Origin of the sequence: Janthinobacterium sp. GMG2 (assembly GCF_033949445.1) — a bacterium.
GTDB classification, from domain to species: domain Bacteria; phylum Pseudomonadota; class Gammaproteobacteria; order Burkholderiales; family Burkholderiaceae_D; genus Janthinobacterium; species Janthinobacterium aestuarii.
In genome coordinates, this window is the sequence record NZ_JAXAWA010000002.1 from 903500 (window position 1) to 1130169 (window position 226670).

At 63.3% G+C, this 226670-nt stretch carries 206 protein-coding genes (2 of these 206 running past the window's edge); 99 read left to right on the forward strand and 107 right to left on the reverse strand.

The window, feature by feature from the left end; genetic code table 11:
• On the forward strand, nt 1-625 hold the 3' portion of the coding sequence (locus tag SKZ59_RS10170; protein ID WP_319991619.1) for a DUF692 domain-containing protein. It extends 311 nt beyond the left edge of the window; 625 of the gene's 936 nt are visible here — the last part of the coding sequence; its start codon lies off the left edge, out of view; the stop codon is at nt 623-625.
• Nucleotides 615-1466: a DNA-binding domain-containing protein gene (locus tag SKZ59_RS10175; RefSeq protein WP_319991620.1), complete on the forward strand. Its 852-nt coding sequence runs from the start codon at nt 615-617 to the stop codon at nt 1464-1466. Before SKZ59_RS10170 ends, SKZ59_RS10175 begins: the two co-directional genes overlap by 11 nt.
• 65 nt (nt 1467-1531) lie before the next feature.
• Here the strand turns inward: SKZ59_RS10175 and SKZ59_RS10180 are convergent, their stop codons facing one another.
• From SKZ59_RS10180 to SKZ59_RS10230, 11 genes are all read right to left on the reverse strand, one after another.
• Entirely contained in the window at nt 1532-1780 is a 249-nt protein-coding gene (locus tag SKZ59_RS10180) for a DUF3297 family protein (protein ID WP_010398340.1), read from the reverse strand.
• 54 nt (nt 1781-1834) lie between these two features.
• Nucleotides 1835-2641 carry an OBAP family protein gene (locus tag SKZ59_RS10185; protein WP_319991621.1) on the reverse strand — a complete coding sequence of 269 codons (807 nt, stop codon included), beginning with the start codon at nt 2639-2641 and terminating at the stop codon, nt 1835-1837.
• A gap of 33 nt (nt 2642-2674) precedes the next feature.
• Complete coding sequence (locus tag SKZ59_RS10190) at nt 2675-2989, reverse strand: hypothetical protein (RefSeq protein WP_051990946.1); 315 nt, start codon at nt 2987-2989, stop codon at nt 2675-2677.
• A 160-nt stretch (nt 2990-3149) separates the two neighbouring features.
• Entirely contained in the window at nt 3150-3551 is a 402-nt protein-coding gene (locus SKZ59_RS10195; RefSeq protein WP_319991622.1) for a GFA family protein, read from the reverse strand.
• A 10-nt stretch (nt 3552-3561) separates the two neighbouring features.
• Nucleotides 3562-5334 carry an ABC transporter ATP-binding protein gene (locus tag SKZ59_RS10200; RefSeq protein ID WP_319991623.1) on the reverse strand — a complete coding sequence of 591 codons (1773 nt, stop codon included), beginning with the start codon at nt 5332-5334 and terminating at the stop codon, nt 3562-3564.
• Nucleotides 5331-5885 carry a hypothetical protein gene (locus SKZ59_RS10205; protein ID WP_319991624.1) on the reverse strand — a complete coding sequence of 185 codons (555 nt, stop codon included), beginning with the start codon at nt 5883-5885 and terminating at the stop codon, nt 5331-5333. Before SKZ59_RS10205 ends, SKZ59_RS10200 begins: the two co-directional genes overlap by 4 nt.
• Nucleotides 5885-6400, reverse strand: coding sequence for a MauE/DoxX family redox-associated membrane protein (locus SKZ59_RS10210; RefSeq protein WP_319991625.1), 516 nt, complete (start codon nt 6398-6400; stop codon nt 5885-5887). The genes SKZ59_RS10205 and SKZ59_RS10210 overlap by 1 nt, the downstream gene beginning before the upstream one ends.
• A complete protein-coding gene (locus SKZ59_RS10215; protein ID WP_219329028.1) occupies nt 6394-7260 on the reverse strand; it encodes an SDH family Clp fold serine proteinase in 867 nt (288 codons plus the stop codon). The genes SKZ59_RS10210 and SKZ59_RS10215 overlap by 7 nt, the downstream gene beginning before the upstream one ends.
• A complete protein-coding gene (locus SKZ59_RS10220; RefSeq protein WP_319991626.1) occupies nt 7242-8255 on the reverse strand; it encodes an ATP-grasp domain-containing protein in 1014 nt (337 codons plus the stop codon). The genes SKZ59_RS10215 and SKZ59_RS10220 overlap by 19 nt, the downstream gene beginning before the upstream one ends.
• A gap of 66 nt (nt 8256-8321) precedes the next feature.
• A complete protein-coding gene (locus SKZ59_RS10225) occupies nt 8322-8516 on the reverse strand; it encodes a hypothetical protein (RefSeq protein ID WP_034748139.1) in 195 nt (64 codons plus the stop codon).
• A 224-nt stretch (nt 8517-8740) separates the two neighbouring features.
• On the reverse strand, nt 8741-8929 hold the full coding sequence (locus SKZ59_RS10230; protein WP_034748143.1) for a hypothetical protein: 189 nt from the start codon (nt 8927-8929) through the stop codon (nt 8741-8743).
• A gap of 299 nt (nt 8930-9228) precedes the next feature.
• On the opposite strand from SKZ59_RS10230, the gene SKZ59_RS10235 reads away from it, so the two are divergent.
• From SKZ59_RS10235 to SKZ59_RS10245, 3 genes are all read left to right on the forward strand, one after another.
• A complete protein-coding gene (locus tag SKZ59_RS10235) occupies nt 9229-9612 on the forward strand; it encodes a hypothetical protein (RefSeq protein WP_319991627.1) in 384 nt (127 codons plus the stop codon).
• 7 nt (nt 9613-9619) lie between these two features.
• A complete protein-coding gene (locus SKZ59_RS10240; RefSeq protein ID WP_319991628.1) occupies nt 9620-9961 on the forward strand; it encodes a hypothetical protein in 342 nt (113 codons plus the stop codon).
• Nucleotides 9962-10046: 85 nt separating this feature from the next.
• Nucleotides 10047-11492, forward strand: a complete 1446-nt coding sequence (locus SKZ59_RS10245) for a serine hydrolase domain-containing protein (protein WP_319991629.1) — start codon at nt 10047-10049, stop codon at nt 11490-11492.
• Here SKZ59_RS10245 and SKZ59_RS10250 read toward each other — a convergent pair.
• From SKZ59_RS10250 to lodA, 4 genes are all read right to left on the reverse strand, one after another.
• Nucleotides 11489-12064, reverse strand: a complete 576-nt coding sequence (locus SKZ59_RS10250; protein WP_070302396.1) for a type 1 glutamine amidotransferase family protein — start codon at nt 12062-12064, stop codon at nt 11489-11491. The two genes, SKZ59_RS10245 and SKZ59_RS10250, sit on opposite strands and share 4 nt — an antisense overlap.
• 211 nt (nt 12065-12275) lie before the next feature.
• Nucleotides 12276-13049, reverse strand: a complete 774-nt coding sequence (locus SKZ59_RS10255; RefSeq protein WP_034748152.1) for a ferredoxin--NADP reductase — start codon at nt 13047-13049, stop codon at nt 12276-12278.
• 245 nt (nt 13050-13294) lie between these two features.
• Nucleotides 13295-14410: a tryptophan 7-halogenase gene (locus SKZ59_RS10260; RefSeq protein WP_319991630.1), complete on the reverse strand. Its 1116-nt coding sequence runs from the start codon at nt 14408-14410 to the stop codon at nt 13295-13297.
• The gene (gene lodA / locus SKZ59_RS10265) at nt 14407-16617 is read right to left on the reverse strand and encodes a CTQ-dependent lysine 6-oxidase LodA (protein ID WP_319991631.1); all 2211 of its coding nucleotides are present in this window, start codon (nt 16615-16617) and stop codon (nt 14407-14409) included. Before lodA ends, SKZ59_RS10260 begins: the two co-directional genes overlap by 4 nt.
• 287 nt (nt 16618-16904) lie before the next feature.
• Here lodA and SKZ59_RS10270 point away from each other — a divergent pair, with 287 nt between their 5' ends.
• The gene (locus SKZ59_RS10270; protein WP_034748161.1) at nt 16905-18410 is read left to right on the forward strand and encodes an anion permease; all 1506 of its coding nucleotides are present in this window, start codon (nt 16905-16907) and stop codon (nt 18408-18410) included.
• A 28-nt stretch (nt 18411-18438) separates the two neighbouring features.
• Here SKZ59_RS10270 and SKZ59_RS10275 read toward each other — a convergent pair whose 3' ends face one another.
• From SKZ59_RS10275 to SKZ59_RS10310, 8 genes are all read right to left on the reverse strand, one after another.
• The gene (locus SKZ59_RS10275) at nt 18439-18813 is read right to left on the reverse strand and encodes an oxidoreductase (RefSeq protein ID WP_128141453.1); all 375 of its coding nucleotides are present in this window, start codon (nt 18811-18813) and stop codon (nt 18439-18441) included.
• Nucleotides 18814-18832: 19 nt separating this feature from the next.
• Nucleotides 18833-21373, reverse strand: coding sequence for an EAL domain-containing protein (locus tag SKZ59_RS10280; RefSeq protein ID WP_319991632.1), 2541 nt, complete (start codon nt 21371-21373; stop codon nt 18833-18835).
• Nucleotides 21370-25020 carry a response regulator gene (locus tag SKZ59_RS10285; protein WP_319991633.1) on the reverse strand — a complete coding sequence of 1217 codons (3651 nt, stop codon included), beginning with the start codon at nt 25018-25020 and terminating at the stop codon, nt 21370-21372. Before SKZ59_RS10285 ends, SKZ59_RS10280 begins: the two co-directional genes overlap by 4 nt.
• Nucleotides 25021-25057: 37 nt before the next feature.
• Nucleotides 25058-26215, reverse strand: coding sequence for an ABC transporter substrate-binding protein (locus SKZ59_RS10290; protein ID WP_319991634.1), 1158 nt, complete (start codon nt 26213-26215; stop codon nt 25058-25060).
• Nucleotides 26216-26347: 132 nt separating this feature from the next.
• A complete protein-coding gene (locus SKZ59_RS10295; RefSeq protein ID WP_319991635.1) occupies nt 26348-27355 on the reverse strand; it encodes an NADP-dependent oxidoreductase in 1008 nt (335 codons plus the stop codon).
• A 35-nt stretch (nt 27356-27390) separates the two neighbouring features.
• Nucleotides 27391-28200, reverse strand: a complete 810-nt coding sequence (locus tag SKZ59_RS10300; RefSeq protein WP_319991636.1) for an oxidoreductase — start codon at nt 28198-28200, stop codon at nt 27391-27393.
• A 104-nt stretch (nt 28201-28304) separates the two neighbouring features.
• Complete coding sequence (locus tag SKZ59_RS10305; protein WP_219329040.1) at nt 28305-28910, reverse strand: TetR/AcrR family transcriptional regulator; 606 nt, start codon at nt 28908-28910, stop codon at nt 28305-28307.
• Nucleotides 28911-28943: 33 nt separating this feature from the next.
• Nucleotides 28944-29828, reverse strand: coding sequence for a LysR family transcriptional regulator (locus tag SKZ59_RS10310; RefSeq protein ID WP_319991637.1), 885 nt, complete (start codon nt 29826-29828; stop codon nt 28944-28946).
• Between the two features lie 148 nt (nt 29829-29976).
• On the opposite strand from SKZ59_RS10310, the gene SKZ59_RS10315 reads away from it, so the two are divergent.
• On the forward strand, nt 29977-31353 hold the full coding sequence (locus tag SKZ59_RS10315) for an amidohydrolase family protein (protein ID WP_319991638.1): 1377 nt from the start codon (nt 29977-29979) through the stop codon (nt 31351-31353).
• Nucleotides 31354-31387: 34 nt separating this feature from the next.
• On the opposite strand, the gene SKZ59_RS10320 is transcribed toward SKZ59_RS10315, so the two are convergent.
• From SKZ59_RS10320 to SKZ59_RS10330, 3 genes are all read right to left on the reverse strand, one after another.
• Nucleotides 31388-33337 (reverse strand): cytochrome c/FTR1 family iron permease, encoded by a 1950-nt coding sequence (locus SKZ59_RS10320; protein ID WP_319991639.1) that lies wholly within the window; start codon nt 33335-33337, stop codon nt 31388-31390.
• Nucleotides 33338-33479: 142 nt separating this feature from the next.
• Nucleotides 33480-34193, reverse strand: a complete 714-nt coding sequence (locus SKZ59_RS10325; protein WP_072453603.1) for a hypothetical protein — start codon at nt 34191-34193, stop codon at nt 33480-33482.
• 94 nt (nt 34194-34287) lie between these two features.
• A complete protein-coding gene (locus tag SKZ59_RS10330; protein WP_319991640.1) occupies nt 34288-35325 on the reverse strand; it encodes a zinc-dependent alcohol dehydrogenase in 1038 nt (345 codons plus the stop codon).
• A 505-nt stretch (nt 35326-35830) separates the two neighbouring features.
• Between SKZ59_RS10330 and nhaA the strand changes: the two genes are divergently transcribed.
• The 4 genes from nhaA (at nt 35831) to SKZ59_RS10350 (ending at nt 39340) form a co-directional block, all read left to right on the forward strand.
• Nucleotides 35831-37096: a Na+/H+ antiporter NhaA gene (gene nhaA / locus SKZ59_RS10335; RefSeq protein ID WP_319991641.1), complete on the forward strand. Its 1266-nt coding sequence runs from the start codon at nt 35831-35833 to the stop codon at nt 37094-37096.
• A 186-nt stretch (nt 37097-37282) separates the two neighbouring features.
• Nucleotides 37283-38014, forward strand: a complete 732-nt coding sequence (gene arsH / locus SKZ59_RS10340) for an arsenical resistance protein ArsH (RefSeq protein ID WP_319991642.1) — start codon at nt 37283-37285, stop codon at nt 38012-38014.
• Between the two features lie 77 nt (nt 38015-38091).
• Nucleotides 38092-38745 (forward strand): NAD(P)H-dependent oxidoreductase, encoded by a 654-nt coding sequence (locus SKZ59_RS10345; RefSeq protein ID WP_319991643.1) that lies wholly within the window; start codon nt 38092-38094, stop codon nt 38743-38745.
• A gap of 103 nt (nt 38746-38848) precedes the next feature.
• Nucleotides 38849-39340, forward strand: coding sequence for an arsinothricin resistance N-acetyltransferase ArsN1 family B (locus SKZ59_RS10350; protein ID WP_319991644.1), 492 nt, complete (start codon nt 38849-38851; stop codon nt 39338-39340).
• A 39-nt stretch (nt 39341-39379) separates the two neighbouring features.
• Here SKZ59_RS10350 and SKZ59_RS10355 read toward each other — a convergent pair whose 3' ends face one another.
• Entirely contained in the window at nt 39380-40378 is a 999-nt protein-coding gene (locus tag SKZ59_RS10355; RefSeq protein ID WP_319991645.1) for an acetoacetate decarboxylase (ADC), read from the reverse strand.
• 37 nt (nt 40379-40415) lie between these two features.
• Nucleotides 40416-41645 carry an NADH:flavin oxidoreductase/NADH oxidase family protein gene (locus SKZ59_RS10360; protein ID WP_319991646.1) on the reverse strand — a complete coding sequence of 410 codons (1230 nt, stop codon included), beginning with the start codon at nt 41643-41645 and terminating at the stop codon, nt 40416-40418.
• A 193-nt stretch (nt 41646-41838) separates the two neighbouring features.
• Between SKZ59_RS10360 and SKZ59_RS10365 the strand changes: the two genes are divergently transcribed.
• A complete protein-coding gene (locus SKZ59_RS10365; protein ID WP_034748206.1) occupies nt 41839-42252 on the forward strand; it encodes a MerR family transcriptional regulator in 414 nt (137 codons plus the stop codon).
• Nucleotides 42253-42295: 43 nt separating this feature from the next.
• On the opposite strand, the gene SKZ59_RS10370 is transcribed toward SKZ59_RS10365, so the two are convergent.
• Nucleotides 42296-44455 (reverse strand): TonB-dependent siderophore receptor, encoded by a 2160-nt coding sequence (locus SKZ59_RS10370; RefSeq protein WP_319991647.1) that lies wholly within the window; start codon nt 44453-44455, stop codon nt 42296-42298.
• A 256-nt stretch (nt 44456-44711) separates the two neighbouring features.
• On the reverse strand, nt 44712-45110 hold the full coding sequence (locus SKZ59_RS10375) for a helix-turn-helix domain-containing protein (RefSeq protein WP_413774540.1): 399 nt from the start codon (nt 45108-45110) through the stop codon (nt 44712-44714).
• Nucleotides 45111-45581: 471 nt separating this feature from the next.
• Here SKZ59_RS10375 and SKZ59_RS10380 point away from each other — a divergent pair, with 471 nt between their 5' ends.
• The 4 genes from SKZ59_RS10380 (at nt 45582) to SKZ59_RS10395 (ending at nt 53215) form a co-directional block, all read left to right on the forward strand.
• Nucleotides 45582-47486, forward strand: coding sequence for a hypothetical protein (locus tag SKZ59_RS10380; RefSeq protein ID WP_319991648.1), 1905 nt, complete (start codon nt 45582-45584; stop codon nt 47484-47486).
• Nucleotides 47487-47594: 108 nt separating this feature from the next.
• Nucleotides 47595-49037: a DUF6602 domain-containing protein gene (locus SKZ59_RS10385; RefSeq protein WP_319991649.1), complete on the forward strand. Its 1443-nt coding sequence runs from the start codon at nt 47595-47597 to the stop codon at nt 49035-49037.
• 268 nt (nt 49038-49305) lie between these two features.
• On the forward strand, nt 49306-50103 hold the full coding sequence (locus SKZ59_RS10390) for a Hachiman antiphage defense system protein HamA (RefSeq protein WP_319991894.1): 798 nt from the start codon (nt 49306-49308) through the stop codon (nt 50101-50103).
• Nucleotides 50093-53215: a DEAD/DEAH box helicase gene (locus tag SKZ59_RS10395; RefSeq protein WP_319991650.1), complete on the forward strand. Its 3123-nt coding sequence runs from the start codon at nt 50093-50095 to the stop codon at nt 53213-53215. The genes SKZ59_RS10390 and SKZ59_RS10395 overlap by 11 nt, the downstream gene beginning before the upstream one ends.
• Nucleotides 53216-53799: 584 nt before the next feature.
• Here the strand turns inward: SKZ59_RS10395 and SKZ59_RS10400 are convergent.
• Together SKZ59_RS10400 and SKZ59_RS10405 are read right to left on the reverse strand one after the other, a co-directional pair.
• Nucleotides 53800-54783 (reverse strand): OmpA family protein, encoded by a 984-nt coding sequence (locus SKZ59_RS10400; RefSeq protein ID WP_319991651.1) that lies wholly within the window; start codon nt 54781-54783, stop codon nt 53800-53802.
• A complete protein-coding gene (locus tag SKZ59_RS10405) occupies nt 54783-55649 on the reverse strand; it encodes a hypothetical protein (RefSeq protein WP_319991652.1) in 867 nt (288 codons plus the stop codon). Before SKZ59_RS10405 ends, SKZ59_RS10400 begins: the two co-directional genes overlap by 1 nt.
• A 390-nt stretch (nt 55650-56039) precedes the next feature.
• On the opposite strand from SKZ59_RS10405, the gene SKZ59_RS10410 reads away from it, so the two are divergent.
• The gene (locus SKZ59_RS10410; protein ID WP_319991653.1) at nt 56040-57395 is read left to right on the forward strand and encodes a chitinase; all 1356 of its coding nucleotides are present in this window, start codon (nt 56040-56042) and stop codon (nt 57393-57395) included.
• A 64-nt stretch (nt 57396-57459) separates the two neighbouring features.
• On the opposite strand, the gene SKZ59_RS10415 is transcribed toward SKZ59_RS10410, so the two are convergent.
• Nucleotides 57460-58233, reverse strand: coding sequence for a hypothetical protein (locus tag SKZ59_RS10415; protein ID WP_319991654.1), 774 nt, complete (start codon nt 58231-58233; stop codon nt 57460-57462).
• Nucleotides 58234-58441: 208 nt separating this feature from the next.
• Between SKZ59_RS10415 and SKZ59_RS10420 the strand changes: the two genes are divergently transcribed.
• The gene (locus SKZ59_RS10420; protein WP_034748226.1) at nt 58442-58870 is read left to right on the forward strand and encodes a DUF2061 domain-containing protein; all 429 of its coding nucleotides are present in this window, start codon (nt 58442-58444) and stop codon (nt 58868-58870) included.
• Nucleotides 58871-58962: 92 nt separating this feature from the next.
• Here SKZ59_RS10420 and SKZ59_RS10425 read toward each other — a convergent pair whose 3' ends face one another.
• Nucleotides 58963-60423 (reverse strand): amidase, encoded by a 1461-nt coding sequence (locus SKZ59_RS10425; protein ID WP_319991655.1) that lies wholly within the window; start codon nt 60421-60423, stop codon nt 58963-58965.
• Between the two features lie 101 nt (nt 60424-60524).
• Between SKZ59_RS10425 and SKZ59_RS10430 the strand changes: the two genes are divergently transcribed.
• Nucleotides 60525-61433: a LysR family transcriptional regulator gene (locus SKZ59_RS10430; RefSeq protein ID WP_319991656.1), complete on the forward strand. Its 909-nt coding sequence runs from the start codon at nt 60525-60527 to the stop codon at nt 61431-61433.
• Between the two features lie 3 nt (nt 61434-61436).
• Here the strand turns inward: SKZ59_RS10430 and SKZ59_RS10435 are convergent, their stop codons facing one another.
• Nucleotides 61437-62231 (reverse strand): SDR family oxidoreductase, encoded by a 795-nt coding sequence (locus SKZ59_RS10435; RefSeq protein ID WP_319991657.1) that lies wholly within the window; start codon nt 62229-62231, stop codon nt 61437-61439.
• 154 nt (nt 62232-62385) lie between these two features.
• On the opposite strand from SKZ59_RS10435, the gene SKZ59_RS10440 reads away from it, so the two are divergent.
• The 7 genes from SKZ59_RS10440 (at nt 62386) to SKZ59_RS10470 (ending at nt 67368) form a co-directional block, all read left to right on the forward strand.
• Nucleotides 62386-62790, forward strand: a complete 405-nt coding sequence (locus tag SKZ59_RS10440) for a MerR family transcriptional regulator (RefSeq protein WP_051990904.1) — start codon at nt 62386-62388, stop codon at nt 62788-62790.
• The gene (locus SKZ59_RS10445) at nt 62787-63440 is read left to right on the forward strand and encodes an SMI1/KNR4 family protein (protein WP_319991658.1); all 654 of its coding nucleotides are present in this window, start codon (nt 62787-62789) and stop codon (nt 63438-63440) included. Before SKZ59_RS10440 ends, SKZ59_RS10445 begins: the two co-directional genes overlap by 4 nt.
• 100 nt (nt 63441-63540) lie before the next feature.
• Nucleotides 63541-64092 carry a DUF4142 domain-containing protein gene (locus SKZ59_RS10450; RefSeq protein WP_070301693.1) on the forward strand — a complete coding sequence of 184 codons (552 nt, stop codon included), beginning with the start codon at nt 63541-63543 and terminating at the stop codon, nt 64090-64092.
• A 111-nt stretch (nt 64093-64203) separates the two neighbouring features.
• Nucleotides 64204-64590, forward strand: a complete 387-nt coding sequence (locus SKZ59_RS10455; protein ID WP_319991659.1) for a hypothetical protein — start codon at nt 64204-64206, stop codon at nt 64588-64590.
• A gap of 7 nt (nt 64591-64597) precedes the next feature.
• Nucleotides 64598-65035: a hypothetical protein gene (locus tag SKZ59_RS10460; protein ID WP_319991660.1), complete on the forward strand. Its 438-nt coding sequence runs from the start codon at nt 64598-64600 to the stop codon at nt 65033-65035.
• 239 nt (nt 65036-65274) lie between these two features.
• Nucleotides 65275-65742 (forward strand): cache domain-containing protein, encoded by a 468-nt coding sequence (locus tag SKZ59_RS10465; RefSeq protein ID WP_319991661.1) that lies wholly within the window; start codon nt 65275-65277, stop codon nt 65740-65742.
• A 72-nt stretch (nt 65743-65814) separates the two neighbouring features.
• Nucleotides 65815-67368: a methyl-accepting chemotaxis protein gene (locus SKZ59_RS10470; RefSeq protein WP_319991662.1), complete on the forward strand. Its 1554-nt coding sequence runs from the start codon at nt 65815-65817 to the stop codon at nt 67366-67368.
• Here the strand turns inward: SKZ59_RS10470 and SKZ59_RS10475 are convergent.
• Together SKZ59_RS10475 and cadR are read right to left on the reverse strand one after the other, a co-directional pair.
• A complete protein-coding gene (locus SKZ59_RS10475) occupies nt 67362-68444 on the reverse strand; it encodes a hypothetical protein (RefSeq protein ID WP_319991663.1) in 1083 nt (360 codons plus the stop codon). The two genes, SKZ59_RS10470 and SKZ59_RS10475, sit on opposite strands and share 7 nt — an antisense overlap.
• 9 nt (nt 68445-68453) lie before the next feature.
• On the reverse strand, nt 68454-68885 hold the full coding sequence (cadR, locus tag SKZ59_RS10480; protein WP_034748257.1) for a Cd(II)/Pb(II)-responsive transcriptional regulator: 432 nt from the start codon (nt 68883-68885) through the stop codon (nt 68454-68456).
• Between the two features lie 97 nt (nt 68886-68982).
• On the opposite strand from cadR, the gene SKZ59_RS10485 reads away from it, so the two are divergent.
• From SKZ59_RS10485 to SKZ59_RS10495, 3 genes are all read left to right on the forward strand, one after another.
• Entirely contained in the window at nt 68983-71292 is a 2310-nt protein-coding gene (locus SKZ59_RS10485; protein ID WP_319991664.1) for a heavy metal translocating P-type ATPase, read from the forward strand.
• Between the two features lie 85 nt (nt 71293-71377).
• Nucleotides 71378-72817, forward strand: a complete 1440-nt coding sequence (locus tag SKZ59_RS10490) for an alpha/beta fold hydrolase (protein WP_319991665.1) — start codon at nt 71378-71380, stop codon at nt 72815-72817.
• Nucleotides 72818-72845: 28 nt separating this feature from the next.
• Complete coding sequence (locus tag SKZ59_RS10495) at nt 72846-73898, forward strand: alpha/beta hydrolase (protein WP_319991666.1); 1053 nt, start codon at nt 72846-72848, stop codon at nt 73896-73898.
• A 4-nt stretch (nt 73899-73902) separates the two neighbouring features.
• On the opposite strand, the gene SKZ59_RS10500 is transcribed toward SKZ59_RS10495, so the two are convergent.
• Together SKZ59_RS10500 and SKZ59_RS10505 are read right to left on the reverse strand one after the other, a co-directional pair.
• Nucleotides 73903-75393 (reverse strand): MFS transporter, encoded by a 1491-nt coding sequence (locus SKZ59_RS10500; RefSeq protein ID WP_319991895.1) that lies wholly within the window; start codon nt 75391-75393, stop codon nt 73903-73905.
• Nucleotides 75394-75521: 128 nt separating this feature from the next.
• Complete coding sequence (locus SKZ59_RS10505; protein ID WP_319991667.1) at nt 75522-76106, reverse strand: GNAT family N-acetyltransferase; 585 nt, start codon at nt 76104-76106, stop codon at nt 75522-75524.
• A gap of 97 nt (nt 76107-76203) precedes the next feature.
• Here SKZ59_RS10505 and SKZ59_RS10510 point away from each other — a divergent pair, with 97 nt between their 5' ends.
• The 3 genes from SKZ59_RS10510 (at nt 76204) to SKZ59_RS10520 (ending at nt 78332) form a co-directional block, all read left to right on the forward strand.
• Nucleotides 76204-77085, forward strand: coding sequence for a LysR family transcriptional regulator (locus SKZ59_RS10510; protein ID WP_034748268.1), 882 nt, complete (start codon nt 76204-76206; stop codon nt 77083-77085).
• 166 nt (nt 77086-77251) lie between these two features.
• Nucleotides 77252-77869, forward strand: a complete 618-nt coding sequence (locus SKZ59_RS10515) for a hypothetical protein (protein WP_319991668.1) — start codon at nt 77252-77254, stop codon at nt 77867-77869.
• Between the two features lie 40 nt (nt 77870-77909).
• Nucleotides 77910-78332 carry a hypothetical protein gene (locus SKZ59_RS10520; RefSeq protein ID WP_319991669.1) on the forward strand — a complete coding sequence of 141 codons (423 nt, stop codon included), beginning with the start codon at nt 77910-77912 and terminating at the stop codon, nt 78330-78332.
• Nucleotides 78333-78349: 17 nt separating this feature from the next.
• On the opposite strand, the gene SKZ59_RS10525 is transcribed toward SKZ59_RS10520, so the two are convergent.
• Together SKZ59_RS10525 and SKZ59_RS10530 are read right to left on the reverse strand one after the other, a co-directional pair.
• Complete coding sequence (locus SKZ59_RS10525; RefSeq protein ID WP_319991670.1) at nt 78350-79402, reverse strand: FAD-binding oxidoreductase; 1053 nt, start codon at nt 79400-79402, stop codon at nt 78350-78352.
• A gap of 22 nt (nt 79403-79424) precedes the next feature.
• The gene (locus SKZ59_RS10530) at nt 79425-79967 is read right to left on the reverse strand and encodes a GNAT family N-acetyltransferase (RefSeq protein WP_319991671.1); all 543 of its coding nucleotides are present in this window, start codon (nt 79965-79967) and stop codon (nt 79425-79427) included.
• Between the two features lie 91 nt (nt 79968-80058).
• Here SKZ59_RS10530 and SKZ59_RS10535 point away from each other — a divergent pair, with 91 nt between their 5' ends.
• The 5 genes from SKZ59_RS10535 to SKZ59_RS10555 all read left to right on the forward strand — a co-directional run bounded on the left by SKZ59_RS10535 (nt 80059) and on the right by SKZ59_RS10555 (nt 83377).
• Nucleotides 80059-81234: a citrate synthase gene (locus SKZ59_RS10535; RefSeq protein WP_319991672.1), complete on the forward strand. Its 1176-nt coding sequence runs from the start codon at nt 80059-80061 to the stop codon at nt 81232-81234.
• A gap of 45 nt (nt 81235-81279) precedes the next feature.
• Nucleotides 81280-81771: a MarR family winged helix-turn-helix transcriptional regulator gene (locus tag SKZ59_RS10540; protein ID WP_081368033.1), complete on the forward strand. Its 492-nt coding sequence runs from the start codon at nt 81280-81282 to the stop codon at nt 81769-81771.
• Nucleotides 81772-81804: 33 nt separating this feature from the next.
• Nucleotides 81805-82257: a PaaI family thioesterase gene (locus tag SKZ59_RS10545; protein WP_034748275.1), complete on the forward strand. Its 453-nt coding sequence runs from the start codon at nt 81805-81807 to the stop codon at nt 82255-82257.
• Entirely contained in the window at nt 82254-82679 is a 426-nt protein-coding gene (locus tag SKZ59_RS10550; RefSeq protein WP_219329082.1) for a GNAT family N-acetyltransferase, read from the forward strand. Before SKZ59_RS10545 ends, SKZ59_RS10550 begins: the two co-directional genes overlap by 4 nt.
• 158 nt (nt 82680-82837) lie before the next feature.
• Nucleotides 82838-83377, forward strand: coding sequence for a hypothetical protein (locus tag SKZ59_RS10555; RefSeq protein WP_319991673.1), 540 nt, complete (start codon nt 82838-82840; stop codon nt 83375-83377).
• A gap of 40 nt (nt 83378-83417) precedes the next feature.
• On the opposite strand, the gene SKZ59_RS10560 is transcribed toward SKZ59_RS10555, so the two are convergent.
• Entirely contained in the window at nt 83418-84437 is a 1020-nt protein-coding gene (locus SKZ59_RS10560; protein ID WP_319991674.1) for a tyrosine-type recombinase/integrase, read from the reverse strand.
• 221 nt (nt 84438-84658) lie between these two features.
• Between SKZ59_RS10560 and SKZ59_RS10565 the strand changes: the two genes are divergently transcribed.
• Entirely contained in the window at nt 84659-85681 is a 1023-nt protein-coding gene (locus SKZ59_RS10565; protein ID WP_319991675.1) for a DNA-binding protein, read from the forward strand.
• Nucleotides 85682-85726: 45 nt separating this feature from the next.
• Here the strand turns inward: SKZ59_RS10565 and SKZ59_RS10570 are convergent, their stop codons facing one another.
• The 4 genes from SKZ59_RS10570 to SKZ59_RS10585 are packed head-to-tail and all read right to left on the reverse strand — an operon-like array spanning nt 85727 to nt 87798.
• Nucleotides 85727-86155 (reverse strand): GNAT family N-acetyltransferase, encoded by a 429-nt coding sequence (locus tag SKZ59_RS10570; protein ID WP_319991676.1) that lies wholly within the window; start codon nt 86153-86155, stop codon nt 85727-85729.
• A gap of 21 nt (nt 86156-86176) precedes the next feature.
• Entirely contained in the window at nt 86177-86728 is a 552-nt protein-coding gene (locus SKZ59_RS10575) for a hypothetical protein (RefSeq protein WP_319991677.1), read from the reverse strand.
• The gene (locus SKZ59_RS10580) at nt 86725-87159 is read right to left on the reverse strand and encodes a DUF1801 domain-containing protein (RefSeq protein ID WP_319991678.1); all 435 of its coding nucleotides are present in this window, start codon (nt 87157-87159) and stop codon (nt 86725-86727) included. The genes SKZ59_RS10575 and SKZ59_RS10580 overlap by 4 nt, the downstream gene beginning before the upstream one ends.
• A gap of 30 nt (nt 87160-87189) precedes the next feature.
• Complete coding sequence (locus SKZ59_RS10585; protein WP_070301712.1) at nt 87190-87798, reverse strand: hypothetical protein; 609 nt, start codon at nt 87796-87798, stop codon at nt 87190-87192.
• 188 nt (nt 87799-87986) lie between these two features.
• On the opposite strand from SKZ59_RS10585, the gene SKZ59_RS10590 reads away from it, so the two are divergent.
• A complete protein-coding gene (locus SKZ59_RS10590; protein ID WP_319991679.1) occupies nt 87987-88895 on the forward strand; it encodes a VirK/YbjX family protein in 909 nt (302 codons plus the stop codon).
• A 141-nt stretch (nt 88896-89036) separates the two neighbouring features.
• On the forward strand, nt 89037-90389 hold the full coding sequence (locus SKZ59_RS10595; protein WP_319991680.1) for a serine hydrolase: 1353 nt from the start codon (nt 89037-89039) through the stop codon (nt 90387-90389).
• Between the two features lie 3 nt (nt 90390-90392).
• Here SKZ59_RS10595 and SKZ59_RS10600 read toward each other — a convergent pair whose 3' ends face one another.
• The 3 genes from SKZ59_RS10600 to SKZ59_RS10610 all read right to left on the reverse strand — a co-directional run bounded on the left by SKZ59_RS10600 (nt 90393) and on the right by SKZ59_RS10610 (nt 93915).
• Nucleotides 90393-90746 carry a hypothetical protein gene (locus SKZ59_RS10600; RefSeq protein WP_319991681.1) on the reverse strand — a complete coding sequence of 118 codons (354 nt, stop codon included), beginning with the start codon at nt 90744-90746 and terminating at the stop codon, nt 90393-90395.
• The gene (locus tag SKZ59_RS10605; RefSeq protein ID WP_319991682.1) at nt 90743-92326 is read right to left on the reverse strand and encodes an EAL domain-containing protein; all 1584 of its coding nucleotides are present in this window, start codon (nt 92324-92326) and stop codon (nt 90743-90745) included. The genes SKZ59_RS10600 and SKZ59_RS10605 overlap by 4 nt, the downstream gene beginning before the upstream one ends.
• Nucleotides 92327-92418: 92 nt before the next feature.
• On the reverse strand, nt 92419-93915 hold the full coding sequence (locus SKZ59_RS10610; RefSeq protein WP_413774541.1) for an MFS transporter: 1497 nt from the start codon (nt 93913-93915) through the stop codon (nt 92419-92421).
• Between the two features lie 63 nt (nt 93916-93978).
• On the opposite strand from SKZ59_RS10610, the gene SKZ59_RS10615 reads away from it, so the two are divergent.
• Entirely contained in the window at nt 93979-94872 is an 894-nt protein-coding gene (locus tag SKZ59_RS10615; RefSeq protein ID WP_319991683.1) for a LysR family transcriptional regulator, read from the forward strand.
• 13 nt (nt 94873-94885) lie between these two features.
• On the opposite strand, the gene SKZ59_RS10620 is transcribed toward SKZ59_RS10615, so the two are convergent.
• Nucleotides 94886-95455 (reverse strand): XRE family transcriptional regulator, encoded by a 570-nt coding sequence (locus SKZ59_RS10620; protein WP_319991684.1) that lies wholly within the window; start codon nt 95453-95455, stop codon nt 94886-94888.
• Between the two features lie 91 nt (nt 95456-95546).
• Here SKZ59_RS10620 and SKZ59_RS10625 point away from each other — a divergent pair, with 91 nt between their 5' ends.
• The gene (locus tag SKZ59_RS10625; RefSeq protein WP_319991685.1) at nt 95547-96077 is read left to right on the forward strand and encodes a GNAT family N-acetyltransferase; all 531 of its coding nucleotides are present in this window, start codon (nt 95547-95549) and stop codon (nt 96075-96077) included.
• 7 nt (nt 96078-96084) lie between these two features.
• Here the strand turns inward: SKZ59_RS10625 and SKZ59_RS10630 are convergent, their stop codons facing one another.
• The 3 genes from SKZ59_RS10630 to SKZ59_RS10640 form a co-directional block, all read right to left on the reverse strand.
• Nucleotides 96085-97275, reverse strand: a complete 1191-nt coding sequence (locus tag SKZ59_RS10630) for a low temperature requirement protein A (RefSeq protein ID WP_319991686.1) — start codon at nt 97273-97275, stop codon at nt 96085-96087.
• Nucleotides 97276-97321: 46 nt separating this feature from the next.
• Nucleotides 97322-98275: a 2-hydroxyacid dehydrogenase gene (locus SKZ59_RS10635; RefSeq protein ID WP_319991687.1), complete on the reverse strand. Its 954-nt coding sequence runs from the start codon at nt 98273-98275 to the stop codon at nt 97322-97324.
• Between the two features lie 258 nt (nt 98276-98533).
• Nucleotides 98534-99220: a hypothetical protein gene (locus SKZ59_RS10640; RefSeq protein WP_319991688.1), complete on the reverse strand. Its 687-nt coding sequence runs from the start codon at nt 99218-99220 to the stop codon at nt 98534-98536.
• 233 nt (nt 99221-99453) lie between these two features.
• On the opposite strand from SKZ59_RS10640, the gene SKZ59_RS10645 reads away from it, so the two are divergent.
• The 9 genes from SKZ59_RS10645 (at nt 99454) to SKZ59_RS10685 (ending at nt 110177) form a co-directional block, all read left to right on the forward strand.
• The gene (locus tag SKZ59_RS10645; RefSeq protein ID WP_319991689.1) at nt 99454-101664 is read left to right on the forward strand and encodes a TonB-dependent receptor; all 2211 of its coding nucleotides are present in this window, start codon (nt 99454-99456) and stop codon (nt 101662-101664) included.
• Between the two features lie 102 nt (nt 101665-101766).
• Entirely contained in the window at nt 101767-102642 is an 876-nt protein-coding gene (locus tag SKZ59_RS10650) for a hypothetical protein (protein WP_319991690.1), read from the forward strand.
• A gap of 84 nt (nt 102643-102726) precedes the next feature.
• Entirely contained in the window at nt 102727-103854 is a 1128-nt protein-coding gene (locus tag SKZ59_RS10655; protein ID WP_319991691.1) for a HAMP domain-containing sensor histidine kinase, read from the forward strand.
• Between the two features lie 173 nt (nt 103855-104027).
• Nucleotides 104028-105482, forward strand: a complete 1455-nt coding sequence (locus tag SKZ59_RS10660; protein WP_046685220.1) for a circularly permuted type 2 ATP-grasp protein — start codon at nt 104028-104030, stop codon at nt 105480-105482.
• Nucleotides 105476-106420, forward strand: a complete 945-nt coding sequence (locus tag SKZ59_RS10665; RefSeq protein WP_034748325.1) for an alpha-E domain-containing protein — start codon at nt 105476-105478, stop codon at nt 106418-106420. Before SKZ59_RS10660 ends, SKZ59_RS10665 begins: the two co-directional genes overlap by 7 nt.
• Nucleotides 106420-107229 carry a transglutaminase family protein gene (locus tag SKZ59_RS10670; RefSeq protein ID WP_128141526.1) on the forward strand — a complete coding sequence of 270 codons (810 nt, stop codon included), beginning with the start codon at nt 106420-106422 and terminating at the stop codon, nt 107227-107229. Before SKZ59_RS10665 ends, SKZ59_RS10670 begins: the two co-directional genes overlap by 1 nt.
• A 91-nt stretch (nt 107230-107320) precedes the next feature.
• A complete protein-coding gene (locus SKZ59_RS10675) occupies nt 107321-108199 on the forward strand; it encodes a peptidase (RefSeq protein ID WP_128141527.1) in 879 nt (292 codons plus the stop codon).
• A gap of 108 nt (nt 108200-108307) precedes the next feature.
• Complete coding sequence (locus tag SKZ59_RS10680; RefSeq protein WP_319991692.1) at nt 108308-109648, forward strand: alpha/beta hydrolase; 1341 nt, start codon at nt 108308-108310, stop codon at nt 109646-109648.
• A gap of 103 nt (nt 109649-109751) precedes the next feature.
• Nucleotides 109752-110177, forward strand: coding sequence for a Fur family transcriptional regulator (locus SKZ59_RS10685; RefSeq protein WP_034787417.1), 426 nt, complete (start codon nt 109752-109754; stop codon nt 110175-110177).
• Nucleotides 110178-110182: 5 nt separating this feature from the next.
• Here SKZ59_RS10685 and SKZ59_RS10690 read toward each other — a convergent pair whose 3' ends face one another.
• From SKZ59_RS10690 to zigA, 4 genes are read right to left on the reverse strand one after another with little or no spacing between them, the layout of a single operon-like run.
• On the reverse strand, nt 110183-110701 hold the full coding sequence (locus SKZ59_RS10690; RefSeq protein ID WP_319991693.1) for a GNAT family N-acetyltransferase: 519 nt from the start codon (nt 110699-110701) through the stop codon (nt 110183-110185).
• 44 nt (nt 110702-110745) lie between these two features.
• Complete coding sequence (locus tag SKZ59_RS10695) at nt 110746-111534, reverse strand: hypothetical protein (RefSeq protein ID WP_219329105.1); 789 nt, start codon at nt 111532-111534, stop codon at nt 110746-110748.
• Nucleotides 111531-112529, reverse strand: a complete 999-nt coding sequence (locus SKZ59_RS10700) for a GTP-binding protein (RefSeq protein ID WP_319991694.1) — start codon at nt 112527-112529, stop codon at nt 111531-111533. The genes SKZ59_RS10695 and SKZ59_RS10700 overlap by 4 nt, the downstream gene beginning before the upstream one ends.
• Nucleotides 112530-112548: 19 nt before the next feature.
• On the reverse strand, nt 112549-113775 hold the full coding sequence (gene zigA, locus SKZ59_RS10705) for a zinc metallochaperone GTPase ZigA (RefSeq protein ID WP_319991695.1): 1227 nt from the start codon (nt 113773-113775) through the stop codon (nt 112549-112551).
• Between the two features lie 136 nt (nt 113776-113911).
• Between zigA and SKZ59_RS10710 the strand changes: the two genes are divergently transcribed.
• From SKZ59_RS10710 to SKZ59_RS10740, 7 genes are all read left to right on the forward strand, one after another.
• Nucleotides 113912-114574 carry an ABC transporter ATP-binding protein gene (locus SKZ59_RS10710; protein WP_319991696.1) on the forward strand — a complete coding sequence of 221 codons (663 nt, stop codon included), beginning with the start codon at nt 113912-113914 and terminating at the stop codon, nt 114572-114574.
• Nucleotides 114571-115749 carry an FtsX-like permease family protein gene (locus SKZ59_RS10715; RefSeq protein ID WP_319991697.1) on the forward strand — a complete coding sequence of 393 codons (1179 nt, stop codon included), beginning with the start codon at nt 114571-114573 and terminating at the stop codon, nt 115747-115749. The genes SKZ59_RS10710 and SKZ59_RS10715 overlap by 4 nt, the downstream gene beginning before the upstream one ends.
• A gap of 10 nt (nt 115750-115759) precedes the next feature.
• Nucleotides 115760-116227 carry a DUF3299 domain-containing protein gene (locus tag SKZ59_RS10720; RefSeq protein ID WP_319991698.1) on the forward strand — a complete coding sequence of 156 codons (468 nt, stop codon included), beginning with the start codon at nt 115760-115762 and terminating at the stop codon, nt 116225-116227.
• A complete protein-coding gene (locus SKZ59_RS10725; protein WP_319991699.1) occupies nt 116224-116673 on the forward strand; it encodes a TlpA disulfide reductase family protein in 450 nt (149 codons plus the stop codon). The genes SKZ59_RS10720 and SKZ59_RS10725 overlap by 4 nt, the downstream gene beginning before the upstream one ends.
• A gap of 89 nt (nt 116674-116762) precedes the next feature.
• Complete coding sequence (locus SKZ59_RS10730; protein WP_319991700.1) at nt 116763-118859, forward strand: bifunctional 2',3'-cyclic-nucleotide 2'-phosphodiesterase/3'-nucleotidase; 2097 nt, start codon at nt 116763-116765, stop codon at nt 118857-118859.
• Between the two features lie 55 nt (nt 118860-118914).
• The gene (locus SKZ59_RS10735) at nt 118915-119607 is read left to right on the forward strand and encodes a tetratricopeptide repeat protein (protein WP_319991701.1); all 693 of its coding nucleotides are present in this window, start codon (nt 118915-118917) and stop codon (nt 119605-119607) included.
• Between the two features lie 282 nt (nt 119608-119889).
• Nucleotides 119890-121326 carry a catalase gene (locus tag SKZ59_RS10740; RefSeq protein WP_319991702.1) on the forward strand — a complete coding sequence of 479 codons (1437 nt, stop codon included), beginning with the start codon at nt 119890-119892 and terminating at the stop codon, nt 121324-121326.
• Nucleotides 121327-121415: 89 nt separating this feature from the next.
• Here SKZ59_RS10740 and SKZ59_RS10745 read toward each other — a convergent pair whose 3' ends face one another.
• Together SKZ59_RS10745 and SKZ59_RS10750 are read right to left on the reverse strand one after the other, a co-directional pair.
• Entirely contained in the window at nt 121416-121748 is a 333-nt protein-coding gene (locus tag SKZ59_RS10745; RefSeq protein WP_219329111.1) for a hypothetical protein, read from the reverse strand.
• Nucleotides 121749-121915: 167 nt separating this feature from the next.
• Nucleotides 121916-123097, reverse strand: coding sequence for a hypothetical protein (locus SKZ59_RS10750; protein WP_319991703.1), 1182 nt, complete (start codon nt 123095-123097; stop codon nt 121916-121918).
• 256 nt (nt 123098-123353) lie between these two features.
• Between SKZ59_RS10750 and SKZ59_RS10755 the strand changes: the two genes are divergently transcribed.
• Genes SKZ59_RS10755 through SKZ59_RS10765 form a run of 3 tightly spaced genes read left to right on the forward strand, consistent with a single transcriptional unit; the run spans nt 123354 to nt 128016 of the window.
• On the forward strand, nt 123354-125309 hold the full coding sequence (locus SKZ59_RS10755; protein ID WP_319991704.1) for a serine protein kinase: 1956 nt from the start codon (nt 123354-123356) through the stop codon (nt 125307-125309).
• A 2-nt stretch (nt 125310-125311) separates the two neighbouring features.
• A complete protein-coding gene (locus SKZ59_RS10760; RefSeq protein ID WP_319991705.1) occupies nt 125312-126529 on the forward strand; it encodes a DUF444 family protein in 1218 nt (405 codons plus the stop codon).
• Complete coding sequence (locus SKZ59_RS10765; RefSeq protein ID WP_319991706.1) at nt 126526-128016, forward strand: SpoVR family protein; 1491 nt, start codon at nt 126526-126528, stop codon at nt 128014-128016. The genes SKZ59_RS10760 and SKZ59_RS10765 overlap by 4 nt, the downstream gene beginning before the upstream one ends.
• Nucleotides 128017-128099: 83 nt before the next feature.
• Here the strand turns inward: SKZ59_RS10765 and SKZ59_RS10770 are convergent, their stop codons facing one another.
• Nucleotides 128100-129347 carry an SDR family oxidoreductase gene (locus SKZ59_RS10770; RefSeq protein WP_319991707.1) on the reverse strand — a complete coding sequence of 416 codons (1248 nt, stop codon included), beginning with the start codon at nt 129345-129347 and terminating at the stop codon, nt 128100-128102.
• On the reverse strand, nt 129347-130675 hold the full coding sequence (locus SKZ59_RS10775; protein WP_319991896.1) for a nucleotide sugar dehydrogenase: 1329 nt from the start codon (nt 130673-130675) through the stop codon (nt 129347-129349). The genes SKZ59_RS10770 and SKZ59_RS10775 overlap by 1 nt, the downstream gene beginning before the upstream one ends.
• Nucleotides 130676-130856: 181 nt before the next feature.
• Between SKZ59_RS10775 and prsT the strand changes: the two genes are divergently transcribed.
• The 3 genes from prsT to SKZ59_RS10790 are packed head-to-tail and all read left to right on the forward strand — an operon-like array spanning nt 130857 to nt 136954.
• A complete protein-coding gene (gene prsT, locus SKZ59_RS10780; RefSeq protein WP_319991708.1) occupies nt 130857-133700 on the forward strand; it encodes an XrtA/PEP-CTERM system TPR-repeat protein PrsT in 2844 nt (947 codons plus the stop codon).
• Between the two features lie 3 nt (nt 133701-133703).
• Complete coding sequence (locus tag SKZ59_RS10785) at nt 133704-136181, forward strand: hypothetical protein (protein ID WP_319991709.1); 2478 nt, start codon at nt 133704-133706, stop codon at nt 136179-136181.
• Entirely contained in the window at nt 136178-136954 is a 777-nt protein-coding gene (locus tag SKZ59_RS10790; protein WP_319991710.1) for a serine protease, read from the forward strand. The genes SKZ59_RS10785 and SKZ59_RS10790 overlap by 4 nt, the downstream gene beginning before the upstream one ends.
• A 4-nt stretch (nt 136955-136958) precedes the next feature.
• Here the strand turns inward: SKZ59_RS10790 and SKZ59_RS10795 are convergent, their stop codons facing one another.
• Together SKZ59_RS10795 and SKZ59_RS10800 are read right to left on the reverse strand one after the other, a co-directional pair.
• Complete coding sequence (locus SKZ59_RS10795; protein WP_034748381.1) at nt 136959-137705, reverse strand: N-acyl amino acid synthase FeeM domain-containing protein; 747 nt, start codon at nt 137703-137705, stop codon at nt 136959-136961.
• A 200-nt stretch (nt 137706-137905) separates the two neighbouring features.
• A complete protein-coding gene (locus tag SKZ59_RS10800; RefSeq protein WP_034748384.1) occupies nt 137906-138529 on the reverse strand; it encodes an XrtA/PEP-CTERM system exopolysaccharide export protein in 624 nt (207 codons plus the stop codon).
• Nucleotides 138530-138783: 254 nt separating this feature from the next.
• On the opposite strand from SKZ59_RS10800, the gene SKZ59_RS10805 reads away from it, so the two are divergent.
• Genes SKZ59_RS10805 through SKZ59_RS10860 form a run of 12 tightly spaced genes read left to right on the forward strand, consistent with a single transcriptional unit; the run spans nt 138784 to nt 155502 of the window.
• The gene (locus tag SKZ59_RS10805; RefSeq protein ID WP_319991711.1) at nt 138784-140313 is read left to right on the forward strand and encodes an XrtA system polysaccharide chain length determinant; all 1530 of its coding nucleotides are present in this window, start codon (nt 138784-138786) and stop codon (nt 140311-140313) included.
• 16 nt (nt 140314-140329) lie between these two features.
• Nucleotides 140330-141163 carry an XrtA-associated tyrosine autokinase gene (locus SKZ59_RS10810; protein WP_319991712.1) on the forward strand — a complete coding sequence of 278 codons (834 nt, stop codon included), beginning with the start codon at nt 140330-140332 and terminating at the stop codon, nt 141161-141163.
• A complete protein-coding gene (locus SKZ59_RS10815) occupies nt 141147-142676 on the forward strand; it encodes a TIGR03016 family PEP-CTERM system-associated outer membrane protein (protein WP_319991713.1) in 1530 nt (509 codons plus the stop codon). The genes SKZ59_RS10810 and SKZ59_RS10815 overlap by 17 nt, the downstream gene beginning before the upstream one ends.
• Nucleotides 142677-142685: 9 nt before the next feature.
• Nucleotides 142686-143846 carry a non-hydrolyzing UDP-N-acetylglucosamine 2-epimerase gene (gene wecB, locus SKZ59_RS10820; protein ID WP_319991714.1) on the forward strand — a complete coding sequence of 387 codons (1161 nt, stop codon included), beginning with the start codon at nt 142686-142688 and terminating at the stop codon, nt 143844-143846.
• A complete protein-coding gene (locus SKZ59_RS10825; protein WP_319991715.1) occupies nt 143843-144694 on the forward strand; it encodes an XrtA system polysaccharide deacetylase in 852 nt (283 codons plus the stop codon). Before wecB ends, SKZ59_RS10825 begins: the two co-directional genes overlap by 4 nt.
• A complete protein-coding gene (locus SKZ59_RS10830; protein ID WP_319991897.1) occupies nt 144694-145776 on the forward strand; it encodes a FemAB family XrtA/PEP-CTERM system-associated protein in 1083 nt (360 codons plus the stop codon). The genes SKZ59_RS10825 and SKZ59_RS10830 overlap by 1 nt, the downstream gene beginning before the upstream one ends.
• A gap of 15 nt (nt 145777-145791) precedes the next feature.
• Complete coding sequence (locus SKZ59_RS10835; RefSeq protein ID WP_319991716.1) at nt 145792-147084, forward strand: TIGR03087 family PEP-CTERM/XrtA system glycosyltransferase; 1293 nt, start codon at nt 145792-145794, stop codon at nt 147082-147084.
• Nucleotides 147081-148661 carry an exosortase A gene (gene xrtA, locus SKZ59_RS10840; protein WP_319991717.1) on the forward strand — a complete coding sequence of 527 codons (1581 nt, stop codon included), beginning with the start codon at nt 147081-147083 and terminating at the stop codon, nt 148659-148661. Before SKZ59_RS10835 ends, xrtA begins: the two co-directional genes overlap by 4 nt.
• Complete coding sequence (locus SKZ59_RS10845; protein WP_319991718.1) at nt 148651-149853, forward strand: TIGR03088 family PEP-CTERM/XrtA system glycosyltransferase; 1203 nt, start codon at nt 148651-148653, stop codon at nt 149851-149853. Before xrtA ends, SKZ59_RS10845 begins: the two co-directional genes overlap by 11 nt.
• Before the next feature lie 10 nt (nt 149854-149863).
• The gene (locus SKZ59_RS10850; RefSeq protein ID WP_319991719.1) at nt 149864-151849 is read left to right on the forward strand and encodes an XrtA/PEP-CTERM system amidotransferase; all 1986 of its coding nucleotides are present in this window, start codon (nt 149864-149866) and stop codon (nt 151847-151849) included.
• A 3-nt stretch (nt 151850-151852) separates the two neighbouring features.
• The gene (locus SKZ59_RS10855; RefSeq protein WP_319991720.1) at nt 151853-153070 is read left to right on the forward strand and encodes a TIGR04063 family PEP-CTERM/XrtA system glycosyltransferase; all 1218 of its coding nucleotides are present in this window, start codon (nt 151853-151855) and stop codon (nt 153068-153070) included.
• Nucleotides 153067-155502, forward strand: a complete 2436-nt coding sequence (locus SKZ59_RS10860) for a glycosyltransferase (RefSeq protein WP_319991721.1) — start codon at nt 153067-153069, stop codon at nt 155500-155502. Before SKZ59_RS10855 ends, SKZ59_RS10860 begins: the two co-directional genes overlap by 4 nt.
• Nucleotides 155503-155511: 9 nt before the next feature.
• Here the strand turns inward: SKZ59_RS10860 and SKZ59_RS10865 are convergent, their stop codons facing one another.
• The 6 genes from SKZ59_RS10865 to SKZ59_RS10890 all read right to left on the reverse strand — a co-directional run bounded on the left by SKZ59_RS10865 (nt 155512) and on the right by SKZ59_RS10890 (nt 158271).
• A complete protein-coding gene (locus SKZ59_RS10865) occupies nt 155512-155856 on the reverse strand; it encodes a hypothetical protein (RefSeq protein ID WP_219330415.1) in 345 nt (114 codons plus the stop codon).
• A gap of 153 nt (nt 155857-156009) precedes the next feature.
• Nucleotides 156010-156552, reverse strand: coding sequence for a hypothetical protein (locus SKZ59_RS10870; RefSeq protein ID WP_319991722.1), 543 nt, complete (start codon nt 156550-156552; stop codon nt 156010-156012).
• 36 nt (nt 156553-156588) lie between these two features.
• Nucleotides 156589-156798 (reverse strand): hypothetical protein, encoded by a 210-nt coding sequence (locus tag SKZ59_RS10875; protein WP_219330417.1) that lies wholly within the window; start codon nt 156796-156798, stop codon nt 156589-156591.
• A 44-nt stretch (nt 156799-156842) separates the two neighbouring features.
• Nucleotides 156843-157169, reverse strand: a complete 327-nt coding sequence (locus tag SKZ59_RS10880; RefSeq protein ID WP_319991723.1) for a DUF6984 family protein — start codon at nt 157167-157169, stop codon at nt 156843-156845.
• A gap of 48 nt (nt 157170-157217) precedes the next feature.
• Complete coding sequence (locus SKZ59_RS10885) at nt 157218-157481, reverse strand: hypothetical protein (RefSeq protein WP_319991724.1); 264 nt, start codon at nt 157479-157481, stop codon at nt 157218-157220.
• 259 nt (nt 157482-157740) lie between these two features.
• Complete coding sequence (locus SKZ59_RS10890; RefSeq protein ID WP_319991725.1) at nt 157741-158271, reverse strand: hypothetical protein; 531 nt, start codon at nt 158269-158271, stop codon at nt 157741-157743.
• A gap of 699 nt (nt 158272-158970) precedes the next feature.
• Here SKZ59_RS10890 and SKZ59_RS10895 point away from each other — a divergent pair.
• Nucleotides 158971-160320 (forward strand): IS1182 family transposase, encoded by a 1350-nt coding sequence (locus SKZ59_RS10895; RefSeq protein ID WP_319991726.1) that lies wholly within the window; start codon nt 158971-158973, stop codon nt 160318-160320.
• A gap of 212 nt (nt 160321-160532) precedes the next feature.
• Here the strand turns inward: SKZ59_RS10895 and SKZ59_RS10900 are convergent, their stop codons facing one another.
• Both SKZ59_RS10900 and SKZ59_RS10905 read right to left on the reverse strand, forming a co-directional pair.
• Nucleotides 160533-160994, reverse strand: a complete 462-nt coding sequence (locus tag SKZ59_RS10900) for a MepB family protein (RefSeq protein WP_319991727.1) — start codon at nt 160992-160994, stop codon at nt 160533-160535.
• Entirely contained in the window at nt 160991-161224 is a 234-nt protein-coding gene (locus SKZ59_RS10905; protein WP_128141561.1) for a hypothetical protein, read from the reverse strand. The genes SKZ59_RS10900 and SKZ59_RS10905 overlap by 4 nt, the downstream gene beginning before the upstream one ends.
• Nucleotides 161225-161320: 96 nt before the next feature.
• Here SKZ59_RS10905 and SKZ59_RS10910 point away from each other — a divergent pair, with 96 nt between their 5' ends.
• Nucleotides 161321-161683: a TfoX/Sxy family protein gene (locus SKZ59_RS10910; RefSeq protein WP_319991728.1), complete on the forward strand. Its 363-nt coding sequence runs from the start codon at nt 161321-161323 to the stop codon at nt 161681-161683.
• On the opposite strand, the gene SKZ59_RS10915 is transcribed toward SKZ59_RS10910, so the two are convergent.
• The 7 genes from SKZ59_RS10915 to SKZ59_RS10945 form a co-directional block, all read right to left on the reverse strand.
• Nucleotides 161672-162676: a 2-hydroxyacid dehydrogenase gene (locus tag SKZ59_RS10915; RefSeq protein ID WP_319991729.1), complete on the reverse strand. Its 1005-nt coding sequence runs from the start codon at nt 162674-162676 to the stop codon at nt 161672-161674. The genes SKZ59_RS10910 and SKZ59_RS10915 overlap by 12 nt on opposite strands.
• Nucleotides 162677-162763: 87 nt before the next feature.
• On the reverse strand, nt 162764-163957 hold the full coding sequence (locus tag SKZ59_RS10920) for a hypothetical protein (RefSeq protein WP_319991730.1): 1194 nt from the start codon (nt 163955-163957) through the stop codon (nt 162764-162766).
• Nucleotides 163958-163995: 38 nt separating this feature from the next.
• Entirely contained in the window at nt 163996-165186 is a 1191-nt protein-coding gene (locus SKZ59_RS10925) for a hypothetical protein (protein WP_319991731.1), read from the reverse strand.
• Nucleotides 165187-165188: 2 nt separating this feature from the next.
• Complete coding sequence (locus SKZ59_RS10930) at nt 165189-166760, reverse strand: MBOAT family O-acyltransferase (RefSeq protein WP_319991732.1); 1572 nt, start codon at nt 166758-166760, stop codon at nt 165189-165191.
• On the reverse strand, nt 166750-167823 hold the full coding sequence (locus SKZ59_RS10935; protein ID WP_413774542.1) for a glycosyltransferase family 4 protein: 1074 nt from the start codon (nt 167821-167823) through the stop codon (nt 166750-166752). Before SKZ59_RS10935 ends, SKZ59_RS10930 begins: the two co-directional genes overlap by 11 nt.
• A gap of 2 nt (nt 167824-167825) precedes the next feature.
• Nucleotides 167826-169298 carry a lipopolysaccharide biosynthesis protein gene (locus SKZ59_RS10940; RefSeq protein ID WP_319991734.1) on the reverse strand — a complete coding sequence of 491 codons (1473 nt, stop codon included), beginning with the start codon at nt 169296-169298 and terminating at the stop codon, nt 167826-167828.
• 15 nt (nt 169299-169313) lie between these two features.
• On the reverse strand, nt 169314-171398 hold the full coding sequence (locus SKZ59_RS10945) for a glycosyltransferase (protein WP_319991735.1): 2085 nt from the start codon (nt 171396-171398) through the stop codon (nt 169314-169316).
• A 138-nt stretch (nt 171399-171536) separates the two neighbouring features.
• Here SKZ59_RS10945 and SKZ59_RS10950 point away from each other — a divergent pair, with 138 nt between their 5' ends.
• Nucleotides 171537-172829, forward strand: coding sequence for a putative O-glycosylation ligase, exosortase A system-associated (locus SKZ59_RS10950; protein WP_319991736.1), 1293 nt, complete (start codon nt 171537-171539; stop codon nt 172827-172829).
• Nucleotides 172826-173761, forward strand: coding sequence for a polysaccharide deacetylase family protein (locus SKZ59_RS10955; protein ID WP_319991737.1), 936 nt, complete (start codon nt 172826-172828; stop codon nt 173759-173761). Before SKZ59_RS10950 ends, SKZ59_RS10955 begins: the two co-directional genes overlap by 4 nt.
• Here SKZ59_RS10955 and SKZ59_RS10960 read toward each other — a convergent pair.
• Genes SKZ59_RS10960 through SKZ59_RS10970 form a run of 3 tightly spaced genes read right to left on the reverse strand, consistent with a single transcriptional unit; the run spans nt 173670 to nt 178464 of the window.
• A complete protein-coding gene (locus SKZ59_RS10960) occupies nt 173670-175613 on the reverse strand; it encodes an asparagine synthetase B family protein (RefSeq protein ID WP_319991738.1) in 1944 nt (647 codons plus the stop codon). The two genes, SKZ59_RS10955 and SKZ59_RS10960, sit on opposite strands and share 92 nt — an antisense overlap.
• The gene (locus SKZ59_RS10965; protein ID WP_319991739.1) at nt 175610-176869 is read right to left on the reverse strand and encodes a pyridoxal-dependent decarboxylase, exosortase A system-associated; all 1260 of its coding nucleotides are present in this window, start codon (nt 176867-176869) and stop codon (nt 175610-175612) included. The genes SKZ59_RS10960 and SKZ59_RS10965 overlap by 4 nt, the downstream gene beginning before the upstream one ends.
• Nucleotides 176866-178464 carry an acyl-CoA ligase (AMP-forming), exosortase A system-associated gene (locus SKZ59_RS10970; protein WP_319991740.1) on the reverse strand — a complete coding sequence of 533 codons (1599 nt, stop codon included), beginning with the start codon at nt 178462-178464 and terminating at the stop codon, nt 176866-176868. Before SKZ59_RS10970 ends, SKZ59_RS10965 begins: the two co-directional genes overlap by 4 nt.
• 209 nt (nt 178465-178673) lie before the next feature.
• Between SKZ59_RS10970 and SKZ59_RS10975 the strand changes: the two genes are divergently transcribed.
• Genes SKZ59_RS10975 through SKZ59_RS11000 form a run of 6 tightly spaced genes read left to right on the forward strand, consistent with a single transcriptional unit; the run spans nt 178674 to nt 183387 of the window.
• Nucleotides 178674-179429 carry a hypothetical protein gene (locus SKZ59_RS10975; protein WP_319991741.1) on the forward strand — a complete coding sequence of 252 codons (756 nt, stop codon included), beginning with the start codon at nt 178674-178676 and terminating at the stop codon, nt 179427-179429.
• The gene (locus tag SKZ59_RS10980) at nt 179408-179653 is read left to right on the forward strand and encodes an acyl carrier protein (RefSeq protein WP_319991742.1); all 246 of its coding nucleotides are present in this window, start codon (nt 179408-179410) and stop codon (nt 179651-179653) included. The genes SKZ59_RS10975 and SKZ59_RS10980 overlap by 22 nt, the downstream gene beginning before the upstream one ends.
• Nucleotides 179650-180507, forward strand: a complete 858-nt coding sequence (locus SKZ59_RS10985; RefSeq protein ID WP_319991743.1) for a hydrolase 2, exosortase A system-associated — start codon at nt 179650-179652, stop codon at nt 180505-180507. Before SKZ59_RS10980 ends, SKZ59_RS10985 begins: the two co-directional genes overlap by 4 nt.
• Nucleotides 180504-181391, forward strand: a complete 888-nt coding sequence (locus tag SKZ59_RS10990; RefSeq protein WP_319991744.1) for a hydrolase 1, exosortase A system-associated — start codon at nt 180504-180506, stop codon at nt 181389-181391. The genes SKZ59_RS10985 and SKZ59_RS10990 overlap by 4 nt, the downstream gene beginning before the upstream one ends.
• Complete coding sequence (locus SKZ59_RS10995) at nt 181385-182689, forward strand: glycosyltransferase (protein ID WP_319991745.1); 1305 nt, start codon at nt 181385-181387, stop codon at nt 182687-182689. The genes SKZ59_RS10990 and SKZ59_RS10995 overlap by 7 nt, the downstream gene beginning before the upstream one ends.
• An 8-nt stretch (nt 182690-182697) precedes the next feature.
• A complete protein-coding gene (locus SKZ59_RS11000; protein WP_319991746.1) occupies nt 182698-183387 on the forward strand; it encodes an ABC transporter permease in 690 nt (229 codons plus the stop codon).
• Here the strand turns inward: SKZ59_RS11000 and SKZ59_RS11005 are convergent.
• From SKZ59_RS11005 to SKZ59_RS11040, 8 genes are all read right to left on the reverse strand, one after another.
• Nucleotides 183374-184111 (reverse strand): hypothetical protein, encoded by a 738-nt coding sequence (locus tag SKZ59_RS11005; protein ID WP_319991747.1) that lies wholly within the window; start codon nt 184109-184111, stop codon nt 183374-183376. The genes SKZ59_RS11000 and SKZ59_RS11005 overlap by 14 nt on opposite strands.
• 15 nt (nt 184112-184126) lie before the next feature.
• Nucleotides 184127-184564: a DUF6678 family protein gene (locus SKZ59_RS11010; protein WP_034748464.1), complete on the reverse strand. Its 438-nt coding sequence runs from the start codon at nt 184562-184564 to the stop codon at nt 184127-184129.
• Complete coding sequence (gene purT / locus SKZ59_RS11015) at nt 184564-185793, reverse strand: formate-dependent phosphoribosylglycinamide formyltransferase (RefSeq protein WP_319991748.1); 1230 nt, start codon at nt 185791-185793, stop codon at nt 184564-184566. The genes SKZ59_RS11010 and purT overlap by 1 nt, the downstream gene beginning before the upstream one ends.
• A 90-nt stretch (nt 185794-185883) precedes the next feature.
• Complete coding sequence (locus SKZ59_RS11020) at nt 185884-186381, reverse strand: VOC family protein (RefSeq protein ID WP_072453700.1); 498 nt, start codon at nt 186379-186381, stop codon at nt 185884-185886.
• 81 nt (nt 186382-186462) lie between these two features.
• Nucleotides 186463-187827 (reverse strand): TolC family protein, encoded by a 1365-nt coding sequence (locus SKZ59_RS11025; protein WP_319991749.1) that lies wholly within the window; start codon nt 187825-187827, stop codon nt 186463-186465.
• Entirely contained in the window at nt 187817-189160 is a 1344-nt protein-coding gene (locus tag SKZ59_RS11030; protein ID WP_319991750.1) for an HlyD family type I secretion periplasmic adaptor subunit, read from the reverse strand. The genes SKZ59_RS11025 and SKZ59_RS11030 overlap by 11 nt, the downstream gene beginning before the upstream one ends.
• Nucleotides 189157-191343, reverse strand: coding sequence for a type I secretion system permease/ATPase (locus tag SKZ59_RS11035; RefSeq protein ID WP_319991751.1), 2187 nt, complete (start codon nt 191341-191343; stop codon nt 189157-189159). The genes SKZ59_RS11030 and SKZ59_RS11035 overlap by 4 nt, the downstream gene beginning before the upstream one ends.
• 91 nt (nt 191344-191434) lie before the next feature.
• A complete protein-coding gene (locus SKZ59_RS11040; protein ID WP_319991752.1) occupies nt 191435-194455 on the reverse strand; it encodes a calcium-binding protein in 3021 nt (1006 codons plus the stop codon).
• 320 nt (nt 194456-194775) lie between these two features.
• Between SKZ59_RS11040 and SKZ59_RS11045 the strand changes: the two genes are divergently transcribed.
• Nucleotides 194776-195918: a serine hydrolase domain-containing protein gene (locus tag SKZ59_RS11045; protein ID WP_319991753.1), complete on the forward strand. Its 1143-nt coding sequence runs from the start codon at nt 194776-194778 to the stop codon at nt 195916-195918.
• A gap of 44 nt (nt 195919-195962) precedes the next feature.
• Here the strand turns inward: SKZ59_RS11045 and SKZ59_RS11050 are convergent, their stop codons facing one another.
• Both SKZ59_RS11050 and SKZ59_RS11055 read right to left on the reverse strand, forming a co-directional pair.
• Complete coding sequence (locus SKZ59_RS11050) at nt 195963-196607, reverse strand: DUF6000 family protein (protein ID WP_319991754.1); 645 nt, start codon at nt 196605-196607, stop codon at nt 195963-195965.
• Nucleotides 196604-197497 (reverse strand): LysR family transcriptional regulator, encoded by an 894-nt coding sequence (locus SKZ59_RS11055; protein WP_319991755.1) that lies wholly within the window; start codon nt 197495-197497, stop codon nt 196604-196606. Before SKZ59_RS11055 ends, SKZ59_RS11050 begins: the two co-directional genes overlap by 4 nt.
• A gap of 109 nt (nt 197498-197606) precedes the next feature.
• On the opposite strand from SKZ59_RS11055, the gene SKZ59_RS11060 reads away from it, so the two are divergent.
• Nucleotides 197607-199106, forward strand: a complete 1500-nt coding sequence (locus SKZ59_RS11060) for an MFS transporter (RefSeq protein WP_319991756.1) — start codon at nt 197607-197609, stop codon at nt 199104-199106.
• Here the strand turns inward: SKZ59_RS11060 and SKZ59_RS11065 are convergent.
• The 3 genes from SKZ59_RS11065 to SKZ59_RS11075 form a co-directional block, all read right to left on the reverse strand.
• Entirely contained in the window at nt 199088-199624 is a 537-nt protein-coding gene (locus SKZ59_RS11065; protein ID WP_058049555.1) for a CPBP family intramembrane metalloprotease, read from the reverse strand. The genes SKZ59_RS11060 and SKZ59_RS11065 overlap by 19 nt on opposite strands.
• Before the next feature lie 82 nt (nt 199625-199706).
• A complete protein-coding gene (locus SKZ59_RS11070; RefSeq protein ID WP_319991757.1) occupies nt 199707-201287 on the reverse strand; it encodes a methyl-accepting chemotaxis protein in 1581 nt (526 codons plus the stop codon).
• 268 nt (nt 201288-201555) lie between these two features.
• Nucleotides 201556-201990, reverse strand: coding sequence for a hotdog fold thioesterase (locus SKZ59_RS11075; protein ID WP_072453709.1), 435 nt, complete (start codon nt 201988-201990; stop codon nt 201556-201558).
• Between the two features lie 143 nt (nt 201991-202133).
• On the opposite strand from SKZ59_RS11075, the gene lpxO reads away from it, so the two are divergent.
• From lpxO to fdx, 3 genes are all read left to right on the forward strand, one after another.
• Nucleotides 202134-203033 (forward strand): lipid A hydroxylase LpxO, encoded by a 900-nt coding sequence (gene lpxO, locus SKZ59_RS11080; protein WP_319991758.1) that lies wholly within the window; start codon nt 202134-202136, stop codon nt 203031-203033.
• 82 nt (nt 203034-203115) lie between these two features.
• Entirely contained in the window at nt 203116-203514 is a 399-nt protein-coding gene (locus SKZ59_RS11085) for a DUF6331 family protein (protein WP_319991759.1), read from the forward strand.
• 61 nt (nt 203515-203575) lie between these two features.
• Entirely contained in the window at nt 203576-203908 is a 333-nt protein-coding gene (gene fdx / locus SKZ59_RS11090) for an ISC system 2Fe-2S type ferredoxin (RefSeq protein WP_072453711.1), read from the forward strand.
• A gap of 45 nt (nt 203909-203953) precedes the next feature.
• On the opposite strand, the gene SKZ59_RS11095 is transcribed toward fdx, so the two are convergent.
• Both SKZ59_RS11095 and SKZ59_RS11100 read right to left on the reverse strand, forming a co-directional pair.
• Complete coding sequence (locus SKZ59_RS11095; RefSeq protein ID WP_319991760.1) at nt 203954-206002, reverse strand: M13 family metallopeptidase; 2049 nt, start codon at nt 206000-206002, stop codon at nt 203954-203956.
• A 118-nt stretch (nt 206003-206120) separates the two neighbouring features.
• Complete coding sequence (locus SKZ59_RS11100; protein WP_319991761.1) at nt 206121-206906, reverse strand: hypothetical protein; 786 nt, start codon at nt 206904-206906, stop codon at nt 206121-206123.
• A gap of 123 nt (nt 206907-207029) precedes the next feature.
• Between SKZ59_RS11100 and SKZ59_RS11105 the strand changes: the two genes are divergently transcribed.
• Together SKZ59_RS11105 and SKZ59_RS11110 are read left to right on the forward strand one after the other, a co-directional pair.
• On the forward strand, nt 207030-207260 hold the full coding sequence (locus SKZ59_RS11105) for a hypothetical protein (protein ID WP_319991762.1): 231 nt from the start codon (nt 207030-207032) through the stop codon (nt 207258-207260).
• Entirely contained in the window at nt 207257-207757 is a 501-nt protein-coding gene (locus tag SKZ59_RS11110; protein ID WP_034748507.1) for a hypothetical protein, read from the forward strand. Before SKZ59_RS11105 ends, SKZ59_RS11110 begins: the two co-directional genes overlap by 4 nt.
• Before the next feature lie 23 nt (nt 207758-207780).
• On the opposite strand, the gene SKZ59_RS11115 is transcribed toward SKZ59_RS11110, so the two are convergent.
• The 6 genes from SKZ59_RS11115 to SKZ59_RS11140 form a co-directional block, all read right to left on the reverse strand.
• Nucleotides 207781-208350, reverse strand: a complete 570-nt coding sequence (locus SKZ59_RS11115) for a DUF1439 domain-containing protein (protein ID WP_034748510.1) — start codon at nt 208348-208350, stop codon at nt 207781-207783.
• Nucleotides 208351-208570: 220 nt separating this feature from the next.
• Nucleotides 208571-209506, reverse strand: coding sequence for a hypothetical protein (locus SKZ59_RS11120; RefSeq protein ID WP_319991763.1), 936 nt, complete (start codon nt 209504-209506; stop codon nt 208571-208573).
• Between the two features lie 36 nt (nt 209507-209542).
• Nucleotides 209543-209986: a hemerythrin domain-containing protein gene (locus SKZ59_RS11125; RefSeq protein WP_072453716.1), complete on the reverse strand. Its 444-nt coding sequence runs from the start codon at nt 209984-209986 to the stop codon at nt 209543-209545.
• Nucleotides 209987-210076: 90 nt separating this feature from the next.
• The gene (prsR, locus tag SKZ59_RS11130) at nt 210077-211447 is read right to left on the reverse strand and encodes a PEP-CTERM-box response regulator transcription factor (RefSeq protein WP_319991764.1); all 1371 of its coding nucleotides are present in this window, start codon (nt 211445-211447) and stop codon (nt 210077-210079) included.
• Between the two features lie 12 nt (nt 211448-211459).
• On the reverse strand, nt 211460-213511 hold the full coding sequence (prsK, locus tag SKZ59_RS11135; protein WP_319991765.1) for an XrtA/PEP-CTERM system histidine kinase PrsK: 2052 nt from the start codon (nt 213509-213511) through the stop codon (nt 211460-211462).
• The gene (locus SKZ59_RS11140) at nt 213508-214896 is read right to left on the reverse strand and encodes a TIGR03013 family XrtA/PEP-CTERM system glycosyltransferase (protein ID WP_319991766.1); all 1389 of its coding nucleotides are present in this window, start codon (nt 214894-214896) and stop codon (nt 213508-213510) included. Before SKZ59_RS11140 ends, prsK begins: the two co-directional genes overlap by 4 nt.
• A 205-nt stretch (nt 214897-215101) precedes the next feature.
• On the opposite strand from SKZ59_RS11140, the gene nadB reads away from it, so the two are divergent.
• Nucleotides 215102-216715 (forward strand): L-aspartate oxidase, encoded by a 1614-nt coding sequence (gene nadB, locus SKZ59_RS11145; RefSeq protein WP_219330298.1) that lies wholly within the window; start codon nt 215102-215104, stop codon nt 216713-216715.
• A gap of 648 nt (nt 216716-217363) precedes the next feature.
• On the opposite strand, the gene SKZ59_RS11150 is transcribed toward nadB, so the two are convergent.
• Genes SKZ59_RS11150 through SKZ59_RS11170 form a run of 5 tightly spaced genes read right to left on the reverse strand, consistent with a single transcriptional unit; the run spans nt 217364 to nt 223868 of the window.
• On the reverse strand, nt 217364-218725 hold the full coding sequence (locus SKZ59_RS11150) for a toxin-antitoxin system YwqK family antitoxin (protein WP_319991767.1): 1362 nt from the start codon (nt 218723-218725) through the stop codon (nt 217364-217366).
• Nucleotides 218710-220056, reverse strand: coding sequence for a toxin-antitoxin system YwqK family antitoxin (locus SKZ59_RS11155; protein ID WP_319991768.1), 1347 nt, complete (start codon nt 220054-220056; stop codon nt 218710-218712). The genes SKZ59_RS11150 and SKZ59_RS11155 overlap by 16 nt, the downstream gene beginning before the upstream one ends.
• 9 nt (nt 220057-220065) lie before the next feature.
• On the reverse strand, nt 220066-222417 hold the full coding sequence (locus tag SKZ59_RS11160; RefSeq protein ID WP_319991769.1) for a hypothetical protein: 2352 nt from the start codon (nt 222415-222417) through the stop codon (nt 220066-220068).
• Nucleotides 222414-223181, reverse strand: coding sequence for a PP2C family serine/threonine-protein phosphatase (locus SKZ59_RS11165; protein WP_072453724.1), 768 nt, complete (start codon nt 223179-223181; stop codon nt 222414-222416). Before SKZ59_RS11165 ends, SKZ59_RS11160 begins: the two co-directional genes overlap by 4 nt.
• 3 nt (nt 223182-223184) lie before the next feature.
• Nucleotides 223185-223868: a vWA domain-containing protein gene (locus tag SKZ59_RS11170; protein WP_072453725.1), complete on the reverse strand. Its 684-nt coding sequence runs from the start codon at nt 223866-223868 to the stop codon at nt 223185-223187.
• A 304-nt stretch (nt 223869-224172) separates the two neighbouring features.
• Here SKZ59_RS11170 and SKZ59_RS11175 point away from each other — a divergent pair, with 304 nt between their 5' ends.
• The 5 genes from SKZ59_RS11175 to SKZ59_RS11195 form a co-directional block, all read left to right on the forward strand.
• Nucleotides 224173-224880 (forward strand): helix-turn-helix transcriptional regulator, encoded by a 708-nt coding sequence (locus tag SKZ59_RS11175; protein ID WP_072453726.1) that lies wholly within the window; start codon nt 224173-224175, stop codon nt 224878-224880.
• Nucleotides 224881-225065: 185 nt separating this feature from the next.
• Complete coding sequence (locus SKZ59_RS11180) at nt 225066-225515, forward strand: hypothetical protein (RefSeq protein ID WP_319991770.1); 450 nt, start codon at nt 225066-225068, stop codon at nt 225513-225515.
• A gap of 33 nt (nt 225516-225548) precedes the next feature.
• Nucleotides 225549-225941 (forward strand): hypothetical protein, encoded by a 393-nt coding sequence (locus SKZ59_RS11185; RefSeq protein ID WP_319991771.1) that lies wholly within the window; start codon nt 225549-225551, stop codon nt 225939-225941.
• Nucleotides 225942-226100: 159 nt separating this feature from the next.
• Entirely contained in the window at nt 226101-226544 is a 444-nt protein-coding gene (locus SKZ59_RS11190) for a hypothetical protein (RefSeq protein WP_034748551.1), read from the forward strand.
• A 95-nt stretch (nt 226545-226639) separates the two neighbouring features.
• Nucleotides 226640-226670, forward strand: the 5' end (the start) of a protein-coding gene (locus SKZ59_RS11195) for a hypothetical protein (RefSeq protein WP_319991772.1). Its footprint extends 494 nt past the window's final position; 31 of the gene's 525 nt are visible here — the first part of the coding sequence; the start codon lies at nt 226640-226642; its stop codon lies beyond the right edge, outside the window.

Sequence of the window (226670 nt, forward strand, 5' to 3'; positions counted from 1 at the left end):
CGACCACCTGTGCTGGACGGGCGCCGCCTCGCTCAACAGCCACGACCTGCTGCCGCTGCCGCTGGACGAGGCCAGCCTGCGCCACGTGGGCGCGCGCGTGCGGCAGGTGCAGGAATTCCTCGGCCGTCCCCTGATCCTGGAAAACCCCAGCACCTACGTGGAGTTTGCCCAGTCCAGCATGCCGGAATGGGAATTCCTGGGGCGCCTGGCCGAGGACACGGGCTGCGGGATCTTGCTCGACGTTAATAATGTCCATGTCAGCGCGCATAACCACGGCTATGACGCGGCCGCCTATATCCGCCAGCTGCCGCACGACCACATCGTGCAGATCCACCTGGCCGGGCCGACCGTCTGCGGCGCCATGCTGATCGATACCCACGATGCGCCCGTGCCGGCCGCCGTCTGGCGCCTGTACGCGCTGGCGCAGCAGCTGACGGGCGGCGTGTCGGCCCTGCTGGAATGGGATGCGGAGATTCCCCCGTATCCGCAGCTGCTGCTTGAACTGGACAAGGCGCGCGCGGCGGTGCGGGGCGAATTCGCGGACGCCGCGCCAGCCACGGCCAAGGTGGCCGCCGCCGTCTCCACGCCGCTGGGCTTTCACCTGGAGGCGGCCCATGCACGGTAATGGCGCGCCGCTGGCGCAATTGCAGGCGTGGTTCCTGACGGCCATGACGGCGCCCGGCGGTGCCGTGCACGGGGCGCAGCTGGCCAGCGAGCGCCACGGCCTGACGCAGGAGCAAGTGCTGAAACGGGCGCGGGGCGGGCCGGCGCCGCTGCACATCCATGCGGACGGCTACGTGCAGCGCCTGCTCGAATGCCTGCAGGCCGACTATCCCGTCTTGCGCAAGGTGATGGGCGACGAGCTGTTCGCCTTCTTTGCCCGCGCCTATGTGTGGCGCCACCCGTCCGCTTCCCCCACCTTGTATGACCTGGGCGGCGGTTTTGCCGATTTTCTCGCCGCCAGCCAGCGTGGCGCCGGGGCACAGGGAGACGCCTTGCGCTTTGCCGTCGAACTGGCGCAGCTGGAGCGGGCGCGCAGCGAAGCGGGCAGGGCGCCGGGGCTGGAAAAACGGCCGCCGCCAATCTTGCCTTCCGGCCTGGACTTGATGCTGGGAATGGCGCCGGCCTGGCGCCTGGCGCCGTGCACGCGGCTGCTGGCGCTGTCGTTCCCCCTGTGTGCTTTCTGGCAGCAGGCGCAAGCGGCGCCCGACGACGCCGTGCCGGCCCAGCCCGTGGCCGCTCCCGCCTTTGTCGCCATCTCGCGCCTGCATTACCGGCTTGTCATGCAGCAGTTGCAGCCGTGGCAGTTTTACTGCCTGCAGGCGCTGGCCGGCGGCGCACCGCTGGCGCAATGCGCGCGGCAGGCGGCGCAATCGAGCGGCAGGGAGCCGGACGAGGTGCTGGCCGACACGATGCTGTGGCTGCCCTTGGCGGCCGCGGCGGGGCTGGTCATCACCGAAGCGTGAGTGGACGGCGGCGGACGCAAAAAAGGCCGATGAAAATCGGCCTCGATGGTCAGTACAAATATTGCTTAACGGTAAAACGCTTCGACTTTGCCCTTGAGCTTGATCTGCAGCGGACGGCCGCGGCGGTCGAGCGACTTGGTGGAAGCGACCTTGATCCAGCGTTCGCTGATGCAATATTCTTCCACGTCAAGACGTTCCTTGTCGTTGAAGCGGATGCCGACGTCGTTCTCGAACACGGCTGCAACGTGATAAGGGCTGCTAGGGTCGATCGACAGGCGATCGGGCAATGGGGGTAAGGTGGTGGTATCGTTCATGGCCGTCATTATCGCCCAGAATGCGGTTACAGACAACGGCCTTTCGCGTGCCGGCTATCTGGCCGGACGCGAAATGGCGGGTTCGGCCGTGTGCGTGGAGGGTGACGGTAGTGATGAGGAACCGTGCTGCGTTCCCGTCGGGTCCGCCAGCTGAATGGTCGTGCCGTGCTGCCAGGCATCGGCACCGTCCATGATGGCTGGCGCGGGGATATCGGCCCGCTGGCGGCGTTTTTCGGCCGAATCGATGCGAAAACGGCGGTCGCGCGCGGCGACCATGGCGGCGTCGGCCTGGCCATCGTTTGTGAATCCCATCATCAGTTGCGGCACGCCCAGGGGCAAGGTCTTGTGTACATCCGTGTGCCACGTATGCCAGGTCTTGCCATACGTGGCGACGAGTTTTTGCATCAAGGCTTTTTCCTCCACGGCGGGAATGCCGGGGGCGATCAGCTGGCCTGATTTGACTTCATGCACGTGGCTGTGCCACAGCGCTTTTTCCGCTGCGGGCAAACCTTCGTACAGCCTGGCGCTGACGATGTATTCGACGCCCATCAGCTTGGCATCTTTGACATTGCCATCGTAGATCACGCACTGGATCAGCTCTTCATTGACGATGGCGCAATAATGGTGCGCTTCCATCTGGCCGCGCAGATTGCCATTGTAGAAATGAAAACCGTCAAGATAGGCGTTCAGCGCCGCAATCGGCGGCCGGGCTTGCAATGCGTCGGCGCCCGCGTCCAGCACGCGCGTGGAGACCCCGGCCGGTGCGCCCGGAGCCTCCACGTTTGATGCCGTATTCCTGGCGCCGCAGGCGGCTAGGCCCATGGCCACCCCGGCGCACAGCATGGCCGTCAGTGCTTTCATGTTGAGAAGGCGCATCGGGCCATGCCCCCGGGGTCAGGATTTGTCGTCATTCTTGTGGCTTTGACGTCCCGCTTCCACGTGCTGCTCATGCGTGCCGCCGCGCGTGCCGGTGCCGGAACCCGATTGCTGGCCCGACTGTTGGCCCGATTGCTGCGAGCCCGATTGCTTGTCGCCGTCATTCTTGTGGCTTTGGCGGCCCGCCTCGACATGCTGCTCGTGCGTGCCGCCCTGGGTACCGCCCGACGATTGACGGGTGCCGGACTGTTTGTCCGACTGCTGGCTGCCCGATTGGCCCGATTGCTGTTTGTCCGATTGGCCGCCCGATTTGTCGTTGCTGTTCGAAGTCATGGTCATGTCCCCTATGGTTGGTTTGCGTAATCATCCGGTTCAACATTGGCTGCACCGTTGAGACCATTCTCGCTGCCTGCGTCGGGCTTAGCCATAGGGACACGACTTGTCGCCACGTAGGAAAACTCCGTGGTGGATGACAACCATTTCTAGATTGCTACTACAGATGCCGCGTTTCCTGCGGCGGCGCATTCCACTCGTCATGCCGGCCATCGACAAAGGTGACGGGCACTTGCGCCAGCTCGGCCGCCGATGCGTGATCGAGGCAGTTGACGCCGATGCCGACGAACGGGCCGTTGCGGGGCGAATCGCCGCGGCCAAACGGGCGCACGCCGCAATGGCGGCAAAAATAATGGCGCTCGCGGCGAGCGCCGAAACGGTATTCGCTCAGCTCGCCTTCACCGGCCAGCAGGCGAAAATCCGCGGGCGGGACCAGGCTGGCCCAGCAGCGGATTTTCAGGCAGTAGGAACAGTTGCAGCGCAGGCTGGGGGCCGCCAGGTCGATCTCGGCCGCGAAGCGCACGGCGCCGCAGTGGCAACTGCCATGGTAGGTTTTTTTCATGCAGCCCACTTTACAGGGTTGCCGCACTGTCATGCAACTGCTGGAATTGCGACAGCTGCTGTTGCATCAGCCGCGCATACTGGCCGCCCGCGCGCAGCAGCTCGGCGTGCGTGCCTTGCTGGCAAATCCGGCCTTTGTCCATGACGATGATGCGGTCCGCTTTCACAATCGTGGAAAAGCGGTGGGCGATGATGATCGTGGTGCGCCCTTGCATCAGGGTGTCGAGGGCGAGCTGCACCTGCTGTTCGCTGGCGGCATCGAGCGCGCTCGTGGCTTCGTCCAGGATGAGGATTTTCGGCGCGCGCAGGATGGCGCGGGCAATCGCGATGCGCTGCTTCTGTCCGCCGGACAATTGCACGCCCCGTTCGCCCACGAGGGTCTCGTAACCGTCCGGAAATGCCGCAATAAAATCATGGGCATGCGCCAGGCGCGCCGCCGCCACCATCGCTTCGCGCGCCACGACCCGGTCCGGCACGGCAAAGGCGATATTGTCGGCGATGCTGCCGGAAAACAGGGCCGGCTCCTGTTCCACCACGGCCATCTGGCGCCGCAGCTGCGTCACGCCCAGCACGTGCGCATCGATGCCGTCGAACTGCAGGCTGCCCGCGTCTATCTGGTAGTGGCCCAGCACCAGGCTGGCGATGGTGGACTTGCCCGCGCCCGAAGCGCCGACGAGGGCGATTTTTTCGCCCGCGCGGATGGATAGGCTGACGCCGTCGAGGGCCGTCACCTGCGTGCGTTCGGGATACGAAAAACTTACGTCGCGCAGCGCGATATGGCCGGCCAGCGGCGGCTGCGGCGCCGCCTCGGGCACGGCGCGGTGGCTGCGCAGGATCTCGAAGATGCGGTCGGTCGAGCCCATCGTGCGCATCCACGTGTTCCAGAATTCGCTGATGGAGCCGGCCGTGTCCGTCACCATGCTGGCATAGATGACAAAGGCCGTCAGCTCGCCCACGCTCAAGCGGCCCTGTCCGATCAGGTGGGCGCCGAAGCACAGGGTGGTCAGCAGGGCAACGAAGGCGAGCAAGCCTTGCGCGCCCTGGAACACGGCCAGCAGCCGCGTGCCGGCCAGGGACACGCCCAGCAGTTCGCGCATCGCTTGCGCGTAGCGCGCCATGGCGCCGCCTTGCTGGTTGAACGCCTGCACCAGGCGCGCATGGGCAAAGTATTCCTGCGCCACCTTGCCGCTGGCGGCCAGGGTGGCGGAAATGGCCCGCGCGCGCTGCCGGTAATTACTGCCTGATAACTTGCCCAGATACAGGCTGATGGGAATGAACAGGGCCAGCGGCAAGCTCAGCATGGGCGACAGATGCAGCAGCATGGCGATGCCGCCCAAAAACACGCACAGCGAGCGCAAGGCATTGGCCGCGCCGATCGTCAGGCTTTCATGCAGGGCCGACACGTCGGACGTGAGTCGGCTGTTCAGCTCGCCGCCATGGTGCTTGTCGAAAAAGGCGATGGGCTGGTTGATTACCACGTCGAACAAGCGCCGGCGCACGCCCATGACGATCATGTGGCCGCCCGATTGCAGCAGATAGAAGCGGGCGGCCGAGGCCAGCGCATACAGCAGGCTGAAGGCCAGCATGGCGGCCACCATGCCCGGCGTAACGCCGCGCCGCGTCAGTTCCGCCACGTTATCGATGAAATACGCGATGGCTTGCGGAAAGGCCAGCTGCGCACCCACGGTGAGGGCCATGCACAGCAGGCCGGCGGCGATGCGCCAGCGCACCGGGTACAGCAGGCGCAGGCGTTCCAGATGGGGGCCGATGTTTACATGGTTCATGCGGCGCGCTCCTGCGACGGTTCGGCGTTCAATTGTTCGGCCAGGGCCAGCCAGTCTTCATCGCCGATCAGGCCGGCCGCTTCCACCGTGCCCTCGTGATTGACGAACACATAGGAAGGCGAACTCATCAGCGGGTTCACGCACCGGTAATCGCGTAGCGTCAGCCGCGCCGTGGCTTCCCGCAAGATGCTACTGGGCAAAAAGGCGCGCAGCCGGCGGGCCGGTTCTTCACTGATCAGCCACAGGGCCAGGCCGGCGTCCCGCGCCAGCGGCAGCAGCTGTTCGATACCAGCCAGCTTTTCCGCGCATTTCGGACAACGGCTGGCCAAAAACAGCAGCACGGCCGCCTGGCCCGCGGCACCCGGCTGGAAACGCGCGCCGCCAGCCAGGGGACGGGCTTGCACTGCCGGCAGGGGCTCGCCCGGCACCAGCGCCGCAGGCGCGATGCGTTCGCGGCGGCTGGCGCGCAGCACGGCCAGGGTCAGCCAGATATTGCCGGCGAGGGCAAAGGCCAGCGCTGCCAGCACAAGTTGCAAGGTCGTATCATCCATCAGCCGGCCCTTGCCAACGTGGCGATGTCGTGCAGGGAAATCACGGCCACGCAGACGATGGCCGCCAGTCCGGCGGCCAGGACCGAGGTGGCGACGGGCAAGGATGCCGTCTGCTCGGATGCGAAATAGGCGCCGTTGATGCCGACCGCCAGCACGTTGCGCAGCAGGTCGTATTGCGAGACGGGCCGCGCCGCTTCGCCAAAGCAGCTGCAGCGCACCACGCTGTGCGTGAAGTAGCGCCAGGCCAGGACGGCGGTGAGGGTACTGAGCAGCACGAGCGACAGCAGCATCGGCAGCTGCGTGCCGCCCGCCAGCAGCCAGCCGGCCAGCAGCAGTTCCGCCGCCACCAGGGCCGGTGCGGCAACAGTGGCTACAGCGGGCGCCACGCCGAACGAGGTGGCCAGGTTGCCGCGAAATTCCCTGTAGCTGCGCAGCTTGCCCACGCTGGCCGCCAGCAACAGCAAGGCGATCACATAGCGTGCGATATCGGACAAAAAGGGGAGTGCTGTCAGCATTGCGTGCTCCACAGCGGCGCAAAGCCGCCCGGACGCTGGCGCCGCAGCTGCACGCCGTCGCGCGACGCCAGCAGGGCATCGTTCCACGGTTCGTCTGGCGCGCTGCGCAGGGCGCCGCCTATGCTCGATTGCAACTGTGTCGAGATGGCCCAGCCCAGCCGTTCGGCATGGGCATCGCGGGCCATGTTCAAGCCCAGCTGGGCCAGCTCTTCGCGCGTCAGGGCATAGTTGTGCGAGTGGTACCCGGTCACCAGTTGCGCGACGATGGCGCGCCGCGCTTCTGGCGTGGCGTCGGGCAATTGCCAGGCCAGCAATTCCTCGCCGATCTGTGTCAGCTCCAGGGTGGTACGGTAAAAGGCCGTGAGGGAAGGGGGGAAGATGCTGCCGCACAGCAAGGACAGCGATTGCTGGCGCGCCTCGGCCGCATCGACGCCGAACCACTGCTGCGCCATGTCGCCGAAGACCTTGATGTCCAGGCTGGACATGGAGCCGCCGTCGGTGCCATCGAGCTGCGGGTCGATGGGCGAGAACAGGGCGAGGTCGCCGGCGATGATCTCATCGGCGCCCAGGGACAGCAAGGTGGCGGCCGACTGGCAGTGGAAGGGCACGATAAAGCTCAGGTGGCGCGCATGCTGGCGCAGCAGGATGGCGATGCGCCGCGCCGCGTTGACGATGCCGCCGCGGCCGTGCAGCACCACGTCGAGGCGCGCCACGGGGCCGATGCCCTGGCACAGTTCATACAGGGCGGGCAGCAGTTCCATGTCCAGGTGCGAGGCGGCCAGGACGATGGCACGGCTGTCGCGCGCCAGTTCCAGTTCGCGCAGCTGGACGGGGATCTGGTTCAGGTCTGGCTGCGGCATAAGGCTCCTTCGATCAGGGTAGTGGCCACGCTTTCCAGCAGGGGCAAGGCGGGCACCAGTTGTTGCACATACAAAAATTGACCGACAGGGTTGTTTTCCAGGAAAACGTACTCGCCGTCGGGCGTGACGATGAGATCGAGCGCGCCATACTCGAGGCCATAGCTGTGCACGAAAGCGAGGCAGCGCTGCTGTATTTCCGCTGGCAAGGTGCATGCTTCATAGCGGATGGGGGCCGACATGTCGCGCGAATCGATGGCCGTGCGCGCATCGTCCTGGGAATACAGGCGCGCGGCAAACAGTTGCTGGCCGATCACGGTGACCCGCAATTCAAATTGCTTGGCGATATATTCCTGGAACTGGCAGCTCAGTTCGCTGACGGCGTCCAGGCTGTCCAGCATGGCGTCGTCGACGATGGTGGTGCCGAGGCCGGCGCTGACCCTGTCAACGTCCTCGACGGCTTCGGCAGCCAGGCTGGGCGTGGACATGGATTTGAAAATGATGGGGCCGCCGACGGTGGCGCGGAAAGCGCGCACGTCGTCGGGTACGTTGGTAATCACGGTGGCGGGCACGCGAAAACCCATGCGCGCGGCCCGCGCCAGCTGTTCACCTTTCCATTGGGCGCCGCGCAGGGCCAGCGGATGGCTGAGCCAGTAGCAATCGAGACTGTACAGCACGCTGAAGACGGCTTGCTCCGTTTCCAGCTGGGCGTAGGCGCGTTCCTGCAGCGTCAGGTCGGCGCTGGCGTAGGCATAGTCGGCCGCCTTGCGCAGCCAGACGGCGCCTACTTGCTGCAAGTCAAGCCAGTCACCATCGGGCAAGCGGCGCAGGCGCGCGCTGGCGCGGCCGTCCAGCAGGCGCTGGCACAGCTGGTAATCGCGGGGAAAGGCGTCGAGATCGATACGGAAGGGGGCATGGCCGCGCTCGGCGAGGATGGCTTCGACCAGGTCGGCGTGCAGATCGCCGCTATGGCTGATAATCAATACCTTTTTATGCATTCAGGGGCCTGCGGGGAAGGAAAGTAAAAGGCCTTGCCGTGGCAAGGCCTTCAGTTGGCTAGGGTATCAGCAATACACGCCCGTATCGTTTGGGGAAAAACGCGAACTGTCGCGCAGATTGTAATCTTCCGGATCGCCGTAATACGTGCAGCCGGCCACGGCTACGCCATCGCGCACCTGCCATGGTTGCTTGACTTCCTTGTCTGCTTCTTTCTCCGCCAGTTTGAAAGCAAACAGCTTGGTTTGATTCTGTTTTTGCATTGTCATCCTCTTGTCGTGGTTAAGTGCCGCTTATTGAGTATCCAGTGGTGCCGGTTTTTAAATGCCGGATTTTAAAATTCTTCGTCGATAAAGAATCAGTTAATGTTGGTATTTATTATGAATGCCGCGCGCAGAAATATACTGCGCCGCAATTGGCGCCAATTCATCAAGTCGGGATTGGAATAAAACCCCGCCAAGGGCGAGGTTCCAGGGTGCTGCGAAGATCAGCAATACTGGCCGCTGTCGTTCGGCCTGAGACGCGAAGAGTCGCGATATTGATCATGGGTGCCGACGGCGGTGCAGCCAGCCACGGCGACGCCGTCGCGCACTTTCCAGGCAGTGGCCGGCGCCGCCTGTTTTTGTACCTGTTTTTCAGCCAGTTTGAACGCGAACAATTTGGTTTGATTTTGCATTGTACTATCCTCTTGTGATGGTTAAGTACTGCTTGCACTGTATGCCATGGTATATGGCCATTCGATATTAGCGCCGGAATAAATAAGCGTCAATTGAAAATCAATCGTATTCGCGATTATCTTTTGGGAATACTCACCAAATATCACGCGGTCCATTTATATTATTGCAGTGCGATAAACAATAAGCATGGTATTTTAAATGAGCGGCAAGCGGTCTGATTATGGATGGCAAACGGATAGCCTAGGCGCGCGGCCACGCACTATAATGACGCCTGTTGAATGGACAGGGCAGGAGCCACATGATGGAAATGGCAGTTACCGACAGCCTGCGTCAGCTGGCATACGCGCAAGCCGCAGCCTTCGTGCAGACGCTCGACGGGCGCGATCCTGTTGCGCTGCAACGCGACTGGGGCCTGTCGCCGGCCGTGGCCGACGAGATCATCGAAATGCTCGACAGCTATTTTGCGGCGGACCAGGCATTGTCACTGGCGCCGCTGGCGCAAGCCTTCGTGCCGGGCAAGGGCGGCCGTCCCGCCGTCGACGTGTATGCCACCGGGGCGGGACCGCTGGGCCTGGAATGCCGGCTGCTGGCCGATGGCAAGCCTGGCGAAGCGATCCTGCACCTGGAAATGTCCGGCCACGATGGCGCGCTGCACCTCCATTACCGCTACATCGGATCCTGAGAACAAGATGATGAAGAACCTGACTGAACTGATCAGCGAAAAACAGCAGCGCATCTGCGACAAATTCGGCCTGCCGGCGCAAGCGCCCGAACCCATGGTGGCCCTGGCCATCGGCAGCCTGGCGCAGTCGCCCATCTACGGCACGCGCATCGAGCTGCCGGAAAATGGCACGATCAGCTGGTTTATCCATTGCGGTGAACACGACGACGCCAGCGGCTTTTACCAGCCCCTGCATGCGGAACACCTGCACGAGATGCTGCCGCAGGTGGTCGATTACCTGGCCTTGCCCAGCGGTGCCAAGTTCATTCTCGACCGCCAAGGGTACGAGGATGTGTGGCTGGGAGAGTAACTTTCTGACTGGCAAGATTATCGTTGACGTTGACAAATAGGTATGGGATGCTGCGGTTCCGTTTTCTCTTGCCGAAAGCCGCATCGTGAAGCCATGCCTGCCGTCCGTCCTGCTTGTCATGGCGCTTGCCGCCGTTCCCGCCAGCCGTGCGCAGGCATCGCGTGCCGAACACGATATTGCCGCCTTCGTGCGCAGCGAAATGCAGGAGCGCCAGATTCCAGGGCTGCAACTGGCCGTGATACAGCATGGCAAGGTTGTGCTGAAGCGCAACTTTGGCCTGGCCAGCCTGCAATACCAGGTGCCCGTGACGGACACGAGCCTGTTTTCCATCAACTCGGCAACGAAAGCGTTTGCGGGCGTGGCCGTGATGCAGCTGGTGCAAGAGGGCAAGATCGACCTGGCCGCACCGGTTGGCCAGTACCTGACGGGGCTGCCTGTCGCCTGGCAAGCCGTGACGGTGACCCAATTACTCAACCATACCTCGGGCTTGCCCGACGTGCTGGACCAGCGCAGCGGCAAGCTCGTGGGGCCGCTGCCGGACGACGCCGATGCGGCCTGGACAGCCGTGCAGGCGCTGGCCGTGGAAGCCCCGCCAGGCCAGCGCTACCGCTATAACCAGACCAATTATGTGTTGCTGGCGCAATTGGTCGAGCGGCTAGGCGGCCAGCCCTTTACTACTTTTATCCAGCGCCGGCAGTTCGACGTGGCGTGCATGCGGCACAGCGGCTTTGGCGACGCGAAGGACGTGGTCGCCAACAAGGCCAGTTCCTACGTGCTGGACCGTAGCGGCAAGGGCTACCGCAACGTGATCGAAGACTTTCCCGTGTTCATGCGCGCCGGGGCCGGCATCAACAGCAATGCGGGCGAACTGGCCAACTGGCTCATCGCGCTGCAGTCGGGACGCTTGCTGGCGCCCGCCGGTGTGGAGCGGCTGTGGCAGCCGACCAGCTTGAATGACGGCAAGCCGGCGCCGTGGGCGCTGGGCTGGCCCACCATCGGCCGCGATGGCCACCGCGCCGTGGCCGGCATCGGCGGTGGCCGCTCGGCCTTTTATGTGTATCCGGACGATGGCCTGGCCGTCATTATCCTCAGCAACCTGGCCGGCGGCCAGCCGGAACAGCTGATCGATACCGTCGCCGGCTTCTATCTTCCCGCCCTGCGCCAGCAGCGCGGCGGCGCGTATGCCGCGCACTTGCTGCGCAAGCAGGCGGCCAGCGCCGGTTTCGACGGGCTGGACAAGAAACTGGCGGCCATCCTGCGCCAGCACGGCTTGCCGGAACCCACGGAAGACGACTTGAACGCCTGGGGCTACCGCCTGCTGGGGCGGCAGCAGCCGAAACAGGCCGTGGCCGTCTTCCAGCTGGGTGTGCAACTGTACCCGCAAGGGGCGAATGGCCACGACAGCCTGGCCGAAGCGTACGAGGCGGACGGCGCCACGGCGCTGGCCGTCACGCATTACCGCCGTTCGCTGGAACTGGACCCGGGCAATGCGCACGCCGTGGCGCGCCTGCGCGTGCTGGGTGCCAATTAGCGGGCTGCCTGGCCGTGCTCGGCCCCGTGCATGGCCAGGTAAGCGGCCAGGTTGTCATCGGCGATGCCCAGGGCGCGCAAGACTTCCCTGGTGAAGGTGACAGGCGCCGTGCCCGGTGCCGTGATGACGCGCTGGTCGGCCACGGCCCACGGCACATCCTGGTACAGGGCCGCGCCCGCATAGCCCGTATCCGCCAGGTTATCGGCCGAATTCGAGGTGTGGCGCACGGTGTCGAGCACGCCCGCCTGCGCCAGCACGCGCGTGCCGTCGCAAATGCCGGCCAGCACCACGCCCTTGTCGCGGGCCGCGCGCAGCAGCGGGCCCAGGTCGGGCGCCTTGCCGCTTTGCCAGAAGCTGCCGCCACACACCATCAGCAAGTCGAGTTCATCAAGCACGATCTCTTCCAGTGCCAGTTGCGGCGTGACCAGCATGCCGCCGGACGAGGTGACGGGCAAGCCGCCCGGCGTGGCGAACTGCGTGTAAAAGCCGTAGTACAGCCGCGCCGTGGAATTGAGCAGGGCGGTTTCCCAATCGGCAAAGTTCTCGGTCAGAATGGTGATGGCACGTGTCATGAAAAGTCCTGTCGCAGATGGAGATATCAATAGTACTGGCTTGCTAGCCAGCGGGTGCCGAAATCATAATAAAAAGTACTGACAATTTCTGTCAGGAGCGCGCAGGAAATGATGGCACAAGTTGATGGCACAAGTTGCAATGAAAAGGCCCGGCGCCGCCGCAGGAAGCGGCGGGGCCGGGCCCCTGTATTTGCTACGAGTTTGCTGCCGATTACTTCTCGGCGAACGCGCGCTCGACAACGAAGTCGCCAGGCGTCGAGGTATTGCCTTCCTTGAAGCCACGCGCTTCCAGCATTTCCTTCAGGTCGCGCAGCATGTCCGAGCTGCCGCAGATCATCACGCGGTCTTCGGCCGGGTTCAGCGCAGGCACGCCCAAGTCTTCGGCCAGCTTGCCGTTCTCGATCAGTTCCGTGATGCGGCCCATGTTGCGGAAGTCTTCGCGCGTCACGGTCGGGTAGTAGCGCAGCTTGTCGCTGACCATTTCGCCCAGGAACTCATGCTTGGGCAAATGCTCTTCCAGCAAGTCGTGGTAAGCCAGTTCATCGACCTGGCGCACGCCGTGCACGAGGATCAGCTGGTCGAAACGCTCGTAGATGTCCGGATCGCGCACGATGCTGAGGAAAGGCGCCAGGCCCGTACCCGTCGACAGCATGTACAGGCGCTTGCCTGGCAGCAGGTAATCGGAGACCAGGGTACCCGTCGGCTTGCGGCCGACGATGACGGTGTCGCCCACTTGCAAATGCTGCAAACGCGACGTCAATGGACCGCCCGGCACCTTGATGCTGAAAAATTCCAGGTGGTCTTCGTAATTGGCGCTGGCGATACTGTAGGCGCGCAGCAATGGCTTGCCGTCGACGCGCAGGCCGATCATGGTGAAATGGCCATTCGAGAAACGCAGCGACGGGTCGCGCGTGGTGGTAAAGGAGAACAGGGTATCCGTCCAGTGGTGCACGCTTAAAACGCGCTCTTCATTCATCGAACTCATAGTATTTGTTGGCTGGTCAAAAAAATGGTTAGTTGCTGGCAACTGCTGGCAAAAGTGAAACCCTGTGTAGGCCCAGACGCTATTGTACCGGCCTCCACACGAAATTGTTACCGTCTATCGCCGCCAATGCTGCCGCACACGGTGCCAACATTATAGTGCGAATGGCAAGGCGGGGCTGGAATTGGCCCGGAAACGGGCCGTGGACATGCGCTCTCTTGACCTGGCTCAGTTTTTTGCAGGGCGCGTCAAGAAGCGGCCCGGCGCTGCCAGAACGGCGCATCGCGCCAGCGCTGCTCGGCACCGTAGAAGCCGCGCCGCATCTGCAGATAGGTTTCAAACGCGGCGAAGACGCTGCGCCGGTAACCGGCCGCCATGCCCCGGTCGCCGGCCAGGAACGCTTCCGCCACCCGCGCCGCATGGATGCCGGAAGCCATGGCCTGGCCGATGCCCAGCGACGAGATCGGGTCGAAGCAGGCGGCCGCGTCGCCCGCCGCCGTCCAGTTTTCATCGGCCGGCAGCGACGCCACCCGGCTGTGGATGGCGTAATGGCGCAGCGCGCTCGGCGGGGGCAGGCGCGCGAGGATATCGCCCACATGGCGCGTGCCCATGCCGGCCTCGCGCCAGGGCGCCGCTTCCTTCAGCCGCAGGCGCTTGAGGATGTCGGCATCCGTGATGAAGGCCAGCGCCACGCGCTCGCCCGGCAGGGGCGCCGCATAATACCAGCCGTGCTGCGTCGTTTCCACCAGGGTGCGGTGCGGCAGGAATTGCGGCTCGTCCAGCTGATAATAGGCGTACAGCGCCACCAGCGAGTCTTCCGTGTGGATCGGACGCTTGCGCTGGCGCACGATGGCCGCCTGCTTGCCGCTGCAATCGATCAGGTAGCGGGCCGTCAGGTCCGTTTCCTGCCCCTCGCTCGCCACGCGCAGACGCCACGGGTCGCCGTGTTCGAGCTGTACCAGTTGCGCCGGACGCAGCAACGCCACGCCCGCCAGGCGCGCCTGTTCGAGCAGGATGGCGTCATATTGCCGGCGGTCCAGGTGCAAGCCGTGGCCGTGGCTGCTGAAGACGGCCTCGCGCGACATCAGCTCCGCGCTGCCCCACGCGGCCGCATGGGAAAACGCGGGCAGCTGGGCGCCGTCCAGCAGGTCGCGGCCGACGCCCAGGAAGTCCAGCATCGAAAAGATGGACGACGATACCGTTTCGCCGGCCCGGTAATCGTCGAACAGCTGCTTTTCCAGCAAGGCGATGCGCAAGCCCGTGTAGCGGGCCAGGGTCAGGGCGGCGGCAGTGCCGGCGGCACCGCCGCCGACAATGACGACGTCGTAGTCGCGCGATGACGACGTGCTTGGCGTGACACTCAATGGGAAAACCGGCGCCGGTTGGCAGGCTGGATTTTCTTCGGCGTGTCATGCACGGCCACTTGCGCGCCGCCGCTGGCAAACAGCTGCGATGCCTTCTCGGGCGCCGTCTGCGGATCCTCATCCTTGAGGAACCAGGCGGGCAGGTAGTTCGAATCGTCGCCCGTGATGAAGCTGCTGGCATTGCCGACCCCGACGCTGGCGGCCACGAACTTGGCGTGATTGCGCTCCTTTTCCACAAAATACGGGTACTGGCGGCCCGACTCGGCATCCTGGTTCTGGTTCACGATGAAACCGAGGTAGTGCCATGAACTGATCATCTGCGAAAAACTGTTCATGCCGCGGCTGTACATCACCTGCATGCCGGCCGGCACGCCGGCAAGCGCCTGTTCTTCCTTGGTGGTGGCGCCATTGATCACGTTCCACGGGCTTTGCGGCGGCCACCAGTAGGCGTAATAGGTGGGCGGCACGGGGATGAGCGTGTCGGGATTCTTGACGAGGTCCGGATTGTCGAAGTTGATCATCTGCACGGAGCAGTCATAGAAGTCGGCCTGCCACGGGATGGCCATGCGCTTGGTCAGGTCGCCTGGTTCGCAGCCGGTGCCGACGGTCGGATCGTTCCAGTCCAGCGGTTCGCACTCGTCGCGGCCCGCCGACAGGCCGTTTTTTGCGTAATCGGCATCCACGCGGTGCAGGATGGCGTACGGTTTCGCATAGATGATGGGATTGCGCACGCTCCACGTCACTTCGATGCCGGGACACATGGGTTCGCCCACGCAATTGCCGATGGCCGCCTGATCGAGCGGGTCGATGCCGGGCAAGGCCAGGCCCGGCGCGTCGGCGGCGAATTTGCCAGCCGCCCACTGCTGCAAGGCAAAGTATTGCGTATCCGTCAGTACGGAAAACTTGCTGATGACGTTGTTGCGCACGGAATTGCTGCCTGAATTCAAGGGCACGAGAGGAATGCCGGCGGCGGGGTTCTCCGTGGTGGCTTCGCTGAACAATTGTCCGCCCTGGCCACCGGTGAATCCGGGCGCCTGTTCCTCCGTGCCGGGCCGGATGGCCGACGGCTTCCTGAAATAGCTGAAGAATTTTTCGCGCTGCGGCCGGTTCGCTTCCGACGCATCGGCCACGTCAAAGTTGGGGCGGATGAAGGCCGTCATCGACGGCACCGTCGCCACCCACTGGTAATCGCCTATCCTGGCAAGGAAGGGCTGAATGTCCTGCCCGTAATTGACGACATAGTCGGGATTCCAGCCATCGCTACCGCTCCAGCGGGCCGTGTCGTAGGCCTCGGGCAGCGCGTTCTTGTATTTGATGGCCATGTCGGCCACGACGTCATCCCAGGTGGAAATATTCACCAGCTCGGGCGCGAACTTCGGTGAGCCGATAACCACCCACGCTTTCAGTTCCACGGACGGGCTGCCATCCGTGAAATGGATGGTCGCGCTGACGGGGCCATCGCCCACGTCGTCATTCCACGTATCGCCGCCGCCAAAGCCCGTGATGCTTTCGGAGCCGCCCGCGCGGCCATAGGCGCCGATCACCAGCAGGTTGCCGCGTGAATCCGTGCGCATTTCACCGAGCGTGCGCACCGGATAGCCTTGCGTGATGGCGTGCGGATCGGGGAAGGACACGTGCGCATAGGAACCGGCGCCATCCTTGTCGAAATGGGCCTTGCCCAGCGGCGCATCGAGTGTGCGCGGTCCCGGATCGACGATCAGTTTTTGCCGTGCCTCATCTCCCTTGACGGTGTCATTGCGCAGATTGGTCCAGGACGTGGGCGTCAGATTCCAGGCGGGCGGCGTCTTTTCCCAGGTTTCATAGCTGTTGTATGGGCCAAACATCAGGTCGCCCAGCAGGGGAATGAAGTTCCACCACGCTGCCTTCTTGTTTGCCACGTGCACTGTCCATTCGATCTTGGCAATGCCCGGGTCCTGCAGGTCGACGAGGACTTTTTCGCCGGGACGTCCCGCCACGGACTTGTAGATGCGGAAGCCGGCTGCCTGGCGCCGCACGCGGCCGGCCGCATCCTTGAATTGGGTAACGCGGACCGGCTTGCCATCGACAAGCTGCGGATCGTTGTTGCTGTCGACTTCGATCGGCAGCCCGCCGATCGTTTCCGGCGCCAGATAAAACGAATCATGGCTGTTGCCCACGCGGGCAACGCCGATCGATGGGTGTATCGAGTACTGTTCCGTGCTATTCATCAAGTTTTCCCCTGAAAGGTTGGCAATCCTGGTGGCATATCTGGCGGCAGCTACGGGGAAAGATACAGAGAAAAATTGACAAAAAAGTCACCCATTGTCACTGCTCAACAATATTTACCGGCACTCTGATACCGCTCAAGTCAACGATTCGGGAATTTCCTGGCACGCGCAGGCGTAACGGAGCAGGGTAGTGGCGCATGAGCTTGTATGATGTTGCTAAAAAGAATTATCACCAATCCACGCGGGCGACCGCCCGCCAGGATGCCTGTCCAGCAAAGGAAATCATGATGTATAAAACAGTGCGCGACCTGTTCCTGCATTTCAAGGAAGCCGTCCCATTCCGCCTCGTCCCCGCCCTGATCTGCACGGCCTTGCTGGTGAGCATGCTCTTGCTGCCGGCGCCCGATGGCTTGACGCCCAAGGCCTGGGGCCTGGTGGCGATTTTCCTCACCACGATTCTGGCGATCATCCTGAAAGTCATGCCGATCGGCGTGATGGCCATGATGGCCATCGTCATCGTGTCCTTGTCGCAAGTGACGTCGACCTCGTCCAAGGGCGCCATCACGGATGCGCTCAGCAGTTTTTCGAATCCCTTGATCTGGCTGATCGTTGTGGCGATCCTGATTTCGCGCGGCCTGAAAAAGACGGGGCTGGGCAGCCGCATCGGCCTGCTGTTCATCTCGCTGCTGGGCAAGCGCACCATGGGCATCGGCTACGGCCTGGCCATCTGCGAACTGGTGCTGGCGCCATTTACGCCAAGTAACACGGCGCGCGGCGGCGGCATCGTCCACCCCGTCATGAAATCGATCGCCAACGCCTTTGATTCCGACCCGGCCAAGGGCACGGAAAAGAAGGTCGGCACCTACTTGGCCCTCGTCAACTACCACGCCAACCCGATCACCTCGGCCATGTTCCTCACGGCCACGGCGCCCAACCCGCTCGTGGTCGACTTCGTGGCCAAGGCCAGCGGCCAGAGTTTCCACCTGACGTGGACCACCTGGGCCCTGTGCATGCTGCTGCCGGGCCTGGTCTGTCTGCTGGTGATGCCGCTGATTATCTACTGGCTGTCGCCGCCGGAACTCAAAGCCACGCCCGACGCCGTCACCTATGCCAAGGCCGAACTGAAAGGCATGGGCCCGCTGTCGCCGTCGGAAAAAGTCATGCTGGGCACCTTCGCCCTGTTGCTGCTGCTGTGGGCCAACGTGCCGGCCATGCTGTTCGGCCCCGCGTTTTCGCTCGATGCGACGGTGGTCGCCTTTGTCGGCTTGTTCGTGCTGATCATTACCGGCACCATCGATTGGGACGACGTCCTGTCGGAAAAGAGCGCCTGGGACACTTTGGTGTGGTTCGGCGCGCTCGTCATGATGGCCGAGCAGCTGAACAAGACGGGCGTGATCGCCTGGTTCTCGGCCGGCATGAAGGCGGCCATCGTTGCCAGCGGCATGGACTGGCTGCCGATCGCCGGCGTGCTCGTGCTGGTGTTTGTCTTCTCGCACTACTTCTTCGCCAGCACGACGGCCCACATCAGCGCCATGCTGCTGGCCTTCCTGACGGTGGGCCTGCACCTGATCCCGGCCGAATACCACGTGCCGTTCATGCTGATGATGACGGCCGGCTCGGCCATCATGATGACCCTGACCCACTACGCGACGGGCACTTCGCCCATCATCTTCGGCAGCGGCTTCGTGACGATGGGCAACTGGTGGAAAGTTGGCTTCATCATGTGCGTGATCGAATTGCTGATCTTTGCCGTCGTCGGCACGACGTGGTGGAAGGTGCTGGGCTACTGGTAATACCAGCGGCCAGCGGCCAGCCGCCCCGTCACGGCAGCTGGCCGCGCACGACGTGCAGCAGATACTCGCGCGCGGCGGCCCGTTCCATGCCTTTTTCCATCAGCGGCGGCAACAGCCGTTCAAACAGCTGACGCCGCTGCAGCGATGCCTCGGAGGTGTCGCGCCGGTCTGAAAAGAAATCCATCAGGGTCGAGCCGCACAGGCAGTTGCGGTAGACCTCGACGATGGCCACGTTGTTGTCGTCGAAGCTTTGTTTCAGCCCCGAGACATTCTGGCGCATCGATTGCGTCTGCAAAATGAAATCGTCCGCCGTGGCGAATTCGCGCCCGCAACAGGCGCAATGCTTGGGGAAGGCGGCTTCGGCCAGCGCGCGCAAGCCTTCGAAGAACAGCTGATCCTGCATGGCGGCTCCTGGTGGCGCGCTAGGCGGCACGGTTGCTGATCTCGATACCATGCGGGCCGACCGGTGGCCGCTGGACGCCCGATTCGAAGCGCACGAAGGCTTCGCGCAAATGGTCTTTCAGCAGGGTTTCATCCCATGGCTTGGTGATGAACTTGTACACCGAGCCTTCATTGATGGCCGCCGTGACCGAATGCAGTTCCGGGTAGCCGGACAGCATCACGCGCACGATTTCCGGATAGATACCCTTGATGCGGCGCAAGAGCTCGTTGCCGGACATGCCCGGCATGCGCGCATCCGTGAGGATCACGCCCACGGCATGGGCGGCCACCAGTTCCAAGGCTTCCTGCGGCTTGCTGGTGCTGAGTATCTGGTAACCCTCCTTGCGCAGCGAGCGGCGCAGGGCGGACAGGATGTGCTCTTCGTCGTCCACCAGCAGCAGCACGCGCTGCGGCGTTTCGGCATGGCAGCTGTCGGGCGGCAAATGGGTGCCCGCATGCAACATCAGATCCATCTCGGCGCCGGGCAGCGGGCGGCTGAAATAATAGCCCTGCATGGCGTCGCACTGGTTGGTATTGAGAAATCCCAATTGTCCCTCCGTTTCCACGCCCTCGGCCACCGTGGTCATGTGCAGCGACTTGGCCATGGCGATGATGGAGCGGGTCAGCGACGCGCCATCCACGCTGTCGGTCACGTCGCGGATGAACGATTGGTCGATCTTGACGACGTCGATGGGGAACTGCTTGAGGTAGGACAGGCTCGAATAGCCAGTGCCGAAGTCGTCCAGCGACAAGGTCACGCCGATTTCCTTCAATTCTTCCAGCGCCTTCACCACGAGGTCGCGGTTCTGCATCAGCACGCTTTCCGTCAGCTCCAGCTCCAGGCAGTGGGCCGGCACGCCGCTGTCGGCCAGCACTTCGCGCACCAGTTGCGGCATGTCGACCTGGCGGAACTGGCGCGCCGACACGTTGACGGCTATCGTCAGGTGCGTAAAGCCGTAGGCATGCCAGACGCCCAGCTGCGCGCACGCCGTGCGCAGCACCCATTCGCCGATGGGTACGATCATGCCCGTTTCCTCGGCCAGGGGGATGAAGCGGTCCGGCGGCACCAGGCCGATGCCGTCGCGGCGCCAGCGCAGCAGCGCTTCCATGCCATAGATCTTGCCGCTGGTAAGGTCGACCTTGGGCTGGTAGTGCAATTCCAGCTCGCCCAGCGCCAGCGCCTGGTGCAGCGCGTGTTCGATTTCGGCCCGTTCCTCCACCAGCACGCCCATCTTGTGATTGTAGAACTGGTAGCCGTTGCGGCCCTTGTCCTTGGCGCTGTAGAGGGCCGCATCGGCCGTCTTGAGCAGCATGTCGCCGCTGTCGCCGTCGGACGGAAACACGCTGGCGCCGATGCTGGTGCTCACGTGCAGCGTATGTTCGCCCAGGATGAAAGGATCGGAGAACACCGCCAGCACCTTTTTCACGATCTGTTCGGCCGTCTCGATGTCGGGCAGGTCCGTCAGCAGGATGACGAACTCGTCGCCGCCCTGGCGGGCCACGGTGTCGCCCTCGCGCACGGCCAGCTTCAGCCGCCGCGCCACTTCCCGCAGCAGCGCGTCGCCCACGGGGTGGCCATAGCTGTCATTGACGAACTTGAAACGGTCGAGGTCCATCATCAGGGTGGCCAGGTGCAAGCGGGTGCGGCGGGCATGGGCGATGGCCTGGCCGATGCGGTCGTTCAGCAGTTGCCGGTTGGGCAAGTCCGTCAGCGCGTCATGGTTGGCCAGGTATTCGATGCGCAATTCCTGCAGCTTGCGGTCCGTGATGTCTTGCACGGTACCGCGCATCAAGAGCACTTCGCGGCCTTCGCGCACGGCTTCGGCCTGGTGAAAGACGATGCACTCGCCGCCGTCCGGCCGCAGCACCTTGTGTTCGAGGCCATAGCTGGTGCCGCTCGCATGCAACTCCATGAAGGCATCGAGCAGCAGGGGTCGCTGGTCTTCCGGCAGGCACTGCAGCAGGCGGTCGAAGCTGGTGGGGCCGGTATCGGCATCCAGGCCCAGGATGCGCAACAGCTCCGGCGACCAGTAGCCGTCGCCGCCGGCGACCCGGTATTCCCAGTTGCCGAGGCGGGCCAGCGCCTGCGCGTGGTTGAGGCTTTCCTGGATACGGCTCAATTCGGTGAGCGCGCTGCTGGCCCGCAGCAGATAGCGCAGCCGGTGCGCCAGCAGCCGCCATTGCATGGGCTTGGAAATGAAATCGCTGGCGCCCGCTTCCAGCGCCTGCTTGATGGAGTCGTCGTCGTCGTTGCCGGTCAGCACGACGATGGGCACGTGCGCGCCGCCGGGCAGACGGCGCAGCTGCTGGCAGCATTCGAAGCCGCTCATGCCGGGCATGGCGACGTCGAGCAGGATCAGGTCGGGCACGCCGCGCTGGAAGGCGGCCAGCGCTTCCAGGCCGCTGGCCGCTTCCTCGATGCGGAAGCCTTCCGGCTCCAGCGCTTCCGTCACGAGGATGCGCGTCATGGTGTCGTCGTCGACCACCAGGACCAGTGCTTGCGGGGACAGTGCGGTATTCATATGGCTTCCTTCTCAATGGCCAGGGCGGCGAGGACACGGTCGAGCTCTTGCTGGATGCCGCGGATATGGTGCAGCGCGCTGCCGACGTCATTGCCGCGCGCGTATTGTTCGATTTCACGGCAGGTGGCCGACAAGCCCAGCGCGCCCACGTTGGCGCAGCTCGACTTGAGCGTATGCGCCGCCAGCTGCAGGGCCGCGGCATCGCTGGCTTCGGCAGCCACTTCCAGCTGGCCCAGCAGGCGTGGGGCGTCGCTGTAGAACAGGTCGATGATGCGCCCCAGCACGTCGGGACGGCCGGGACGCCGCATGGCGCGCAGGTTTTGCAGGGCGGCCGCGTCGAGGATGGCGGCTGATTCCACCGGCGCCACCTCCGTGGTTACTGTAAGCGTTTCCGCTGCGGCCGGCGCGGCAGGCGACGGACGCCAGCGGGCCAGGACTTCCAGCAGGGCGGCGCGCGTGTACGGCTTGGCCAGGTAGTCGTCCATGCCCGCGTCCAGGCACAGTTCGCGGTCGCCGAGGATGGCGTTGGCCGTCAGGGCAATGATGGGCGTGCGGCTGCGGCCTTGCTCGGTTTCCATGCGGCGCAAGCGCCGGGTCGCTTCAAAACCATCCATTTCCGGCATCTGGCAATCCATCAGGATCACGTCGAACGGGTAGCGCTCCCACAGGGCCAGCGCGCGCGCGCCGTTGTCGGCCGGCGTGGCTTTGTAGCCGCTGTCTTCCAGCATGGCCAGGGCGATTTCCTGGTTGATCGCATTGTCTTCCACCAGCAGCATGCGCAGCGGCGCCTGGCCTGCGTCCGCAGTGTCCGCTGGAGCGGGCAGGGCAGGCATGGCAGCACTCGTTGGCGCCAGGGTGCCGTAGCCGCAGACAGCTTCGATGCAGTGGCGCAGTTCCATCGCCCGCACGGGCTTGGTCAGGCAGTATTCCACGCCCAGCGCCGTCAGCTGGCGCAGCTCGGCCGAGGCGTCCAGCGAACTGAGCATGATAATTTTCAGGGCCGCCATGCCGGCGTCGGCCTTGATCGCGCGCACCAGCTCGGCGCCATCCATGACGGGCATGCGCATATCGATGATGGCCAGGTCGAACGGGCGCCCGCCGCGCAGCGCGGCTTGCAGCAGGTCCAGCGCTTCGGCGCCGTCGGCGGCGCTGGCGGCGGCCATCTGCCACTCGATCGCGTGCTGCAGCAGGATGCTGCGGTTGGTGGCATGGTCGTCGACGACCAGCACGTTCAAGGCGGCCAGCGACACGCGCGGCGCCGCCGCCGGCGGCGCGTCTTCGGGCGCCACGATGCCCACGGCGATGGTGACGGCGAAGCTGGAACCCTGGCCCGCCACGGATTTCAGCACAATTTTGCCATCCATCATTTCCACCAGCTGCTTGATGATGGCCAGGCCCAGTCCCGTGCCGCCGTATTTGCGCGAAGTGGTGCTGTCGGCCTGGCGGAATGGCTGGAAGACGGCCGCTGCCGCTTCCGGCGCCATGCCGATGCCCGTGTCGCGCACTTCCAGGCGGATCTGGCCGGCGGCGGGGCAGCTGACGTCGACGGAAATCTCGCCCCGTTCCGTGAACTTGGTGGCGTTATTGAGCAGGTTGGTGAGGATCTGGCGCAGCCGCACGGGGTCGCCGCGCACATGCTGCGGCACGTCGGAGGCGATGCGGCAGGTAAATTCGATGGCCTTGCGCTGGATGCCGTTGGCAAACAGCGCCACGACATCGTCGATCACCTGGCGCAGGTCGAACGGGATATGTTCGAGCACCAGCTTGCCCGCCTCGATCTTGGAAAAGTCGAGGATGTCGTCAATGATGCTGAGCAGGCTTTCGCCCGAGCGGTGCACCGTGTGCACGAAACGCTGCTGCTTGGGACTCAGTTCCGTGCGCTGCAGCAATTCCGTCATGCCCAGCACGCCATTCATCGGCGTGCGGATCTCGTGGCTCATCTTGGCCAGGAATTCCGACTTGGCGCGGTTGGCGGCGTCGGCCTCGGCCTTGGCCTGCTTGAGCGCCAGGTCGCGCTGTTCCACGTGCTCGAGCATGCCGTTGAAGCCCTTGATCAATTGCCCCAGTTCATCGCTGCCATGCTGCGCCACGCGCACCGACAGCGGCTTGCCGCCGCGGATATGGGCAATCGCATGGGACAGGTGCGCCAGCGGCCTGGCGATGGAGGCGCTGATCAGCCCCGTGATGGCCACGCAGGCCAGCAGCAGCACCAGCGCGATGCCGAGGATCAGCATGAAAGCATGGCGCACGCCATCGCGCACCTGGGTCACGGCATCCTGCTGCTGCCCCGTGATGCGCGCCACCTGCTGCGTGGAATAGGCGGCCTGTTCGCGTTCGAAAGCGCGTACGTGGTCGATGGCCTCGCCCAGCGCCGCCTGGCTGTCCAGCACGCTGCCCTTGGCTTGCACCAGCCGCTGTCCTGACCGTTCCACCGCGTCCAGGTAGGTGTCGACGCTGCGCGTTTCGGCCAGCAAGCCCAGCTGGCCTATGCTTTGCAGCAAGGTCTGCATGGTGCCCATGTCGCGGTGCAGTGCGCCGATGTGCAGCGCGATATCGGCACCCAGGCGCTTGACGTCGCCGGCGGCCGTGGCGAGCATGACTTCGCCCACGTCGATGCTGATGGCGTCGACAGCCAGGTTGATTTCGCCGCTGGCGTCCTCGATGCGGGCCGAGGTGCGCATGTAGCGGTTGGCCTGCGCCAACCGGTCGCGTCCGATGGCCAGCTGCAGTTCGATGGGATCGAGTTCCTCGGCCAGGCGCAGGAGAGCGGTGGCCAGGGTGGCGCTGACTTGCTCCTTGAGCGCGGCATAGTGCGCCTGCTGCGTCGCGCTGGCGCCGGCCTCGGCCAGCAGCCCTGCGCGCAAGGCCAGCAAGCCGGCGGCGGGATCGAGCATCTGGCGCGCCGTGGCCAGCAGTGTCGTTCGCAGCGCCTGCTGGGCGGGGCTGATGTCGCGCTCGCCGCTTCCCTGCAGATGGGCGACGGCCGCCGTCAGCCGTTCGCGCAAGGGTGCGATGCGGAAGCGGTTCTTCACGGCCTCCGTTTCGGCCAGCGCAATCTGCATGTCGAGGATGCTCTTGCGCAAGTCGGTCAGGTAGCGCGCGTTCTCGTTCAGGCGCTGGCTTTGCAGCTGCACTTCGGCAGCCGTCGCCTGGGCCTGGCTGTCGACCAGGCGGATCTTGCCGCGCGCGGCCTTGGCGGCGGCCTTGATCTGCGCCAGGACCTGGCCCATCTCCATCGCCTGCGCCTTGTAGTAGGCCTCGTTTTCCAGGCGCTTGCGCACGGCGACGCGCATGCGCTGGAATTCCTGTTCGAAGGCCGCGTGATAGCGGGCCGCCTGTGGCTCGCCATGGCGCCGCAATTCATTGCGGATGCTCTCGGCGGCCTGGATATTGGCGACGATCTTGTCCGACACCTGTTCCAGCTGCGCCAGGTCTTCCGCCTTGCCCAGCTCGAAAAAGTCCGACGCCATGTCCTGCACGGTATAGCGCAGGCGCAACACGTCCGTGTACAGCGGCACGGTCCGGTCGGTCAAGCCATGCACATGGGTTTCGATGCCTTTCACCAGCAGCAGGCTGGCCGCCGCCATGGCCGCCACGCCCGCCAGCAGGACGCTGGTACTGATGATCAGCTTGGTCCTGATTTTCATGCCTGGCTCCAGGGCGGGCTGGAAAAGTGGGCGCGCATCACTTCGCGCCAGGCCCCGGGTCCGCCGGCACGATCCTGCCGTCGGCGATGCGGGTCAGGAAGACGGCCGTCGACGCCTGGTGATTATCGGGCCGCAGCGTCACCCGCATGCCGCCCAGATCGAGGCGGTCGAACGTTTCGAAGCTCTGGATCAGGCGCTCGCGCGTGAGGTCGGTGCCCGTGCGGCGCAGCGCCGCCATCATCAGGGTGGCCGAGATGCAGCCTTCGAAACTGACGAAAGACAGCGTGGCCGCCGGCACATGTTTGGCCAGCAGCGCGGCGCAGTCGGCGGCGATCGGCAGCTGGCGGTCGCCCGGCAAGGGCACTACTTGCGAAATGACGATGTTGTTGCCTTCCGTGCCCAGCAGTTGCAGCAAGCTGTCCGTGCCGACAAACGATACCGTGGACAGGGCCGCCTTCAACCCGGCCTGGCTGGCTTCGCGCACGAACGCCGCCACCGGCGTGTAGGGGCCGGCCATGACCACCGCTTGCAGGTCGTGTCCGATCAGGGCCGCCAGTCCCGCCTTGACGGCCGTGGTGCCGCGCTGGAACGAACCCTTGGCGACGAGTTCCAGGCCGCGCCGTTGCAGGGCCCGCACGGTGCCGTCGAGCACGGCGTTGCCGAAACCGTCGTCCTGGTACAGTACGCCAAAGCGCTTGACGCCCCGGCTGGCGAAATACTGCACCAGGGCATCGGACTCATCGTCATAACTGGCGCGGAAGTTGATGATTTCATGCACCACGGGGCGGCGCAAGGTCATCGCGCCCGTAAACGCGCCCACCAGCGGCACCTTCATTTCCTGGACGATCGGTATGACGGCGTTGGTCGTGGGCGTCCCTACGTTGCCGAACAGCGCGAACACCTGTTTTTCCTCGACCAGCCTGAGCGTTTCGCTGATGGCGCGGTCCGGATCGTAGCCGTCATCGGCGACCACCAGCTCGATGCTGCGGCCATGGATGCCGCCGCGCTGGTTCGCTTCCTGGAACACGGCCGTTGCGCCGTCGAGCATGGCTTTCCCCAGCCCCGAGGCGGCGCCCGTTTGCGCATTGACCATGCCCAGACGGATGTGCGTCTCGGTGACGCCCGGTTCGGCGGCGTGGACCACGCCGGCCACGAGGGTGATAGCGAGCCAGCAGCATTCCGGGAAAACGCGCATGAGCTACCTTTATGGAGGTTGACCGGTATCAATTGGCACAGGGTTGACAACGAGTATGGAGCAAATTGCCAACGCAAAACTCACACATAGTCACAGTCATGGTCACGGCGCGGAAAGCAGGCCAGATACGCCTCAGGACACGGGCAGCTGCACCACCACCTTGCCCCGTGCACGGCCCTGCGCCAGGTAAGCCAGCGCCTGTTTCGCCTCAAGAAAAGGAAACACACTGTCGATGACGGGGCGGATGCTTCCCGCCTCAATCAGGGCGGCGATCTGCGCCAGCTGGCCGCCGTCGGGACGCACGAAGTGGAAGGCATAGCTGGCGCCGCGCCGCTGCGCCAGGCCGATGATCTTGCGGCTGAGCAAACCAAACACCAGTTTCAGCACCACGTTCATGCCGCGCGCGCGGGCAAAGACAGCGTCCGGCGGGCCGACCAGCGAAACGACGCGGCTGCCGGGCTTGACGATGTGCAAGGCTTTTTCCAGGCCGTCGCCGCGCACCGTGCCCAGCACGGCGTCGTAATCGCGCAGCACGTCCTCGAACGGTTGTTTCTTGTAGTCGATGATGTCATCGGCGCCCAGGCCGCGCACCAGTTCCACGTTCGCCGTGCTGGTGGTGGTGCCCACGCGGGCGCCCAGGTGCTTGGCCAGCTGGATGGCGAACGTGCCGATGCCGCCGGAACCGGCCGGGATGAACACTTTCTGGCCCGGCTTCAGCTGCATGCGCTCATGCATCGCTTGCCACGCCGTCAGGCCCACCATGGGAATCGACGCCGCCTGCACGAAATCGAGGTTGGCCGGTTTCAGCGCGGCCGCCTGTTCGGGCACGATGGCAAATTCGGCCAGGCTGCCGTGCGGCGTGTCGAAAATGCTCGCATACACGGCGTCGCCTACTGTAAAGCGCGTGACGCCGCTGCCCACGGCCACGACCACGCCGGCCAAGTCGCTGCCCAAGGTGGCCGGCAAGCGCGTTTTCAAGATCGGCTTGAAGTCGCCCTTGGGGATCAGGTTGTCGATGGGGTTCAGGCCGACGGCGTGCACCCGCACCAGCAATTCACCGGGGCCGGGCGTGGGGCGGGGCAGTTCCGCAAACGCGGCATAATCGAGGCCGCCGTATTGTTTGAGTTGCAAAGCTTGCATGATGTTCTCTCTGTATGCTGAAAAGGCGCCGGCGCTCAGGCCAGGCGCAGGTCCTTGCGCAAGCCGGCGTCCATCAGCGCGGCCGGCATGAAACGGCGCATCAGGCGCAAGCGCGCCGCCAGCGGCCCGGCCGTGTAGCGTAGCTTGGGCTTGCTTGCCTGCGCCGCCGCCAGGATGGTGTCGGCCACGATAGCCGGATCGTCGGCGCCGGCCATCAGCGTCTGCAGCCGGCTGGTGATGGCCGCGCTCACTTGCCGGTAGGCGGACAGTGGCGTATCGGGCGCCAGCAGATTGGCTTCGAACGTGGTTTTCGTGTAGGCCGGTTCGATGACGCTGGCGCGGATGCCCCAGCCCCGCACTTCATGGTCGAGCGATTCAGTGTAGCCCTCGATCGCGTGCTTGGTGGCGGAATACAGCGCGCCGTAAGGCATGGGCAAAAAGCCCAGGACGGAACCGATATTGAGGATACGCCCGCCACCTTGGACCCGCATGTGCGGCAGCACGGCCAGGGTCATGCGCAGCACGCCATAGAAATTCGTGTCGAAGATGGCTTGCGCCTGCGCCACGCTGCTTTCCTCGGCGCCACCCGGGGCCACGCCGAAACCGGCGTTATTCACCAGCAGGTCGATGCGGCCTTCGCGCTGGATTACCTCTGCCACGGCGGCAGCGACGGACGCATCGCTGGTGACGTCGAGCGCCAGCATCGCATGGCCGGCTGCGGCCGCTTGTCCGCCGCGGCGGCTGGTGCCGTACACCGTGTAGCCCGCTTGCGCCAGGCGCCGGGCCGTGGCCGCGCCGATGCCGGACGAGGCGCCGGTGACGAGGGCAATCTTCTTGTTGTTCATGGCAATTCCTTCAGTGGTTGACAGCGTTGGATATGGTATATGACGATCATCATATTGTTGTTTCAAAAAAAGCCCGGGACGGATCAAGGCCACGGGCAGGGCAATTAGCTGGGTGTTTGAAACTGCGCCAGGGTGGCCGCGCACAGCGCGTCCGACAGGGCCGGCTCGTCCACGGCGCGCGCGAGAATGGTGGTGCCGATCATGGCGCACACGGTCGCCATCGCTTGCGCATGCGCTTCGGGCTGGCCCCAGTTCGGCAACTGGCGCGCGAACAGGTCGATCATTTCCTTGATATGGATGGTGGCGGCACGCCGCACCTCGGGCGCCTGGCGCGGCATTTCCGAGCCCAGCGCCGACACGGGGCAGCCCACCTCGATGGCGGCGATGTGTTCGGGCGACAGATACGCGGCCAGCATGGCCTGCAGCGCCTGGCCAGGCGGGGCGGCGGCCGCCACCCGGGCCGCCAGCGCCACCGCTTCGGCGCCCGCACGGTCGCCCGCTTCGGCCAGCAGCGCGTCGCGCGAAGCGAAGTGCGCATAGAAGCCGCCGTGCGTCAGGCCCGCTTCCTTCATGATGTCGGCCACGCCCGTGCCCGCATAGCCGCTGCGGCGGATGGCGCGCGTGGCCACCTCGACGATGCGTTCGTGGGTGGCTTCCTTGCGGCTTTGCGCCGCCGGTTTGTTCGGTGAGTTCTGCATGACGGTCATCATATCGCAGTTTTCAACAGCGTGCACGCGAGGCGCTCAGAACAGCCCGGCCGTCCAGTCGGTGAACGCCCGCATCGCCGGGGAGAGAAAGCGCTGATGCGGGTAGAGCAGCGATACGGGCACGGGCGCCGGCCGCATGTCGGCCAGCACCTCGACCAGTGCCCCTGCCTGCAACTGGTCGCTTACGAGGATCTCGGCCAGCTGCATCAAGCCATGGCCGGCCAGGCCCAGCTCGATGTACAGCTCCGTCTCGTTGACGGCGACCGTGCCGGGGACGGGAATGGCGATGCTGGTGCCGTCTTCGATGAAATGCAGGTCGTTGCCGCGCCGCATGGTGCTGGAAAAGTAGTGGACGGCCCGGTGTCCCGGCAAATCCTCGAGGGTTGCGGGAACACCGTGTTCGGCCAGGTAGGTAGGCGCCGCGCAGGTGATCCAGCGCAGCTCGCCCAGGCGGCGCGCCACCAGGGTCGAGTCTTCCAGGCTGCCAGTGCGGATCACGCAATCGACGCCTTCCTGTATCAAGTCCACCTGGCGGTCATTGACGCCGATCATCAGGTAGACGTCGGGGTAGCGCTGCTGGAATTGCACCAGCTGCGGCAGGACCACGGCATGGGCAATGCCGCCAGGCATATCGACGCGCAAACGTCCCTGCGGGCGATCGCTAGCGCCTTGCAGGCTCGCTTCGGTATCGGCGATCAGGTCGAGGATCTCGCGGCAGCGGTGGAAGTAGCGCTCGCCTTCCGGTGTCAAGCTGAGGTTTCTGGTGGAGCGGTGCAGCAGGCGCGTCTGCAAATGTTTTTCCAGCCGCTTGATGATGGCGGTCACCGACGATGCGGGCAAACCCAGGGTCTGCGCCGCGCGCACGAAACTCCTGCTCTCGACCACGCGAAGGAATACCTGCATTGCTTGTACGCGGTCCATGTCTTGTCTTCGTCGCAGTAGGGGAAACGGCACTATAACCCAACATTATTCGGATTTTCTGCATGCTGAAAACACACTGCGCTACTTTTTCCGCAGGTTTGCCTGCACTAGACTGCGTGCGACTCATTAGCTACAACAGGAATCAAGCATGTCTGAACAAGATCAACTACTGGCGCCACTGGCCCCGGCACCCCGCAAGATGCTGATCAAAGGCGCCACCATCATCAGCATGGATGGCAGTGTCGGCAATGTGCCCAAGGGAGATATCCTGATTGTCGATGGGGCAATCGCCGCCATCGGCCAGCATCTGCAGGCCGACGGCGCCGAAGTGATCGATGCCGCGCAGATGATCGCCATTCCCGGCATGGTCGACACCCATCGTCACTCCTGGGAAGGCCAGCTGCGCCGCATCAACCCGAATGCGGCAACGCTCGAGGACTATTGCAACGCCACGCATTTCTCGTTCGCCAAATACTACCGGCCGCGCGACATCTACGTGGGCAACCTGCTCACGGCCCTGGGCGCCATCGATGCCGGCATCACGACCGTGATCGACAACTCGCACAATAGCCGCACGGGGGCGCACGCCGACGCGGCGGTCGAAGCGCTGCTCGACGCGGGCATCCGCGCCGTGCACGCCTCGGGGGCGCCTGTGTCGGGTGACTGGGACAAGGCGCACTGGCCAGGCAACTTGGCGCGCCTGCAGGCCAAGTATTTTACGAATCCCGACAGCCTGGTGACGCTGGCCATGATGGCGCAGCTGGAACCGGAGCAGTGGGCCGTCGCCCGTCAATTGGGTATTCCCATCGTGACCGAGTTTTTTGGCGCTGGCATGGCAGCCGAGCTGGAGGGCCTGCACCGGCAGGGGCTGCTCGGCAGCGACAATATCTTCAACCACTGCACCTGCCTGCCGGAAGCGGGCTGGCGCATCTTGCGCGAGACGGGCGTGCGCGTCAATGTATGTCCGCGTTCGGATGCCCACTACGGTATCGAGGATGGCATGAACGCCTGGCAGGCGGCGCACCAGCACGGCATACGCCCCGGCCTCAGTGTCGACAACGAGACTTCGTATAGCGGCGACATGTTCATGGAAATGCGCGTGGCGTTCTACCTGCAGCGGGCCATGGGGCATCGCCAGGGACATCGCCATGCGGCGGCGCCCACCGATGCCTTCCGCTTGCTCGAGGCCGCCACGATAGACGGCGCCGCAGTGGCAGGACTGGAACAGCGCATTGGCAGTTTGGCGCCAGGCAAGCAGGCCGACCTGGTGCTGATACGCACGGGCGACCTCAATGTATATCCTGTCAATAACGCCATCGGTACCGTCGTGCATGCGGCTGAGCGCAGCAATATCGATACCGTCATCATTGGCGGGCGCGTGCGCAAACGCGGTGGCGTTGTACTGGGCGTGGATCAGGCAAAACTGCGCGCCGCGATCGACGAATCGTGTGGACACCTGTTCAGTGCCGCCGATTTTCAGCCCGATCTGTTTGCCCAGTCGTTCGCACCGATCCACCAGGCGTAGGCAGCGCCATGTGGGCTCTGCCTACGCCAGCATTTCAGGGGCAGGCCAGCTTGTGCTTGCCTGCCGAAACGCGGTTCCAGCCATAGCCGGCGACGATGATGGCCACGATGGCCGCCTGCGCGAGCAGGGTTTCCATGGTCGGCAGGATGCCCAGCAAGTCGATGCGCACGAAATCGACGGGGGTGACGCCGACCCAGCCCGCTTCCTGCAGCGCGGCCACGCCTTTGCCCATCAAAATCACGGCCAGCACGGCCACGAAGGCGGACGTCCACGAGAAGAACTTGCCGATCGGCATGCGGGCGCTCGTGCGCAGCAAGGCCCAGGCGATCACGACCAGCAGCACGATGGCCACGAGGAAGCCGCCCAGCAGGGCGCCGCCATTGCCGTCCGCCGCCAAGGCGGAATAGAACAGCACGGTTTCAAAGACTTCGCGGTAGACGGCGATGAAGGCCAGGGCGAACAGGCCCCAGGCGGAGCGCCGGCTCATCGCGGCCGTGAGTTTCTCGTGCAGATATTCCTGCCAGCGCCCGGCGCTGCTCTTCTGGTGCATCCACAAGCCTACGCTGAGCAGGACCAGGGCCGCGAATACGGAACCGAGACCTTCGCTCACTTCCCGGCTGGCGCCGCTGATGGTCACCAGATACGTCGCCGCCACCCACGTAAGGCCGCCCGCCACCAGCGCGCTGGCCCAGCCCGCATGCACGTAGGCCAGCACGTCGTGGCGCTTGGCCTTGCGCAGGAAGGCGATAATGCCGATCACGATCAGCAGCGCTTCCACGCCTTCGCGCAGCAAGATCGTCAGCGCGCCGATAAAGGTGGTCATCGGTTCGGCCTTGGCGTCGCCCAGTTCCGCTTCCACGTGGGTAAACAATTGCTGCAGTTTTTCGCCGGCCGCTTCGGCGTCGGCCACCGTGCCCTTGGCCACAGCGGAACGGTAGGCCAGCATGGCGTTTTCCACGGCCAGCAGCAGGGATTTGTTGCGCGCGCCGACCATCGGTTCGATCGGCTCGAAGCCATCGAGGTAGGCCGACAGGCCCAGGCGCGTCGCGTTCGCGCGGTCGCCCGCGTGCATGGCAGCCAGGCTTTCGGCCAGGCGCAGACGCGACAGGGCCAGGCCGGCCGGCTTGTGCGCTTCGGCCTTGTCGGCATGGCTGCGCAGATACGCCGTCAGCGCTTTGGCCTCGTCCGCGCCCAGCTTGGCGGCAACGGCTTCCTGCGTCAGGGTCGTCACGGCGGCCAGGTCCGCGTACAGCTTCTTGGCCCGTGGATCGTCCTGCCACAGCTTTTCACCGTGCGCGCTGGCCGCCGCATCGTGCGACATGCCGCCGATATAGAAAGCCAGGTCCCAGCGCTCGTTTTCGGACAGCTGGCCGAAACTGGCCATCGACGTGCCGGCCACGCCTTGCGAAATGACCTGGTACAGCGCCATCAGGCTGCGCGACTGCGCCCGTTCGCCGTCCGTGAAGGCGATCGGTTTCGGCTCCAGGCTGGCCGCCAGCGGACCGTCGCCGCCGCCGGCCACGCCGTGGCAAGAAGCGCACTGGGCCGCATACAGGGCCGCGCCGCGCGCCAGGTTGGGCCGCACTTTCGGCGCCACGGGTATCGGGTAGGCGGCGATCAGCAAGCCGTTCGCATGGTGCGCCAGACGCTTGACTTCCACGCCGTCCGCCTTGGCGACGACGGCTTTGCGCAGGTCTGCGATGGCGGCGGCGATGGCCGCTTGCGAGGCGTGGGCGGGCAGGGCGGCGATCTGCGTCGTCGCGTTGTCCGTGAAATCGAGCATTTCCGCGTATTCGGCCTCGCTGACCACCTTGCCGTGCTCGACGGCGCCGCTGTAATCGACGGCAACGTAATCAATCAATTGCCACAACTGCTTGGCGCCGGCGCCGGGATCGGTTGTTTGCGCCTGCGCGCCACCGGCCAGCAACAGGCTGGCGGCCACGAGCGGATAGCACACGAGCCATTTCTTCATAGAACTGAACATGATTCTCATTCTCATTTGTCGTTAACCCGGCGACTATAGGACAGACCGTGCGGGGTGTCAACGGCGCACGGACCTTGTCCTGGACGATAGTGCGGACCAGGCGCCGGGAGGCGGCAGAGAATGGGACGGCGGAAAACGCGTGCTACTGGCCAGATGCCGGCTTCGCGTACAGGCCCCTGGCCAGGCCATTGTCCGCATCGTCGACTTTCAGGCCGCCCTCGACGACACGCAGGGCCAGCTTCTGGAATGCCTGGCCCCTGAGCCATTGGGGATCGGTGACGGCGAACGCGGCGATGCGCTCCTGCGCGCGCTCCGCTGGCACGGCCAGCCATTGATAGTCGGCTTTCGAGCCCTGGCGGCGCAAGCCCGCCCGCACCCAGCGTTCCGACGCCGGCATGCGGACGATGGCGTCGCCGTTCGCCACGCTGACAGCCGTGGCCGTCTTGCCGCTTTGCGCTTCGAATTTCACTTCCACGCCGGCCATCGGTCCCAGCCGTGGAAAACCGACGATGGCCACCCACAATCCCGCTTCGGCCGCTTTCTGGATGCGCATTTCCGATTCCTCGAACACGCGGAACTGCGGTTCCTTGCCGCCATTGCCCGCCACCAGGGTCACCGTGTCGCCCGAAGCACGCCACTCGCCGCTCGCTTGCTGGTCGGTATTGCCATAACTGAGCATCCATTCGAAGGTGCCGTCCTTTTTCAGCAGCAGTTCGGAGCCCGTTTCCATGACGCCTTGCAGATAATAGTGGCCAGGCAGTGACGACGCGGCTGGCTCGGCCGCGCTGGCCCAGCTGGCCGAAATGGAGAAGGCGAGGGCAGCGCAGGCCAGCAGGCGGGAGAGGGATTGCTTCATCGGTGTGTCCTCGTTGTGTTTTTATGATAAGCCATCATAACAACGGCAATTAAATTGCCGTCGCACGACACACACCGGAATGCTGGCGTCGCGTTTACTTCGCGCTGAAATCAAGCACGACGCGCGCGGCAACCTTGCCGTGTTCCAGGCGGCTGAAGATCTCGTTGATGGCCGACAGCGGCTGCAATTCCACGTCGGCCTTGACCTTGCCCGTGGCGGCAAAGGCAAGCGCCTCGGCCATGTCCTGGCGCGTGCCGACAAAAGAGCCGCGTATCGTCACGCAATTGGCGACGACGTCGAACAGCGGCGTCGGGAAGTCGCCTGGCGGCAAGCCCACGAGCACGCAGGTGCCACGCTTGCGCGTCATCGCCACGCCTTGCTGGAAGGCGTCGAGCGACGGCGCCGTGATCAGCACGCCGTGGGCGCCGCCCCCGGTCGCTTCGCGCAAGGCTGCGACGGGGTCGCCCTGGCGCGCATTGATGGTCACTTCGGCACCGAGGGCGCGTGCGTGTTCCAGCTTGCCGTCATCGATGTCGACGGCCGCCACGCGCAAGCCCATGGCCAGCGCATATTCGATGGCCAGGTGACCGAGTCCGCCAATGCCGGACACGGCCAGCCATTCGCCCGGCCGCGCGCCCGTTTCCTTGATGCCCTTGTAGCTGGTCACGCCGGCGCAGATGATGGGCGCCGCCTGCACGGCGGACAGTCCCGCCGGGATATGCGCGACGTAGCGCGGGTCGGCCAGGATGTATTCGGCAAAGCCGCCATTCTTGGTGTAGCCGCCGAACTGCGCTTCGGCGCACACGGTTTCCCAGGCCGCCAGGCAATGTTCGCAATGGCCGCAAGCCGAATAGAGCCAGGGCACGCCGACCCGGTCGCCCAGCTGCACTTCCGTCACGCCCGTGCCCACGGCCACCACCAGGCCGATGCCTTCGTGGCCCGGAATGAACGGCGGCGACGGCTTGACGGGCCAGTCGCCGCGTGCCGCATGCAAGTCCGTGTGGCAAACGCCGCACGCTTCCGTCTTGACGAGGATCTGGCCGGGGCCGGGCACCGGCACAGGCACATCGCGCAGCACCAGCGGCTGGCCCAGTTGCTCGACAACGGCGGCTTTCATGGTAGTGGGTGTCATGGTATTCCTTATGAAGTAGGTAGGGCGTAGAGCAGGGCGCAAGCCATGATTTGCTGAACAGAAGCTTGCGAATGATCATATTCTGCTGCACACGATACAAAAATTGATTGATCTACATCAACATACTGAGCGGGAAGCCAGCCACCTTGAAGGACGATTCAGTCCGCTGCTGTCGCGTTGAAGGAAAGCCCCGCCTGAGGTATAATGACAACTCGGCGTGTGCTGCGTGCGCCCGGGGCTACCCCGAATACGGAGAACGACATTTTCGTTTTCCGTGAGGTTTTATGATGCGCGCAGCGTTCCATCTCTATTGGCGTCAACTGATTGAAGCACCGCTTTCCGCGGGCGCTGTCTTTTTCCTTTCCCACTCCTCGTCTACGCCTGCCCGGCCTGCTTGTGCTTGCGCTTGTATTGGCACTTCGTCCGTCATTGACCTCGCCGAGCGTGCTTGCGCCCGGAGGGCCTGGTGCGTCGTGGGCATCCATTCGTTCAAGGAGCATGCGGCATGAGCACCACTACATCACCGAAACACCATTCCGTTCTACAGCGCTTCCTCGCCAGTGACGCGGCGGGCGGCATCCTGTTGATGGCAGCGGCCGTTGCCGCCCTGATTATCGCCAACAGTCCGCTGGCCGGCGCCTACCAGCATTTTCTGCATTGGCAAACAGGTCCCGTGCTCAGCGACAAACTGGGCCCGATGACAACCCACCTCTGGGTCAACGACGGGCTGATGGCGGTCTTTTTTCTCCTGGTCGGGCTCGAGATCAAACGGGAACTGGTCGATGGCCGACTCTCGACGTGGGAGCAGCGACGCCTGCCGGCATTGCCTGCACTGCTGGGGATGGCATTCCCGGCCGCGATCTACGTTTTACTGACTGCGAAACAGCCCTTGCTGATGAATGGCTGGGCGATACCTGCCGCGACGGACATCGCGTTCGCCATGGGAGTGCTGGCGCTGCTGGGACGCCATGCCCCCTTGTCCTTGAAATTGCTGCTTGTTTCAGTGGCCATTATCGATGACATGGGCGCCGTCGCCATCATCGCCGTTTTCTATACCGCCTCCATCAATGCCGGCGCACTTGCCGCCGCGGCCGCCATCCTCGTGGTGTTATTTGCCTTGAACAAGCTTCGCGTGATGAAGCTGTGGCCGTATCTGATCGGCCTGGCCCTGCTTTGGTATGTCACGCTGCTCTCCGGCGTGCACGCAACGATCGCCGGCGTGGTGGGTGCCTTCCTGATCCCCTACATTCCGTCCCCAGGCACGCCGGATGCGCCTGATTCGCCCCTGCACCGGCTCGAACACGCCTTGCATCCATGGGTCGGTTTCCTGATCGTCCCGGTATTCGGTTTCGTCAACGCTGGCGTCTCGTTCGCCGGACTCTCGCCATCAGCCATGTGGGCGCCGCTCCCGCTTGGCATTGCCGCAGGTCTTTTCCTCGGCAAGCAACTGGGCGTGTTCGCTGGTGTCATGCTGGCGGTCAAGAGTGGACTTGCTGGCAAGCCACGCGGCAGCACCTGGCTGCAAATTTACGCGGTCTCGATGCTTTGTGGTATCGGTTTTACGATGAGCCTGTTCATCAGTGGCCTGGCATTTCCTGACCATCCAGCGTATGTCGAGGAAGCCAAGATCGGCATCCTGCTTGGCTCTCTCCTGTCGGCCATCGTTGCTTGCCTGATTCTGCGTTTTGCACCGAAGGCAAAAGACCAGCTCGAGCATGAAAGTGTGCAGGCAGACGAAATTCGTCGCGATGGCGATGTTGTGACAATGTAATGCGGCACTCCGTCGAGGCCTGCACTTGGTCTCGACGGATCCCATGTCAAACAGTCTTTCCAGGTACCAAGTACGCAAGAAAACAGGCTTACATTAATTTCATGTTTCGATTATTATGGAATTATAGAATTAATTATTGCCGCGTTGGCCGGCACTACGCCTGAGCTAATCAAGAAAGGATTTACCATGAATAACTTGCCCAACATCAGCGACGCCCACCTCGATACGCCGACCCTCGATAAACTTGCGCCGCCGACGGTGGCCACGCATCCACCGCGCATCCTCTTGCTGTACGGCTCGCTGCGTGAACGCTCGTTCAGCCGCTTGCTGACCCTGGAGGCGGAGCGGCTGCTCCAGCATTTCGGCGCCGAGACGCGGGTGTTCGACCCGCATGGCTTGCCCATGGTCGACAGCGTCAGCCCTGATCACCCCAAGGTGCAGGAGCTGCGCGAACTGTCGCTGTGGTCGGAAGGCCAGGTCTGGTGCAGCCCGGAACGCCATGGCGCCGTGACGGGCGTGTTCAAGTCGCAGATCGACTGGCTGCCGCTGGAAATGGGCAGCGTGCGCCCGACGCAGGGGCGTACCCTGGCCGTGATGCAAGTGTCGGGCGGCTCGCAATCGTTCAACGCCGTCAACGGCTTGCGCGTGCTGGGCCGCTGGATGCGCATGGTGACGATCCCGAACCAGTCGTCCGTTGCCAAGGCATACCAGGAATTTGACGACAACGACCGCATGAAGCCGTCGCCATACTACGACCGCCTGGTCGACGTCATGGAAGAACTGTATAAATTCACCCTGGTGGTGCGCGACCGCTCCGATTACCTGACCAGCCGCTACAGCGAGCGCAAAGAATCCATGCCGGTTGACGTGCGCGCCCTCGCCACGGCGGCCATGGATCACGAAACACCAGTCAAGTAAGCTGTTTTCATCGCGGCCCGCACGCCGGGCCGCGACTTTACGATGACTCAGTCGAGTTCCTGGTTTGAAAGGACAGCATGAAAATCTTGGTGTTTCTTGGCTCAATACGCACCAGCACGCCGCCGCAGCCGGCGCGTCTGGGCGAGCGTTTCGCCAAAGCCTGCGCGGCGCAGTGCGGTCAAGATGGCCACGACGTGGTACTCATCGATCCATTCGATTACGACCTGGGCGATGTGTTCAAACCGCACTTTTCCTATGCGAAAGGACGCGCACCCTTGCCGTTGGAGCACCTGGCCAGTGAGATTGCCGGCGCCGACGGGTATGTGATGGTCAGCCCCGAATACAATCATTCAATGAGCCCGGCGCTGGCGCATCTACTGAACCATTTTGGAAGTTCCCTGTTTGCTTTCAAGCCCAGTGCCATCGTGACTTATTCGGCAGGGCAGTGGGGTGGCGTGCGCGCAGCAGTGGGCATGCGCGCTTTTCTGTCCGAGCTGGGCTGTTTGCCAGTGTCGGCCATGATCCATATTCCGGCCGCACATACTGTTTTTGCTGCCGATGGCAGCTTTGCGCCTGAAGTCGATAGCACGCGTTGGGTTTCCTATATCGAGCGCACCTTTTCCCAGCTGACCTGGTGGGCCGAGGCCGCTAGGCGGGAGCGTGCCCGCTCGGGAGGAACAGGACCTTCGCCGGCTTTCCTGCGCGATCCTTCTCAACGCAATGCGCCGTGAGGTCGCATATGGCGAATTATTGCCAGAATGACACTTTGCAGCGCCGTGCACAGTTTACGGCCGAGTTCCTTCCTGCCACTTCACGTCTATTTGGACCCCACTGATGATTCGACTTGCCACTACCGCCGATGCCGCCGCGATCGCCACGATCTACAACCATTACGTCAGCAGCTCCACCATCACGTTCGAAGAGCAGGTGGTTGGCAGCGACGAGATGACCCAGCGTATCGCCTCTGTCGGCGCGCAGTTGCCGTGGTATGTTTTCGAGCGCGACGGCGGGATTCTCGGCTATGCCTACGCCACGCCCTGGCGCGCCCGCAGCGCCTATCGTTTTTCCGTCGAATCGACGGTGTACGTTGCGCACGCATGCGTGGGGCAAGGCGTCGGCCGGCAACTGTACAGCGTGCTCATCGATGACTTGCGTCAGCGGCAGCTGCAGGTGGTCATCGGCGGCATCGCGCAGCCCAACAACGCCAGCGTCGCCTTGCATGAGCGCCTGGGATTCGAGCAAGTGGCCATGTTCAAGCGGGTCGGCCGTAAATTCGACCGGTGGATCGACGTGGGGTATTGGGAGTTGCAGCTGCAGGACGAGTAAGCGCCCCGTTGCTGCTCACTTGGCGGCTTTTCAAAAAAATTACTTTCCGGCACCGAGGTCTCTTAGTGATTTCGGGGCATACAGCGCGCTTTGAAATTCCGGCACGTATTCATATTTGATCATCTTTCCCAGCTTTAATGATTTGATATAGGTGGAAAAGCTGCCGTCGCCCAGCTTCAGGTCGACCGCATCCCCACTCGTGCTCGACGCATGGCTGAGCTGGCGGGAAACGGCATAGCCATACGTGAGTTTCCCGGCGCCATCCTTGTTGGTGAAGCTGTTGCTCACCACATCGGCCGTGTGCGACAGGTCGCCCAGTTTTTTGCCTGCAAAAACAAAATCGAGCTTGCCTGTTGCGCTATCCATGACTTCAAAGGAAACGTTTGCGTCCGTTTCCTTCACCTCGATACCGGTCAGCCACTTGGGCAGATTGTAGCCAACCACGCCACGCACCCTGGCCAGTTCCGTGTTGACGGGAAGCTTGAGCACATAGCCCCAGAAATCCTTGGACAGCGATTGACCCAGCAAGGTGAACGGGCCAAAGCTGGCGCTGCCCGGCTTGTTGGTCACAATCGCCAGGGACACTTCATTGTAGCTGTCGTTGTCGCAGTACTCATACGCATAGGCCGTCAATGCCACCGCGCCCCGGCCTGGCCACACTTGCAGCGGCTGGACTTGCTTCAGTATGTCTGCCGGCATCAGATCCTTCAGGCGCGTGAGGTCGGCCGTAAATACGGCCGTGATCTTGCGGTTCCTGTAATAGAAGTTCGGCGAATACGAGTCAAAGCCGATGGACACCTTTTCTTTTTGCATGTCCTTGAACCAGCTCAGGTCAAGCTCCGGCGCTTCCGCTGCGATGACGGATAAAGGGGGATTCGAGCGAAAGCGGTCATACAGGCCGCCAGCGGCCACCGGGACGGCATGGCCGGCGATATCAATAATGAGCTGCCTGTTTTCGACAGCGTGTTCCGCCCGGGACGGGCTTGCGGCAATACTCAATACCAATGCGGATACCGCCGCGGCGATGTTCATGTTCATTGCTTGCACCTTCCATGTTGGATTGGGAAAAATTCCATTAAAAGCCGCTATGCATCCGGCGGCGATACTGCCGGTTCCGGATGGCGGTGTCCCATTGCTGTATCAATAGCGCCAGCGCAGGCGCCACGTTGGGCCGGGTATGCTTGCCCTGGCTCAGGCGCCGCAGCTGATACTTGACCATCGCCATATAGGCAATGGACGACAGCACCTTGTTTTTCCAGGTGATGGCCCGGAGCAAGGGGCTTGCCGATTGATCGGAACGCCATGCTTCAGGCAGTTGCGGGTCGAGCGCCAAGGCCGTTCCCATGCCCGCCATGGCAATGCCGCTGTCCAGCACTTGTTGCACCACCTGGTAGCGGCGTATGCCGCCCGTTACCATGATGGGCATGCTGGCCACCGTGGCGATATCCTTGGCGAACTCGAGGAAATAGGCTTCGCGGGCCAAGGTACGGCCGTCGCGGGTCTGGCCGTGCATGGCAGGGGCTTCATAACTGCCGCCGGACAATTCAATCAGGTCGACACCCAGGGTATTGAGCATGGAAACGACCTGCTTGGCGTCATCCGAACTGAATCCGCCTTTCTGGAAATCGGCCGAATTGAGCTTCACGGCAACGGCAAAGCCTTTGCCGACGGCTTGCCGCACCTCGCTGACGACGTCGACCAACAGCCGCGCCCGGTTTTCGAGGGAACCGCCCCAGCGGTCGGTGCGCTGGTTGGTCAGAGGGGAGAGGAACTGGCTGATCAGGTAGCCGTGCGCGGCATGGATTTGCACGCCCGTAAAGCCAAAGCGCTCGGCCAGCCGGGCGCTGTTGACAAAGCGCTGCTTGACGTCGGCAATGTCGGCCTCCGTCATTGCGCGCGGTGTCGAAAATTGCTTTGAAAAGTTGCCCAGGTCCATGGGCACAACTGACGGCGCCACGGTTTCCTGTCCCAGGGCGGCGGGCATCTGGCGCCCTGGATGGTTGACCTGCATCCAGACCTGCGCGCCGCGTGAACGGGCCGTGCGCGACCATTGCTCGAAGCGGGCGCCAAATTCCTCTGACTCAAGCACCACGCCGCCGGGTCCCGTCATGGCGCGGCGGTCGATCATCACGTTTCCGGTGATCATCAGACCCACGCCACCGTCCGCCCACGACTGGTACAGACGTATCAGCTCGTCCGAGGGCGCGTGATCGTTGTCGGCCATGTTCTCTTCCATGGCGGCTTTGGCAAGACGGTTCGGAACGACTGTCCCGTTGGGCAATGTCAGTGCGGTAAAGGGTTTCATGCTGATCTCCAAGGTTGCGATAGCCCCACGATAAGCTTTAAGCTAACTTGAAGGTCAAGCCCTGAATCGGAAAAATTGTAATCTCCCTTGCGCATCACCCGCCGCTTGACATTCAAGCTGGCTTCAAGCTTATAGTTGAGCATGGCGTCGTGATGACATAGACAGGCAAGCACAAAAAATCAGCGGGGAAGTGATGAAAATTGGTGAATTGGCCAAGCGCAGCGGCTTGGCGGCCTCCACGATTCGGTTCTACGAATCCAGGGGCTTGTTGAAAGCCGTGAGCCGGCAATCGAATGGCTACCGCGACTATCCTCTGGAAGCGGTGGCGGTACTGTCCATTATCAGCGACGCGCAGCAGGCGGGCTTTTCCCTGGACGAAATCAAGCAAGTCTTGCCCGAGGATAGCTCATCATGGAAACATGATGAGCTGATGGCCGCGCTGAAAAAGAAGATTGCCGATATCGAATCGCTGGAAGTGCGATTGGCGCAGAACAAGGCCCATCTTTTATCACTGATTCAGCTGATCAATGCAAAACCCGATGACGTGGACTGCAAGGACAATGCAGCCAGGGTGATGGAAAGCATGGGGATAGGCAGTAAAAATTAAGCCAAGGAAAGATAGTCAAGCCCGCGGCAAGCGTAACGACAAATCAGAAATCCATGGCGGCCGACAGTTGCATGGTGCGGGGCGCCGACTGCGAAACGGTGCCATACGAGGCCACGCCGGCCCAGTAATGGCGGTCGAAGGCGTTCATCAAGCCGGCGCGCAAGGTCGTCGCCTTGCCGGCGATGGCCGTGCGGTAGCGCAAGCCCAGGTCGACCTTGGTCCACGACGGCACCGATTGCACGTTTGCCTGGTCGACAAACTGCTTGCTCGTGTAACTGACGGCGCCTGTGGCCGTCAGGCCCGGCCAGTACGGCAGATCCCATTCGCCGCCCAGGTTGGCCATCGACGTCGGCACGCCCACGGGGCGCTTGCCCATGGTGGCGGCGTTGTTGGTTTTTACCAGGCGCCCGTCGAGCAAGGTGATGCCGGCCAGCAGGCGCACGGCCTTGCTGGCGGCGCCGGACAGGTTCAGCTCCAGGCCCCGGTTGCGCTGCTCGCTATCCATGCTGTAGACCTTGCCGTACAGCTGGCCGCTGGGCTTGGTCACCTGGAACACGGCAAGGGTCGCCAGCACGACGCCGAAATCGGCCTTCGTGCCCACTTCATATTGCTTGCTCTTGTAGGGCGCGAAGACCTGGCCCGCGTTGTCGGCGATGTTCGGGGCGATATCGCCCTTGCTCAGGCCCTCGATATAGTTCGCATACAGCGACACGTGGCGCAGCGGCTTGACGACGATGCCGGCCAGCGGCGTCAATGCGCCTTGCTTGTAGTGCGTGGTCAGCGCGCCGCTGATGGCGTTGTAGTTTTTCGATTCGACCAGCTGGCGGCGCACGCCCAGGGTCAGCTGCACGCGCTGGTCCAGTATGTCCAGCGTATCGGCCACGGCCAGGCTGGAGAGGGTGGACGCGGACAGTTTCGGCACGCGCGCCGGTGCGGCAATACCAGGGTCGGGCACGGCCACGGGATGGTAGATGTTTGAGGTGATGAGCTTGCCTGAATTACTCACGCTGCCAAACTCGTCACGGTAGACATTGCCCATCACGACCAGCGCATGCTCGATGCCGCCCGTGCGAAAGCGCGTGCGCACGCCCGTGTCGCCACTGGCGCGCCGCACGCGGAATTTCCAGTTCATCGGCGTGACCGTCATGTCGCCGGCCGCGCTGGTGATCGTCGGCGTCTGGTCCGAATAGCGCGACACGTCGGAGCGCGTGCCGCCCAGATCGGCGAACACGGTCACCTTATCGTTCACATCGTATTCGAGCTTGCCCAAGGTGGCCAGGTCGTTGGACTTCCACCAGCCCCAGGACTGGGCGATGTTGCGCCGGCCGTCCGGCGCTTCCGGCACGGGCAGGCGCGCCGCCACGAGGAAGGGGCGCGTGGGCGCGTCGATCCACTGGTATTGCTCGATCACGTCGAGCGAGGCGCGCAGCCGCTGTCCCTGGTAATCGAGGGCGACGGCCGCCACTTCCGCGCGCGAGGTCTGGTGGTCGAGCGGCGTATGGCCTTGGCGGTGCAAGCCATTGAAGCGGATGCCGAAACGCCGCTCTTCACCGAAACGGCGGCTGACGTCGATGGCCGCGCCAGCCTGCGAGCCCGAGCCGTAATCGAGCGTCAAACGCGTCAAGTCGCGCGGCAGCGAGCGTTTCGGCACGGCATTGACGACGCCGCCCACGCCACCATTCGGCGACATCCCGTACAGCAAGGCGGCCGGCCCCTTGAGCACCTCGACGCTTTGCAGGTATTCCGTAAACAAATGGTAATTGGGCGAGACGCCATACACGCCGTCGAACGCCACTTCACTCAGATTGCCCTCGTTGAGGGGAAAACCGCGGATGAAAAACGAATCCGTGACGCCGCCGATCTGGCCCGTGAAGCGGGTGGACGGATCGCCGCCCAGCACCTCGGCCAGAGTCAGCGCCTGCTGGTCCAGCATGCGCTGGCTGGTGTAGCTGTTGACGCTGAACGGCGTGTCGAGCAAGTCTTTTTCCCCCAGCAAGCCAGCCCGCGCACTCTTGGCAATCTGCCCGCCGGCGTCCGCTTCGGCCTGGCCTGTGACGACGACGGTGGCAAGCGGGCTCTGCGCGCCTGACGCTGCTTGTGCGTAGACGGAGGGTGCGATGCTGGTAATGAGCAGGCCGGCGAGGATCAGGCGGGCGGCGAGGGGATGGTGGGCTGGGAATGGGGTAGGGCGTGAGGATGGCATCGATGGCATGGGCGCAAGGTTATAAGAAGAAAAACTGTGCGCACTATACTATAAATGAGAATCATTACGTTTTATACTTCTTGACATGATGTGTGATGGTGCATAGATAGTAAGTTGTCGAGGTGTTTGTCGTGGCGCTCGGTCCATATTTACAGGACATGAGAAATAACAAATAGCAAAACACGGGCGATAACGATGCATAACAAGAGTGCTTTTCAGGCGTGGCGGGCCAGAACGGTCAATAGACGGGATAGGTCTAAGCCCCGTGCAGCTTGAGAGTGGGCGGTGTTCGTTTGCTCGCAGAATTGACCCACTCTGTTTGACCCGCCTTCCACTGCCTGGCAAACGCTGCCACGCGGTCGTATGACCCTGCATAGCCCAGCTCTTTCAGGTCCTCATGAATCTGCTTCAAATCGTGCCGCTGCTTACGCGGCTTCGTCATTTCGGCCTTGAGCCACCCGGATAGCTGCACCGAGTATTTGTCTAATCCGCTAACTGATCGCCGCTCCGCATAGGAGGGCTCAGTGGTTTCCGAGCGCAGATAGCGTCGGACGGTATTGCGTGAAATATCCAGTCGCCTAGCGATATCTCGTATTGGGATCTGGTCACGAAGGTGCCAGCGTCGAATGATACCGAGTAGAGCCACGTTGATCACTCCGATCTCCTGCCGATAAGACAGGTGGAATTGTGCTACTAACGTGGGTCAGATTCCGTTGCAAATTCGTGGGGAAAGTGGGTCAATTTTCAGTGCAACTCAACACTCCGCCCGACCGGCTTTGTCGAATTTGAGGTTAGCGTGACAGTTGATCGGAAGCTTGCTGCAGCAAAAATTCTTTCATGCCCTTCATAACAGTCCTACGGTAGATTTGCATCTCAACAGGCGGCATGTCGCCAACTAAGTGCCAGCATGCCAGACTTGACGACAGAGCAGTCGGGGAAATTTTTAACAGCTGAGATCCCGCATGAAAAGCGAATGGGGCCATGCTTCAGCTAAAGCCGCGTGTCCAGCGTTCAGTTATTTGCAAAGATCGGCAATAAATTGCAAGGCTACACTTCCAAAGTGTATATTAGAGGTAATTTCCAAACGGAAATGATATATCCCTATGTATTAAATTAAGGATGAATTATGGCGACGCGCCTTCTACCGGCTATATCACCAGAACCTTATGGCAGCTACGTTTTAGCCGAGCGTAAGTCTGGTGTTCACATAACGGACGTAGAACAGCTGGAAATATTGGATCAATACCTTGACTTAGTGCAACTCGCGTTAGTTGCAGCAGGAACTTCGGTTAGCGGTACGGTAGGTGAATACGGCCCCGTTTCCCATAATGGGGTGGTTATCAGAGGCCGGTGGTTCGAGACAAGCACTTCGTCTAAGTGGGAACCATCATTAAAGGATTCTACTAATGAGCTGCTTTTGATCAGTGTGGCAAAGAATCGCGTTGCCTTTTATGCTTCTGATTCTGGACTACGCAAGATATTGTTGTCCAATCTTGGCAATTCTTTGGCACCCATGGCGTTAGCTACCTTGTCTAAGATATCTTCCACTAGGCTGATCGCTGCATTCCTCGATGACAAACAACTAAAGGCCATGTGGCTCTCAGGGACCCATAGGTCGGTACAAGTAAAGGCCGATTCAAAAATATTAAGTGGTTCCGATCTGAAATTTGCATTGGACCCGCTGGGGGACTCTAGTTATCTTGCCGCAGCTGCTCGGCAAGCTGAGATGGGGGTCAGCTTGCGGGGATCGGCGGTTTGGACTCGACCACATAAAACAATTGTCTCATTTGCTGAAGATGTGCAAAAGATTTTTGGCTATCTGGAGACGAGCGGTACGAAAGAGGCTACCTTGCCAGTTTTGGCAAATGAACTGAGTTCGTTCGCCTCGGTGCAGTCACCTTTCGACTTCGACGTGTCAGCGCCGGAAGCATTGCGGCTAAAAGCCCAACAGAGAAAATCCGCCGACTTGACTTCCCAATATTATTTCCAGATATCAGCCTCTACTGCTGTTGGAAGCCCGCCATATGCATTTGATCTAGCGGTGAAGCCTTGGTCCTCTACATCGCTGGTGGGGATTCTCAACATTCAGGTCGAGCCTGCTTTCACTGTTACCCATAGCGAAAGCGTGATCGAATTTCAGGTGACGCCGGTTACCGCACCTTTGCAAGTTTGGATGACAGAAGTAATAGCTGCGCTTCTGACGCAGCCTGAAATATTCCGTGTTTTTTATGGTTCTGGGCATGCAATAACCGCAGGCGCTTTGAGTGTAGCTCGCCCAATGGATATTGATTTTGCAGACTGGAAATGGTTATCTTTCGCATTGATGCCTTACCATTCGGTAGCAGGAACCTCTGTTTGGGTTCACGAAGAAAAGCCAGAGGCAAACGAGCTTGCTAACATATGGCAATCGACAACGGATCGCAGCCTATTTTCTTGGTTCGTTCGAACGTTGAATGACCCTAACGAAGCGGCAAAAATGGGGTTGGAACCGTTGCAGCTTGGCAGCAGAGATGTATGGATTTTCTGCGACGATGATGCCGGGGAAGTTGCTGATTTTGTGCATGTATTCGCACCTCCAGTGGGCATTCCGAAGATTACCTTAATTCATATCAAGGGGGCTCACAGTGAGTCAGCAGCGCGTGAGATGGTTGCCGGACCTTATGAGGTGGTATGTGGGCAGGCAGTTAAAAATCTACGTTATCTTACAGCTGAAAGACTGATAGACAGGCTGGAGAAAAGAATCTTTGACGACGACCGTCCTCTTTGGAATTCGGCCTTGGTAATGGGTACGGCGCCAGATGGGAATCGAGACGATTTTTTCAACGTTTTATGCGATATCGACGAGGACGCCTGTTATGCAGTTTTAATTATTCAGCCCCATGTGATGCAACTTGCATATGGTCTGCCTAAGAATGCTCCGCTAGCCAAGACCGCTAGTCTTGGATCTGTTCAATTGCGTACTCTTCTATTTGGCGTGAAAGCAAATGCAGCTGCCGTCAGCGCAAGCTTCCATGTAGTCGGTTGTGCTTGAGAGATGTAATCTCTTGAATGACCTGTAGCTTTCTAACTCTTCATGCTCCCTCTCAGTATCTTCTCATCGAAAATATTTTAGACTAGCATCACCTTCAGGACATCGATAATGTCATTTTCTACCGATCCAATCGAAATAAAACGGCAAGTGCACATTCCTCCTTTTTTAGCGGGTGAATTCAATGCTGGAGTATCCATATACCTGCCGAGTTCAGATATGGAAGAACTGCGTTCAGGTATGGTTGTCGAGAGAAATGGCGAATGGTACGTGACACTTGCTCCTAAGGAAAACGGCCAGGACTGGGATACTGAGCCCTTGGTTACCTTCTCTCATAACATTGGACACCACTTATTAATCGATCATTCTGGAATCGGTGAAGTCAGAGGAGTGAGAATCGATGTGACTCCTTGGTTTTTAGTTAAAGGTGCAATTATTGCCATTTTGGAGAGTGCACCAAGCTATCGACTTCGATTTGATGATTTAACTGCGGAGCTTAAAAAAAATTCTGCCATAGATTTTGATCTTGTGTCCGATGTTTTAAAAATGTTTGCAACGATGGGAGGGGGGGATATTAATGTGGATAAAGGCGGTATCTGGTATAGCCTTTCAAAACCGCTTATTGAAAATGCAGAAAGACGGCGATACTTAGAAAGTTTTTCTGAAGAGCTTCTTGTGAAAAGTCGCCGTATTGATCACTTGATACGGCATACTGGAACTGTTGGAAGCTATAGAGAAGGTCTTCTGCGTAATATGCTTCGGCAAATTCTCCCTCAGAGATATGAAGTCAGCACTGGATTTGTTGAAAACTGTCCTCGTCAACTTGATATAATTATTTGGGACTCACATCGTTATGGTGCGTTATTTCGAGACGGCGACATTGTAGTTGTCCCCGCTGCTTCTGTACGTGCTGTCATTGAAGTCAAGACCACCCTGAGCACTGGACCGCTAGATGAAGCACTAGACATTCTTGATGAAGTTATGCGTGTTACGCCACCTCTTATACCCGTATTCAAAGGTATATTCGCATTTGAATCTGAATATATTCAATCGCAATCTGTCGCTGAACGGGTTCGTACTTTTTATTTAGGAAAAAAATCCGATGGTATAAACAGCCGGGAACATTATTATATGTTCCAAGGAGTTCAAATGATCTGCGTTCCTCACGCTCATCTAGTTCGTCATAGATATCAAAAATGCAATGTCCCAGGCTCCTATCCTCGTCCATCCATGGAATGGTATGACACCAGTGGCTCTGGTGATGTCAATACAGCAGCGTTCATAGCGGAAATTTTAATGTATCTAGATATTGATCCTGCTGCAAAATCTACTCAACTTGAGTTATTCCACCCATTGCTGAAGTATCTCCGTTCAGGGGCTCATCTGCAGTTATTTGATGATCACTGGCGTCCTCGATTGCACCGAACTGACTTGATGTGGACCCAGACAGCAGATGGGGCAGACAGATATATTTGTAAATTTATACAATTCCGTAGTGGACAGATTAGTGCAGACGAACTAGCGGCGGATACGGATCTAAGTGGCCTGCAGTAATTTATTTTGATATCAGACTGTATTGGCCGCCGCTTCGCAGCGTTGTCCGCTGCTCTTTTGATGTCCGTAACTTGTAAGCCCTGGTTTGCCAATGCTTTCTTAACGCTCCTTCAAGAATAAAGCCAGAACGGCTCTGGAAGCATTTTAAGATAGATCCGCAAATTTTTTATCGGAGCATATCCGATGGGGCAGAAAGAAAACTATAGTGAATAATATACTTTAAGACTGCGAGAAAGTAATGCCTTGGACCGGAAAGCATTTGGACTGGATGTTGGATAGCGCGGCCGCTGTTACAACCGCATGCGGACAAGCTGTGAAAATATATGATTTTTCGTATGAGCTTGGGGACGCTGTCACAATTTCTGCGTGGGCGAAACATTTTCGCAACCACTACTGTGACGATAATGAAATAGATTCGTTGTGCGTTCCTATGAACATTAGCCGCAAAGAATATCTTGAAACTTATAAATTTCCGGTTAGAAAGGCTCTGCAAAAAGGGCAAAAAACCGGCCCGGCGACACGAGCTGGAGATTTTGCAGAGATACTGGTGTCAGACTTTCTAACTTATCGTCTTCAATATTGGGTCCCCAAAGTCCGGTATGCATTTAAGATAAACCCAAATAGTAGCGATCAAGGCAGCGATGTCGTAGGCATGCGGCTTGTACAACTAGGTGCAGAAAAAGATGAATTAATAGTCTACGAGGTAAAGGCAAAATTTACCGGATCGCCCGTAAATAGGTTGCAAGATGCAGTTGACCATTCTGATAAGGATAAATACCGACTTGCCGAGTCGTTAAACGCAATTCGGCAGCGATTGAAATATACAGGGAATTCTGCGGAATCTGAAAAGGTAATTAGATTTCAAAATCCAGATGATAATCCCTATCCCTTACGGTATGGAGCGGCAGCTGTAGTTGCTCAAACTGTTTTTGATGTAAATAAGTTGGCTTTGACTTCAACGCTCATGCATAAGAATCGAGATAAACTTGATCTCATGATTATACATGGTCCTGATATGATGAATATAGTTCATCATTTATATGAGAAGGCTGCCGATGAAGCTTGAATATAATTCGAAACGCGTCCTGGCTGTAACTAAATCTAAGGCAAAGCAGTATGAATTCAAATTAGATGAACAGCATCACAATAATCTAGAAGGGGATCCGGATAATTTACTTATTTTAAGTATTGGGATATTGGGTGAGCTTGCATCACTTGAAAGGCGTCGATCTATTTTTGGAATCAATTCGGAAAAAAAATATACTGACCTAAAAAGTCAGCTGGTTCTTATCGCCCAATACTTTGATGCACTGGATCAAATTTCGATCGATCAAGAGGGGTCAGTGTATTTGCGTATTGTTGGTGCATCCGCCTATTATTTGGCTGAAATGCCTGGAAGCGCATCTGTTCTTTCAAAGGACTTATTGCATGAAATTCACAATCTCACGCCACGAAATATTGAAGGGCCATTAATATGGATGCTTCGCTCATCATCAACAATAGGCGGTTTCATGTCATTTTCAGATATCCATGTGGTAAATGAAATTATTTTTTCGTATGGAAGATTTGTGAATGGTGGCGCCACGCCTGAAGAAGTCGAGATGGCGTGTGAAGCAGCAGAAAAATACATATACGAATATGGTAATGATAGAGAAATCTTTTTTATAGATATCCTTATTGCTGTGACAAAACGTAGAATAGCAAATTCTTCGAGAATTTGTTTGCCTAATTTTACCGGCATTCCTATCGAGCAGTGGGCTACTATAATTTCGAAACCAAATTTCATACGTGAATTCTGGCCTGCACAAAGACTGCTGGGTGAAAAAAATATATTTAAGGGAACATCTGCTGTAGTGCAGATGCCAACTAGTGCTGGTAAAACAAAGTCCACTGAGATACTTATACGTAGCTCATTTTTAAGTGGGCGAGCAAAATTGGCAGTTATTGTTGCTCCTTTTCGAGCGCTATGTCGCGAAATTAGTGATGCCTTTAAAATGGCATTTCTAGGTGAAAATGTTTCTATTAATGAGTTGGCCGATACTCCGCATGTTGATGAGAAAGATCTTGAATTTTTGAAATTTTTAATGGGCGCTAATTTCCGAGATCCAAAGACACGTACCGCAATTATGGTATCAACGCCTGAAAAGATGGTCTATCTACTCCGGCACAAACCAGAATTGGCTGAGAGAATAGGGCTCTTGATTTTCGATGAGGGTCATCAGTTTGATACTGGATTGCGGGGTGTTACGTATGAGCTTTTAATCGGAGCCTTACGTTCCGCAGTTGCGACTGATACGCAGATAGTATTGATTTCAGCTGTAATGGGGAATGCCAAATCGATTGGTGATTGGCTATATGGCGACGATGGAATTGAAATTCAAGGTGCACATTGTTTGCCTACTGTACGATCTGTTGCGTTTGCAAGTTGGCAAGGTGAATACGGGCAGCTAAATTATGTTGATAATGAGTCAGTAGTTGAACGCGACTTCATTGTTCCAAAAATAATAAATCAAATTAATGTTGGAAGAAACAAAGGTGAGAAAGTAGATAGATTTTTTCCTGATAGGAAAGATCCGCCGACCATACCGGCATACTTAGGCATAAGATTTAGCCAGTTGGGTCCCGTAGCAGTATTTTGTGGTACTAAAACGAGTGTCAGTTCTATATGTGATCGTATTATTAAATATTATGATCGAGGATTGCTTCTTGAGAAACCTTTGGTAAAATCAGATGCAAATGAGATTTCAAAGCTGTCATATTTGTCAAACCTTCATTTCGGTTCTGAAGATACAGTCACTCGCGCCATAGAACTAGGTGTTCTTCCACATAGTAAGGCAATACCCAATGGACTACGTGTATGTATAGAATGGGCAATGAGCAATGATAGTGCTCGCTTGGTAATTTGTACTTCAACATTGAGCCAAGGGGTAAATCTTCCGATAAAATATCTAATTGTCACCAGTATCTGGCAGGCCGGGGAGGAAATTAAACGTCGTGATTTTCATAATCTTATGGGGCGGGCTGGACGATCTGGATATCATACTGAAGGAAGCGTAATTTTTTCAGATCTGGAGCTTTTTGAGGAGCGATACAATCGTAATGGAAGATGGAAGTGGAACAAGACGCTGAAACTGTTGGATATGAGTGAGGCTGATGAGTGTGTAAGTAGTTTGAAAGAATTAGTTAATCCTGGTCGTAGCCTTGAATGGGATTGGGATATCTTGGATTTTATACGTGATCCCGATGAATATAGAGGTCTGGTATTTCATGCTCTAGAAAAAAGGCCTGCCGCTCTAAAAGCTACGTTCGAACAGATGCAGAACTCAGAGGCTATCGTTCAGAAAATTGAAAGTTTTATGCTAGCAATCCTGAAGGATAATCCAGATATTCGTAATATTGACTATTTTTCTGGACTTTCAGAAGAAACTCTTGCTTATCATTTAGCATCAGAAGAAGAACGACTACTGTTGAAAAGCATTTTTCGTGCTATTGCTTTACATGTTTTAAGTGTCGATATGAAAAAGGTTGCATATTATGGAAAGGCACTTTTGGGAATTCGGCAATTGAAAATTATCGAAGCGTGGGTAGATCAGAAAAATTTTGAGCTTACTCTTTGCACTACGCAAAATGAGATGTTAGAGGTTTGTTGGCCTCTCCTTGTTCAATTGTCTTTGAGTGATATTGTGTTTAAATTAAAGCCGGAAGAATCGCTGTTGTCTGCCGCACTCGGTTGGATCGATGGACTTTCGTACGAAGAGATTCTCAGTAAATTTGCAGATCAGAGGAGTTACATCCAGACTCCTAAGAGTACCAGGGCGGTTAAGATGTCACATGTTGTTGATTTTACCGATGGCGCTCTGGCTTACGATGCAATGTTGGTTGTCGGTGCATTGGCAGATATTGTAGAAAATACTTTTGATAATGATGAACTTGTAACACTCATGCGGACGCTGCAGCAATGTTTGAAGATTGGTTTAGGTAGAGATTTTGAGCGCTGGCTTTTTAGTGAAGGCTTTGTTGATCGCGAACTGTGTAAATCTATACGAAAAGCTTATGATGCAGCGGGGATAAAAACTGTAGGGTTTGATTATAAAATATTACGCGATAATCCCGAGGTATTGGAGTTGGTTTTGGACGAATTCCCCGAGTATTTCTCGAGCATCCAATTTAGGAGCTGAACATTTCGTGGTATTCGAGCATGGTCGTGGTAGCAATCGCATGGTGTTGCGCTTGGTATCATACTGGCCGTACTTGAGTGTCGCGTCCCCGAAAACGCTACAGAGCCAAAATGCTCGCTATCGTTCGCGCGTATTGGTAGGCTAGTGCTTTCATCTATTGATATCTATGGTATTTATATCTGTGGCTGAAATAGATCAATGCAATTGACGCAAAATGGACGCAAAACTGCTGAGGTGCGCGGTTGCTGGCTTTATTTTTTTGAGTGGAGATTAGTATTGATAGTACTAATCTCCCCGATAGTGCATTTGACATAATATAAATTATGCGAAGTTATGGATGGATTCGTCAAATCCCTCATTTTGCAACTTGTACAATCGTAAATGCGATTTCAGCCTTCTACGCACCGCTGTCGCGCTATGGCTTTTTGCACGGTTCCTTCGCGCCTCGATGCACCGCCCAGCTCGAACACAGCGCGTACGTTCCCCGATCTTTGGTATTGGCTGTTCCAGTTGCTTCCGGCGGCTGCTTTGCGTCGCGCTTCGCAGATCGTCCAGCACGCCCGTCGGCCTGTCCACGCGTGCCACTACGGCTGCGGCTCCCAAACAAACACGGTTGCGCGGCGTGCTCTGGCGTATTCGGCTGGCGATGTGGCCAGGCTGCCTGCACCGGTAATTTCAATGCTCCAGCGTTTCGCCGGCGCATGCGTGGCCAGGCATAGCGCTGCCGATGCCGCGCGTTGCAGGCTGAGCGCGTTGTTGGCGGCCGGCGTGCCGCGCTCGTCGGCGGCGCCGGCAATCTGCACGCGCTGGGCGCTTGGGGACGCTTTTATCACGTTCGCGGCGAGCCGTGCGCATTCTTCCTGCCTGGGCGTCGAACTGCCCGTCGCGAAGCTGATTTCGGCTGCCAACGTCCATTTTCCGGAGCCACCGGCGACGATGCGCGGGCCGCGCTCGTTCTGGCGTTTGATTTCCTGGGCAAGGTCGGCCACGGCGGCGGACAGGCGATCGACGGTCTGCGGGTCTGGCGGGATAAACACCGGGTCTGTCGGCGGCGTCGTGATGTGCCCGCATTTGATGGCCGACGGGCCCATGCAATCTTGCCGCAAGTCCCCTGCCGCCACCTTGGCGTCCAACACGTCGTCGCGCCGGGCGCCGTTGGCGACGGCGGCGTCGAGAACCGGTGCGGCGCTGCCCGGTTTGCCCACGGCCTTGAACATCGCGTTCAAGACGCTGGCTTTTTGTTCCAGCGCCGTTTGATAGGTGTCATAGTCGATCGAACCGCTCCAGAAGCCGACGCAAGCCGAATAGCCTTCCTGGACCTTCTCCCTGACCAGCGGCGCAAACGCAACGGGTTTGATGGAATAGGAACCGGCCAGATAGATGCCGGTCTTGCCGAGCGGTACCTCAAGCAGCGTCTTGCAGCCATCTTCAAACGCGGCGCGCAAGCCCTGGCACATGTTTTCTGCCAGCGGATGCACGGCCGGTTCGATGCTGCAGCGGCCCTCGTGCTGGAACCCCGCATACAGCGCGAGGGCCGCCGGGATGATCACTTCCAGGTAGGGACTCATTATTTGGCGACCGGGCCGGCGGCCACGGCGTTCTCGCCGCCGGACACCGTGCATGTCACGGCCGGCGCATTCTTGCTGGCGTCGCGGGCGTTGACCAGGCGCTGGCCGCCCGCCTCATAAATCTGCTCGAGCATCAGGCGCAGCGCCTGGGCTTCGTCATACTTTCCCATGCCCAGACCGATGACAATCGCGCGCGTCTGGTCGAGCGCTGGCCGGATGGCGACGGAAAAATCGTCCCTGGTCAAACACACTTTGGCAGCTGAACTCACTGTTTTCGTTCCGCTTGCCGAGCTTCCTTTTTTCCACTCCACATCCACTTCCTTGATGTGCAGGAAATCATAGTAAGGAATCGCAGCAACAAGCACGACGGAATCAATATCATGGCGCTTGTTTGAAAAGCTGGCGTTGACAGCCGCTTTGTGCGCCTTTTTTTGCTCGGACAAGCGCGCCAGCTGCTGCTCGTACTGCGCCGCATCGTATGCGGGCCAGGTATTGATGCCTTTGGAAATCTCCTCCATATATCGCTCATGTACCTGCGTCATGGCCGCCTGGTCAGGCCGCGCGGCAACTTCTTCCAGGATGCACAGACGCTGCGCGAACAGGGTTATGACGAGGGCTTCGTCACCGACGCCCGTTGAACTCCACTTGGACGTGATGGGGTTCATTTCCTTGCCCTCGATGACAGGCTTGAGCTGGAACGCCAGCCGGCCGTCCTTTCCCGTGAGGCCAGGACAACTGCCTTGCGCGTCGCCGACCAGCTTTTTTTGCTGGGGAGTCAACTCGGGAGTCAAACTTGCACAACCGGCAAGCATGGCGCTTGCGGCGATGGCACAAAGCCACAAGATCAGCGGGCGCAGTGTTTTCATTCTTATCCCCTGTGTTGAGGCAATAACAATATGCGCTACGATACGCCGAAGATGAGCGTGGAAATACGTTTATTGTCACAATGAAAATCTACAACAATTGTCACCGTGCCCCGGGCAGACGCTGACCCAGCCGCTTTGCATGGCGTCCACCTCCCTTCCCCGCCCTGCTCCCGGCGCCATTCCTGGCACCATACCAGCGCGCCGGAAAACAGTCACTGGTATGGCCTGCATCGCCGGTCTACTGGGGAAAGGTGGCAACTGGTATTGTGATCTTGCGCAAAGAATAAAACCAGTTGACTACCACCTGCAATGCTTGCACTCTGAAAAATCGGACGGTGTCCAGCCGGCCGGCAAAAAAATACACAAGGAGACGCAATGAACCGGACAGTCATGAATACCCTCATCATTACCCTCTTCGGGGGAACGTTGGCAGCCTGCGGCGGAGGCAGCGAAGGATCCAGCGCAGGCGCCAGCCAGCTGCTGGCCGGCGCCACGCAAGCGGTCGCCTGCTACGCGCCGTGGAACAGCGGCACGGCCTACAACGGTGGCGGCCAGGCCAGCTACAACAACGTCAATTACACGGCCAACTGGTGGACGCAAGGCAATAACCCGTCGACCAGCAGCGGCGGCGCCGGCAGCGGCCAGCCCTGGACCGCAGTGGGAGACTGCGGTACGCCGACACCGACTCCTACGCCAACTCCGACACCAACGCCTACCCCAACACCTACGCCGACTCCCACCCCGACACCGACGCCAACTCCAACTCCGACACCTACTCCAACACCGACGCCTACCCCCACGGGCCTGGCGAAACACGCGCTGATCGGCTACTGGCACAACTTCACCAACCCCAGCGGCGCCACCTACCCGATCAGCCAGGTCAGCGACGACTGGGACGTGATCGTCGTGTCGTTCGGCGACAACGCGGGCGGCGGCAATGTCAGCCTGACCATCGATCCGGGCGCCGGCACGGAAGCGCAATTCATCGCCGACGTGGCCGCCAAACGTGCCAAGGGCAAGAAAGTCATCCTGTCGCTGGGCGGGCAAAATGGTTCCGTTTCCGTCGGCAACACGGCCGAAGCGACGAATTTCACCAACAGCCTGTACGCCATCATCACCAAATATGGTTTCGACGGCATCGACCTGGACCTGGAAAACGGTGTGGCGCAAGGCGCGGCCATCCAGACCTATCTGCCGATCGCCGTGAAAAACCTGAAAGCCAAGGTCGGCAGCAGCTTTTACCTGTCGATGGCGCCGGAATGGGTGTATGTGGAAGGGGGCTACACGAGCTATGGCAGCATCTGGGGCGCCTATATTCCCATCATCAACGCCCTGCGCTCGGAGCTGACGGTGCTGCACCCGCAGTACTACAACAATGGCGATATCTATACGCCGTACGCCACGGGGCCCATCAAGGCCGGCTCGGCCGACCAGCTGGTGGCCACGGCGCGCATGCTGATCGAAGGTTTCAATTACGGCAGCAATATCTTTGCCGGCCTGCGTCCGGACCAGGTGGGCTTCGGCGTGCCGTCGGGGCGCAGCTCGGCCGGCTCGGGTTTCACGACGAATGCCGACGTCAGCAACGCCCTCAATTGCCTGACGCGCCTGCTCAACTGCGGCACCATCAAGCCTTTGCAGGCGTATCCGGACTTCCGTGGCGTGATGACGTGGTCGATCAACTGGGACCGCCACGACAACTATAATTTCTCCGTGCCGACGAAGACCGTGCTGAAGACCTTGCCGTAAGGGAGCAAACAGGCCGGACGAGCACTGCCCTCCTCCGGCCTGCATACTATATAGATAGGCGTGCTTACGCTACGGACGGGTACACGAGACGGTCCGGGTCGCCAATCAGGCAATCCAGTACGCGGTCGCGCCAGCTTGGCTTGCCGTCATGGGCAAGCACATGGCGGGCATAGGCGCAAAAGCAGGCGGCGTCGAGATGCCCGGCGCGCACCATACCGCCAAAACGCCGGTCCAGCACGAAGAACCGCAGGCGCCAGGTGATGTCCGTCGCGCCGGCCACATCGGTTCTTTGCCTGTCTTCACGCGTGACGGCCACGGAAATGAGCTGCGCATGGCGTTGCCGCAGCTGGCAGAACAGGCGCCAGGCCTGCATGTCCGGCTGATAGTGGCAGGTCGACACGCCGCGCACCAGCGGATAGCGCCCGGTGTGGCGCGCAATGCGGTCGCAGGCGAACTTCGCCAGCACCGTGCGGTGATTGCCGCCGCCATCCGTGTACCAATCGTGGCCATCGATGGAACTGAGCACGATGCCATTGTCGAGTTCGCCGTTGAAATAGTAGTCCGGATTGCGTTCATATTGAGCAAAGACGGCGCGCATCTTGCCCGGTTTGTATTGCGGTGCCAGCGCCGCGTCGCGCCACGATTGCCCCGCATAATGGTCCGACTGGCCGACGACACTGCGCATATCCATGAGAGCGTTGCTCCGCAGGCACTCGCGCACGACGAAATCATCGAGATTGGCGCCGTGTTGCGCAGGAAAAACGTCGCGCCATTCGGCAATCACTTGCTGCGACCAGGGCTGTGGCGTGGTCAGTACATCGTCAAAAAGGGTGGGCATGCTGTTCTCCAGAAACCCCAGCACATGCTGGTTTACCGTATAGGCAGCAAATACGTGTTTTTGGACGGGATCAGGCAGATATCATTCAATTTCATATTTCGATAGTCTGTAGCTATTGATCCGTTTGAAATATTTTGCTTCCTTTTGTAAATGAGAATCGTTACTATCTAAATCAAGGATAAGCGAATTCAACAGAAAGGAGCCTCCCTTGTTCACAGCCATCAAAACATTCAGCCAGGTTTGCACGCATATGTCGATCGCCTTCGGCCTCGCCTATTTGCTCACGGGCTCCCTGGCGCTCGGTGGCTTGGCCGCCATCATCGAACCGGTCATCAACGTAGCACTGCTGCCATGGCATGAAAAAGCGTGGCACGCGATCCGCCGCCGCTACGCCGCCAGCCGCCTGGGCTTTGCCGCCCTGGCCGGTGAAAAGCTCAGCCAGACGACCCTGCACATGGGCGTGGCGTTCGGCGTCATGTACTGGGCCACCGGTTCCCTGGCGTTTGGCGGCTTGCTGGCCGTGGTCGAGCCGATCTGCAACGTGATCGTCCTGCCCTTCCACGACCGGCTGTGGGAAAAAGCCCGCTTTCGCCTGGAAAGCCGCAGCGCGGCGCCGCTGGCGACGCTGCCCACCTGATATTTTTCACCCAAAAACAAGGACTGGGGCCGGACCCGGCGGGTCCGACCCAGGTTTCTTGCTGCGGGCCAACGCCGATATGGCAGCCGGTTTCAGCCGCCTTCATGGCATGCTGACACCTTGCCCGCCCACACGGGAGGCCTTTTTTGCCCCCACGGCGCCGCCCGCTCCAGCTGTCCCGCCAGCCGCAGCAAGATCCCATCGTTCGCATAACCGGCCATGAATTGCATGCCGATCGGCAAACCGTCATTCGACATGCCGAGCGGCACGGACATGGCTGGCAAGCCCGCCACGTTCGCCAGTGGCGTGTAGGGCGAATGCTCGAACAGGCGCGCCGTCCAGCCAACACCGTCAAGTTTTTCCTCCTTTTCGCCATAGCGGCCCAGCTGCCACGGCACATCCGGCATGGTGGGCGTCAGCAGCACGTCGTACTGGCCAAACAAGGCGCCGGCCTGGCGCGTGACCGTGTTGCGCACGTCCAGGGCGGCCACGAAGTCGACGGCCGACACCGTTTGGCCATGACGATAGCAGGCCAGGGTCGCCGCTTCCAGGGTGTCGAGTGACACGGTCCGCCCGCTCTCTTGCGCCAGGGCGTCTATCCACGGCACCAGGTTGGCGCACCAGATGCTGGCGTTCGCCTGCACGAACGCTTCCCACGACACGCCCAGCGCGGGCGGGACTTCTTCCACGTGGTGGCCCAGGCTTTCCAGCAGGCGCACGGTCGTGTCCAGCGCGGCATCGATGGTGGGCACGGGATGGGCGCCATTGCACGCGGCGCGCTGCACGGCGATGCGCAGCTTGCCCGGCGCCACGCTCACTTGCGACAGCCAGCTGTGGCCGGGCGCAGCCGTTACATATGGCTCGCCCGGCAGCACACCCTGCACGCAATCAAGCAAGGCGGCGCTGTCGCGCACGGTGCGGCTCACGCCCAGCTGCACGCCCAGGCCGCTGAAGATTTCGTCCATGGCGGGGCCGTTCGAGACCCGGCCTCGGCTCGGCTTCAAGCCGAACAATCCCGTCGACGCGGCAGGCACGCGGATGGATCCGGCCGCATCCGTCGCATGTGCCAGCGGCACGATGCCGGCCGCGACGGCCGCCGCAGCGCCACCGCTGGAACCGCCCGCGCTCAATGCCACGTTCCAGGGATTGCGCGTGACGCCGTAGAGCACGGGTTCCGTGGTGGTGGCAAAGGCCATTTCCGGCGTGCTCGTGCGGCCAAAGGTGATTAGTCCCGCCTGGCGGAACTGCGTCATCAGGTGGGAATCCAGCGCGGCGACGTGGCCGGCGCCCAGGCGGCTGCCCGCTTCGCTGCGCTGGCCCGCCATCGTGACGGCCACATCCTTGATCAAAAATGGCACGCCGGCGAACGGCGCCGTGTGGTCGATGTGCGTGAAATCGGCTGGCCACAGGTCGACCACCGCGTTGATGTGCGGGTTGACGGCGGCGCAGGCGCGCACGGCTGCATCGTGCAATTCAGCCGCAGAGATGGCGCCATCGCGCACTAGCTGGGACAGTCCTAGTCCATCAAAGCTCGTATATTCATGGAGTTGCATCAGTTAGTTCCTGTAAAAGATGAAGAGTGAGAATCACAGGAACTACTGTAGGGCTTGCGCTATCATAGTGGAAATGAATAGTTAATATACGAGGTATAGTCATGAACAATCTGCATAAGTTGGATTTGCACAAGCTGGACTTGAACCTGCTGCTGACCCTGAATGCCTTGTTGATCGAGCGCAACGTGACGCGGGCGGCCGCGCGGCTGCACCTGAGCCAGCCTTCCGTCAGCGTGCAGCTGGGCAAGTTGCGCGCCGCTTTCGACGATCCGCTGCTGCTGCCCGGCCCGCGCGGCATGCTGCCCACGGCGCGGGCGCTGGCCCTGTTTGCACCATTGCAAGCCGTGCTGGCCCAGCTGGAGCAAGTCTTGCAGCCGGAACAGGCGTTCGACCCGGCCACGGCCGAGGTGCGCTGGAACCTGGCGGCGGCCGACGCCACCGAATATGCGATCCTGCTGCCCATGCTGCCCGCCTTGCGCGCGCAGGCGCCGTTGTCGCGCATGGCCGTGTTCGAGGCCGTGCCGGCGCGCATGGCGCAAGACCTGGAAAATGGCCAGGTCGACCTGGGTTTCCTGGCGCAAGAAGAAGCGCCACCCGGCTTGCGCCACCGCACCTTGTTTACCGAACACTACGTGCTGGCGGGCCGCCACGACCATCCGCTGCTGCAAACAGCTCCCGACCTCGATCAATTTTGCGCGCTGGAATTCATCGTCGTCTCGCCCAACGGCGGCGGTTTCCGCAGCAATGTCGATACGGCGCTGGAATTGCTGGGCCGGACGCGCAAGGTGGTGCTGTCCGTGCCGCATTTCCTCATCGTCCCGCCCTTGCTGGCGGCGTCCGACATGGTGGCCCTGCTGCCGTCGCGCCTGCTGAAAAACGCGCTGGGCGGCCTGCGCACGTGGGAGCCGCCCGTCAGCCTGCCCGATTACGAGATGGCCATGGTCTGGCACGAGCGCATGCACCTGGACCCGGCGCACCGCTGGTTGCGCGAATGCATCATGGCCTTCTGAACCCTAGGCCGCCTTCGGTTTGAGCATGCCTTCCACGATGCCCAGCACGGTCTGGCGCGGCAACAAGCGCGGCAGCCACGCCAGCAGCCGGTTCGGTCTGCCCGCCACATGGCTGCTGCGGCCCTGGTCCAGCGCACGCAGCGCTTCATCGACGACGGCTTGCGGATCCATGCGCTTGCCCACGGCCGCTTCGGGCGCGGCCACGACGTCGAAGAAGGCCGTCTCCGTGGCGCCCGGGCACAGGGCCAGCACGCGCACGCCGCGGCTGCGGTTTTCCGCCCACAGCGCTTCCGAGAACGACAGCACGAAAGCCTTGCTGGCGCCATACACGGCCATGTAGGGATCGGGCTGCAGCGCCGCCGTGGAGGCCACGTTGATGATGGCGCCCCGCCCTTTTGTCAGCATGTGCGGCAAGGCGCAGTGCGTCATTTCCATGAGCGCCGTGCAATTGACGGTCACTTCAGCCGCCTGGCGCGCCAGGTCGATGCTTTCGAAGCGGCCATGCGTGGCGAATCCCGCGTTATTGATCAGTACGTCGGGCGCCATGCCCAGCGACCAGGCTTGCGCATAAGCTTGTGCAGCGGCACCGGGCTGGCTCAGGTCGGCCACCAGCGCATGGGCGCGGATGCCATGACGCTGGGAAAGTTCCCTGGCCAGGCTGTCGAGCACGGCTTCGGAACGGGCCAGCAGCAGCAAATGGGCGCCGCGCGCGGCCAGGGTTTCCGCAAATACACGGCCGATGCCGGACGAGGCGCCCGTGATCAGCACGGTCTGGTTGGTATAGTTGAAAGCGGTCATGGCAGTGGTGTGGAGTAGATGAAGTTTTCAATGTAAACTGTAGACTTTAGTCCACGGTCAAGCGTGGAATGCAAAAAAGTGCACATGGCTGCGTTGCATAGGCTTGCCCTGCACATTTTTCGCGTCCCACAAATTAGTAGAAAGTCAAAAAACCATGCGTATCGGAGAAATCACCCGCCTGACGGGCGTCAGCAAGGACACGGTCCGCTTCTACGAGCGCCAGGGCCTGCTGGACGAAGCCCCGCAGCCGGGCCTGACAAATAACTACAAGGAATATTCGGCGCAAGCCTTGCGGCGCATCGAGCTGATCGGCCACGCCAAGGCGCTGGGTTTTACCTTGAAGGAAATCGCCGACGTGATTGCCGTCTGGCAGGAAAACGCGCTCGATGCACAGACCAAACGAGCTATGCTGGAAACGAAAATTGCCCAGATCGATGACAAGGCCCGCTCGATGGCCGTGCTGCGCGCGGGCCTCGTCGATGCGCTGGCCAAGGTGGAGACGGGTTGCAACGATGTAGCGCCAGTGGAATACAAGAATAAATACAAGGACAATCAATGAGCAACTATTACACGCGCTACCGCCACCTGGCGATCGAGGACGCCAAGCCTGCCCCCACAGCGCGGCAGATCGCCACCATCGAGACCTTGCTGGAAGCGCCCTTGCCGGCGGCCTTCCTGGCGTTCTTGAAAGTGGCCAACGGCGCCTGTTTTGACTACACCTGTGATGTGCCGGACGGCAATGGCGGCGTAGAAAAAATGGGCTTCAATACCTTCTTCAGCGCCGATGAAGGCGATTTCTGCGATGAAACACTGGTCGGCGAAATCCGCGCCGCGCGCAAGCACACGGACATGCCCGTGCGCATCCTGCCCTTCGCCCGCGATGGCGGCAATTCCATGGTCTACCTGGACCTGACGGAGGAAGGCGGCGGCCGCGTGCTGGCCTATGTGCAGGAATTGCCGGACTGGACGGGCAAGCGCGCCCACGGCCTGATGGAACTGGCGCCATCGTTCGACGCCTGGCTGGACAGCCTGTACATCGACCGCGACACGGTGCTCGATGAACTCGAACACAGCGTTTCGGAACCATCACACCTGGACGCGATGGCGGAATGGCTCGATATCGGCATGCCCGCCTGGCGCCGCGATGCCGGCATCACCGCTTTGTTTGCTCTTAAACAAGTCGAATTGTGCGCTAACGAACAGGACTAGTCCTACGGGCATAATCGCGACTGTCCTATGGGTGTGCGCAGGCTGCTGGCTTAACATTGTCATCAGCTTGTAGAAAAAACCACACCCGAAAGGATTTGCCATGCCTATCCCTACCACCAGTTCCCGCACGCCCTCCCTGAAAAGCGTGGCCATCGGCGCCGCCGTGGCCTTGTTGAGCGGCATCGCCATCAACAGCATCGCCGCTGCCGCACCGGGCGCGTATGACAAGCAATTCCTCAGCAAGGCCGCTGACGCGGGCAGCACGGAAATTGCCGCCAGCAAAGTGGCGCAAAGCAAGAGCACCAATGCGGAAGTGAAGAAATTCGCCGATGCCATGGTCACGGACCACACGAAAGTGGCTGACGAGCTGAAACAGCTGGCCAGCAGCAAGCAGATCGAGGTCAGCGACCAGCCCGGCAAGAAACACCAGGCGCAGATCGACAAGCTGAGCCGCCTGGAAGGTGCGCAGTTCGACAAGGAATATGCGGCTACCATCGGCGTGGCGGCGCACAAGGACGCGGTGAAACTGTTTACGGATGCCAGCCAAAAGGCCAGCGATCCCGAGATCAAGGCCTTTGCCGCGAAGACCTTGCCAGCGTTGCAACATCACCTGGAAATGGCGAATACCTTGCATGCGGCCGTGGGCAAATAGCCAAGTTGACGGCAATTAGCGGGGACATGCTTGCTGTACGTGCCGTACGGCAAGCATGTCTGCTCTTGACATACAATGCGGCAACTTCGTTTTCGGCCATGCCATGACCTCATGCAGCTACTCAAGAAAACCGGCCTGATCGCCGCCACCTTCCTGCTCATCTTCCTGCTGGCAGGCTGGCTTTTCATCAAAGTCAGCGCGGCGCGCAATGCCACCGTGTATGCACAGCAGTGGAACAACCAGGGCACGTGCGTGATCAAGACCTATGTGCCGCACTACGGCAACGGCGTGCCGCAGAACATCGTGCGTGCGCTGAGCACATCCACCTTCTTCCGCGTCTACCACAAGGATGGCACCTTGTTGGAAAGCACGGAATGGGTGCTCGACATGCATGAAGACGGCATCCTCGACCACGCACGCTGGGGCGAGAACCAGACCCGCGCCATCTACCCGACCGACCTCGGTGACGAAGGCTGGACCTTGCCTGTATGCGCGTGAACGGTCGATGAGCACGCAAAGACCAAAGGGCCTGCGCAGCCTCTGGGGCGACGTGCCATATGAGCCCACGCTTTACCATTTCCTTGGTCCCTTCGACGTGTACGACCGCGAACACACCCTGGGCGTGGAACTCGCCACCTGGAACATGAACGACCCGGTCCAGCGCGCGGCGCTGATACGGCGCGACATCACGTCCCAATACAAGGAACTCAGCTACCGCCACCGCCATGCGCTGGTGGCCGTGCTGGCGCAGGCGTTGCAAGACCCCGCTTTCGATTTCCAGGCCATCCTCGAGCACGACCCCGAGAGCACATACGCCCTGCCCGGCTTGTGGGATGAAATGGACGATCCGCGTGCCTTTTTCGCCGACATTTACCGGCTGGTGCAGCAGGACTGGCGCGGCGACCTGGCGCGCGCTGCGGCGGAAGACCCGGTCAGCTGGTAGCGCGGCGCCGCCGCCACACTATCGATACGATAGCTTCCCGCCGCTTTTTCCCTCTGTCAACGCGATTGCGGCCACCTGCACGCGACGTTGCAAAAACGCCCCACTCAAAAAAATACTGTTGCACCAGCGCATGTCTGCTGGCATCGCGCTACTATGAAACGTCGGCACTTCGATAGGCGCCGCCTCACCGCACCGGTTCCCCGCCGGCTTTCCCCTGCCGCAATGTGAAGGAGATTCTCATGCCCAAGTTCACCCCTGCCATTTGCCTGTCGGCCATACTTGCTGCCGCGACCCTGCCCGGTATCGCCAGCGCTGCCGAAGGCGGCGCCACGCGCGCCGACGCCGAAGCCATGGTCAAGAAAGGCGTGGCCTATATCAAGAGCGCCGGCGACGCCAAAGCGTATGGCGAGATCACGGCCAAGTCACCCCAATTCATCCTGCACGACCTGTACCTGGTCGTCTATAAACTCGACGGCACCGTCGCCGCGCATGGCGCCAACCCGAAAATGGTCGGCAAGAACTTGATCGAGCTGAAGGATATCGATGGCAAGGCCTTCGTCAAGGAACGAGTCGACCTGGCCAAGAGCAAGGGGACGTTCTGGCAGGAATACAAATTCACGAACCCGGAAACCAAAAAGATCGAGCCAAAGGTGATGTACTGCGAAAAGCTGGCCGATTCCGTCGTCTGCGGCGGCATCTACCTGTAGCCGGCCGCCGCGCGGCCAGCGCCGGGATGGCACACCGATCTCTCAACGAACTTTTCAACGCTACGGGCCTCAATGAAAATCGCACAGAAGATGTTGATCGTCCCGGTGGTCGCGCTGGCTTGCCTGCTGGCCATGGGTGCCTTGTCCTACTTCGCCATGCAGCAGAATGAGCAGCGCATGCACGAACTGAAAGACGTCACCCTGACGGCCGAACGGCTTGCTAACCAGCAAGCTATTGCCTTGGGACAGGTACATGCCGACGTGTACGCGAAGATCGCCATCGCGGCCAGCCTGTCCGAAGAGCAGTTCAAGCAATTCGGTGCGCAAACGGATGGCCAGCTGAACGCCATCGCACAAGGCTTGAAGGAGCTGCAGAAATTCTCGGGCGCCGCCACGGAAGCGGGTCAGGCGCTGCCCGGTGTCGAGCGCTACCGTGCCAGCGTGGCGCAGGCGCTGGACCTGGCGTCCATGGACCCGAACACGGGCGTGGCCGCGATGCAAAATGCCGCTGGGCACTATCAGCAAGTGCGCGGACAGCTGCGCCAGGTACTGCTCAACCTCGACCAGCGCACGGTTGTGGCCTTGCAGGAAACAAAAAATGCGGGCCAACGCGCCGGCTGGCTATCGCTGGGCACCATGGCTGTCGGCTTTGCCTTGCTGGCCCTGATCGCCACATGGGTGGCGCGCTCCGTGGTCGGGCCCATCGATGACGCCTGCCGCGCCGCTGAAAGCCTGGCCGCCGGCGACCTGACCACGCGCATCGAAGCCCAGGGCGACGACGAGGTGGGCAAGCTGACCCGGGCCCTGGCCACCGTACTGAAGAACTGGAACACTTTATTGGGCGACATACGCCAGGCGGGCTCTACCATCACGGTGGAAGCGAGTGAAATCGCGCTGGGCAATGCGGACTTGTCGGCCCGTACCGAGTCGCAAGCCCATTCCTTGCAAGAAACGGCGTCGTCCATGCATGCCTTGACCGATACCGTGCGCGAGAATGCCAGCCATGCGCACCAGGCCAACCAGATGGTGCTGTCGACGTCGAATGTGGCGCTCGAGGGCGGGCGCGTCGTGGGCCAGGTGGTCGAGACGATGGGTTCGATTAAGGCCAGCTCCGGGCGCATCGTCGACATCATCGCCGTTATCGACGGCATCGCGTTCCAGACGAATATCCTCGCGCTGAACGCGGCCGTGGAAGCGGCGCGCGCGGGCGAACAGGGGCGCGGCTTTGCCGTCGTCGCCACGGAGGTGCGGGGCCTGGCCCAGCGTTCGGCCACGGCGGCGCGCGAAATCAAGCAGCTGATCGAGGATTCCGTGGCCAGGATAGAAACGGGCAGCGAGCTGGCCGACAGCGCCGGGCGCACCATGGGAGATATCGTCGCCTCCGTCCAGCAGGTGACGGAAATCATGAACGACATCACGGCGGCCAGCCAGCGCCAGAGCAAGGGCATCGAGGAAGTCAACAATGCCATCACGGAAATGGACGAATTGACCCAGCGCAATGCCGCCCTCGTCGAACAATCGGCCGCCGCCGCGCAAAGCATGCAGGACCAGGCGCATGACTTGCTGCGCGTGGTTGACGCCTTCCGCCTGGGCGATGGCGGCCCGCCGTTGCTGCCCCGTCAGTAACGTTGCGGCATCGCAGCCTGTGCGCAGGCCAGCATTTTCCTGCCCGCCTCGGCCAGCGCGGGGTCCGGGTCCGTCTGCAAGGCGCTACCACGGCTGTTCTGATCCTCGTAACTGCCCAGCATGGCCGCATACAGCGAGGCCTGATCCTGCTTGCGCCAGGTGGCGCTAGGCAAATTGCCAGGGGTGACAGGTATGCCGGCGCTGAAGTAGCCATACAGGCCGCCCACCTGTTTCTTGTGCAGCCATTCCATCAATTGCACGATGCGGTACTGTTCCAGCAAGCTCAGTGCGTGAACATTGACGCTGGATAAGGCGTAATACAGTTCCAATCGGGCCATCCAGTTGCCTTTTTCGCCGGCCGCCACCAGCGCATCCCAGGCGGGGCCGGCGCGCACCTTGCGCACATCGCCCGGCAATGCCATCCACGCTTCAACAAAGACCTGGTCCGGCACGGGGCCATAGTCAGCGGGCGCGCGGCAGACGAACTGGCGCGCATCGGGCCCGCCATCCTTGAGCGCGTTGGCAATCTGCCCGGCCACCTTGTCGCCGATGCCCAGCAGGCGCTTGCCATAGCTTTCCAGGGTCCAGTTCGAAGGCAAGCGTCCCAGCCAAGCCAGATCATCGTCGTTGGCGCGGGCCTGCACCGCATAAGCGGCGATCCTGGCCTGCATCTTGACTTCTTTCTGCTGCTCCGCCAGCTTGCGCGCCTCTTGCTCTTCGTCATAGCGGCTCGTGGTCTTGGCCAGTTGCATGCATTGCTGGAAGGCGTCCGGCGCGCCCTGCCAGCATGCGGCTGGCACCTTCAGCTGCCAGCGCATGCTGACGGTTTTCAGAGTATACGTGTCTTCGCCCTCCTCCCCTTTGACATAGGCGCGGCCGTCGGCCTTCGTCACGCCTTTCGCCAGCTGCTTGCCGCCAGCCGTGCTCCACGTATACGGATCATCGTCCTGCGGCACGCCGGGCGCGGCGTACAGGGTCAGGTAGTGGCCGGCTGCCGCAGGCGCATCGGCGGCATGGCTGAGCGGCGACAGCAGGGATAAAGCCAGTAAAGTTCTTCCAGGTTTCAGTTTCAGCATGCACAATCGTCAATGAAGTTCGGTATGGCAGGCGCAGTCGTGGCCGCTGGCCGCCTCGGACAGGTTTTGCAGGATCGCGCAGTCTTGCGACGGCTGCGGCTGGTCGCACTGGTGGCGCAGGGTCACCAATTGCTGCTGCAATATTTGCAAATTTGCCATTTGTTCGGCAATGCGCAAGATATGGTGGTCGAGCAATTCATTGACGCTCTGGCAGCCTTCGGCCGGGTTGTTCTTAAACTCCAGCAAGGCGCGGATATCGGTCAAGCCGATCTGCAGGGAGCGGCAATGGCGGATGAATTGCAGCCGTTCCTGGTGTTCTTCGCGGTACTCGCGGTAGCCGGCGCTGTTGCGGCCCGGCTCCTGCAGCAAGCCCGCCTTTTCATAGTAACGCACGGTTTCCACGTCACAATCTGTCCGTTTGGCCAGTTCCCCGATACGCATGGCATCCCCTTTCATTCTTTCGCGCAAATTGCGCTTGACCCTGTAGCGGCTACAGGGTTTCTAATGGAAGCATACACGAAACCGGAAGGACGATGCGATGCCACACGATAGCCACGATCACGACCACACCCATGCGCACGACCATGAGCACAAGCACGACCATCAGCATGATCACAAGCATGACCATGCGCCCAAGGCGGTCAGCTGCTGTTCCAGCCAGCATGCGTGCTCGTCCACGCCTGCCGCTCCGTCTGGTCCGGCCCTGCCCAGCACAGCCATCGCCGGCGCGAACACGGCCAAATACCGCATCGCGAACATGGATTGCCCCACGGAAGAACGGCTGATCCGCAACAAGCTGAGCAATATGGCCGGCGTCGTGGGCCTCGATTTCAACCTGATGAACCGCGTGCTCGACGTGCATCACACGCTGCCTACACTGGCCACGGTGGAAGCGGCCCTGCACGGCATCGGCATGCAGGCCATTCCGATGGAAGCGGACGCCACCGTCGCGCGGGATCCGAACGAAGGCAGCCTGAGCGGCCTGCAAAAAGGCTTGCTGGTCGTCTCCGGCCTGGCTGCCGCGGCCGCCGAAGCGCTGGCCTGGACCACGCATGAAGACAGTTCGCCCCTCGTCATCGCCCTGGCCCTGCTGTCGATCGCCACGGGCGGCTGGCCGACCCTGAAAAAGGGCTGGATTGCCCTGAAAACGTTCACGCTGAACATCAACTTCCTGATGAGCCTGGCGGTCTTCGGCGCCGTCGCCATCGGCCAGTGGCCAGAAGCGGCCATGGTCATCTTCCTGTTCGCCATCGCCGAACTGATCGAAGGTTTGTCCCTGAACCGCGCGCGCAACGCCGTGCACAGCCTGATGCAGCTGGCACCCGATACGGCAACGGTCGCCGATGCCAGCGGCGCCTGGCAGCAGGTATCCGTCGCCACAGTGGCCATCGGCGCCTTGATGCGCATCAAGCCGGGCGAACGCATCGCGCTCGATGGCGTGGTGGCCAGCGGAGAATCGTCCGTCAACCAGGCGCCGATCACGGGTGAAAGCATGCCGGTGGACAAGGCCGTGGGCGACGTCGTGTATGCGGGCACCATCAATGAACGGGGCTTGCTCGACGTCACGGTGACAGCCAACAGCGGCAACAGCACCCTGGCGAAAATCGTCAAGGTGATCGAGGAAACCCAGGGAAAACAGGCACCCACGCAGCGCTTTGTCGACAATTTCGCCCGTTACTACACGCCGGCCGTCGTCGTCTTCGCCATCCTCGTGGCCGTGCTGCCGCCACTGCTGCTGGGCCAGCCGTTCATGGCCTGGGTGTATAAAGCGCTGGTGATGCTGGTGATCGCCTGCCCTTGTGCGCTCGTCATTTCCACGCCAGTGACCGTCGTCAGCGGCCTGACGGCGGCCGCGCGGCGCGGCATCCTGGTCAAAGGCGGGCAATTCCTGGAAACCGGTTATCGCATCAAGGCCATCGCCGTCGACAAGACAGGCACCTTGACCATGGGCAAACCAGCGGTCACGGACGTGGTGGCCATGGAGGGCAGCAGCCGCGACACCATCCTGCTGCTGGCTGCCAGCCTCGATGCCAACTCGGCCCACCCCCTGGCCGCCGCCATCGTCAAGGCCGGTCCGCCCGCCGGCAGCCACTTGCCCGTGACCCAGTTTGCCGCCCTGCACGGACGCGGCGTGCAAGGCACGATCAATGGCCAGACGTATTACCTGGGCAATGCCCGCCTGATGACGGAATTGAAGATACTGACGCCGGCACTGCAAGCCATCCTGGTGCGGCTGGAGCAGCAGGCGTACACGGCCATGGTGCTGGCCACCTCCGCCGGCGCGCTGGGCGTGATCGCCGTGGCCGACGTGCTGCGCCCGACGGCGGCGTCCGCCATCGCCAGATTGAATGCACTGGGCGTCACCACCGTGATGCTGACGGGAGACAATGCGTTGACGGCACAGCGCATCGGCGCCGAAGTCGGTGTCAGCCTGGTCAAGGCGGAGTTGCTGCCGGAAAACAAACTTGATGAAATCAAGGCCTTGCAGCAGCAGTTCGGCGTGGTCGCCATGCTCGGTGACGGCGTCAACGACGCCCCGGCTCTGGCGCAAGCCGACATCGGCTTTGCCATGGGCGCGGCCGGCAGCGACACGGCCATCGAAACGGCGGACGTGGCCCTGATGGATGACGAACTGGGCAAATTGCCTGAATTTATCAGCCTGAGCCAGCGCACACGCAGCATCCTCGTGCAAAACATCAGCTTTGCCATCGGCATCAAGGCCGTCTTCTTCGGCCTGGCCCTGGCCAGCATGGCAACCCTGTGGATGGCCGTGTTCGCCGACGTGGGCGCCAGTCTGCTGGTGGTGGCGAACGGCCTGCGCTTGCTGCGCAAGAGCCAGCAAGCATAGTCCCTAGCAGAAATATTTCCATCTGGACAATTGCTGTAAAAAACGCTACTTTGGCGCTTGATCTCCACCGCCGCCAAAGTAGCCGATGACCCTCCTGCCCCGCCTGACCCTGCTGGCTACCTTGCTTGCCAGCACCTGCCTGCATGCCGAACCCCTCGTTTTCACGCTCTGCTCCGATACGGCCGCGCCCGGCAGCCTGTGCTCGGGCTTGAACGTTCCCGGCAGCTACGATGCCCAGGGCCGCGCCATCGGCGACGCAGATGCCATGCACGTCTTCGTGCGCAAATTTGCCGCCGATGTGCCTGCCGGCAAGCCGGCCAAAGGCACTCTGTGGCTGGTGGCGGGCGGTCCCGGCGAATCGGGCGCCGCGTTCTACAGCCTGCTGCCCACCTTGCGCCGCAGCTTTCCCGGCTTTGAATTCCTGATTCCCGACCACCGGGGCACGGGCCATTCTTCGCGCCTGTGCAAGGTGGAAGAATCCGAACAAAGTCCCGGCGGCCGCGCCCTGGCCGGGGCCGAATGGGGCAGCTGCTTTGCCGGCATCAACCTGGTGCCGGAATACGCGGGCCAGTTTTCCATCACGATGGCGGCGCGCGACTTGAAAGCCCTGATCGAAGGCGAACAGGGCAAGAAGAAGCCGCCCGTGTATGTATACAGTGTGTCGTATGGCACGCAGCTGGTCTTGCGCACCTTGCAGCTGGGGCCGCTGCCCGTCCAGGGCATCATCCTCGACTCCTTGGTGCCGCCGCAAACGGATGCGCGCTGGGACTTGAGCCAGCGCTCGCACGTGGTCAACACGGTCGGCATGCAGGTACTGGCCCGCTGCGATGCGGATGCGGCTTGTCACGCGGCATTGGGCGAGCCGGCTGCCACCTTGTACCGCCGCGTGCTGGACAAGGCGCAAGCGGACCCGGCCCTGCTGGCGACCATTCCCGGCAAGAACCTGAAAAACTTCCTGGGCGGCATGCTTGACGTGCCAAACGCCCGCGCCCGCATTCCGTATCTGCTGCAAGACCTGGACCGGGGCGACGAGACGGAACTGGCGTCCGTGCGCGCCACGTTGACGGACGCGGCCACCAGCCTGGGCAGTTATCCCCAGTCGCCGCTGTCGATTCCGCTGGTCAGCATCATCAGCAATTCGGAAAACAATCTGCAGCCGTCGTTGCGCCCCGGCTGGACGGCCGCAGACATCGCCCGCGAAGAGGCGGACTTGCTGTTTACCAGTCCCCTGCCCCGCATCCTGCTGGGCGGCGGCTTGCCCACCTACCCGCGCGACGCCTATTTCGGCGTCTTGCCGGAGAAAATGCCGCCAACTTTGGTACTGCAGGGAACCCTGGATCCGAAGACGCCATACGCGGGCGCACAGGCGCAAGTGCGGGCTTTGACACAGAGCAAGGCCGGCAAAGTGGCCCTGTCCACCGTGCACAACGCCCCGCATTTCATTTTATGGACGGCGCCCGCCTGCTTTGAACAGGCCAGCACCCGCTTTATTGCCGGCAAGCCGGCGCACGATTGCACGCTGTAGTTCCACCAACTAGTTAAAAGAGGACGAAATGCGCATCACAGGCCTGGCATTGCTGCTGTTATCTTGTTACGGCGTAGCGCAAGCGGCGCCGCCCGCCTCCCCGTCCATCTGCGCCTCGCCCGCACAGCCGATCCGCGAACAAGGCTATGTGCCCATCAATGGCATCGAGCAATGGATCACGGTCACAGGCGCCGCCTGCGGCAATCCCGTAATCCTGTTCATTCATGGCGGCCCCGGCAATGCGTTGAGTCCGTACGCGGATGCCATCTACGCCGGCTGGGAACGCCACTACACCCTGGTGCAATGGGACCAGCGCGGCGCCGGCATGACGTATGCAAAACAGCAGCCGACGGAAGACGTGCCCTTGACGGTGGAACAGATGCGCGATGACGGCATCGCCGTGGCCCGCTATATCGAACAGCATCTGGGCCAGCAGAAAGTCATTTTGATGGGCAGTTCCTGGGGATCGATACTGGGCGTGCACATGGCCAAGGCGCGCCCCGACCTGTTCCACGCGTATATCGGCACGGCGCAGGTGGTCAATGCGCGGGACAATGAGACCGGCATGTACCGGGAAGTGATGGCGCTGGCGCAAGCGGCTGGCGATACCGCCACCGTGGACAAGCTGACGGCGCTCGGTGCGCCGCCATGGCGCGATCCGCGCAACTTCGGCATCTTGCGCCGCTTCGACCGCAAATATGAAGGATTGGCAACGGATCCGCCGCCGAAACACTGGTGGCAGCCGGCGCCGTTCTATGCCACGCCGCAAGCCCTGGCGGCGGCCGAGGCGGCCGATGACTATTCCTACATCCAGTTTATCGGCCTGCGCGGCGACGGCATGTTCGCCAAGGTCAACCTGCCCGCGCTGGGCACGCGCTTTGACTTGCCCGTGTTTTTCATCATGGGCGAAGCGGACTTGCTGACCTCGCCCGCCATCGCGCGCACATATTTTGACAGCATCACGGCGCCGGCCAAGGATTTTACCGTGGTGAAACGCGCCGGACACGACTCCAACCAGGCCGTGCTTGACGCCCAATGGACGGTCTTGCGCGACAAGGTGGCGCCGCTGCTCAAGCGCTGATCCATTAGACCGAGATCGAGATCGCCCTGCGCGCCCGCAGATGCAGGTGGCGGATGGTGGCAGCAGCCGCCATCAGGATGGCGGAAGCTGTGGCCAGCACGACAATAAATGCCTTGTCGAAGGCCGAGCGGGCCAGTTCCGACACTTGCAAGCCCAGTTCGGCTGGCAATTGCTCGGCGGCCAGCAGCGCCGCATCGAGGGTGTCATGGGCATTCGGCAACAGGCCCGCGCTTTCCGGGATCACCAGGGTGGCGCTGTAGACGGCCGACAAGATGGTCCCCAGCACCGTCACGCCGATCACGGCGCCCAGTTCATACGACACTTCCTCGATCGACGCGGCCATGCCCGCTTGCTGGGGAGCCACGTTCAGCATCACGGCGCTGGACGCGGCCGTCATGACGGCGCCCAGGCCCAGACCCAGGATTACCAGGCTGGCTACTTGCGCCGAGACGGCGGCGTCATGCAGCACCAGATACGATGCCATACCGACACCGGACAGCAGCAGCGAACCCCACAGTACCTTGGCCTTGTCGGCGCGCGGCAGCATGAAACCCGTCAATGGCCCGGCAAACACGGACGCCAGCGGCAGCGGCAACAGCAGCAGACCCGCTTCCAGCGGAGATAATTCACGCACCAGCTGCATGTGCTGGCTCAGCGCCAGTTCCATGCCGATCAGGGCGGCGGACGCCACCATGGCGGCGGCCACGGCGCTGGAAAACGGCAGTTCGCGGAACAGGGCGAAATCGATCAGCGGCTTGGCTTGCCGCTTCTGGCGACGCACGAATTTGAGCATGAAGAAGGCGCCCACGGCGAAAGCAAGGGCAGCCAGCGCATACGACGGCTGCGACTTGCCCAGCTCCTTGATCGCATACACGCCACCAAGCAGGCCCATCATGATTTGCAAGGAGCCCACCAGATCCCACGGTTTGTCGCGGTTACCGGCCCGTTTCGGCAGGACGACGGCGGCAAGCACCAGGGTCAGCAGCACGATGGGCACGTTGATCAGGAACACGGAACCCCACCAGTAATGTTCCATCAGGAAACCACCGAGCACAGGGCCAAACGCTGCGCCGCCCGAGGCGATCGCCGCCCACACGCCGATGGCGAACGAGCGCTCGCGGTTATCCGTAAAGGTCAGGCGGATGATGGACAAGGTGGCCGGCATCATCAGCGCAGCGCCGATGGCCAGCAGGATGCGCGAAAAAATCAACAGTTCGGGCGCGGGCGAAAACGCGGCGCACAGCGAGGCGATGCCGAACACGGCCAGGCCGGCAAGGAAAACGGGTTTGTGGCTCAGACGGTCACCGAGGGTGCCGAAGCCGGGCAACAGACCGGAGACGACCAGCGCGTAGACGTTGATGATCCACAGTTTTTGCGAGGAAGAGGCCTGCAAGTCGCGCGTCAGCGCGGGCAAGGCGGTGTAGAGCACGGTCATGTCGACCACGATGAGGAACAAGGCGCTGGAGACGATGGCCAGCGTCAGCCATTTTTTCATTGGATGCATAAACAACTCATGGATTTTAGTGTAACTTTTAACAACTATCGGTATGGATAAAGCGGGTGCTGCGCAAATATTTACGTTCCAGGCTGCCACGGGCCTGGGCTGGTCGGGGGCGGCGGGCGTCAGCCACGGTCGCCATCCTTGTCATCCACGGCGGCCGTTACTGCTGGCATGTCGAGTTCGCGCAGCATGACGACGGATACTTGCTTGAAACCACGGCCCTGGAAGAATTTTTGCGCCGTCAGGTTGTGCGCGCCGCATTCGAGGAACAGCCGGGCGATGCCGTGGCTGTGCAGCTCGCTTGCCACCCACTCGACCAGCTGGCTGCCGATGCCGCTGCCGCGCACGGAAGGCAGCAAGACCAGGTCATCGAGCGCGGCGAACGATTTCGAGGCGCGCTGGCGTGTGTCGATGGAGACCAACGCCATGCCGACGATGGCTTCGCCCGACGTGGCGACAGCCAGCAGGGTCGAATCGCCATGCACCCAGTCATGCGACAGGGCGGCGCGGATTTCGCCACGGATGACCTCGGGCAAGTCCGTGCGCCAGTTGCCGGGCGCGTCGGCGCGTTCGCCCTGCAGCTCCGAATGGGAGATATAGTCGGCGCTGACGTTGTCGAGGTAAAGCTTGCACAAGGTATCTTCGGCGGTGGCGTCGTGACACCAGCTGAAGCTGATGGCGGGTGAATTGGCTTGAGCGTTTTTCATGGCGGATCTCGTGTTGTTGAAAATGTAAAAGCATTTTATGTCGCTCCTGAATGGCATTCAAGTTAAAATCCATCTGTAAAACAGATAGGTGGATGCCATGCAATGGACTTTGGAACAAATGCGCTACTTTGAAGCGGCCGTCGCGGCCGGTTCTTTCTCGGGTGCGGCGCGCCGGCTGGGCCGCGCGCAATCGGTGGTCAGCACCTCGATCGGGCTGCTGGAAGCGGAATTCGGCGTGGAACTGTTTGACCGCTCACGCCGCAGCGCCGTACTGACGGAAGCGGGCAAGGTGATGCACCTGGAAGCGTGCGAACTGCTGCGCCAGGCCGAGCGCTTGCAACTGCGCGCGCAACTGCTGAGTGCCGCTCCCGAAGCCCAGCTGACCCTGGCCCTGGACGAAGCCTTGCCCTACCTGGCCATCGGCACTTTGGTGAAAGAACTGGCGGCGCGCTACCCGGCCCTGGAACTGGTGATGCTCAACGCCACGGCGTCGGAAGTGGCGCAATACGTGGAACAGCAGCAAGCCGACGTGGCCTTCCACTTCGACCGCGGCCCGATCTCGCCCGTGCTGGAGCAACAGCACATCGGCAGCGTGGCGCAAGGCGTGTTCGTGGCAAAAGGCCACGCCATGGCCCACGGCCAGGAAGTGAGCCGCAACGAACTGACCCGCTACCGCCAGCTGATCATGGATTCCGAGCTCAACCGCGAACACGCGTTCAGCCCCGCCGTCTGGTTTTCCGACAGCTTCTACAGTATTGCCGAGATGGTCGCGGACGGTCTGGGCTGGGCGATTCTGCCGCTGAACATCGCCAATTACGACAACTACAAGGGATATCTGCAGGAAGTGCCCTGCCCTGCGCTGGCCTTGTCGCGGCTGCCGGTGCGTCGGCTGTCGATACATGGGAAGAAACTGAGCGAGACGAGTTTGTGGCTGACGGACAGGCTGGCGGAGTTGCTGGCGGATGGGCCGCGGGGGTGAATGTATGTAAGTCAATGTGGAAACGCTTGGGTTTTTAACGCTCAATAGAAGCCAGCTCCTGATAGCTGATCCGGTACGACAAGGAACCTGAGTTAAAGGCCGAGGTATGACACAATGATTTGAACTTGAATGATTGAAAATAGCCGCATGAAATGACCAGGAAAAAATGACTATTAACACCAAACTGAAAAAACTCGAAGATAAAGCCATGGCCAAAGGCGAGTATGCGGTCGCCGCAGCCGCAGCCCATCTGTTACAAGATATAGTCTGCGTGGACAAGCAGATTAACCTGGTTGGGGCGATGCACGAAGTTGGCTACCTGCAAAATTCGTTTTCTCCATACCGGAAAGAATTCAGAGCTGATGAATCGGCATGGATAGAACGCTGTTTAAGCAGACTTGTCACTGCTGACCATGACTATTGGGCGCTTGCATCGCTTCTGGGCTGCAATGGTCCAACGACCATCAGCATCGCCATTGGCCTGGGTTTCAAATCCGCCGCAACAAGGCTCTACGAACGTTTTGACAAACCCAAGGTCCATGTCAATACTTTATATTTGACAGCCAATGGAAAAGTGCTGCATCCAGTACTGGAAATCGGCTATGACACAGCTGAAATGAAAAATGTCGACGTGGGAAGAGCGCGGGCGCTTAGTTTGGAAAATGCACAATGGCAACCAGGTGATTGTTTGGGCGTAGGCGCACTGTCACTTTCCATGCAGGCCAAACTTCCGCATGGCGCATGGAGGTCGGTATGGACGGCTTTTGAAACATGGGATGCATAATGACATGATGAAATGCAAGACATTCAATGCATGGCTGGAAATGGCGCAAGATGATGAAGTGCTCATTGATCCCGACGATATCAATCACGAAGCGATAAACAATATGTGGAGCTTTTCGCCCACGGACGAGGAAACGCCGCAGATCCATGCGGCCGATATCGTCGAGTTCATTGGTGAGGTGATCGCGGCGCGCCGCAGCGCAGTCAAAGGCGAGGACATGCTGTTCTATTGCTGGCACGATGCGCAATGCCGGCAGTTGCGCTTCAGCCTGGTGTCACGCTCGCATGGGCGGTTGCCGTTTCGCTGCGAGTTGCACGAAACGCAGGATCTGGCGCTGATCGCCGATCGCGTGGTGAACGGGGACTGGCGCAACGAACATTATATGCAGGCCCCGTCGGAGGATGGCGATGAGCAGGAGCAAGTGCCGTTCGTCCTGCCCGTATTTGTCGTGCCCGTGCCCTAGGAATCAGCGCGGCGCAATCACGCCAGAAAGCGCGCAGGCCGGCAAGCCTCCAGGGCTGGCGCGGGCTTGCCAGTGACGATTTCCTCGCTGGCAAGCTGCCCCACGATGGCCGCCAGCACGACGCCCGGATGCATGGCGCACACGTACACGCCACCCACCTGCGGCAAGTAGCCGATGATGGGCACGCCGTCAAAGGGCATGGGACGCAGGCCGATGCAGGCGAATGCCGGCGCGATGGACTCGGCGCCTTCCAGTTCGTTGCGGATGGCGCTGGCCGTGCGCTGCGCCATGGCGGCGGGCTGGTTTTCCGGCGCGTCGTCCACATAGTCTTCCGCAGCCAGCATGGTGCCATCTTCTTCTTGCCGCACCTCCATTGCATGGCTGGAAATAATGCCGCGCACCAAGCCGGGCGGCGCCTGGTAGCGCATGAAAATGGCGGGCGAGGCATGGATGGGCAGACTGGCGCCCAGTTGCTCGGCCAGTTTGGCGGTACCTGTGCCTGCCGCCAGCACGACCACGTCTGCTTCGATGAGGCCTGCGGCCGTTTCCACGCCCGTCACCTTTGCGTCCCGGACGGCAAAGCCCAGCACGGGCGTGTGCGTGCGGATGGTCGCACCTAACGCCCTGGCCGCTGCCAGCATGGCGTGTGTGGCGGCAACGGCGTCGAGCGCGCCCTGCCCCGGTTCGTACAGCGCCTGTTCCGGCGGCTGCCGCAGATGCGGTTCAAGCTGGACGATGCGCGAGCGGTCCAGCAATATGGATACGGGCGACACCCGCCCATCCTGCGTGCCATACGACAAGGCGCCATGCCAGCGCACTTTCAATCCGGGCACCTGCGTTTCCAGCTGGCGCCAGGCCGCGATGGCGCCACCGCGCAGGGCCGCAATGGGGTCTGGCCCGGCGCAGGACGTGTTAATCCACGCAAACGAGGTGCCCGTCACGCCGGACGCGATGCCAGCCGCCTCGACAACGGTGACTTTTTCACCCTTGCTGGCCAGGTGGTACGCGAGCGACGCGCCGACGATGCCGGCGCCGATGACGACGATGCGTTTTGGGTCATCATGATTCATATCTGGCAACTTTGCTCATTTATCACAGGGCAGAGTCTACCCCAGCCGCCCGCAAATCCAGCGCATAGGCATGGCCATCGACAACATTGCCTGCCACGATCGCAATATCGGGCACGGCCATACCCTGCACGAAACCGCAGCGCTCCAGCACGCGGATCGAGGCCGCATTGCCATCGATGGCGTAGGCGCACAGGCTGGCCAGCCGCCATTTGTCTTGCGCCAGGGCGATCAGGTGGTGCAACGTGGCCGTGGCCAGGCCCTTGCCCGCTTGTTGTTCTCCGATGCGGTAACCGACTTCGGCCACGCCTTGCTGCCGGTCAATGTCCTTGAGATTGGCGCGCCCGATCAGCTCGCCGCGCTCATCGACGATGACGCAGGGGTGCATGCGTCCCTGCGCGTGCTCGTCCAGGAATTGCGCGACGTGCGCCTGGATGCCCTCGATGCTGTAAAAAGCGTCGGGACGCCGGTCGATATGGCGCTCGAACCAGGCCCGGTTGGCGAGTTCGAAGGTCAGCAAGGGCGCGGCGTCATCAAGGCGCAAGGTGCGTATCGTGTGTGTACTCATGGAGACTCCTGCAAAGGCATGAGTCTAGTGAAGCGCCACGCGGCCCGTCAATCTTGATTCCACGAATCAATATACAGATACAATCGCCGCCATGAAAAACGACTTATCCGCCCTCGACGCGGCGCACCTGCTGGGCGTCAGCCTGCCCACCCTGTATTCCTACGTGAGCCGGGGATTACTGGCGTCCGTCAGCAATGGAGATTCGCGCCGCAAGCGCTATCCTCAGGAAGACGTGCTGCGCCTGGCGGCCCGCAAGAATGACGCCAAGCGCGGCGGTCAGACAGCCGTGGCCGCCATGCACTGGGGCTTGCCCGTGCTGGAGACGCAGATTTCCCACATTCTCGATGGACGGCTGTTGTACCGTGGCCGCGATGCGACGACATTGGCCGAGTCCGCGGCTCTGGAGGCGGCCGCCAGCCTGCTGTGGGACGATAACGCGTGCGACTATTTCCAGCAAGACGCTCCTGTCCTGCCGCAGGGGCTGGCCAGCGCGCCGGGTGCGACGCCGCTGACGCGCGCCATGCTGGCCATGGCCATGCTGTCGTCGCTGCCTGCGCCTGCGGACATGCTGCAGTCCGCCCCCGCCCTGATGCGCATCCTGGCCGCCGCCCTGCTGCAGACAGCGCCGTCCGCCTTGCCGCTGCACCGGCAGCTGGCGCAGGCGTGGAATGCCGACACGGACCAGACTGAATTGCTGCGCGCCGCCCTCGTACTGCTGGCCGACCATGAATTGAATGCGTCGACCTTTGCCGTGCGCTGCGTCGCCTCGACGGGTGCCAGTTTGCCCGCCGCGCTGGGCGCCGGGCTGGCGGCCTTGTCCGGAGACAGGCACGGCGGCGGCAGCGCGGCGGCCAGGTGCATGTTGATGCAGGCGCTGGCCGCGCCGGACGCCAAGGACGCCATCGGCGCCTTTTACAAGACCATCGCGCCGGAATTCGCTGGCTTTGGCCACCCGCTGTATCCGCAAGGCGACCCGCGTGCCGCGTATCTGCTGGATCGCCTGTCGGCGCTGTCGCACAAGTCCCCCCAGCTGGGCGCCATCCTGCCCGTCTGCGCCACGGCGGGTGAGCTGCTCGATGCGCGTCCGAATGCCGACCTGGCGCTGGCGGCCATGGAGCTGGCGTTCGGCTGGCCCGAGGGCGCAGCATTGAGCGTGTTTGCGCTGGCGCGCTCGGCTGGCTGGATCGCGCATGCCAACGAGCAAGCCACCAGCGCGGCCTTGATACGGCCACGCGCACGCTATATCGGGCGCCACCAGCGCGACTGACAATAGACGCTTGATTTATTACGCATACGTAGTAGTATACTTCGCATGCGTATCAATACCTCCCCTACCTCAGACACCCCCGATGCCGTAGCCTGCCCGCTGGGCGAGCGTTCGCCGCGGCTGTTCAATCTGCTCAACCTGGCGCGCCAGAATCTGTTTCGTTCGGCCGATGCCGTCTTCACCAGCGAACTGGGTTTTTCCGGCACGCAAGTGGTCGCCCTGTTTGCCCTGAAGGGCGAGGAAGGCTGCCAATTGAAGGACCTAGGGCGGGCACTGCAGCTGAAAAACTCGGCCGTCACGGGGCTGGTGGCGCGCATGGAAGAAAACGGCCTGATCGTGCGCGGCCAGTCGGCGCTCGATGCGCGCGCCGGCACCTTGCACATGTCGCCCAGGGGCGGCGAAGTGCTGGCCGCCGCCCTGCCCCTGCTCGACAGCCTGAATGAACAACTGAAGCAAGGTTTCAGCGAGGAAGAACTGGCCGTCGTCGCCCGCTTCCTGCTGCACGCCTCGCGCCTGCGTTTTGCGCAGGACGTCTGACCCATCCCCACATCACCACCACAGGAGTTACCCATGCACCCGAACGACATGACCGGCTTGCAACTGATGCAAGCTTTCGCGCAAGGCCTGTTTCCCCGGCCCGGCATTTCCAAGACCATGCCCATGGATGCGCATACTGTCGAGCATGGCCGTGTCATTTTCACGGCGACGGCAAATGAAACGCACACCAATCCCATGGGCGGCGTGCACGGCGGTTTCGCGGCCACCGTGCTCGACACCGTCACGGGTTGCGCCACTCACACGGTCTTGCCGGCCGGCGAAAGCTACGGCACGACGGACCTGAACATCAAGATGTGCCGCCCCCTGCCCTTCAACGTGACGGTCTACGCCGAAGGCAAAGTCATCAATGCGGGACGCAACCTGGTCATTTCCGAAGGCACGATCCGCGACGAGGCCGGCAAAGTGTACGCGCACGCGACGGCCACCTGCATGATCATCCGCCCCCGGGAACAAGCGGCCGCATGATACGGCCCGGTACCATCGAGGAAGCCTGGCACGTGCTGCAGGCGATACCCGAGTTCGACCAGCGGCGCAGCCTGGCGCAGTTGCAGGAGCGGCTGCCCGCAGATGCGCTGATGCTGATCGCGGAAGCGGACGGCCAGCCCGTCGGCTTCAAGCTGGGCTATGCCGCAGAGGATGGCTCCCTGTATAGCTGGCTCGGCGGCGTGCTGCCCGCGCATCGCAAGACGGGCCTGGCGCAGCGCCTGCTGGAAGTCCAGGAAACCTGGGCCAGCGCACACGGTTTTGCGGCGGTCACGGTGAAATCGATGAACCGCTATCCCGCCATGCTGCGCTTGCTGATCCGCAATGGATACCAGATCAGGCTGGTGGAGCACTTTGGCGACACGGCCAGGGAGCGCATTCATTTCATCAAGCCGCTGCCTTGAGTGCCTCACAAAGCTGTATCCATATCTCTTACTTGCCAAAGAAGTAACACTGCCATACACTCAACCATGCTGTGTCCCTGAATCGACAGCATGAGATGTTATATCGCAGGCGCGTTAGCTCGTCGTTTTGTAATGTAGAACACGTTGGGTCTAAAAAAATGAAACTACCCGTTCAGCTTGAAAAACTGCATCAAGTCGCTGATGCCGCCGCAATTCAGTTTGAAACTTCCGCCGATATGGTCTTCGAGCCTTGTGGCCTTATCCTGGAAACGCCTCAAATGGAACAGCAATACTGGTGCACCCCTGCTAACGTCGTTACCTTTGCAAGCACAGGCGGGGACGGTGTCCATTACAGTTATCTCAAAGACTTTGTATCCGCTAACGGAACTTTACCGATCGTAATGACTCTGCCAAGCGCGGACGAAAACAACGTAGTGATCGCCGAGTCCTTTGAGGAATTCTTTAATTTGGGCTACTACGTCGGCTGGTACTCCCTGGAGCAGTTGGTATATCAAGAGGAAGAAGCAATCGGTTACTTTACAGAACCCGACGAAGAACACCATGACGATGCGGAGTCTCGTCTCGAATACATGCGAGAAGCTTTGCAGATGCGTCCTGTTCCGCCGCAGATGGCGCGGCTCGCCAAGCTCCGCGAGCAATATTTCGATCTTCTGCTGATCGCGGAGTTGCCGGAGTAAGCGCAGCCAGTCATTCAGCCGGACGCGTTGGCGCGCACCCTCAGCCCGCCGCCTTCTTCTTCCCCCTCAACAAACTCCCGGCCGCATTTTCCTCGAAGCGGCCCGCCTCTTCTATATAGCCATGCACGGTGCCGTCGTGGCGCCAGCCGCCCTGGCGCTTGATGGCCTGGAAATCGGCGCCGGCCCGGTGCGCGCTGGTGGCCATGCCGCGGCGCAGGCTGTGGCTCGATAGTTCCGGCACGTAGTCGAGCGCCGCCAGCCTGGCGCAAGCTTCCAAGATCGTATTGATGCTGCTCGCGTGCAGTCCCTTCGCGCCCACGTGTCCCCACTGGTTCACCGTGCGCAAGAGCGGCCCCGTGCGGATGTGCGCCGCGGCCAGCCACGTGCGCAAGGCCGTGGCCGGGCAGCAGACGCCGTCGCCGAACGGAATCGCCTTGACGATGCCCTCCCCCAGTTGGTCCGTTTTCGAGCGGGGCAAGGTGATCACCATGCCCTGCGGCTCCCAGCGCACGTCTTCCACGGTCAATCCCACCAGTTCGCTGCGGCGGAAACCGCCAAAAAATCCCAGCTGCAGCAAGGCGCTGTCGCGCAAGGCCTTGTTGGTGCCCAGCGCGGCCAGCTTGGCGACGATCGCTTCCAGATCCTCCAGCGGCAGGGCCTTGGCCTTCTTTTTTGGCTTGCCGTGCAGGCGGGCGATGCCGGCCAGGGTTTTGCGCACGGTGGGCGTGGACGCGGGGTCGGCAAAGCCCTGGTACACATGCCATTGCGACAGGGCCGTCAGGCGCAGGGCCAGGGTACGGGCGTTCAGGCTGTCCGCATGGGCCATCAGGTAGCGGATGACGGTGGACTCGTCGGCGGGCAGCGCCCCGCCCCAAGTCTGGAAGTGGCGGATGGCGGAACGGTAGGTGCGGCGCGTGTTATCGGACGTGGCGGCGGCGAGAAACGCCTGGTGGCGCGCGGCCAGCTCGGCATCGATCAGGGCGCCGTGTAATGGGGCAGGAGCGATAGAGGTGCTTTTGGACGCGGCAATACGTCGTTTCGAGAGGGGCAAATCGGGCATGGCGGCGGCGAAATCGCGGTTTTGTACTGGGAGATACGCAGAATAGCATGCAAAGCACCCCCGTAACACGCGATAATCGATCTTATCATGACTTATATTTTTCAAAAATCACGAAAATTTATATCGTAATATTATCCGATATTACGTATCATGTAATACGTTACTAAATTTCGCTCATAGGTGGTTTTATGGCCCGCACCGGCATTTTGTACTCTGATGTTATGAAAGCAGCCCAAATCGTCGCTGCCGATGGGCGTAATCCCACGGTCGACAGCGTGCGCGAAGCGCTGGGCAGCACGGGCAGCAAGAGCACCATCGCGCCCTTGTTGAAACGCTGGAAAGAGGAGTTCCAGGGCGCGGGCGCCGTGAAAACGGAAGCGGGCTTGCCGGCCGAACTGATGGAAGCGATGCGCGGCGTCTATGAGAAGCAGCAGCGCGACGTGGCGCAGCAGCTGGAAACGGGCATGCAACAGAACCGCGCGGAGCTCGACGCGGCGCTGGAAAAGCTGAAGAAGACGGAAACGGAGCGGTTGAAACTGACGGAGGCGCGCGCCGCCCTCACCCAGGAATTGCGCGCCACCCAGCACGCGCTGGCACAGCTGAAGGAAGAGCACCATTTTCGCGCCGTCACCCTGGCCACCCTGCACAGCGACAACGCCGGCCTGACGCAGCGCCTGGCCGACCGGGGTGAGGAAATCGCGGCCCTGAACCGCCAGCTGGCGCAAGTGCGCTCGCAGTTCGACCATTACCAGGAAGCGGCGGCCGCGCAGCGCAACGAGGAACGGGCCCAGGCGCAGCAACGGGAGAGCCGCCTGGAGCAGGAGAACGCCCAACTGCAGCAGCGTCTGCAAGGCCAGCAAGCGACCTTGGTGCAGCAAGACATGCGGCTGGCACAGCTGCAGGCCGAGCATACGCGCCTGGCTGATGAAGCGTCCGCCGACCGCGCAGCGCTTGCTACCGTGCGTCCCGAGCGCGACCAGTTCGAATTCCAGTACTTGCAGGCGGCCGCGTCGGCCGACGCCCTGCTGGCCAAGCTCGATACAGCCTTGCTGGCGCTGAGCGACGCCAAGGTGGCGCTGGCCGCGCAAGACCGGCAGCTCGACATGCTGGCGGAAAATGCGCAAGCGTCGCAACTGAAGGCGGAAAGCCTGGCGCAGGAGCGCGATGGCTTGCTGCGCGAGAATGCCGGCATGGCGGCGCGGCTGGCCCTGTTTTCGGATAGCAAGGAGAAACGCGATGTTTGAACCTGTCTATTTGGCTGCCTTGCCCGCCTCGCTGAATCTGACGCTTTACTGCCGGTAGCGCACCCGTATCCACGCGCCGATGGCGTCCACGCCGCTGTCCGCCGCATCTTCGACCCAGCCCGCGCGCGCATAAAAGCGCCGCGCGCCCGTATTGCTCAGCTGCGTTTTCAGGCTCAGGCGGGGACCGAAGCATGCCACGACGGCCGCCAGCAGTTGCCCGCCGATGCCCGAGCCGCTGTGCGCCGGGTGCACATACAGGTGGTGCAGGAAATAGTCGGGGGCATCGCCCGTGTACACGGCGGCAAAACCGGTGACGATGCCGCCGCGTTCGGCAACAAGGATGGCTTCGCCCTGCGTCGCCGCCGTGAAAGTAGCGCTGCCGGCGACAGGGCCGAAGGCGTCGCGCCCTGCCAGGGCCAGGATGGCGGTGCAGGACTGCGCGTCCGCGCTGGAGAAAGGACGAATCAGGCACATGGCTGGCGCGCTATCCATTCCTTACAGGCGGCGATTCAGCACGCTGTCGATATCGTGGGTTTTCAGTTCCACCTGGACTGTGCCGTCCCGCAACCAGTAGCCGTCACCTCCCTGCCGCAGTGCCGCCAGATCGAGCGTGCCCAGGGGTGGCGGGAAGGTGCTGGCGAGCAAGGCCGCCACGTCGTCCCATTCCCCATAAAACAGTTTCAGATACCAGCCGTCGTCGTGGGCAAAGGCGAGAAAGCGGCCCTGCAGGGCGGGCAGCGGCGCCAATGCGGCACGGTGATCGAGCATCTCAGCCACGGCAGCATCCTTGGACGCGGGTGGCTTGCCCTGCCAATCGGCCCAGGCATGGCTGCCCCACGCGTGCATGTCTTCGAGCGCCAGGGCCGGCAGTTGTTGCGGCGCCAAGATATGAAAGGCGGCAGGCTTTTTGATTGTGCCGGCGCTGCCCTTGCGCAGCACGATGCCGTCCGCTTCGCCGAGGGCAGCAATACAATCCTTGAATTCGATGCCGGAAGCGACGAGCATGCGCTCGGCCGGGTCGTGCCAGATATACAGATAATGTCTCAAGTAGAAGTCCGTTTTGGTTTTGGCGCCGTATTTGCGGCCACGGCGGCGCGTATCAGCGCCTTGAACGCCGCGGCATCGAGATGCTCGCCTTCGTGGATATCGATGGCCCGGCGCGTGTTGCCGTCCAGGCTGGCATTGAACAGGCCGGCCGGATCGGGCAAGGCGGCGCCCTTGGCGAAGGTGAGTTTTACGGCCGATTTGTAGGTTTCGCCCGTGCAGATCATGCCCGCGTGCGACCAGACGGGCACGCCGCGCCATTTGACTTCTTCGACCACCTCCGGGTCCGCTTGGCGGATCAGCGTCCGCACATTGGCCAGGATTTTGCCGCGCCAGTCCGTCAGCGAGGCGATCTTCGCGCCGATTTGGCTGGCGGCGGGCTCGGCGTTTTCGGCGCCATTATCGGGCGCCGTGCCCGGTACTGTTTTTTTCATGGCTGACATTTCCTTCCCTGCCCGCTTGCCTTACTGCGCAGGATCGGCCATGCAGCTGGCAAGCGAGGCAATCAATTGTGCGCGCAGCGCCTGGTATTGCGCATCCGTCGCAAAGTCGCGCGGATCGGCCGGCTGGTTCAGTATGTAGGCGGTGGCGACCGTGCCGCTGGCGGCGTGCAGCAGTGTATACAAACTGATGATGCCTTGCGCTTGCGCGATACTGGCGTTATTCAATCCTAGCACTTCCACGCCATCGCGCGCGTCCGTTTCCAGCGGCAGTTGCTGCGGCAGCTTGCCCCTGGCGGCCATTTCCCGCATCTGCGCCACGATGGTCTCGCGGTCGGCCGCGAACTGGCCTTCGGCGCTGCGTTCGATCTTCAGATTCACGAAAGGCAAGCTGCTCTTGCGGAACAGCATCAGCCGATAGCCATCGGCCGTCGATATCTGCCTATCCCCCGCCGCCATCTTGACGATGCGCGTGGTCGCACCGGCTGGCAGCCGGTCCTGCGTCCTGAACTGGAACTGGCTGCGGTTGATGCATTGCGCCAAGGGCGCCAAAGGATCGGCCGTGCGGTCTTGCGCGTGGACGCCCAGTGTCGCAAGCAATACGGGAATGGCAAGCAAATGGCGGTGGTTCATGAGAGGCGTCAGTCATCGAGTCAAGGTGCGGCGAGCATAACCGTCTATATTGCCAGAAGGCAAATGTTTAGTTGCCATCCTCTAAATACCCATGGGATAGCTTCTTAATATGAACTTCACCTGGCCCACGTAGCATTCATGTTGGCAAGGCTCTCATTGTGCAGCGCCTGCCCTTTACCGGCAGAACCATGAATGACATCGCGTTAACCCTGCGCCACGGCGCCGCCGTGCCGCACCCGGCCAGCGGCCACCGCCTGAAAGCGGCGCTGGGCGCCCTCTTCTTTCCCCGCCAGCGCTCGCGCTGGCACGCTTTCCTGGGCAGCATGCCGGGCCTGCACTCGCTGGCGCAGCTGCATCCTTGCCTGCGCTTCAAGATTTACCGTCCTTACGCCTCGCGCCTGCTCGGTTGCGCGGATCGCCTGGCCTTGCTGGAAGGACATTACCGTTTCCTGTGGCAAGCGGGCGCGCGCGCCCTGGTCGAACGGGCCGCGCACGCGCCCGTGGTGCTGGCCGCATTCCAAGGCAAGGACGGGGCGCTGTACCGCTTGCAGCTGACGGCCATCCACGACAGCTACCGCGAAGGCGAACTGTGCCTGCGCCTGACGCGCGACGGCCAGCCCCTGTACCTGGCCAGCTTTTTGTTCGTGCCGCGGGCCGATGGCGTCTCGCTGCAGCTGGGCGCGCTGCAAGGCTTGCGCTCGGAAGCGGGCAAGCTGGCCGTCAAGGAAGCCACGCGGGCGCTGCATGGTTGCCGTCCGAAAAACCTGATGGTGACGGCCTTGCGTGATTTCGGCGACTTTTTTGCCTGCAATAACCTGTTCTTGATCAGCAATGACAACCGCATCGCCCTGAATGCGCGGCGCCGGCGCCATATCGCCGCCGACTACGACCTGGCGTGGCAAGAGTTGCACGCCTTGCGTATGCGCGACGGCAATTATCACTTGCCCTGCGCGCCCTACCGTGCGCCAGACCTGGCCGGTGTGCCATCGAAAAAGCGCGCCGATGCGCGGCGGCGCGGCGAATTGCTGCAAGACATGGCCGACGGCATGCGCGCGCAGCTGGCGGATTTTCTGGAAGCGCCGGCGGCTGACAATTGAGCAGGCACAAGCATTGCCAAGCCGATAAGCATGTCATAAAACTCAGGCAACCTTCATGTTGGCGCCGTATCCTTCACTTGACATGCCAGATACCCTATCGAGGCGCTGGCGTGCATCCGGCCCACCCAGGACAAGGTTCCCATGACACCCGCATTTACTTTTCTCCCCCTTTGCCTGCTCGGCAGCGCCGCACTGGCCGCCCCCGTGCTGGACGACGCCGTGCGCCAACGCGCCGAGGAACTCACGCGCACGGGCATGCACGCGAGCATCGTCATCGCCATCATCGACGGCAAGGACAGCGCTGTGTACGGCTTTGGCAGCGTACACGCCGGCAAGAACATCAAGCCGGGCGCCGATACCGTCTACCAGATCGGTTCCGTCACCAAGACCATGACGGGCTTGCTGCTGGCCGACGCCGTCGTCCAAAACAAGGTCAAACTCGATGAGCCGGTGGCGGCATTATTGCCCGGCTATACGGTGCCTGCGTTCGAGGGCAAGACGATCAGCCTGCTCGACCTGGCCACGCACTACTCCTCGCTGCCGCGCCTGCCCGACAACTTCGCGCCCAAGGACCCGGCCAATCCGTATGCCGACTACACGGAAGCCAAACAGCGGCAGTTTCTCGCCGCCTATCATCTGCCGTATGCGCCGGGCACGAAACTTGAATACTCCAATATCGGCTACGCCGTGCTGGGCACGGCCCTGGCGGCACAGGCCGGTACCAGCTTTGAAGCGCTGCTGCAAAAGCGCATCGCCGTTCCGCTGGGCATGCGTTCCACCTCGAACAAACCCACGCACGGCATGCTGGCGCGCCTGGCGCCCGGCCATTTGCTGTCGGGAGAACCGACACCCGCATGGAATATGAACGTGGTGGCGCCGGCCGGCGGCGTGTATTCGAGCGCGCGCGACATGATTTCCTACTTGCAAGCGTATATGTTCAAGCCGCTGCGCCCGTACGCGCTGGCGATCCAGCCGCAGCGTCCGCTAGCGCCCGACAGCGGCTCGAAAATCGGCCTGGCCTGGCTGCTGGAACAGCAACAGGGGCAAACCTACGCCTGGCACAACGGCCAGACGGGCGGCTACGCCAGCTATGCGGCGTTCACGACGGACGGCAAGCGGGGCGTGATAGTGCTGACCAACACGGTGCGCGAGGTCGATGCGCTGGGCTTGTCCGCCCTGCTGCCCGGCACACCGTTGCCGCCGCTGAAAAAGCCGCAGGCCGCCATCGAGCTGCCGCGCACAGCACTGGCCGAGTACGTGGGCGAGTATCCGCTGGGCGCGGAATTCACGTTGACGGTGACCTTGGGCAAGAACGGCCTGGAAGCGGCCGGCACGGGCGTTGGGTCAGCCCCCTTGTTTGCCAGCGCCAAGGACCAGTTTTTCTTCCGCGCCATCGAGGCGGAACTGGCATTTACACGCGATGCGGCGGGCAAGATCGCCGGCGCCGTGCTCAAGCAAGGTAGACAGGACGTCGTCTTGCCGCGCAAGCCGTAAAAATCAAGCTGCCGGGTCCTGCATGAATTGCTCGACCCGGGCGACAAACGCCGCCTTGCTGCGCGTGCGAAACTCGCCGAGGAAGGCGTCGCTGCCCTGGACGATCTTGCCATGGCGGTCGTATGCCACCTTGCCCATCTCCAGCACGAATTCGCCCTGCGGATCGTCCTCCGGTTCAAAATGCGAATTGAAGCAGTAGCCGGAGTCGCGGCAGCTGCCCCACAGCAACAATGCGCTGCTGAACCATTCCATCGTATCAGGGCCCGGGTCGACTTCGAACAGGGTGTTGACGGTGATGTGCCAGCCACCGGGGACGCGCAGCGGCTGCAAGGGATAGGGAAAGCGTGGCTGTTTCATGTGGACGACGGCGCGCGGCGCGCCCGGTAAAAAGTGAGGAATTCCGCGGCCGGCAACGCTTTCGCAAACAGCCAGCCCTGGCCGAATTCTACCTTGCGTTCCAACAAATAATCGGCTTGCTGCTGCGTTTCGATGCCTTCGGCCACGATCAGCATGTTCAAGGTGCGGGCCATGGCGATGATGTGCGGCGTGACGCTGCTGGTGGCGGCGTCCGTGCCGATCGTGTCGACGAAGGATTTATCGATTTTCAAGGCGTCGAGTGGCAGATTTTGCAGGCTCGACAGGCTGGAATAACCGGTGCCGAAGTCGTCGATGGCCACGGCATGGCCCCGTGCCCTGGCCTTTTCGATGGTGGCGCGGGCCGCTTCCACGTTGATGAAGCCCCGTTCCGTTGCTTCCAGCCAGATCTGCTGCGCCTCGATGCCCGTGCCGGCCAGCGCGCGTTCCAGCACGTCGAGCACCCGGCCCGTTTCGATGTCGCTGGCGCACAGGTTGATGGCGATGTGCAGCTCGCGGTCAGCCAGCAGCGCGGCGCGCATGTCGGCGATCACGCAAGCGATGACCTGGTCCGTGATGGGCAGTATCAGTTCGGCCTCTTCGGCCACGGGGATGAACAGGTCGGGCCGTATCATGCTGCCGTCGGGACGGCGCCAGCGTATCAGCGCCTCGGCGCCCACGCACACGCCCGTATCGAGCGCGATGATCGGCTGATAGTGGACAAAGAATTCACGCCGCTCGACGGCCGTTTCCAGTTCGCCGCGCAGCGACAGCCGGCGGCGCGACAGCCACACGACGATGCCGACGATGAAGGCGGCCATCAGCAGGCCCAGCGGCAAGAGCAGCAGCTGTTCGCGGCGCAGCCTCTCGCTGAGCTTGCTGCGCGGCTCGATCATGACGGCCGTCAAGCCATCGCGGTACAGCATCGCATGGATGCTGTCCTCGCGCGCCAGCGTGTCCGCCGTCCCATTGCCCGTCTCTCCCTTGCCGGCGAGCAGGGTCTTGACCAGTGCCGGGTCCGGATGGTGCAAGGTGTCGAGCACGCCACCCTTGCCGATGGCCACGGCCATCTGGATGTCGTTGTCGACGATGACGTCGGAAAAGCGCACGGGATCGATCAGCACCTTATAGGCGCGGTAGGACAAGCCCACCATGCGCTTGCCGCCGCTGACGACGGGGCGCAGGTTGAAATCGAGGCCCATGCCATTGTCGAGGGTAAAGTCGGCGGGCGTGACGGCGATGCGCGCTTCCTCCATGCCGTTCGACGTGCATTTGAGCAAGCCGTTTTCCACATAGCCGATATCGTCGATGCTGCGCGTGGTGATGGTGATGCGGCGCAATTGCTGGACATGCGCTTCCGAACACGGCGCCAGGTCCAGCGCATCGGCGCTGCGCAAGGCCATGCTGGCCGAAGCGATCGAACGGTGGGCGCGCTCGAGCGCATAGCCGGCCAGCAGGCGCAGGCGTTCCTGCTCGCCCTGCTCGGCGCGCACGGACGACAAGTAGAAGGCCAGGCTCAGGGGGGCGGCCACGCCGATGACTGCCACCAGCACGCTGGTAATAATGATCCGTTTTCTGCGCATGTGATTACCTGCGGTAGTTATATGATTGCTATGTATTGCTCGATGGCATCATATTACAAGTGCAGGCCGCGCACGCGGATATTGTTGAACAGTTACATCTTTTCCAGCGGTCGCGCCAGCACGAACACGAGCGCCGCCACCACGGCCGCCAGTCCGCCAGCCAGGTACAGCACGCTGGCAAAACCGTCGATGAAGGCGTGGCGCGCCGCTTCCTGCGCCACGGCCTGCATCGCGGGCGGTAGCTGGCCGAAAGCGTCGGCCGCGTTGCCGGCGACGATACGGCCGATCATTTCAGGCGAGGCCTTCAAGCCGTGCAGCCACGCCAGCTTGTCGAACGAAGCGGCCGTGCGCATGGCCAGCACGGCGCCCAGCGCACCGACGGCCAGCACGATGCCGACAAAGCGCGTCGTCGTGCTGATGCCCGAGCCCATGCCCGTGCGTTCTCTGGGGATGCAGGCAAGGATGGCTTTTTGCGTGGTGCCGTTGAGTAATCCCGCTCCCGCGCCCGTGACGATCATGCCCGCCGCCACCCATCCGTACTGCAGGCTGGCGGCGGCCATCGCCGTGGCCACGTTGCCCACAGCGACGATCAGCAAGCCCGTCACTAAGATGCCGCGGTCGTCCAGATGGCGCATGGCGCGCGGCGCCAGACGGGACAGCACCACCATGGCGACGGCAAACGGCAGCATGGCGCAGCCGGCCAGCACGGCGGAAAAGCCGAAGGCGTTCTGCAAGTACAGCGGCAGGAAGGTCATCATCACTTGCGCGGCGATCGCATAGCCGAACATGCCCAGCACGGCGCCGACGAACACGCGGCGGCCAAACAGCGACAGATCGACCATGGGCGCGCGCTGGCGCCGTTCCACCAGCACGAACACGGCCAGCAGGGCCGCACCAGCCACAAAACGCAGGACGGTGGCGTGGCTGGACCAGCCCGCCACGCTGGCGTCGATCAAGCCCCAGATGATGGCGAACAGGCCAGCGGAGAATAATGCCGCGCCAAGCGGGTCGAAACTGGCGTTGGACGCATCTTTCGATTCGTCCACGTGCTTGCCTACCAGCCACATCAACATGGCGACGACGGGCAGGTTCAGGTAGAAAATCCAGCGCCAGTTGATGGCGCTTGTGATCAGGCCGCCCAGCAAGGGTGCCACCGTCATGGCCACGCCCATGGCCGCGCCCCACACGGACCAGGCGCGCGCCCGCTCCTTTTCCGCATGGAAGGTGTGGCCGATGACGGCCAAGGCGGAGGTCAGCAGCAGCGCCGCGCCCAGGCCCTTGACGGCGCGCGCCACGTTGAGCACGAACGGCGTCCACGCCAGGCCGCACAGCAAGGAGGCCAGCGCGAACACGGCCAAGCCAAACAGCATCACCGTGCGCCGCCCCAGGCGGTCGGCGATGCTGCCGGCGGGCAGCAAAAATGAGGCGAACGCCAGCATGTAGGCGCTGACCACCCATTCCACGTCGACGAAGCTGGCGTTGAGCGAACGGGCGATCGACGGCAGGGAGACGGCCACGACGTTGGTGTCGAGCATGATCAGCGCACACACCCCCGAGCACGTATATAAGGTCCAGTTGGTATTTTTCATGTCCCGATTGTAAGCACGCTTGTATTATTTCCTGTTATAAGACAGCCGCCTTATAATTTACCCATGGTGAATACAGATAAAGAGATGGAACTGCGGCATTTCCGCTGCGTGCTGGCCGTCGCGCACAGCCTGCATTTCGCGCGGGCCGCCGCGGAACTCGGTATTTCGCCGCCCGCGCTGACCAAGCAGGTGCAGGAAACGGAGCAGCTGCTGGGCACGCGGCTGTTCCAGCGCAGCAAGCGCGCCGTGTCCCTGACGGCCGCCGGAGAATTGTTCGTCATCGAGGCCACGCGGGCGCTGGGGCAACTGGCGCAGGCGCAGGAAGTGGCGCGGCGTGCGGGCCGGGGCGAGCTGGGACGGCTGGAAATCGGCTACGTGGCGTCGGCCGCCTATTCCGGCGTGCTGCAGGACCAGTTTGCCCGCTTTCGTGCCACCCACCCGGGCATCCACATTGGTGCGCGCGAATACGCGATGGATACCCTGCCCGGCTTGCTGGACCAGGGCCGGGTCGACCTGGCGTTCGTGCGCCCGCCCCTGCACTTGCCGGACGGACTCGACAGCGTGGTCTTGCTGCGCGACCGCTTCGTGCTGGCCGTGCAGGCCGACAGCCCGCTGGCTTCGTTTGACGTGGCGGCGCCGGCCGCGCTGGCACAGCAGGCGTTTATCGTGCCGGAACAGGAATTGGGAACCCTGGAAGTGAGCCGGCGCGGCGGCTTTGCGGCGCAGGTGGTGTCGCGCCCGGGTAGCCTGGTGGCCGTGCTGACGGAAGTGTCGCTGGGGGTCGGCTGCGCCATCGTGCCCCATTCCGTGATGGCCAGCGTGCAATTGCCGGGCGTGGTGTTCCGCGAGCTGCAAGGGCCGCAGATCAGCTCGGAAATCGCCGTGGCCTTCCGCCGCCACGAACAGGCGCCCGCCGCGCGTGCCTTTATTGCCCAGTTGCGCGCAGTAGCGCTGTAGCGCCGGTTTAAGCTTAACTATTCTTCAACACGGCCACGGCGTAGGTGCACGCTGTGGCCGTTTCATTCTTGAACACGCAGTCGGCCGGCGGCCCCAGTTCCAGGCAGTCGCCCTCGTCCAGCACGTGGCGGGTCTCCCCTTCAATGAAGACGAGGCTGCCGCTGAGCGACCATATCAGTTGTCTCCGCGATACATAGGCGGCGGCTGGCATGGCCACCACGGAGCCCGGCGGCAAGGTAATATGCACGAGGTCGAGCGGCATGTCGGACGCGGGCGACACGTGCCGCCGCAGATAGCCGCTCTGCGGGTCGATCCACACGGGCTGGTCCGCCTTGCGCAGCAAGCGCCCTGCGCACATCTCGGCGCGCGCGATCAGCTCGGACATGCTCAAGTCGAAGGCGCCCGACAGCCGCGCCAGCAAGGTGGCCGTGGGGCTGCAATCACCCCGCTCCACCTTGTGCACCATCGCGCGCGACACGCCAGAGCGGGCCGCCAGGTCCGTCAGCGACCAGCCCAGGTTTTCCCGCTCGAGGCGCACCCTGGCGCCGATGCGCTGATTCAATTCGTCTGGTTTAGTGGACATGTATCGGCTTCCATTCGGATTTTATTGGACAAGCGGTGAGCGGCAATCTATGATTTGTCCATTATAGTAGACGCTTGACGAGGAGAGCAACATGCAGATACGCGATGCCCATGCGGGCGATATCGAGGCCATACTGGCCATCTACAACGATGCCGTCAGCAATACCCTGGCCATCTGGAATGAACGGACGGTCGATGCGGCCAACCGCGCCGCCTGGCTGGCCGACCGCCAGCGGGCCGGCTACCCGGTGCTCGTCGCCATCGATGCCGAGCAGAATGTCGCCGGCTACGCCTCGTTCGGCGACTGGCGCCCGTTCGAGGGTTTCCGGCATACGGTCGAGCATTCCGTGTACGTGCGCGCCGATCGCCGGGGCGCCGGCGTCGGCAAGGCCTTGATGGTGGAATTGATCGCGCGGGCGCGCGGCCTGGGCAAGCACGTGATGGTGGCGGGCATCGAGGCGGGCAATGCCGGCTCGATCGCCCTGCACAAGCAGCTGGGTTTCGCGGAAGTGGGATTGATGCGCCAGGTGGGCACCAAGTTCGGCGCCTGGCTGGACCTGGCGTTCCTGCAGCTGCAGCTCGATACGCGCAGCGATCCGGACGGCATCGCGCCGCCCGGCTAAGCAAGCATCAGGGATCGATCTCCGGTGGCGGACGGCGCAGCGCCATATGTTCCCACACGGCCACCAATACCAGCACGCAGCTGGTGATGCAGGCCAGGGTCAAGGGCGAATACAGGCGGCCGTAGGCCATCGGGATCAGCGCCAGGATGATCAAAATGCCCAGCAGATGCGACAGCGGCGGCGCGGCGCGCTCGCTGCTGACCCATTTGAACAGCGCGTTGCCCAGCAAATACAGGATCGGGCCGCCCAGCAAGGCGCTGATGCCGGCAAAGCTCGCTTCGTCCGGATGCACGAGGGCCAGTTCATCGGCCACGGCGCTGACGATCACGCCGCCCACGATCAGCACGTGGATATACGTGTAGGCCTTGCGGGCGATGCGGCCCGGGTCTTTCGAGTGAGCGATGCGGTGGTGGCCCGCCTCGGCGCCCGTGTCGAAATAAATCCACCACATGGCGATGCTGCCGACCAGGGCCGACAGGAAGCCCAGCCAGTTGGCGGCCGTCCATTCCAGGCCCGCGAACGTGGCGCCCGTCACCAGCAACGATTCACCGAGCGCGATGATGACGAACAGGCCGCAGCGTTCGGCCATGTGGCTGCCATCGACGTCCCAGTCGGCCGTCGTCGAGCGGCCCAGGCCCGGCAAGCCGAACTGCATCCAGGGACCGGCCAGGTCGATCGCCAGTGCCAGCATCCACCAGAAGATGCGCTCTTCGGGCGACGCCATGCCCCCGGCGATCCAGAAGATGCCGGACAACACGGCCCACAAGGCGATGCGCTGGAAATTGCGGCGGCGCGACAGCGCTTCATGGCGCACGGCCCACCAGGCAAACAGGGGCCGCCCCACCTGCATGGCGACGTAGGCGCCCGCAAAAGCCAGGCCCCGCGTGCCGAACGCTTCGGGGATCGAGGCCGACATGATCAGGCCGCCCAGCATCAGCGCGAACAGGCAGATGCGCACGGGAATGCGCTCGGGGTCGAGCCAGTTGGTGATCCACGACGTGAAGATCCACACCCACCAGACGGCCATCAGCAGCAAGCCAGTCTGCAGCCAGCCCATGGCGCTCAGGTGGGCCAGCAAGCCGTGCGACAGTTGCGTGACGGCAAACACGAACACGAGGTCGAAGAACAGCTCGATCATGCCCACCTTGCCGCTGTCCAGCCCGCCGCGCGTGCGCAACAGCGATTTTCTTAATTCCATAGCTACTCTTTCATTCATGCTTGATTAAAACGGTTGATCCTGGACTTTATGGCTTTACTTGTGTCAGCAAGGGCAAGCCGGCGAAGTGCGCGGCCAGGTTATCGACGACCAGTTGCCCCATCGCGTGGCGCGTTTCCACGGTCAGGCTGCCCACGTGGGGCGTGAGCACGACGTTGGGCAAGGCGCGCAAGGCGGTCGGTACGCGCGGTTCGTCGGCAAACACGTCGAGACCGGCAGCGCCCAGGTGGCCATCCTGCAAGGCGGCGATCAGGGCGTCTTCATCGATCAGCGCGCCACGGGCGATATTGATCAGGGTGCCTTGCGGGCCGAGCGCGTCGAGAATGGTGCGGTCGACGATCCTGCGCGTGGCGGGCGTGCCCGGCGCGCAAACGATCAGGTAATCGCTTTCCTGCGCCAGGGCCAGCAGCGATTCCGCGCGCGGCACAGTAGTATCGGCAATGGCGCGCGGCTGGAAGTAGCGGACGTGGACGCCGAAAGCGGCCAGGCGCAGCGCGATGGCCTGGCCGATCTGGCCGAAACCGAAGATGCCGGCCGTCTTGCCGCGCAGGCTAGATGCGGGAGCGATGGCCTCGCGGCGCTCCCAGCCGCCGTCGCGCACGAAGCGGTCGAGCGCCACGATATGCCGCGCGCTGGCCAGCAACAGGGCCAACGCCACGTCGGCCACGTCGTCCGTCAGCACGTTCGGCGTGGTGGTGACGGCGATGCCCCGTTCGCGCGCCACGTCGAGCGCCACGCCATCGAGACCCACGCCATTGACGGCGACAATTTCCAGATTCGGCAGCAAGCCCATGTCGGTGGCATTCAATCCCAGCGCGCCCGTCGTGACGACGGCGCGGATAAGCGGCGCGCGCTCGGCCAGCCAGGCGTGGCGTTCGTCCGCCGGCACTTGCCAGGCGTGATGACAGGTGTATTGCTGTTCCAGCTGCGCGTTGACGGCAGCCGAAGGGCTGGGAGCGAGGATGAGGAGGTCGGGTGGCATGGGCGTCCGGGTCGGTGTCGGCAGGATTTGCAGACGCAACTTAGCATATTTGATGCCACGCCGGGGGTGACTGCCCTATTACCGCCCCTAAAACCCTGCCCGGCGCACGGTCTTTTCCCGCGTGGGCCTACCCCATCGAATCGTAGGTCGGCTTAGCCCAACGGGCGTAAGCCGACGTGCGCCGCCACGCAGCATGTCAGATTACGCTGCGCTAATCTGACCTACAGCTAATCTGACCTGCACAGCCTTCCATCCGACTCAACCCGGGCAAGGCACTCTTTTCACCTTGCCGCCTGTCTTGAACGGGTCGGCGCCCGCGCCCGGGTTCGCGTCGAGACCAAAGCACGTGGCCCCGCCGGCGCTGACGACGCGCGTGGCGGGCCGGCCATCGGCCGTCAGGTATTCCTCCACGCGGATGACGGGGCCGCCGCGCCAGGCTGAGGCGACCAGCTTCTGGAAAGTGCTTTCGCTCTTGAGTTCGGCCGTGGCCAGCCACGGCTTGTCTTGCCTGGTTTCGCCGCGCAGGGCCTTGTCGGCAGCGCCTGCGGCCAGCCGGGCGCGCGTGCGCAAGTCTCCGGCGGACGGTACCGTGGCGGGTGCGGCGGATGCGGCAGGCAATTCCTCGGCGGGAACGGTGATGATTTCTGCGGCCACGGCGGGCGGCGCGGCAATTGCGGACGGTACTGTAGCCCGCGCGCGCGGCATGGGAGCCGGCATCGGCAGCGGCAAGGCCAGCGGCGGCGTCGGCGGCGCTGGCCGGGGCGGCAGCAAGGTCATGAAGGCCACTTCCGTGTATTGCTTCAGTTGCCGCGCCGGCAGCAGCAGAAAATACAGGCCCAGCGCATGCATGGCCAGGATCAGCGCGACGGCCGCGCCTTTCAGGCTCAAGCCCCGCCGTATGCGCAGGCGCATGGAAGCGGACGGTAGATGGCGGAGCAATGGCATGCGGTTTCCTGTGGGCGCCGGGCGCGATGGCCCATTCTAGCGAAACTTGACCATAGGCATTAATAAATCCACAAGGTACCGTCTGGCGCGCCTTTTTGCGCCAGATTCCGCCACCCTCACTTGCGCCGTGTTGTACAAATGGCGACTTTTTGATCACTTTCTCACACTTTTTCACGCTGTGCGCCGCGCTGGAATATAATGATAATCATTCTCATTAATATCCAAACAACACCATGCGCTCCTTCCACCTCGTCCCTACCCCGTTCGCCCTGGCCGCCTTCCTGCTGGCCAGCGCCGCCGCCCACGCCCAGAACACGCCGGCAGACAGCGGCGCGCAAACCATGCCGACCGTTGTCGTCAATGCCTCGGCCGATGCGTCGGCGGAAGGCTTGTCGAAGGCGTATGCGGGCGGCCAGGTGGCGCGTGGCGGGCGCATGGGCATCCTCGGGTCCGTGGACATGATGGATTCGCCATTTGGCAGCACCAGTTATACCCAGCAGTTCATTGCCGACCAGCAGGCGCGCAGCGTGGGCGACTTGCTGCAGAGCGATGCGGCCGTGCGCATGTCGCGCGGCTATGGCAATTTCCAGGAAGTATATGTGATCCGCGGTTTCGCCCTCGATTCGGACGACGTGGCCTACAACGGCCTGTATGGCGTGTTGCCGCGTCAATATGTATCGCCGGAATTGCTCGAGCGCGTGGAAGTGTTCCGTGGCGCCAGCGCCTTTCTCAACGGCGCGGCGCCGGGCGGCAGCGGCATCGGCGGCGCCATCAACCTGATGCCCAAGCGCGCCGGCAACACGCCGTTGACGGAATTGACGGTGGGCATGGAATCGGGTGGCCACGCTTACGCGGCCATCGACGTGGCGCGCCGCTTTGGCGCGAACCAGGAATTTGGCGTGCGCGTCAACGCCGCCAAGCGCCAGGGCGAGACCAGCATCCAGCGCGAAGACCACGACGTGGGCATGTTTTCCGTCGGTCTCGATTATCGCGGCCGCGGCTACCGCCTGTCGGCCGATGCCGGCTACCAGAATTTCGATCTGACGGCGCCGCGCCCTTCCATCAACACGGGCAGCCTGACGGCCTTGCCGGGCGCGCCCGATGCGTCGAAGAACTTTGCCCAGCCGTGGAGCTATTCGAAGGAACACGACGTGTTCGGCACGGCGCGCGCCGAAGTCGACCTGGCCAAGGATGTCGTGGCCTGGGCCGCGTTCGGCAGCCGTTCGACGAAGGAATCGAACAGCCTGGCCCAACCGACGTTGAGCTCGCTCAATGGCGATGCCAGCGTGTACCGCTTCGACAATGCGCGCAAGCAGGAAATCCGCACGGGCGAACTGGGCATCCGCGGCAAGCTCACGACGGGCGCCGTCCGGCACACCCTGGTGGCCAGCTGGTCCGGGCACTGGAACGAGGCAAAGAATGCGTATGCGATCAGCGACTACGCGGGCTTGCCGACGAATATTTACCATCCGCTGGACGTGGCCATGCCGCCCACCCTGGCCGCCAACTCGGGCGGCGTGATGAGCGACCCGCGCCTGACGCAAAAAACCATCCTCAGCAGCTACGCCGTGGCCGACACCATGGCCTTCCTCGACGACCGGCTGCTGCTGACCGTGGGCCTGCGCCGCCAGCAGATCCGCGACGCCGCGTATGCCTACGGTACGGCCGTACAATATTCCAGCTATGACAAGAGCGCCACGACGCCCGTGGCCGGCATCGTCTACAAGGCCAGCAAGAACGTGTCGCTGTACGCCAACTACATCGAGGCGCTGGTCAAGGGTCCCGTTGCCAGCGGCACCTATTTTGATGGCAAGAATGACGTGCCACTGAGCAACAAGGGTGAAGTCTTCTCGCCCTATAAGTCGAAGCAGAAGGAAATCGGCGTCAAGTATGACGGCGGCAGGCTGGGCATGAGCGCCGCCCTGTTTTCCACGGCCAAGCCTTTGCCTGCCGTGGTCGGTTCACGTGCCACCCTGTCGGGCGAACAGCGCAACCAGGGCCTGGAACTGTCCATCTTCGGCACGCCGATGGCGGGCGTGCGCCTGCTGGGCGGCCTGACCTGGCTCGATACGGAACAGCGCAAGACGGACAAGCCGGCCAACAATGGCAACAATGCCATCGGCGCGCCAAAGACACAGCTCAGCGTGGGCGGCGAATGGGACGTGCCCGGCGCGCCCGGCTTGAGCCTGAACGCCCGTACCGTCTACACGTCGACGCAGTATGCGGATCTGGCCAACAGCAAGCAATTGCCATCGTGGACCCGCGTCGACATCGGCGCGCGCTACCTGACGCAGCTGGCCGGTCATGACGTAACCTTGCGCGCGCGCATCGACAACGTGGCCGACCGCAGCTACTGGGCCTCGGCCGTCTCCTCGTTCGACGCCGGCAGCCTGGTGCTGGCCGCGCCGCGCACCTTCGTCGTCTCGGGCAGCGTGGCGTTCTAACTGAGCCTGCATCAGCCTGCGACCAAGCTGTCCCTTCCCGGGGCAGCTTTTTTTTCGCGTGCGTGCCTGTGCCGCAAGCGGCGCTTCGGCGACAATGCCCCCATGAAACGATACCCTGCCCTGCTGCTCTTGCTCTGCCTGTCCCTGCCGGCCGCCGCGCAGAAGCAAGCGGCCTGCCCGTATGCCGCCTGGAAAAGCGGCTTCAAGGGCGATGCGCGGGCGCAAGCCACGTGCTTGCTGCGCCCCGTCAAGTTGTATGCGCGCCTGGGCGAGAGCGTGCCGCTGCCCGAGTTTCTTGCCGCCCGCATCGGCCAGCGCACGGGCATCGCGCCAACCAGGCTGCGTGCCTGGCTGGCGCAGCAATCGATCAGCGAAGCGGACGTGGGCGGCGCCGTTGATGCACCGTTGTCGCGCGCCGTAGGCCGGCTGGCCGCGCCCATGGCCCGCTATTTCGTCATCCACGACACCAGCTACCCGAATTTCCTGCTGGAGCCCATTCCCGGCCATATCAACGACGCCAGCTGGGATTTCAACGACTTTACCTTGCGCAATCCGGCGCTGGGCGGCGGTCCGAAAGGCCATGTGTACGTGAACCGCCTGGGCGGCTCGCTGCAAGTGCGCGACTTCGGCACGGCCAGCTACGCCAGCAAACTGGAGAAGGACAAGCCGTCGCTGACGGGCCTGTTCCTGCACGTGGAACTGGTGCAGCCGCGCAACTCCGTGCCCGGCGGCGGCAAGGGCAACGACGGGCTGGCGCCCGATCCCGGTTTTACGCCTGCGCAATACGAACGGTTGGCCCTGCTGTACATCGCCGCCAGCGTGCGCAAGGGCACGTGGCTGATCCCCGCCTTCCATGCCGTGCTCGATACGGGCTATGCGAATGGCCATGACGATCCGCAGAACTTTTCGCTGGAGCAATGGGATACAGCCCTCGGTCATTTGAGCACCGTCATGACAGGCGCCGACGTGCCAAATTGAACACCACCCGCGCGCCGAATTGGAGGATACTTTAGCTCCCGCCGTTGCACTGCGCGGATGCCGAGCTGTCCAAGGGGAGCTGCGATGACCTATGCCTCTGACCAGAAAATGCATGTACTGGACATGCCCGCGCGCACGCGGCGCATCTTCAGCATGCGCGATGCCGTGCTGACGCAATGGGAACACGAGGTGCGCGCCAAGGTGCGCGGCGCCGATGCCTTGCTGACACCCATCTTGATCAATACCTTGCCCGCCTTCTTCGACAACCTGGCCGAAGCGCTGACGCCAGGCTATCCGCGCGACAATGCCACCAGCCATACCAATGCCCCTGCCGTGCACGGCAACGAACGGGCGCGCATGACCAGCTATGGCCCGGAGCAAGTGATCCAGGAATACCAGATCTTCCGCGACTGTTTCGCCGATGCGGCCCTCGACGCGGGCGTGCCGCTGCGGCGCCGCGACTGGAAGGTGATCAATGCCTCGATCGATACGGGCATCCGCGAAGCCATCCTGGAATTTACGGCCATGCATGAAAGCTTCCAGCGGCGCATCGCGGCCGGCCTGTCGCACGACATGCGCAATCCCCTCTCCGTCATGCTCAACAGCGCCCAGCTGCTGCAGCGGCGCGCGCAGCAGTTCGACGTGCCGGCCCTGGCGTCGAAAATCATCGAACACGGCAAGCGCCTCGACGACATGATCCAGGAATTGCTCGATACGCTCAGCTACCACCGGGGGCAAAAGCTGCCGCTGGTCTTGCATCGCTTCGATATCCTGCCGCTGGCGCAGCAGGTGGCCGACAGCGTGAATACGGGCCATCCGGGCAAGTGCCAAGTCACGGGCGCGTCCGTCACCGGCTGGTGGTGCGAAAATTCGCTGCGCCGCGCCCTGGAAAACCTCGTGGGCAACGCCCTCAAGTATGGCGACGACGGCCCCATCCATATCCACATCAACACCCTGCGCGAACGCATGATACTCACCGTGCACAACACGGGCAGCACCATCGCCCCGGAGCAGACCGAGCGCATCTTCGAATACCTGCGCCGCGAACACCAGGGCAGCGCGCCCGGCTGGGGCATCGGCCTGCCCTTCGTGCAAAACGTGGCGGAAAGCCACGGCGGCAGCGCGCTGGTCGACAGCGCGCCGGAAACGGGCACCACGTTTACCATCGACCTGCCCATCGATTGCCGGCCCTTCGTCACGCCGGACGCCTGACCTTGCCGCCACCTGCCCCAACACCGGCATTTTCCGCGCAGTAACGCACCAATACGGTGCGGATGACGGTTTTACGCCACAAAAATGGTCATTTTTTACATACTTTCGGGTGCGCGGCACTGGCACGATTTCTGCTGAGCTATAGTCAGACACGGCTCAAGGGAAATCACAACATGGCAAATTTTTTCAATGAAATGACTGCAAATGAAGTGGGTACGGACAGCAAGGTACGTGAACACTATCGTGAATTCAGCAACTGGCTGGAGCAGCAATCCCCCGAGACCATCGCCCGCAAGCGGGCCGAAGCCGACCTGACGTTCCGCCGGGTCGGCATCACGTTCGCCGTCTACGGCGACGATGCCGGCACGGAACGCCTGATTCCGTTCGACACCATCCCGCGTATCATTCCCGCCGCCGAATGGGCACAGATGCAGACGGGCCTGGTGCAGCGCGTGCAAGCTTTGAACATGTTCATCCATGATATTTATCATGAGCAAAACATCATCAAGGCGGGCATCATTCCTGCCGAGCAAATCTACAAGAATGCCCAGTACCGCCCGGAAATGCAGGGTATTTCCGTCGCCTCCGACATTTACGCCCACATCGCCGGCGTCGACATCGTGCGGGCCGGACAGGGCGAATTCTATGTGCTGGAAGACAACCTGCGCGTGCCCTCCGGCGTGTCCTACATGCTGGAAGACCGCAAGATGATGATGCGGCTGTTCCCGGAACTGTTCGCCCGCAACCGCATCGCCCCCGTCGACCATTACCCGGACATGCTGCTCGACAACTTGCGCTCGGTCGCGCCCATGGGCGTCGATGACCCCACGGTCGTCGTCATGACGCCGGGCATGTACAACTCCGCCTATTTCGAACATGCATTCCTGGCCCAGCAGATGGGCGTGGAACTGGTGGAAGGCAAGGATCTGTTCGTCAACGACAACTCGGTGTACATGCGCACGACGCGCGGCCCCAAGCGAGTCGACGTGATCTACCGCCGCGTGGACGACGATTTCCTCGACCCGCTGGCTTTCCGCTCGGACTCGTCCCTGGGCGTGCCGGGCCTGCTGTCCGTCTACCGCGCCGGCCGGGTGACCCTGGCCAACGCCATCGGTACGGGCGTGGCCGACGACAAGTCGATCTACCCGTTCGTGCCCGACATGATCAAGTTCTATCTGTCGCAGGAGCCGATACTCAACAACGTGCCCACGTACCAGTGCCGCAAGAGCGCCGACTTGTCCTACGTGCTGGCGAACCTGGCGCAACTCGTCGTCAAGGAAGTGCATGGCGCGGGCGGCTACGGCATGCTGGTGGGGCCGGCTTCGAGCGCCGCGCAGATCGAGGACTTCCGCCAGCGCCTGCTGGCCAATCCGGGCGGCTACATCGCCCAGCCTACACTGGCCCTGTCCGCCTGCCCCACGTATGTCGAGGCCGGCATCGCGCCGCGCCATATCGATTTGCGCCCGTTCGTGCTGTCCGGCAAGACGATTTCCATGGTGCCCGGCGGCCTGACCCGCGTGGCGCTCGGCGAAGGCTCGCTCGTGGTCAACTCCTCGCAAGGGGGCGGCACCAAGGATACCTGGGTACTGGAAGCCACTTCCGCTTTTGCAGGAGAGAAAACATGCTGAGCCGCACCGCCGATCATTTGTTCTGGATGGCCCGCTACACGGAGCGGGCGGAAAACACGGCGCGCATGCTCGACGTTAACATGCAGACGTCGATGCTGCCCCAGTCCGAACAGGACGCGGAGCAAGGCTGGCGCGCCACCCTGGGTATTTCCGAGCTGCAAAGCGCGTACGACCACAAATATGGCCGTTTTCATACGCGCGACGTGCTCGACTTCATGGTGCGCGACCCGAACAATCCGTCGTCCATCCTTGCCTGTCTGACGGGGGCGCGCGAAAACGCCCGCGCCGTGCGGGGGACTTTGACGACGGAAGTGTGGGAAATCCAGAACGCCACCTGGCTCGACATGCAGAAGCGTTTGAAAAGCAATCTGCTGGAAACGGACCCCAGCCAGTTCTTCGAGTGGGTCAAGTACCGTTCGCACCTGTCGCGCGGCGTGACCCTGGGCACCATGCTCAAGGATGAGGCCATCCATTTCATTCGCCTGGGCACCTTCCTCGAGCGGGCCGACAACACGGCGCGCATCCTCGACGTGAAATTCCACGGCGCGCGCGACACGTCGAAAGACATCACCCAGCGCGATTTTTACTACTGGGCGGCCCTGCTGCGCTCCGTGTCCGGCTTCGAGATCTACCGCAAGGTCTACCGCGATGTGATCACCCCGGCACGGGTGGCGGAATTGCTGATGCTGCGCGGCGACATGCCCAGGTCGCTCCTGGCCTGCATGGATGACGTGGTGGAAAACCTCAAGCATATCCGCAACGATGTGTCGGCTGATACGGAACGGTTTGCGGGCAAATTGCACGCAGAACTGAAATTCGGCCATATCGACGACATCATGAAGGCGGGCTTGCACCTGACTCTGACGGAGTTTCTGGAAAACATCTATGACTTGGGCAACCGGGTCAGCCGCGACTTCCTCGTTCCCTTGGCGGCCTGATGCAGCTCACCATCCGCCACGAAACCCATTACGCCTACAGTGCGCCGCTGGCCTACACCATCCAGCAGCTGCACCTGACGCCGCGTATCGAGCCGCAGCAGCGGGCCCTGTCCTGGCAAATCACGACGCCGGGCCAGTGCCACGCCTACACGGATGCCTACGGCAACTTGTCGCACATGCTGACGATTAACGGCAGCCATCACTCCCTGAGCCTGGTGGCGCATGGCGTGGTGGAAACCATCTACCCGCACAAGGGACGGCTGAACCTGATCGACACCTTGTCGCCCCTGTTGTTTACCATGCCGACGCCGCTAACGCAGGCCGATCCCGCCATTCTCGACCTGGCGGCCGCCAGCCTGCCGGACCGGAGCGTGACGGCGGGCACGGGCCATCTGCTGCGACTGGCCGAGCACATCGTCGGCAAGGTCGCGTATGAAAGCGGCGCCACCATGGTCACCACCACGGCCGGCGACGCGCTGGCCCTGGGACGCGGCGTATGCCAGGATCACGCCCACCTGTTCCTGGCCTGCTGCCACGCCTGGGGCATCCCGGCCCGCTATGTGTCCGGCTATATCGATCCGGGCACGACGGGCCATGCGGCCAGCCATGCCTGGGTCGACGCATGGGCCGAAGACAGGGATTTCGCGGGCTGGGTCAGCATCGACGTCACGCATGCACGGCTGATGACGGATGCGTATTGCCGCCTGGCCATCGGGCGCGATTACGATTCGGCGGCCCCCGTGCGCGGCGTGCGCCAGGGGGGCGGCACGGAAACCTTAAGAGTCGATGTGCAGATCGTGCCCGTGTAAACAGGCAGGAATGAGGCTGGCCGGGCCTTGCCAGCGGTATGCCGGGCCCGGCTGGTGTAAAATGCTTCCCCTTTTGATTTGATTTACGACGATGACTTATTGCATAGGCATGCGCCTGAACGAAGGCCTGGTCTTCCTGTCCGACTCCCGCACCAATGCCGGCGTGGACCAGGTGGGCACCTTCCGCAAGATGAGCGTGTTTGAAAACCCGGGCGACCGCATGCTGGTCCTGATGACCGCCGGTAATTTATCGATCTCGCAGGCGATCCGACAGATCGTCTCGGAACACGTGGACGCGGATGGCCGCAGCATCTGGAACGTGGCCAGCATGTACGATGCGGCCCGTATCGTGGGCGAAGCCGTGCGCACCGTGCACCTGCGCGAAGCGAAGGCCCTGGCCGACTGCGGCATCGATTTCAATGTCAGCATCATATTAGGCGGACAGATAGGCGCCGAGCGCTGCCGATTGTTCCAGGTGTATTCGGCCGGCAACTTCATCGAATCGCACGATGAAAACACGTATTTCCAGATCGGCGAAGCGAAATATGGCAAGCCCATCATCGACCGCGTCATCAATCCGTTCACGCGCCTGGACGAGGCGGCCAAGTGCGCGCTGATCTCCATGGATTCGACCTTGCGCTCGAATATTTCCGTCGGTTTGCCGCTCGACCTGCTTGTCTACGAGACGGGCAGCCTGGCCGTCACGCGCTTCGTCACCATTGACGAAAAGAACCAGTATTTCCGCATGATCCGCGACACCTGGGGCGAACAATTGAAACAGGTGTTCGAAGGCATCGTCGATCCCGTGTGGAACGCGGCGCCCGAGACGACGACGAACGTGCTGTCGTCTGCCAATATGCACAGCAAGCCCGTGCGCGTGGCCATTCCCGAGCACGTGAGCCGCGGGGGCCTGACCGTGGCGCCGCTGCAATCCTTGGCGCAGCAGTTCAGCGACGACAAGCAGCATTGATCTGCCGCGCACCGCCTGCGCGCGGTGCTGGACAAGTCGCTTTTCGCGTGCTTTTATGGCAATATGGGTTGATATTTAATCCAGATTGACCTGAAAGGCAGGTAGCGCATGGACTTGATCACTTCCGCCGTCGTGGCGGCCATCGGGCATGGCGCGCCCGGCCATGCGCCCGAAGCCGTCGCCAGCCACTATGAGCGGCTCAAGCAGGCCATCGCCAAGTTCGACAGCGCCGCCGCCATCCTGGCCGCCATCGCCGCGCTGGAAGCCGAGCCTGCCAATACCCAGCTGCAACTGGCCCTGTCGGCCGCCCTGTCCAGCGCCAAAGTGCCGGACGACATGGAAACCCTGTTTGCCGCGCAAGGCTTGCTCGATGCGGTGCAGCGGCCTTTGCCCCAGGCACCCGACGTGGAAGCGGCGCCCGCCCCGGCCGATAAAAGCGCCGTCGTGTCGAATTATGCTGTAGTCAAAGTATATTTCGCCACGGACCGCCAGCGCGACGTGGGCAAGCCGCCGGCCCAGCGCTTCAGCGGCGAACGCAACATCCTGGGCGGCAATGGCCCGCTCAGCTATGGCAGCTGCGACATCAGCATCCCCCGCGACCACCGCATGGGCCAGCTGGAATCGCCGTCGCTGTGGCGCCTGGAATTTCGCGACGACCCGGCCAAGCACGTGGTGGTGCTGTCCGCCGAGGTGCAGGACCGCGACAACTTCTTTGCCGCACTCAAAACCCAGATCCGCGCCTCGGCCGATAAAAGCGCCTTTCTCTTCGTGCACGGCTACAACGTGAGTTTCGAGGATGCGGCGCGGCGCACGGGACAGATGGCCTACGACCTCGGTTTCGATGGCGCGCCCGTGTTCTACAGCTGGCCGTCGCGCGGCGGCGTGGCCGGCTACACCATCGATGAAAACAATATCGAATGGAGCACGCCCCACATGACGGCCTTCCTGGCCGACTTTCTCGCCAGCACGGAGGCGGCGCAAGTCTATCTGGTGGGCCACAGCATGGGCAGCCGTGGCCTGGCGCGGGCCGTGGCCGACTTGCTGGCCGCGCAGCCGCAGCTGGCGCAAAAGATCACGGAAATCATCCTGTCCGCACCCGATATCGACGCGGCCATCTTCAAGCACGATATCGCGCCGAAACTGGCCGGCGCGCGCAACCCCGTCACGTTATATGCCTCATCGCAAGACCTGGCTCTGGCCGCCTCGAAGGCCGTGCACGGCTACGCGCGCGCGGGCGACAGCGGCGCGGGCATGCTGATCGTGGCGGGCGTGGAAACCATCGACGCCACCGGGGTCGACACGAGTTTCATGAAACACACGTATTTCGCGGAAAAGCGCTCCGCCCTGTCCGACATGTTTTATCTGATACGCAACCATGCGCGCGCCGACCAGCGCTTTCTCGACCCCGTCGACACGGCGGCCGGCCGCTATTGGACGTTCAAACCGTGACGCCGTTCCATCCGGTGCGGCACGCATGCTAAGATACGGCCCAGAGGGTGGCAACGGGCACGGCGATGACGCCGCCAGCCGATCCCCCGCAAGCAGGCCTATCATGTTGACATCATCTTCTACACCGCAAGCCGAATCGCTGATCCGCAACACCAACGCCCGCGTCACCAAGACGCGCGTGAAGGTGCTCGACTTTTTAATGGCGCAAAGCCGTTCGCTGACCCACCATGAAATCCAGCAGGCGCTGTCGCAGGACAGCGATATCGATTCCGTCACCCTGTACCGGGTGCTGGAATGGCTGACGGAAAATGAACTCGTGCACCGCATCGCGGGCGCCGACCAGGTGTGGCGCTTCAGCGCGGGCGCCGGCCATCAGGCGCACGAGCACGCGCATTTCCAGTGCACCAAATGCGCGAACGTCACCTGCTTCAACGAAGTCAAGCTGCCGCCGCCCGTGCTCTTGCCGGAAGGCTTCAGCGGCGGCGAAGTCGATTACCTGATCAAGGGCCTGTGCCCGCGCTGCAAATAGCGGTATCACTTCAGCAGCAAGGCCAGGTGATGCTCGTCATAGAACAGCTCACCGACGCGCATCGAGCGCGGCTCCGTGCCATACGCGATAAATCCCAGCGATTCATACAGCCGCAAGGCGGCATTGTTTTCCGCATTCACGCTCAAGTGCACTTGCATGATGGCAGGGTCGCGTTCGGCCTGTTCGATGCAGGCGTTGACAAGCCGCCGCGCCACGCCCTTGCCCCGCTGCGTCACGTCGACAAACACGCCCCACAGCAAGGCCTTGTGCGACAACTGGCGCATCCTTTCGCGCTGCAATCCGGCAAAACCGACGAGACGTTCGCCATCGAAGGCACCAAAACCGCGCTGAAAGGCGCCGCCGGCAATGCGCTGCGCATGTTCTTCCGGCGTGCGCGCCAGCTCGTCCTCGCGCGATGAAGAAAACGAGCTGGGCGAATCGAGGATGGCGCGCAGGCGCAGCGCGCAAAAGGCGGTGGTGTCGGCTGGCGTCAGCAGGCGGATGACGATATCGGGTGCGGGCATGGTGGAATCCGGCAGTTTTTTCCCATTATACCCACGCCTCCAGCTCAGGCACGCACGCGGCGCAAACCCAGCAAAGTCCAGCCGTACAGGGTGGCCATCAGCAGCACCATGGCCGCTCCCAGGGCCGCCGTCCAGCTTTCCGGCAGCGACCACTCGGAGTCAAGCTTGCCGGCCGCCATGTATCCAGCCATCGCCATGCAGATGGCGACGATGGGCCAGCCCAGGCGGCGGCGGAAGGCGCGCACGATGTCTGCCTGGCCCGTGCGCATGACTTTCGCCGTGACCCAGCCATCGAAGGTATCGGTCACGCCCATGCCCACGGCGAACACCGTGCCTGTGAGCAAGGCCGGCTGCATGCCGCCCAGCGCGACGGCCGCGTAACCCCAGGCGGCCGCCTGCAGGGCCGTGTCGAACACGAGCGCGAACAGCATGCCGACGAGGATGGCGGCGAGCGGTCCCGAAGCGCCCCGCAGCGCCCGCGGCAGCAGCCGGCCGCGCACCTCGGCCAGTTGCTCGCCGGCCAGCAAGCTGCGCGCATTCATGCCGGCGATGAGCAATAGCAAGGCAATGGGCAGCCATTCCAGCCAGCCGAATACTGCCTCCGACGGTGTAAATTGCTGCGACGCGACGGCGGCGACAGCGACGATGGCCAGCACGGTGACGCCATGGCCCAGCGCAAACAGCGCGCCCATCCACGGCGCCCAGCGCGGCGCTGCGGCCTGGCTGCGCAAGGTCAAGCCATCGACGGCGGCCAGGTGATCGGGTTCCAGCCCATGCCGCATGCCGAGCAGGAAAATCAGAGCCAGGGCGGGCAAGCCCGCTTCCACGCTCATGCCGCCACCTCGCTTACGCTGGCCGTCACGCAACGGTCCAGGCCGCGTATCAGCATATCCTGCGGCAAGTCGTGGCCAATAAAGATGATCTTGCTGGCGCGCGTCTCGCCGTCGCGCCACGGCGCGCCCAGCTCCGAGCCCATCAGCATGTGCACGCCCTGGAACACGGCGCGGCAATCCAGGTCGGCAACATACAAAATCCCCTTGTAGCGCATCAGCTGGGTGCCGAACAGCTGCACCACAGCATCGAGAAAATTTTCCACCTGCAGCAGATCGAGGGGCTGGGACTGATGATAGACGAATGATTGCACGCCGTCGCCATGGCGGTGTCCCAGTTCTCCCAGGAAATCCGGCTCCAGCTCGACGATGGCGTTCAAGTTGAAACCGCGAATATTCAGGATGTCGCGCAGCGGCACATTGCCAAAGCGCACTTTCTGTATGCTGGCGCGGCCATTGATGGCGACCAGGCGCTGGCGCAACGCGGCCAGCTCGTCCTTGCTGACCAGGTCCGTCTTCGACAACAGGATGCGGTCGGCAAAGCCCACCTGCTCCTGCGCTTCCTTGTGCGCCGTCAATTGCTGCTGCGCGTGGCGCGCATCGACCACCGTCAGGATGGCGTCGAGCATGTAGTACTCGCTGACGGAGGGCTCCGCAAAGAAAGTTTGCGCCACGGGCCCGGGCGCGGCCAGGCCCGTCGTTTCGATGATCACGTGGTCGAAGGCAATGGTTCCTGCCGCGCGCCTGGCCTGCAGTTCACCGAGGATGCGGATCAAGTCGCCGCGCACGCTGCAGCAGATGCAGCCATTGTTCATTTCCACGATCTGCTCGTCGCTATCTTGCACCAGCAAGCCATGGTCAATGCTTTCGGCGGCGAATTCGTTTTCGATCACGGCGATGCGCACGCCGTGATCGCCCTGCAATATGCGCTTGAGCAAGGTGGTTTTCCCGCTGCCGAGAAAACCCGTGATGATGGTAACGGGGATCAGTTCTGTCATAGTGCTTTCCTGTCGGTGGTTAATCTTCGAGTTCTTCCATGCGCTGCCATTGCGGGAACGGGTCGGGCAGCTTGCGCCAGGCGGCCATGCCCTGGCGCGTTTCCGTGTAGTTGAGTTGACATTTCTTCAAGTCCGCCTCGATCGCGGCCTGGTCCATGTCCTGGCCGATGAAGACGAGTTCCTGGTAGCGGTCGCCATATGTCTCGTTCCAGCCCGCTTTAACTTCCGCCAGCGAGGCCGCATCCGTTGGCCAGCGCTCCTTCGGCACGGACGCCCACCACAGGCCCACGGGTTCGATATTCATCAGCTTGCCCGCGCCGGACAGGCTGGCTACCCATTCGGGGCGGCTGGCCAGCCAGAAATATCCCTTGCTGCGCACCACGCCCTTGATCGGCTGGGCAATGTAGTCATGCAGGCGCTGCGCGTGGAACGGCTCTTTCGCGCGATACACAAAACTGCTGATGCCATAGGTGTCCGTTTCCGGCGTGTGGATGCCGGCCAATTCCTGCGCCCAGCCCGGCATGCTGGCCGCCTGCTCCAGGTTGAACAGATTCGTACCCAGGATGGCGTCGAGCGGCACGACGGACTGGTTGGTTTCGATGATGCGCGCGCCGGGATTCAAAGCCTTGATGACGGCCAGCACGCGCAGGCGCTCGGCCGCATTGACCATGTCGACCTTGTTGAGGACGATGACATTGGCAAATTCGATCTGTTCCGTCAGCAAGTTGGCCAGCTGGCGGTCGTCGCCCTCGCCCGCCGTCTCGCCCCGCTGCTCCAGGCTGTCTTCGCTGTGGAAATCGTTGAGCAGGTTGGCGCAGTCGACCACGGTGACCATGCAGTCGATCTGCGCCACGTCGTTCAGGCTGTCGCCGTGCTCGTCCTCGAAGTCGAAGGTGGCGGCGACGGGCATCGGCTCGCCCACGCCCGTCGATTCGATCAGCAAATAATCGAAGCGGTCTTCCGCGGCCAGGCGCCGCACTTCCAGCAACAGATCGTCGCGCAGGGTGCAGCAGATGCAGCCGTTCGACATTTCCACGAGTTTTTCTTCCGTGCGCGACAGGGCCGCGCCGGCCGCTGCGGCGCCATCCCTGACAAGCGAGGCGTCGATATTGACGTCGCTCATGTCATTGACGATGACAGCCACGCGCTTGCCTTCGCGGTTGCGCAGTATGTGGTTGAGCAAGGTGGTCTTGCCGGCGCCGAGAAAGCCGGACAGGACGGTGACGGGGAGTTTGCGCTGGGCCATGGGTATCTTTCGGATGAGCAATTAAAGAGGCAATGGACCTTGGATTTTAAATGCAAGTCTATTGCGTTTGAATTATAATGCAGCTCAGTTGCATTTGTGCGCCAATCTTTGCCGGCCTGACTTCCGAAAGAATTCCATGCTCCACCTCGCCTCTTTGACCTATGGCTATGACCATGCCAGCCCCGTGCTCGATATCGACGCCTTCCACTTGCCCGTCGGGCAGCACGCACTGCTGCTGGGGCCGTCCGGCTCCGGCAAATCGACTTTGTTGCATTTGCTGGCGGGCATCCTGGCGCCCCAGGCGGGCCGCCTCGACGTGGCGGGCAAGTCCCTGCCCGGCCTCACGCCGCGCCAGCGCGACAGCTGGCGCGGCCGCACCATCGGCTTGCTGCCCCAGCAACTGGCGCTGGTGCCCAGCTTGAACGTGCTCGACAATGTCTTGCTGCCCGCCTACGCCAGCGGGCAGCGGCCCGATCCGGCCCGCGCGGCCAGCTTGCTGGGCCAGTTGGGCCTGGCCAACAAGCTCGATACCTACCCATATGCTTTGAGCGGCGGCGAACGCCAGCGGACCGCCATCGCGCGCGCCATTGTCATGCGCCCGCGGCTGATCCTGGCCGACGAGCCGACGGCCAACCTCGACGACGCCGCCTGCACCGCCGTCGTGCACCTGCTGGCCAGCCAGGCTGAGCAAGTTGGCGCCTCGCTGGTGATTGCCAGCCACGACGCCAGGGTGCTGGCCGCCATGCCCGATGCGCTCGTGCTGCGCCTGCCCCGCTCCAGCTCCAGAGTGGCGGCATGAACGCGGCCACCCTCGCCTGGCGCGCCCTGCGCCACAAGCCGCTGGCGTCCAGCCTGAATCTGCTGCTGGTGGCCATCGGCATCGCCATGATGACGTTCATCCTTGGCGTATCCAGCCAGCTGGAAGAACACGCCGAACGCGACGCGCAAGGCATCGACCTCGTGGTGGGCGCCAAGGGCTCGCCCTTGCAACTGATCCTGTCGTCCGTGTATCACGCCGATATTCCCACCGGTAACATCCCCGACAGCGCGCTGGCTGCGCTGGCCGCGCAGCCGCTGGTGCAATCGGCGATCCCGCTCGCGCTGGGCGACAATTTCCACGGTGTGCGCATCGTCGGCAGCACCACGGCGCTGCTCGACCATTACGGCGCGCAGCTGGCGCAAGGAAAGTTGTTCGCGCAACCGATGCAAGCCGTGTTCGGCGCCCAGGCGGCCCGTGAAACAGGCGCCACCCTCGGCGCCCGCTTTGCCGGCTCGCACGGCCTGGCTTCCGGCGGCGAAGTGCACGAGCACGCGCCCTACACGGTAACGGGCATTTTGGCGCCCACGGGCACCGTGCTCGACCGATTGATCGTCACGCCCGTCGCTTCCGTGTGGCGGGTGCACGAAACGGACCCGGATGAACCAGCGGCAACTGCGCCCCAGCGCGAATTGACGGCCGTGCTGGTGCAATACGCATCGCCCCTGGCCGCCATCAGCCTGCCGCGCTGGGTCAATAGCCAGCCGCGCTTGCAGGCGGCCCAGCCCGCTTTCGAGGCGGCACGGCTATTCAATTTGCTGGGCGTGGGCATCGCCGTGCTGCGGGCGATTGCCGCCGGCGTGCTGCTGGTGGCGGCCCTGTCGCTGTTCGTGGCGCTGTATGGCGCGCTGGAAGAGCGCAAGACGGACCTGGCCATCCTGCGCACCCTGGGCGCCTCGCCCGGCAAACTGCTGCGTTTGCTGCTGGCGCAAGGCTTGCTGCTGTCATTGACGGGCGCGGCGCTAGGCTGGCTGCTGGGCCATGCCGGTGTTGGCTTGCTGGAATCGATGCAGCAACTGAATCTGCAAGCGTGGCGCATCGCGCCCGGTGAAGCTTGGCTGCCGGTCATTGCCGTGGCGGTGGGACTGCTGGCCGCCGCCATTCCCGCTGCACGCGCCTACCGCACCGATATCGCCGCCACCCTGGCGCGCTCCTGAAAGGAAAAAAATGTTGAACATCATGATATTGAGCGCTGGACTGCTGCTGGCCGGCTCTGCCTTCGCCGCCCCCGCCGACGAACCACCGTCGTTTTTCGCTCCCTTGACGGACTTGCCCGGCGTCGTGTCGTGGAAACTGCTGGGCAAGGCCACCACGATCAAGGCGAAAAAAGGCCGCATGGTACCGAAATACACGCCGGAAATCAGCGCGCTCGACAATACGGACGTGAAAGTGCAAGGCTTCATGATGCCCTTGGAACCAGGCCAAAAGCAGAAACACTTCCTGCTGACCGTCACCTCGGCCAGTTGCCCCTTTTGCCTGCCGGCCGGTCCGGAAGGCGTGGTGGAGATCAAAAGCCGCACGCCCGTGAAATTCAGCTATGCGCCGTTCATCGTGCAAGGCAAGCTGAAAGTGCTGGCCAGCGATCCCATGGGCCTGTATTACCGCATGACGGACGCGGCCGTGGTGCCGCAATGACGCGCTGGCCGGCGCTATTGCTGTTGCTGGCCGGCCATGCGGCTGCCGCGCCGCTATCCTTCGACTTGGCCCGGCTCGATGGCGATGGCCGGCTGAAACTCAGCCAGTTCGAGAACCAGCCAGTGGTGCTGAACTTCTGGGCCAGCAACTGCCTGCCCTGCATCCGGGAGTTGCCGATATTGCATGCCCACGCCGCCAAGCAGCCGAAACTTCCCTTCATCGGCATCGCCATCGACACGCGGGCGGCCGCGCAAGCGTTCCTGCGACAGCACCGGGCCAGCTATCCCCAAGCCCTGGCCTCACCCGCCTTGCTGCCCATTTTTGGCAATAAAATCAAGGGCTTGCCGTACACAGTGATCCTGACTTCTCAACATCGGATCTGCACGCGGCGCCTGGGGCCCGTCGATGCGGCTTGGCTGGCCAAGGCCGTGGCCGGCTGCACGTAAGCCTGTATCCATGCGCCTTGCACGACTGTCATCGCCGCGTCACATGGCGGCGTTACAGTCGCGTCCTTTGAATCTCTGCGAGGGCGGTAATGAAAACAAATAGGGTCATGCTGGCGGCGCTGGCAAGTGCGGGTCTCGTTGCTTGCAACGGCAGTTCAAACACGGCGCCGGCCATTCCCGAAGGCACGACGGTCACCGTGGCATTGCTGGAAACCACCGATATCCACTCGAACGTCTTGAGCTATAACTATTATGCGCTGGCCGAAGACACGAGCCTGGGCCTGGAACGCACGTCGACCCTGATCCAGGCGGCGCGCGCGGAAAATCCGAACAATGTGCTGCTCGACGATGGCGACGTCATTCAGGGCACCTTGCTGGCCGACCTGCAGGCCGTTGCCGCGCCCGTGCCGTGCAGCGGCACCCTGGCCGTGCATAAAGCCATGAACGCGCTGAAATACGATGCGGGCGGCATGGGCAACCATGAGTTCAACTACGGCTTGCCTTACCTGAGCCAGATCACCAACACGGATTTCGGCATTCCCGGCGTGGCCAAGCCGACAGGCACGTGTGGCGCGCCCGCCTTCCCTTCCGTGCTGAGCAATGTCGTCGGCGTGTCCAGCGGCAAGCCCATCTTCCAGCCCTACACTTTGCTGCCCCGCGATTTCGCCGCCACGGCGCCCGATGGCAGCAAGCTGACCGTCAAAATCAATGTGGGCGTGCTGAGCTTTGTACCGCCGCAAATCCTCGAATGGGATCAGAAAGTGCTCGCTGGCAAGGTCAGCGTGACGGGCGTGCAGGAAGCGGCGAAACAGTACGTGCCGGAATTGCGCAGCAAGGGCGCCGACCTCGTCGTGGCCCTGTCGCATGGCGGCCTGGACACGAGCGCCTACAGCCCGAAGATGGAAAACGGCAGCTATCATTTGACCACCACGGGCATCGACGCGCTGATGATCGGCCATTCGCACCTGATCTTCCCGAAAGGTAAAGAGACGGGCGCGGCCGCGCTGGACGCCTCGTTTGCCGCCTTCCCCGCCAGCGCGAAGATCGACGCCGTCAACGGCTTTGTGAACGGCGTGCCAACCGTCATGGCGCAAAGCTGGGGCCGCCGCCTGGGCATCATCAAGCTGACGATGGTGTATCAAAGCGGCAAGTGGGTAGTGCAGCCGGCCAAGACGACGGTGGAATCGCGCGGCTTCAAGTACACGGATGGCACGACTCTCGTGAAAGCCGATCCGGCCATCGCGCCTCTCGTTGCCACCGAGCACGCGGCCACCATCGCCTACGCCAAGCAGCCGCTGGGCATCAGCACGGATTTCGAGATGTCGGCCTATTTTGCGCTGGTGGGCGACGTGAGCGCCATCCAGCTGGTGAACCAGGCGCAGCTCGACTATGTGAAGAACTTCATCGCCACCAGCACGGACGCCACCTTGGCCAGCTACAAGAATATCCCCGTGATTTCGTGCAGCGCGCCGTTCAAGGCGGGCCGCAACGGGCCGTCCGACTTCACGGACGTGGCCGCGGGCGCGACGCCGGCCGCACCGGTCGGCTTGCAAGTGCGCAATCCGGGCGACTTGTATTTGTACAGCAATAACAACCTGCAAGCCGTCAAGATCAAGGGCTCGGACTTGAAGGCGTGGCTGGAAACGTCGGCCAAGCAATTTGCCCAGATCGACCCCGCCAGCAACGCCGAGCAGGATCTGGTGCCGTCGTATGGCACGATCTATAACTATGACGTGTTCTACGCGGAAAACAATGCGCTGACGTACCAGATCGACGTGACGAAAAAGCCGGGCAGCCGCATCGTCAACCTCACGTACAAGGGCGCGCCCGTGGCCGACGGCGATGACTTCATCGTTGCCACCAACGACTACCGCGCCGGTGGCGGCGGCGCCGTGCCCGGCATCGACGGCAGCAAAACCATCATCAAGTCGCCCGATGCGAACCAGGCCGTGGTCAGCAACTACCTGGCGTCGCTGAGCACCAAGGGCGGCAAGGTGACCCTGGCGGCCAATGGCAGTGCGCGCAGCTGGAGCTTCGTCAAGACGGCCACGGCCGGTCCCGTGATCCTGCGCTCGGCGCCGGGCCATCTGGCGCTGGCGCAAGGCAGCGGCATCACCAACGTGGCGGCCGAAGGCGGACTCGACGCCAGCGGTTTCGCCAAGTACCGCATCGACCTGAGCAAATAAGGTCCATGGCCGGAACCGCGGCGGTTCCGGCCTGTCTTGATGAAAGCTGATCCAGATGAAACATCCACTCTCCCTGCCCGCCGTCGTGCTGGCAACGTTCTTGACCGCCTGCCAGTCGTCGCCACCGCCCACGGCGGCCGAGATCGAAGCCGTCGCCATGCATGCGCGCCAGGCAGGCGACCACCAGGCCGAACGCCGTGTACGCAGCTGGGCCAGCAAGGACATGCCCGTCGCCGAACGCGAACTGGCGCTGATTTACCAGGCCCGGCCCGAGCGCCGCGCCGAAGCCTTGAGCCTGTTCGAACAGGCGGCCCGCGCGGGCGACACGGAAGCGGCCTTCGAGCTGGGCCAGATGCTGCGCGCGGCCACGCCCGGCCAAGCCTGGCTGTGGTACCGGCAAGCGGCGCAACAAGGCCATGCGAAGGCGGCCCTGATGCTGGGCCTGCTGGCGGCGAATGGCGAAGGCGTGCCCAAAGATCAAAGCGAGGCGGCGCGCTGGCTGGCCAGATCCAGCGAACTGGGCAATCCACACGCCATGTTTTTGCTGTACAACGCCTACCGCGAAGGCCGCGGCGTGCCGCGCGACCCGGCCAAGGGCCATGCGCTGCTGGAAGAAGCGGCCCACCACGAATACCCGCCCGCCATCCAGGAACTGGCCATGACGGTGCAAGCCGACGACGCCCTGCGCGCCGGCCACCTGATGAAGGAAGCGACGGAGCACCGGCATAACAACTGGAACAAGTTTTAAAAACTGGGCAAAAGGCCAGTGGCGTGATCAAAGCCTGCCTTTATATACTTGCAACTTGCAAGCGTGCGGGAGCGGCAGCTACTCAGCGCTTATGATGCAAGGACGCCGCCTGAGCTTGCTCGGGCGGCGCGGCAAGCCATCCCGCATAAAAAAGTTTACACTGGTTTGCATTTTAGAAATTTTACTCTGGACCAGCCCCGGTGAGTGTTCATTCAACCCAGCCAGTGTTTGAGTAGCGCCGGTGCGTCCATTGCTCTGCCTAGCCATGAAAGAAAGAGTCCAATGAAAAAGCTGACCACCGCCTTTGGCGCGCCTGTTCCCGACAACCAGAACATCCAGACGGCCGGCCCGCGCGGCCCCGCCCTGCTGCAAGATGTGTGGTTCCTGGAAAAGCTGGCCCACTTCGACCGCGAAGTCATCCCCGAGCGCCGCATGCATGCCAAGGGTTCCGGCGCGTACGGCACGTTTACCGTCACGCACGACATCACGCGCTACACGCGGGCGAAAATCTTCGGCGAAGTGGGCAAGAAAACGCCGATGTTCGCGCGCTTTTCCACGGTGGCCGGCGAACGGGGCGCGGCGGACGCGGAACGCGATATCCGCGGCTTTGCCCTGAAGTTCTACACGGAAGAAGGCAACTGGGACCTGGTCGGCAACAACACGCCCGTCTTCTTCATGCGCGACCCATTGAAATTTCCCGATCTGAATCACGCCATCAAGCGCGACCCGCGCACCGGCTTGCGCAGTGCCAACAGCAACTGGGATTTCTGGACCTCGCTGCCTGAAGCTCTGCACCAGGTCACGGTGGTGATGAGCGACCGTGGCTTGCCGCGCAGCTTCCGCCACATGCATGGCTTCGGCAGCCACACTTTCAGCTTCCTGAATGCGCAAAACGAGCGTTTCTGGGTCAAGTTCACCTTGAAAACCCAGCAAGGGATTCAAAACCTGACGGACGCCGAAGCCGAAGAACTGGTCGGCAAGGACCGCGAAAGCTCGCACCGCGACCTGTACGAAAGCATCGAAAACAAGGATTTCCCCCGCTGGACCCTGTACGTGCAGATCATGCCGGAAAAAGAGGCAGGCACGTATCACCTCAACCCGTTCGACCTGTCGAAAGTGTGGCCGCATGGCGACTATCCGCTGATCGAAGTAGGCGTGCTGGAACTGAACCGCAATGCCGACAACCACTTTGCCGAAGTGGAACAGGCTGCCTTCAACCCGGCCAACGTGGTACCCGGCATCAGCTTTTCGCCGGACAAGATGCTGCAAGGCCGGCTGTTCTCGTATGGCGACGCGCAGCGCTACCGCCTTGGCGTCAATCACAGCCATATCCCTGTCAACGCGCCGAAATGCCCGTTCCACAGCTACCACCGCGACGGCCAGATGCGCGTCGACGGCAACATGGGCGGCACCCTGGGCTATGAACCGAACAGCGAGCAGGAATGGGCCGAGCAGCCCGATTTCCGCGAGCCGCCATTGAGCATCGAAGGCGCGGCCGACCATTGGAACCACCGCGTTGACGAGGATTACTATTCGCAGCCGCGCGCCCTGTTCCGCCTGATGACCGCGGCGCAGCAGCAAGCCTTGTTCGACAACACGGCGCGCGCCATCTCGGGCTCGTCGGAGCAAGTCAAGCAACGCCACATCGGCAACTGCACCCTGTGCGACCCCGCCTATGGCGCGGGCGTGGCCGAAGCGATCGGCCGCCTGAGCAAATAAGGCAGGCTGCAAGACTGCATGGAAGGCCTGGCAACAGGTCTTCTATCGCAACGCTCCGCCGCGGCAAGGTGCCCAGGCCCGCTTGCTGCCTACCAGCGCTGGATATCGATCTGGCCCGTGATGCTCGTTTCCACCGGATAACCCTCGACCTGAGACGGCACGCTCCGCTTGACGGACGAGTCGCGCAGATACACGACGAGCGCTTCCTTGCCCACGGCCGTCTGTCCCACGCTGACACCTTCCACGCCGTCGATGGCCATCAGCGCCCGCTCGTTGCGCCGCTTCGCCGCTTCCAGCCGGCCCTGGGGCGCGGCAGGAGCATATTGCCCCATGCCCTGTCCAGGCGTCTCATCCGGCAAATACGGCATGGCGGCGTCCTCGAAAACGCCATACGGCGATTGTGCGAATTTACTGTTTGACATGACCCACCCTCCTGATGCCTTCCATGATACACCCGGCCATCGTGCGCCGCAGCGCCGTTCGCCGGGCACATGGCTGCTGCCCCTCATACCATCATCATCATGCAAAAAACAGCGTTATACAAGGACGAGGCGGCGCGACACCGGCGCCGCGCCGTCTCCTCGAGGGTTCAAGTATACAAATTGATGTCGAGCGCCACCACCACCCGCCGCATCTGGTTGGCAAAGGTGATGTTATTGCCGCCGGCAAACAGCAAGCCCACGGGATTGCGCTGCTGGTTCCAGGTCCAGATGGAGGAACCGGAATCGCCGCCCGCGCTGAACGCCCCGCTCACGCCCGTGATGGCGATCTGGTCCTGGAACAGCGCGATCCTGCCGCCGCCGTAATTGACGTTGATGGTGGCGCCCAGGCCCGTGATGCGGCCTTGCGTCAATTGCGTCGTGCGGCCGGACTTGCCGACCATCATGCCCAGCGCGGGCGCCACCAGCGCATTGCTGATGCGGAAGTACGCGGGCACGCCGCCGCTCAGGTAGACCAGTTCGGGACGCACCCTGTCTGGCCAGGTCCAGCCGGTGGCGCAATCGACGAAATTGACGCCGCCGCTGAAATTGATGGGCACGAAGCGCTCGAGCACGGCGACCTGGTCTTGCGGACAGCGGCCGCCGTCGATGGGGCCAGGCTGCACGATGCAGTCGTTGAAGACGCCGCCATTGGAATTGGCCAGCACGTGATTGTTGCTAAGGATCATCAAGCGGCTGTTGCGCGGCGCGCTGCGCCCCACGGCCAGGCAGCCGATGGTGCCGGCCGTGATGCGGAAATGCCCGACCGACACGCCGCCCGGCGCGGGGCGCAAGCGGAAACGGTGCGGCTGCGCATCGATCACGCCCGTGACGACGATGTTGACGGGCACCCTGTCGCTGGACACGGCGCGCACGCCCATGGCGCCCACGATGGCGGCCTTGGCGCGGTCGACGGAAGTGGGCTCGGCCACGTACAGGGTCAGGGCCGGCAAGCCCGGCTCGCCGGACGAGCTGTCGCTGGCGCCTTCGCCCAGGCCGATGGACACGCCCTGGATATTGCCGCCGTCGCTGAAGGCATCGGCCGCGCGCACGCCGGCCGCCTGGGAGATGGACTGGCGCATGCCGTCTTCGATGCTGCGCTTGATTTCCAACAATTCCATGCTGACACCGCTCAAGGCGTCGGGCATGTCCGAGACGGACGCGCTCTCGATCGTATTGTCGTCTTCGCCGGGGGCGGCAAATTGGCCGACGGCCTCTTCATCGTCCGCGCTTTGTCCCCTGCCGCTACCGCCAGGCGGGGCGCTGAAACCATTCTCGTTGCCAATCATCATGCTCTCCTCGTAGGTCGTTCCGAAACACCAGTGTGGGCTGGCCGCGCGGGCCGGTATTGATCTGGGTTGAACCGCGCCGACACATGGCCGCCCTGTCCCAGCGGGGGCAGCAAGGATAAAAATAGTTCCCTCGTCAAGGTTGAGCCAGATCAGGCGTGCGGGCAGAGGCAGCGCCGTATACTTGGCTGGCAGGCTGGAATTGGGTCTGCTCCACGGCAGCAACGGTATGGATGGGGGAACAATGACGAGCCCTGGTATGACACGCCAATCCGACGACGCGCCTGCGGACCAGCATGCCGGTTTTATGCACGGCATGGCGGCCTGGGCGGAAAAACACCGCATCAGTCCATGGCGCGGCAGTTTTGCCGACTTCATCGAGCAGATCCTGCCCGGCCGCGCGGCTCTGCTGACGCGCAGCGCGCACCAGTACCTGTGGGACATGATGCGCTGGAACGGCCAGACGGACGATGCCGGACGTTTCCGCTGCCGCCTGTTCGACGACGAGCTGTTCGGCATCGATGAGGCGATCGACCGCGTCGCCGCCTACTTCAAGGCGGCCGCCGCCGGTTCCGAAGTGGGCCGGCGCATGCTGCTGTTGCTGGGTCCGCCGTCGGGCGGCAAGTCGACCATGGTGATCCTGCTCAAGCGGGGGCTGGAAGAATACAGCCACAGCAGTGAAGGCGCGCTGTACGGCATCGCCGGCTGTCCCGTGCACGAATCGCCGCTGCACCTGGTGCCGCACAGCATGCGCGCCGACTTTCGCGCCAGCTATGATGCCGAGCTGCACGGCGAACTTTGTCCCCATTGCCGCGCCCGCCTGGAAGAACAGTACGCGGGCGACTTCCTGCGCATGCCCGTCGAGCGCATCCACCTGTCCGAGGCGGGCCGCTGCGGCATCGGCACGTATGCGCCGCACGATCCCACCACGGCCGACCTGGCCGACCTCGTCGGTTCCGTCGACCTGTCGAAAGTGGCGCAGTACGGTGACGAAGGCGATCCGCGCGCCTGGTCGTGGTCCGGCGCCGTGTATGCGGCCAGCCGCGGCATGCTGGAAATGATCGAGATCCTCAAGGTCAAGCGGGAATTCCTCTACCTGCTGCTGACCCTGACGCAGGAAAAGAATGTCAAGGTGTCGCGCTTTCCCCTGATTTACCTCGACGAAACCATCCTCGCGCACACGAATCTGGCCGAATTTCGCAAATTCCTGCAAGAAAGCGAAAACGAGGCCTTGCTCGACCGCATGGTCATCGTGCAAGTGCCGTACACGCTCAATTACCGCGAAGAAGCGCGCATTTACCGCAAGCTGATCCAGGCGGCCGCGCCCGCCTTCCGCGACGTGCACCTCGATCCGCACGTGCTGCATGCGGCGGCCGTGTTTGCCATCCTCAGCCGCTTGCCCGAGGGTGACGACAAGGAAGTCGAACTGGTCAAGAAACTGCGCATATACGCCGACGAAGACGTCGACGACCTGCAGCATGCCGACATCCGCCGCGTGCGCGAACGCGACAAGGCGCCCGACGAGGGCCTGTCGGGCGTATCGCCCCGTTTCGTCATCAATGCCCTGTCGCACGCCATCATTTCCGCCCAGCGCAACAGCCTGTCCACCATGGACGTGCTGCTGGCCCTGAAAGATGGCATCGAAAGCGATGCGCGCATCGAGCCGCGGCGCAAGCGCAAGTGGGTCGATTACCTGGTGCTTACGCGCAAGGATTTCTATAACCGCTGGGTCAAGGCCGACGTGCACAAGGCCCTGTTCGTGTCGTTCGAGCAGGAAGCGCAAGACTTGCTGAACAAATATCTCGATGAAGTCGAAGCCATGCTCGACAATCGCCAGATCCGCGATCCCATCACCAGCGAAGAACGCCGTCCCGACGAGCGCTTCCTGCGCGCCGTGGAAGAGAAAATCCACATCAGCGACTCGGGCAAGCAATCTTTCCGCCAAGAAGTGGTACGCAAGGCCATGAGCGCCTTCAAGCGGGGCGAGGCGTTTGGCCTGGGCAGCCATGCGCAATTGCACGACGCCATCCAGCAATATCTGTTCGAGCAGCGGCGCGACGTGCTGCGCCTCGTGGGCTCGGCCAAGCGGCCCGATGACGACGTGCGGGCCAGGATATCCGCCGTCGAACAGCGCCTGGTCGACGAATATGGCTATGACGCCCACAGCGCGCGCGAAGCGCTCAACTACGTGACCACCTTGCTGGCGCAGGAATAGCCATGTCCGCCACGACCTCGCCAGGCAGCGCCAAGCATGATAGTCCAGTGGGATCGTCCACGCCGGCACTGGCCCGCCCCTGGTACGGGCTGTTCTCGCGTGGCGCGCGCGACTGGCTGCGCCACAACCAGAAAGTGCGCGACGCCGTGCAGGCGCATTTGCCCGAATTGATCGCCACGCCTGACCTGATCGGCGGGCCGCAGCAGCGCACGGTGCAAGTACCCATGCACCTGCTCGAACATGCGCGTTTCCGCCTGGCACCCGCGCGCAACAGCGTAGGCGCGGGCCAGGGTGACGGCCAGCCTGGCGATATCCTGCGCGCGGCCCGTCCCGCCACCACGGACGGGGGCGGAACGCAAGGCGAAGGCGGCGATGGCGAGGGAGCCGTGCGCCTGCTGCTCGAGTTTCCCATCGACGACATACTCGACTGGCTGTGGGACGCTTTCGAATTGCCGCATATGAAACCGCGCCACCTGGGTGCCATCGACGACGTACGGCTCGTGCGTAGCGGCCTGGACCGACATGGCGCCCGTTCGCGGCTGGACCGGCGGCGCACCGTCAAGGAAGCGATCAAACGGCGCGCCCTGCAAGCGCAACCCGTGCCTTTCACCAATGACGACTTGCGCTACCGCCAGGTACTGCAACAGCCACGGCCCAGCACGAATGCCGTCGTGTTTTTCGTGCTGGACGTATCGGCCAGCATGGCGCAGGCCGAGCGCAAGCTGGCCAAATCCTTCTTTTTCTTTGCCTTGCAGGGCTTGCGCCGCAGATATGCGCGCGTGGAAGCGCGCTTTATCGCGCATACGACGCGGGCCTGGGAATTTTCCGAAGCCGAGTTTTTCCAGGTCAATGGCATGGGCGGCACCATGGCGTCCACCGCCTTTCGCCTGAGCCGCGAATTGCTGCAGGAACACTACGCACCGGGACGCTACAACGCCTACCTGTTCTATGCCTCCGATGGCGAGAACTTCAGCGAAGACCGGGGGGCGACCAGCCTGGCCTTGGGCGAACTGGCAGCATTGCTCAACTATATGGGCTATGTGGAAACCGTGCCCGGCGTGCCGCGCAGCCTGGAAACGGAAATGCACAGCTTGTTTGCCGAGCAGGAACGGCGCGGCTTGCCCTTGCACAGCAGCATCCTCAGCAGGAATGACGATATCTGGGCGGCCATCCGCACCTTTTTCCAGCACGAGGCGGCCGATACGGAGGACACGGCATGACGCCTGACACAGCCAACCTGGACGGCTACGCGGCGCGCATCGAAGCGCTGGCGCGGGAAATGGGGTTGGAGTTTGCGCCCGTCGAGTTCGAACTGGTGCCGGACAGCTTCATGGCAGAGATCGCCATCTATGGCTTGCCCGTGCGCATGCGCCACTGGTCATTCGGCGTGCGCTACATCCACCAGCTCGTGCATCAAAAGATGGGCAACTCGCATATGTTCGAAGTCATGTTCCCCGGCGACCCTTGCCATGCCTACATGGCCGAGCACAATTCCGTGGCGGAAAACACCCTCGTCACGGCCCACGTGCTGGGCCACGCCGACTTTGCCAGCCGCAATGCCCTGTTTCTGCGTTTCGGCGCCATGGCAGGCCAGCACATCCTGGAACAAAGCGCGGCGCGGGCGCAGCGTCTCGAAATGGCGTTGCAACGCCATGGACAGGAGCAGGTGGAAGCCGTGCTCGACGCGGCACTGGCGCTGGAGCAGCACGTGGACATCCATGCCGAGCTGCACCGCCCGCCCTATGGCGCGCTATCCGGGCCAGCCGGTGTCGCTGGCACGCAAGACAGGGCTGGCGCAGACGATCGTTTTGCGGATCCTTTTGCGCGGCGTTACCAGCGCTTGCCCGGTGAAGCGGCAGCGCTGGCGGCGCACGAGGCGGCGCGGGCACGGCTGGCACAGCGCCCCCTCGTGCCGCCGCAGCCCGAATACGATTTGCTGTGGTTCATTGCGCAATATGGGCCGGAACTGGCCGACTGGGAACGCGACATTTTCCTGGCCGTGCGCGAAGAGTCGTTTTACTTTTATCCCGTGTATGCCTGCCAGATCATGAACGAAGGCTGGGCTTCGTACTGGCATGCGCGGCTGCTGCGCGAAGCCGACTTCCTGCCGCCGGCCCTGTACCTGTCCGCCATCAAGTCGCACTCGGACGTGGTGCGCCCTTACGCGGGCGAGCACCAGCAGGCGCTGGCCGTCAACCCGTATCACCTGGGTTTTTGCATGTGGGAACACATCATCGAGCGCCAAGGACTGGCGCGGGCGCGCCAGATTTGCCGCGACGACGACGACTGCAGTTTCATTCGCAACTATCTGGATGGGGAACTGGCTGACCGCCTGGGCCTGTTCGTGCATGAAAGCCACCGCGATGGCGAAACACGAATGGCCAGCCGCGACTTGCTCGCCATCCGCGAAGCCATCCTGGCGCCCAAATACAACTATGGCGCGCCGTGCATCGCCGCCACCCTGCTCAACGACGACGGCAGCCTGGTACTGCGCCACGATCACCAGCGCGACGGGCGCGGCCTCGACCTGGAGCGGGCGGAACAGGTGCTGGCCTACATCGCCCGCGTCTGGCGCCGTCCCGTCACCCTGCATACGTCCGATTTCCGCGGTACACCCCGGGTTCTGCGCAGCAAGATCGATGGCGTACCGGAACCGCCCGCGTCGCCTGCGTCAACCATGCCGGCAGCGCCGCCTGTGCAACGCTGAACACTGAACGCTGAACGGCAGCGATCGGGCGGATACCGGAGTGTACCTGGCCAACTGTGCCTCGCGCTTGGCAAGCCGGGCCCTCAAGCCCGTTCAGCCTGCTCCACATACCAGGCGATGGTCTGCCGCAAGCCTTGCGCCAGGTTGTGCGTGGGGACATAGCCGAGCAGGCGTGCCGCCTTGGCGATGTCCGCCTGCGAATGGCGCACGTCGCCGGCGCGAAATTCGCCATAGTGCGGCGCCAGCGGCACGTGCTGCGGGCGGGCCGCAAGCAGCATTTGCTGCATGGCGGCGTGCAGCTGCGTCAGGCTGGTGCGGGCGTTGACGGCCACGTTGTAGACCTGGTTGACGGCTGCCGGGTCGGTGCCGGTGGCGGCAAGGATATTGGCTTGCACGGCATTGTGCACGAAGCAGAAGTCGCGGCTGGTGGCGCCGTCGCCATGGATGTGCACGGCCTGGTTCTCCAGCATGGCGGCGATCCAGCGGGGAATGACGGCCGCATAGGCGCCCAGCGGATCCTGGCGCGGACCGAAGACATTGAAATAGCGCAGCCCTACCGTCTGCATGGCGTAGCAGCGCGCATACACCTGCGCATACAGTTCGTTGACATATTTGCTCAAGGCATACGGCGACAGGGGCGCGCCGATGTGCTGCTCCACTTTCGGCAGGGCTGGATGGTCGCCATACGTGGCGCTCGAGGCCGCGTACACGAAGCGCCGCACGCCCGCATCGCGCGCGGCGGCCAGCATGTTCAGGAAGCCGCTGACATTGACGGCGTGGCACAGCAGCGGGTCTTCCAGCGAACGCGAGACGGAACCGAGCGCCGCCTGGTGCAGCACAAAATCGACGGCGGCGACGGGGCCGCCCGCACCGGCACGGCCGCGCTCGCCCAATCTGCCGTTGATGCCGCTGCCGCTGCCACCATAGGCCGCATCTGTCTCGCCGCCTGCCTCGCCATCGCCGGCGCTGGCGGCCTGGCTGGCGGCCTGCACCGACACGCCGCACGCGCGCGCGCATGCCTGCGGGTCGCGGATATCGCCTTCGATGAAGGTGAAGCGCTGCCACGCCTGCTCGCCCACGCTGGCGCGCACCTGTTCCAGGTTGTGGCGGTGGCCCGTCATGAAATTGTCGAGGCCGCGCACTTCCTGTCCCAGCTTTAGCAGGGTTTCCAGCAGGTGCGAACCGATGAAGCCGGCCACGCCCGTCACCAGCCAGCGCCGAGGTTCCTTGCTCAGTTGTTCGCAGGCTTGCGCATAGGCGCCGGCAGCAGGATCGCCAGCGGAGGCGCTTCGCGCCGCGTTTGCGGCCCGATCGAAGGTGTCGGCCGCCATCACAGCCGCCACACGTGCAGGCCGCCGTCTTCCAGCGGCCGGGGGTCGAAATGCGATTTGATGTCGATGAAGCAACCATTTTCCAGCACCTTGGTCTGGAAGTCGGCCAGCGGACGGGCCAGCAAGGCCTGGTGCGAGACGGCGCTGATGATGGCCTCGGCCTGCGGCAGCTGTTCCCAGCTTTCCAGCAATAAACCGTATTCTTCCAGCGCTTCGCGGCCATCGGCGACGGGGTCGTGCACGTGCACCTGCACGCCGTACGATTGCAGTTCGTGGATCATGTCGACCACTTTCGAGTTGCGCAGGTCCGGGCAATTTTCCTTGAAGGTCAGGCCCAGCACGTTCACGTGCGAACCTTTCAATTTGAAGCCGGCACGCACCATTTCCTTGATGGTTTTTTCCGCCACGAACTTGGCCATGCCGTCGTTGATGCGGCGCCCGGCCAGGATTACGTGAGGGTGGTAGCCCAGCATTTCCGCCTTGTGCGTCAAATAGTATGGGTCGACGCCGATGCAGTGCCCGCCCACCAGGCCGGGCCGGAACGGCAGGAAATTCCATTTCGTGCCCGCCGCCTGCAGCACTTCCAGGGTGTCGATGCCGATGCGGTCGAAGATGATGGCCAGTTCGTTCATCAGCGCGATGTTCAGGTCGCGCTGCGTGTTTTCGATCACCTTGGCCGCCTCGGCCACCTTGATGCTCGACGCCCGGTGCACGCCCGCCTCTACCACGCCTTCGTACAGGGCGGCCACCTGGTCCAGGGTGGCGTCGTCGTCGCCCGAGACCACCTTGCGGATGCTGTGCAGGGTATGGTCCTTGTCGCCGGGGTTGATACGCTCGGGTGAAAAGCCCACATGAAAGTCTTCCTTCCAGCGCAGGCCCGAATGCTGTTCGAGGATAGGGATGCAGATTTCCTCGGTGGCGCCCGGATACACGGTGGACTCGTAGATGACGATGGCGCCGCGCCGCATGTGCCGGCCGACGGCCGCGCTGGCGCCGGCCAGGGCCGAGAAATCGGGATTGTGCGCGCTGTCGACCGGCGTGGGCACGGCCACGACGATGAAATCGGCCAGTTCCAGCTCGGCCGGATCGCAGCCGACACTCAGCCATTGCGCCGCGCGCAGCTGTTCCGTGCTGACTTCACCGGTCGGATCGACATGGCTGCGGTAGCTTTCCACCTTGCGTGCCGACAAGTCAAATCCGATCGTGCGCTGGCGCATGCCAAACGCCACGGCCAGCTGCAAGCCCACGTAACCGAGCCCCACCACCGCCACCACGCCGCCCTTGCCAATCGCCTTGCTATTCGCGTTGCTATCCACCTTGCTGTCCATATGCATGTGCTCCGAATGGTTGCGGCACGAGCATCGCCGTCCGGGAAATTCTACGGTTGCCAATCGGGCCATTCTTGAGCGGGAACAAGAAACACGGACCGGCGGCCAGCATGCACGCGGACAATCAGCGGCTTGTTGAGCGCAATCAAGGAGTCCGGCGGCCATCTTTTTAAGCTAGGCCATGCTCATCGCCCATCGCGAATCGGCTAATCGTCCACGCACGCCGCAACCGGAGATTTCCATGGCCTTTACCCTGCCCCGCCCTTTCCCTGGCCTGCCGGCCGCCGCGCTGTGCTGTACTTTGCTGCTGCCCCTGCTGACGGCTTGCCACGGCACGCAGAGCAGTGCATCCTTGCTGGCCGACGCGCAGCAGTACCGGCAGAAAGGCGAGGCACGGGCCGCCATCATCCAGTTGAAGAACCTGCTGCAAAAGGAGCCGGACAATGCGGCCGCCCGCTTGCTGCTGGGCAGCATCTATATCGACACGGGCGAAGCGCTGTCTGCCGAGAAGGAATTGCGCAAAGCAAAGTCGCTGGGCCTCGCATCGCAGCAAGTGATGCCCCTGCTGGGCAAGGCCTGGCTGATGCTGGGCCAGTTCGACAAGGTACTGGCCGAGATTGCCGATGATGCGGCGCAGCCGGCCAGCGTGCTGGCCCTGCGCGGCGATGCCTTGCTGGCCCTGGGCCGCCAGGACGAGGCGCACGCCCTGTACTCGCGCCTGCTCGAAGCCCATCCCGACCAGGTCGAGGCATTGCTGGGCCTGGCGCGCCTGTCGGCGCTCGACCACCAGGTGCCGGCGGCCGAGCTGCTGCTGGCGCAAGCCTTGAAAAGCGCGCCCGCCAACCTCGACGCCTTGCGCCTGCAGGGCGACCTGCTGCGCCTGCAAGGCAAGAACGGCCCGGCGCGGCTCGCCTACATGCAGATCCTCAATATCAAACCGGACAATACCCAGGCGCACATCGACCTGGCCAACCTCGATATCGTGGAAAACCGCTACGCGGAAGCGTCGGCCCAGCTGGCCACGGCGCGCAAGACGGCGCCCAACAGCCTCGGTTTGCTGCAAGCCCAGGCGCTGCTCGATTTTCGCCAGGGCAAGAACAAGGCGGCCTTGCAAGCCTTGCAGCTGGTACTCAAGGCGGCACCCGACCACATGCCGTCCATCCTGCTGGCCGGCGCCGTGCAGCTGGCGCTCGGCTCGCCGCCGCAGGCGGAAAACTATTTGCGGCGCTTCCTGGCCGTGTATCCCAGGCATTTGTATGCCGTCAAGATGATGGCGTCGATCGAATTGATGCGTGGCAAGACCGACGCCGCCATCGATTTGCTGCAACCGATGCTGGCCGCCTTCCCGGAAGACGTGGAATTGCTGTCGCTGGCCGGAGAAGCCCACTTGCGCGCGCGCCGCTACGACAAGGCGACCGCGTATTTCGAACAGGCCAGTACCCTTGCGCCGGACACGGCCAAGCTGCATGCGGCGCTGGGCATCAGCCGCCTGGGCATGGGAGAGAACAGCCGCGCCATCAATGAACTGGAACGCGCCAGCATGCTCGACAAGAGCACGCCACAAGCGGGCACCATGCTGGTGATGACCTTGCTGCGCAACAAGCAGAACGACAAGGCGCTGGCCAGCGTCAAGATGATGGAGGAGCAGCAGAAAGACACGAATCCCCTGCTGCTGAACCTGAAAGGCGGCGTCTACCTGGCCTTGCGCGACTTACCGGCCGCGCGCGCCAGTTTCGAGCAAGCGCTGAGCATGGACCCCGTCTACCTGCCCGCCTTGAACAACCTGGCGCAGATCGACCTGGCCGAGAAAAAGCCGGAGCAGGCAAAACAGCGTTTCGAAAAGGCGCTGACGAAGGCGCCGAAAAATGCCGACCTGTGCGCGGCGCTGGCCAAGCTGGCCGCGTCGCAGGGCAAGACGGAAGAGGCGCGGCGCTGGCTCGAGCGGGGCCACCGCGACAATCCCGATGCCGTCGCGCCAGCCCTGCTCCTGAGTAACTTCTACCTGAAGACGGGCGCGCCCGACAAGGCGCTGGAACTGGCGCGCACCTTGCAAACGGGCCATCCGGGCGACGCCGATGCGCTGGCCTTGCGCGCCCAGGTGGAATACAGCGCCGGCCTGGCGCCGGCAGCGCTCGACAGCTACAACAAGCTGGCCAGCATACAGACCACGTCCGCGCCCTTGCAGATGCGCATCGCCAGCCTGCACCTGGCCTTGGGCGACCACCAGAATGCGCTGCAAGCCGTCAAGCGTGCGCAAGTGCTTGATCCGACCCTGCTCGAAGCGCGCGTGGTCGAAGTGGCCATGCTGCTGAACCTGAACCGCCAGCGCGAGGCGCTGGCCGTGGCGCGGCAAGTGCAGGAAGAGCAGCCGAAGCTGGCGGCCGGCTACAAGCTCGAGGGCGACGTGCTGATGGAGCAAAAGCTGCCGCAGCAAGCCGTCAAGCTGTACCAGCACGCGTTCGGCATCAGCCCCATCGGCCCGTTGCAGGTGCAGCTGTACCGCGCCTTGCAGGCTTCCGGGCAAGAGCGCGAAGCCGATGCGCGCATGGCCACCTGGCTGAAGGAGCATCCGGAAGACTTGCCGACGCGCACCTACCTGGCGGGCACCCGGCTGGCGGCCAAGCAATACCGCGCCGCCATCGAGCACTTCCAGTATGTCGTTGCCAAGGACACGGATAACGTGGTGGCGTTGAACGACCTGGCGTGGGCGTATCAGCAGGAAAAAGATCCGCGCGCGCAGGCCACGGCCGAGCAGGCACTGAAGCTGGCGCCCGGCAACCCCGCCGTGCTCGACACCCTGGGCTGGATCGTGCTGCAGCAAGGCGACGTCAAGCGCGCCACGGCGCTGCTGCGCAAGGCGGCGGAACTGGCGCCGAAGTCGCCCGAAGTGCAATACCACCTGGGCGCGGCCCTGGCGAAATCTGGCGACAAGGGCGGCGCGCGCAAGCAGCTGGAACAACTGCTGGCCGCCAACAAGGACTTTCCGCAGCGGGCCGAGGCGCAGGCCTTGCTGACCCAGCTGTAGGCCATGGCTGTGCACGCTGCCATGGCCCGCCTGGCAGCGCGGCCGCTGGCCCTGCTGGCGGGCGCGGCCTGCATGCTGGCCTTGCGCCACTATCCGCTGGGCCACGGCTGGCCCGGCCTGCTGTTTGCCGCCCTGCTGCCCGCATATTTCCTGCTGCTGTGCTGGCGCCCCGCCTGCTGGCTGTTCTGCGTGCCCGCCCTGCTGCCCGTGCTGGACCTGGCACCGTGGACGGGCTGGTTCTTCCTCGAAGAAATCGACGTGCTGCTGTTGCTGACCGTGGCCTGCGGTTATTGGCGCCTGGGCGGAGCGGCCCAAGCGGCAGCGGCGCGGCTCTCGCCCGCCGCCCGCGCCTGTTTGCTGCTGTGCAGCCTGGCCTGGCTGGCGGCGCTGCTGCGCGGCGTCCTGCCGCTGGCGCCGTTCGACCTGAATGCCTGGGATAACTACCTGAGCCCCTACAACAGCTTGCGGCTGGGCAAGGCCTGGGCCTGGAGCATGCTGCTGTTACCGCTGCTGCTGCGCGACGCGGACCCTGCCGCCTTGCGCCGCTATGCGCTGCCGGGCATGCTGGCCGGGCTGGCCATGGTGTCGCTGTTCGCCCTGTGGGAACGGGCCGTGTTTCCCGGCCTGTCGAACCTCTCCAGCGACTACCGCATCACGGCGCCGTTTTCCGCCATGCACACGGGTGGCGCCGCGCTGGACGGCTACCTGGCCCTGAGCCTGCCGTTTGCCGCACTGTGGCTGGCGCGCGCCAGCAGCCGCTGGCAGGCGGCGCTGGCCATGCTGCTGCTGGCCCTCGCCCTGCACGCGGCGTTCACGACCTTTTCGCGGGGCTTGTACGCGGCCGTGGCCGCGGCCATGCTGCTGGGATTCTGGCAAACCCTGCGGACGGCGCCCGGCGCGGCGCGGCGCGTCCCTTCCCAGTCGCCCATGCGCGGAGTGTTGCTGAGACTGCTGCTGGCCGGCCTGGGCACCGTCCTGCTCGTGTACATGTTCAGCCTGGCCGGCTACCGGGGCTTGCTGGCCGCCGTCGTCCTGCTCGCGGCCAGCTTCGTGCTGGCGGCACGGCCCTTGCCGTGGCGCCTGGCGCCTGCCAGCCTGCTGTGCGCTCTGTGCCTGCAAGGCTTGCTGGCTGCCTGGTGGCCGGAACCGTCCGGCCACCAGGCGGCCGGCTGGCTGAAAGGCCCATATTTCCTGTTCCTGCTGGCGGCCGTGCTGCTGGCGATCGTGCTGCTGCCGGGCCCCCTGTCGTCCGGCGGCGCCGGCGGCAAGGGACCCGCCAGGCTGGGGCTGGCGATGATGGCGTGGACCATGCTGGCATGCAATCTTGCCTGGATAGGCTGGCACTGGGCGGGACCGCAGGCCCTGCTGCCGGCCGGCCTGGTCGTGCTGCTGGCCATGCTGATGCTGTGCAATGGACGCCTGCGCCCGCCGCTGTGGCGGCTGGACCGCGCCAGCCTCAGCATCGCGGGCGCGGCCGGCATCCTGCTGCTGCTGGCGATACCCGTGTCGGCCAGCTATTACGCCACCGAACGTTTCGCTACCACGGCCTTCGACATGCAAGGCCGCTTGCGCCATTGGCGGCAGGCGCTGGCCATGCAGCCGTCCGACTGGGGCGACCGCCTGTTCGGCATGGGTAGCGGCAGCTTTCCCGCCACGTATTACTGGCACAATCCCCAGCGCGAGGTGCCGGCCAGCATCGCGTATGCGGAAGACGGGGAAAACCGGTATGTGCGCCTGGCCAGTCCCGGCTACAGCGCTGGCTATGGCGAATTGCTGCGGCTGCTGCAGCGGCTGCCCGTGCAGCCCGCCACGCACTACACTTTGGCGCTCGACGTGCGGCGCACGGGACCCATGCCCGTGCTGCTGGTGCGCCTGTGCCAGCGGCAATTGCTGTACGCACAGGGCTGCGTGAACGTTCCGCTGCGCCTGCGCCCGCCGCCGCCTGGCAACCCGCCGGAGGGATGGCAGCACTATGAAGTGCCGTTCGACAGCGCCTGGCTGGGCGCGGGCGCCTGGCTGCTGCGTCCGCCCGTGCAGCTGGAACTGGCGGCCAGCGGCACGGCCACCTCGTCCGTGCTCGAAGTCGACAATCTGAGCTTGCGCGCACCGGGCGGCGAGGAACTGATCGCCAACGGGAGCTTTACGCAAGCCAATAATTACTGGTTTTTCAGCAGCGACCACCACCACTTGCCGTGGCATATCAAGAGCATGGCACTGCATTTGCTGATAGAAACGGGCTGGTGCGGCGCCCTGTCCTTGCTGGCCCTGCTGGTTCTGGCCGGCCACCGCCTGCTGCGCCAGACCGCGCGCGGCGATGCAGGCGCGCTGGCCTGCGCCGCCGCCCTGCTGGGTTTTCTCGTCGTCGGCCTGTTCGACAGCCTGCTCGACGTGCCGCGCATCGCCCTGCTCTGCTATCTGATGCTGCTGTGCGCGCTGCTGCAGCCCGTGCCACCTCCTCACGTTGAAAGTGCGCCGCCATGAAAGCCCTGCCGTTTACATGCTTGTCCGCCCTCGTGTTTTGCCTGGCCTTGGCCAGCGCACCGTGCCGCGCCGATGCGCCGCTGGCGCAAACCATCGCGCGCATCAAACCATCGATCGTCGGCGTGGGCAGCCTGCAAAAAACGCGCACGCCACCGATGAATTTCATCGGCACGGGTTTCGTGACCGGTGACGGCTTGAGCGTGCTCACTTGCGCCCATGTGATCCAGAAACTGCTTGACGCCAATCCGAACGAAGTCATCGGCATACTCACGGGCCAGGGCGAAGTAACGCAATTTCGCCCCGCCAAGGTCCAGGCGCTGGACACGGAACACGACCTGGCCTTGCTGCGCCTGGCGGGCGCGCCCCTGCCCGCCCTGGCGCTGGGCGACGCGGCCACGGTGCGCGAAGGCCAGGCCATGGCCTTTACGGGATTTCCGCTGGGCACCTTGCTCGGACTGCGCCACGTGACGCACCGCGCCACCGTGTCATCGCTGACACCGGTGGTCATGCCCAGCGAAAACGCCCAGCGCCTCGACGTGCGGCGCCTGGCGCAGCTGCAAAAGGCGCCGTACACCGTGTTCCAGCTGGACGCGACGGCGTATCCGGGCAGCAGCGGCAGCCCCTTGTTCGATCCCGAGACCGGTCTCGTCTACGGCATCGTCAACATGGTGTACGTCAAGGGCCTCAAAGAGGCCGCCATCAGCGCGCCCAGCGGCATCACGTACGCGATTCCAGGCAGCCACATGCAGGCGATCTTGCTGAAGAATAAATGAATCGTCAGTTGCGCCCCTGCCTCAGCCGGCCGGTAATGCCGGGCTCATCCCATGTCGGAAAAAAAAAGGGGTAAAACGACCGTTCACCCCCATGCTGTTCCATCAGGCCACCGAATTTACGGATCTGGGCCCCCATGTAATCGAGGTCCAGCCGTAGCAGCACGGCCGGCGCCCCCACGCGCGTGCACTCGCGCTCGCCGCCGAAGTCTTGGAAACCCAGCATGCGCTTGTAAAACACCACGTGGCGCGGGTTGACTTCAATCACGTAATCCGTAAAGCCGTGAATATTGTGGGCATAGATATAAGAAATATGAATCAGCGCCGCAAACACGCGCTTGCTCACGCCCTTGTCGATGGCCAGCCGCGACGGTTCGCACAGGCGCCGGCCTTGCTCGCGCAGGACGTCGAGCTTGTCGCGAAAGTTTTCATCGGCGGGCAAGCCCGTCTCGTCGTTATCGAGGCACAAGGTCATGGTGCCGACGGTGGTGCCGGCCGTTTCCGCGAACAGCGTGATTTTATTCAGCGCATGCGCGGTGCAAGGATCGACGGCATAGCCGCGCCAGCCGTACATCTTGCGGATCAGCAAACTGGCCGCTTCGCGCCGGCCACGCGAATTGGCCATGCGGATATGAAAGCGCTGCAGGTCGAGCTCATGCTCCATGGCCGGGTCGATCTGCCCCTCGCCCACCACCAGATCACTGAAGTTGCCTGGCGTGTCGAAGGAAATTATGGGTTCATCTTCAAAGCTCATCTTGTCCTCACGTTCATCGGCAGCCGTCGAGACGGACTGAAGCCAATGCCTTGTGACAAGAGAAAAACTGGAGAAGTTCCCAGCAATAGCTAAAAAAACAGAAGAAATTTACCTTTGGATAGCAAAATAACACGATGAAATTTGTCTATAAGTACAAAATGGCAAATATAATTGCTGTTTTGATATTGATAAGCTTGCTGTTAAAAAAAGCTTTCCGGTATCAATAACACGTCGCCCGGCCGCATCATGACATTGGCCGAAATATCGCCTTCCTTCAGCAAATCGTCGAGCCGCACCCTCAACTGCTGCTGGTTGCCTTCGCGCACGCGGATGATGCTGGCCTTGTTGCCGGCCGCGAAATCGGTGATGCCGCCCACGGCGATGAGCACGTCCATCAGCGACATGCCCAGCCGGTACGGCAGCGCCTGCGGCTTGGCCGCCTCGCCGATGACGCGGATCTGCTCGCCATATGGTCCCGAGAAGTTGGTGACGATGACCGTCACCACGGGCTGCTGGATGAACTTGCTCAAGGCTTGCTCGATGTCGCGCGCCAGCTGGGTCGATGTCTTGCCGCTGGCGGGCAAATCCTCGACCAGCGGCGTGGTGATCTTGCCGTCCGGCCGCACGGCCACCGTCAGCGACACTTCCGGATTGCGCCAGACGATGATGTTGACGGAGTCGCCCGGGCCGATCAGGTAATCGTGCATGGGGGCGCTGTCGTCGGAAGGCGCCAGCGGATGGCGCGTGCGGCAGGCGCCCAGCAGGCTGGCGGCGCCCGCCAGGACCAGCGTGTTGCAGACAAATGCACGGCGAAATGGATTCATGCGGAGCCTCTTCGAGTCGATGCGCGTCCATGGCCGGCCCCGCAGAACCAGCCTGGGCCGCGAACTTCCTATGATTATTAAAACCCGGCAAGTGAACCTTGAGGCGTATCAAGAAGCAATCATCTTCGGAAATCTTGCTCCACAGCCGCCCTATACTTTGCTTACTCAACAAGCAAGTATTTCTTGCAAGACGCCGTCGTTGTCCGCGCCGCCAACCCATCTACCGGGCAGCACCGTTACCTGAAGGAAGCGACATGGAAGAATTGATACAGCAACTGCTTTCCGGCTTGAAAGGCATCTGGAAGTACCGCTGGCATGCGGTGCTGGTGGCGTGGCTGGTGGCCATCGGCGGCTTCATCAAGGTGATCACCCTGCCCGACGATTACCAGACGTCGGCGCGCGTGTTTGTCGATACGCAAACTATCCTCAAGCCGTTGATGGCCGGCATGACCAGCGTGCCGAACACGGAACAGCAGGTGGCCATCATGAGCCGCACCCTGCTCAGCCGCCCGAACGTGGAGCGCGTCATGCGCATGGTCGACCTCGACCTGGACTCGAAGACCGTGCGCGAGCACGAAGCCCAGCTGGACAACTTGATGAGCCGCATCAAGATCACGGGCACCAACGCGTATGACATCTACACCATCAGCTACAGCGGACGCGACCCCAAGCTCGTGCGCGACGTCGTGCAAAGCCTGCTGACCATCTTTGTCGAAGGCAGTTTCCAGGGAAAGAAAGGCGATTCGCAAAAGGCGGTGCAGTTCATCGACGAGCAGATCAAGAATTACGAGGACAAGCTGAGCGCGGCGGAAAACCTGGTGAAGGAATTCAAGATCCGCAACAACCTGCTGCTGCCGCGCCAGGGCATCGACTATGGCAGCCAGCTGCTGATGTCGTCCGATAGCCTGAACAATGCCAAACTGGAACTGGTCGAGGCGGAACAGGCACGCAAGGCCATCCAGAGCCAGATCGAGGGCGACGAGCCCTTGCTCGACCTGGAGCCCAGCGCGTCGGCCATCACGAATCCCGAGCTCGACGAGCGCATCGCCTCGATCAACAAGAACCTCGACAGCCTGCGCATGCAATTTACCGAACTGCATCCCGACATCATCGCCTCGAAGCGCCTCGTGGCCCAGCTGGAAGAACGCAAGATCGAGGAAAACAAGCTGAAAGCGGCGTCCGGCGACCCGGGAAAGAACTACAGCCCCATGCTGCAGCAGCTGAAGGTGGCGCTGACGGATGCGGACGCCAAGGTGGCCGCCATCCGCGCCCGCGTGCAGGAATACAGCGCGCGCAACGAGCGCCTGCTGGCGCAAAGCAATGCCGTGCCCGAGGTGGAATCGCAGCTGGCGCAGCTCAACCGCGACTACATCATCAACAAGGAAAACTATGAAAAGCTGATCGGCCGGCGCGAAGCGGCCAAGCTGTCGGGCGAACTCAGTTCCACCACCGACATGATGGCCTTCAAGATCATCGACCCGCCCACGGTGCAATATGCGCCCGTCGGCCCGAACCGCCCGTTGCTGTTCAGCGCGGCGCTGGGCGCGGCCCTGGTGGCCGGCGTCGCCACGGCCTTGCTCATCAGCCAGGTGCGCCCCACCTTCCTCAGCCCCTCCGAACTGCGCGATGCCACAGGCTTGAACGTGCTGGGCACGGTATCGATGAACTGGACGCCGCTGCAGCAGGTACGCCGCCGCCGCGCCCGCTATGGCTTTGGCGCCTGCCTGGGCAGCCTGTTCGTCCTGTACGGCGGGGTCATGACGGCCGCGCTGCTGAAATTCTAGATCCAAGGGAGCGACGATGAGCAGCAAGGACAGCGGCAAGCACGAACCCACGATCCTCGGCGTGGCCGAGGCCAGCGTGCCTTATACGGTGAACGGTACGGATGGCGCGGACGCAAGCCGGTCGCCCCGTTACCGGCCCCTGAACCTGGCCCGGCTGGCCGAGCAAGGCATGCTCACGCACGATGGCGGGCGCAGCGCCGTGGCCGAGGATTTCCGCATCATCAAGCGCCCGCTGCTGCGCCAGGCGCGCGCCAGCGGCAGCGACGCCATCCGCCACGGCAACCTGATCGTCGTCACCAGCGCCATGCCGGGCGAAGGCAAGACCTACTGCGCCGTCAACCTGGCCATGAGCATCGCCATGGAACTCGATATCACGGTACTGCTGGTCGATGCCGACGTGGCGCGCCCGTCCGTGCTGAAAGTGCTGGGCCTGCCGCCGGAGCCGGGGTTGATGGACGTGCTGCTCGACCCGCAACTGGCCATGGCCGACGTGATCCTGAAAACCAACGTGGCCAATCTGAGCATCCTGCCCGCCGGGCGCAGCAACAAGCACGCGACGGAATTGCTGGCCAGCCGCGCCATGAGCCGCTTGCTGGCAGAAATCGCCAGCCGCTATGGCGACCGCATCGTCGTCTTCGATTCGCCGCCCCTGCTGATCACCAGCGAAGCGCACGCGCTGGTGGGGCAGATGGGGCAAGTGGTGATGGTGGTCGAGGCGGAAACAACGACCCAGCACGCCGTCAAGGAAGCGCTGCGCCAGATCGAGTCGTGCGAACACATTCATTTGATCTACAACAAGACCAAATCGTTCCCCGGCAACGACTACTACGGCTATGGCCATTACGACTAGCCGCCGGGGCTCGCTACCGCTGCTGCCCTTGCTGTCGCTGCTGCTGCCCGTGCCGGCCAGTGCCATCGACTGGCTGGCAAAACCGTCGCTGCGCCTGCGCGAAAGCTATACGGACAATGCCTTGCGCGCGCCGCCCGGCAAGGCGCAATCGGACTTCATCACGGAAATCGCGCCCGCCATCGCCCTCATCGGCACCGGCCCCCGCCTGCGCGTCCACCTCGATTACAGCTGGCACAAATACCTGTCCGGACAGCGGGCCGATACCGACAACCACGAACTGCAGGCCTCGGCCGACGCCGAGCTGGTCAAGGACTGGTTCTTCATCGATGCCAACGCCAGCGTGAGCCGGCGCAACATCTCGCCGTTCGGCCCCCAATTGATCGACGACCTGCCCGACACGGACAATGCCAGCACCGTGCGCACCACGGGCATCAGCCCGTATCTGCGCCACCGTTTCCGCGGTCTGGCCACGGCCGAGCTGCGCTATACGCGCAACACGGTCGACAGCGGCGGCGACTTGCTGTCCGTACACAGCGATGAAATGGAATTGCTGCTCAGCGGCGAGCCGCGCGGCACCGGCTGGACGTGGAACGCCAGCCACGACGTGCGCCGCACGCAGGACAGCAAGCTGGCGCCCGTGCGCATGCAGCGCAGCAGCGTGGGTCTGCGTTATCCGTTCAGCAGCAAATGGTCGGCCACGGCCAGCGGCGGCATGGAAAAGGAAGGCTATATCTCGGCCAGCGGCAAGGCGCCCGAGGGCCGCTTCTGGTCGCTGGGCGGCGTGTGGACACCGTCGCCGCGCACCAGCGTCGCCTTCAGCACGGGCAAGCGCTTCTTTGGCACCACCTACAGCCTGGACGCCACGTTCCTGCAGCGCCATACCAACTGGCAACTGAACTACAGCGAAAACATCACCACCATGCCGACGCAGTTTTCGCGTCTGGGCAACCGCGACGCGGGCCAGTTGCTCGATCAATTGTGGCGCGGCATCTTTCCCAATGCGCGCGACCGACGCCTGCGCATCGATGCCTTCCTGCGCTACGCCAACAGCCTGGGGCCGGAACGGGGCGCCATCAATTACTTCAGCCACCGCTATTTCCTGCAAAAGCAGCTGAAGCTGACGATGGCGCGCGCCACGGCGAAAAGCACGATGATCGCCGGCATCACCGCCGTCGACCGCACGGCGCAAACGGCCAGCGGCATCGACAGCGGCTTGCTGCCCGGCGTGGAATTCGGCAGCGAAGACCGCACGCGCCAGATCGGCGGCAATGTGGGCTGGAGCTGGCAAGCCAGTTCGCGCACCAGTGTGAATGTCAATGCCGGCTACGCCAGCGTGCGCTCGCTGAGCGCGCCCCGGCGCGACAACAACATCACCTTGACGGCCGGCTACACGCGCATCCTGCAGCCGAACATGACGGCCAGCATCGACGTGCGGCACACGCGGCACGCCAGCAACCGCGGCGGCGACTACCGCGAAAACGGCGTCAGCGCCACGCTCACCATGCAATTCTAAGGAGCCCGCATGTCCGACCCCTCTCTTGCGTCCGCCGTGCCGGCGCACCTGCTGTGCGTGGTGGCCGCGCGCCCCAACCTGATGAAGATGGCGCCCATCCTGGCCGCTCTGGCCCGCCAGGCGCCCGCCGTGCGCGTGACCTTGCTGCATACGGGCCAGCATTACGACACGGCCATGAATGGCCAGCTGTTTGCGGACCTGGATCTGCGCCCGCCCGACATCTGCCTCGACGTGGGCTCAGGCAACCACGCGCAGCAGACGGCCGAGATCATGCGCCGCTTCGACGCCGTGCTCGACGCGCACCCGCCGCTGGCGCCCGATGGCGTGCTGGTGGTGGGCGACGTCAATTCCACCTTGGCTTGCGCACTGGTGGCGGCCAAGCGGGGCATTCCCGTGATCCACGTCGAGGCGGGCTTGCGCAGCGGCGACCGGCGCATGCCCGAGGAAATCAACCGCGTGCTGACGGACCAGTTATCCAGCCTGCTGCTGACCAGCGAGACAGGCGCGCGCGCCAACCTGCTGCGCGAAGGCATCGCCCCCGAACGCATCCATTTCACGGGCAACGTCATGATCGACAGCCTGCGGCAGCAACTGCCGCGTGCCGTACCGCCGGCCGCCACCCTGCGCGCCCACGGCCACGCCTGCCCGCCCGCGTATGGCCTGTTGACCCTGCACCGGCCATCGAACGTGGATGCGCCGGCGCAACTGGAAGCGCTGCTGGGGGCGCTGGGGCAATTGTCGCAGCAACTGCCGCTGCTGTTTCCCATCCACCCGCGCACCCTGGCCGGCTTGCGCCTGGCGGGCCTGGAGCCGCTGCTGGCGCGCCATGCCATCGTCCGCCTGCCGCCGCTGGGCTATTTGGAAATGCTGGGCCTGATGCAGGACGCGCGCCTGGTGCTGACGGATTCGGGCGGCGTGCAGGAAGAAAGCACGGCCCTGGGCGTGCCCTGTCTGACCCTGCGCGACAATACGGAGCGCCCCGTCACCGTGAGCGCTGGCACGAATACCCTGGCAGGCACGGACCCGGCCGCCATCCTGGCGCTGGCGCGGGGCATCCTGGACACGGGCGGCAAGCAGGGCCGCATTCCGCCGTTGTGGGATGGCCACGCGGCTACGCGCATCGCCGCCGTCATCGCGCCCTGGCTGGCGGCGCGCCGGGGCACGCCGTGACGCCGCCGGTGATATTGCGCAACGCGCTGACCATCGACGTGGAAGACTACTTCCAGGTGTCCGCCTTCGCGCCGCACATCGCGCGCGCCGACTGGCCCCGCCAGGAATGCCGGGTCGAGGCGAATATCGAGCGCATCCTGCTGCTGCTCGACAGCCGGGGCATCCACGCCACCTTCTTTACCCTGGGCTGGATCGCCGAGCGCTATCCGGCCATGCTGCGCCGCGTGGCCGACGCCGGGCATGAAGTGGCCAGCCACGGCTATGCGCACCTGCGCGCCAGCGACCAGTCGGCCGCGCAGTTCGCCGACGACGTGCGCCGCAGCAAGACCATCCTCGAGCAATTGACGGGGCTGGCCGTGCGCGGCTACCGGGCGCCCAGCTTTTCCATCGGCGCGGCCAACCTGTGGGCTTTCGACGTGCTGCAGGAAGCGGGCTACCGCTACAGTTCCAGTATCTACCCGATCCGCCACGACCACTACGGCATGCCCGATGCTCCCCGCTTCGCCTGGCGGCCACGTGGTCCGCACGGCGTGCTGGAATTGCCCGTCAGCACCGTGCGCCTGCGCGGGCGCAACTGGCCGGCCGGCGGCGGCGGCTATTTCAGATTGATGCCGTATGCACTGTCGCGCTGGCTTTTGCGACGCATCAATTCGCGCGACGGGCAAGCTGGCATATTCTATTTTCATCCCTGGGAACTCGATCCCGGCCAGCCGCGTCCGCCGGGCCTCAGCGCCAGGACGCGTTTTCGCCACTACCTGAACCTGGGGCGCATGGAAGCACGGCTGGGGCGTTTGACGGGCGACTTCGCCTGGGACCGCATGGACCGTATTTTTCTGGAAAGTACATGATGCACGAGGCCAGCCTTGCTCCCGACCCGGCACCATCGAGCGCCGCCATCGCCGTGCGGTCCCTGCAGGGGCACGAGCATGCGCGCTGGGACGCCTTTGTCGACACGTGCCCGGAAGCGACCTTCTTTCACCGGGCCGGCTGGCAAACCATCATGGAGCAAGGTTTCAAACACGACAGCCATTTCCTGTACGCGGAACAGGATGGGCGCATCGCCGGCGTGCTGCCGCTGGCCCACCTGCGCAGCCGTTTGTTCGGCTCCGCCCTCGTGTCGCTGCCCTTTTGCGTGTATGGCGGCGTCGCCAGCGGCAGTTCTTCCGTGCGCCAGGCCCTCGACAGCGCCGCGCTGGCACTGGCCCGGCGCCTCGGCGTGGGGCATCTGGAATACCGCTGGCGCGAAGTGCCGGAGGAAACCTTGGACGCCTCCTGGCTGCAGAAACCCCTGTACGCGACCTTCCGCCGTCCCTTGCTTCCCGACGCGGAACAGAATCTGCTGGCGATTCCCCGCAAGCAGCGCGCCGTCGTGCGCAAGGCCATGGCGGCCGGCCTGCACAGCGCGATCGACTATGACATCAGCCGTTTCTACCCGATCTACGCGGCCAGCGTGCACCGGCTGGGCACGCCCGTCTTCGCGCGCCGCCATTTTGCCCTGCTGCGCACGGTGTTTGCTGACGCCTGCGACATCCTCACCGTCTACCACGGCCAGCAGGCGCAAGCGAGCGTGCTGCTGTTCTATTTCCGCGATGAAGTGCTGCCATATTACGGCGGCGGCAGCGTGCTGGCGCGCAGCACGGGCGCCAACGATTTCATGTACTGGGAAGCGATGCGCCGCGCCTGCGCACGCGGCTACCGCCTGTTCGATTTCGGCCGCAGCAAGCTGGGGACCGGGGCATACGACTTCAAGAAGAACTGGGGCTTTGCGCCGCAGCCGCTGCCGTATGCCTACAAGCTCGTGCGCGGCAAGGCCTTGCCGGAAGTCAATCCTCTGAATCCGAAATACGCGCTGTTCATCCGCGCCTGGCGCCGCCTGCCGCTGCCGCTGGCCAACCTGCTGGGGCCGCACATCGTGCGGCAACTGGGCTAAGCAAGGGGACCCACCATGCGCGAACTGCTCTTCCTCGCCCACCGCCTGCCGTATCCGCCCAACAAGGGCGACAAGATACGCTCGTGGCACATGCTGCAATATCTGAGCCGGCATTTCCGCGTGCACCTGGGCTGCTTCATCGACGATGACGACGACTGGCAACACACGAAAACCGTGGCCGCCCTGTGCGCCAGCACGCGCTTCATCGACTTGCGGCGCGGCCCGGCCCGCTGGCGCGCCATGCAGGCGCTGCTGTCGCGCCAGGCCATGAGCGTGCACTATTACCGTGATGCGCGCCTGCTGCAATGGGTCGACGGCTTGCTGTCCGGCGGCAAGGTGCGCCATGCGCTGGCCTTTTCCGGGCCCATGGCGCAATACATCGACGGCAGCGCGGGCCGCGCCCTGCACCGTGTAATCGATTTCGTCGACGTCGATTCCGACAAATGGCGCCAGTACAGCGACAGCAAGCCCTGGCCCATGTCGCAGCTGTACCGGCGCGAAGCGCAGCTGCTGCTGCAGTACGAGCGCCATATCGCCCAGCAGTTCACGGCCGCCAGCTTCGTCTCGCCGGCCGAAGCGGCCCTGTTCCGCCAGTGCGCCCCGATGGCGCGGCGCAAGACGGGCTACTTCAACAACGGCGTCGACACGGCGTATTTCACGCCCATGCCGCCGCAGCCTGGCGTGTATCCGGCGGGCGTGCAGGCGCTGGTGTTTACGGGCGCCATGGATTACTGGCCGAACGTCGACGCCGTGCAATGGTTCGTGCGCCACGTCTGGCCCGCCCTGCGGCGCCAGTTTCCCCAGCTGCAGTTCTATATCGTCGGCAGCGCACCCGTGCCCGCCGTCACGGCGCTGGCGCGGGTGGCCGGCGTGGTCGTGACGGGCAAGGTGCCCGATATCCGGCCCTACCTGGCCGGCGCGGCGCTGGCCGTGGCGCCCCTGCGCATTGCCCGCGGCGTGCAAAACAAGGTGCTCGAAGCGATGGCGATGGGCAAGATCGTGCTGGCCACGCCGCAGGCGCTCGAAGGCATCGCGGCCCAGCCGGGCCTGGAACTGCTGCTGGCGCGCGACGACGCCGAATTCATTCACCATGCGGCGCGCGTGCTGCGCAAGGCGCAAAGTGGCGCGGCCGAGGGGAGCGGCGCGGCCATCGGCGCGGCGGCACGCCAGCTGGTGTTGCAGGATTACGACTGGGAGCGCAATCTGCGCGGCCTTGGCGCCATGCTGGGCCTGCCAGCCGAGGCCAATTCCGAGGCTGCCGCCAGCGCCGCCTCGCCTTTGCAGCCGGTGCGGGAGCCGTCCACATGAGCTTGCAGCTCGACCAGCTGGCCCGCTTGCCGGATGCGGCCGTCCTGCCCCACGGTCATCCGCGGCGCCAGGCCGCGCTGGCGGCGCTGCTGCTGTCGCTGGCCGCCGTCGTGCTGCTGTACCACGCCACTTTCTGGTCGATGGTGGAACTGTGGGCCCGCTCGCAAACGTTCGCGCACGGTTTCCTGATCGTGCCCATCAGTTGCTGGCTGGCCTGGCGCCAGCGCGCCCGCCTGGCCGCACTGGCGCCCCGGCCGTCGCGGCAGGGCTTGCTGCTGCTGGGCGTGCTGGGCCTGACGTGGCTGCTGGCCGACGCCGCCAACGTGCCCGTGGTGGAACAATATGCGGCCACGGCCATGCTGCCCGCCTGCGTGCTGGCCATCCTCGGCTGGCCGGCCGTGCGCCTGCTGGCCTTTCCACTGGCCTACCTGTTCCTCGCCGTACCGTTTGGCGAAGTCTTCATCGAACCCCTGATCGACTTCACGGCCGCCTTCACGGTGACCGCGCTGCAATGGTCGGGGGTGCCCGTGTTTCGCGATGGCAGCAATTTTTCTCTGCCTACCGGCAACTGGTCGGTGGTGGAAGCGTGCAGCGGCTTGCGCTACCTGATCGCCGCGCTGGCCCTGGGCGCCCTGTTCGCCCATGTGAACTGCCACAGCACGCGGCGGCGCGTGGCCGTCATGGCCGCCGCCCTGCTGGTTCCCATCCTCGCCAACGGCGTGCGCGCCTACCTGATCGTGATGCTGGGCCACCTGAGCGACATGCGCCTGGCCGTGGGCGTCGACCACCTGATCTATGGCTGGCTGTTCTTCGGCCTGGTGGCGCTGCTGCTGTTCTGGCTGGCCGCGCGCTGGCGCGAATTGCCGCCGCCACGCGCCGTGCCGTCAGCCCAGCCCGTGCGCCTGAGCGCCGGCGCGGCCAGCCCGCGCGCCGCCGTGCGCGCCGGCGTGGCCTGCCTGCTGCTGGCGGCCGTGTGGCCGGCACTGGCGCTGGCCAGCCAGCGCGATGATGGCGCCACGCTGCCTGCCATGGTGCTGGCCTTGCCCGATCCTCCTGCCTGGCGGCGCCTGCACGACGCGGTACCCGACTGGCAAGCGCCATATGCGGGCACGCCGGCGCGGTTTGCCGCCACCTATGCGCGCCAGGACGGCGACGGCACGCCCGTGGGGCTGCAACTGCACTGGTATGCGCGCCAGGCGCGCGATGCCGAACTGCTGACGCACCAGGCCTTGCCGTACGGCGCCCGCTGGATGCCGCTGGCGCAGCGCGTGCGGCACGTCAACCTGGCCAGCGGCAAGCTGGCCGTGCGCGAAAGCGTGCTGGCGTACGGCGGCGAACGCCTGCTCGTGTGGCGCGTCTACCGCCAGGGCGGCATCGTCACGGCCAGGCCCGTGCTGGTAAAACTGCTGCTGGCGCAAGCCAAGCTGCTGGGCAGGCGCCAGGATGGCGCCGACATCATCGTCTTTGCCGCCTACGACGAGCTGGCGCCGCCGCCGCGTGCGCGCCTGCAAGCGTTCCTGCAGGCGGCGCTGCCCGTCATCGAACAACGCTTGCAGGAGCTGCCGCATGGCCCTTGACTACGACACCGGCGGCACGGAAGCGGCCAGCGCCGCGCCCCTGATCGTGCACGTGATCCACCAGCTCGACGTGGGCGGACTGGAAAATGGCCTCGTCAACCTGATCAACCATTTGCCGCCGGAACGCTACCGGCACGCCATCGTCTGCATGAAGAACGCCACCGCGTTTCGTCTGCGTCTGACCACGCCCGGTGTCGATGTGATCAGCCTGGACAAGCGCGAAGGCAAGGACTGGCGCCACTACCTGCACCTGTACCGCGTGCTGAAACAGCTGCGGCCGGCAGTGGTGCACACGCGTAACCTGGGCTGTCTCGAGGCGCAGCTGCTGGCCTGCCTGGCCGGCGTGCGCCTGCGCGTGCATGGCGAACACGGGCGCGACATGAGCGACTTGCACGGCACCCGCCGCAAATACCGGTTGCTACGCAAATTGATGCTGCCGCTGGTGCAGCACTTCATTGCCGTCAGCGCCGACCTGGGCCACTGGCTGGTGGACGCCATCGGCGCGGCGCCCGCGCAGGTGTCGCACATCGGCAACGGCGTCGACAGCGTGCAATTCCACCCGCGCCTGGGGCCGCCGGCTGCCGTGGGGCCGCCCGGCTTCCTGTGCAACGGCGCCTTCGTCATCGGCAGCGTGGGCCGCATGGCGGCCGTCAAGGACCATGCCTCGCTGGTGCGCGCGTTCTTGCTGTTGCTGGCGCAGCCGGGCGCCCGCGCGCGCCTGCGCCTGATCATCGTGGGCGACGGGCCGTGCCGCCAGGCTTGCCTGGAGCTGCTGCAGCAGGCCGGCGTGGCGCACCTTGCCTGGCTGCCCGGCGCGCGCGACGACGTGGCGCAACTGCTGCGCATCATGGACTTGTTCGTGCTGCCCTCGCTGGCCGAAGGCAGCTCGAACACCATCCTCGAAGCGATGGCGACGGGTCTGCCCATCGTCGCCACGCAGGTGGGCGGCAATGCGGAACTGGTGCAGTCGGGCTGGAGCGGCACCCTGGTGCCGCCCGGTTCGCCCGAGATGCTGGCCGACGCCATGCTCGACTACTACAGCATGCCCGAACTGGGTCCCCGTCACGGCGCGCGCGGCCGGCGCCAGGTGCTGGCCGAGCACAGCCTGCCCGCCATGGCCGGCGCCTACCTGGCCGTGTACGACCGCCTGACGGGCGCGCGCCAGCCTTCTCCCCTGTCCACCACTCCCTGAAAGGCCTTCCATGTGCGGCATCAGCGGCATCTTTGATTTGCAGGGCCAGCGCGACATCGACGTGCTGCTGCTGGCGCGCATGAACCATAGCCTGCGCCACCGGGGGCCGGACGAAGGCGGATTGCACCGCGAACCGGGCCTGGGCCTGGCGCACCGGCGCCTGTCCGTGATCGACCTGGCCAGCGGCCAGCAGCCGCTGTTCAACGCCGACCGCAACATCGCCATCGTCTTCAATGGCGAAATCTACAACTACCGCAACCTGATGGCGGAACTGCGCCAGTTCGGCCATCACTTCCGCACCAGCAGCGACACGGAAGTCATCGTCCACGCCTGGGAACAATGGGGCGAACAATGCGTGCAGCGCCTGCGCGGCATGTTCGCCTTCGCCCTGTGGGACCGCCGCCGCCACCTGCTGTTCCTCGCGCGCGACCGCCTCGGTGTCAAACCGCTGTACTACGGCGAGGCGCAGGACGGCACCGTGCTGTTCGGCTCCGAACTCAAAGCCCTGCTCGCGCATCCGGCCATGCCGCGCGCGCTCGACCCGCTGGCCGTGGAAGAGTATTTCGCCTACGGCTACGTGCCCGAGCCGCGCAGCATCTTCCAGCATGCGCGCAAGCTGCCGCCCGGGCATACCCTGTCCATCCGCGCGGGCCAGCCGCTGCCCGCGCCGCAATCGTACTGGGATATTCCGTTCGCACCGAATCCCGCCTCCAGCGAGGCGCAGGCGGCCGACGAACTGCTGGCGCGCCTGCGCGAAGCCGTGCGCATCCGCATGGTGGCCGAAGTGCCGCTGGGGGCATTCCTGTCCGGTGGCGTCGATTCGAGCGCCGTCGTGGCGCTGATGGCCGGCGTCAGCAGCACGCCCGTCAACACCTGTTCCATCTCGTTCGGCGACCCGGCATACAACGAGGCGCACTACGCGGACCTGGTGGCGCGCCGCTACGGCACGGCGCACCATGCGCGCCAGGTCGAGCAGGACGACTTCGAACTGATCGACTTGCTGGCCAACCTGTACGACGAACCGTTCGCCGACAGTTCCGCCATGCCCACCTACCGCGTCTGCCAGCTGGCGCGCCAGCGGGTCACGGTGGCCCTGTCCGGCGACGGCGGCGATGAAAGTCTGGCCGGCTACCGGCGCTACCGCCTGCACACGCGCGAAGAAAAAGTGCGCAAGGCGATGGACCCGCTGCTGCCGGCCGGTTTGCGCCAGTCGCTGTTCGGCACCCTGGGGCGGCTGTATCCGAAGGCCGACTGGGCGCCCCGCTTCCTGCGCGCCAAGACGACGTTCGAGGGCCTGGCGCGCGACACGACGGACGCGTATTTTCACGGCGTCAGCCTGCTGGGTGACGCCATGCGCGCGCGCCTGTTCAGCCCAGAGCTGCGGCGCAGCCTGCAAGGCTACCGCGCCGTCGAAGTGCTGCGCCGCCACGCACTGGCCAGCCCCGCGCAAGATCCGCTGTCGCAGGTGCAGTACCTGGACCTGAAAACCTATCTGCCCGGCGACATCCTCACCAAAGTCGACCGGGCCAGCATGGCGCATGCGCTGGAAGTGCGTTCGCCCCTGCTCGACCATGAACTGGTGGCGTGGATGTCGGGCTTGCCACCGCAGTTCAAGCTGCGGCGCGGCGAAGGCAAATACCTGCTGAAAAAAGCCCTGCGCCCGCTGCTGCCCGATACCCTGCTGTACCGCCAGAAGATGGGCTTTTCCATCCCGCTGGCCGACTGGCTGCGCGGCCCGCTGCGCCAGCGCCTGCAACAGCGGCTACTGGGCCCCACCCTGGCGCAGTGCGGCCTGTTCGACATGGATTACGTGCGCCTGCTGCTCGATCAGCACGCGAGCGGGCGGCGCGACTACAGCGCGCCCTTATGGTCGCTGCTGATGTTCGAAGCGTTCCTGCGCCAGGTTGCAAAGGGGTCAGACCCGTCGGGGGAATATGGCCCAATGGGCCGTATTCCGCTCCCGCAGGGACTGACCCCAACATCCGTCCCAGGCTAATCCATGCGCATCCTGCACATCCTCGACCACTCGCTGCCCCTGCACAGCGGCTACACGTTTCGCACCCTGGCCATCCTGCGGCAGCAGCGCGCGCTGGGCTGGCATACGACGCAGCTTACCAGTGCCAAGCAGGGGCCGTCCGATGGCGCGCAGCAGCTGGTCGACGGCTGGCATTTCTACCGCACGACGCCCGATGCGCGCTGGTGGGCGCGCCTGCCCGTGCTGCGGCAAGTGGCCGTCATCATCGGCCTGGCCATGCGCTTGCGGCGGCTGGCGCAACGCCTCAAACCGGACATCCTGCATGCGCATTCGCCCGCACTGAACGCCATCGCCGCCCTCAACGCGGGGCGCGCGCTGGGCATCCCCGTCGTGTATGAAGTGCGCGCCTTCTGGGAAGACGCGGCCGCCGACCATGGCAGCAGCCGGCCCGGCGGCCTGCGATACCGGCTCACGCGCGCGCTGGAAACCTATGCGCTGCGCCGCGCCGACGCCGTCACCACCATCTGCGACGGCTTGCGGCGCGAGCTGTGCGCGCGCGGCGTGCCCGCGCATAAAATCACCGTGATTCCGAATGCCGTCGATGCGGGCGATTTCAATGTCTCTGATAATCCAGCACTGGCCCACACGCTGGGTTTGGATGGTCATCCTGTCATCGGCTTCATCGGCTCGTTCTACGCCTACGAGGGACTGGCCCTGCTGCTGCGTGCCATGCCGCGCATGCTGGCGGCGCAGCCGGCATTGCGGCTGCTGCTGGCCGGCGGCGGTCCGCAGGATGCGGCGCTGCGCGCGCTGGCGGCGCAATTGGATATAGCCCACGCCGTGGTGTTTGCGGGCAGAGTGCCGCACGCGCAGGTGGCCGCCTATTATCAGCTGGTCGACATCTGCGTGTATCCGCGCCTGCCGATGCGCCTGACGGAGCTGGTGACGCCCTTGAAACCGTTAGAGGCGATGGCGCAGGGCCGCCTCGTGGTGGCGTCCGACGTGGGCGGCCACCGCGAATTGGTCGACCATGGCAAGACGGGCATGCTGTTTCGCGCCGGCGACACCGAAGCGCTAGCGCAGGCCATACTGGCCCTGCTGCGGGCGACGGCCAGCTGGCCGGCGCTGCGGCGCCAGGCGCGCGCGTTTGTCGAGACGGAGCGCAGCTGGGGCGCCAGCGTGGGCCGCTATGCGCCCGTGTATGCGCGCGTGTCGGCGGAAGCGGCGGGAGCGGCGCCATGATCTTTACGGGCCTGCGCATCGCGCTGGTCGGCCCGCTGCCGCCGCCGGCCGGCGGCATGGCGAATCAAACGGCGCAACTGGCGCACAAGCTGCGCGAGGACGGCGCACAAGTGCAGCTGCTGGCCGTCAACGGTCCGCATCTGCCGCCGTGGCTGGCGCGCATCCGCTACCTGCGCGCGGCGCTGCGCCTGCCCCTGCTGCTGTGGCGCTTGTGGCGCACGGCCAATACGGTCGACCTGTTCCACATCATGGCCAATTCCGGCTGGTCCTGGCATCTGCAGGCCGCGCCCGCGCTGTGGATCGCCAGCCTGAAAGGCAAGCCTGCCTTGCTCAATTACCGGGGCGGCGAAGCGGCCGTTTTTTTCGCCCGCTCGCCGCGTCTGGTGGCGTTCAGCCTGCGCCGCGCCAGTGCCATCGTCGTGCCGTCGGCCTATCTGGCCGGCGTCTTCGAACAATACGGCCATACGGCCCACATCGTGCCGAACATGGTGGACTTGCAGCGATTCAGGCCAGCCACGCGACGCACAGCAGCCGCAGATGGCCCGTGCATCCTCGTGGCGCGCCACCTGGAAAGCCTGTACGACAACGCCAGCGCCGTGCGCGCCTTCGCCATCGTGCGCGAGGCGTTTCCCGCGGCGCGCCTGGTGCTGGCCGGCGGCGGGCCCGAGCGCGCGGCGCTGGTGCGCCTGGCAAGGTCGCTCGGCGTGACCGACGCCGTGCGCTTTACCGGCCCCGTCGACAATGCCGCCATGCCAGCCCTGTACCAGGCCAGCGACATCGTCCTCAATCCCAGCCTGGCCGACAACATGCCCAATTCCGTGCTCGAAGCACTGGCCTGCGGCGTGCCGGTCGTCAGCACCAACGTGGGCGGCATCCCCGCCCTGCTGCAGGACGGCGTGACGGCGCTCCTCGTGCCGCCCGGCGATTCAACCGCCATGGCGCACGCCATCCTGGCGCTGCTGCGCGACCCGGCGCGCACGCGGCAGCAAGTGCAGGCGGGCCTGGCGCACGCCGCCACCTTCGGCTGGCCCGACATCGCGCCCAGGCTGGCCGCCCATTACCGCCGCATCCGCGCCGCGCCGCGCCCCGGCGCCTACACGCGCCTCGTCGCCCGCTGGCTGTTTCCCCTGCATGAATGGCTCAAGGGCCACCACAGCGCGCGCCTGCTGCGCCGGATGGAACGCTCGCAGTGGTGGAGCACAGAGCAGCTGCAACAGTGGCAGCTGGCGCGCCTGCGCGCGCTGCTGCGCCACGCAGCCGATCACGTGCCCTACTACCGCGCCCTGTTCGCCCGCAGCGGTTTCGATCCCGAGCAAGTCAGGCAACTGGCCAACTTGTCCCGCTTGCCGCTGCTGAGGAAGCGCGACATCGCCGCCGCGCGCGACAGTTTCAAGTCGGCCCGCGCCGTGGGCCTGCGCCCGTTCGCCACGGGCGGCTCCAGCGGCGAGCCGCTGCAGTTTTTCCTCGGCCGGCGCAGGATCAGCCACGACATCGCCGCCAAGTGGCGCGCCACGCGCTGGTGGGGCGTCGACATCGGCGACCGCGAAGCCGTGCTGTGGGGTTCGCCCATCGAGCTGCACGCGCAAGACCGCGTGCGCCGCATGCGCGATGCGCTGCTGCGCACCACCCTGCTGCCCGCGTTTGCCATGTCGCCCGCGCGCCTGGACGGCTATGTGCAGCAATTGCGCCGCTGGCGCCCGCGCATGCTGTTCGGCTACCCGTCGGCCCTGTGCCGCATCGCCAGCCATGCCAGCGCGCGCGACCTGCCGCTCGACGGCCTGGGCGTGAAAGTGGCGTTTGTCACGGCCGAACGCCTGTACGACGAACAGCGCGCGCAGATCGCGGCCGCCTTCGCCTGCCCCGTGGCCAACGGCTACGGCGGGCGCGACGCGGGCTTCATCGCCCACGAATGCCCGGACGGCGGCATGCACATCACGGCCGAAGACGTCATCGTGGAAATCGTCGATGGCCAGGGCCGGCCGCTGCCCGCAGGCGCCACAGGCGAGATCGTCGTCACCCATTTGGCCACGCAGGATTACCCGTTCATCCGCTACGCCACGGGCGACGTGGGCGCGCTGGGCACGCAATCGTGCACCTGCGGCCGCGGCCTGCCCCTGCTGCAGAAAATCGAAGGGCGCAGCACGGATTTCCTCACGGCGGTCGATGGCACCGTCATGCACGGCCTGGCCCTCGTCTACATCGTGCGCGAACTGCCGCAAGTGCGCAGTTTTAAAATCATCCAGGAAAGCCTGCTGCGTACGCGCGTGCTGCTCGTCTGCCTGCCACGCCTGGACGACAGCACGCGTGCCACCATCGTGGCCGGTTTCCAGGCCAGGCTGGGCGCGCAGGTCGACATCGCCGTCGAGGAAGTCGACGAGATCGCGGCGGAGGCGTCGGGGAAGTACCGGTATGTGCTCAGCAAAGTCGTCTAGCAAGCAGGCCTACATCGACACTAGATAATTCTTCCCTACCACGCGGCCATGCCGGTCCAGCTCCACCGACCACACTTCCAGTTCCGGGTTCAAGCGGTTATCGAACCACAGCCGCTCGGCGCAAGGAGCCGCGCATGGCGCCGAGCCATAGCGTTCGAACGACTCGCCTGCCCGCTCCACGTGGGTCGGCGCACCGAAGCGGGCAAGCACCGCTTGCCGCGTGTCGCCCGTCTGGACTTGATCGAACGCCGCCTTGCGGCTGTTGGAGAACACGCAGCATGCGGCGACATACCAGGCCGGGCTGAGGATGAGCAGACACAGTAGTATTTTTTTAGGCGATATCTTGATTTGCATGCCGTATTGTCGAGGACTTTATCCGGCGCGAGAAGCTGGCCGGAACGAGGCTGGGCAGAGTTAGAAAGAGGCAGGTCGGCCAGGAAGGTGCGATCTCGACGTTATATATTAGGCTTGTACGTCCGTTTTCGCCCTATATCGGACCTTCGCTCATCAAACTGATACGCCGGTTTCGTAGTTAATGCGGTAGTTCCGCTGATTGAAATCGGTCACTACGATATATTCTTCTTCAAGTCTAAAGCCTTCCGAAAATATATCCGCGCCAGAACTGCTCCACAATATCTTCCCATTTTCGTCCAGGCGGGCGATGTTCAATTCCCCATGTGAAATCAAGGTCATCCGCTTCGATTCGTAGTAAATCCCAAAACACGTGGCATCATCCACCACCGACGCCCAAATAAGTTTGAGGTCATTTAGAGAAAAGCACACCACACTATCCCCTACCGCCAAAAGCAGGTTCGAATTGAGTACCAGTGCAGAATGCTTGTGGACGGAGCTGCATCCTCCGGGTGCACCGAAAACGACAACAGGGTCGCCGTTCAAGAAAACGCCGTGGGTCGAGGTGGGCGTATACACCGGTTGAAGGTTTTTCTCTTGCGCATACCGGTGAACATTGTCCTGAGAACCAAAGGTGTGACTAGGTTCGTCAACAATTTTAATTTCGCCCAGCTCAGAAAAAATTACTATGGAACTCATGCTTACCCCTAAACTTCTTGTGCCGGCTTTTGGCCGTTAGCCGCAGTGACCGGAATTCAAGTACGCAGTTTGCTCCACAGTATCCATTTGAGATACGGTATCTTCAATCATTTCAAGCGCCAAAAAACCTTCACGACTACGCACTAAGCTTGTTTCGACATCAGTCAGTTGCCGTTGCAAAATGCGTTCGCAATCGATAAGAATTTTTGTCTGCCAAGCTTTGGCTGTTTTCTCGTTGTTCTTCATGCTCTTCTCGCGAGGGTCTGCTTCTGGCCGGTTTCAGCCAATACTCAATTATCCGAAGCTCTGATGGCCATAGGCTCCGGCCAGGTTAGCACCGGAGTAAAATCGACCTTCCAAATATCGACTTCGAACAGTAAATCACTTTCGTCGAGATTCAGAACCGCCGAAACCAAGACGCCGTCAGTATCTTCAAATTCACATGCCGCAATAGTTGCGCCATATCGCCTGGCATCAGTTTCAGAAGCAAATTTCAAAGATCCCATACCGCCGTCATCCATCGAACTGACCAAAAGCTCAGCTGGATTTTCCAAGCGTCCTGAAGCGCGAAACAAGAAATCGATAACCGGTAGTTCATGTGGATAAATTAGTCTCATATCATCACGTAGGAATGTTCAGCGGCCACTCCTCGCCGAACTCGGCCGTTATTCCTCACATTCGTCGAGCAAAAGCAAGCGCTGCACTTCTTCGTCACTCGGCTGCCAGTCAGCCCCACGTTCCTCGTAAATCTTTACTAGCCCTAGCAGAGTCAATGGGTCATCAGCGACAAAAATACAAGTGTCATCTTCCGCTTGATATTGTTGTTCAGCCGTCTTGTCTCGAGTTACCGCATAGCCAAGCTTTTGCAAGACTCCCAACGCAGGAGCAAGCATGTTTCCAGCGGCTGCAATTCGAATTTTATGGCGCATTTCAATGATTCCATCATCAGTACAGACGCATTTCGTGCTAAGGGCCGTCCGCTCTTGGCCGGTTGCCGTCGTTGGCAGGTACCGCCCCAGGCTGTGTGAAAACGCAAAAACACGAAATTTTCATGGGTAGGGTGACCATTCCCCACGCCGAAAAAATCGCGTAGCGGGCGTTTTAAGAGACCGTTTTTTTGCGGGGCCGAATTTTTCTGCGTTTTCACACAGCCTCGCCCCATTGCGGACCTTTACGGGAAAACATCAGCTATCCAAATTTGACATCATGTCCCTGGGAGATTTCGGCACAATATTGTTGCTCGAACTCCGCGCGGCTGGCGACACTCCCCCATAGCGTCGAAATGTAGTGGAATTCCAATTCGAACGGCTCTTCGAAAGCGCTTACGTCTGTCGCGTATTCGCAATTCCGAATTAGCATTCCTAGCCAATTTGGGTATCCCAATTTCGGATAGAGCGGTGTCAGCTTCATGTCGATTGTCCAGATCGTTTCCTTGCTTTGGAGATAAGCGTGTCTGAGCTCTACAATATATTTTCCTGCCGCCAGTTGGTCATCGAGCCGCTCAGAACCTAGATATCGCTCAACGATCACTTCTACCAACGGCAGCACCTCATCAAGTCCTCGTGCACTTGCCAGCAAGATTATCTCTAAGTCATCGCCCTCTTCGTCCAAGTCCAGACGCTCCACTGCCCAATCAACACATGCGGCACACACAGCACCGTTGACAAAGCCATGACGCAGTTTGAAATACAGGGTTTCGAGTTGAGCAATATTCTTCATGTTACCTCTAGATTTCAACATTTTTTTGCGAGCAGAACGGCTGTTTTTGGCCGGTTGCCGCCGCTTCCGAGCAGGCACGCTGATCGGAATTCTCTCAGACCTTTTGTAGTAGAAAATCGTCACCTACAAACTCACATTTCCAGTCCCCATAGACAGCGGTTAGGCCACACTGAGGTCTCCGGCATCCTAAGTACAACCACCGAACGTCTTCGGAATTCGCGTATAGCGAAACGCCAACCGTAATTTCCAAGTCATCGGTCTCGCATGGACAGCCGCATTCTTCGAGTTTCGCATCATCAAGATAATCGCCACTGTCTCCAATTGCGTGCTGAATGCCACATTTTGAGCAACGACGAATAGCAGCGTCTTCGTTGTCGTCCAACGATAGTTGAAACTCACGATTGCCACAACTGCATATAGCATCTGCAAAATATTGAGCAGAGTATCCGTTGCGCTTGCTATAGCGCAGAACTTCTCCACGAATGTCTGCCTGACTATCTCCGTACCAGTATTTCCCCCGCTGGTTAAGCACTCTATACGCCTCCTTAGAAATTTTTTCGCAACTGGACAACATTTTCCGTATGGGCTGTAGCTGCTACGTGACTGTCCGCATTTGGCCTATTACGTTGAAAAACTCCAGTTGAGCACGCGACCCTCACGATTTGCCGCTGTCTAAGCAAAGAAAAGACGGAGGCTGCGATGATGGGACGTCAGGAAACCAAACGGGAGTTGTTCGTCTTGATTAGTCTAAACGAATACGTTCCCGAAGACCATCTACTGAGAGCGGTGGATCAGTACCTCGACCTGACCGAGTTTCGCGAGAGCTTGGCTCAGTCGTACAGTCATACCGGTCGACCATCAGTCGATCCCGAGCTCATGGCCCGCATGCTGATCATTGGCTATTGCTACGGCATACGTTCTGAGCGGAGGCTGTGCGAAGAAGTCGGCATGAATCTGGCTTACCGCTGGTTCTGCCGGTTGGGTCTGAAGGATAAGGTGCCGGATCACTCAAGTTTTTCCAAAAATAGACACGGCCGCTTTCGCGATCACGATGCATTTCGCCAGCTATTCGATGCGGTTCTTCGACGTTGCATGACAGAAGGCCTGGTACAGGGCGAGGGGTTTGCAACCGACGCCAGCATGATCAAGGCTGACGCCCAGCGGCAACGTTCCTGTTCAGGCGATTCCGCTATCGATTGGGGTGATCCTGAGCAGGCAAGTCGACCGGTGCGAGAATATCTGGCAGCTTTGGAGCAAGCTAATCCAGTGCTGCCCAAAAGAATCTCGCTGACGGATCCGTCTGCAACCTGGACTGCCGCTGCAGGGCCGGCTATTTTTGCTTACTCGACAAATTACCTGATCGATTTGAAAGCGGGAATGATTGTCGATGTCGAGGCATCAGCCGTAAACAAGATAGCCGAGGTCGAAGCGACCAAAACGATGATCAACCGGGTTGAGGAGAAATTCGCTATCAAGCCACAGCGATTGGTGGGCGATACGAATTACGGTGTGGCTGCAATGCTGGGATGGCTGGTCGATGAAAAGAAGATCGCCCCGCACGTTCCTGTCTGGGATAAATCCGAACATCACGACGGCACTTTCAGCCGTACCGATTTCATCTTCGATAGAGAAAACAATCGTTATGTTTGCCCCGCTGGCAAGTACTTGAAACCCGCTCAGCGTAGCCAGCAGAAAAACCCATTTCGCTATCGGGCCAGCCTGTATGACTGCCAGGCCTGCCAGCTCAAATTGAAATGCTGTCCCAATATGGACATCCGTAAAATCGACCGTAGCCCGTATGAACCTGCACGCGACGTGGCACGAGCCATTGGCAAGACAGACGCTTATCGACAATCGCGTAAAGAACGGAAAAAGGTCGAGATGCTATTTGCTCACCTCAAACGCATCCTTAAACTCGGCCAATTGCGCTTGCGCGGCCCCAGCGGCGCCCACGATGAGTTTCTGCTGGCAGCGACGGTACAAAATCTGCGGCGAATGGCCAAAAAGCTGCTTCCGCCAAAACAGAAGGCGACAGTAGTGATGAGCTAAGCGAGCCGAGCACCGCCACTGCGTACAATTTTCCTGTACATTTATTGCATTGTGACAGTTCTTGGCCAATAGTTTTTCAACACAATAGGCCGATCGCGGACGGTCAGAATAACTCAGTGTACGAGGTTGTTGCTTTCAGAGCAAGTAAGGGGTCTTGTACAGCACATTGACACGCATTAATACACAGACAAATGCCAGGGAGAAAAGAGGAATTACTCTCTGAACAACTGTTCCAGCCTTTGCTGCTCCCCCGCCGCCACAAACCACTCCCCCTGCCACCGCTGCGTGCGCTGTGCCTGGACAGATTCCGGTGTGCACCACGGCGGATACACGCGCAGCGCGCGCTTGCCTCCGGCTCCGGCGCGCGACATCACGCCCCGTTCCAGCAGCACCTTGCGCGGAAAGATGAAAAAGCCGTGCTGCGCGCCATCGCTGGCGGCGATGATAACGACGTCGACGGGGTCCGCGTCATCGAGCGGGGCGATCTCGGCGTCGGGATGGGGGCGCTTCCAGATGGTGACGAACTGGCCGGTTTTCGTCGGCGTGGTTTTGGCCACGCGCAGGACCAGTCGCTTGCCGTCCAGTTCGGCGCGGCAGGCGCCGTAGTCCACGCTTTCCGCTTCCGGCACGGGCGCTTGCGGCAAGCCCAGGAAGGCCCATGGGCTGGCCTTCATTGCGCGCTGAACTCGGCTGCGGCCTTGGCCGCCCACAGCGCTTCGGCGTGGCTGGCGAACGGGCTGTCGTAGCCATCGACCTTGCCGTCTTCATCGACAAAATACAGCCACCAGCCGTCGTCCTGCTCGCGGATGGCCGTGTGGCCCGGTGCGCAATGGGTGTCGATGGACTGGCCGGCCGTCAGGGTGGTGATGGTGATGCCGCGGTGAATGATATGCTGGGGTGTCATGGGTTGAAATCGTGCAAGAAAATCAATGGCCATAGTGTAGCCGCGCCGGACCATCCTGGCCAGTGCGTTACACTGATCGTTCACACGGAGGACGACATGGCATCACAGCAAGGTACGGTGGATTTTTTGCTCGACCAGATGGCGGGCGCGGGCAGCATCAGCGCGAAAAAAATGTTTGGCGAGTATGGCTTGTATTGCGACGGCAAGATGTTCGCCATCGTCGCCGACGACCAGCTGTTCATCAAGCCGACGGACGCGGGCCGCGCCTGGATCAGCGCGCAAGGCACGCTGCAGGAAGCGCCGCCCTATCCGCAAGCCAAGCCGTACTTCCTCATCGATGGCGGGCTGTGGGATGAGCGCGACTGGCTGAGCCAGCTGGCGCGGCGCACGGCGGACGCCTTGCCGGTGCCAAAACCCAAGCCGCCGCCCAAGCCTAAAAAACAGGCGTCAGCCAGCTAGTACGCTGTTCTCGCATTGCTTGCCCTGGCGGAAGCATTGCAGGTTGTGATACGTGATGGCGGCGATTTCGCGCAGCGCTTCGCTGGTGAAGAAGCCCTGGTGGCCCGTCACCAGCACGTTCGGGAACGTCATCAGGCGCTGGAAGATGTCGTCGTCAATGATGTCGGACGAGCGGTCCTGGAAGAACAGATTGCTTTCCTGTTCATACACGTCGATGGCCAAAGAGCCCAGCTGGCGCGATTTCAATGCCTCGATGACGGCGCCCGTGTCGATCAGGCCGCCGCGCGAGGTGTTCACCAGCATGGCGCCCTTCTTCATCAGCGGTAACGTTTCTTCGCTGATCATGTGGCGCGTGCTTTCCATCAATGGGCAATGCAGCGAGACGATGTCGGATTCGGCCAGCAGCTGCGGCAGTTCCACCATCGTGCCCAGTTGCGCGAACGCGGGCGCCGGATACGGTTCGTGGCCCAGCACCGTGCAGCCGAACCCTTTGAAGATGCGCGCCGTGGCCAGGCCGATCTTGCCCGTGCCGACGATACCCACCGTCTTGCCGAACAAGGTGGCGCCCAGCAAGCCGTCGAGCGAGAAATTGCCTTCGCGCACGCGGGCATAGGCGCGATGCGTGTGGCGGTTCAGGGTTTGCACGAGGGCCAAGGTGTATTCGGCCACGGCTTCCGGCGAGTACGCGGGCACGCGGGCGACGAACAGGCCCAGGCGCTTGGCCGCTTCCAGGTCGAGGTTGTTGTAGCCGGCGCAGCGCAGCAGGATGGCGCGCACGCCGTAGCCGTGCAGGGCTTCCAGCACGGCCGCGTCGAGCACGTCGTTGACGAAAACGCACACGGCCTCCGCGCCTTGCGCCAGGACCACGGTTTCCTGGCTCAGCAAGGCGCTGTGGTAGACCAGTTCGATGCCGGCGGAATCGGGTTGGGACGGCAAGGCTTCATCGAAGAAACGGCGGTCATAGGGCTGGCTGGCAAAGAAGGCGATTTTCATGGGGCGTCCTGGAACTTGCTGGATGGCAAAACACCATCATAGCGCAAGCGCCCTGCCCCACTGTGTACGCCTGGCTTGCCTGGCCGCCTATTTGGGCTCGCGGGGCAAAGTCAGCACGTGGCGCAGATACGCCGTTTCCTCGACGTGCTGCGCGTGGTAGCGCTCGCGCGCGGCGCGCATGGCCGCCTGGTGGGCCGCAATGCCGCTTTCCGTCAGCTCGACGCCGAAGTCCGCCGGCGGCTGCTCGGGGCCGCCGAACAGCCGCGCCAGGATGAAGCGGCCCACATTGTCGCGGTAGTGCGACGCTTCCCAGTAATAACGCATCGCGCGCGCGCCCGTCACCTGCGGGATCGGCTCGCTGGTGACGCTGTTGAAGCCGGAAAAATCAACCAGGCGCACGTCGCAGCCCAGGCGCCGGTAACGTCCGGCCATCTGCGCCAGGTCGCGCTGCCAGGCTTCCATGGCGTCCCACTTGCCGCGCCAGTACAGGGCGGCGAGCGTGAGCGCGTGCGTGGGATTGATGTACAGGCGCAAGCGCGTGCCGCCACGGCACAGCTTGCCGACGCTGGCATCGAAGGCTTGCAGCGCGGGTGCGGTCGGGCCCAGGCCGTCGCCGAATTCCTGCAGGCGCGGCTTGAAGGCGCGCGCCGTGCCGACCCAGACGCGGTTGCGGCTGGTGAGGCAGGACTCGTCGCGCTGGCCGTACAGGGCCAGGCTGGACAGACAGACGCCGTCATAGGTGCCGCTGAGGATGCGCCAGCTATCCTGTGTCATGTCCACGGTCAGGCCACGCTTGATGTTGAGCAAGGCGCGCCGCGCGAAAAACGCGGGGCCGGGGTCCGTCAAGCCCGGCTCCACGCCGGCCGAGCCCAGTTCCAGCGAGAACGAGGGCGCGTCGATGCCCCACACCATGGTGTCGACATGGCTGACCGTGGCCGCGTGTTCTGCCAGGCGGATGGCCTCGCCGATCGAGGCGCCCGAGACGGCGCTGTTGAACACGCTCTTGCCGTCGAACAAGGTACGCATGCTGCTCGTAGGCAAACCCATTTCCGTGCGCGAATTGCCGATGTAGACGATGGCGGGCCGGTAGCGCGCCACCGCATACGTCTTGCTCCACACGCTGAGTTTTTCGGTCGTCGGCCGCAAGCGCTGCAGCAGCGGGCTGTCCCACTGGTGCAACAAGTAGGGATCGACGTGGTAATTGACGGCGGAAACGAGGGCCAGCGCGGCCAGTGCGCAGGCAAGGAAGATGGCGAGGTAGCGGCGGGCGGTGGTATCCATGGTCGGCATTGGAAGTAGAAAAATGGCGGCGTTTTGCATCAACGCCGGATCAGCGGCCCGTCCAGCACCCGCTCCGTATAAGCCGCTTCGCGCGCATGTTCCACCCGATAGCGGTCGCGCGCGGCGCGCATGGCCGCATGGTGGGCGTCGACGTTGGCCTGCGTCAGCTCCACGCCGAAATCGGCTGGCGCCGGCGTGTCGCCGCCAAACAGGCGCGCCAGGATCAAACGGCCCACATTGTCCCGGTAATGCGACACTTCCCAGTAATAATGCATGTCGGGCTTGCCAGTGACGAGCGGGGTCGCTTCCGTCGTGATGCTGTTAAAGCCGGAAAAATCAACCAGGCGCACGTCGCAGCCCTGCTGGCGGTGGCGCTCGGTGATCCGCACCAGGCCGCGCTGCCAGGCCTGCATGGCATCCCACTTGCCGCGCCAGTGCAGCGCGTACAGGGTCAGCGCGTGCGTGGGGTTGATGTACATACGCAGACGCACGCCGCTACTGCACAGCCTGCCTATGCTGGCGTCAAACGCGGGTATCGAGGGCGGCGTCGGCCCCTGGCCATCGCCAAATTCCTGCAGCCGCACGGGTATGGCGTCCTTGGTTCCCAGCCAATGCCGTATGCCTTTCAGGGTGCAGGTCTCGTCGCGCTGCCCATACCGGGCCAGGTTGGAGCGGCAGACATCGCCCGCATTGCCGGTGAGGATGCGCACGCTGTCCTCCGTCATGTCCAGGGTCAGGCCGCGCTTCAGGTTGACGAGGGCGCGCTGGGCGAAAAAGCCGTGCCGGGCGCCCGTCAGGCTGTCTTCCACCCGCGCCGCACCCATGTCCAGGGAAAACGTGGGCGCGTCGATGCCCCACACCATGGTCTCGACGCGGCTGACCCTGGCCGCATGCTCGGCCAGGCGGATGGCGTCGCCGATCGAGGCGCCGGACACAGCGCTGTTGAAGATGCTCTTGCCGTCGAACAAGGCGCGCACGCCCGTCGGCAAGCCCAGTTCCGTGCGCGAATTGCCGATGTAGATGATGGCCGGCCGGTAGCGCGCTACGGCATAGGTCTTGGCCCAGGCGCCCAGCTTTTCATTCAACTGGCGCGGGCGCTGCACCAGAGGACTGTCCCACTGGTGCAGCAAATAGGGGTCGACCTGGTAGTTCAGAAACGAGATGCCGCCCAGCACCAGGAATACACAGGCGAGGAAGCAGACAAGATAGCGGCGGCCGGCGGTGTCCATGGTCAGAACTGGAAGTAAAGAAATTCGGTGACCCGGTTCATGCCGAAGATGCAGGCAACGAACAGCGCGGCCAAGCCCACGCTCCAGCGCGAGGTGGGCCGCCAGCTGAAGGACCAGCGCCCTGCGGGCTGAAAGATTCTTTCAATCGCAGGCTCATAGAGAAAGAATATTTCTTGCGTATTGGGCGCCTTGAAGGCCAGCAGCATCGCCGCCAGCAGCACGGGCAAGCCTGGCCCTGCCAGTTCGATCCAGCGGATGCCATCGAACGCGGGATGCAGGCCCCACTGCGCCAGGCTGGACGCCTGGCTGGCCAGGCCGCGCGGCAGGCTTACGCCGTTCGCCCCCACCAGCGCGCCGGCGATATCCCAGCCTGTGGCTACGTCGGGCGCGCGGAAGAAGACCCAGGCCAGCATGACGGCAAGAAAGGTCAGGACGCCGGGCCACCAGCGCAGCCAGCAGTAGCCCGGCGCCGCGCCAAACACCCGCTGCCACGCCTGCTGCAGCACCAGGTACAGGCCGTGCAAGCCGCCCCAGATGACAAACGTCCAGCCGGCGCCATGCCACAGGCCGCCCAGCAGCATGGTCAGCATCAGGTTGCGGTAGCGCATCGCTTCGCCGCGCCGGCTGCCGCCCAGCGGGATATATAAATAGTCGCGCAGGAAACGCGACAAGGTCATGTGCCAGCGGCGCCAGAAGTCGGCGATATTGGCCGCCTTGTACGGCGAATTGAAGTTCAGCGGCAATTTCACGCCGAACAGGCGCGACAGGCCGATGGCCATGTCGGAATAGCCGGAAAAGTCGAAATACAGCTGGAAAGTATAGGCCAGCACGCCGATCCACGCTTCGATCAGGGTCGGCTCGGCGCCTGCCGCGAAGATGGGGATGGCCAGCGGCGACAGGTTGTCGGCGATCAGCACCTTTTTTGCCAGGCCTATGGTGAAAATCGACAAGCCGATGGCGAAATTGGCGGCGCGCGGATGGGCATTGGCCGGGTCGGCGAACTGCGGCATCATGTCGCGGTGATGCAGCACGGGGCCGGCGATCAGGTGCGGGAAATAGCTGACGAACAGCACGTAATGGATGAAACGGTATTCACGCACCTCGCCCCGGTAGCAATCGACGAGGAAGGCGATCTGCGTGAAGGTAAAAAACGAGATGCCGATCGGCAGGATGATGTCGAGGCCATGCCATGGCAGGCTGTCAGCGCCAGCACCAGCGGTCACGGCGACGGCATTGACGCTGTCGATGAAGAAATTAGCATATTTGTAGTAGGCGAGCAGCCCCAGGTTCAGCACCAGCGCCACGACCAGCGCCCGCTTGCGGGCCGCTCCCGCGCGCGCCCCGATCACGCGCCCGGCGCCGTAATTGACGCAGATCGACGCCAGCAGCAGCGGCAGGTAACGCACGTCCCACCAGGCATAGAAGAATAAAGACGCGAGCGCCAGCCACGTCGCGGGGGCCAGGCGGCGCCAGTTGGCGGACGTACCGGCGGGAGCCAGGCGGTCCAGCAGAAAGTATCCGGCCAGCACGATGGGCAGATAGCCGAACAGGAAGGCGAAGGAATTAAACAGCATGTTGCCTCCTGGCAGGCTGCGACTGCGCCTGGTAGTAACAATCGGCAATCTGGGCCGCCACCCGTTCCCACGTAAAGCGTTCCACGAGGGCTTGCACGCGCGAGCGCTCGGGCGGCAGCGCCAGAAGTTCGAGGATGGCCTGGCGCTGCGCGGCGCCGTCGTCCCAGCGCACCTTGCGCAGCGCAAAGATGGAATCAGGCAAGTCCAGCGCGCTTTGCGCCGTCATGACGACGGGCGTGCCGGCCGCCAGCGCTTCGAGCACGCTCAGGGGAAACACCTCGCCCTGGCTGGGCAAGGCCGCCACGGCCGCCGCATGGTAGGCGCTGGCCAGCAGCGGGTCGGCGTGGTCGAGTGCGCCCAGCCAGCTGACGTGCGACAAGTCCAGCAGCAGTTGCAGATATGCCTGCTGTTCGCGCGGCGCGGCGCCGATCAGCACCAGGGGCAAGCCGGCGCCCGCCAGCGCCTGGGCCAGTCCCAGCTGGTTTTTATACGGTGAAATGCTGCCCACCATCAGCACGAACGGCCCGGCGATACCCGTTTCGCGCAGGAACAGGTCGCCATTGGCCGTAAAGAAATGCGGGTTGATCCCATTGGGCAAGACGCGGATGGTGTCGGCTCCCATGCCGAAACCTTGCACGATGGCGTCACGCTCGGCCTCGCCCAGCGCGATCACCACGTCGGCCAGTTGCAAGGCGCGGCGCGTTTGCGCATAGCTCGTTTGCACCATCCATTCCGTCAGCCGGCCCGCCAGCCGGTCCGCCAGCCGCGCGCGCCAGGCGCTGGCACGGTTCCAGCTGGGCGCCAGCAGCGGCGACAGCACGACGGGCACGCCTTGCTCGCTGGCCATTTCCATGATGCGGTAGGTGCCATTACTCGCCGAAAACACGTGCAGCACGTCGAAATCGGCCAGCCGCTGGTGATTGGCGTCGACCAGTTGCACTTCCAGAGGCCGCGCCGGCTGCTGGGGCAGCCGGTTCAGCGCGGCAATGGTTTCGCGTACCTGGATCTGCAAGCCGCCGTCGCGCTGGAACAGCATCGGGTAGGACAAGATACCGACACGCATGGTCATCCTTTCGTGCATTTGACTGCCAGCCATCGGCCAGCGAGCTTGCGTTGCAACAACAGAAACTCGCCAGCGAGTTCATGTTTCAACAGGAACAGACCGGCCAGCCAGCACAGCAAGGTGGCCAGCGCCGTGCCCATGAGCGCCAGCAGCGCCGGGGTGTCCGTTGGCAGCCACAGCAGCGAAGCGACGGGCGCAACGGCGCTGACACCGCAGAGCAGCGAACTCTTGCGCACTGCCCGCGCCAGGATGCGCCAGTCGAGTGCGCTCAAGCGCCGCAGGCAGTTGTAGTTCAGCCAGCTGCGCAGCACATTGCTGAGCACCACGGCCCAGGCCACGGCCACCAGACCGAACGGCGCTGCGGCCAGCAGCAGCGCTACTTTGATGACGCCAGCGCAGGCATCGAGCCGCACCTGCGCATGCAGCTGGCCCGTCGCCACGAACAGGTAGCGGGCCATGCTGAACATGCTATACACGGCCGAGGACAGGCACATGATGCGTATCAAGGGCACACAGCCTAGCCATTGCGTGCCATACAACACCTTGACCAAGGGCAAAGCCATGCAGGAGAGAAAGAGAAAAAACGGCCATGCCAGCGCCGTCATGTAACTGATCGTGCGCAAATACACGAGCGCCGCCCCGCCCTGCCCCCCTTCCCCCCTTGCGCGGGCCGCGAACAGGGGAAACACGACGGGAGAAATCGCGCTGGTGATGGCCTGGTTAAAGATATTGAGTACGCTTTGCGCCTTGCCGAACAGGGCCAGGCTTTCAATGCCGATCAACTTGCCGATGATCAGGTCCGGCGCCGCCACGCCCGCCTCGTCGACGAGGCCGCCCCCCGTCGCATACGCGCCAAAGCGGGCGATATCGCCCATGCCGCGCCGTCCCGGCAGCCACGGCAGCTCCCTGGGCCGCACCAGCAGGCTCACCAGCAGCGATGCGCAGGAACCGGCCAGCGCAGCCCACACCATGCTCATGTAACTGTAGCCCTGCAGCGCCAGCAGCACGGCCACCAGCAGGTTGACGACGCTATTGGCCGCGTTGATGGCATAGATGGCGCGAAAGCGCAGTTGCCGGCGCAGCATCGGTAACGTCAAGGCGCTGAACGGTATCAGCAGGAAATTGATGGCCAGCAAGCGCAGCACGAGGGTCAGCCGGGGTTCGCCATAGAAATGCGCGAGCGGCGCGCTGGCCAGCAGCACCAGGCCCGCCAGCAGCCAGGCGACGAGCAGGCTGGTAGCCAGCGCGGCGCGCAATTTCACAGTATCGAGCTGCTTTTCCTGGATCAGGTATTGCCCCACGCCAAAGTCGCGCACCACTTGCGCCAGCGCCACCAGCACGGCGCCCAGCGAATACACACCCACTTCGGCCGGCGACAGCAAACGCGACAGCACCATGGTGGCGACGATGCCCAGCAGCAGTACCGTGTATTTTTCGGCGAACGAAAAGAAAAACGAGTGGCGGGTGGCGCTCATGCGGGCTGCCCGCGCCTACACGAGGCCGGCGTAAAACGCGCGCAGCTGGCGTTCCAGGCGCGGCATCGAATAACGCTGCACGGTTTCCTCACGCGCCAGCCGTCCCATGCGGGCGCGCCGGGGCGCATCCAGCAAGAGTTGCGCCACGGCCGCGCAGGCGGCGTGCTCGTCGTCGAGCGGCAGCAGCAGCCCGCCTTCACTATCGTGCAGGATATCGTGGGTGCCCGGCACGTCCGTCCCCACGGCCGGCACGCCGCAGGCCATGGCCTCGATCGTGGCAATGCCGAAGCCCTCGTTTTTACTGAGCAGCACATGCAGGTCGAAGGCCGGCATCAACAACTCGACATGCTGCTGGAAGCCGGCAAACACGATGCGCTCCTGCAAGCCCGATTGCTGCGCCTGCAGCCGCAGCATGGCTTCCAGCGGCCCAGTGCCCACCAGCACTAAATATAGATTGGGACATTGCGCGGCCAGCCTGGCGAACAGGGCCAGCAGCGCTTGCGGACGCTTTTGCGCTGAGAGCCGGGCCACGCAGCCGAGCACGAGCGCGTCCGGCGGCAGCCCGAGTTGCTTGCGCGCCAGTATCCGCCGTTCGGGAGAGACGATAAAAGTGTCCGTATCGACCCCATTGGGAATGACGGCCAGCCGCGTTTCCGGATTCAGCATGCCACGGTACAGGTCGAGGAAATGCCGCATGGCCGACGGCGACACGGCATACACGCCCTTGACGGTGCGAAACGCTTCCTGCAGCCGGGGCCGCTGCCAGTCGCTGAACGCTTCCAGCGGGAACGCATTGTGCACGCTGATCACGGCCGGCAGCCGGCATTGCCGCGCCAGCCACAGGATGGAAGCGCCATAACTGGTCCAGCAAAACGCCACGTGGACGAGGTCGGGCCTCAGCCGCCGCAAGCGCCACGCTCCCGTGACCCTGGCCCGCAGCCAGTTCCAGCGCCGCCAGGCCCAGTGTTCGAGAAACAAGGGCGGCTCGTACACGCGCACTTGCAGATGCTGCGCGCGCAAACCTTGCACCCAGGCAGTAAAACCGGGAAAGCGCCGCAGGGCCAGCACGCTGTCATAGCCGCTCGCGCCCAGCACTTTCGCCTCTTGCGCCATGCGCAGTTCCATGCCGCCCAGCTCGCCCGAATAACTGCTGATGACGATGCGCGGCAAGCGTTTGCGCCGCCCCCGCCACGCTTCATGGAAAAAGCCGCGCAGCCAGGCCCGTTCCCACTGGCGCAGGAACAGGTCGGCGTGGTCGCGCCGCAGCCAGGCCCGCACGGCGCCGAGGGAGTCGCGCACGTATCTGGCCAGCATCCAGCGCGGTACGCCGAGCAACTCCACGCTCGGCGCGAATGTCGCCAGACGGCATTGGCCGCGGCCGAACAGCATGGCGCGGCGCAGTATCCAGGCGCGCTGCACTTGCGGGGCGCGGATGATGTGCGCCATCCTCGCTTGCGGACAGAACCAGGAAGGATTGCCGGCCGCATGCATCTCCAGGTTGAGCCGGGTTTCGCTGCCCATGGCGTAGTTGGCCCCCTGCGGGCCGATGCTTTCGTCATAGCGGGCGCCCGCCTCGAAGATGCGGCGGCGTATCGCCATGTTGGCGCCCCAGACCAGGCCCGGATAGATGGGCGCGTCGCGCAAATCGGGGCTGGTGATGCCCCATGTCAAGCCAACGGGAGTCAGGCGCAGCAGCCAGTCTTGCGGTTGCTCGCGCCAGGCGGGCACGATGGCGCCGCCGAACAGGGCGTAGCCGGGGTGAGCGCGCGCGCTGTCCTGCAAGCGGCACAGCCAGTCCGATGCGGGCATGGCGTCGTCATCGCCAAACACGAACAGCTCGCCGCCATCGCCGCTTGAACGCAAGGCGTGTTCGACAGCCCCGTTCAGGGCGGGACTGCGGCCGCGCCGCGCCACGTAGACGGAACGCAAGGGCAAGCGGCCGCGGAAGGCGGCGATCACCTGGGCCGTCGCGTCCGTGCTGCCATTGTCGGCAATGATCAGGCGCCAGCCGCCCACGGGCGGACGCAACCCCATGTAGGCGCGCAATACCTGGGGCAAGGTGCCGGCGCCATTGTAGGTCGCCATGAGAACGGTCAACAAGGACATGCCTCCTTGGTCTTACCATGACAAAACTATGTACTCAAGCAGTGTTGATCCAGTGTACTGAGCCTGCCCGCCAGCCCGTTGACAGGCATCAAGACCTTGCCAACCCGGGCACAACCAGGAGCGTCTCCCTTCATGCGCGACATACTGATTACCATCATCATCCTGGGCTCGCTGCCCTTCATCCTGAAGACACCGGCCACCGGCGGCCTGATGTGGGTCTGGGTCAGCGTGATGAACCCGCACACGCAGGGCTGGGGCTTTGCCACGCACATGCCGTTCGCCTTCATCATCGCCATCGCCACCCTGATCAGCCTCGTGATGACGCGCGAGCCGAAAAACCTGCCGCTCACGCCCGTCAGCGTGCTGCTGCTGCTGTTCGTCATGTGGATGAATGTCACGGCCCCGTTCGCCCTGATTCCGGAATCGTCATGGGTGCAGTGGAACAAGGTGATGAAGATCATGCTGATGAGCTTTGTCATCATGATGGTGATACGCACACGGCGCGACATCGTGCGCCTGATCTGGGTGCTGGTGGGGTCAATCGGCTATTACGGCGTGAAAGGCGGCATCTTCACCATCCGCAGCGGCGGCACGGACCGGGTCTGGGGGCCGGAGGAAACGTTTATCGGGGATAACAATGCGCTGGCCCTGGCCCTGATCATCACCATCCCCCTCATGTATTATCTGCAGCAAAACACGGACAAACGCTGGGTGCGCCATGGCTTGTCCGCGGCGATGCTGTTGTCGGCCCTGGCCGCGCTGGGCTCGTATTCGCGCGGCGGGCTGCTGGCCATTGCCGCCATGGGCCTGTTCATGTGGCTGAAAAGCGACCGCAAGATGGTGCTGGGCGCGCTGCTCGGCGCCGTCGCGCCGCTGCTGCTGGCCTTCATGCCCGAGCGCTGGGCCGAACGCATGGACACCATCAACACGTATCAGGACGACGTCTCCGCCATGGGCCGCCTGAATGCCTGGCGCATGGCCTGGAATTTGGCGCGCGACCGTTTTCCCGGCGGCGGCTTCGACGTCTCCGACGCCGCCATCTTTGCCCGCTATGCGCCCAACCCCATGGACGTGCATGCGGCGCACAGCATTTATTTCCAGGCGCTGGGCGAACACGGCTTTGTCGGCTTGCTGATTTACCTGGCGCTGGGCATCGCCACCTGGCGCACGGCCGCCGCCATCATCCGCCGCACGCGGGGCAAGCCGGAGCTACGCTGGGCGCACGGCCTGGCCACCATGAGCCAGGCCAGCCTGATCGGCTTTGCCGTGGGCGGCGCCTTCCTCAGCCTGCTGTACTTCGACATGCCGTATTACCTGATGGCCGCCCTGATCGCCACGCGCATCATCGTCGAGCGGCAGGTGCCCACGCTCACCCCCACTTCCCGCCAGGCCACGCCCCGGGCCGCCATCGTGGAGCAGCCATGACAGCCACCTTGTCCATCCTGATCTACCACCGCGTGCTGGCGCGGCCCGACCCGCTGTTTCCAGGCGAAGTGGACGCCGTGCTGTTCGAACGCCAGCTACGCCTGCTGAAACGTTTCTATACGCCGCTATCGCTCAGCGATGCCGTGCAGCGCTTGCAGAATGGCAACCTGCCGCAGCGCGCCGCCTGCATCACCTTCGACGACGGCTATGCGGACAATGCGCAAATCGCCCTGCCGCTGCTGCAGCGCCTTGGCATGCACGCCACGTTTTTCATCGCCACGGGCTACCTGGACGGCGGGCAAATGTGGAACGACACGGTGATCGACGCCGTGCGCCATGCGCCAGGTCCCATGCTGGACTTGCGCAAACACGAGCTGGGGACATTCCCCGTCGCCAGCCTGGCGCAGCGGCAAGCTGCCATCGCCACCCTGCTGGGGCAGCTCAAGTACCTGCCGTTCGCCAGGCGCCAGCAGCTGGCCATGCGGATACGCCGCCAGGCGGGCGTTCTGGCTGGTCCGCCCGCCATGCTGAGCACGGCGCAGCTGCGCCAATTGCATGCGGCCGGCATGGAGGTGGGCGCGCACACGGACAGCCACCCGATTTTGTCCACCTTGCCGGACCACGCCGCGCGGCAAAACATCGCCGACGGCAAGCGCCAGCTGGAAAGTCTGATCCAGGCGCCCGTCACTCTGTTTGCGTATCCGAACGGCAAGGCCGGGCGCGACTATGGCGCGCCGCACGTGGCGATGGTCAAGAGCCTCGGTTTCAAGGCGGCAGTGGCCACGGACTGGGGCGTGGCGCGCCCCGGCGCTGGGCTCGACCTGCTGCAGCTGCCCCGCTTTACGCCGTGGGATCGAGGACGGCTGGCGTTTCTGTGGCGCATGCGGCAAAACCGCCGGCAAGCGCACCCAGCGCGCCTGGATGCTGGCTGAGCCACTGTTCCAGCATCAGCAGCAGCCACACCATGGTGCCGTGATAGGCCGGATGTTCCGCCAGCAAGCGCCCTTGCAGATCGTCGATGAAGGCGGGCCGCACGATGCCGCGTCCGCGCAGCTGCGTGAGGTTGTCGAATGCAAACTCGCGCAGCGGCGGATGGCTGTGCAGCCACAGGCCGAAAGGCAGGCCGAAGCCGTGCTTTTTCTTGCGCACGATGGCCGGCGGCAAGATTTCCGCCAGCGCCCGCTTGAAGAAGGGCCGCAGCCGCATGCCGTCGAGCTTGTCCCGCGGCGCCAGGCGGGCGGCAAACGCCACCATCGCATCGTGCAGAAAGGGAAACGCCGCTTCCACGCCAGCCAGCTCGCACGCCTTGCGCACCTTGAACAGGTCGTTGTCGGCCAAAGTAAAACGCATGTCGAGCGCCAGCAGCTCATTGATTTGGCTCAAGCCCTGGCCTTGCCGCTCCCAATACGCGCCATTCACGCAACCGGGCGCCATGCCCGGGTCGATGGTGTCGATGAACCCCGCTTCCAGCACCGTGCGGTGGCCATGGCGCAGCAGCAGGTTGTAGCTGTCGAGCCGGGCCGGCAGCGGCAGGCTCGACAGCTCGATGTAGCGGCGCGCCTTGTCGCCCAGCCGCCACGGCTTGCCCGTGCGCTCGCGGAACAGCAGCGGCTCGATAATGGCCTGGCGCAGCACGGCGGGCAAGCGCTCGTACTGCGACAGCAAGGCCTGGTGCGCATAGCGCTCATTGCCGCCAAACAGTTCATCGCCGCCGTCGCCGCCGAGCAAGCGCGTTACGCCATCCTCGCGCGCCATCTGCGCGCAGTAAAAGGCGGGAATGGCCGAGGCGTTGCCGAAAGGCTGGTCGAAGATGGCCGCCATGGCGGGAATGGCGGCCAGGACGTCGGCTGGCGTCACGTAGCGCTCGTGGTGAATGCTGCCCGCGTGGCTGGCGGCCAGGCGCGCATACGCCATTTCGTCATAGCCGGGCGCATCAAAACCGATGGAATACGTGCGCGCCGGCCGGCCCGTCACCTGCCCCATGATGGCGGCCACGGTGGAACTGTCCGTGCCGCCGCTGAGAAACGCGCCCGTGTCCGCGCCATCCGCGCCCAGGCTGTTTTCCACGGACTGGCGCAGCAGGCGCAGGAATTCCTGCTTGTTGCTGGCAAAGCTGGCCCGCGGGCGCGCCGCGCCCGGCTCCTGGAAAGCCAGCTGCCAGTAACTGCCCTTGTATTGCTTGCCGCCGCGCACATGCAGGTATTCGCCGGGCAGCAAGCGCTGCTGGCCCAGGTAAGCCGTGGCCGGGCCGGGCACCATGTGGAAGAACAGGTAGTGATACAGCGCCTGCGGATCGAGCGCGCCCCGCACGGACGGATGGGCCAGCAAGGCATCATGCGAGGAGGCAAAGAACAGGCCTTGCGCATTGCCCGCATAGCTGAGGGGGTGGATTCCGGCGCGGTCCACTGCCAGCAGGGCCGAGCCGGAAAAAGAGTCGAGGATAGCCACAGCAAATGGCCCGGACAGGCTGGCGCAGGCCGCCACGCCCCGGCTCAGCCACAGGGAAGCGAGGCGGCTTGCCACGTCGTCGGCCGAACCGTCAAGCATGGGCCGGCCCCAGATGGCGACCTGCAAGCCATCCTGCTGATATACATGGCGGCTGCCGTCGATGGCGGCCACGGCCACGCCACCCACTTCGCTCACGCAGGCAATCAGGGGTGCGCTATCGAAACGCGACAGGGGCGCGGCCATGCCGCCCAGCGCGGCGCCACTGGCATCGGCATCGGCAGCGACAGAGCCCGCAGCCCCGCCAGGCGCCGCCAGCCAACCGCACAGGCCGCTCATACGAGCACCTCGGCCGGCAGCGGATGGCCGAGAAAGGCCGTCGGGCTGGCCGTCAATCCATACGCGCCCGATTGGAACACGACCACCAGGTCGCCCTCCTCGGCACGCGCCATCTCCATCTGATCGGCAAGCAAGTCTAATGGCGTGCACAACGGTCCCACGACGGACGCCACTTCGCGCGGCCCGCCGTGCAGCCGGTTGCCGATGGCGACCGGGTAATTCTTGCGGATCAGCTGGCCGAAATTGCCTGAGGCCGCCAGGTGGTGGTGCAAGCCGCCATCGGTGACGAGAAATACTTGTCCATGCGACACCTTGCGTTCGATCACCTTGCACACATAGATACCGGCCTCGGCCACCAGATAGCGGCCCAGCTCCAGATTCAGGCGCACGCCGGGCGCCGCCTGGGCCAGCAGATCAAGCTGCCGCTGCAAGCCGTCCGCCACGGGCGCCAGGTCCAGCGCCTGGTCGCCGGGAAAATACGGCACGCCGAAGCCGCCGCCGATATTCAGGGTGCGCAAGGGCGACGGCGCGCTGTCGGCCAGTTGCAGGGCCAGTTGCACGCTCAGGGCCTGCGCTTCAGCCAGGGCCACCGCCGACAGGCTTTGCGAACCCGCATACAGGTGAAAGCCGTGAAAATCCAGCCCCAGCTGACCGATGCGGCCCAGCAGCGCCGGCACGAGGGCCGCATCGACGCCAAACGGCTGCGCGCCGCCGCCCATGCGCATGCCCGTGCGGCGCAAGGCAAAATCGGGATTCACGCGTACGGCCACCCTGGCCGTCATGCCCAACCGTTCACTGGCCAGTGCCACCCTTTCCAGCTGGGCGCCCGATTCCACGTTGATCAATACGCCAGCGGCCACGGCCCGCGCCAGTTCGCCATCGCTCTTGCCCGGTCCCGCAAAACTGATGCGCTCCGGCGCCATCGGCGTATCGAGCGCCGTGGCCAGTTCGCCGCCCGAGGCCACGTCAATGCCATCGACCAGGCCCGCCAGCCATTGCACCACGGCCGGCATGGGGTTGGCCTTCATCGCATAATGGACATGCACGCCAGTGGGCAAGGCGGCACGCAGTTGCGCCACGCGGCGCGTGATGTGCGCGCGGTCATACGCGTAAAACGGCGTGCTGCCCACCCTCTGCGCCAGCCGGCGCAAAGAAATACCGCCGACCTGCAGCATGTCGTCATCCATGGCAAACTGCTGGCCCAAGGCCGAGTGCAAGGGCAATTCCGTACTGTTCGAGCGGATCAAGTCCTTCATGCCGCGTCTCCTGTTTGGACCGCATACGCACGCGCCAGTTCCTGGGCCAGCAAGGGGCGGTCGATCTTGCCGTTCGGATTACGCGGCAGCACGCCGTCGCGGATCTCCACCCACAGCGGCACCATATAGCTGGGCAAGCGCGCGCGGCAGGCGGCCAGCACGCTGTCGCGCTGCAATTCCACACCGGGCGCGGGCGTGACGAGCAAAGCGATGGCCTGGCCCAGCACGGCATGGGGCAGGCCCAGCGCGGCGGCATCGCCCACCAGTCCGCTCGCATACGCGACTTCCTCGATCTCGGCCGGGCTGACCCGGTAGCCCGACGTCTTGATCATGTCGTCGCTGCGCCCGACGAAATACAGATAGCCATCCGCATCGCGGCGCACCGTGTCGCCCGACCAGACGGCCAGCTCCGGCAGCACCAGGCCGCTTGCCTGCGGCGGCAGCGGCTTGAAACGCTCGGCCGTGCGCGCCGCGTCGTTCCAGTAGCCGAGCGCCACCAGCGCGCCACGGTGCACGAGTTCGCCCGGCTCATCGGCGTCGCACACGCTGCCGTCGGGACGCAGCACCAGCACTTCCGCGTTCGGAATCGCTTGCCCGATGGAATCGGGGCGCCGCTCCAGCTGTTCCGGCGCCAGATAGGTCGAGCGGAACGCTTCCGTCAAGCCATACATCAGGTAGACCTGCGTGCGCGGCAACGACTGGCGTAGCCGATCGAGCGTGGAGCGCTGCATCACGCCGCCCGAATTGGTGATGTAGCGCAAAGGCGTGTACAAGGGCCAGCTCAGCTGGGACAGCTGCACCCACAGCGGCGGCACGGCGGCCAGGCCCGTGATGGCTTCCTGCTCGACGGTTTCGACGATATCGCGCAGCAGCAGATAATTCATCAGTACGGCACAGGCGCCGCTGGCAAATGCCGTCGTCAGCTGGCTCAGGCCGTAATCAAAACTGAGCGGCAGGACGCATAAAATCCGGTCCTGCGGCGTGTTGCGCAAATAGCCCGACACGCTGAGCGCGCCCGCCAGCATGTTGCGGTGCGACAGCACCACGCCTTTCGGCCGCCCCGTGCTGCCCGAGGTATATAGAATGGCGGCCATGTCCACGTCGATCGCCGCATGGGGCATGGGCGCGGGCACGCTGGCGGCGGAGACCGCGCTCCACGGCAGCACGCGCACCTTGCCCAGGCTGGACTCCGCCTCCCCTTCGCCCGTCAGCAGCACCGTCCGCAAGTCCGGACAGGCGGCCAGCGCCGGGCCCAGCTGCGCCAGCCGTTCGCGCGAGGTGACGAGGATGGCCACGTTGCAGTCGGCCAGGATATACGCCACCTGGTCCGGCTTGAGCAGCGGATTGACGGGCACGAACACGCCGCCGGCCGCCGCCGCGCCAAACATGGCGCTGACGTTTTCCGGGCGTTTCTCCAGGTACACGGCCACGCGCGCGCCACCTTGCAAGCCCAGGGTCAGCAGGGTAGCTGCTGCCTCGCGCACGGACTGCGCCAGCGCGGCATAGCTGAGCTCCTCGCCCTGCCACGACAGGGCCGGCGCGTGGGGGGCGCGCTGCGCCGTTTCGAAGATCAGATCGTGTATCAGTGTCGCCATCGTGTCGCCCCAGGGTTGCCATGATTGCCATGCATCCCCCTATGATTGGGACAAACGGGCGCGGCAGTGTTGATTTTTATCAAGCAAGCACCTCTCCCCACGGACGGTGGCCTATCTGGCGCAATGCTTGAGGCTGCGCAACATCGGCCACAGGCCGCTGCGCTCTAATGGACAGCGTTGGCTGCATAGCCGCCCCGTCCGTTACTACCATGGCCCTGTCCCCGCAATTTCCCTTGCTGCAACGGCTGGCCGCCAGCGTCGCCCAGCTCGGCTGGCGCGACAGCGCCTGGCTGGCCGTGGCCCGGCTGCTGGAATGCGTGCCGGGCGGACGCTGCGCACTGTACCGCTACCAGTTCGTGGCGCAGGCCGTGGCGCCCGGTTCGCTGTGCCGCGGGCGCGGCCAGTCGATTGCCGTCACGCCCTGCCTGGCGGAAGCGGACTTGCCGCCCGGGCCCGAGCGCCGGCCCGGCGCGCTGCGCGAACGCTACCGTCAGGGCGCGCAATGCCTGTTGGCGCGAGACAAGTCCGGCATGGTTGGCTGGATCTGGCTGCTGCGCCACGGCTGCCAGGAAGACGAGGTGCGCGCCCGCTATGCGCTGGCTTCAAACCAGTCGTCGTGGGACCTCGACGTGTGGGTGCAGCCCGAACAGCGCGGTGGCCTCGTCTTCGCGCGCCTGTGGGAAGAAGCCAACGCCGTGCTGTACGCGCAGGGCGTGCGCTGGTCGTGCAGCCGCATCTCGCGTTTCAACCGCGCCTCGCTGGGCGCCCACGCGCGCCTGGGCACGCACGCGCTGGGCACGGCCACCTTTATCCGCTGCGGGCGCTGGCAATGGATGGCCGCCAGCCTGCCGCCCTATGTACACCTGTCGCGCCGCCCCGACGACATCCCCTGCCTGGCCTTCGATACGTCGTCCCTGCCGCACTTCCCTTCCCTGGAGCTGACATGCCGCATCTTGAAGCAGTAAAGCACATCCTCGACACCACCCTGGGCTTGAACGGGCGCGCGCTGGAAGCCCACACGCCGCTCTTGGGCAGCGTGCCGGAACTCGACTCGATGGCCGTGATCGGCGTGATCGCCGCGCTGGAAGACCATTTCGGCATCATGGTCGCCGACGACGACATCCACGCGCGCCACTTCGCCACCGTGGGCACCCTGCACGATTTCGTGTTTGCAAAGCTGCGACCATGAACCGCGCCCTCACCGACGCGCTACCGCTGCTGCCCTTCTTCCTGCCCGCCAGCGGCGGCCAGCGCTATTGTTTGCTGCACCTGCCGCCGCCGGGCCAGGCCGCGCGCGGCGGCATTCTCTACGTGCACCCGTTCGCGGAAGAACTCAATAAAAGCCGCCACGTGGCCGCCGCGCAGGCGCGCGCCTTTGCCGCGGCCGGCTACAGCGTGCTGCAGATCGACCTGTTCGGCTGCGGCGACAGCAGCGGCGACTTTGGCGAAGCGCGCTGGGACATCTGGCACAACGACCTGCACCTGGCGTGCGCGTGGCTGGCGCAGCGGGTCGACGGTCCCTTGACCGTGTGGGGCTTGCGTCTGGGCGCCCTGCTGTCCCTCGATTTCGCCAGCAACCCGCCGCTGCCCCTGGCGCGGTTGCTGCTGTGGCAACCGGAACTCGATGGACGGCGCGTCATCGACCGCTTCCTGCGCCTGCGCCTGGCGGCCGGCATGCTGGCCGGCGGCGGGCACGAAGCGCCCGGCCATGCGCGCGCAGCATTGGCGGAAAGTGAGCCTGTGGAAGTGGCCGGCTACCTGCTGGCACCCGAACTGGCGCACGCCATCGATGACGTCAGCGCGTCTGCGCTGCAGCCTGCCGTTCCAGTCTATTGGCTCGATTACCGGGGACCGGACCAGGCAGCCGCGCCCTTGCCGCCGCTGGCACGGCAATGGCGGGACCAGGGCGCCGCCGTCCACGTGGCCAGCTTCGGCGATGGCCCGTTCTGGCACAGCGGCGAGCTGCTCGCGTGTCCGCAACTGCTGGACGCCACGCGCGCGCTGTGCCGCGACTGGCTCGACGAGGAAAGGACGCCGCCATGAAACGCGACAGCAGCCAGCAGCACCTCGCAGCACCCGCCGTTCGCGAACTGGCCCTGCGCTTTCGCAGCGCAGCTGATGACGGCGAGTCGCAGGCGCGCATGGCCGGCATCCTCAGCCTGCCCGACGCACCGGGTCCGCGCGGCGTGTTGATCGTCACGGGCGGGCCGCAGTACCGGGTCGGCAGCCACCGCCAGTTCGTCTTGCTGGCCCGCGCCCTGGCCGCGCAAGGCTGGCCCGTGCTGCGTTTCGACTTGCGCGGCATGGGCGACAGCGAAGGCAGCGCGCGCGATTACCGCGCCGCCGGTCCCGATATCGCCGGCGCGCTGGCGCAATTCTTCGACGCCGTGCCGTCGCTGCGCGAAGTGGCGCTGTGGGGCTTGTGCGACGGCGCCACGGCGGCCGCCTGCCATGCGCCGCGCGACGCGCGCATCAAAGCCCTGATCCTGCTCAACCCGTGGGTGCGCAGCAGCGCCGGCCTGGCGCGCGCCACCTTGCGCCATTATTATCTGCCACGCCTGCTGCAAGGCGGTTTCTGGCGCAAGCTGGCCAGCGGCGGACTGCGGCTGGGCGCCAGCCTGGCCTCGCTGCGGCAGGTGGCGGCCGCCACGCACAAACCGGCAACGCAAGAAGACGATGCGCCCGCGCCGGCCATGCTGCGGGCGCTGGCGCAATTCCAGGGCAAGGTGCTGCTGGTCCTCAGCGGCGACGACCTCGGTGCGCGCGAGTGGCAAGCCCTGCTCGATGGCGACACAGCCTGGCGCGCCGTGGCCGCCCGCGCGCAATGGACGCAGGCGCAGGTCGCTGGCGCCAACCACACGTTCGCCAACGCCGCCTGGCGCGGCGAAGTCGAACAGCTGTGCGCGCGGTGGCTGCGGTCATGGTAATGACCTCGCCGAACGCGGCCCGACCGAACGCGGCCCGACCAAAACGGGTGCTGATGGTCGCCTACCATTTTCCGCCGTTTGCCGGCGGCAGCGGCATCCTGCGCACCCTGGGCTTTGCACGCCATTTGCCCGACTGCGGCTGGCAGCCGCTCGTGCTCAGCCCCTCGCCGCTCGCGTATGCGCAGCGGGGCGAATCGCAGCTGGCGCAGATCGGCGCGCAAGCGACCGTGCGGCGCACCTTGGCGCTGGACGCGGCGCGCCATTTGTCCATCGCCGGACGCTATCCGCGCTGCCTGGCACTGCCCGACCGCTGGAGCTCCTGGTGGCTGAGCGCCGTGCCGGCCGGCCTGCGCATGATCCGCGAATATCGCCCAGACGCCATCTGGTCAACGTACCCGATCGCCACGGCGCACCTGATCGCGATGACCCTGCAAAAACTCAGCGGCCTGCCGTGGATCGCCGACCAGCGCGACCCCATGCTCGACGACAGCGACCCGCTGGCGCCGTATCCGCCCGAGCCGCGCCTGCACCGCATGCATGCGTGGATCGAACAGCGCATCGCGGCGCGCAGCGCGGCCATCGTCTGCACCACGCCGGGCGCCATCGCGGCGCACCAGCGGCGCCTGGCGCAAGTGGGGCGCGAGCGCTTCTGCCTGATCGAAAATGGCCACGACGATGACGCGGACGCCGCGCCGCTGGCCGGGCCGCGCGGCCACCGCAGCCGCTTCCTGCTGCTGCACAGCGGCGTGATCTACCCGTCCGAGCGCGATCCGCAGCCGCTGTTCGAAGCCCTGGCCCGCCTGCGCCACGACGGCGTGCTGCACGCCCGCAATTTCCAGATGGTGCTGCGTGCCACGGGCCACGATGCGTGGCTGGCGGGATTGCTGGCGAAATACGGCATCCTGGATCTGGTGAGCCTGGAACCGTTGCAGCCGCACGAGGATGCGCTGCGCGAAATGCTGGCCGCCGACGGCTTGCTGCTGCTGCAGGCGGCCAACTGCAACGAACAGATTCCCGCCAAGTTGTATGAATACCTGCGCTGCCGCCGGCCCATCCTCGCGCTGACCGACCTGGCCGGCGACAGCGCGGCCAAGCTGCGCCACTGCAGCATCGATACCATCGGCCAGCTGGCGTCCAGCGGCGATTGCGCGCGCGCCCTGCTGCGCTTTCTGGAACTGGCGCGCCAGGGCCGCGCCCCGCTGGCCAGCCCCACGGCCATCGCCCTGCAATCGCGGCAAGCCCGCAGCAACGCCCTGGCCGATTTGCTCGACCAGGTCAGCCACAGGAGTCCGACATGAAGCATTGCTTGTTAGCCTGCACCCTCGCCGCCTGCTGCGCCAGCGTCACTGCCGCCGAGTGTCCGCCCTACGTCAAGCGCACGCCGGGCGGCGACTACACGAGCGCGGAAGACCGCGACGGGCTGTCCGTGGTCGAAAAATTCCATTTTTCGCGCGCCGTGGAAACGCTCACGCAAGGCATGACGGGCAGCCTGGGCGCCGACATCAGCTACACGCTCGAACATTTCCCGAACCACCACCGGGCGCTGGCGTCGATGGCCAAGCTGGGATTGCGCCTGAAAAGCGCGCAGCCGATCGGCGCCCGCTACACGGTCAGCTGCTACTTCGAACGGGCGATCGCCTTCGCGCCGCACGACGTGACGGCGCGCATGGTGTATGGCAGCTACCTGCTGTCCACGGGCCAGGATGCGATGGCGCTGGAACAGCTGGACGCAGCCAGCCGCCTGGCGCCTGACCAGGCCACCATCCAGTACAACCTGGGCCTGATGTATGCAAAGAAGAAGGAATACGAGAAGGCCAGCGCGCACGCGCAAAAAGCCTATGCGCTGGGTTTCCCCTTGCCGGGGCTGAAGAACAAGCTGAAGGCGGCGGGCAAATGGCGCGAGCCGCCTCCCGCGCCCGTCGTCGTGGAGGCGAAGGAAGCGCCGAAAGCGGAAGAACCGGCTGTGCCCCCGGTCGAAGAACCTAGCGGGGAATGACGGCCGGCCGCTGGGCCACACTCCAATGCCCGGCCGGCGACGCGGCCAGCGCGGCGGCCAGGTCGCGCCGCGCTTGGGCCTTGTCTTCGGCCTCGCTGATGTACGCCAGTTCGGCCGGCTGCAGCGCGGTGAGCGTCAGCAGCATCACTTCGCCATACGGCGTGCCGAAGGACGACGGGATGGTGCTTGCGCCCTGGGCCAGCAGCACGCCCACCTGTTCGTTTTCGTCTTCGAGGCCCTTGGGTGCATCTTGCAAGTCCAGCGCCATCGACACGCTGCCGTGGCGCTGCACCAGCAAATCGATGGAGCCATGATCGGCCACGTTCTGGCTGACCTGGTAGACCAGATCGAACAGCCACGATGCCTGCACCGGACCGCCGTTGAAAGCGGACAGTGGCGCCTCGATGCACACTTCCAGCAGGTGGCCGCGCGGCACAAACACCTCGTCGTCATCCTCGAACGGGTCGCTCAAGCCATCGCTGGCGATGAGGATGGAGTCATTGCGGCGGATCACCCGCCAGGCCTGGCGCAACGATGGCCAGCGCGGACCGCCCATGAAAGCGGGGTTGACCAGCGGCGCCAGCACATCGGCGTCGACAGCGCCCAAAGTAGCATAGAAGGCGTCGCGCGCGGCGCAAGCCGTGGCCAGCATCTGCGCGCCCGCTTCCTTGCCGATGACGGCGTCGTCCGGTTGCGGCACCTGGGGAATAAGGTTTTCAGGCATGAGAGAGTCTTTGAATTAGTCGGCGGTTGGGAAGTCGTGATAATTGCGGGGCAAATAGCCCCAAATGCGCGCCACCCTGTCCCGCACCTCGAAATCGAAGCCGATGCGCTCGAGCTCCGGCACGATCCACACGCCGTGGTCGATGATTTTCTTGGGCAGCAGCATGGCCACGTGTTCTTCCGAGTACAGGCTGATATCGAACCATTCCACGCCCAGGAACGGGAACGGCGGGTGGTAATCCCATTCCGTATCCCAGCGCGAGACATAGCCGGTGACGGAGCCGTAACGGTACGACGGCGCCCAGTCGGTGCGTCCGCGCATGAAGGCCAGCAGTTCGTTCCACTTGCAATCGTTGGCGGCGCCGGCCAGGTTGCGCCGCGCGATATGGCCGCGCAGCTTGCGCTTGATGTCGTCGCCGCCGGCGTCGGCCTGCGGCAGGCTGGCCTCTGGCATCAGCGGACCACCGGCTTGACTTTGGACGCAGCCAGCACGGCGCGCGCGCGGGCCGTGTCGATATCGTCGGCCGTGGCCAGCGCCACGCCCATGCGGCGGCGGGCGAATGATTCCGGCTTGCCGAACAGGCGCAAGTCCGCGCCCGGCACGCTCAGGGCGTTGGCCACGCCTTCGAAGGCGATGCCTTTCGCTTCCAGCTGGCCGTAGATGACGGCCGAGGCGCCGGGCGAACGCAGCGCCACGTTGACGGGCAAGCCGAGGATGGCTTTCGCGTGCAGCTCGAATTCGCTCTGCACCTGGCTGGCCATGGTGACCATGCCCGTGTCGTGCGGACGGGGGCTCACTTCCGAGAACCACACCATGTCGTCCTTGACGAACAGCTCCACGCCGAACAGGCCCAGGCCGCCCAGGTTGTCCGTCACCTTGCGGGCGATGTCGCGCGAGCGCTCGAGGGCCAGCGGCGCCATGCGGGCCGGCTGCCACGATTCCACGTAGTCGCCATGCACCTGCAAGTGGCCGATCGGCTCGCAGAACTGCGTCTCGATCTGTCCCGAGGCGCCCACGGCGCGTACGGTCAGCAGGGTGATTTCGTAGTCGAAGTCGATGAAACCCTCGACGATGACCCGGCCCGTATCGACACGGCTGCCGCTGGCCGCATACGCCCACGCCGCGTCCACGTCCGCGGCGCCATCGAGTTTGGACTGGCCCTTGCCCGACGACGACATCACGGGTTTCACGACGCACGGAAAGCCGATCTCCTGGCAGGCAAGCTGCAACTCCCGCAGGCTGCTGGCGAAGCGGTAGGGCGACGTCGCCACGCCCAAGGTTTCGGCCGCCAGGGTGCGGATGCCTTCGCGGTTCATCGTCAGCACGGCCGCGCGCGCGTTCGGGATGCACGTGATTTGCCCGGCCGCTTCCAGCGCCGCCAGCGTATCGGTGGCGATGGCTTCGATTTCGGGCACGATCAGGTCCGGCTTTTCCAGTTCGATCAGGGCGGCCAGGGCCACGCCGTCGCTCATGTCGATCACGTGCGAGCGGTGCGCCACCGGGTGGCCCGGCGCGTTCGGGTAGCGGTCGACGGCGATCACTTCCACGCCCAGGCGCTGCAGCGACATGATCACTTCCTTGCCCAGTTCACCGGAACCCAGCAGCATGACTTTGATGGCGGTGGAAGACAGGGGCGTGCCGAAGGTACGGGGCGCGATGGTGCTGCTGGTGCTAGTGGTCATGGCAGGTCTGTAGGCGGATGGAAAGATGGCTGGGACTATAACAAATGCCGGCCATCTTGGACAGGGCGCACCGCTGCCTGACGGACCAGGCTAGCCCGCGTACGCCCGCTTGATCTCGTCGATGTCGATCTTTTTCATGCCCATCATGGCTTTCATCACGCGCTGGGCCTTGACTGGGTCGGGATCGCCCAGCAGCTTGACCATGATGGTGGGCACGATTTGCCAGGACACGCCGAACTGGTCCTTGAGCCAGCCGCACTGCTGCGCTTCCACGGGACCGCCTTCGGACAGCTGGGTCCAGTAGTGGTCGACCTCGTCCTGGGTTTCGCAATTGACCTGGAATGAGATGGCCTCGGAAAACTGGAACAGGGGTCCGCCATTCAATCCCGTGAACGTCTGGCCATCGAGTTCAAACGCGACAGTCAGCACGCTGCCTGGCTCCTGGCCGTGGATTTCCTTGCCCTCCTCGCCATAGCGCAGGATCTGGCCGATCTTCGAATTGGGGAATATCCCCGTATAAAACAGGGCCGCCGCCTCGGCGTGGCCGTTGAACCATAAACACGGGGTAATCTTTTGTATGCTGTGCATGATGTCTCCCTAGTCCGGTGTGTGGATTAGCTACGCTAATATAGTCATAATTGCGCCGGCATGGCGCGCGGAATGCGCCTGTTAGCGACCTGCAATGGCCTCCCGTCCCAGCACGCCGGCGCTGGCCAGCAGACGCAGCCGAGCCGAACGCCATTCCGCCTGGCAACGGATGCGTTCCTGCTGCGCCTCGAGCAGCGCCGACTGGGTGTTCAGCATTTCCAGGATATCGGCCGCGCCCAGGCCGAACTTGCGCTGCACGCTGGCCTGGGCATCGCGCGCCGCGTCCAGCCACGCTTGCGAGGCGGCCAGGTTGGCCAGCGCCGTACTCGCCTCCGCATGCGTTTTCACCAGTTCCATCAGGGTTTGCTGTTGCACCTCCTGCGCCTCGGCTTCCCTTTGCCCGGCCTGCGCCAGCGCGCCGCGCACCTTGTAGTGGCGCGCAAAACCGTCGAACAGGGGAATGTTCAATGAGATGCCCACCAGGGTTTCGCGCGTGGACGCGGCGGACAAGCCCTGGTTGGGGCGGCCGTTCTGGTAGATATTGGCCGTCAGGTCGATGCTGGGACGGCCTTCCGACTCGGTCACGGCCACCCGTTCGCGCGCGGCCGCCAGCTGCGCCTGCGCAGCCACGATGGCCGGGTGCCGCGCCTGAGCCAGCGCCAGCCAGGTGTGCAAATCTTCACGCAGGCCAGCCGCCGGTTCGGCCGCATCGTCGTCCAGCACCACGCCCGCCTCGGCCGGCAAGCCCAGCGTATAGACAAGCACGGCGCGCGCCTTCTGGAACTCGCCATCGGCGCGGCTGGCGCCCAGGGCCGCCTTGGCCAGCGCGCTCGTCGCCTGCAGGGTGTCGCTGTGCGAGCCGAGCCCCCGCTGCGCGCGGCGCTGCGTGGCCAGCACCGTTTCATTGGCCAGCGCCCGGTACTCCTCGCGCATCCGCACGTTTGCCCGTGCCGTCTGCGCGTCGAAATACGCGCTGACGGTGGCCGCCAGCGTCTTTTGCAGCACGGCATCGCGGTTGGCCAGGGCCGCGTCGAGCATGGCTTGCGCCGAACGCTGGCCCGCCGCGCGTCCGCCGAAGTCGAACAGACGCCAGGACAGATTGAGCGAGCCCGTATTGCTGTTCAAGCTGCCTGACGGCGTGCTGGCGCCCGGATAAGCCGTGCGGTCGTGCACCCGGCTCACGCCCGCATTCAGGGTTGGCAGAAAGGCGGCCCTGGCCTCGCCCACGCCGGCCGCCTGCAGCCGTATGCCGGCCCAGGCGCCGTGCACCTGCGCGTTGTGGCACAGGGCCAGGTCGACGGCCGCCGGCAAGGTCAAGGGCACGCCCGCCTCGTACGCGGACGGGCATGGCGCGGCCTCGAACTCGCCCGCCTGCGCCGCAGCACTGGCCAGCAGCAAGCTGGCGGCGATGGCGATGGCGGTCATGGCGCGGCGTCTAGCGTTCATGCAGCGCCTCCTTCTGGTGCTGCACCAGCGGCGAGAGCACGTATTCGATCACCCTCCTCGTCCCCGTGCGGATTTCCGCGCGCACGGCCATGCCGGCCGACAGCGGCGCCAATCTGCCGTCGACGACGATGGACGGCTGCCGCAGCGTGATCCTGACGGCATACACGGGACCCTTCTTTTCATCCTCGACAGCGTCGCGCGAGACGCTGCTGACGACGGCGGGCACGGTGCCGTATTTCGTGTAGTCGAAGGCGTCGACCTTGATGGCCACCGCCTGCCCGACCTGCACGAAGCCGACGTCGCGGTTTTCCAGCACGGCGTCAATTTCCAGCTTGCCCTGGCGCGGCACGATCTGCATCAGCGCCTGCGCGGCCGGCACGACGCCGCCCACCGTGTGCAGCTTCAGTTGCTGCACCGTGCCGTCGACGGGCGCCGTCAGGCGCAGCAGGCTGCCGCGGGCGCCTGCGCGGCGCGCATCCTGGCCGCTGGCCGCCGCCACCCTGGCCCCTTCCGTCAGCGCGTCGTAGGCGTCCTTGCGCGTTTGCGCCACCAGGGCCGCGCGCTCGCTGCGGGCCGACGCCAGCTGGCCGGCCAGGTCGATACGCGCCTGCTCCTTTTCCATCCACGCGTGTTCGGCCACGTCGCGCGTGGCCAGCAGCGCCTTGTAGTCGCTGGCGCGCTGCGTGGCCAGCGGCAACGCCTGGGCATAGCGGGCAATCTCGCCATCGAGATGCGCGAGCCGGGCGCGGAAATTCGCGTACTGGCCATCGAGGTGGCCCTGCGCTTCCTCGCGCTGAGCGACAGATGCGCCATCGGGCGCCGCCAGCTTCGGCTGCGTCAAGCTGTCGACGGCGGCGATCAAAGCACGCGAGCGGGCCATCTGCAGCGCGGCCGCCACGGCGTCGCCGGCGGCCTTGTCGCGCTCGGCGTCCGGGCCGCGGCTGTCGAGTTCCACCAGCAACTGGCCCGCCCTGACGGCTTGCCCCTCGCGCACGTGCAGGGCGCGCACGGCCGCCACGTCGACCGAGGCGATGGTCTTGGTGTTGCCGGATGGAATGATCTTGCCGGCCGCGTTGACGATGATGTCGACCTGGCCGAAGACCGCCCACAGCACGACGCAGCCGACCAGCAGCATCAGCACCCTGGCCGTCAGGCGCAGCGACGGCGACACGGGACGCTCCTGCAGCGCCAGCGCGGCCGGCAAGAAGGCCGCCTCGTCTTCGCTGAGCACGGGGCCGCTCAAGGCGGCGCGCTGGCGCCAGCTGTGCCGCAGCGCCTGGCCATAGCGTTGCAACAGCTCGCCGTACGCGGCCAGGCGGTGACCGGCGCTCATGTTGCGTCCCCTGTTGCGCTCCCGCTCGTGCCCTGCTGCAGGCTGTACAGATGGGCGTAGATGCCGCCCGGCTGCGCCAGCAGCGCGTCGTGCGTGCCCAGTTCGGCCACCTGCCCCCGCTCCATGACCACGATACGGTGCGCTTCGCGCACGGCCGACAGGCGGTGGGCGATGATCAGCACGGTGCGCCCCGCGCAAATGCCGCGCATATTGTCCTGGATGATTTTTTCCGACTCGTAATCGAGCGCGCTCGTCGCTTCGTCGAAAATCAGGATGCGCGGATTGTCGATCAGGGCGCGGGCGATGGCGATGCGCTGGCGCTGGCCGCCCGACAAGCCCGTGCCGTGCTCACCCACCATGGTGTCGTAGCCTTCAGGCAACTCGCAAATGAAATCGTGGGCGCCCGCCAGTTTCGCCACGGCGATGACGGCGTCAATGGGCAGCGCCGGGTCGCTCAGCGCGATGTTGTCGCGCACGGAGCGGTTGAACAGGATGTTTTCCTGCAGCACCACGCCAATCTGGCGCCGCAGCGAGGCCGTGTCGATGACGGCGATATCCTGCCCGTCGATCAGCACCTTGCCACGCTCGGGGATATACAGGCGCTGCGCCAGCCGCGTCAAGGTGCTCTTGCCCGAGCCGGAACGCCCGACGATGCCGATCACTTCGCCAGGCGCGATGGCAATCGACACATTGCGCAGCACTTCGGCCGCATCGGGCCGGTAGCGGAAACCCACTTGCTGGAAGTCGATGGCGCCCGCGATGCGCGGCAGGCGCGCCTTCTGGCTGCCCGCTTCCACGCGCGCGTTGAGGATGTCGCCGAGCCGGCTCATCGAGATGCCCACCTGCTGGAAATCGTTCCACAGTTGCGCCAGGCGCAAAATGGGCGATGCCACCTGTCCGGCCAGCATATTGAACGCGACCAGTTCGCCCACCGTCATCTTGCCGTCGATGACGAGGGTGGCGCCCCACCACATGATGACCGCCGTCACCAGCTTGCTCACGAGCGTCACGCCGCCGCTGGCCAGCATGCCGATATTGTTTGCCGACAGCCCTGCCGAGACATAGCCGGCCAGCTGCTTTTCCCACTGCTGCTGCCAGCGCGGCTCGACGGCCATGGCCTTGAGCGTATCGACGCCGCTGATGGTTTCGACCAGGAAGGACTGGTTTTCCGCGCTGCGGTTGAATTTGTCGTTCAGGCGGCCCCGCAACACAGGCGTGAGCAGCATCGACAGGGCCGCATAGACGGGAATCGAGGCCAGCACGACGATGCTGAGCGCCGCGCTGTACCACAGCATGGCGGCAATGAAGATGAAGGAAAACAGCAGGTCGAGCACCAGGGTCATGGCGTTGCCGGTGAGAAAAGAGCGGATGTTTTCCAGTTCATGGATGCGCGCCACGGAATCACCCACGCGGCGCGCCTGGAAATACGCGATCGGCAAAGCCAGCAAGTGGCGGAACAGGCGCGCGCCCAGTTCCACGTCGATCTTGCTGCTGGTGCGCGCAAAAACATAGGTGCGAATGAGGCCAAGCACGGCTTCGAAGACGATGGCACACACGAGGCCGATGGCCACCACGTGCAGGGTTTTCATCGCGTGGTTGACCAGCACCTTGTCCATCACCACTTGGAAAAACAGGGGCGTGGCCAGGCCGATCAGTTGCAGCACGAAGGAAATCAGCAACACTTCGCCCAGCAGCCTGCGGTATTTGACTATGGCGGGAATGAACCAGCTGAAGTCGAAACGTGCCGTCTCGCCCGCATAGCTGGCCTTGCTGGTGAAAAAGATCAGCTCGCCCGTCCAGGCGGCAAGGAAGGCGTCACGGCCGAGGATTTGGGGCGGCTGGCCCGGATGCTGGACCAGCACCTTGCTCACGCCGTCAGCGCCCGTCTCGACCTTGCCGAGGATAAAGAAACGGCCATCCGTATCGATGGCGATGGCCGGCAGCGGCGCTTGTACCAGCCGTTCGGGCGCCTGGCGCACCAGTTTGGCCGTCAAGCCAAGTTGCCGGGCGGCCAGCAGCACGGTTTGCCGCGTGAACACGGCCTGGCCGAAAGCGTGCTTGAGCTGGGCGCCGTCGGCGGCGATGCCGTGCAGGCTGGCCATCAGCAACAGCGACAGCAAGCCCGTGTCGGGCGCAGTTTTTTCCAAGGACGGCGTATCGTTGCGGTGGGAGAGGACTGTCATCGGGCAATATCAGAGATTCAATGGCGCAGCCAGGCCGTGGCAGGTCGCCCCGGCCCGGCTGCGTGAGGGTGGATCTGGCTATGTCAACTGATTAATGGACTGCCGCCAGCTGGATCTGCGTCGACGGATTGCCGTGGCCTGACCATGGCGCCGATGCGGCCGCCGGCACGGCAAAGCCGGCCATCGCTTGCACCAGCTGCGCGGAATCCGCCTGCCAGCCGCCGAAGCCGCCCTGGCTGGCGGCAAGCGTTTGTTGCGCGGCGCGCCAGTTCTGCGCCAACACCGGCGCCAGGATGGCGGCCGTACCGGCAGGCAAGGTCAGCTGGCCGGCCGGTGGCGGCGTCAGGCCCGCCATGGCCTGCACGAGGTTTTGCACCTGGCTGCCCAGCAAGACCCGGCCATCGGCCATGCGGAATTGCTCGATGCTCGCCCCCGCTGCCGCATACCAGCCATTGACGGTGATCTTGTCCGTGGTGCCGATGGTGCTCACTTCGAGGTTCGTGCCCACCTGGCGGAACCACAGCTGCTCGGCGCTGACGCCGGCCAGGAAGGACACCACGTCGCGGCTGCCCGCCTCGTTCGCCTCGGAAATAATGTCGGCGCCGTCGCCGCGGGCGAAGACATAGGTGTCGTTGCCCAGCGTACCGGCCAGCGCGTCATCGCCCTTGCCGCCTTGCAGGATATCGTTGCCGAGGCCGCCCAGCAGGATGTTCTTCAGTTCATTGCCGGTCAGCACGTCGTCGAACTTGCTGCCGATGACGGCATTGAAATTGGCCAGCACGTCGCTGCCCGCGCGCGCCGTCATCGGGCCGCCAACGGGCGCAAAGGCGGCCGTCACGCCCGTAGTGGAAGTGGCGTAGGACAGCGAATTGCCCGCCCCGCCACCGTCGAGCACGTTGCCGCCGGCGGTGCCGACATGGAAGACGTTGCTGGTATAGGCGCTGCCCGTCACCGTCAGGCCGGCTGCGGCCAGGCGCACGTACTCGACGTTGTCGGCCACCGTGTAGTTGACCTTGGTGTACACGGTGTCGTTGCCGCCATTGCCACGTTCGTCGATGAAGTCGCCGCTGTGGTTGACGTAATACGTGTCGTCGCCACCGAGGCCTTGCAGCAGGTCGGCGCCCGTGCTCCCATTGATGACGTCGGCGCCCGCCGTGCCGACAAAGGTTGGACCCGTCGGTTGCGTGGGACCGTTGAAGTGCCAGGCCTGGGCCAGCGCGGGCGCCAGGGCGGCGGCCGTGCCAGCCGGCAGGGTCAGCTGGCCCAGCGGCGGCGGCGTCAGGTTCGCCATCGCCCGCACCAGCAGCTGCACGTCGGCGCCACGCATGACGTGGCCGGCGGCCGTGCGGAATTCCTCGATGTTCGGCACAGCCGCGTTCCAGGCGCGGATGGTGATCTTGTCCGTGGTGCCGATGGTGCTCACTTCCAGGTCATTGCCCACCTGGCGGAACCACAGCTGGTCGATGTTGACACCGGCCAGGAAGGCGACGGTGTCGTAATTGGCATCGGCGGACGATTCGATAACGACATCGGCGCCGTCGCCGCGCGCAAAGACATAGGTATCGTCGCCGAGGCCGCCGGTGAGCACGTCGCTGCCTTTGCCGCCTTGCAAGGTATCGTTGCCAAGGCCGCCAGCCAGGGTATTGGCCAGCTCGTTGCCGGACAGTACGTCGTCATAGCCGCTGCCCGTCACGCTGGAAATATTGACCAGCACATCGCTGCCCGGGCGGGCCGCATGGGATTCATTGATGGAAACGATGCTGGCCGTCGCGCCCGCCTTGGAGCCCGCATAGGTGGCCGTGCTGTTCGTGCCGGTGCCGCGCAGCACGTTGCCGCCGGCGACATCGACGTGGAACACGTTGTCATTGCCGCTGCCCGTCACCGTCAGGCCGGCGGCGCTCACATGCACCTCTTCGACGTTGGCGGCCAGCGTGTAGTTTGCGCTGGCATAGACGGTGTCGCGGCCGCCGCCGGCCTGTTCCACCACCACGTCGCCGCTGTGGTTGACGTAATACGTGTCGTCGCCGGCCAGGCCCGCCATCACGTCGGCGCCCGCCGTGCCCAGGATGATGTCCGGGTTCGCCGTGCCGGTAAAGACGCCATTGCCGGGCTGGTTCGGTCCTTCCGTGCGCCAGTTCTGCGCCAGCGCCGGCGCCAGGGCGGCGGCCGTTGCCGCTGGCAAGGTCAGCTGGCCAGCGGCTGGCATCGCCAGGCCCGCCATTGTCTGCACGAGGTTTTGCACGTCGCTGCCCAGCAGCACGCGGCCTTCGGCCGTGCGGAATTCCTGGATGCGCGGCGCCGCACTGGAAAACCAGGCGTTGATGGTGATCTTGTCGCCGGTGCCGATGGTGCTCACTTCCAGCGCCGTGCCCACCTGGCGGAACCACAGCTGGTCGGCATTGACGCCGGCCAGGAAGGAGACGACGTTATGGCTGGCCGCCTCTTCCCCTTCAACGATGATGTCGGCGCCGTCGCCACGGGCAAACATATACGTGTCGTCGCCCTGCATGCCGGCCAGGGTATCGTCGCCCTTGCCGCCGCGCAGGATATCGTTGCCAAAACCGCCCACGAGGGCGTTTTTGAGCTCGTTACCGGTCAGGACATCATCGAACTTGCTGCCGGCGATGTTGGCGATATTGAGCAGCACATCGCTGCCGGGCGGCGCCGTCACCGGGCCATTCGCTCCGGACAAGGTCGCCGTCACGCCCGTGCTGGACGCCGTGTAATTGACCATGTTGCCCGTGCCGCCGCCATCGATCCTGTTGCCACCGGCCGCATCAACGAAAAAGACGTTATTGGTATTGGCGCTGCCCGTTACCGTCAGGCCGCCTGCGGTCAGGCGCACGTTCTCGATGTTGTCGGCCACCGTGTAATTGACGCTGGTGTAGACGGTATCGCTGCCGCCATTGGCCAGTTCGACGATCACGTCGCCGCTGTGGTTGACGTAATACGTATCGTCGCCGGCCAGGCCTTCGAGCACGTCGGCGCCCGTGGTGCCGCTGAGGATATCCGCGTTCGCCGTGCCCGTGAAGCGCTGTGCGGCGGCTGCCGAACTGTTCAGGTAAGCGTCGATGGCGGAGACGCTGGAGCCAGATGCATTGTTTTCAGTCATGTTGCAGTTTCCTGTCGTTAAACTTAAAACCAAGATTGAATATGCCGGCGCAGGCCGGCATGCAAGGCAAAAGTCCCGGCCGCATCCACTTGCCATTCAGCGTGCACCTTCAACGGTCCGGCACTTTTGGCGCATGGACGGCGAGCGCTTGAGCGTCGCCTCGCATGCACGCCTTAATGACGCGCAATCGGGACAGGCACTGTTATTTGTCATGCAAATGTCACACTGCATGGAGGAAAGAAGAAGAGATTTTTGCCAAGTTTTTTCTGTCACCGCTATAGCCATTGTGCGAGAATGCCCCTCCCCCCTCGATGGTGCGCATGATGACCAAACTCGCCGCAAGCATCACTGTAATGACACTGCTGCTGGCAGCTTGCAAGCCAGCAGCCACGGCACCTGCGCACGACATTCCTGCGGCCATGCGCCAGACCGCGGCCACTTTGCTGCAGTCACCATTGCTGCACGCGACCTCGATTGCCGTCGTTTATCGCGGCAAGGAATTCATCCTGCATCAGGGCGAGCTGGAGACCGGCAAAGCCAATCCGCCGAACGATACAACGCTGTATGAAATCGGCTCAGTCAGCAAAACTTTTGCCGGCCTGCTACTGGCGAACGCCGTGCTGGACGGGAAGGCGGCGCTCGACGATCCCATACAAAACTACCTGCCGGGGGCCTACCCGAACCTGCAGTGGCAAGGCCAGCCCGTGCGCTTGCGCCATTTGATCACGCACACCAGCACCATACCTGGCATGCTGCCATTGCAGGTGAACACCATATTGCAGGATTTCACGGCACATGCCACGCCGGCAAAGCTCAATGCAGCGTATGCCAACTACGGGCAACAGCAATTCTGGCAGGATTTACATACGGTCAGCATCAAGGGGCCGCTTGGCAAGGACTACGCCTATTCCAGCGCCGGTACCGAACTCATTGCGCACACACTCGAAACAATCTACGGCATGCCCTATGCAGACCTGCTCACGCAATTCATCGCGCGCGAAGCCGGCATGCACGATACCAGGCTGAAAATCGCAGCCCAGGATGCCGGCCGGCTGGCGCCCGGCTACCACAGCGACAATCCCGTCATCACGACACCGATGCCGCAACTGCCCTGGGGAGCGGCCGGCAACCTGAAGTCGACCATGCCCGATATGGCGAAATACCTGCGCCTGCAATTGAGCGCCCATCGCGCGGTCGCCGAATCGCACAAGCCGCTGGTGCGCTTTCAGGATGACTTCAGCATTGGCTATTTCTGGAACATCGGCAGCAATCGCCAGTTGGGCACGCATTATGTACACCATGGCGGCGTGCCACGTGCGCAAAGCTACGCCTACATCGTTCCCCAATATCAGCTTGGGGTCTTCATCATCACCAACCAGAGCGGCGACGCGACCGCCGGCGCCATGGAAAGCGCGCTGGCGCCTATTTTCGACACAGTGGCATCCATGGAAAGCGCGAAGTAGGCCGCCAACAAGACGTACGACGCCACAGTTTGGGGAGATGGCGCTTATTTGCCAGGCGCTGCGGCCTGCAAGGCGCGCAAGGCGGCCATGCGGGAAGTAAATTGCGCGAGCGCGTCGTCCAGCGCCAGGCCCGGGCGGCTGGCGGCGAAACCGGTCCAGGCTGGCGCGTGGCGGGCCGCCTCATCCCGGCCATGCTGGCCATCGAGGTAGGCAATGGCCGCCATCGCGTGCTCCTGATCAAAGTGCAACTGCGGCTGGCAAAGGTAATGTGCAAGATAACGGTGCAGGTAGTCGCGGCTGGCTGGCGTGTCGAAAACAGCCAGCGCCAGACAATACGCGCTGCCCGCGTAGCAGACCTCGCTAGCGAGCAGCAGGCCGCCCAGCTGGTCCGTGAAAGCGGACTGTCCGGTCAGTGCGGCCAGGTAGGCGCCCGCCGTGCGGCTGCGCCAGTCGAATTGCCCCAGCAGGCGCGCGATGACGGTGGCGTCGGCCTGCCCCAGGCGCTGCGCGCACGCCAGCGCCTGGGGCTGGTGCAAGCCCATGTACAGGGGCCGCACCCAGTCATCGCGCAAGGCCGCCGTCAGCGGCTCCTGCTGCGGCAGCGGCGGCATGGCAAACGGGTGGTCATGGCGCACGGTGGCGCCGGCCACATGCAATTGCAATGGCGTCAGGGAAGAATCGACCGTCATGGCATAGCTCCAAAAGTTTGATCCTGTAATTGCTGCACCAGGAAATCGATGAATACACGCAAGCGCGGCGGCAGGTGGCGGCTGGCTGGCCACAGCAGCCAGAATGCCGTGCGCGCCTGCGTATGCTCGTCCAGCAGCGAGACCAGTTGCCCCGCCGCCAGCTCGCGCTGCACGGCAAATGCGGGCAGGTAGGCGATGCCCTGCCCCTGCACGGCCAGGAAGACGCGCATTTCCACGCTGTTGCACACCATGCCGGGCGCCGGCTGGGCAGCCTCGTCCATCAGCGGCCACTGTTCCAAACGGCCCGTGGCGGGAAAACGGTAGTCGAGGCGCGCGTGTCCCAGCAGCGCGGCGCCATCGGCGGGCCGGCCGTGGCGCGCCAGGTAGGCGGGCGACGCCACCAGCAGGCGGCGAAATGTGCACAGTTTGCGCCGCATCAGGCTTGAATCGGCCAGTTCGCCCGTGCGCACGGCCGCGTCAAAGCCATCGCTGACGATATTGACCATGGCGTCGGAGAAATCGAGGTCGAGTTCGATGGCGGGATAGGCTTGCATGAACGCAGCGATGGCCGCTTCGAACAGGCCGCTGTAGCGTGGCAGGCTGATGCGCAGGCGGCCGCCGGGCGCCCCGCCCGATTCACCGAGTTCGCGCTCGGCCGCTTCCACCTCGGCCAGGATGCGCTTGCAGCGCTGCAGGAATTTTTCCCCTTCCGCCGTCAAGGCCAGATGCCGCGTGCTGCGCTGGAACAGGCGCGCGCCCAGCCGCGCCTCCATGCGCGCCACGCTTTTCCCGACGGCCGACGACGACAGGCCCAGCAACCGGCCCGTGGCCGAAAAACTGCCGCTGTCGGCCACCTGCACGAACATGGCGATGCCACCCAAGCTATCCATTCACACTCCACTCAAGACATTTGTGTCCGATATGTTGATCAGTTTAGCCCATTTTTCTTCAATGATGGGCGCGCCATACTCGCCCCTCTTTCTTTCATATCCGACACCCATGTCCTCTTCCTCACCTCTTTCACTCCCGCTGCAAGTGCTGGCTGCTTGCCTGACGGGCTTGCTGATACCCCTGTGCTTCACGGGCCCGGCCGTCGCCCTGCCCGCCCTCGGCGCCGAATTGCACGGCAGCGCCGCCGCCCTGAACTGGGTCATCAATGCCTATATCCTCAGCTATGGCAGCGCCATGATGGTGGCCGGCAGCCTGACGGACGTGCTGGGACGGCGCCGCGTCTGGCTGGCGGGGCTGGCGCTGTTTTGCGTGGCGACCCTGGCCATTGCCGTCGCGCCGTCGGTGGCATGGATCGCCGCGCTGCGTTTCGTGCAGGGGCTGGGCGGCGCAGCTGCGTTCGCCGCCGCCATGTCCTCGCTGGCGCCATTGTTCCACGGCGCGGCGCGCAGCCGCGTGATGAGCGTGCTGGGCACGACATTCGGCCTGGGCCTGGCCTTCGGTCCGCTGGCGGCCGGCGCCATGCTGGCGCTGGCCCGCTGGCCCGCCATCTTTTATGCCACGGCCGCGCTGGGCGCCACCGGCATGCTGCTGGTATGGGTCAGCGTGCCGGCCGATCCGGCGCGCGGCCAGGGCCGGCTGGACTGGACTGGCGCCATCAGCTTCAGCGCCGCGCTGGGCCTGCTGACCCTGGGCATGCTGCTGGCGCCCGAACACGGCTGGCGCAACGGCGCCGTGCTGCTGTCCATCGCCGCATCCGTGCTGCTGTTCCTCGCCTTTGTCGCGATCGAGCGCAGGACGGCGCGGCCCATGCTGGATTTGTCGCTGTTCCGCCAGCGCCGCTTTGTCGCCGTGCAAGTGCTGGCCGCCTCGCCCGCCTTCCTGTTCATCGTGCTCATCGTCATGCTGCCGGGGCGTTTCATCGGTATCGACAACATGTCCGCGCTGGCGGCGGGCCGTCTGATGATCGCCCTGGCCGCGCCGCTGCTGCTCGTGCCCGTGCTGGCGGCGCTGCTGTCGCGCTGGGTCAAGACGGGCGCCCTGTGTGCGGCGGGGCTGCTGCTGGCCGCGGCGGGACTGGCCTGGCTGGCGCAGGTGCTGGGCCATGGCGGCACCGCGGCGCTGGCCGGCCCCCTGCTGCTGATCGGCGTGGGCATCGGCTTGCCGTGGGGCTTGATGGATGGCATGGCCCTGAGCGTGGTGGAAACGGAGCGGGCCGGCATGGCGACGGGCATCTTCAATACCGTGCGCGTCAGTGCCGATGGGGTGGCGCTGGCCCTGGCGGGCTCCTTGTTGGCCGGCCTGATCGGTGCGGGCCTGGCGCGGCAACTGCCGGCCGATTTACCGGTGCTGGCCGCCGCCAGCCGCGCCGCGCTCGGTGACATCCAGCAGGCAACACAGCTGCTGGGCGGCCAGGAAGCGCTGCTGCGCGCCAGCTATGACGCCGCCTTCCGCCAGTTGCTGGTCGGCCTCGCGCTGCTGGCCGTGGCGCTGGCGGCGCTGGTGCCGTACTTGCTTCGGAATGGTGCGACTCAGGCGTCGAGGCCGTAGAACACGGCGATAAGGATGGCGATATTGTTGCAGGCGCGCGCAAACGCCGTTGTCGCGTAGGCAACGGCCACGCTGGGGCCGCGGTAGCGCAGGTAGACAAAGCTGAACATGGCGCCGGACCCCAGCGCGACGATGGCGTGCAGCAGGCCGCCACTGATGAAATGCACGATGGCCCACAGGATGGCGCCGATAAAAACGCTGAGCTGCCGGCTGGCGCCCAGGCGACGGAGGATTTCCAGCGGCAGCAGCTGGCCGAGGAAGGTTTCCAGGATGGGGGAATAGATGACGACCCAGAACACCAGCAGGGGCAGCGACATTTCGCGCTTGAACTTGGACAGGCCCGTGTGCGCGCCCCAGTATTCGGGCGGCAGCAGCCATTTCGTGACGAACAGGATGGCAAAGCACAGCATGCAGGTGAGCAAGCCCCAGCCAAGACCGGCAAGGGCCAACTGCAGCACGGGCGGCGCCGGTTTGTCGTCGTCCGGGCTGGATAGATCATGGCTGCTGCGCACTTGCATGAGTCGTCCTGGCGGTGATCCAGCGCTCATTGTAGCGCGGAATATGCCGGTTGGCGCGCGCCGCGCTAAAGCGCCATCGGCCTCAAGCCGCCAGGCGCAGCGGTCCGCTGGCCGGCTTGGCCAGTTTGAAGATGCCCACTTCCTGTTCCAGCTGCGCCGCCTGCTGCTGCAATTCCTGCGCGGCGGCGGCAGCCTGCTCGACCAGGGCCGCGTTTTGCTGGGTCACCCGGTCCATGTCGACGATGGCGCGGTTGACTTGCTCGATGCCGGCGCCCTGCTCCTGCGTGGCGTGGCTGATCTCGGCCATGATGCCCGTCACCCGGCCGATACCGGCCACCACGTCGTGCATGGTGACGCCGGCCTGCTCGACGAGCAATGTCCCGGTCCCCACCTTGCTGACGGAGTCGTCGATCAGGGCCTTGATTTCGCGCGCGGCGGCGCTTGAGCGCTGCGCCAGGTTGCGCACCTCGGTGGCAACGACGGCGAAACCGCGTCCCTGCTCGCCCGCGCGCGCCGCTTCCACGGCCGCGTTCAAGGCGAGGATATTCGTCTGGAAGGCGATGCTGTCGATCACGCCGATAATGTCGACGATCTTGTTCGACGAAGCATTGATCAGGCCCATGGTGTGCACCACTTCCGCTACCGCCTTGCCGCCCTGCTCCGACACCTTCGACGCTTCGCGCGCCAGGCGGTTCGCCTGCTGGGCGTTGTCCGCATTCTGGCGCACGGTGGAAATCAGTTCTTCCATCGATGACGCCACTTCCTCGAGCGAGCCGGCCTGCTGCTCCGTGCGCTGCGACAGGTCGCGGTTGCCCGTGGCAATCTCGGTCGACGCCGTGGCGATGCTTTCCGTTCCATGGCGCACCTTGCCGACGATGGCGGCCAGGTTGTCGCGCATGGTCTTGATGGCAAACAGCAGGCTGCTGTCGTCGCCGTGGCGCGTGTGCACGTCGATGGCCAACTCCCCCAGCGCGATGCGCCCGGCGATCGCGGCCGCATACGCCGGTTCACCGCCCAGCTGGCGCAGCAGGCCGCGTGTGATGACGGTGGCGACCGCAATGCAAATAAGCACGCTGAGCGCGGCCAGCACGCCGATCCAGCGCAAGGACTGGCCGTAGATGGCGCGCGCGGCCACGCTGGCCTGCTCCGATTCGCGCTGCACGTTTTTCAGCACCGTATCGATGTCGGCGACGATCTGGCGCCGCAAGGGGCTGCACTCTTCGACGAGGAAGGTGCCGTACTGTTCCATTTGCCCAGCGGCGCGGAACTGGCGCGGACGTTGCAATTCCTGCGCCATGGCTTTCAAGCCCGTGCTGACTTTCTCGAATTGAGCATCGCCAACAAACTGCGGCGCCAGCCGGGCCAGCGCGTCCAGGTACAGGGCCTTCTGGCTGTCGAGGATGGCCAGCTCTTTCTCGGCGGCGGCCTGGTCGTGGAAGATATACGCGTTGCGGGCGGCCAGGCCCGTCTGGTCGAGCGCTTCACGCGCCACATACAGCGGTTCGAGTTTTTCCAGCTGGACTTTTTCCTGCGCGTCCATGGCACCGGAGATGGCGCCGATGCGCAGCAGCGCGAAGGCCGCCAGCACCAGCATGAGTAAGACCAGCAGCCCGAAGCCTGCGCTCAGGCGCGCGCCTATCGTCAAACGATTGAATGACATCATTGTTGTTATTGCCCTGTATAAAGTTGATTTTTTGCCGGTTCCGCTAGAACCGGGCGATCTGCTCGCCGTCGTGTGCCTTTCCCGCATGCTGCGGGATGGGTCTCTAACTGGCGTTTTTTGGGCAGTCAGCTTCTAATGTCGGGCAATGCAGGCGCGCGGGACTTTCCGCTACGCCATACAACAGCACACTGAATTATAAGCGAACAGCGTTTTTTATGATTTCACGCGCTCGCTTTTCATGCCTTGATGCAAGTCAAGAGCTGCCGTATCAGCCCGCGCCCGGGGCGTCGATGACGGCCATGGTGATGCGCGAGATGCAGCACAGTTTGCCGTCGTCGCCCGTGATGCGGATTTCCCAGACCTGGCTGGTGCGGCCCCGGTGGATCGGCGTGGCGCGCCCCGTCACGTGGCCGCCGCGCACGCCGCGCAGGTGGTTGGCATTGATTTCCTGGCCCACGCTCACGTGGCGGCTGGAATCGAGGCAGGCATTCGCGGCCATGCTGCCCAGGGTTTCGGCCAGCAGGACGGAGGCGCCGCCGTGCAGCAGCTTGAATGGCTGCATGGTGCGGTGGTCGACGGGCATGGTCGCCTCGATCCAGTCCGGGCCGAAGGCCGTGAATTCGATGCCCAGGTGGCGCATGGCCGTGCCCTCGCTGGCGGCGTTGAGAATGGCCAGGTCGAGCGGTGCGTGCCAGATTTCCATTGTTACCTCGGATAGTGTGTAGAAAAGGCTATTGTAGGACAGAGCGTCCGCGCGTGCCGCTTCATCTTTCCTTCACCGTGGCCCGGGGTGGCCATGGCATTAACTGGTTATAATTGCCCCATTCTTAAAAAACGAGGTTGTGTATGAAGTGGGCCTTGCTGGGCATTTTTGTGTTTTCTGTTTTACATATTCATTTTCGGGGCAAGGTGCGCCTGCCGTTCCGCCGCCAGATCTTCGATCACTCCTCGTTCATGGCGCCGCTGAACCTGTTCATGCACACCTTTTCCAAGGTGCCGGCCACGCCGTATTTGGCCGTCGATCAATTCCCGGAACTGGCGCCGCTGCAGCAGAACTGGCAAATCATCCGCGATGAAGCGCTGCGCATGCAGGAAATGAAAAAGATCAAGGCAGCCGAAAAGAACAATGACGTGGGTTTCAATTCTTTCTTCAAATATGGCTGGAAGCGTTTCTACCTGAAATGGTATGACGCGAACCACCCGTCGGCGCAGCAGATGTGCCCGCAAACCTATGCCTTGCTGCAATCGATTCCGTCGATCAAGGCCGCCATGTTCGCGGAACTGCCGCAAGGCGGCAAGCTCAACCCGCACCGCGACCCGTTCGCCGGTTCCTTGCGCTACCACCTGGGCTTGCAGACGCCGAACGACGACCGCTGCTTCATCGACGTCGATGGCGAACGCCACAGCTGGCGCGACGGCCAGGCCGTGATGTTCGATGAAACGTATATCCACTGGGCCCGCAACGATGCCGACAGCGACCGCATCATCCTGTTCTGCGACATCGAGCGCCCGATGCGCTACCGCTGGGCGCAAGGCTTGAACCGCTGGCTGGGCCGCACCCTGATGACGGCCGCCGCCTCGCCAAACGAACTGGGCGACCAGGTGGGCGGCGTGAGCAAGCTGTTCCAGATTTCCTGGACCATGGGCCAGTACCGCCGCCGCTTCAAGGCGTGGAACAAGACGGCCTACCAGGTCACCCGCGTGGCGCTGGTCGTGGGCATCATCGCGCTGATCTATTTTATTTAAGCGCTGCATTACCGCAGAAGAAAACCGCCTTCGTGGCGGTTTTTTTATAATGCGATACCACTGCCCAGGAGAGTCTTGAACCATGACGCAACGCGACCGCCAATACGATATCCAGATCGGCGACGATGCATGGATCGAATTCATCAGTCTTGACGGCCGCTATGAGCAAGCCATCGACATCGATCCATTGCTGGGGGAACTGTGGCCGCTGATCTGCCTGCTGGAAACCCATTGTGTCGCCGGCTGCTGCGGCATGGATGCCTACGATTTCACACGCGAAGCCGTCAATACGGCGCTGCTGGAACTTGATCGGGTACAACTGCATGCCGCCTGCGCGCAAGCCCACAGCGCCGTGGCAGCGGCCGCCAGCGATGTATTACTGAGTAACACGATGAATCACTACGCCGATAAACGCGTGTTTCTGCAATTGCTCGATCACCTGGACGCGTGCATCACCGCGCAGGATGCCGCAGGGGCTTGACCTTGCCAAGGCGGGAAGGTCCACAGTGGCGGCATTGAAGGATAAACGAGGAGAATCCCGCATGCCAAAAATCACCGTCCTGCCCCATCCCGAGCTGGCCCCGGAAGGCGCCGTCTTCGACGCGCCGGAAAACATGAGCATTTGCGACGCATTGCAGCGCAATCAGATTGACATCGAACACGCCTGCGGCCAGGTCGGCGCCTGTTCCACCTGCCACGTGGTCGTGGTGCAGGGTTTCGACTCGCTCAACGAGCTGGGCGACAATGAAGAAGACATGCTGGACCAGGCCTGGGGCTTGCAGCCCCACTCGCGCCTGTCGTGCCAGGCGCGCCTGGCGCAGGAAGACCTGACGGTCGAGCTGCCCAGGTACACGCTGAACCACGCCAAGGAATAGTCCCCGGCGCGGTTGCGCGACTGCCCTACGGGTTTACCACGTGATTTACCACATGATCACGCGCTGCTCGGGCGGCAGATACATCGGGTCGCCCGGCTTGATGCCAAACGCTTCGTAAAAGCCGGGCTGGTTTTTGACCGTGCCCTTGGCGCGGAATTCGCCCGGCGAATGCGGGTCGCTCTTGATCTGGGCGATGGCCGCTTCGGGACGCAGTTTCGCGCGCCATTTCTGTGCAAAACCGATGTACAGGCGCTGTTCGCCCGTCAAGCCATCGATGACGGGGGACGGCTTGCCACCGAGCGAACGCTGGTAGGCCTTGTAGGTGATCGACAGGCCGGAATTGTCGCCGATGTTTTCGCCCAGGGTCAGCTCGCCATTGATGTGGTAGCCAGGCACGGGGCTGTAGGCCCCGTATTGCTTGACGAGGCCGGCGGCCAGCGCCTTGAAGGCCGCGCGGTCTTGCGCCGTCCACCAGTTGCGCAGACGGCCCTTGGCATCGTATTGGCTGCCCGAATCGTCGAAGGCATGGCTGATCTCATGGCCGAAGGTGATGCCCAGCAAGCCGTAATTGACGGCATCTTCCGCCTTCACGTTGAAGAATGGCGGCTGCAAAATGGCGGCCGGGATCGTGATGGCGTTGAGGGCCGGGCTGTAGCTGGCGTTGACGGTTTGCGGCGTCATCGACCATTCGTCGCGGTCGACCGGTTTGCCCAGCTTGGCCAGGTTTTGCTGGCGGCTCCACGCGCGCGCGGCGCGCACGTTGGCGATCAGGTCATTCGGCTGCGTCTTCATGCTTCTGTAGTCGCGCCAGGTATCCGGGTAGGCGATCTTCGGCTTCAAGGCTGCCAGCTTGAGCTGAGCTTCCTTCTTGGTTTCCGGACCCATCCAGTCGAGCTGTTCGATGCCATCCTTGAACGAGGCGACGAAATTGTCGAACATGGCCATCACGCGGGGCCGGGTTTCCGGCGGCAGATACATTTGCACGTAGCGCTTGCCGACGGCGTCGCTGATGGCGTTATCCGTGAAGCGCAGCGCCAGTTGCCACTGCGGTTCGCTTTGCGGCACGCCGCGCAGCACGGTGCCGTCGAAGGCGAAACGTTCCTTGACTGTCGCGCTGTCCAGGTAGGGAGCGTAGCTTTCGATGATGCGCCAGTGCAGATAGCTCTTCCACGATGCCAGCGGCACGGCGGCCAAGGTCTCGGAAAAGCCTGTCATGAAGCTGGGCTGGCGCACCACGGCCGACGAGGCCTTCGGCGCCAGGCCGGCGGCCGTAAGGTAGGCGTTCCAGTCGAAGGCCGGCGCCAGTGCCGCGAATTTGTCGAAATCGACGCGGTTGTACGATTTCACGGGGTCGCGCATCTGCACGCGCGTCCACTGCACTGCCGCCAGGCGCGTTTCGATGTCGAGGATCTGCGCCGCGTGTTCGGCAGCGGCCTTGTCGCCGCTCATCGCCAGCATGGTCTCGATATGCTTGAGGTATTTGGCGCGCACGGCTTGCAGCTTGGCGTCGTCGTCCTTCAGGTAGTAATCGCGGTCAGGCAAGCCCAGGCCGGACTGGCTGATGTTGACCGTGTACTGCTCGGGGTCTTGCGCATCGGGTGCCACATAGGCGGAAAACGGCGTCGCCACGCCATTGCCTTGCAGATAGGCCAGCAGCGCCGGCAAGTCTTTCTTGTCCTTGACGGCAGCCACGCGGGCCAGCTCGGCGTGCAGGGGCTTGAAGCCGGCCGCATTGCGCGCCTTGTCGTTCATGAAGCTCGTGTACAGGTCGGCGATCTTGTGCGCTTCACTGCCGGGCTTGCCGGGGTTTTTCACAGTGGCGTCGATCAGGCCGCGCAACTGGCCCTGGGCGATTTCGCGCAATTCGATATACGTGCCCCAGACGGATTTGTCGGCCGGGATTTCCGTATTGCGGGTCCACACGCCGTTGACGTAGCCGTAGAAATCATCCCTGGGGCTCACTGCCGGGTCCAGGCTTTTCATGTCGATGCCGGAGACGGGCGCGGAGGCGGTAGCGCCTTGCTGGGCGTACAGCGAGGGCGAAGATAAGGCGAGCAAGGCGCAGCAGGCGGCGCTGATCAGTGAGCGTTTCACGAAGATTCCTTTAATTGTTTTCACTTCATGTTGGGGAACATGCTTGTCCAGGCATGGGAGGCCGGATTATAGTCCGCCAGCCTGCCCCGCAACAATGACAGTTGAACAATTCCAGATATCAGCGGATCAGGAGATCGAACAGGTCCACGGTCTTTTTACCCTGATTTTTCAGCAGGTCTGCAAGCGAGCCCGGCGTTGGCCCGCCATCGCCGGCCGCATGATTGAAATAATTAAAATCGAGCTTGATCTTGTCTTCCAGGTCGTTCGCATAATTGGCAGGATATTGCGACTGCTCCAGGTGGGGCAATGTATTGAAATGCCCCAGCACCGACTTGAAGAAATTGGTCATCTTGCCGGTGCTATTGTATTCCTGCATGGCTTGCGCCACGACTTGGGTGCGCCAGGCCTGTTCTTCATCGTATGCCTGCGTAAAGGCAGCACGCCGCTCGTTGATGGTAAAGGTCCCGCTGTCATCGTTCGAAATGGTGGACAATTGCTCGCGCGACAAGCTGGCAAAGGGATTCGGCCCCTTCCTGTCGACAAACGCGGTGGCGGCAGCGGCCGACTTTGCCGAGGCCGCATCATTCGGTTGCGGCACCTGCCTGGCGGCGGCCGCCTTATGTTCCGCGTCCAGCGGATAGAGAATCTCCGTCGTATTGTCCTTCACCCACACACCCAGCCCCGCATGATCGTAGCCCTGGACGGTGGCGCTGGTGGCCGTCGCGGCCTTCGACAGGCGCCCGGCCAGGGTGGAAATCACAACGTTGTCGGCCACGGCGCCAGCGCCGGCCGGCGCCTGGGCGGCCTGCGCCTTGTCCGACGATGTCTTGTCCGATGATGTCTTGTTGCCTTGCGCGACCGACAATGCCCCAGGCTGGATTCCCACCGTGCTGATATTCATCATCGCCCGCCCCAAGTTAAGTAAATGTTACTATAGCACAATAAATATCGGGGTTATGTCACGGCGCTTTACGCAATTCTTCCTATCGCGGTACATTAAAACCATTTGTTTTGTTGGAGCAGACTGATGCAGGAATTCAGGTTCAATGTTTTCGGCACGCTGATTGCCATCCGGGGGATGCCGGGAGCCTGGCGCGCATTCTATCTCGGTGCGGAAGGCAAGCGCCGGCCCGCCGATTTCATTATTCCCGACGATATTCAAGCAGATGCGCTGTGCGAGTACCTGGCTGACCTGTTCCATGAAGAGGCGACGCCGCGCAATAACACAACGATACAGCTTAATGAAGGATCGCCGTGAATCGATGGACGCAATACCTGTTCGAGGAACATGACGAAAAAAAGCTGCGCAAGTGGTCGCGGCGCCTGAAGTTCTTCCGTTTTTTCAGGGCGCTTGGGGGACATGCCAATGACGGCGACTCACTGGATGTCGCCTTTGCCTACGTCGAACCCGCACAGCTCAACACATTCTTGGCGGGCCTGGGCATCAAGCTGGTGAAATTTGACGCACCGCCACCGCAGCCTTTACCGGGCGTCGCCTACCCCGGCGATGCATACTTGCAGTTTCCATCGCTGATTGATGGCACCTTGTGGCAACAGCCCGGGCGGTGTGACATCATGGGTATCGAGGTCTTCATCTGGTGCCATGCCGGGGTGCTGAAAATTTCTCTACATGATGGCTATGCGGTGTCAGAGCAGAATGTGCGCGACGCCGAGGCCATCGAAAAGCTGCTCGCCCGGGTGGTTCTTGAGCGGATAGAACCGCCTGCCGACAGCCTTCATTACATTTTCCCGTAACAGCATCCTGGTGCAATGCGCCCCTACTTCACCGGCTCGAACGTCACCGTCAATCCATTGCTGGTGGTCCTGAGCTGCGTCGGCACGAATTGCACGCCTGCATAGCGCAATTCTTCGGGTTTGAACGTGTAGATTGGGGTTTCATGCATGAGCTGGTCGGCCACCAGGCTGGCCACCTTGGCGAACTGGCGCTGCTGGGCTTCATCCATGCCGTCGATGGTCACCTTGTCCACGCTCGCCTCGCTCAAGTAGACGGCGTTGCGCTGGGCGTCCAACACGAGGCGGCCCGACATGGCCAGGCTGCCGCGCCAGGTCTGGCGGATAAAAGGCGGCAGGACGCTGGCGTCCACGCTGAGGGCCACCCGTTCGCGCTCGGGTTGCAAGGACAGTTGCGGATGGGTCAGCTTGACGTCGAGCACGGACAGCACGCGCTTGTCGATGGGAAAGCGGCGCTCCAGGCCTTGCTGCATCTTGCTCAGCGACACATTCACGTCGCGCGGGCCGATCAGGGTGGAACACGCGGCCAGCACAGTGCAGGCAAAGGCGGCGATGGCGGCGGTTTTCAGCAAGGGACGTATGGAGGTCACGTTCATGGATGGTCTCGGAGGAAAGATGGCGCCATCTTACACATGCGCCCGCTTTCACGCAAAAACCGGCGCCCACCTTGCAGCGGGTGCAGGTTCTTGTGTTGGCCTTGTCAGCGCACGAACAGGGCGATCAGTATGACGATGGGCAATGGAATGCCCAGCAGCAGCAAGAGGATGGAACGCATGGAGGACTCCTTGATTTTATATGGTTTATAGAGACAGAGGTTCAGATGGTGACGTGGCGCAGCACGCGCTCATGGTCGCGCTGGCGGCCGCCAAACGTTGCCGCCAGGCTGGCCACGAAAGCGCCGAGCAGCAAGGCGACGAACATCCACAGTGCCGTGTGGGCGCCGGCCTTGCGGGCCGTATCGGCCGCCTGCTGGGCACGCGCCTTGGCATCGGCGGCGGCCTTGGCGGCGCGGCCGTAGACGGCATCGACCCGCGCTTCCGCTTCGGCCTGCGTCAAGCCCGTGCGGCTGGCCACGATCTGGCCCAGATAGGCGCGGTCATCGGCGGCCAGACTGCCCGTGGACAGGCTTGTCGCGAAGATCCTGCCGGTTTCCACGCGCTGGTCGGCCGTGCTGGCATTGGCCGTAGGTACCGCCAGGGTGCCGGTGGTGGCAGCAGCGGTGGCAGGCACGGCAGGTGCGCGCAGCAGCATGTCCGAGAAATAATCGAGCGGATTGGCGCCGCCGCCCTCGTCCGCCTTCGCACCAGCCGCACCCGCACCCGCCGCTGGGGACACCGCCGCCGCCACGCCGCTGCCCGCATCGATGGCGCCGCTCAGTACGGCGCGCGTGCCGCCGGCCATCACGGCCACGGTGATCAGGGTGGCCACGGCCCAGGCCAGCAAGCCGTGCGCCGTATCGCGGAAGTGCACTTCATCCGTGTGGATGGCACTCCATTTCACGCGCAACCGGCCCGCCATGTAGCCGCCGATGCCGGAGGCGGCCAGTTGCATGAAGGCCAGCCAGGCGATGGTCGACACGCCGATGGCCGTCGCGTTGAACGACCATGGCGACACGGATGACAGACCCAGGCCCACGCCGAGGATCAGCAGGATGAAGGACAAGGCGGCCGCAGCGGCCGCGCCCGCCAGCACGGCGCCCCAGGAGACGCCCGGATTGTTCAGGTCCGACACGGACAATTGTGTAGCTTGCATGGAATACTCCCTTGGTTGTTGATTTTTTTAAGCCGTTCAGGCGGCCACGCCCGTCAGCTGTTCCTTGCGCGCGGCCATTTCCTGGCCCAGCGCGTCGAGGTCGACGGCCGTCTCGCGCACCTTCGGAAACATGTCGCCCTCCTCTTCCTTGACGTGGTGCTCGATCTGCTCGGACAGCACCTTGACCTTGGCGTCGTACAGGTCGTCGGCCGGGTCCATGGCGGAGATTTGCGCGATGAGCTCCTTGGCGCTCGCGTGCTCGACGAGGGCTTCATCCATCAGGTCGCCGTCGTGGATGGGGCGGCGCACGGCCGGGTAGAAGATTTCTTCTTCCAGCTGCGTGTGCACGGTGAGTTCCTGGCAGATCTGGTCGGCCAGCTTTTTCTTGGTGGCAAATGAGCGGTCGCTCAAGCCTTCATATTGGGCAAACAGGGCCTTCACGGCCTTATGGTCCTGCATCAATAGATTGATCGCGTTCATGGCGCCTCCTTGTTGTAGATGAGGCAAGGATGCGCCATGGCGGCGCCATCGTATGTGCGACGCCTTACACAATCTTGATTTTTAATACACTCAGCTATTCACCTGCGACTTGATGCCGTGATGACCCATCAGGTCGTACAGGGTGGGCCGGCTCACGCCCAGCAGTTCGGCCGCCTTGGCAATATTGCCGTCGGCCCGCGCCAGCGCGCGCACCATCACCTTGTATTCGGCCCCGTCGCGGGCCTGGCGCAGATTCAGCGGTTCATCCTGGGGCGCAGCCTGGGCGCTGGCGGGCAAGCCCAGGTCGTCGGCGGCGATCTGCGGCCCGTCGCTCATGATGACGGCCCGCTTGATGCAGTTTTCCACTTCGCGCACATTGCCGGGCCAGCCGTAGCTTTCGATCAGCTGCAGCGCGCCGGTGCTGAAATGCAGGTTGCTGCGGCCTTCGCTGGCGCAGAACTTGTTCTTGAAATGGTGGGCCAGCAAGGCCGCGTCGCCGGCCCGCTCGCGCAGCGGCGGAATGCGCAGCACGATTTCGCTGAGGCGGTAAAACAGGTCTTCGCGGAAACGTCCCTGCTCCGCCAGCACTTTCAGGTCCTGGTGCGTGGCGCAGACGATGCGCACATCGACGGCGATCTCGGCGCGTCCGCCGACGCGCTCAATGACCCGCTCCTGCAGGAAACGCAGCAGTTTCGCCTGCAGCCCCATCGGCATGTCGCCGATTTCATCGAGAAAGAAAGTGCCGCCGTGGGCCAGTTCGATCTTGCCCAGGGTTTGCCGGGCCGCGCCCGTAAACGCCCCCCGCTCATAGCCGAACAGCTCGCTCTCGAGCAGGTTTTCGGGGATGGCCGCGCAATTGATGGCAACGAAGCGTTGCGCATGGCGGCTCGACAGCGCGTGCAAGCCCCGCGCAATCAGTTCCTTGCCGCTGCCGGAGTCGCCGAGCAGCATCACGCTGGCCGACGAGGGCGCCACTTTTTCCACGCTGCGGCACAGCTTCAACATGCCCGGATCGCGGCTGACGATGCCGGCCAGCGGCGAGTCCGCCTGCGTCTGCAGCATGCGGCGGTTTTCCTGCTGCATCGCGTGCAGATAGAACGCGCGGGCGATGACCAGGCCCAGCATGTCGGCCTCGAACGGTTTCTGGTGAAAATCGTAGGCGCCCAGGGCGATGGCTTTCAAGGCATGCGCGCGTTCCTGGTTGCCGGAGAGGATGATGACTTTCGTGTCCGGCGCCAGCGCGAGGATTTGCCGCAGGGTGGCCAGGCCTTCCGTGGCGCCGTCCGGGTCGGGCGGCAAGCCCAGGTCCATCGTCACCACGGCCGGCTGGTGTCGCCGCACGAGCGCCAGCGCCGCCTCGCGCTCGCCCGCCAGCAAGACTTCATAGCCGTCAAAACTCCAGTGCAACTGCTTTTGCAGGCCGGGATCGTCTTCGATGACCAGCAGTTTTTGCTTGCCCATGGCACTCCTTTGCTATGCCGCGTGCAGCGGCAGGACCACGCGAAACGTCGTGCCCACCTGCGGCTCGCTGCGCACCTCCAGGCTGCCGCCCACTTCGCGCAGGTATTCGCGGCTTTCGAACACGCCGATGCCCATGCCCGCCGTCTTGGTCGTGTCGAACGGTTTGAACAGGCGTTCGCGGATGAATTGCTCGCTCATGCCCTGCCCCGTATCGTCGAGCTCGACGACGGCCGTGTGCTGCTCGCGCCGCAGCCGCACGGCCACCTTGCCATCGCTGGCCGTCGCCTCGATGGCGTTCTGGATCAAGTGGCCCAGCACCCGCTCCAGGCGCGCGCGGTTGGCCAGCACCGTCAGCTCGCCATCGACGATTTCCAGCCGGGGCGCCGGCGCCAGGCTCGCCTTGGCGGCCACGGCCTGGCGCAGCAAGCCGTCGAGCAGCAGCGGCGCCGGCGCTTCCGGCGCTTCGCCGCGCGCCAGTTTCTGCAGCAAGGTCTTCATTTTCTGCACGGAATGGTCGAGGGTGCCCAGCATGTCCTCCTGGAAAGCGGGATTGGCGCGGTGCTTTTCCGCATTACTCAGTAGCAGCGACAGCTGGAACACGAGGTTTTTGAGGTCATGCACGATGAAGGTGGACATGCGGTTGAACGAATCGAACTGGCGCGCCACCGTCAGGGTGTCGAGCGATTCGCGGTGCGCCAAGTAGCTGGCGGCTTGGCTGCCGGCAATTTTCAGCACGTCGAGGATTTCCCAGTTCAAGCTGATATGCGTGCGGGGCCGCGCCAGCGCGACAAAGGCGAACAGCTGGCCGTGCAGCATCAATGGCACCAGCAGCCACACATCGGGCAGCGCCAGCAGCGCGGGCGGCAAGCGCAAGCCGCCGTACTGGCGCGGGTTTTGCTGGCAATCGGGCACGTCGATTACCCATAGCCGTGCCTCCAAGAACTGGCACAAGGGACCAGATGCCGGCTCGCTCCACCTGCCCGGCGGCCAGTTCCAGCTGGCCGCCGGGGTGAACTGTCCCTGTTCGCGCAAGATCCACAGTGCGCCGGCGCGGCTTTCCACCAGTTGCGCCATGGCCTGTATCGTGCGTTCACCGAGCGCTGGACCGTCTTCGGACAAGGCCCGCGTAAATCTCAGCCATTCCTCGCGGTAATCGAAGATGGCATTGTAAAAATGTTTATTGATATACACCTTGAGCTTGGCGCGCAGGCTGCCGGAAAACAGCACGCCCGCCAGCAGCAAGGCCGCGCCGCCCAGGTAAGCCATCTGCATCAGGGAACCCCAGGTGCCGCCGAAATAGCGCAAATAATAGGCACTGGCCGCCATGGCCAGCAAATAGATGGCCGAGCCCAGCAAGGCAGCCGAGCGGTACAGCATCTGGCGCGAGACGGACAAGCCCAGCGCCCAGCCCGGATTGCGCGCGGCCGAGACGGCCAGCAGCGGCGCGCACAGGGCGTCGACGATGCCGCGCGCGGCCCAGATGTCATCATTGACCGCGCGAAACAGCAAGGCGTCGCTGTACAGATAGAAATCATAGGCGAACAGCCCGCCCACGCCCAGGCACGCAAACTTGATGCCCCAGCGTTTCAAGGGCGGCGTGTTGCGGTACCACTGTTCCACCAGCAACATGCCCAGCACGGCCAGCAGCAAACGGCAGACACTGGCGATGAGCCGCGCCGGCAAAGGCAGCGCCAGCCAGGATGAGGCCATGGAGAGCAGCCACGGTGCCAGCGCCGTGAGGACGATGCCGGCCAGCACGAGGCGCAAACGGGGCCGCGACGGTTCGATCAGCAGCAGCAAGAATACCAGCCAGGCCAGGGTGCGCAGCAATTCCAGCGCGTCGCCGGCCAGCGCGATGCGCTGCCCCAGCAGTACCAGCACCACCGTGCCCGTCGCCCAGCCGCCCGTCGCCAGGCACGCCACCAGCAAGGCGCGCACGTTCTGCCGCGCGCGCCAGTTGCTGATCAATAGCAGCGCCAGCACGAAGAAGGCCAGCGACGCCAGGCCATGGCTGAGAGCCGCCGCATCGGGCGCCGCCAGCCAGTCCGACTGGTCCCGCATCATCGGCTGCCCTTGCCAAACAGCACCACCTGCACCGTGTCGAGCAGGATCAGCAGGTCGAGGAACAGGCTATTGTTTTTCACATAATACAAATCGTATTGCAGCTTCTTGACGGCATCGTCGACGGAGGCGCCATATTGATAGCGCACCTGCGCCAGGCCCGTGATGCCGGGCTTGATGCTGTGACGAATGTTGTAGTACGGCACCTGCTCCTTCAGCTGCTCGACAAAATACCCGCGCTCGGGGCGGGGGCCGACAAAACTCATCTCGCCGCGAAACACATTGAGCATCTGCGGCAGCTCGTCGATGCGCAGCTTGCGGATCAGATTTCCCACGCGCGTGATGCGCGCATCGTTGGCCAAGGCCCAGATGGGCGTGCCGTCGCGCTCGGCGTCGCAGCGCATGCTGCGAAATTTCAGCACCTTGAATGGCTGGCCGTCGCGCCCCACCCGTTCTTGCTGATAGAACACGGGGCCACCGTCTTCCAGGCGGATGCACAGGGCGGTCACCAGCATCACGGGCAGCGACGCCAGGCAGATGACGCCGCTGGCCGCCAGGTCGAACAAACGCTTCGAGGTAGCGCGGAAAAAGCTCTGGTCGAAGCCGCCGCCATAGATCAGATAGCTCGGTTGCAATGAATCGATGCGAATCTGGCACGCTTCGCGCTCGAAAAACGTGGCCGCGTCGATCACCTTGACGCCGCCCAGCGCACATTCAAGTAGTTGTTTGGCAGGAAACGCGCCATTGCGCCGGTCGCTGACGGACACGACGATTTCATGCGCGGCATGGCGCTGGGCCGTGGCCAGCAGGGACGGTCCGTTCGGCAGCAAGGCCGAGGCCGGCACGCAGCATTGCTCGCCTGCCACATCGATGCAGCCGACGACCGTAAACTGGTGAAAACCGATCTTGCTGGCCGCCAAGTCCATGCACTCGCGCGCCAGCGCCCCGCCACCCACCAGGATCAGCCGGCCTTTCATCAGCGCCGATTGCGAGGATTTGAATACCAGCAGGCGCGCCAGCAGCACGCCGATGGCACCCAAGCCGAAGATCAGCACGCTGCCGCGTCCGAAATGCAGGGCTGGAATAAAGCGTATCAACACGCTGAGCACGGCAAAACCCAGCGCGAACGAGGGCAGGATGCGTAATAACGTGTTGCGGATGTCTTCGCGCGAGCGGTGCTGGTACATGCCCAGCGCGCTCATGCTCAAGACAATGACCAGCGCAAAGATCGAGGACGACAGGTAGACCTCGCTCGCCCGCACCAAGTGGCTGCCATCCGCCAGCCACAGCAAGGACGTCAGGGTGGCCGACAGCAGCAGGATCAGGATTTCCAGCAACAGCAGGATAAACGCTGTTTTCGACACATAATGGCTGAAGATGCGGATCATGGTTCCCCCTGCGGCAAAAAGCATCAGGCCGCGCGCAAGGCGGCCCGCTGCTGGTCTTGCCATCATGGCGAACTGTTCCAAGAAGACATTGATGCGCCACAAGCTACAGCCCCGGCTATCTTTCGCTTGCAGAATTTATCTCAATACATTACCGAATGAGGGGAAATGGCATATAGTATGCTTCCCCTAAAAAAAGATAAATGTCATGAAATTTGATGTAGCGATTGTCGGCAGTGGCCTGGCGGGTTTATCGGTTGCACTGCATTTAGCTGAGACGCGCACCGTCGCGATCATTTCCAAACGCGCGCTGCTCGATGGCGCCAGCAACTGGGCGCAAGGCGGGATCGCGGCCGTGCTGGACTCGGGCGACAGCCACGAGCAGCACATCGAAGACACCCTGATCGCCGGCGGCGGCCTGTGCGACGAGAGCGCCACGCGCTACATCGTCGAGCACGGCCGTGAAGCCATCGAATGGCTGATCGAGCAAGGCGTGCCGTTTACGCGCGACGCCACGGCCGAACTGGGTTTCCACCTGACCCGCGAAGGCGGACACAGCCAACGCCGCATCATCCACGCGGCCGACGCCACCGGCCACGCCGTGCAAGTGACCCTGGAAGAAAAGGTCCGCGCCCACCCGAACATCAGCCTGTTCGAACACCATTGCGCCATCGACCTGATCACCTCCGACAAGCTGGGCATGAAGCCGACCCAGCGCAACGCGCAACCGCATTGCCACGGCCTGTACGTACAGGATGAGCAAACCGGTAAAGTACTGACGTTTGCCGCCGAGCACACCGTGCTGGCCACGGGCGGCGCCGGCAAAGTCTACTTATATACAACGAATCCTGACACGGCCAGCGGCGACGGCATCGCCATGGCCTGGCGCGCCGGCTGCCGCGTGTCGAACATGGAATTCATCCAGTTCCACCCGACTTGCTTGTACCACCCGTATGCCAAATCGTTCCTGATCACCGAAGCCATCCGTGGCGAAGGCGGCTTGCTGAAACTGCCGCCTGAAGCGGGTGCGGCCGCTGGCACGCGCTTCATGCTGGCCCACGACGAGCGGGCCGAACTGGCGCCGCGCGACGTGGTGGCGCGCGCCATCGACTTCGAGATCAAGAAACGCGGCCTCGATTACGTGCACCTGGACATCAGCCACAAGCCGGCCGAATTCCTCATTGAACACTTCCCGACCATCTACGCGCGCTGTCTGGAACTGGGCATCGACATCACCAAGCAGCCTATCCCCATCGTACCGGCCGCCCACTACACATGCGGCGGCGTCGTGACGGACCTGGCAGGGCGCGCCGACTTGCCGGGCCTGTACGCGGTCGGCGAGACGGCATGCACGGGCCTGCATGGCGCAAACCGCCTGGCGTCGAACTCTTTGCTGGAATGCATCGTCATCGGCCGCGCTTGCGCACAAGACATCGAAAGCAAGGAAAAGCTGGGCACGCCGTATCTGCCCGACTGGGATGAAAGCCGGGTCACGGATGCGGACGAGGAAGTGGTGATTTCCCACAACTGGGACGAGCTGCGCCGCTTCATGTGGAATTACGTGGGCATCGTGCGCACGACGAAACGCCTGGAACGGGCCCAGCATCGCATCGCGCTCTTGAAGGAAGAGATCGACGAGTACTACCGCAACTTCCGCATCACGCACGATTTGCTGGAACTGCGCAACCTCGTCGACGTGGCCTCGATGATCGTCAACAGCGCCCTGTCCCGCCGCGAAAGCCGCGGCTTGCACTTCAGCCGCGATTATCCGGAAACGTTGCCGAAGGCGATAGCCAGCGTGCTGACGCCGCCGCATAGATAAAACAGTTCTTGATCGGGGGAGATGCCTCATTGGCATACTCCCTGGCGACTCGTCAGAACTCTCTTTTATTTTTGCGTGCCCCATATAGACGGCTGTGACGGTGGCTGTGTTGGTTGAAACGATGGCAGAGGTTGCAGTGGTTGAATTTCCTGGCGTGGAGCTGGCTTTGCCTGAGGCTGATAGCCATACGAACTATCTGCTTGATTCGGAACAGTTCCAGCCTTCCCCGTGTAGGGATTGACATTGCCCTGTGTGCTGTAGTTATTCGAAATGGTACTGTCAGGTGCCGTTCTTTGGTGCGGCGCCACGTACGTCCCATCTTTCTTAGTGTACCCATTTACATGCACTTGGGCACTAGCAATGCTGGTGAAGAGCACCATTGATATCGCTAAGTATTTGATCATTTACTTCTTTCAAGTTCCGGCATAGTGGCGTGTCGTTGCGCCCGCAAAAAAGATTGCCGTTTCCTTGAGGCTATATTTTTTGGTATGGTGACTATAGACCTATTCCAATAGGCAAGAGATAAAGCTTTTCTTTCCACTACAAATAGAGCCAATTGACTGAACTTATGTAGCAAATATGCAACCATCTAGCTAAATACCGTCATTCTCAAACTGCTCCAGCGCTGTTGGAATACACTTCAGACGTTCAAAGCTCCGGCATCTCGAACTCAATCCCATCCTCCGTGTACGACATCTTCGCGGACGCCCCCGTGCACTCCCCCTGCGCCTCGTCCGCCACATACCTACACTCGCTCTCCAGCCCGCCATCTTCCCGCCAGTGCCGCGTCCAGCCATGGCGCTCGCCATCGACATACTCGATCAGCTGCCTCGGCTTGCCATTTGCATACCAGGAACGCAATGCGCCCTCCTCGCGCCCACCCGCATTCCACTGTTTCTGCACCATCAATACTCCGGCCCGGCTGAAACGCTGCTCGCTGCGCAATACGAAGTGGCCGCTGTGCGTGCGCTTGCTGGCCACTTTGCCATCCGGATAATATTCGACGCTGTCGCCCACGGGCTTGTCATCCACGTACTGCGTTGTACGCTGCACCTTGCCATCCGGGAAGTAGCCGGTGCTTGGTCCTGACTGGATGCCGTTCTCGTACCGGCTGCGGCTTTCCACCGTGCCATCCGGATAGAACAGCAGCAGCTCGCCCTCCGTCTGGCCCTTGACCTGAGTCGTGCGCGTGCGCAGCTTGCCATCCTCGTCGAAGGTTTCCACCAGGCCATCGGCGCGGGCGCCGTTCACGTACTGGCTGGCCTCGTTCAGCTTGCCCGTATCGTGGTAGGTCCGCTGTTCGCCTTCCTGCACGCCATTGCGCCACGTGTTGCGCATGGAAATCTGGCTGTCAGGACGATACAGGGTCTGCACACCTTCCTGCACGCCGCGGCCATCCTGCTCCACCTGCATTTCCAACTGGCCATGCGGGTAGTACATGCTGTAGTTGCCCACCAGCTTGCCGCGCAGGTAATCGGGATCGTTGACCTCGCCAATCAGCCGCTTCGGCTCGCCTTCGCGCGCGTGCACCACCTCGACTTGCCAGGTGCCGGGCGTCTTGCCTGGCGGCAGCGGGACGATCAGCGCATAGCGCGCATGTTCCTTGACTTCGCCGCGCGTCAGATTGTGATTCAGGTACAAGCGCGCCTTGCCATCGGCACAGGCTTGCGGCTCGCAGCGGCCCAGCTTGCCAACTTCGGGCATGACGAGCGCTCCAGCACCGCCTGGCGTGGGACAGGATTTGATACGCATCAACAAGGGCGTTTTGTCACGTATCAGCTTGGCCAATTGCTGCTTCATGGCGGCGTATTGCTGCGCGTCCAGGCCCACGGACACGGCATCCATCAGCACCTGCCTGCCGCCACAGCCGCTGTTGCTGGCCAGGGTCAGCACATCGCCGTCGGGCGTCGCCTTGATCGCGGTGACTACTTGCCGCTGTTCGATCTCGGCGTGGGCCAGCGCCGGCAACAGCAGCATGACGCCAAGCAGGCGCTTCACAATGCGCGCCATGCTTGCTCCTTGCGCTGCAGTTCCGGTGCTGGCGGCGCCTCGCCGCATGCGCCCTGGGCCTTGCCGGCCACATACTGGCATTCGCCCTTCAAACTGCCATCCTCGTGCCAGCTGCGGCTCCAGCCGTCACGCCGGTCGTTCACGTAGTCGATGGCTTGCTCCGGCTTGCCGTTCTCGTACCACGAGCGCGACGTGCCCTGTTCGCGCAGTTGTACATCCCATTTCCGTTCCAGCACCAGCACGCCCTGAGGGCTGTAGCGCTGGATACTGAGCAGCCCGCCCTTGTCGCCATATTGCTGGCGGCTTTTCACCTTGCCGTCCGGATAGAACTCCATTGCCTCGCCCGTGGGCAAGTCGTTAACCTGCGTCATCCTGGCTTGCACGGCGCCATTTGGGTAGTAATTCGTGCTCACGCCATTGAACTTGCCGTGTTGCATTTCCGCGCGGCTGGAGATTTTTCCATCAGAAAAGTATGTGAGCATCTCGCCTTCCATCTTGCCGCCGCGCAAAGTGTAGCTGCTACTCAGCTTGCCATTTTCATCAAACGTCTGCACTGGCCCGTCGAGCTGCTTGCCGTCGCGGTAGATGCTCGTTTCACTCAACTTGCCGGTAGCGTGATAGCGTTGATGCTCGCCTTCTGGCAAGCCATGGCGCCAGTCACCGCGCAGCTCCAGCGTGCCATCGGGAAAATACTTGCTGCCGATGCCATGCTGACGGCCCTGCCCATCCTGCGCCACCTGTTTCTCGGTCTTGCCATTCGGGTAATACGTGACGTAGCCGCCCACCAGCTCGCCTTGCGCATAATCGGCGTGGTTGACCTGGCCGGACAGGCGCAGCTTGTGACCCGCCACGCTGTAAATCTCCACCTTCCATGTGCCCGGCAGCTTGCCTTTTGGCAAAGGCAAGACCAGCACGTTCGGCGCCTTTTCCTGCCCGATGGGGAAGAAGCGCTCGTGCAGGTACAGCCGCGCCCGGCCATCGGCGCAGGCCGCTGGCGTGCAGGCGGCGATCTGGCGCACGATGGGCACGCTCGCATCGTCCGGGCATTTTTTCAAGGTGACAAGCATGGGTGTCTTGCTGCGGATCTGCTTGGCCAGCCGGGCTTTCATCGCTTCGTATGGCCCATCGTCCAGCCCGACCGAGCGCGCATCCATGCGCACTTGGCGGCCGCCGCAAGCCGTGTTCGCGGCCACGGTCAGCACGTCGGCGCCTTCGCTATCCTGCTCGCCGGCGGTGGCTGTCACCACCTGGCGCTGCACGATCTCCGCCTGGGCCATGCCCGGGGCCAGCAATGAAGCGCCCAGCACGGCGCATAGGGTCTTGATTTTCATGGTATTCCTTTAATTATCCGCCGAGACGGCCACGCCGCCCGGCACAAAGCTGACCCGGCCATCGCGGTAGCGCACGAGCACCACCACCTTCGATTCCAGCAATTGACCGTGCTGCACGGCCGGCAAATAGGTCCAGCGCTTGACGCTATCGAGCAGCACCTTGTTCAGCATCGCTTCCATTGGCAACTCGGCCGCCGCATAGCTCAGGGTGCCGTCGGCGGTAATGGTCAAGGTCAGGCGGTTTTCACCCGTTGCGTGCTTTTCGTCCAGCACGCCATACGCAACCGTCGTCATCGTGTCGCGCTGCACGCCGCCGACTTGGTCGCGCAAGGGCGGCATGGCCTTGAGTTTGACTGCCAGCGAGGCGCCTTCGGCCAGCACCTTGTCCCAGCGCTTCTGGTAGGCGCCGGGCTGGGCCAGGCGCAGCACCTTGGCGTTCAGATCCATGCGCTGCGCCATGCGCGCCACGCCATTGTCGGCCGGCTGACCCGGCTCGGCCGGCAAGGCATGCTCCACGGCGTAGCGGTAAGCCGTCAGCTGCGCCAGCGCCACCAGGTTCACGGCATCGCGCTCGTCGCCGCCACGCAGCAGCGCCGCAGCGGCGATGCCGAGCCAGGCCGTGCCATCCGTCGGGTGCGCCCACACGGCTTGCTCGAAGTACTGGCGCGCCGCCTGGGGTTCATTCAGGCTCAGGTGCATGCGGCCCATGGCCGCCGCCACCAGATGGTCGCGCGGGTTCGCTTGCAACAGGTCAAGATAGGTAGCGACCAGCGCCGGTTCATAGCCGGGCACCCAGCCCAGGCCCTCCAGCAACGACGCGCGCAGCCGCGCCTGCGTACGGTCGCCGCTGTAGCTGGTCGACTTTTTCTCCCCGGAACGATACAACAGCTGCAAGCCCCGCGTGACGGCGTCATCGTCGCCCTTGCTGATCGCTTGCGACAGGCTGCGCACGGCCTTGCGCGCATCGGACGGCTGGAAACCGGCCGCCTTGGGCGAGCGCCAGCGAAACACTTCCAGTCCTGCCGCCTGGTCCGCTTGCGCCTGCAGGCTGGCCTTGTCCGTCACTTCATCGGACGACGAGGTCCAGGCCGTAAAGCCGATCAGAAACAGCACGATCAGCAGCACCACCACGGCCCAGCCCTTGCCGGAAATGCCGACCGCATTGGCTTGCCCAGTGCCCGCAGGCAGCCGTACGGGCGCTTGCCCCGGCGCCGTATGGTGCGCGCCGCGCGCGCTGCGCGGCTGCGGCTGGGACTGCGCCAGTATCTGCTGCTGGGCAAGCACGGACGCCTGCCCGGCCGCGACGATGACCTTGTCGCGCGCGCAGGCCGCGCAGCCGAGGCCCGCGAAATGCTGGTGCTCGGGATTCGCGGTACACACGACGAGCTTGCCGTCGTTACGCTGCGCATAGCCGCGCAGCAATTGCGCCCAGTCGGCCGCCGAGGGCCGCTGCGGTTTGGGGGACTGGGAAAACGCGCGGTCGAACATGGCGCGCAGCTCGGGCGGCATCAAGGCATGGCCGCTGGTCGCGTTCGGCGCCAGCTGCTTGTGGCGTTTGACGCCATACGCATAGCAGCCGTCGCGGATGCGTCCGGGAATGTCGGTCGCCACTTGCGCATTGCCGGGCCGCCCGCTGTACGGGTGGATGCCAAAGTTGAGCAGCTGAAAGATGACGACGGCCAGCGCGAAGCGGTCTTGCGCCATTTCCGTGCCCGCCGGCATGCCCTTGCGCTGGAATTCCGGCGCCATGTAGTCGGCCGTGAATTGCTCGGCAGGAAAACGCTCCGCATGGCCCTGGATGCTGAAACCGTCGCAATCGAGCATGGCGATGTACAGCGAATCGCGGTAAAAGCGCAAATTCACGGGTTTCAGATCGACCACGTAATGCTGCTGCTGATGCAGCGCATCGATGACGGCGGCCAGGTTGGCGGCCAGGGTCAGCTTGGGTCCGAGACCCGTGGGCAAGCCGGCCGCGCGCGCTTGCCGCTCCTGCATGATCTGTTCCAGCTCGGCCGTTTGCGCCATGTCCAGCAAGGGCATGACGAAACCTGCAAAGCCGCCCTGGCCGTCGAACACGGCCGCTTGCGGCCAGGCGATCTGCACGTAGCGCTTGCCGTTTTCCAACTGATCGGGCAGTTTGGGCGTCAGTTCCAGCATCGCTTCAAGCTTGCGCCGGTTGGCGGCCCGGTCCAGGTGCGGGTGGTACAGCTTGGCCACCTGCGTGGGCGCGCCCGGCAGCAGATACACGCTGCCCGCGCCGCCGCTCTTGATGAGTTTGCCCAAGACAAGGCTACGGACTTTGTCGAGCCAGATTTTTCCACCCGGACTCAGGCCCGGTGTCACACCCTGCTTCCGGCTCATGCGCGCAAGGCCAGCAACAGGGTCTTGTCGTCGCCCGTGATCTGGTGCGTGCGCGGGTCGGCCAGGGTGGACGCCAGCGCCGTATTGCCCAGTTCGATGCTCTCGACCGTGCGCAGATAGCCTTGCACGGCATCCATGAACGGCGCGTACAAGGCCGCATTGTTCTTGCTCATGGCAAAGGGCATGCAACCGTCCGACATCAGCACGACGCCGCGCACGGACTGGGGTATCGGCAGCAGGCGCAGCTGTTCGCGCCAGCGCTCGCCGCTGATAAAGTATGTTTCGTTCGCGTATTCGCCGTTGGCGGGCAGCGAGATCAGTTCGCCGCCATCGCCCAGTTGCGCCACGCCCAGGCCATCGCCCAGGTGGAAGAAGAAGCCGGTATCTTGCCCCATGACCACGCCGACAACTGTGGCAGCGTAATCGTCGAGAGTGGCGTTGGCGGCGCGGGCGATATCGTCCAGCGCGGCGCGGATCTGCGCCAGGGTGCCTGCCAACGCGCCGTCATGTAAATCCTGCACGGTGGCGCCCTGCTCCAGCCGTCCGGCCAGCGCCTGCACGGTTTGCGCGGAAACAAACTGTGCGCCCTGCTCGCTGAGCCTGGCCGAACCGGCGCCATCGCAGACGATGGCCACCAGGACGTCGCCCACGACGGCGTGCGCATGCGCATCCTGGCAAGGGATGTCTTTATCCAAATGCGCCTTGCCCGTGACGGAGGCGCCAAAAACGCGCCAGGAATCCTGTGTTGCTTGCACTGCTGCCATCGATCAGGTGCTCACGACAGACCAGCCGTCCGTCGAGGCCAGTTGCGCCTGCGCGCCGGGACGCGATTGCGACACCACCTGCATGCTGGCGCTCAGCCACAGGAACAGTTCGCGGAACTGCAAGCCCTTCAGCTGCTTCACGCCGCGTTCGCCACGACTGGAAAACTGCCCCAGGGAATCGATGTTCGCGTTGTCGCCCACGGCGATGGGGAAGATCGCCACTTTATTGGCCTGCTCGGCCGCGCGCGCCTGCTCGGCGCCGTGCTGCCAGCGGTCCGTCGGTTCGCCGTCCGACATCAAAAACAGCCACGGCCGCGTGTACGCCACGCCCGCCTGGCGGAAGCGCTGCTTTTCCTGCTCGATCTCGGCCAAGGCCAGCTCGACGGCCGCGCCGGTCGGCGTGGTGCCGTTCGCTTCAAGCCGGGGCGCCGTGAAATCCATGGCATCGCACCAGTTGCTGGCCACCACGGCTTCATCGTGGGCGCCATATTGAATCACGAGGATGCGCACGCGTTTGGCGGCGATCACGTCGGACTTGAGTTCCTGTTCCAGCAAGGCCAGACCTTCGTTCAGCAGGGCGACGGGCTCGCCATCCATGCTGCCGGAGCAGTCCAGCACGAGCACCAGCGGTGTGCGTTGTTCGGTATTGTCGACCAGGGCGACGTCGGGAATCATTATTGAACTCATGGGTAATCGGCAAATGTGAAATCGGTCATAGTGCGAATCTTACATCATGGACGTGTTTTGCCCGTGCAAGTTTCCTACAGAACACTATCCCACCATATTATTGCAAACCATTGCAGCACTGATGTCTTTGTACTATCTTGATAGTTGCCCAGGCCAGATGGCGGCGGCCAGCCCCTCCTCACAAAGGAGGGGCTGGCCGCTGCGCAACACCGCCCTTACCCAGTTCCGCACCTGCACGCCTGCGGCACGCTGATCTAATCAGGCTATGGGGACAAGCATGGGCACAGCTACAATAAGCGCGGATGTGGGCAAACTGATTGCCGCCTTGTACGAGACGGCTTGCGGCACGGACGACTGGCCGCAGCTCGACAGCGCCGCCCTGAACAGCCGGCAATGGCAGGAACTTTTGCCGCATCTGCAGCGGGCCCTGTGCTTGCAGCAGCGCCTGCGCGAGGCGCAACTGGCCAGCCGCTGCGCGCTGGCGGCGCTCGACGCCATGGGTGCCGCCGTGCTGGTACTCGACGCGGGCCTCGGGCTGCGCTTCGCCACGCCCGCCGGCCACGCTCTGCATGCGGCGCAGCTGGCACACGGCGTACCGCCGGCCCTCGTGCGTGCCGTGCACCTCGTCATCGCCAGCGCCGGCAGCGCGCCGCAATGCCAGTCGCTGCGCCTGGCGCGCAAGCAGCAAACGCCGCTGGCCCTGACCGTCACCCTGCTCGCCGCCTGCCAACCGCCATGCGCACTGCTGATTGCGCGCGATCCCACACAGGCGAGCACCTCCGTCCCCGCCTTGCGCCAGCTGTTCGACTTGACGCAAGCCGAAGCGCTGGTGGGCAAGGAGCTGGCGCAAGGGGCCACCATCGAAGAAATCGCCGCACGCAGCGGCATCAGCGTCAACACCGTCAAGACGCATCTGCATCACACCTATTTAAAGACGGACACGCGGCGCCAGGGCGAGCTGATCGCGCTGATCCATGGCGCAACGGCGCACCTGGCCGTGCTCGACGCATGAGGCTGTCTCATCCGATCGGATGATGTACAGGACAACTTGCCTGCCTACACTGGCAAGACCGGTCGCCCGCACCTTGCCAGTGTCACCACAGCGCGTGCTGGCCAGCCGGTCGATTTCCCTGGTATCGACAACCATATCGCCGCGCCGGCAGCGGACGGCACCAAAGTTCAAGGATGGGTAGAAAAATGAAAACATGGATCTTGGCCGGCACTCTGGGCGTCTGCGCCCTGCTGGCAAATGCACAGTCGCTTCCCGACAGCCAGACCGTCGTCATTCCAGGCGGACGCCTGCAGACGATCGAACTGCCGGCACAAAGACATTTCATGACCGCGGAAAGGTTTGCCCCGTTCCGCGGCGGCTATGAGCTGGCGAACGGGCAAGTGCTCTACCTGCGCAATGCAAGCAGCATCGGCGCCATCATGTATGCGCGTATCGATGGCCAGGAAGAACACCGTATCGTCGCCACCGACAACAACAGCTTCGTGGCGCTGGACCGGCAGCTGGCCATGCGCATCGACTTGCGCGACGATGGCAGCGTGGGCGGCGAAGTGCTGATGCTGGTGCCGGCCGAAAAACTGGCCAGCGGCGACATCGTGCCGGCCCACGTGCAAAGCATGGGCCTGGCATCGCGCTAAGGCAGCAAGTCCCCTTCAGCATGGGTGGCAGCCATGAGCAGACAATATTCTGTCCAACAGCAAAACGCGCAGACCCTGGCCGCCATCAAACAGACGGCGGCCTGGTGGCGCGCCCGCCCCGTGCCCGACGCCCTGTGCCAGTACGCGGCCAGCCATGGCGTGGCGCTGAGCGCGGCCCTCATGCTCGACCTGCGACTGGCCTACCCCGGCATGCCCGCCGTGTACGGCAAGCTGCTGAGTGCCGACGGCCACTTCATCCACTTCGAAATGGATCTCGACGATGCCTTGTGCCCGCTGCCCGGCAGCGTGGCCTGGGACGACATCAGCGCCAGATATGACTTGGCCGCACACAAACGCGGCACTGGCGTGGGATACGGCGAGCTATGCAAGAAGGTGCTGCAAGAAATGAATTACGCTGCGCGCTAGTGCATAAACCGCCGCCATGCGATGGCCTACCACGCAAAATATCAAGGCCGTCTCCACCGAATGAACGATGCGCAGCGCCAAACCTGTGCCTAGACTGGTTCCTGCCCCATGCCCGCCCGCATCACGCGCCAGAGGCCATCAACCAACGAGGACAACACCATGAAAACCATCATCCTGGGCACACTGCTGTGCCTCGCCGCCGCCAGCACGGCAGCCATCGCGCAAACCCTGCCTCCCGAGCACACTGTCACCGTGCCGGGCAACACGCTGCGCATCGATGTGCCCGAACATCCGCGCTACATGATGCGCCGGGATTTCAAGAAATTCGTCGGCGTCTATGATCTGTCGAATGGCGACACCCTGGAACTGCGCCTCGCCGGCGCTGAAAAGTATGCGCGTATCGGCAAACAGGAAGAGCACCGCATCGTCGCCACCGACCACAACGCCTTCGTCGCGCTGGACCGCCAGATGAAGGTGCGCATCAACCACAACGATGACGGCAGCGTCGATGGCGAACTGGTGATGGTGGTGCCGTCGCAGAAGGTATCGAGCGGCGGCATCGTGCCTTCCCACGTGCAAAACATCGGCCTGGCGTCGCGTTGAGGCGGCGCACAGGCGCGGCAGGCACCGGCGCTTCCATCGCGTGCTATCATCGCCGCCAAATTCCTTAAACGAATGGCAACGGCCCATGGAGCGCAATGCAGACACCTCGCAGTAATCCGATATTCA

Excerpts from the sequence above, each read along its gene's own strand:
- SKZ59_RS10280 (WP_319991632.1), bottom strand. The coding sequence starts at position 21,373 with ATGAATACCGCACTGTCCCCGCAAGCACTGGTCCTGGTGGTCGACGAC.
- SKZ59_RS10385 (WP_319991649.1), top strand. The coding sequence starts at position 47,595 with ATGTCATTTTCTACCGATCCAATCGAAATAAAACGGCAAGTGCACATT.
- SKZ59_RS10930 (WP_319991732.1), bottom strand. The coding sequence starts at position 166,760 with ATGCTGTTTAATTCCTTCGCCTTCCTGTTCGGCTATCTGCCCATCGTG.
- SKZ59_RS10750 (WP_319991703.1), bottom strand. The coding sequence starts at position 123,097 with ATGATGATTGGCAACGAGAATGGTTTCAGCGCCCCGCCTGGCGGTAGC.
- SKZ59_RS10695 (WP_219329105.1), bottom strand. The coding sequence starts at position 111,534 with ATGAGCGTGGAAGCGGGCTTGCCCGCCCTGGCTCTGATTTTCCTGCTC.
- SKZ59_RS10295 (WP_319991635.1), bottom strand. The coding sequence starts at position 27,355 with ATGCAAGCTTTGCAACTCAAACAATACGGCGGCCTCGATTATGCCGCG.
- SKZ59_RS10925 (WP_319991731.1), bottom strand. The coding sequence starts at position 165,186 with ATGGACACCGCCGGCCGCCGCTATCTTGTCTGCTTCCTCGCCTGTGTA.
- SKZ59_RS10540 (WP_081368033.1), top strand. The coding sequence starts at position 81,280 with ATGCGTATCAATACCTCCCCTACCTCAGACACCCCCGATGCCGTAGCC.
- SKZ59_RS10445 (WP_319991658.1), top strand. The coding sequence starts at position 62,787 with ATGAGCAACTATTACACGCGCTACCGCCACCTGGCGATCGAGGACGCC.
- SKZ59_RS10380 (WP_319991648.1), top strand. The coding sequence starts at position 45,582 with ATGGCGACGCGCCTTCTACCGGCTATATCACCAGAACCTTATGGCAGC.
- SKZ59_RS10505 (WP_319991667.1), bottom strand. The coding sequence starts at position 76,106 with ATGAAAAACGCTCAAGCCAATTCACCCGCCATCAGCTTCAGCTGGTGT.
- SKZ59_RS10605 (WP_319991682.1), bottom strand. The coding sequence starts at position 92,326 with ATGCGCAGAAAACGGATCATTATTACCAGCGTGCTGGTGGCAGTCATC.
- SKZ59_RS11035 (WP_319991751.1), bottom strand. The coding sequence starts at position 191,343 with ATGACAGTCCTCTCCCACCGCAACGATACGCCGTCCTTGGAAAAAACT.
- SKZ59_RS10985 (WP_319991743.1), top strand. The coding sequence starts at position 179,650 with ATGAACCGCGCCCTCACCGACGCGCTACCGCTGCTGCCCTTCTTCCTG.
- SKZ59_RS10635 (WP_319991687.1), bottom strand. The coding sequence starts at position 98,275 with ATGCCACCCGACCTCCTCATCCTCGCTCCCAGCCCTTCGGCTGCCGTC.
- SKZ59_RS10790 (WP_319991710.1), top strand. The coding sequence starts at position 136,178 with ATGAAAGCCCTGCCGTTTACATGCTTGTCCGCCCTCGTGTTTTGCCTG.
- SKZ59_RS10640 (WP_319991688.1), bottom strand. The coding sequence starts at position 99,220 with ATGCCATTGCTCCGCCATCTACCGTCCGCTTCCATGCGCCTGCGCATA.
- SKZ59_RS10460 (WP_319991660.1), top strand. The coding sequence starts at position 64,598 with ATGAGCACGCAAAGACCAAAGGGCCTGCGCAGCCTCTGGGGCGACGTG.
- SKZ59_RS10890 (WP_319991725.1), bottom strand. The coding sequence starts at position 158,271 with ATGAAGAATATTGCTCAACTCGAAACCCTGTATTTCAAACTGCGTCAT.
- SKZ59_RS11170 (WP_072453725.1), bottom strand. The coding sequence starts at position 223,868 with ATGAGTTCAATAATGATTCCCGACGTCGCCCTGGTCGACAATACCGAA.
- lodA (WP_319991631.1), bottom strand. The coding sequence starts at position 16,617 with ATGAATAGCACGGAACAGTACTCGATACACCCATCGATCGGCGTTGCC.
- SKZ59_RS10290 (WP_319991634.1), bottom strand. The coding sequence starts at position 26,215 with ATGCGCGTTTTCCCGGAATGCTGCTGGCTCGCTATCACCCTCGTGGCC.
- SKZ59_RS10310 (WP_319991637.1), bottom strand. The coding sequence starts at position 29,828 with ATGGACCGCGTACAAGCAATGCAGGTATTCCTTCGCGTGGTCGAGAGC.
- SKZ59_RS10870 (WP_319991722.1), bottom strand. The coding sequence starts at position 156,552 with ATGAGTTCCATAGTAATTTTTTCTGAGCTGGGCGAAATTAAAATTGTT.
- SKZ59_RS10715 (WP_319991697.1), top strand. The coding sequence starts at position 114,571 with ATGAACGCGGCCACCCTCGCCTGGCGCGCCCTGCGCCACAAGCCGCTG.
- SKZ59_RS10785 (WP_319991709.1), top strand. The coding sequence starts at position 133,704 with ATGGCTGTGCACGCTGCCATGGCCCGCCTGGCAGCGCGGCCGCTGGCC.
- SKZ59_RS10185 (WP_319991621.1), bottom strand. The coding sequence starts at position 2,641 with ATGAAAGCACTGACGGCCATGCTGTGCGCCGGGGTGGCCATGGGCCTA.
- SKZ59_RS10880 (WP_319991723.1), bottom strand. The coding sequence starts at position 157,169 with ATGAGACTAATTTATCCACATGAACTACCGGTTATCGATTTCTTGTTT.
- SKZ59_RS10355 (WP_319991645.1), bottom strand. The coding sequence starts at position 40,378 with ATGAACATGAACATCGCCGCGGCGGTATCCGCATTGGTATTGAGTATT.
- fdx (WP_072453711.1), top strand. The coding sequence starts at position 203,576 with ATGCCAAAAATCACCGTCCTGCCCCATCCCGAGCTGGCCCCGGAAGGC.
- SKZ59_RS11190 (WP_034748551.1), top strand. The coding sequence starts at position 226,101 with ATGAAAACCATCATCCTGGGCACACTGCTGTGCCTCGCCGCCGCCAGC.
- SKZ59_RS10800 (WP_034748384.1), bottom strand. The coding sequence starts at position 138,529 with ATGAATCCATTTCGCCGTGCATTTGTCTGCAACACGCTGGTCCTGGCG.
- SKZ59_RS10455 (WP_319991659.1), top strand. The coding sequence starts at position 64,204 with ATGCAGCTACTCAAGAAAACCGGCCTGATCGCCGCCACCTTCCTGCTC.
- SKZ59_RS11045 (WP_319991753.1), top strand. The coding sequence starts at position 194,776 with ATGATGACCAAACTCGCCGCAAGCATCACTGTAATGACACTGCTGCTG.
- SKZ59_RS10250 (WP_070302396.1), bottom strand. The coding sequence starts at position 12,064 with ATGACACGTGCCATCACCATTCTGACCGAGAACTTTGCCGATTGGGAA.
- SKZ59_RS10470 (WP_319991662.1), top strand. The coding sequence starts at position 65,815 with ATGAAAATCGCACAGAAGATGTTGATCGTCCCGGTGGTCGCGCTGGCT.
- SKZ59_RS10325 (WP_072453603.1), bottom strand. The coding sequence starts at position 34,193 with ATGAAGCAATCCCTCTCCCGCCTGCTGGCCTGCGCTGCCCTCGCCTTC.
- SKZ59_RS10200 (WP_319991623.1), bottom strand. The coding sequence starts at position 5,334 with ATGAACCATGTAAACATCGGCCCCCATCTGGAACGCCTGCGCCTGCTG.
- SKZ59_RS11010 (WP_034748464.1), bottom strand. The coding sequence starts at position 184,564 with ATGCCAGAGGCCAGCCTGCCGCAGGCCGACGCCGGCGGCGACGACATC.
- SKZ59_RS10855 (WP_319991720.1), top strand. The coding sequence starts at position 151,853 with ATGCGCATCCTGCACATCCTCGACCACTCGCTGCCCCTGCACAGCGGC.
- SKZ59_RS11115 (WP_034748510.1), bottom strand. The coding sequence starts at position 208,350 with ATGAACGTGACCTCCATACGTCCCTTGCTGAAAACCGCCGCCATCGCC.
- SKZ59_RS10590 (WP_319991679.1), top strand. The coding sequence starts at position 87,987 with ATGAATGACATCGCGTTAACCCTGCGCCACGGCGCCGCCGTGCCGCAC.
- SKZ59_RS10255 (WP_034748152.1), bottom strand. The coding sequence starts at position 13,049 with ATGAGTTCGATGAATGAAGAGCGCGTTTTAAGCGTGCACCACTGGACG.
- SKZ59_RS10405 (WP_319991652.1), bottom strand. The coding sequence starts at position 55,649 with ATGAAAACACTGCGCCCGCTGATCTTGTGGCTTTGTGCCATCGCCGCA.
- SKZ59_RS10370 (WP_319991647.1), bottom strand. The coding sequence starts at position 44,455 with ATGCCATCCTCACGCCCTACCCCATTCCCAGCCCACCATCCCCTCGCC.
- SKZ59_RS10330 (WP_319991640.1), bottom strand. The coding sequence starts at position 35,325 with ATGACACCCACTACCATGAAAGCCGCCGTTGTCGAGCAACTGGGCCAG.
- SKZ59_RS10725 (WP_319991699.1), top strand. The coding sequence starts at position 116,224 with ATGACGCGCTGGCCGGCGCTATTGCTGTTGCTGGCCGGCCATGCGGCT.
- SKZ59_RS10610 (WP_413774541.1), bottom strand. The coding sequence starts at position 93,915 with ATGAAAAATACCAACTGGACCTTATATACGTGCTCGGGGGTGTGTGCG.
- SKZ59_RS10345 (WP_319991643.1), top strand. The coding sequence starts at position 38,092 with ATGAAAATCTTGGTGTTTCTTGGCTCAATACGCACCAGCACGCCGCCG.
- SKZ59_RS10235 (WP_319991627.1), top strand. The coding sequence starts at position 9,229 with ATGATGGAAATGGCAGTTACCGACAGCCTGCGTCAGCTGGCATACGCG.
- SKZ59_RS10550 (WP_219329082.1), top strand. The coding sequence starts at position 82,254 with ATGATACGGCCCGGTACCATCGAGGAAGCCTGGCACGTGCTGCAGGCG.
- SKZ59_RS10795 (WP_034748381.1), bottom strand. The coding sequence starts at position 137,705 with ATGAGCTTTGAAGATGAACCCATAATTTCCTTCGACACGCCAGGCAAC.
- SKZ59_RS10975 (WP_319991741.1), top strand. The coding sequence starts at position 178,674 with ATGGCCCTGTCCCCGCAATTTCCCTTGCTGCAACGGCTGGCCGCCAGC.
- SKZ59_RS10710 (WP_319991696.1), top strand. The coding sequence starts at position 113,912 with ATGCTCCACCTCGCCTCTTTGACCTATGGCTATGACCATGCCAGCCCC.
- nadB (WP_219330298.1), top strand. The coding sequence starts at position 215,102 with ATGAAATTTGATGTAGCGATTGTCGGCAGTGGCCTGGCGGGTTTATCG.
- SKZ59_RS10205 (WP_319991624.1), bottom strand. The coding sequence starts at position 5,885 with ATGGATGATACGACCTTGCAACTTGTGCTGGCAGCGCTGGCCTTTGCC.
- lpxO (WP_319991758.1), top strand. The coding sequence starts at position 202,134 with ATGAAGTGGGCCTTGCTGGGCATTTTTGTGTTTTCTGTTTTACATATT.
- SKZ59_RS11180 (WP_319991770.1), top strand. The coding sequence starts at position 225,066 with ATGAAAACATGGATCTTGGCCGGCACTCTGGGCGTCTGCGCCCTGCTG.
- SKZ59_RS10320 (WP_319991639.1), bottom strand. The coding sequence starts at position 33,337 with ATGTTCAGTTCTATGAAGAAATGGCTCGTGTGCTATCCGCTCGTGGCC.
- SKZ59_RS11060 (WP_319991756.1), top strand. The coding sequence starts at position 197,607 with ATGTCCTCTTCCTCACCTCTTTCACTCCCGCTGCAAGTGCTGGCTGCT.
- SKZ59_RS10650 (WP_319991690.1), top strand. The coding sequence starts at position 101,767 with ATGAAACGATACCCTGCCCTGCTGCTCTTGCTCTGCCTGTCCCTGCCG.
- SKZ59_RS10935 (WP_413774542.1), bottom strand. The coding sequence starts at position 167,823 with ATGCGTGTCGGTATCTTGTCCTACCCGATGCTGTTCCAGCGCGACGGC.
- SKZ59_RS10570 (WP_319991676.1), bottom strand. The coding sequence starts at position 86,155 with ATGTGCCTGATTCGTCCTTTCTCCAGCGCGGACGCGCAGTCCTGCACC.
- SKZ59_RS10360 (WP_319991646.1), bottom strand. The coding sequence starts at position 41,645 with ATGAAACCCTTTACCGCACTGACATTGCCCAACGGGACAGTCGTTCCG.
- SKZ59_RS10955 (WP_319991737.1), top strand. The coding sequence starts at position 172,826 with ATGACAGCCACCTTGTCCATCCTGATCTACCACCGCGTGCTGGCGCGG.
- SKZ59_RS11070 (WP_319991757.1), bottom strand. The coding sequence starts at position 201,287 with ATGATGTCATTCAATCGTTTGACGATAGGCGCGCGCCTGAGCGCAGGC.
- SKZ59_RS10545 (WP_034748275.1), top strand. The coding sequence starts at position 81,805 with ATGCACCCGAACGACATGACCGGCTTGCAACTGATGCAAGCTTTCGCG.
- SKZ59_RS10350 (WP_319991644.1), top strand. The coding sequence starts at position 38,849 with ATGATTCGACTTGCCACTACCGCCGATGCCGCCGCGATCGCCACGATC.
- SKZ59_RS11155 (WP_319991768.1), bottom strand. The coding sequence starts at position 220,056 with ATGAAAATCAAGACCCTATGCGCCGTGCTGGGCGCTTCATTGCTGGCC.
- SKZ59_RS10440 (WP_051990904.1), top strand. The coding sequence starts at position 62,386 with ATGCGTATCGGAGAAATCACCCGCCTGACGGGCGTCAGCAAGGACACG.
- SKZ59_RS10885 (WP_319991724.1), bottom strand. The coding sequence starts at position 157,481 with ATGCGCCATAAAATTCGAATTGCAGCCGCTGGAAACATGCTTGCTCCT.
- SKZ59_RS10730 (WP_319991700.1), top strand. The coding sequence starts at position 116,763 with ATGAAAACAAATAGGGTCATGCTGGCGGCGCTGGCAAGTGCGGGTCTC.
- SKZ59_RS10580 (WP_319991678.1), bottom strand. The coding sequence starts at position 87,159 with ATGAAAAAAACAGTACCGGGCACGGCGCCCGATAATGGCGCCGAAAAC.
- SKZ59_RS10270 (WP_034748161.1), top strand. The coding sequence starts at position 16,905 with ATGTATAAAACAGTGCGCGACCTGTTCCTGCATTTCAAGGAAGCCGTC.
- SKZ59_RS11065 (WP_058049555.1), bottom strand. The coding sequence starts at position 199,624 with ATGCAAGTGCGCAGCAGCCATGATCTATCCAGCCCGGACGACGACAAA.
- prsR (WP_319991764.1), bottom strand. The coding sequence starts at position 211,447 with ATGGGCAAGCAAAAACTGCTGGTCATCGAAGACGATCCCGGCCTGCAA.
- SKZ59_RS10745 (WP_219329111.1), bottom strand. The coding sequence starts at position 121,748 with ATGTCAAACAGTAAATTCGCACAATCGCCGTATGGCGTTTTCGAGGAC.
- SKZ59_RS10660 (WP_046685220.1), top strand. The coding sequence starts at position 104,028 with ATGGCAAATTTTTTCAATGAAATGACTGCAAATGAAGTGGGTACGGAC.
- SKZ59_RS10390 (WP_319991894.1), top strand. The coding sequence starts at position 49,306 with ATGTTGGATAGCGCGGCCGCTGTTACAACCGCATGCGGACAAGCTGTG.
- SKZ59_RS10940 (WP_319991734.1), bottom strand. The coding sequence starts at position 169,298 with ATGAGCGCCACCCGCCACTCGTTTTTCTTTTCGTTCGCCGAAAAATAC.
- SKZ59_RS10240 (WP_319991628.1), top strand. The coding sequence starts at position 9,620 with ATGATGAAGAACCTGACTGAACTGATCAGCGAAAAACAGCAGCGCATC.
- SKZ59_RS11125 (WP_072453716.1), bottom strand. The coding sequence starts at position 209,986 with ATGAACGCGATCAATCTATTGATGCAGGACCATAAGGCCGTGAAGGCC.
- SKZ59_RS11040 (WP_319991752.1), bottom strand. The coding sequence starts at position 194,455 with ATGACTGAAAACAATGCATCTGGCTCCAGCGTCTCCGCCATCGACGCT.
- zigA (WP_319991695.1), bottom strand. The coding sequence starts at position 113,775 with ATGGCCCAGCGCAAACTCCCCGTCACCGTCCTGTCCGGCTTTCTCGGC.
- SKZ59_RS10680 (WP_319991692.1), top strand. The coding sequence starts at position 108,308 with ATGGACTTGATCACTTCCGCCGTCGTGGCGGCCATCGGGCATGGCGCG.
- SKZ59_RS10950 (WP_319991736.1), top strand. The coding sequence starts at position 171,537 with ATGCGCGACATACTGATTACCATCATCATCCTGGGCTCGCTGCCCTTC.
- prsK (WP_319991765.1), bottom strand. The coding sequence starts at position 213,511 with ATGATGCGGGACCAGTCGGACTGGCTGGCGGCGCCCGATGCGGCGGCT.
- SKZ59_RS10990 (WP_319991744.1), top strand. The coding sequence starts at position 180,504 with ATGAAACGCGACAGCAGCCAGCAGCACCTCGCAGCACCCGCCGTTCGC.
- SKZ59_RS10815 (WP_319991713.1), top strand. The coding sequence starts at position 141,147 with ATGGCCATTACGACTAGCCGCCGGGGCTCGCTACCGCTGCTGCCCTTG.
- SKZ59_RS11075 (WP_072453709.1), bottom strand. The coding sequence starts at position 201,990 with ATGGAAATCTGGCACGCACCGCTCGACCTGGCCATTCTCAACGCCGCC.
- SKZ59_RS10665 (WP_034748325.1), top strand. The coding sequence starts at position 105,476 with ATGCTGAGCCGCACCGCCGATCATTTGTTCTGGATGGCCCGCTACACG.
- SKZ59_RS10625 (WP_319991685.1), top strand. The coding sequence starts at position 95,547 with ATGCAGATACGCGATGCCCATGCGGGCGATATCGAGGCCATACTGGCC.
- SKZ59_RS11105 (WP_319991762.1), top strand. The coding sequence starts at position 207,030 with ATGCAGGAATTCAGGTTCAATGTTTTCGGCACGCTGATTGCCATCCGG.
- SKZ59_RS10430 (WP_319991656.1), top strand. The coding sequence starts at position 60,525 with ATGAACAATCTGCATAAGTTGGATTTGCACAAGCTGGACTTGAACCTG.
- SKZ59_RS10645 (WP_319991689.1), top strand. The coding sequence starts at position 99,454 with ATGCGCTCCTTCCACCTCGTCCCTACCCCGTTCGCCCTGGCCGCCTTC.
- SKZ59_RS10180 (WP_010398340.1), bottom strand. The coding sequence starts at position 1,780 with ATGAACGATACCACCACCTTACCCCCATTGCCCGATCGCCTGTCGATC.
- SKZ59_RS10195 (WP_319991622.1), bottom strand. The coding sequence starts at position 3,551 with ATGAAAAAAACCTACCATGGCAGTTGCCACTGCGGCGCCGTGCGCTTC.
- SKZ59_RS10210 (WP_319991625.1), bottom strand. The coding sequence starts at position 6,400 with ATGCTGACAGCACTCCCCTTTTTGTCCGATATCGCACGCTATGTGATC.
- SKZ59_RS11120 (WP_319991763.1), bottom strand. The coding sequence starts at position 209,506 with ATGCAAGCTACACAATTGTCCGTGTCGGACCTGAACAATCCGGGCGTC.
- SKZ59_RS10220 (WP_319991626.1), bottom strand. The coding sequence starts at position 8,255 with ATGCATAAAAAGGTATTGATTATCAGCCATAGCGGCGATCTGCACGCC.
- SKZ59_RS10900 (WP_319991727.1), bottom strand. The coding sequence starts at position 160,994 with ATGAAGGCCAGCCCATGGGCCTTCCTGGGCTTGCCGCAAGCGCCCGTG.
- SKZ59_RS10365 (WP_034748206.1), top strand. The coding sequence starts at position 41,839 with ATGAAAATTGGTGAATTGGCCAAGCGCAGCGGCTTGGCGGCCTCCACG.
- SKZ59_RS10560 (WP_319991674.1), bottom strand. The coding sequence starts at position 84,437 with ATGCCCGATTTGCCCCTCTCGAAACGACGTATTGCCGCGTCCAAAAGC.
- SKZ59_RS10495 (WP_319991666.1), top strand. The coding sequence starts at position 72,846 with ATGCGCATCACAGGCCTGGCATTGCTGCTGTTATCTTGTTACGGCGTA.
- SKZ59_RS10475 (WP_319991663.1), bottom strand. The coding sequence starts at position 68,444 with ATGCTGAAACTGAAACCTGGAAGAACTTTACTGGCTTTATCCCTGCTG.
- SKZ59_RS10620 (WP_319991684.1), bottom strand. The coding sequence starts at position 95,455 with ATGTCCACTAAACCAGACGAATTGAATCAGCGCATCGGCGCCAGGGTG.
- SKZ59_RS10490 (WP_319991665.1), top strand. The coding sequence starts at position 71,378 with ATGACCCTCCTGCCCCGCCTGACCCTGCTGGCTACCTTGCTTGCCAGC.
- SKZ59_RS10585 (WP_070301712.1), bottom strand. The coding sequence starts at position 87,798 with ATGAACCACCGCCATTTGCTTGCCATTCCCGTATTGCTTGCGACACTG.
- SKZ59_RS10175 (WP_319991620.1), top strand. The coding sequence starts at position 615 with ATGCACGGTAATGGCGCGCCGCTGGCGCAATTGCAGGCGTGGTTCCTG.
- SKZ59_RS10425 (WP_319991655.1), bottom strand. The coding sequence starts at position 60,423 with ATGCAACTCCATGAATATACGAGCTTTGATGGACTAGGACTGTCCCAG.
- xrtA (WP_319991717.1), top strand. The coding sequence starts at position 147,081 with ATGAGCTTGCAGCTCGACCAGCTGGCCCGCTTGCCGGATGCGGCCGTC.
- SKZ59_RS10595 (WP_319991680.1), top strand. The coding sequence starts at position 89,037 with ATGACACCCGCATTTACTTTTCTCCCCCTTTGCCTGCTCGGCAGCGCC.
- arsH (WP_319991642.1), top strand. The coding sequence starts at position 37,283 with ATGAATAACTTGCCCAACATCAGCGACGCCCACCTCGATACGCCGACC.
- SKZ59_RS10915 (WP_319991729.1), bottom strand. The coding sequence starts at position 162,676 with ATGAAAATCGCCTTCTTTGCCAGCCAGCCCTATGACCGCCGTTTCTTC.
- SKZ59_RS10525 (WP_319991670.1), bottom strand. The coding sequence starts at position 79,402 with ATGAATCATGATGACCCAAAACGCATCGTCGTCATCGGCGCCGGCATC.
- SKZ59_RS10960 (WP_319991738.1), bottom strand. The coding sequence starts at position 175,613 with ATGAGCGGCCTGTGCGGTTGGCTGGCGGCGCCTGGCGGGGCTGCGGGC.
- SKZ59_RS11025 (WP_319991749.1), bottom strand. The coding sequence starts at position 187,827 with ATGAACGCTAGACGCCGCGCCATGACCGCCATCGCCATCGCCGCCAGC.
- SKZ59_RS10615 (WP_319991683.1), top strand. The coding sequence starts at position 93,979 with ATGGTGAATACAGATAAAGAGATGGAACTGCGGCATTTCCGCTGCGTG.
- nhaA (WP_319991641.1), top strand. The coding sequence starts at position 35,831 with ATGAGCACCACTACATCACCGAAACACCATTCCGTTCTACAGCGCTTC.
- SKZ59_RS10765 (WP_319991706.1), top strand. The coding sequence starts at position 126,526 with ATGACGCCTGACACAGCCAACCTGGACGGCTACGCGGCGCGCATCGAA.
- SKZ59_RS10285 (WP_319991633.1), bottom strand. The coding sequence starts at position 25,020 with ATGAAAATCAGGACCAAGCTGATCATCAGTACCAGCGTCCTGCTGGCG.
- SKZ59_RS10565 (WP_319991675.1), top strand. The coding sequence starts at position 84,659 with ATGAAAGCAGCCCAAATCGTCGCTGCCGATGGGCGTAATCCCACGGTC.
- SKZ59_RS10215 (WP_219329028.1), bottom strand. The coding sequence starts at position 7,260 with ATGCCGCAGCCAGACCTGAACCAGATCCCCGTCCAGCTGCGCGAACTG.
- SKZ59_RS10735 (WP_319991701.1), top strand. The coding sequence starts at position 118,915 with ATGAAACATCCACTCTCCCTGCCCGCCGTCGTGCTGGCAACGTTCTTG.
- SKZ59_RS10555 (WP_319991673.1), top strand. The coding sequence starts at position 82,838 with ATGAAACTACCCGTTCAGCTTGAAAAACTGCATCAAGTCGCTGATGCC.
- SKZ59_RS10995 (WP_319991745.1), top strand. The coding sequence starts at position 181,385 with ATGGTAATGACCTCGCCGAACGCGGCCCGACCGAACGCGGCCCGACCA.
- SKZ59_RS10465 (WP_319991661.1), top strand. The coding sequence starts at position 65,275 with ATGCCCAAGTTCACCCCTGCCATTTGCCTGTCGGCCATACTTGCTGCC.
- SKZ59_RS10400 (WP_319991651.1), bottom strand. The coding sequence starts at position 54,783 with ATGAGTCCCTACCTGGAAGTGATCATCCCGGCGGCCCTCGCGCTGTAT.
- SKZ59_RS10910 (WP_319991728.1), top strand. The coding sequence starts at position 161,321 with ATGGCATCACAGCAAGGTACGGTGGATTTTTTGCTCGACCAGATGGCG.
- SKZ59_RS10875 (WP_219330417.1), bottom strand. The coding sequence starts at position 156,798 with ATGAAGAACAACGAGAAAACAGCCAAAGCTTGGCAGACAAAAATTCTT.
- SKZ59_RS10865 (WP_219330415.1), bottom strand. The coding sequence starts at position 155,856 with ATGCAAATCAAGATATCGCCTAAAAAAATACTACTGTGTCTGCTCATC.
- SKZ59_RS10700 (WP_319991694.1), bottom strand. The coding sequence starts at position 112,529 with ATGACAGAACTGATCCCCGTTACCATCATCACGGGTTTTCTCGGCAGC.
- SKZ59_RS10500 (WP_319991895.1), bottom strand. The coding sequence starts at position 75,393 with ATGAAAAAATGGCTGACGCTGGCCATCGTCTCCAGCGCCTTGTTCCTC.
- SKZ59_RS11020 (WP_072453700.1), bottom strand. The coding sequence starts at position 186,381 with ATGCACAGCATACAAAAGATTACCCCGTGTTTATGGTTCAACGGCCAC.
- SKZ59_RS10980 (WP_319991742.1), top strand. The coding sequence starts at position 179,408 with ATGCCGCATCTTGAAGCAGTAAAGCACATCCTCGACACCACCCTGGGC.
- SKZ59_RS11150 (WP_319991767.1), bottom strand. The coding sequence starts at position 218,725 with ATGGCGCGCATTGTGAAGCGCCTGCTTGGCGTCATGCTGCTGTTGCCG.
- prsT (WP_319991708.1), top strand. The coding sequence starts at position 130,857 with ATGCTCATCGCCCATCGCGAATCGGCTAATCGTCCACGCACGCCGCAA.
- SKZ59_RS10520 (WP_319991669.1), top strand. The coding sequence starts at position 77,910 with ATGGCGCAAGATGATGAAGTGCTCATTGATCCCGACGATATCAATCAC.
- SKZ59_RS10300 (WP_319991636.1), bottom strand. The coding sequence starts at position 28,200 with ATGAACAACAAGAAGATTGCCCTCGTCACCGGCGCCTCGTCCGGCATC.
- SKZ59_RS10830 (WP_319991897.1), top strand. The coding sequence starts at position 144,694 with ATGCACGAGGCCAGCCTTGCTCCCGACCCGGCACCATCGAGCGCCGCC.
- SKZ59_RS10515 (WP_319991668.1), top strand. The coding sequence starts at position 77,252 with ATGACTATTAACACCAAACTGAAAAAACTCGAAGATAAAGCCATGGCC.
- SKZ59_RS10315 (WP_319991638.1), top strand. The coding sequence starts at position 29,977 with ATGTCTGAACAAGATCAACTACTGGCGCCACTGGCCCCGGCACCCCGC.
- SKZ59_RS11185 (WP_319991771.1), top strand. The coding sequence starts at position 225,549 with ATGAGCAGACAATATTCTGTCCAACAGCAAAACGCGCAGACCCTGGCC.
- SKZ59_RS10775 (WP_319991896.1), bottom strand. The coding sequence starts at position 130,675 with ATGGACAGCAAGGTGGATAGCAACGCGAATAGCAAGGCGATTGGCAAG.
- SKZ59_RS10510 (WP_034748268.1), top strand. The coding sequence starts at position 76,204 with ATGCAATGGACTTTGGAACAAATGCGCTACTTTGAAGCGGCCGTCGCG.
- SKZ59_RS11160 (WP_319991769.1), bottom strand. The coding sequence starts at position 222,417 with ATGAGCCGGAAGCAGGGTGTGACACCGGGCCTGAGTCCGGGTGGAAAA.
- SKZ59_RS10850 (WP_319991719.1), top strand. The coding sequence starts at position 149,864 with ATGTGCGGCATCAGCGGCATCTTTGATTTGCAGGGCCAGCGCGACATC.
- SKZ59_RS10670 (WP_128141526.1), top strand. The coding sequence starts at position 106,420 with ATGCAGCTCACCATCCGCCACGAAACCCATTACGCCTACAGTGCGCCG.
- SKZ59_RS10760 (WP_319991705.1), top strand. The coding sequence starts at position 125,312 with ATGTCCGCCACGACCTCGCCAGGCAGCGCCAAGCATGATAGTCCAGTG.
- SKZ59_RS11055 (WP_319991755.1), bottom strand. The coding sequence starts at position 197,497 with ATGGATAGCTTGGGTGGCATCGCCATGTTCGTGCAGGTGGCCGACAGC.
- SKZ59_RS10905 (WP_128141561.1), bottom strand. The coding sequence starts at position 161,224 with ATGACACCCCAGCATATCATTCACCGCGGCATCACCATCACCACCCTG.
- SKZ59_RS10600 (WP_319991681.1), bottom strand. The coding sequence starts at position 90,746 with ATGAAACAGCCACGCTTTCCCTATCCCTTGCAGCCGCTGCGCGTCCCC.
- SKZ59_RS10190 (WP_051990946.1), bottom strand. The coding sequence starts at position 2,989 with ATGACTTCGAACAGCAACGACAAATCGGGCGGCCAATCGGACAAACAG.
- SKZ59_RS10740 (WP_319991702.1), top strand. The coding sequence starts at position 119,890 with ATGAAAAAGCTGACCACCGCCTTTGGCGCGCCTGTTCCCGACAACCAG.
- SKZ59_RS10395 (WP_319991650.1), top strand. The coding sequence starts at position 50,093 with ATGAAGCTTGAATATAATTCGAAACGCGTCCTGGCTGTAACTAAATCT.
- SKZ59_RS10435 (WP_319991657.1), bottom strand. The coding sequence starts at position 62,231 with ATGACCGCTTTCAACTATACCAACCAGACCGTGCTGATCACGGGCGCC.
- wecB (WP_319991714.1), top strand. The coding sequence starts at position 142,686 with ATGTCCGACCCCTCTCTTGCGTCCGCCGTGCCGGCGCACCTGCTGTGC.
- SKZ59_RS10770 (WP_319991707.1), bottom strand. The coding sequence starts at position 129,347 with ATGGCGGCCGACACCTTCGATCGGGCCGCAAACGCGGCGCGAAGCGCC.
- SKZ59_RS11085 (WP_319991759.1), top strand. The coding sequence starts at position 203,116 with ATGACGCAACGCGACCGCCAATACGATATCCAGATCGGCGACGATGCA.
- SKZ59_RS10535 (WP_319991672.1), top strand. The coding sequence starts at position 80,059 with ATGAAAAACGACTTATCCGCCCTCGACGCGGCGCACCTGCTGGGCGTC.
- SKZ59_RS10655 (WP_319991691.1), top strand. The coding sequence starts at position 102,727 with ATGACCTATGCCTCTGACCAGAAAATGCATGTACTGGACATGCCCGCG.
- SKZ59_RS10720 (WP_319991698.1), top strand. The coding sequence starts at position 115,760 with ATGTTGAACATCATGATATTGAGCGCTGGACTGCTGCTGGCCGGCTCT.
- SKZ59_RS10970 (WP_319991740.1), bottom strand. The coding sequence starts at position 178,464 with ATGGCGACACTGATACACGATCTGATCTTCGAAACGGCGCAGCGCGCC.
- SKZ59_RS10630 (WP_319991686.1), bottom strand. The coding sequence starts at position 97,275 with ATGGAATTAAGAAAATCGCTGTTGCGCACGCGCGGCGGGCTGGACAGC.
- SKZ59_RS10485 (WP_319991664.1), top strand. The coding sequence starts at position 68,983 with ATGCCACACGATAGCCACGATCACGACCACACCCATGCGCACGACCAT.
- SKZ59_RS10230 (WP_034748143.1), bottom strand. The coding sequence starts at position 8,929 with ATGCAAAATCAAACCAAATTGTTCGCGTTCAAACTGGCTGAAAAACAG.
- SKZ59_RS10675 (WP_128141527.1), top strand. The coding sequence starts at position 107,321 with ATGACTTATTGCATAGGCATGCGCCTGAACGAAGGCCTGGTCTTCCTG.
- SKZ59_RS10530 (WP_319991671.1), bottom strand. The coding sequence starts at position 79,967 with ATGAGTACACACACGATACGCACCTTGCGCCTTGATGACGCCGCGCCC.
- purT (WP_319991748.1), bottom strand. The coding sequence starts at position 185,793 with ATGACCACTAGCACCAGCAGCACCATCGCGCCCCGTACCTTCGGCACG.
- SKZ59_RS10860 (WP_319991721.1), top strand. The coding sequence starts at position 153,067 with ATGATCTTTACGGGCCTGCGCATCGCGCTGGTCGGCCCGCTGCCGCCG.
- SKZ59_RS10275 (WP_128141453.1), bottom strand. The coding sequence starts at position 18,813 with ATGCAGGATCAGCTGTTCTTCGAAGGCTTGCGCGCGCTGGCCGAAGCC.
- SKZ59_RS10920 (WP_319991730.1), bottom strand. The coding sequence starts at position 163,957 with ATGGATACCACCGCCCGCCGCTACCTCGCCATCTTCCTTGCCTGCGCA.
- SKZ59_RS10810 (WP_319991712.1), top strand. The coding sequence starts at position 140,330 with ATGAGCAGCAAGGACAGCGGCAAGCACGAACCCACGATCCTCGGCGTG.
- SKZ59_RS11030 (WP_319991750.1), bottom strand. The coding sequence starts at position 189,160 with ATGAGCGCCGGTCACCGCCTGGCCGCGTACGGCGAGCTGTTGCAACGC.
- SKZ59_RS10410 (WP_319991653.1), top strand. The coding sequence starts at position 56,040 with ATGAATACCCTCATCATTACCCTCTTCGGGGGAACGTTGGCAGCCTGC.
- SKZ59_RS10450 (WP_070301693.1), top strand. The coding sequence starts at position 63,541 with ATGCCTATCCCTACCACCAGTTCCCGCACGCCCTCCCTGAAAAGCGTG.
- SKZ59_RS10685 (WP_034787417.1), top strand. The coding sequence starts at position 109,752 with ATGTTGACATCATCTTCTACACCGCAAGCCGAATCGCTGATCCGCAAC.
- SKZ59_RS10690 (WP_319991693.1), bottom strand. The coding sequence starts at position 110,701 with ATGCCCGCACCCGATATCGTCATCCGCCTGCTGACGCCAGCCGACACC.
- SKZ59_RS11140 (WP_319991766.1), bottom strand. The coding sequence starts at position 214,896 with ATGATCCGCATCTTCAGCCATTATGTGTCGAAAACAGCGTTTATCCTG.
- SKZ59_RS10305 (WP_219329040.1), bottom strand. The coding sequence starts at position 28,910 with ATGATGACCGTCATGCAGAACTCACCGAACAAACCGGCGGCGCAAAGC.
- SKZ59_RS10415 (WP_319991654.1), bottom strand. The coding sequence starts at position 58,233 with ATGCCCACCCTTTTTGACGATGTACTGACCACGCCACAGCCCTGGTCG.
- SKZ59_RS11050 (WP_319991754.1), bottom strand. The coding sequence starts at position 196,607 with ATGACGGTCGATTCTTCCCTGACGCCATTGCAATTGCATGTGGCCGGC.
- SKZ59_RS10835 (WP_319991716.1), top strand. The coding sequence starts at position 145,792 with ATGCGCGAACTGCTCTTCCTCGCCCACCGCCTGCCGTATCCGCCCAAC.
- SKZ59_RS10845 (WP_319991718.1), top strand. The coding sequence starts at position 148,651 with ATGGCCCTTGACTACGACACCGGCGGCACGGAAGCGGCCAGCGCCGCG.
- SKZ59_RS11100 (WP_319991761.1), bottom strand. The coding sequence starts at position 206,906 with ATGATGAATATCAGCACGGTGGGAATCCAGCCTGGGGCATTGTCGGTC.
- SKZ59_RS10895 (WP_319991726.1), top strand. The coding sequence starts at position 158,971 with ATGATGGGACGTCAGGAAACCAAACGGGAGTTGTTCGTCTTGATTAGT.
- SKZ59_RS10965 (WP_319991739.1), bottom strand. The coding sequence starts at position 176,869 with ATGAAGGACTTGATCCGCTCGAACAGTACGGAATTGCCCTTGCACTCG.
- SKZ59_RS11005 (WP_319991747.1), bottom strand. The coding sequence starts at position 184,111 with ATGCCTGAAAACCTTATTCCCCAGGTGCCGCAACCGGACGACGCCGTC.
- SKZ59_RS10225 (WP_034748139.1), bottom strand. The coding sequence starts at position 8,516 with ATGCAAAAACAGAATCAAACCAAGCTGTTTGCTTTCAAACTGGCGGAG.
- cadR (WP_034748257.1), bottom strand. The coding sequence starts at position 68,885 with ATGCGTATCGGGGAACTGGCCAAACGGACAGATTGTGACGTGGAAACC.
- SKZ59_RS11165 (WP_072453724.1), bottom strand. The coding sequence starts at position 223,181 with ATGGCAGCAGTGCAAGCAACACAGGATTCCTGGCGCGTTTTTGGCGCC.
- SKZ59_RS10755 (WP_319991704.1), top strand. The coding sequence starts at position 123,354 with ATGACACGCCAATCCGACGACGCGCCTGCGGACCAGCATGCCGGTTTT.
- SKZ59_RS10805 (WP_319991711.1), top strand. The coding sequence starts at position 138,784 with ATGGAAGAATTGATACAGCAACTGCTTTCCGGCTTGAAAGGCATCTGG.